The sequence below is a fragment of the Streptosporangium sp. 'caverna' genome, from assembly GCF_003203775.1.
In the GTDB taxonomy this organism is placed as follows: Bacteria; Actinomycetota; Actinomycetes; order Streptosporangiales; family Streptosporangiaceae; genus Streptosporangium; species Streptosporangium subroseum.
In genome coordinates, this window is the sequence record NZ_CP029711.1 from 11,092,960 (window position 1) to 11,323,645 (window position 230,686).

Annotated in this window: 202 protein-coding genes, 1 tRNA gene and 2 pseudogenes (2 of these 205 running past the window's edge); 107 read left to right on the plus strand and 98 right to left on the minus strand. The window is 68.6% G+C overall.

What is annotated here, in order from left to right:
* Together DKM19_RS48070 and DKM19_RS50420 are read left to right on the plus strand one after the other, a co-directional pair.
* Positions 1-2,088: the 3' portion of a serine/threonine protein kinase gene (locus DKM19_RS48070; RefSeq protein ID WP_110705214.1), read on the plus strand. The gene continues 84 nt to the left of window position 1, outside the view; only the last 2,088 of its 2,172 coding nucleotides appear in the window; the start codon falls outside the window, past its left edge; the stop codon is at positions 2,086-2,088.
* 198 nt (positions 2,089-2,286) lie between these two features.
* Positions 2,287-2,859, plus strand: a complete 573-nt coding sequence (locus tag DKM19_RS50420; protein WP_162642339.1) for a hypothetical protein — start codon at positions 2,287-2,289, stop codon at positions 2,857-2,859.
* A gap of 346 nt (positions 2,860-3,205) precedes the next feature.
* Here the strand turns inward: DKM19_RS50420 and DKM19_RS48075 are convergent, their stop codons facing one another.
* The 3 genes from DKM19_RS48075 to DKM19_RS48085 form a co-directional block, all read right to left on the minus strand.
* Positions 3,206-3,682, minus strand: coding sequence for a hypothetical protein (locus tag DKM19_RS48075; protein WP_110705215.1), 477 nt, complete (start codon positions 3,680-3,682; stop codon positions 3,206-3,208).
* Positions 3,679-4,314 carry a DUF433 domain-containing protein gene (locus DKM19_RS48080; protein WP_110705216.1) on the minus strand — a complete coding sequence of 212 codons (636 nt, stop codon included), beginning with the start codon at positions 4,312-4,314 and terminating at the stop codon, positions 3,679-3,681. The genes DKM19_RS48075 and DKM19_RS48080 overlap by 4 nt, the downstream gene beginning before the upstream one ends.
* 550 nt (positions 4,315-4,864) lie before the next feature.
* A complete protein-coding gene (locus DKM19_RS48085) occupies positions 4,865-5,218 on the minus strand; it encodes a hypothetical protein (RefSeq protein ID WP_162642341.1) in 354 nt (117 codons plus the stop codon).
* Between the two features lie 152 nt (positions 5,219-5,370).
* Here DKM19_RS48085 and DKM19_RS50425 point away from each other — a divergent pair, with 152 nt between their 5' ends.
* The 3 genes from DKM19_RS50425 to DKM19_RS48095 all read left to right on the plus strand — a co-directional run bounded on the left by DKM19_RS50425 (position 5,371) and on the right by DKM19_RS48095 (position 11,134).
* Complete coding sequence (locus tag DKM19_RS50425; protein WP_162642342.1) at positions 5,371-5,577, plus strand: hypothetical protein; 207 nt, start codon at positions 5,371-5,373, stop codon at positions 5,575-5,577.
* A 305-nt stretch (positions 5,578-5,882) separates the two neighbouring features.
* Positions 5,883-10,076, plus strand: a complete 4,194-nt coding sequence (locus DKM19_RS48090; RefSeq protein WP_162642344.1) for a HEAT repeat domain-containing protein — start codon at positions 5,883-5,885, stop codon at positions 10,074-10,076.
* A gap of 407 nt (positions 10,077-10,483) precedes the next feature.
* Entirely contained in the window at positions 10,484-11,134 is a 651-nt protein-coding gene (locus DKM19_RS48095) for an HAD family hydrolase (RefSeq protein WP_110706513.1), read from the plus strand.
* Positions 11,135-11,351: 217 nt separating this feature from the next.
* Here DKM19_RS48095 and DKM19_RS48100 read toward each other — a convergent pair whose 3' ends face one another.
* The 3 genes from DKM19_RS48100 to DKM19_RS48110 form a co-directional block, all read right to left on the minus strand.
* Positions 11,352-11,984: an SMI1/KNR4 family protein gene (locus DKM19_RS48100; protein ID WP_110705219.1), complete on the minus strand. Its 633-nt coding sequence runs from the start codon at positions 11,982-11,984 to the stop codon at positions 11,352-11,354.
* Positions 11,985-12,341: 357 nt separating this feature from the next.
* Complete coding sequence (locus DKM19_RS48105; RefSeq protein WP_204358573.1) at positions 12,342-12,803, minus strand: tyrosine-type recombinase/integrase; 462 nt, start codon at positions 12,801-12,803, stop codon at positions 12,342-12,344.
* Between the two features lie 143 nt (positions 12,804-12,946).
* A complete protein-coding gene (locus tag DKM19_RS48110) occupies positions 12,947-13,807 on the minus strand; it encodes a helix-turn-helix transcriptional regulator (RefSeq protein ID WP_110705221.1) in 861 nt (286 codons plus the stop codon).
* Positions 13,808-14,071: 264 nt separating this feature from the next.
* On the opposite strand from DKM19_RS48110, the gene DKM19_RS48115 reads away from it, so the two are divergent.
* Both DKM19_RS48115 and DKM19_RS48120 read left to right on the plus strand, forming a co-directional pair.
* Positions 14,072-15,046, plus strand: a complete 975-nt coding sequence (locus DKM19_RS48115) for an SDR family oxidoreductase (protein ID WP_110705222.1) — start codon at positions 14,072-14,074, stop codon at positions 15,044-15,046.
* A 337-nt stretch (positions 15,047-15,383) separates the two neighbouring features.
* On the plus strand, positions 15,384-16,151 hold the full coding sequence (locus DKM19_RS48120) for an SDR family NAD(P)-dependent oxidoreductase (protein WP_110705223.1): 768 nt from the start codon (positions 15,384-15,386) through the stop codon (positions 16,149-16,151).
* Between the two features lie 134 nt (positions 16,152-16,285).
* Here DKM19_RS48120 and DKM19_RS48125 read toward each other — a convergent pair whose 3' ends face one another.
* Entirely contained in the window at positions 16,286-17,059 is a 774-nt protein-coding gene (locus DKM19_RS48125) for a hypothetical protein (RefSeq protein WP_239513996.1), read from the minus strand.
* A gap of 209 nt (positions 17,060-17,268) precedes the next feature.
* A pseudogene (locus tag DKM19_RS51450) lies at positions 17,269-17,417 on the minus strand (transposase); the annotation flags it as partial.
* A 48-nt stretch (positions 17,418-17,465) separates the two neighbouring features.
* Between DKM19_RS51450 and DKM19_RS50430 the strand changes: the two are divergent.
* From DKM19_RS50430 to DKM19_RS48145, 4 genes are all read left to right on the plus strand, one after another.
* A tRNA-OTHER gene (locus DKM19_RS50430) sits at positions 17,466-17,569 on the plus strand.
* Between the two features lie 401 nt (positions 17,570-17,970).
* A complete protein-coding gene (locus DKM19_RS48135) occupies positions 17,971-18,837 on the plus strand; it encodes a hypothetical protein (RefSeq protein WP_162642345.1) in 867 nt (288 codons plus the stop codon).
* A 22-nt stretch (positions 18,838-18,859) separates the two neighbouring features.
* Positions 18,860-19,048 carry a hypothetical protein gene (locus DKM19_RS48140; RefSeq protein WP_204358574.1) on the plus strand — a complete coding sequence of 63 codons (189 nt, stop codon included), beginning with the start codon at positions 18,860-18,862 and terminating at the stop codon, positions 19,046-19,048.
* 119 nt (positions 19,049-19,167) lie between these two features.
* Positions 19,168-20,010 carry an IS5 family transposase gene (locus DKM19_RS48145; protein ID WP_110705227.1) on the plus strand — a complete coding sequence of 281 codons (843 nt, stop codon included), beginning with the start codon at positions 19,168-19,170 and terminating at the stop codon, positions 20,008-20,010.
* A gap of 122 nt (positions 20,011-20,132) precedes the next feature.
* On the opposite strand, the gene DKM19_RS48150 is transcribed toward DKM19_RS48145, so the two are convergent.
* The 6 genes from DKM19_RS48150 to DKM19_RS48175 all read right to left on the minus strand — a co-directional run bounded on the left by DKM19_RS48150 (position 20,133) and on the right by DKM19_RS48175 (position 25,455).
* Positions 20,133-20,834 carry a hypothetical protein gene (locus DKM19_RS48150; protein WP_110705228.1) on the minus strand — a complete coding sequence of 234 codons (702 nt, stop codon included), beginning with the start codon at positions 20,832-20,834 and terminating at the stop codon, positions 20,133-20,135.
* 71 nt (positions 20,835-20,905) lie between these two features.
* The gene (locus tag DKM19_RS48155) at positions 20,906-21,556 is read right to left on the minus strand and encodes a response regulator transcription factor (RefSeq protein WP_204358575.1); all 651 of its coding nucleotides are present in this window, start codon (positions 21,554-21,556) and stop codon (positions 20,906-20,908) included.
* Positions 21,547-22,716 carry a sensor histidine kinase gene (locus tag DKM19_RS48160; RefSeq protein ID WP_110705230.1) on the minus strand — a complete coding sequence of 390 codons (1,170 nt, stop codon included), beginning with the start codon at positions 22,714-22,716 and terminating at the stop codon, positions 21,547-21,549. The genes DKM19_RS48155 and DKM19_RS48160 overlap by 10 nt, the downstream gene beginning before the upstream one ends.
* Positions 22,717-23,079: 363 nt before the next feature.
* Positions 23,080-23,757, minus strand: a complete 678-nt coding sequence (locus DKM19_RS48165) for an MBL fold metallo-hydrolase (RefSeq protein ID WP_110705231.1) — start codon at positions 23,755-23,757, stop codon at positions 23,080-23,082.
* A gap of 219 nt (positions 23,758-23,976) precedes the next feature.
* Positions 23,977-24,624 (minus strand): TetR/AcrR family transcriptional regulator, encoded by a 648-nt coding sequence (locus tag DKM19_RS48170; RefSeq protein ID WP_110705232.1) that lies wholly within the window; start codon positions 24,622-24,624, stop codon positions 23,977-23,979.
* Positions 24,625-24,666: 42 nt separating this feature from the next.
* On the minus strand, positions 24,667-25,455 hold the full coding sequence (locus DKM19_RS48175) for an MBL fold metallo-hydrolase (RefSeq protein WP_162642347.1): 789 nt from the start codon (positions 25,453-25,455) through the stop codon (positions 24,667-24,669).
* A gap of 465 nt (positions 25,456-25,920) precedes the next feature.
* On the opposite strand from DKM19_RS48175, the gene DKM19_RS48180 reads away from it, so the two are divergent.
* Both DKM19_RS48180 and DKM19_RS48185 read left to right on the plus strand, forming a co-directional pair.
* A complete protein-coding gene (locus tag DKM19_RS48180; RefSeq protein WP_110705234.1) occupies positions 25,921-26,484 on the plus strand; it encodes an RNA polymerase sigma factor in 564 nt (187 codons plus the stop codon).
* Complete coding sequence (locus tag DKM19_RS48185) at positions 26,477-27,349, plus strand: CU044_5270 family protein (RefSeq protein ID WP_110705235.1); 873 nt, start codon at positions 26,477-26,479, stop codon at positions 27,347-27,349. The genes DKM19_RS48180 and DKM19_RS48185 overlap by 8 nt, the downstream gene beginning before the upstream one ends.
* A gap of 420 nt (positions 27,350-27,769) precedes the next feature.
* On the opposite strand, the gene DKM19_RS48195 is transcribed toward DKM19_RS48185, so the two are convergent.
* On the minus strand, positions 27,770-28,504 hold the full coding sequence (locus DKM19_RS48195) for an NADPH-dependent F420 reductase (RefSeq protein WP_110705236.1): 735 nt from the start codon (positions 28,502-28,504) through the stop codon (positions 27,770-27,772).
* A gap of 204 nt (positions 28,505-28,708) precedes the next feature.
* On the opposite strand from DKM19_RS48195, the gene DKM19_RS48200 reads away from it, so the two are divergent.
* Positions 28,709-29,299: a TetR/AcrR family transcriptional regulator gene (locus DKM19_RS48200; protein ID WP_110705237.1), complete on the plus strand. Its 591-nt coding sequence runs from the start codon at positions 28,709-28,711 to the stop codon at positions 29,297-29,299.
* Between the two features lie 179 nt (positions 29,300-29,478).
* On the opposite strand, the gene DKM19_RS48205 is transcribed toward DKM19_RS48200, so the two are convergent.
* Entirely contained in the window at positions 29,479-30,819 is a 1,341-nt protein-coding gene (locus DKM19_RS48205; RefSeq protein ID WP_110705238.1) for a helix-turn-helix transcriptional regulator, read from the minus strand.
* A gap of 197 nt (positions 30,820-31,016) precedes the next feature.
* Between DKM19_RS48205 and DKM19_RS48210 the strand changes: the two genes are divergently transcribed.
* Positions 31,017-31,754: a Pr6Pr family membrane protein gene (locus DKM19_RS48210; protein ID WP_110705239.1), complete on the plus strand. Its 738-nt coding sequence runs from the start codon at positions 31,017-31,019 to the stop codon at positions 31,752-31,754.
* A gap of 72 nt (positions 31,755-31,826) precedes the next feature.
* Here DKM19_RS48210 and DKM19_RS48215 read toward each other — a convergent pair whose 3' ends face one another.
* Together DKM19_RS48215 and DKM19_RS48220 are read right to left on the minus strand one after the other, a co-directional pair.
* Entirely contained in the window at positions 31,827-32,690 is an 864-nt protein-coding gene (locus DKM19_RS48215) for an LLM class flavin-dependent oxidoreductase (protein ID WP_110706514.1), read from the minus strand.
* Positions 32,691-32,812: 122 nt separating this feature from the next.
* Positions 32,813-33,616, minus strand: a complete 804-nt coding sequence (locus DKM19_RS48220; protein ID WP_110706515.1) for a maleylpyruvate isomerase family mycothiol-dependent enzyme — start codon at positions 33,614-33,616, stop codon at positions 32,813-32,815.
* A 359-nt stretch (positions 33,617-33,975) separates the two neighbouring features.
* Between DKM19_RS48220 and DKM19_RS48225 the strand changes: the two genes are divergently transcribed.
* Positions 33,976-34,350: a pentapeptide repeat-containing protein gene (locus tag DKM19_RS48225; protein WP_162642349.1), complete on the plus strand. Its 375-nt coding sequence runs from the start codon at positions 33,976-33,978 to the stop codon at positions 34,348-34,350.
* Between the two features lie 898 nt (positions 34,351-35,248).
* Positions 35,249-37,831 carry a rifamycin-inactivating phosphotransferase gene (gene rph, locus DKM19_RS48230; RefSeq protein ID WP_239513997.1) on the plus strand — a complete coding sequence of 861 codons (2,583 nt, stop codon included), beginning with the start codon at positions 35,249-35,251 and terminating at the stop codon, positions 37,829-37,831.
* 167 nt (positions 37,832-37,998) lie between these two features.
* On the opposite strand, the gene DKM19_RS48235 is transcribed toward rph, so the two are convergent.
* Both DKM19_RS48235 and DKM19_RS48240 read right to left on the minus strand, forming a co-directional pair.
* Positions 37,999-39,168, minus strand: a complete 1,170-nt coding sequence (locus tag DKM19_RS48235; RefSeq protein ID WP_110705242.1) for a CU044_5270 family protein — start codon at positions 39,166-39,168, stop codon at positions 37,999-38,001.
* The gene (locus DKM19_RS48240) at positions 39,165-39,698 is read right to left on the minus strand and encodes an RNA polymerase sigma factor (RefSeq protein ID WP_110705243.1); all 534 of its coding nucleotides are present in this window, start codon (positions 39,696-39,698) and stop codon (positions 39,165-39,167) included. Before DKM19_RS48240 ends, DKM19_RS48235 begins: the two co-directional genes overlap by 4 nt.
* 262 nt (positions 39,699-39,960) lie before the next feature.
* On the opposite strand from DKM19_RS48240, the gene DKM19_RS48245 reads away from it, so the two are divergent.
* The 10 genes from DKM19_RS48245 (at position 39,961) to DKM19_RS48285 (ending at position 49,391) form a co-directional block, all read left to right on the plus strand.
* A complete protein-coding gene (locus tag DKM19_RS48245) occupies positions 39,961-40,467 on the plus strand; it encodes a VOC family protein (protein ID WP_110705244.1) in 507 nt (168 codons plus the stop codon).
* 53 nt (positions 40,468-40,520) lie between these two features.
* Positions 40,521-41,342, plus strand: a complete 822-nt coding sequence (locus DKM19_RS48250; RefSeq protein ID WP_110705245.1) for a MerR family transcriptional regulator — start codon at positions 40,521-40,523, stop codon at positions 41,340-41,342.
* A gap of 23 nt (positions 41,343-41,365) precedes the next feature.
* Positions 41,366-41,608 carry a hypothetical protein gene (locus DKM19_RS50435; protein WP_162642350.1) on the plus strand — a complete coding sequence of 81 codons (243 nt, stop codon included), beginning with the start codon at positions 41,366-41,368 and terminating at the stop codon, positions 41,606-41,608.
* A gap of 386 nt (positions 41,609-41,994) precedes the next feature.
* Positions 41,995-42,345, plus strand: a complete 351-nt coding sequence (locus DKM19_RS48255; protein WP_110705246.1) for a PRC-barrel domain-containing protein — start codon at positions 41,995-41,997, stop codon at positions 42,343-42,345.
* Between the two features lie 227 nt (positions 42,346-42,572).
* Complete coding sequence (locus DKM19_RS51455; RefSeq protein WP_204358576.1) at positions 42,573-42,728, plus strand: DUF6131 family protein; 156 nt, start codon at positions 42,573-42,575, stop codon at positions 42,726-42,728.
* 897 nt (positions 42,729-43,625) lie between these two features.
* Positions 43,626-44,159, plus strand: coding sequence for a PadR family transcriptional regulator (locus DKM19_RS48265; RefSeq protein ID WP_110705247.1), 534 nt, complete (start codon positions 43,626-43,628; stop codon positions 44,157-44,159).
* Positions 44,156-44,893, plus strand: coding sequence for an ABC transporter ATP-binding protein (locus DKM19_RS48270; RefSeq protein ID WP_110705248.1), 738 nt, complete (start codon positions 44,156-44,158; stop codon positions 44,891-44,893). Before DKM19_RS48265 ends, DKM19_RS48270 begins: the two co-directional genes overlap by 4 nt.
* A 56-nt stretch (positions 44,894-44,949) precedes the next feature.
* Positions 44,950-46,764: an ABC transporter permease gene (locus tag DKM19_RS48275; protein ID WP_110705249.1), complete on the plus strand. Its 1,815-nt coding sequence runs from the start codon at positions 44,950-44,952 to the stop codon at positions 46,762-46,764.
* Positions 46,765-47,104: 340 nt separating this feature from the next.
* Entirely contained in the window at positions 47,105-48,562 is a 1,458-nt protein-coding gene (locus DKM19_RS48280; protein ID WP_239513998.1) for an MDR family MFS transporter, read from the plus strand.
* A gap of 184 nt (positions 48,563-48,746) precedes the next feature.
* Entirely contained in the window at positions 48,747-49,391 is a 645-nt protein-coding gene (locus DKM19_RS48285; RefSeq protein WP_110705250.1) for a Ku protein, read from the plus strand.
* A 53-nt stretch (positions 49,392-49,444) separates the two neighbouring features.
* Here the strand turns inward: DKM19_RS48285 and DKM19_RS48290 are convergent, their stop codons facing one another.
* The 9 genes from DKM19_RS48290 to DKM19_RS48330 all read right to left on the minus strand — a co-directional run bounded on the left by DKM19_RS48290 (position 49,445) and on the right by DKM19_RS48330 (position 59,215).
* Positions 49,445-51,877: an AAA family ATPase gene (locus DKM19_RS48290; protein ID WP_110705251.1), complete on the minus strand. Its 2,433-nt coding sequence runs from the start codon at positions 51,875-51,877 to the stop codon at positions 49,445-49,447.
* A gap of 17 nt (positions 51,878-51,894) precedes the next feature.
* Positions 51,895-53,085: an exonuclease subunit SbcD gene (locus DKM19_RS48295; RefSeq protein WP_110705252.1), complete on the minus strand. Its 1,191-nt coding sequence runs from the start codon at positions 53,083-53,085 to the stop codon at positions 51,895-51,897.
* The gene (locus tag DKM19_RS48300) at positions 53,082-54,056 is read right to left on the minus strand and encodes a hypothetical protein (protein ID WP_110705253.1); all 975 of its coding nucleotides are present in this window, start codon (positions 54,054-54,056) and stop codon (positions 53,082-53,084) included. The genes DKM19_RS48295 and DKM19_RS48300 overlap by 4 nt, the downstream gene beginning before the upstream one ends.
* A gap of 231 nt (positions 54,057-54,287) precedes the next feature.
* Entirely contained in the window at positions 54,288-55,304 is a 1,017-nt protein-coding gene (recA, locus tag DKM19_RS48305) for a recombinase RecA (protein ID WP_110705254.1), read from the minus strand.
* Between the two features lie 59 nt (positions 55,305-55,363).
* Complete coding sequence (locus DKM19_RS48310; protein ID WP_110705255.1) at positions 55,364-55,825, minus strand: single-stranded DNA-binding protein; 462 nt, start codon at positions 55,823-55,825, stop codon at positions 55,364-55,366.
* The gene (locus DKM19_RS48315; protein WP_110705256.1) at positions 55,815-56,357 is read right to left on the minus strand and encodes a hypothetical protein; all 543 of its coding nucleotides are present in this window, start codon (positions 56,355-56,357) and stop codon (positions 55,815-55,817) included. Before DKM19_RS48315 ends, DKM19_RS48310 begins: the two co-directional genes overlap by 11 nt.
* Positions 56,354-57,313, minus strand: a complete 960-nt coding sequence (locus DKM19_RS48320; RefSeq protein WP_110705257.1) for an ATP-binding protein — start codon at positions 57,311-57,313, stop codon at positions 56,354-56,356. The genes DKM19_RS48315 and DKM19_RS48320 overlap by 4 nt, the downstream gene beginning before the upstream one ends.
* Before the next feature lie 351 nt (positions 57,314-57,664).
* The gene (locus DKM19_RS48325; RefSeq protein ID WP_110705258.1) at positions 57,665-58,648 is read right to left on the minus strand and encodes a RecB family exonuclease; all 984 of its coding nucleotides are present in this window, start codon (positions 58,646-58,648) and stop codon (positions 57,665-57,667) included.
* A gap of 156 nt (positions 58,649-58,804) precedes the next feature.
* Positions 58,805-59,215 carry a RidA family protein gene (locus tag DKM19_RS48330; protein ID WP_110705259.1) on the minus strand — a complete coding sequence of 137 codons (411 nt, stop codon included), beginning with the start codon at positions 59,213-59,215 and terminating at the stop codon, positions 58,805-58,807.
* An 81-nt stretch (positions 59,216-59,296) separates the two neighbouring features.
* Here DKM19_RS48330 and DKM19_RS48335 point away from each other — a divergent pair, with 81 nt between their 5' ends.
* Positions 59,297-59,671: a helix-turn-helix domain-containing protein gene (locus tag DKM19_RS48335; protein WP_110705260.1), complete on the plus strand. Its 375-nt coding sequence runs from the start codon at positions 59,297-59,299 to the stop codon at positions 59,669-59,671.
* A gap of 7 nt (positions 59,672-59,678) precedes the next feature.
* Here DKM19_RS48335 and DKM19_RS48340 read toward each other — a convergent pair whose 3' ends face one another.
* The 4 genes from DKM19_RS48340 to DKM19_RS48355 form a co-directional block, all read right to left on the minus strand.
* Positions 59,679-60,125: a hypothetical protein gene (locus DKM19_RS48340; RefSeq protein WP_162642352.1), complete on the minus strand. Its 447-nt coding sequence runs from the start codon at positions 60,123-60,125 to the stop codon at positions 59,679-59,681.
* Between the two features lie 193 nt (positions 60,126-60,318).
* The gene (locus tag DKM19_RS48345) at positions 60,319-60,681 is read right to left on the minus strand and encodes a nuclear transport factor 2 family protein (RefSeq protein ID WP_110705262.1); all 363 of its coding nucleotides are present in this window, start codon (positions 60,679-60,681) and stop codon (positions 60,319-60,321) included.
* Positions 60,682-60,885: 204 nt separating this feature from the next.
* Positions 60,886-61,914, minus strand: a complete 1,029-nt coding sequence (locus DKM19_RS48350; RefSeq protein ID WP_162642354.1) for a hypothetical protein — start codon at positions 61,912-61,914, stop codon at positions 60,886-60,888.
* A gap of 47 nt (positions 61,915-61,961) precedes the next feature.
* A complete protein-coding gene (locus tag DKM19_RS48355; protein ID WP_110705264.1) occupies positions 61,962-62,420 on the minus strand; it encodes a hypothetical protein in 459 nt (152 codons plus the stop codon).
* Between the two features lie 904 nt (positions 62,421-63,324).
* On the opposite strand from DKM19_RS48355, the gene DKM19_RS48360 reads away from it, so the two are divergent.
* On the plus strand, positions 63,325-64,518 hold the full coding sequence (locus DKM19_RS48360) for a 5'-nucleotidase C-terminal domain-containing protein (RefSeq protein WP_162642355.1): 1,194 nt from the start codon (positions 63,325-63,327) through the stop codon (positions 64,516-64,518).
* A gap of 161 nt (positions 64,519-64,679) precedes the next feature.
* Here DKM19_RS48360 and DKM19_RS48365 read toward each other — a convergent pair whose 3' ends face one another.
* Positions 64,680-65,468, minus strand: coding sequence for a GntR family transcriptional regulator (locus DKM19_RS48365; protein ID WP_204358577.1), 789 nt, complete (start codon positions 65,466-65,468; stop codon positions 64,680-64,682).
* A gap of 174 nt (positions 65,469-65,642) precedes the next feature.
* On the minus strand, positions 65,643-66,533 hold the full coding sequence (locus tag DKM19_RS48370) for a helix-turn-helix transcriptional regulator (RefSeq protein ID WP_110705267.1): 891 nt from the start codon (positions 66,531-66,533) through the stop codon (positions 65,643-65,645).
* Positions 66,534-66,818: 285 nt separating this feature from the next.
* Between DKM19_RS48370 and DKM19_RS48375 the strand changes: the two genes are divergently transcribed.
* Positions 66,819-67,763: an aldo/keto reductase gene (locus DKM19_RS48375; protein ID WP_110705268.1), complete on the plus strand. Its 945-nt coding sequence runs from the start codon at positions 66,819-66,821 to the stop codon at positions 67,761-67,763.
* Between the two features lie 230 nt (positions 67,764-67,993).
* Here DKM19_RS48375 and DKM19_RS48380 read toward each other — a convergent pair whose 3' ends face one another.
* Positions 67,994-68,668 (minus strand): hypothetical protein, encoded by a 675-nt coding sequence (locus tag DKM19_RS48380; RefSeq protein ID WP_204358578.1) that lies wholly within the window; start codon positions 68,666-68,668, stop codon positions 67,994-67,996.
* Positions 68,669-68,843: 175 nt separating this feature from the next.
* On the opposite strand from DKM19_RS48380, the gene DKM19_RS48385 reads away from it, so the two are divergent.
* The 4 genes from DKM19_RS48385 (at position 68,844) to DKM19_RS48405 (ending at position 74,514) form a co-directional block, all read left to right on the plus strand.
* On the plus strand, positions 68,844-70,049 hold the full coding sequence (locus tag DKM19_RS48385) for a HupE/UreJ family protein (RefSeq protein WP_110705269.1): 1,206 nt from the start codon (positions 68,844-68,846) through the stop codon (positions 70,047-70,049).
* A 119-nt stretch (positions 70,050-70,168) separates the two neighbouring features.
* Positions 70,169-71,788 (plus strand): metallophosphoesterase family protein, encoded by a 1,620-nt coding sequence (locus tag DKM19_RS48390; RefSeq protein WP_110705270.1) that lies wholly within the window; start codon positions 70,169-70,171, stop codon positions 71,786-71,788.
* Positions 71,789-71,932: 144 nt separating this feature from the next.
* Positions 71,933-72,994: a WxL protein peptidoglycan domain-containing protein gene (locus tag DKM19_RS48395; RefSeq protein ID WP_110705271.1), complete on the plus strand. Its 1,062-nt coding sequence runs from the start codon at positions 71,933-71,935 to the stop codon at positions 72,992-72,994.
* A 341-nt stretch (positions 72,995-73,335) separates the two neighbouring features.
* Complete coding sequence (locus DKM19_RS48405; protein ID WP_110705273.1) at positions 73,336-74,514, plus strand: cytochrome P450; 1,179 nt, start codon at positions 73,336-73,338, stop codon at positions 74,512-74,514.
* 48 nt (positions 74,515-74,562) lie between these two features.
* Here the strand turns inward: DKM19_RS48405 and DKM19_RS48410 are convergent, their stop codons facing one another.
* Positions 74,563-74,775 carry a hypothetical protein gene (locus tag DKM19_RS48410; RefSeq protein WP_162642356.1) on the minus strand — a complete coding sequence of 71 codons (213 nt, stop codon included), beginning with the start codon at positions 74,773-74,775 and terminating at the stop codon, positions 74,563-74,565.
* 66 nt (positions 74,776-74,841) lie between these two features.
* A complete protein-coding gene (gene fabV, locus DKM19_RS48415; RefSeq protein WP_110705275.1) occupies positions 74,842-76,044 on the minus strand; it encodes an enoyl-[acyl-carrier-protein] reductase FabV in 1,203 nt (400 codons plus the stop codon).
* A 439-nt stretch (positions 76,045-76,483) separates the two neighbouring features.
* On the opposite strand from fabV, the gene DKM19_RS48420 reads away from it, so the two are divergent.
* The 8 genes from DKM19_RS48420 to DKM19_RS48450 all read left to right on the plus strand — a co-directional run bounded on the left by DKM19_RS48420 (position 76,484) and on the right by DKM19_RS48450 (position 82,911).
* Positions 76,484-77,149, plus strand: a complete 666-nt coding sequence (locus DKM19_RS48420; RefSeq protein ID WP_110705276.1) for a DUF4097 family beta strand repeat-containing protein — start codon at positions 76,484-76,486, stop codon at positions 77,147-77,149.
* Positions 77,150-77,179: 30 nt separating this feature from the next.
* Entirely contained in the window at positions 77,180-78,118 is a 939-nt protein-coding gene (locus tag DKM19_RS48425; protein ID WP_110705277.1) for an ATP-binding cassette domain-containing protein, read from the plus strand.
* A complete protein-coding gene (locus tag DKM19_RS48430) occupies positions 78,115-78,897 on the plus strand; it encodes an ABC transporter permease (RefSeq protein WP_110705278.1) in 783 nt (260 codons plus the stop codon). Before DKM19_RS48425 ends, DKM19_RS48430 begins: the two co-directional genes overlap by 4 nt.
* A 228-nt stretch (positions 78,898-79,125) precedes the next feature.
* The gene (locus DKM19_RS48435) at positions 79,126-79,953 is read left to right on the plus strand and encodes an SDR family NAD(P)-dependent oxidoreductase (RefSeq protein WP_110705279.1); all 828 of its coding nucleotides are present in this window, start codon (positions 79,126-79,128) and stop codon (positions 79,951-79,953) included.
* Between the two features lie 56 nt (positions 79,954-80,009).
* A complete protein-coding gene (locus DKM19_RS50440; RefSeq protein ID WP_162642358.1) occupies positions 80,010-80,150 on the plus strand; it encodes a hypothetical protein in 141 nt (46 codons plus the stop codon).
* Positions 80,140-80,736 carry a TetR family transcriptional regulator gene (locus DKM19_RS48440; protein ID WP_162642359.1) on the plus strand — a complete coding sequence of 199 codons (597 nt, stop codon included), beginning with the start codon at positions 80,140-80,142 and terminating at the stop codon, positions 80,734-80,736. The genes DKM19_RS50440 and DKM19_RS48440 overlap by 11 nt, the downstream gene beginning before the upstream one ends.
* 271 nt (positions 80,737-81,007) lie before the next feature.
* Entirely contained in the window at positions 81,008-82,387 is a 1,380-nt protein-coding gene (locus DKM19_RS48445; RefSeq protein ID WP_162642361.1) for a cell wall metabolism sensor histidine kinase WalK, read from the plus strand.
* The gene (locus DKM19_RS48450; protein WP_110705282.1) at positions 82,375-82,911 is read left to right on the plus strand and encodes an ester cyclase; all 537 of its coding nucleotides are present in this window, start codon (positions 82,375-82,377) and stop codon (positions 82,909-82,911) included. Before DKM19_RS48445 ends, DKM19_RS48450 begins: the two co-directional genes overlap by 13 nt.
* A gap of 147 nt (positions 82,912-83,058) precedes the next feature.
* Here DKM19_RS48450 and DKM19_RS48455 read toward each other — a convergent pair whose 3' ends face one another.
* A complete protein-coding gene (locus DKM19_RS48455; RefSeq protein WP_110705283.1) occupies positions 83,059-83,865 on the minus strand; it encodes a neutral zinc metallopeptidase in 807 nt (268 codons plus the stop codon).
* Between the two features lie 464 nt (positions 83,866-84,329).
* Between DKM19_RS48455 and DKM19_RS48460 the strand changes: the two genes are divergently transcribed.
* Together DKM19_RS48460 and DKM19_RS48465 are read left to right on the plus strand one after the other, a co-directional pair.
* A complete protein-coding gene (locus tag DKM19_RS48460) occupies positions 84,330-85,046 on the plus strand; it encodes an SDR family oxidoreductase (RefSeq protein WP_110705284.1) in 717 nt (238 codons plus the stop codon).
* Positions 85,047-85,134: 88 nt separating this feature from the next.
* Positions 85,135-85,908 (plus strand): MerR family transcriptional regulator, encoded by a 774-nt coding sequence (locus tag DKM19_RS48465; protein ID WP_110706518.1) that lies wholly within the window; start codon positions 85,135-85,137, stop codon positions 85,906-85,908.
* A gap of 72 nt (positions 85,909-85,980) precedes the next feature.
* Here the strand turns inward: DKM19_RS48465 and DKM19_RS48470 are convergent, their stop codons facing one another.
* Positions 85,981-86,373, minus strand: coding sequence for a TIGR03618 family F420-dependent PPOX class oxidoreductase (locus tag DKM19_RS48470; RefSeq protein ID WP_110705285.1), 393 nt, complete (start codon positions 86,371-86,373; stop codon positions 85,981-85,983).
* A 372-nt stretch (positions 86,374-86,745) separates the two neighbouring features.
* Here DKM19_RS48470 and DKM19_RS48475 point away from each other — a divergent pair, with 372 nt between their 5' ends.
* From DKM19_RS48475 to DKM19_RS48485, 3 genes are all read left to right on the plus strand, one after another.
* Positions 86,746-87,153, plus strand: coding sequence for a helix-turn-helix transcriptional regulator (locus DKM19_RS48475; RefSeq protein ID WP_110705286.1), 408 nt, complete (start codon positions 86,746-86,748; stop codon positions 87,151-87,153).
* On the plus strand, positions 87,150-87,611 hold the full coding sequence (locus DKM19_RS48480) for an SRPBCC domain-containing protein (protein ID WP_110705287.1): 462 nt from the start codon (positions 87,150-87,152) through the stop codon (positions 87,609-87,611). Before DKM19_RS48475 ends, DKM19_RS48480 begins: the two co-directional genes overlap by 4 nt.
* 267 nt (positions 87,612-87,878) lie before the next feature.
* Positions 87,879-89,396, plus strand: a complete 1,518-nt coding sequence (locus DKM19_RS48485) for an MDR family MFS transporter (RefSeq protein ID WP_239513999.1) — start codon at positions 87,879-87,881, stop codon at positions 89,394-89,396.
* Positions 89,397-89,589: 193 nt separating this feature from the next.
* On the opposite strand, the gene DKM19_RS48490 is transcribed toward DKM19_RS48485, so the two are convergent.
* The 6 genes from DKM19_RS48490 to DKM19_RS48515 all read right to left on the minus strand — a co-directional run bounded on the left by DKM19_RS48490 (position 89,590) and on the right by DKM19_RS48515 (position 97,158).
* Entirely contained in the window at positions 89,590-90,666 is a 1,077-nt protein-coding gene (locus DKM19_RS48490; RefSeq protein ID WP_162642363.1) for a lysylphosphatidylglycerol synthase transmembrane domain-containing protein, read from the minus strand.
* 703 nt (positions 90,667-91,369) lie between these two features.
* Complete coding sequence (egtE, locus tag DKM19_RS48495; RefSeq protein WP_110705290.1) at positions 91,370-92,518, minus strand: ergothioneine biosynthesis PLP-dependent enzyme EgtE; 1,149 nt, start codon at positions 92,516-92,518, stop codon at positions 91,370-91,372.
* Complete coding sequence (gene egtD, locus DKM19_RS48500; RefSeq protein ID WP_110705291.1) at positions 92,515-93,495, minus strand: L-histidine N(alpha)-methyltransferase; 981 nt, start codon at positions 93,493-93,495, stop codon at positions 92,515-92,517. Before egtD ends, egtE begins: the two co-directional genes overlap by 4 nt.
* 306 nt (positions 93,496-93,801) lie before the next feature.
* The gene (gene egtC / locus DKM19_RS48505; protein ID WP_110705292.1) at positions 93,802-94,506 is read right to left on the minus strand and encodes an ergothioneine biosynthesis protein EgtC; all 705 of its coding nucleotides are present in this window, start codon (positions 94,504-94,506) and stop codon (positions 93,802-93,804) included.
* Positions 94,507-95,826, minus strand: coding sequence for an ergothioneine biosynthesis protein EgtB (egtB, locus tag DKM19_RS48510; protein ID WP_110705293.1), 1,320 nt, complete (start codon positions 95,824-95,826; stop codon positions 94,507-94,509).
* Between the two features lie 51 nt (positions 95,827-95,877).
* Positions 95,878-97,158 (minus strand): glutamate-cysteine ligase family protein, encoded by a 1,281-nt coding sequence (locus DKM19_RS48515; protein WP_110705294.1) that lies wholly within the window; start codon positions 97,156-97,158, stop codon positions 95,878-95,880.
* Between the two features lie 128 nt (positions 97,159-97,286).
* On the opposite strand from DKM19_RS48515, the gene DKM19_RS52440 reads away from it, so the two are divergent.
* Entirely contained in the window at positions 97,287-97,739 is a 453-nt protein-coding gene (locus tag DKM19_RS52440; RefSeq protein ID WP_239514556.1) for a zf-HC2 domain-containing protein, read from the plus strand.
* Here DKM19_RS52440 and DKM19_RS48525 read toward each other — a convergent pair.
* The 3 genes from DKM19_RS48525 to DKM19_RS48535 form a co-directional block, all read right to left on the minus strand.
* Complete coding sequence (locus DKM19_RS48525; RefSeq protein WP_110706519.1) at positions 97,704-97,985, minus strand: anti-sigma factor; 282 nt, start codon at positions 97,983-97,985, stop codon at positions 97,704-97,706. The two genes, DKM19_RS52440 and DKM19_RS48525, sit on opposite strands and share 36 nt — an antisense overlap.
* Before the next feature lie 41 nt (positions 97,986-98,026).
* Positions 98,027-98,677, minus strand: coding sequence for an RNA polymerase sigma factor (locus DKM19_RS48530; protein WP_204358579.1), 651 nt, complete (start codon positions 98,675-98,677; stop codon positions 98,027-98,029).
* Between the two features lie 366 nt (positions 98,678-99,043).
* Positions 99,044-99,943, minus strand: coding sequence for a LysR family transcriptional regulator (locus DKM19_RS48535; protein ID WP_162642368.1), 900 nt, complete (start codon positions 99,941-99,943; stop codon positions 99,044-99,046).
* Between the two features lie 145 nt (positions 99,944-100,088).
* Between DKM19_RS48535 and DKM19_RS48540 the strand changes: the two genes are divergently transcribed.
* A complete protein-coding gene (locus DKM19_RS48540) occupies positions 100,089-100,535 on the plus strand; it encodes an ester cyclase (RefSeq protein WP_204358580.1) in 447 nt (148 codons plus the stop codon).
* Between the two features lie 171 nt (positions 100,536-100,706).
* Positions 100,707-101,606 carry a pentapeptide repeat-containing protein gene (locus DKM19_RS48545; protein WP_369987657.1) on the plus strand — a complete coding sequence of 300 codons (900 nt, stop codon included), beginning with the start codon at positions 100,707-100,709 and terminating at the stop codon, positions 101,604-101,606.
* 91 nt (positions 101,607-101,697) lie between these two features.
* Here DKM19_RS48545 and DKM19_RS48550 read toward each other — a convergent pair whose 3' ends face one another.
* Positions 101,698-102,609, minus strand: a complete 912-nt coding sequence (locus tag DKM19_RS48550; protein WP_162642370.1) for a DUF2975 domain-containing protein — start codon at positions 102,607-102,609, stop codon at positions 101,698-101,700.
* Between the two features lie 423 nt (positions 102,610-103,032).
* On the opposite strand from DKM19_RS48550, the gene DKM19_RS48555 reads away from it, so the two are divergent.
* From DKM19_RS48555 to DKM19_RS48575, 5 genes are all read left to right on the plus strand, one after another.
* The gene (locus tag DKM19_RS48555; protein ID WP_162642372.1) at positions 103,033-103,971 is read left to right on the plus strand and encodes a WD40 repeat domain-containing protein; all 939 of its coding nucleotides are present in this window, start codon (positions 103,033-103,035) and stop codon (positions 103,969-103,971) included.
* Between the two features lie 722 nt (positions 103,972-104,693).
* Entirely contained in the window at positions 104,694-107,129 is a 2,436-nt protein-coding gene (gene metE, locus DKM19_RS48560; protein ID WP_110705300.1) for a 5-methyltetrahydropteroyltriglutamate--homocysteine S-methyltransferase, read from the plus strand.
* Between the two features lie 117 nt (positions 107,130-107,246).
* A complete protein-coding gene (locus tag DKM19_RS48565) occupies positions 107,247-107,732 on the plus strand; it encodes a DUF2975 domain-containing protein (RefSeq protein ID WP_110705301.1) in 486 nt (161 codons plus the stop codon).
* Positions 107,732-107,953, plus strand: coding sequence for a helix-turn-helix transcriptional regulator (locus DKM19_RS48570; protein ID WP_110705302.1), 222 nt, complete (start codon positions 107,732-107,734; stop codon positions 107,951-107,953). The genes DKM19_RS48565 and DKM19_RS48570 overlap by 1 nt, the downstream gene beginning before the upstream one ends.
* 235 nt (positions 107,954-108,188) lie before the next feature.
* A complete protein-coding gene (locus DKM19_RS48575; RefSeq protein WP_110706522.1) occupies positions 108,189-109,166 on the plus strand; it encodes an asparaginase in 978 nt (325 codons plus the stop codon).
* 138 nt (positions 109,167-109,304) lie between these two features.
* Here DKM19_RS48575 and DKM19_RS48580 read toward each other — a convergent pair whose 3' ends face one another.
* The 3 genes from DKM19_RS48580 to DKM19_RS48585 all read right to left on the minus strand — a co-directional run bounded on the left by DKM19_RS48580 (position 109,305) and on the right by DKM19_RS48585 (position 110,449).
* Positions 109,305-109,487 carry a hypothetical protein gene (locus DKM19_RS48580; RefSeq protein WP_110705303.1) on the minus strand — a complete coding sequence of 61 codons (183 nt, stop codon included), beginning with the start codon at positions 109,485-109,487 and terminating at the stop codon, positions 109,305-109,307.
* A gap of 184 nt (positions 109,488-109,671) precedes the next feature.
* Positions 109,672-109,830, minus strand: coding sequence for a hypothetical protein (locus DKM19_RS50445; RefSeq protein ID WP_162642374.1), 159 nt, complete (start codon positions 109,828-109,830; stop codon positions 109,672-109,674).
* Between the two features lie 109 nt (positions 109,831-109,939).
* Positions 109,940-110,449, minus strand: coding sequence for a VOC family protein (locus tag DKM19_RS48585; RefSeq protein ID WP_110705304.1), 510 nt, complete (start codon positions 110,447-110,449; stop codon positions 109,940-109,942).
* 72 nt (positions 110,450-110,521) lie between these two features.
* Here DKM19_RS48585 and DKM19_RS48590 point away from each other — a divergent pair, with 72 nt between their 5' ends.
* Positions 110,522-110,971 carry a MarR family winged helix-turn-helix transcriptional regulator gene (locus tag DKM19_RS48590; RefSeq protein ID WP_204358581.1) on the plus strand — a complete coding sequence of 150 codons (450 nt, stop codon included), beginning with the start codon at positions 110,522-110,524 and terminating at the stop codon, positions 110,969-110,971.
* 337 nt (positions 110,972-111,308) lie between these two features.
* Positions 111,309-111,530 carry a hypothetical protein gene (locus DKM19_RS48595; protein ID WP_110705305.1) on the plus strand — a complete coding sequence of 74 codons (222 nt, stop codon included), beginning with the start codon at positions 111,309-111,311 and terminating at the stop codon, positions 111,528-111,530.
* Here DKM19_RS48595 and DKM19_RS48600 read toward each other — a convergent pair.
* Complete coding sequence (locus DKM19_RS48600) at positions 111,499-112,680, minus strand: ROK family transcriptional regulator (protein ID WP_110705306.1); 1,182 nt, start codon at positions 112,678-112,680, stop codon at positions 111,499-111,501. The genes DKM19_RS48595 and DKM19_RS48600 overlap by 32 nt on opposite strands.
* Before the next feature lie 79 nt (positions 112,681-112,759).
* On the opposite strand from DKM19_RS48600, the gene xylA reads away from it, so the two are divergent.
* The 6 genes from xylA (at position 112,760) to DKM19_RS48630 (ending at position 119,444) form a co-directional block, all read left to right on the plus strand.
* Positions 112,760-113,911: a xylose isomerase gene (gene xylA / locus DKM19_RS48605; RefSeq protein WP_110705307.1), complete on the plus strand. Its 1,152-nt coding sequence runs from the start codon at positions 112,760-112,762 to the stop codon at positions 113,909-113,911.
* Positions 113,908-115,266: a xylulokinase gene (xylB, locus tag DKM19_RS48610; RefSeq protein WP_110705308.1), complete on the plus strand. Its 1,359-nt coding sequence runs from the start codon at positions 113,908-113,910 to the stop codon at positions 115,264-115,266. The genes xylA and xylB overlap by 4 nt, the downstream gene beginning before the upstream one ends.
* 208 nt (positions 115,267-115,474) lie before the next feature.
* Positions 115,475-116,119, plus strand: a complete 645-nt coding sequence (locus DKM19_RS48615; protein ID WP_110705309.1) for a DUF998 domain-containing protein — start codon at positions 115,475-115,477, stop codon at positions 116,117-116,119.
* 236 nt (positions 116,120-116,355) lie between these two features.
* Positions 116,356-118,539 carry a nitrate- and nitrite sensing domain-containing protein gene (locus tag DKM19_RS48620; protein WP_110705310.1) on the plus strand — a complete coding sequence of 728 codons (2,184 nt, stop codon included), beginning with the start codon at positions 116,356-116,358 and terminating at the stop codon, positions 118,537-118,539.
* A 147-nt stretch (positions 118,540-118,686) separates the two neighbouring features.
* Complete coding sequence (locus DKM19_RS48625) at positions 118,687-119,076, plus strand: roadblock/LC7 domain-containing protein (protein ID WP_089210923.1); 390 nt, start codon at positions 118,687-118,689, stop codon at positions 119,074-119,076.
* Positions 119,073-119,444, plus strand: a complete 372-nt coding sequence (locus DKM19_RS48630) for a DUF742 domain-containing protein (protein WP_089210922.1) — start codon at positions 119,073-119,075, stop codon at positions 119,442-119,444. Before DKM19_RS48625 ends, DKM19_RS48630 begins: the two co-directional genes overlap by 4 nt.
* A gap of 211 nt (positions 119,445-119,655) precedes the next feature.
* Here DKM19_RS48630 and DKM19_RS48635 read toward each other — a convergent pair whose 3' ends face one another.
* From DKM19_RS48635 to DKM19_RS48650, 4 genes are all read right to left on the minus strand, one after another.
* Complete coding sequence (locus DKM19_RS48635) at positions 119,656-120,231, minus strand: ATP/GTP-binding protein (RefSeq protein ID WP_089210921.1); 576 nt, start codon at positions 120,229-120,231, stop codon at positions 119,656-119,658.
* On the minus strand, positions 120,212-120,559 hold the full coding sequence (locus DKM19_RS48640; RefSeq protein WP_110705311.1) for a DUF742 domain-containing protein: 348 nt from the start codon (positions 120,557-120,559) through the stop codon (positions 120,212-120,214). Before DKM19_RS48640 ends, DKM19_RS48635 begins: the two co-directional genes overlap by 20 nt.
* A gap of 67 nt (positions 120,560-120,626) precedes the next feature.
* Positions 120,627-121,034 (minus strand): roadblock/LC7 domain-containing protein, encoded by a 408-nt coding sequence (locus DKM19_RS48645; RefSeq protein WP_110705312.1) that lies wholly within the window; start codon positions 121,032-121,034, stop codon positions 120,627-120,629.
* Positions 121,031-123,556, minus strand: a complete 2,526-nt coding sequence (locus DKM19_RS48650; protein ID WP_162642376.1) for a nitrate- and nitrite sensing domain-containing protein — start codon at positions 123,554-123,556, stop codon at positions 121,031-121,033. The genes DKM19_RS48645 and DKM19_RS48650 overlap by 4 nt, the downstream gene beginning before the upstream one ends.
* 162 nt (positions 123,557-123,718) lie before the next feature.
* On the opposite strand from DKM19_RS48650, the gene DKM19_RS48655 reads away from it, so the two are divergent.
* The gene (locus DKM19_RS48655) at positions 123,719-124,525 is read left to right on the plus strand and encodes an SDR family NAD(P)-dependent oxidoreductase (protein WP_110706524.1); all 807 of its coding nucleotides are present in this window, start codon (positions 123,719-123,721) and stop codon (positions 124,523-124,525) included.
* Between the two features lie 321 nt (positions 124,526-124,846).
* Positions 124,847-125,875, plus strand: coding sequence for an acyltransferase family protein (locus tag DKM19_RS48660; RefSeq protein WP_110705314.1), 1,029 nt, complete (start codon positions 124,847-124,849; stop codon positions 125,873-125,875).
* Positions 125,876-126,086: 211 nt separating this feature from the next.
* Here the strand turns inward: DKM19_RS48660 and DKM19_RS48665 are convergent, their stop codons facing one another.
* A complete protein-coding gene (locus DKM19_RS48665; protein ID WP_239514000.1) occupies positions 126,087-128,069 on the minus strand; it encodes an FAD/NAD(P)-binding protein in 1,983 nt (660 codons plus the stop codon).
* Positions 128,070-128,597: 528 nt separating this feature from the next.
* Between DKM19_RS48665 and DKM19_RS48670 the strand changes: the two genes are divergently transcribed.
* Positions 128,598-128,798, plus strand: coding sequence for a hypothetical protein (locus tag DKM19_RS48670; RefSeq protein ID WP_089210916.1), 201 nt, complete (start codon positions 128,598-128,600; stop codon positions 128,796-128,798).
* Between the two features lie 47 nt (positions 128,799-128,845).
* Positions 128,846-130,369 carry a flotillin family protein gene (locus DKM19_RS48675; RefSeq protein WP_110705315.1) on the plus strand — a complete coding sequence of 508 codons (1,524 nt, stop codon included), beginning with the start codon at positions 128,846-128,848 and terminating at the stop codon, positions 130,367-130,369.
* Positions 130,370-130,620: 251 nt separating this feature from the next.
* Here DKM19_RS48675 and DKM19_RS48680 read toward each other — a convergent pair whose 3' ends face one another.
* The 5 genes from DKM19_RS48680 to wecB all read right to left on the minus strand — a co-directional run bounded on the left by DKM19_RS48680 (position 130,621) and on the right by wecB (position 136,500).
* Complete coding sequence (locus DKM19_RS48680; protein WP_110705316.1) at positions 130,621-131,106, minus strand: hypothetical protein; 486 nt, start codon at positions 131,104-131,106, stop codon at positions 130,621-130,623.
* A 177-nt stretch (positions 131,107-131,283) separates the two neighbouring features.
* The gene (locus DKM19_RS48685) at positions 131,284-131,580 is read right to left on the minus strand and encodes a hypothetical protein (RefSeq protein ID WP_162642377.1); all 297 of its coding nucleotides are present in this window, start codon (positions 131,578-131,580) and stop codon (positions 131,284-131,286) included.
* Between the two features lie 710 nt (positions 131,581-132,290).
* Positions 132,291-132,638: a PRC-barrel domain-containing protein gene (locus DKM19_RS48690; RefSeq protein ID WP_110705318.1), complete on the minus strand. Its 348-nt coding sequence runs from the start codon at positions 132,636-132,638 to the stop codon at positions 132,291-132,293.
* Between the two features lie 571 nt (positions 132,639-133,209).
* Positions 133,210-135,267 (minus strand): glycosyltransferase, encoded by a 2,058-nt coding sequence (locus DKM19_RS48695; RefSeq protein WP_110705319.1) that lies wholly within the window; start codon positions 135,265-135,267, stop codon positions 133,210-133,212.
* A 63-nt stretch (positions 135,268-135,330) separates the two neighbouring features.
* On the minus strand, positions 135,331-136,500 hold the full coding sequence (gene wecB / locus DKM19_RS48700) for a non-hydrolyzing UDP-N-acetylglucosamine 2-epimerase (protein WP_204358582.1): 1,170 nt from the start codon (positions 136,498-136,500) through the stop codon (positions 135,331-135,333).
* 530 nt (positions 136,501-137,030) lie between these two features.
* Here wecB and DKM19_RS48705 point away from each other — a divergent pair.
* The 5 genes from DKM19_RS48705 (at position 137,031) to DKM19_RS48725 (ending at position 143,689) form a co-directional block, all read left to right on the plus strand.
* Positions 137,031-138,599 (plus strand): glycosyltransferase family 4 protein, encoded by a 1,569-nt coding sequence (locus DKM19_RS48705; RefSeq protein WP_239514001.1) that lies wholly within the window; start codon positions 137,031-137,033, stop codon positions 138,597-138,599.
* A gap of 129 nt (positions 138,600-138,728) precedes the next feature.
* Positions 138,729-139,991, plus strand: a complete 1,263-nt coding sequence (locus DKM19_RS48710) for a nucleotide sugar dehydrogenase (RefSeq protein ID WP_110705320.1) — start codon at positions 138,729-138,731, stop codon at positions 139,989-139,991.
* A gap of 19 nt (positions 139,992-140,010) precedes the next feature.
* On the plus strand, positions 140,011-141,099 hold the full coding sequence (locus DKM19_RS48715) for a glycosyltransferase (RefSeq protein WP_179282307.1): 1,089 nt from the start codon (positions 140,011-140,013) through the stop codon (positions 141,097-141,099).
* 60 nt (positions 141,100-141,159) lie between these two features.
* The gene (locus tag DKM19_RS48720; RefSeq protein WP_110705321.1) at positions 141,160-143,004 is read left to right on the plus strand and encodes a DUF4434 domain-containing protein; all 1,845 of its coding nucleotides are present in this window, start codon (positions 141,160-141,162) and stop codon (positions 143,002-143,004) included.
* Positions 143,005-143,023: 19 nt separating this feature from the next.
* Positions 143,024-143,689 (plus strand): NUDIX domain-containing protein, encoded by a 666-nt coding sequence (locus DKM19_RS48725; RefSeq protein ID WP_110705322.1) that lies wholly within the window; start codon positions 143,024-143,026, stop codon positions 143,687-143,689.
* A 41-nt stretch (positions 143,690-143,730) separates the two neighbouring features.
* On the opposite strand, the gene DKM19_RS48730 is transcribed toward DKM19_RS48725, so the two are convergent.
* Positions 143,731-144,552: a Uma2 family endonuclease gene (locus DKM19_RS48730; RefSeq protein WP_239514558.1), complete on the minus strand. Its 822-nt coding sequence runs from the start codon at positions 144,550-144,552 to the stop codon at positions 143,731-143,733.
* Between the two features lie 178 nt (positions 144,553-144,730).
* Between DKM19_RS48730 and hisC the strand changes: the two genes are divergently transcribed.
* Positions 144,731-145,792: a histidinol-phosphate transaminase gene (gene hisC, locus DKM19_RS48735; RefSeq protein ID WP_204358583.1), complete on the plus strand. Its 1,062-nt coding sequence runs from the start codon at positions 144,731-144,733 to the stop codon at positions 145,790-145,792.
* A 370-nt stretch (positions 145,793-146,162) separates the two neighbouring features.
* On the opposite strand, the gene DKM19_RS48740 is transcribed toward hisC, so the two are convergent.
* From DKM19_RS48740 to purD, 5 genes are all read right to left on the minus strand, one after another.
* Entirely contained in the window at positions 146,163-147,104 is a 942-nt protein-coding gene (locus tag DKM19_RS48740) for an EamA family transporter (RefSeq protein ID WP_110705323.1), read from the minus strand.
* A 405-nt stretch (positions 147,105-147,509) separates the two neighbouring features.
* Positions 147,510-148,799, minus strand: coding sequence for a GTP cyclohydrolase IIa (locus DKM19_RS48745; protein WP_110705324.1), 1,290 nt, complete (start codon positions 148,797-148,799; stop codon positions 147,510-147,512).
* 225 nt (positions 148,800-149,024) lie between these two features.
* Positions 149,025-150,293 carry a UDP-N-acetylglucosamine 1-carboxyvinyltransferase gene (murA, locus tag DKM19_RS48750; RefSeq protein ID WP_089210904.1) on the minus strand — a complete coding sequence of 423 codons (1,269 nt, stop codon included), beginning with the start codon at positions 150,291-150,293 and terminating at the stop codon, positions 149,025-149,027.
* A gap of 333 nt (positions 150,294-150,626) precedes the next feature.
* Positions 150,627-151,658 (minus strand): hypothetical protein, encoded by a 1,032-nt coding sequence (locus tag DKM19_RS48755; RefSeq protein ID WP_110705325.1) that lies wholly within the window; start codon positions 151,656-151,658, stop codon positions 150,627-150,629.
* A 70-nt stretch (positions 151,659-151,728) separates the two neighbouring features.
* The gene (gene purD / locus DKM19_RS48760) at positions 151,729-152,961 is read right to left on the minus strand and encodes a phosphoribosylamine--glycine ligase (RefSeq protein ID WP_110705326.1); all 1,233 of its coding nucleotides are present in this window, start codon (positions 152,959-152,961) and stop codon (positions 151,729-151,731) included.
* A gap of 695 nt (positions 152,962-153,656) precedes the next feature.
* Between purD and corA the strand changes: the two genes are divergently transcribed.
* Positions 153,657-154,784 (plus strand): magnesium/cobalt transporter CorA, encoded by a 1,128-nt coding sequence (corA, locus tag DKM19_RS48765; RefSeq protein WP_369987673.1) that lies wholly within the window; start codon positions 153,657-153,659, stop codon positions 154,782-154,784.
* Between the two features lie 193 nt (positions 154,785-154,977).
* Here the strand turns inward: corA and DKM19_RS48770 are convergent, their stop codons facing one another.
* The 4 genes from DKM19_RS48770 to fbaA form a co-directional block, all read right to left on the minus strand.
* A complete protein-coding gene (locus DKM19_RS48770; RefSeq protein WP_110705328.1) occupies positions 154,978-155,904 on the minus strand; it encodes a glycerophosphodiester phosphodiesterase family protein in 927 nt (308 codons plus the stop codon).
* A gap of 85 nt (positions 155,905-155,989) precedes the next feature.
* The gene (locus DKM19_RS48775) at positions 155,990-157,273 is read right to left on the minus strand and encodes an adenylosuccinate synthase (RefSeq protein ID WP_110705329.1); all 1,284 of its coding nucleotides are present in this window, start codon (positions 157,271-157,273) and stop codon (positions 155,990-155,992) included.
* A gap of 223 nt (positions 157,274-157,496) precedes the next feature.
* Positions 157,497-157,916 carry a DUF3151 domain-containing protein gene (locus DKM19_RS48780; RefSeq protein ID WP_110705330.1) on the minus strand — a complete coding sequence of 140 codons (420 nt, stop codon included), beginning with the start codon at positions 157,914-157,916 and terminating at the stop codon, positions 157,497-157,499.
* 100 nt (positions 157,917-158,016) lie between these two features.
* The gene (gene fbaA, locus DKM19_RS48785; protein ID WP_110705331.1) at positions 158,017-159,039 is read right to left on the minus strand and encodes a class II fructose-bisphosphate aldolase; all 1,023 of its coding nucleotides are present in this window, start codon (positions 159,037-159,039) and stop codon (positions 158,017-158,019) included.
* 171 nt (positions 159,040-159,210) lie between these two features.
* On the opposite strand from fbaA, the gene DKM19_RS48790 reads away from it, so the two are divergent.
* Together DKM19_RS48790 and DKM19_RS50450 are read left to right on the plus strand one after the other, a co-directional pair.
* Positions 159,211-159,936 (plus strand): DedA family protein, encoded by a 726-nt coding sequence (locus tag DKM19_RS48790; protein ID WP_110705332.1) that lies wholly within the window; start codon positions 159,211-159,213, stop codon positions 159,934-159,936.
* 78 nt (positions 159,937-160,014) lie between these two features.
* Positions 160,015-160,473, plus strand: a complete 459-nt coding sequence (locus DKM19_RS50450; RefSeq protein WP_162642379.1) for a hypothetical protein — start codon at positions 160,015-160,017, stop codon at positions 160,471-160,473.
* 171 nt (positions 160,474-160,644) lie between these two features.
* Here DKM19_RS50450 and pyrE read toward each other — a convergent pair whose 3' ends face one another.
* Positions 160,645-161,181 carry an orotate phosphoribosyltransferase gene (gene pyrE / locus DKM19_RS48805; protein WP_110705334.1) on the minus strand — a complete coding sequence of 179 codons (537 nt, stop codon included), beginning with the start codon at positions 161,179-161,181 and terminating at the stop codon, positions 160,645-160,647.
* 141 nt (positions 161,182-161,322) lie between these two features.
* Here pyrE and DKM19_RS48810 point away from each other — a divergent pair, with 141 nt between their 5' ends.
* Both DKM19_RS48810 and DKM19_RS48815 read left to right on the plus strand, forming a co-directional pair.
* Positions 161,323-164,538: a sigma factor gene (locus tag DKM19_RS48810; RefSeq protein ID WP_162642381.1), complete on the plus strand. Its 3,216-nt coding sequence runs from the start codon at positions 161,323-161,325 to the stop codon at positions 164,536-164,538.
* A 456-nt stretch (positions 164,539-164,994) separates the two neighbouring features.
* The gene (locus DKM19_RS48815; protein WP_110705336.1) at positions 164,995-166,233 is read left to right on the plus strand and encodes an NYN domain-containing protein; all 1,239 of its coding nucleotides are present in this window, start codon (positions 164,995-164,997) and stop codon (positions 166,231-166,233) included.
* A 248-nt stretch (positions 166,234-166,481) separates the two neighbouring features.
* Here the strand turns inward: DKM19_RS48815 and DKM19_RS48820 are convergent, their stop codons facing one another.
* Both DKM19_RS48820 and DKM19_RS48825 read right to left on the minus strand, forming a co-directional pair.
* The gene (locus tag DKM19_RS48820; protein WP_089210891.1) at positions 166,482-167,114 is read right to left on the minus strand and encodes a two-component system response regulator; all 633 of its coding nucleotides are present in this window, start codon (positions 167,112-167,114) and stop codon (positions 166,482-166,484) included.
* A 3-nt stretch (positions 167,115-167,117) separates the two neighbouring features.
* Positions 167,118-171,293 (minus strand): HAMP domain-containing protein, encoded by a 4,176-nt coding sequence (locus DKM19_RS48825; protein WP_110705337.1) that lies wholly within the window; start codon positions 171,291-171,293, stop codon positions 167,118-167,120.
* Positions 171,294-171,500: 207 nt separating this feature from the next.
* Here DKM19_RS48825 and DKM19_RS48830 point away from each other — a divergent pair, with 207 nt between their 5' ends.
* Positions 171,501-172,952, plus strand: coding sequence for a PP2C family protein-serine/threonine phosphatase (locus DKM19_RS48830; RefSeq protein WP_239514002.1), 1,452 nt, complete (start codon positions 171,501-171,503; stop codon positions 172,950-172,952).
* 4 nt (positions 172,953-172,956) lie between these two features.
* On the opposite strand, the gene DKM19_RS48835 is transcribed toward DKM19_RS48830, so the two are convergent.
* The 3 genes from DKM19_RS48835 to rho all read right to left on the minus strand — a co-directional run bounded on the left by DKM19_RS48835 (position 172,957) and on the right by rho (position 177,240).
* The gene (locus tag DKM19_RS48835) at positions 172,957-174,723 is read right to left on the minus strand and encodes a prolyl oligopeptidase family serine peptidase (RefSeq protein ID WP_110705339.1); all 1,767 of its coding nucleotides are present in this window, start codon (positions 174,721-174,723) and stop codon (positions 172,957-172,959) included.
* Positions 174,724-174,854: 131 nt separating this feature from the next.
* Positions 174,855-175,730 (minus strand): putative RNA methyltransferase, encoded by an 876-nt coding sequence (locus DKM19_RS48840; protein ID WP_110706530.1) that lies wholly within the window; start codon positions 175,728-175,730, stop codon positions 174,855-174,857.
* A gap of 346 nt (positions 175,731-176,076) precedes the next feature.
* Positions 176,077-177,240, minus strand: a complete 1,164-nt coding sequence (rho, locus tag DKM19_RS48850) for a transcription termination factor Rho (RefSeq protein WP_110705340.1) — start codon at positions 177,238-177,240, stop codon at positions 176,077-176,079.
* Between the two features lie 179 nt (positions 177,241-177,419).
* Here rho and DKM19_RS48855 point away from each other — a divergent pair, with 179 nt between their 5' ends.
* Positions 177,420-178,166, plus strand: coding sequence for an MBL fold metallo-hydrolase (locus DKM19_RS48855; protein ID WP_110705341.1), 747 nt, complete (start codon positions 177,420-177,422; stop codon positions 178,164-178,166).
* 173 nt (positions 178,167-178,339) lie between these two features.
* Here DKM19_RS48855 and DKM19_RS48860 read toward each other — a convergent pair whose 3' ends face one another.
* The 5 genes from DKM19_RS48860 to DKM19_RS48880 all read right to left on the minus strand — a co-directional run bounded on the left by DKM19_RS48860 (position 178,340) and on the right by DKM19_RS48880 (position 183,060).
* Positions 178,340-179,542: an FAD-dependent oxidoreductase gene (locus DKM19_RS48860; RefSeq protein ID WP_110705342.1), complete on the minus strand. Its 1,203-nt coding sequence runs from the start codon at positions 179,540-179,542 to the stop codon at positions 178,340-178,342.
* A complete protein-coding gene (locus DKM19_RS50455; RefSeq protein ID WP_162642382.1) occupies positions 179,535-180,110 on the minus strand; it encodes a TetR/AcrR family transcriptional regulator in 576 nt (191 codons plus the stop codon). Before DKM19_RS50455 ends, DKM19_RS48860 begins: the two co-directional genes overlap by 8 nt.
* A gap of 149 nt (positions 180,111-180,259) precedes the next feature.
* A complete protein-coding gene (locus DKM19_RS48870; protein ID WP_110705343.1) occupies positions 180,260-181,438 on the minus strand; it encodes a YbfB/YjiJ family MFS transporter in 1,179 nt (392 codons plus the stop codon).
* A gap of 314 nt (positions 181,439-181,752) precedes the next feature.
* Positions 181,753-182,427: an alpha/beta fold hydrolase gene (locus DKM19_RS48875; protein WP_110705344.1), complete on the minus strand. Its 675-nt coding sequence runs from the start codon at positions 182,425-182,427 to the stop codon at positions 181,753-181,755.
* Positions 182,428-182,694: 267 nt separating this feature from the next.
* Complete coding sequence (locus DKM19_RS48880) at positions 182,695-183,060, minus strand: nuclear transport factor 2 family protein (protein ID WP_110705345.1); 366 nt, start codon at positions 183,058-183,060, stop codon at positions 182,695-182,697.
* Positions 183,061-183,158: 98 nt separating this feature from the next.
* Between DKM19_RS48880 and DKM19_RS48885 the strand changes: the two genes are divergently transcribed.
* Positions 183,159-184,067, plus strand: a complete 909-nt coding sequence (locus DKM19_RS48885; RefSeq protein WP_110705346.1) for a LysR family transcriptional regulator — start codon at positions 183,159-183,161, stop codon at positions 184,065-184,067.
* A gap of 105 nt (positions 184,068-184,172) precedes the next feature.
* Positions 184,173-184,451: a hypothetical protein gene (locus DKM19_RS48890; protein ID WP_110705347.1), complete on the plus strand. Its 279-nt coding sequence runs from the start codon at positions 184,173-184,175 to the stop codon at positions 184,449-184,451.
* On the opposite strand, the gene DKM19_RS48895 is transcribed toward DKM19_RS48890, so the two are convergent.
* Together DKM19_RS48895 and DKM19_RS48900 are read right to left on the minus strand one after the other, a co-directional pair.
* The gene (locus DKM19_RS48895; RefSeq protein WP_110705348.1) at positions 184,448-185,704 is read right to left on the minus strand and encodes a nitrate/nitrite transporter; all 1,257 of its coding nucleotides are present in this window, start codon (positions 185,702-185,704) and stop codon (positions 184,448-184,450) included. The two genes, DKM19_RS48890 and DKM19_RS48895, sit on opposite strands and share 4 nt — an antisense overlap.
* A 272-nt stretch (positions 185,705-185,976) precedes the next feature.
* Positions 185,977-186,480, minus strand: a complete 504-nt coding sequence (locus DKM19_RS48900; protein WP_239514003.1) for a helix-turn-helix domain-containing protein — start codon at positions 186,478-186,480, stop codon at positions 185,977-185,979.
* 145 nt (positions 186,481-186,625) lie between these two features.
* Between DKM19_RS48900 and DKM19_RS48905 the strand changes: the two genes are divergently transcribed.
* Positions 186,626-187,831: a benzoate/H(+) symporter BenE family transporter gene (locus DKM19_RS48905; protein WP_110705350.1), complete on the plus strand. Its 1,206-nt coding sequence runs from the start codon at positions 186,626-186,628 to the stop codon at positions 187,829-187,831.
* 127 nt (positions 187,832-187,958) lie between these two features.
* Here the strand turns inward: DKM19_RS48905 and DKM19_RS48910 are convergent, their stop codons facing one another.
* Positions 187,959-188,450, minus strand: coding sequence for a hypothetical protein (locus tag DKM19_RS48910; RefSeq protein ID WP_162642384.1), 492 nt, complete (start codon positions 188,448-188,450; stop codon positions 187,959-187,961).
* 99 nt (positions 188,451-188,549) lie between these two features.
* On the opposite strand from DKM19_RS48910, the gene DKM19_RS48915 reads away from it, so the two are divergent.
* The 5 genes from DKM19_RS48915 to DKM19_RS48935 all read left to right on the plus strand — a co-directional run bounded on the left by DKM19_RS48915 (position 188,550) and on the right by DKM19_RS48935 (position 195,692).
* The gene (locus DKM19_RS48915) at positions 188,550-189,674 is read left to right on the plus strand and encodes an FAD-dependent oxidoreductase (RefSeq protein WP_239514559.1); all 1,125 of its coding nucleotides are present in this window, start codon (positions 188,550-188,552) and stop codon (positions 189,672-189,674) included.
* 88 nt (positions 189,675-189,762) lie between these two features.
* Entirely contained in the window at positions 189,763-190,770 is a 1,008-nt protein-coding gene (locus DKM19_RS48920; protein ID WP_110705353.1) for a magnesium transporter CorA family protein, read from the plus strand.
* Positions 190,771-191,241: 471 nt separating this feature from the next.
* Complete coding sequence (locus tag DKM19_RS48925) at positions 191,242-194,166, plus strand: sensor histidine kinase KdpD (RefSeq protein WP_239514004.1); 2,925 nt, start codon at positions 191,242-191,244, stop codon at positions 194,164-194,166.
* Positions 194,163-194,831 (plus strand): response regulator, encoded by a 669-nt coding sequence (locus DKM19_RS48930; protein ID WP_110705354.1) that lies wholly within the window; start codon positions 194,163-194,165, stop codon positions 194,829-194,831. The genes DKM19_RS48925 and DKM19_RS48930 overlap by 4 nt, the downstream gene beginning before the upstream one ends.
* A gap of 132 nt (positions 194,832-194,963) precedes the next feature.
* Positions 194,964-195,692 (plus strand): HNH endonuclease family protein, encoded by a 729-nt coding sequence (locus tag DKM19_RS48935; RefSeq protein ID WP_110705355.1) that lies wholly within the window; start codon positions 194,964-194,966, stop codon positions 195,690-195,692.
* 93 nt (positions 195,693-195,785) lie between these two features.
* On the opposite strand, the gene DKM19_RS48940 is transcribed toward DKM19_RS48935, so the two are convergent.
* Positions 195,786-196,664: a DUF4429 domain-containing protein gene (locus DKM19_RS48940; RefSeq protein WP_110705356.1), complete on the minus strand. Its 879-nt coding sequence runs from the start codon at positions 196,662-196,664 to the stop codon at positions 195,786-195,788.
* 225 nt (positions 196,665-196,889) lie between these two features.
* Here DKM19_RS48940 and DKM19_RS48945 point away from each other — a divergent pair, with 225 nt between their 5' ends.
* Positions 196,890-198,152 carry an aminotransferase class I/II-fold pyridoxal phosphate-dependent enzyme gene (locus DKM19_RS48945; RefSeq protein ID WP_110706531.1) on the plus strand — a complete coding sequence of 421 codons (1,263 nt, stop codon included), beginning with the start codon at positions 196,890-196,892 and terminating at the stop codon, positions 198,150-198,152.
* Between the two features lie 122 nt (positions 198,153-198,274).
* Here the strand turns inward: DKM19_RS48945 and DKM19_RS48950 are convergent, their stop codons facing one another.
* The gene (locus tag DKM19_RS48950; RefSeq protein ID WP_239514006.1) at positions 198,275-199,720 is read right to left on the minus strand and encodes a PLP-dependent aminotransferase family protein; all 1,446 of its coding nucleotides are present in this window, start codon (positions 199,718-199,720) and stop codon (positions 198,275-198,277) included.
* A 318-nt stretch (positions 199,721-200,038) separates the two neighbouring features.
* Between DKM19_RS48950 and DKM19_RS48955 the strand changes: the two genes are divergently transcribed.
* The 8 genes from DKM19_RS48955 (at position 200,039) to DKM19_RS48990 (ending at position 206,904) form a co-directional block, all read left to right on the plus strand.
* The gene (locus tag DKM19_RS48955) at positions 200,039-201,331 is read left to right on the plus strand and encodes an MFS transporter (RefSeq protein ID WP_110705358.1); all 1,293 of its coding nucleotides are present in this window, start codon (positions 200,039-200,041) and stop codon (positions 201,329-201,331) included.
* 93 nt (positions 201,332-201,424) lie between these two features.
* On the plus strand, positions 201,425-202,093 hold the full coding sequence (locus DKM19_RS48960; protein ID WP_110705359.1) for a winged helix-turn-helix transcriptional regulator: 669 nt from the start codon (positions 201,425-201,427) through the stop codon (positions 202,091-202,093).
* Between the two features lie 120 nt (positions 202,094-202,213).
* Positions 202,214-203,140 (plus strand): LLM class flavin-dependent oxidoreductase, encoded by a 927-nt coding sequence (locus DKM19_RS48965; RefSeq protein WP_204358585.1) that lies wholly within the window; start codon positions 202,214-202,216, stop codon positions 203,138-203,140.
* Positions 203,121-203,606 carry a hypothetical protein gene (locus tag DKM19_RS51465; RefSeq protein WP_204358586.1) on the plus strand — a complete coding sequence of 162 codons (486 nt, stop codon included), beginning with the start codon at positions 203,121-203,123 and terminating at the stop codon, positions 203,604-203,606. The genes DKM19_RS48965 and DKM19_RS51465 overlap by 20 nt, the downstream gene beginning before the upstream one ends.
* Positions 203,596-204,513 carry a hypothetical protein gene (locus DKM19_RS48975; RefSeq protein ID WP_162642386.1) on the plus strand — a complete coding sequence of 306 codons (918 nt, stop codon included), beginning with the start codon at positions 203,596-203,598 and terminating at the stop codon, positions 204,511-204,513. The genes DKM19_RS51465 and DKM19_RS48975 overlap by 11 nt, the downstream gene beginning before the upstream one ends.
* Complete coding sequence (locus DKM19_RS48980) at positions 204,510-205,400, plus strand: RimK family alpha-L-glutamate ligase (RefSeq protein ID WP_110705362.1); 891 nt, start codon at positions 204,510-204,512, stop codon at positions 205,398-205,400. The genes DKM19_RS48975 and DKM19_RS48980 overlap by 4 nt, the downstream gene beginning before the upstream one ends.
* Positions 205,397-206,107 (plus strand): hypothetical protein, encoded by a 711-nt coding sequence (locus DKM19_RS48985; protein ID WP_204358587.1) that lies wholly within the window; start codon positions 205,397-205,399, stop codon positions 206,105-206,107. The genes DKM19_RS48980 and DKM19_RS48985 overlap by 4 nt, the downstream gene beginning before the upstream one ends.
* On the plus strand, positions 206,104-206,904 hold the full coding sequence (locus tag DKM19_RS48990) for a hypothetical protein (RefSeq protein ID WP_110705363.1): 801 nt from the start codon (positions 206,104-206,106) through the stop codon (positions 206,902-206,904). Before DKM19_RS48985 ends, DKM19_RS48990 begins: the two co-directional genes overlap by 4 nt.
* A 3-nt stretch (positions 206,905-206,907) precedes the next feature.
* Here DKM19_RS48990 and DKM19_RS48995 read toward each other — a convergent pair whose 3' ends face one another.
* Positions 206,908-209,109: a tetratricopeptide repeat protein gene (locus DKM19_RS48995; RefSeq protein ID WP_110705364.1), complete on the minus strand. Its 2,202-nt coding sequence runs from the start codon at positions 209,107-209,109 to the stop codon at positions 206,908-206,910.
* 394 nt (positions 209,110-209,503) lie between these two features.
* Positions 209,504-209,875 carry a DUF1801 domain-containing protein gene (locus tag DKM19_RS49000; RefSeq protein ID WP_110706533.1) on the minus strand — a complete coding sequence of 124 codons (372 nt, stop codon included), beginning with the start codon at positions 209,873-209,875 and terminating at the stop codon, positions 209,504-209,506.
* Positions 209,876-210,390: 515 nt separating this feature from the next.
* Between DKM19_RS49000 and trpD the strand changes: the two genes are divergently transcribed.
* The 3 genes from trpD (at position 210,391) to DKM19_RS49020 (ending at position 213,391) form a co-directional block, all read left to right on the plus strand.
* Positions 210,391-211,467 carry an anthranilate phosphoribosyltransferase gene (gene trpD / locus DKM19_RS49010; protein ID WP_110705365.1) on the plus strand — a complete coding sequence of 359 codons (1,077 nt, stop codon included), beginning with the start codon at positions 210,391-210,393 and terminating at the stop codon, positions 211,465-211,467.
* 279 nt (positions 211,468-211,746) lie between these two features.
* A complete protein-coding gene (locus DKM19_RS49015; RefSeq protein WP_204358588.1) occupies positions 211,747-212,166 on the plus strand; it encodes a hypothetical protein in 420 nt (139 codons plus the stop codon).
* 40 nt (positions 212,167-212,206) lie between these two features.
* Positions 212,207-213,391: a serine hydrolase domain-containing protein gene (locus tag DKM19_RS49020; RefSeq protein ID WP_110705367.1), complete on the plus strand. Its 1,185-nt coding sequence runs from the start codon at positions 212,207-212,209 to the stop codon at positions 213,389-213,391.
* A 69-nt stretch (positions 213,392-213,460) separates the two neighbouring features.
* Here DKM19_RS49020 and DKM19_RS49025 read toward each other — a convergent pair whose 3' ends face one another.
* From DKM19_RS49025 to DKM19_RS49065, 6 genes are all read right to left on the minus strand, one after another.
* Entirely contained in the window at positions 213,461-214,048 is a 588-nt protein-coding gene (locus DKM19_RS49025) for a PadR family transcriptional regulator (RefSeq protein WP_239514007.1), read from the minus strand.
* Positions 214,049-214,193: 145 nt separating this feature from the next.
* Positions 214,194-218,276, minus strand: coding sequence for a hypothetical protein (locus tag DKM19_RS51470; protein ID WP_204358589.1), 4,083 nt, complete (start codon positions 218,274-218,276; stop codon positions 214,194-214,196).
* Positions 218,277-218,314: 38 nt separating this feature from the next.
* Positions 218,315-219,130, minus strand: a complete 816-nt coding sequence (locus DKM19_RS49050; protein ID WP_204358590.1) for a carbohydrate ABC transporter permease — start codon at positions 219,128-219,130, stop codon at positions 218,315-218,317.
* Entirely contained in the window at positions 219,127-220,050 is a 924-nt protein-coding gene (locus DKM19_RS49055) for a carbohydrate ABC transporter permease (protein WP_110706536.1), read from the minus strand. Before DKM19_RS49055 ends, DKM19_RS49050 begins: the two co-directional genes overlap by 4 nt.
* A 160-nt stretch (positions 220,051-220,210) precedes the next feature.
* Entirely contained in the window at positions 220,211-221,521 is a 1,311-nt protein-coding gene (locus DKM19_RS49060) for an extracellular solute-binding protein (RefSeq protein WP_110705368.1), read from the minus strand.
* A complete protein-coding gene (locus DKM19_RS49065) occupies positions 221,518-224,196 on the minus strand; it encodes an alpha-L-rhamnosidase (RefSeq protein ID WP_110705369.1) in 2,679 nt (892 codons plus the stop codon). Before DKM19_RS49065 ends, DKM19_RS49060 begins: the two co-directional genes overlap by 4 nt.
* Before the next feature lie 146 nt (positions 224,197-224,342).
* On the opposite strand from DKM19_RS49065, the gene DKM19_RS49070 reads away from it, so the two are divergent.
* From DKM19_RS49070 to DKM19_RS49100, 7 genes and pseudogenes are all read left to right on the plus strand, one after another.
* Positions 224,343-225,821: an FGGY-family carbohydrate kinase gene (locus tag DKM19_RS49070; protein WP_110705370.1), complete on the plus strand. Its 1,479-nt coding sequence runs from the start codon at positions 224,343-224,345 to the stop codon at positions 225,819-225,821.
* Positions 225,822-225,897: 76 nt separating this feature from the next.
* On the plus strand, positions 225,898-226,482 hold the full coding sequence (locus DKM19_RS49075) for a histidine phosphatase family protein (protein ID WP_110705371.1): 585 nt from the start codon (positions 225,898-225,900) through the stop codon (positions 226,480-226,482).
* 40 nt (positions 226,483-226,522) lie between these two features.
* Complete coding sequence (locus tag DKM19_RS49080) at positions 226,523-227,308, plus strand: DeoR/GlpR family DNA-binding transcription regulator (protein WP_110705372.1); 786 nt, start codon at positions 226,523-226,525, stop codon at positions 227,306-227,308.
* A 180-nt stretch (positions 227,309-227,488) separates the two neighbouring features.
* Positions 227,489-227,632 (plus strand): annotated as a pseudogene (locus DKM19_RS53220) (helix-turn-helix domain-containing protein); the annotation flags it as partial.
* A gap of 380 nt (positions 227,633-228,012) precedes the next feature.
* Complete coding sequence (locus tag DKM19_RS49090; RefSeq protein ID WP_110705373.1) at positions 228,013-229,053, plus strand: 2-hydroxyacid dehydrogenase; 1,041 nt, start codon at positions 228,013-228,015, stop codon at positions 229,051-229,053.
* Between the two features lie 45 nt (positions 229,054-229,098).
* Positions 229,099-230,505, plus strand: coding sequence for an FGGY-family carbohydrate kinase (locus DKM19_RS49095; RefSeq protein WP_110705374.1), 1,407 nt, complete (start codon positions 229,099-229,101; stop codon positions 230,503-230,505).
* 88 nt (positions 230,506-230,593) lie between these two features.
* Positions 230,594-230,686, plus strand: the beginning of a protein-coding gene (locus tag DKM19_RS49100) for an alkaline phosphatase (protein WP_110705375.1). It continues 1,509 nt past the right edge of the window; 93 of the gene's 1,602 nt are visible here — the first part of the coding sequence; it begins with the start codon at positions 230,594-230,596; its stop codon lies off the right edge, out of view.

Genomic DNA, 230,686 nt, shown 5'->3' on the forward strand with positions numbered 1-230,686 from the left:
GTCGACCAGAGGCTTGACCGGCCGGTGGCGGTCAAGTTGTTGCTGGCCAACCTGCTGGGCGACGACCGTCTCAGCCACGAGGCCCTAGCGCGGTTTCGACGCGAGGGAAAAGCAGCCGCGCGCCTGAACCACTCCAATATCACCGCCGTCTACGACTTAGGCGAACACCGGGAAATCCGTAACGGCGTCGAGCTGACCTTTCCGTTCTTGGTGTTGGAATTCTTGGAAGGCCGTGATCTGAACTCCGTTCTGGACAGCCACCCCAGCGGCCTGCCGCTCGGCCGCGTCCTGGACTACGGCGCCCAGGTTGCGGACGCGTTAGCCGCCGCGCATACGGCCGGGATCGTGCACCGCGACATCAAGCCTGCAAACCTGATGCTGCTAAACAACGGCACGGTCAAAGTCTGTGACTTCGGCATCGCCCGCCTGCACGGCGCGACCGCCGGCCTGTCGGCGACCGGGACGGTGATCGGCACCCTGCTGTACATGTCGCCCGAACAACTCGACGACCACGAGGTCGACCACCGCGCCGACCTGTACGCCCTCGGTGCCACCCTTTATCACCTGCTCACCGGCCAGCACATCTTCCCCGCAAAGGACCTGCGGGCTCTGGCCTACATGCACGCCACGAAAACACCCACCCCACCCAGTGCACTCCGGCCCAGCATCAGCCCCGATGTCGATCGCCTCATCACCGCTCTGCTCGCCAAACTCCCCGACCAGCGACCTGCCTCTGCCGCTGACACCGCCGCCAGCCTGCGAACCGCCCGGTCCGCGAATGAACACCGCACCGCCAAGGCCAAACTCATCACCCGCTCCATGACCGACCCTGACCGTGCCCGAGACCTGCTAGCCGAGGCCGAACGCGCCACGCACGACATCTTCTTTGGCGATGCCGCCACGTTGCGCGAGATCGCCAAGGTGGCAGCCGAGCATGACCCAACGGAGGCCGAACGCATCGCCCGCTCCATCACCGATCCCGACAACGCAGCCCACGCATTGCTCAACATCGCCGAGGTGGTGGCCCGGCACGACCGTGACCGTGCCCGAGACCTGCTGGCCGAGGCCGAACGCGCCGCACGCTCCATCACCGTCCTCCCGTGGCAGCTCGACACCTTGTGCGATATCGCCAAGGTGGCGGCCGAGCATGACCCAACGGAGGCCGAACGCATCGCCCGCTCCATCACCGAGCCCCGAGAGGCAGCTCGCGCATTGCGTGAGATCGCTGAGGTGGTGGCCCGGCACGACCGTGACCGTGCCCGAGACCTGCTGGCCGAGGCCGAACGCGCCGCACGCTCCATCACCTACCCCTCGGGCCAGGCCCACGCGTTGCGTGAGATCGCTGAGGTGGTGGCCCGGCACGACCATGACCACGCCCGCGCTCTACTAGCCGAGGTCGAACACCTCGCACGCTCCATCACCGACCCGGATGACGCAGCCCACGCATTGTTTGGCATCGCCAAGGCGGTGGCCCAGCACGACCGTGACCACGCCCGCGCTCTACTGACCGAAGTCGAACACCTCGCACTCTCCGTCACCGACTCCGTCGATCCACACCTGCTGTTGTCCTGGATTATCGAGGCAATGGCCTGGCATGATCCGGCAGAAGCCGAACGCCTCGTACACTCCATTCCCGACTTCATATATGCAGCCCACACGTTGTGCGATATCGCCAAGGTGGCGGCTGAGCATGACCCGGCGGAGGCTGAACGCATCGCCCGATCCATCACCGATCCCGGCAGGCAGGCCCGCGCGTTGCGCGAGATCGCTGAGGTGGTGGCTAGGCACGACCGTGACCGTGCCCGCGCCCTGCTGGCCGAGGCCGAACGCATCGCACGCACCATCACCTGGCAGGGAGAGCTGTGCTGCATCGCCGAGGTGCTGGCCGGGCTTGACCCGGCGGAGGCTGAACGCATCGCCCGATCCATCACCGATCCCGGCAGCCAGGCCCGCGCGTTGCGCGAGATCGCTAAGGCGATGGCTAGGCACGACCTAGCCGGGGCTGAACGCATCGCCCGATCCATCACCGAATCCTTCAGCCAATCCTTGGCGTTGTACGAGATCGCCAAGATGCCCAGACACGATTGAACGGCTCGCGGAGTGCAATGCCAAAAGGCATCGAACCGGAGCTGACGGGGCATTCGGTGGCCGTTCTGCTGGTGGTGATCTATAGGACTGTATCCACTTCTGCGACGGGAGCGGCGCAACAAAGCACTGAGGGCTAACATCCGCCTTCGGGCGAGAATGCTCCTCATAGCTGGCATTTCACGGATACGGTGACTAGTCATGGATGCTGGTGACTGGATCGCCGTAGCTGCACTTGTCGTCGCCCTAGCTGCGGGGTATTTTGCAGCCATATCCGCTCGGGCGGCACGCAGATCAGCAAATGAGGCCGCACGATTGTCAGGGATCGAAGCTGAACGGCGCCGCGACGAGCGCGAGGAACGGCATGAGAGACTGGCTCCTTCCCACCCAGGGAGCATTGTTGCTGTACTGGAGGAAAGCGCGGTTGGGGGGCCGAAAAATCTATTCGGTTCGATCACTGTGCCACGTGACTATCGGGTGCAGGCCGAGGGCTGGGTAAGAGATTCCTACACTCTACTTTCCCTTCCGCTACTGCTGCACGCCAACCGGCCTTACCGCTTCCACATCGAGCACTGGCCGCCGGACCGGGAGGAGCCACAAACCCAAGAAGTTCGCTTCCACTTCTGGCCGCCAGTCGACGTCGATGACACCGATCCGTGGACATGCTCGTGTGGCCGGCCGACTGGCGAGAACGCGGATAGCTTCGGCCATTGGGAGTTGCGCGTGCCGATAACGTACGAGCCTCCCATGACTCCCTGGATCGACTACGCATAAGCGTCAGAGGCGGTAGGACGCCGACTCTGCGGATGCCGATTATCGCTGCTGGACGTCACGACTCCAACAAATGCTCGTCCGTCGAGCCCGAAGCCGAGTCATTAGCTCACAACTCTCGAACATCCGCTCATCGACATGCACGAACGAATAGGGTGTAACCAACGTGCAGCGGCGCACCCTGAGCAAGTATGAGCGAGACCCTGGATTAACGGAAACGCTACCAACGATCCCGTACAGTTACCGAGTCCTAGCTCCGGCGAAGCGGTTTTCCTCTCATGGGTTATCTGCCCTAGTGAATTAGCACGAAGAAGCTCCCGTCCGAACTGGGCGGGAGCCGGTCGTGCGATTATTTTTTCAACTTCCGGCTCGGCTTGTGTTCGCCATGTTGCTTACGCGGCCACATCGGTGAGGGCGCGTCCCGCCGCGGGTCGTGGAAGCTGTAACCGGGATCTCCGTGTAACATCTGGACGATGGCTACATGTTGACTTTCTGCCTTTTCTAACTTTCCTATGATGTCGCGGATGGAGTGGATTAATGCCCCCGCAGCGGCGGCCAACGACCCGAGACTACTGTTGCCTGTCTCGACAAAAACTGCATGCAAGCCAGAGCGCTGAATGGCTTTGCAGATCCCTTCGTCATACAGCTGGTTGCCGTCAGCGGAGATGATCATCTCAAATTTCTTTCGCTTGGCTTTGTCGTAAAGTTGCTCGTCTTTGATGCCCTTGAATCGCCGATTGACCTGCTCGATCACGTGGCCCGGCAGGAGCCAGGACAGTGGTTCGACTAACGGCTTAGGGACATTCTCATCGAGGAGGATCCTCATCCCGCAGCTCGGTCGGCGGCGGATGACTCGAACCTGCAGACATAGTCGGCGAACTTCTGCGCTGCCCGCGCAGCCTCTGCGTTCACCGATGGGAAAAAGTCAGCGATCCGCTCGGCTGGCACGTTGTCGCTCATCAGGCCAGCGATCTGGTCGTAGCCGACGCGGGTGCCCTCAACTACAGGGAACCCACCGCGAATTTCTGGATCCACGGCGACGCCAGGCAGGGGACGCTGGAACGGCAGTACATGCCCGACCCGCCCTTCGAATGCGTCGAACACGTGGACTAGTTCGGCGAGGACACTGTTTCCGGGCTTCCTTAGTAGATCTATCGCTTCATCGCCGTCGACCACGATGACGGTATTGCCAGACTTGACTAGCCGGTACTCCGACAGGTGCTCAGTCTTGCCGAGGTCGCGCAAGTTCCGGATAGAAACGCGGATCTTCTGCAGCGACAGCTCATTGCGTTGCCGCAGGTAGGCAAGCGATCGGAGAGCGACAACGTCGCGGTAGGAGTAGAGGACCTTGTTTGAGGTCCGATACTCAGGTTCAAGAACCGGCGGGTTACGCCGCCAGTAGCTGAGCTGCCCTATCGAGGCTCCTGAGAGCGCAGCAGCGAGCACAGGACGATACACGTTGACGCTCCTTTCTCCCCCGAGCGGACACCTACCTATGACGGTAACGTGAGCGACCTGGTTTACCTATGGCGCATGGGGGTTTATGTCGGGGCGTTCCAGATCGCCCAGGTTCGCCCTGGTCTGCACCGCGAAGGCAGTCCATCACCCCAGATGGCTGGCCTCAACATTTTCGAGTACGGCTGCTGCTTCTGCTCAGGAGCGAGGGCTCTCGTCGTGTCAGCGCGTCGATGACACGTTGAAAATCGATCCCCTGGCGACAACTCCGCCAGGGTCGGTGAGGAGCGCAACATGATCGTCGAGACAGGTGGAAGTCTCGGTCAGGGTAACCGAGCAAATCGGTTGCAGCGATCTTCCGCAGGCCGCACTGTTTCTCTGTGTAACAGTAGCCTCGCAGGAGGTGATTCATGCTGGCTGCAATGATACATATCGCATCGCTGATGGCGGGATATCCCAACCCGTTGTACTACGGGGGCTGATCGGCCGCTGATGATGGCGCCCCTGACGCCGTAGCTCGGGGGCGCCGTGGCGAGGAGACCGCGGCCGTGTGTCAGGAGGCGCCCGGGGGCGTATCTAGGTTGAGTCGTCGTTCCACGCTCGCCAGGACGGCAGCAAGCATTGCCTGCGGGTCGTACCCGGGCATCGGGCCGAGCCGGCTGCGCAGCTTCTCGGCGAGCTCGTAGGCGAGTTCGGCGAGCGGCTCATCGCCCAGGGTCGTGGCCAGTTCATCCAGCAGACGCGCCATTGCATCGCCCTCGCACCAGTTCAACAACGGCTGTTGCAACAACGGCAGATGCCGGGCCGAGTCGACTTGAGCTGCCAGAGTGTTGGCCAGATCCATGCGCGAGGCCCGAGCTGACGTGCTCTCTGCCGCCGGTGGCCAGTTAGGCGCGCGGTCGGTCATGGCAACCTCCCCTATCCATCAGGCGAGCGGGACGCCATCACCGCCCTCACTGGGTGTAGCTCATTAGATTACGCAGGGCTATATCGCCTTTGTGTCGTGTCCTACGGATCCGCCGAGGTGGCATCAAGATCTCAGCGCTCCAGCATGGTCACTTGCTGGCACTCGACTGGCTGACCACCTCCAAGAGATTGCACGTGGTGGCGGCCAAAACCTTGCTCAAGGAGTTGAAGCTGACGTCGCGGCGACGCAGCTCAACCAACATCGTGATGCGGTCGGTCAAGGAGCGTGAGAGTCCATCCGTCATCGAAACAACCAGGATGTCGGATAACTGCGGTGATGCTCGGTTGGTTCATCTCTGAAAATGCGTAGTTGTGCTTTAGCCCACCTGTCTGAGACGACTCATCTCTTCCCTAGCCTGGGACGCCTCCATCCTGTGCCTGGTGCCGCTGCGCGATGGGTCGGTGGCGTACGAGGTGATCAGATCATGACAGGGCGGAGCCCGGTGATTTCTAGTACATCCCAAATGGGCCATTCCTCTTGTTCTGATTGATCGCGACGGATACGTACTGCGATGCTAGGCGGCGTGAATAATACTGATAGTCGCCGTAGTGCCAAGGCCCGAGGACGGGGCGGTCGGGTCCTGTGGGCGGTGTCGCTGAAGGTAATGGTGCCCATCGTTATTGGACTGGCGGGAAACCTGGCGACTAGCACCGTGGCGGTAAAGGCATCGTGGTGGACCCCCACTATATGGACTGGGGTCGTACTCCTGATCGTCGTAGCTTTGGTCTCCGAGTTTCGCAGTTACAGGCACGATGGGAACAAAGAGGACAATACATCAGAAAGTGACCAATTTGCGGAGATATGCCGCATCTACTTGGATCGGCTACGGGAGCGCCATCGACGGGTAGATCTAGAGATTCTCACCCCTTTGACCGAACAGGGCGAACACCCGGCGATGTTGCTGGGGCAGATCTTCGTTCCTCAGTCGGTCCGGATGGACCCACCGCCAATGGAGTTACCGCGCGAGGTGTGGCGTCGCCTAGCAGCCGATGGGCACGTCGAGGAGTCCGATCTTCCCAAGCAAATCGATCTGGCACGAATAGAGGAGGTTCGTCGCGCCTTCCGGGAGCGCCCGCCTCGACCCGTGCTGGAGGCACTCGGGGACCCTTCCGAACGGAAGATCGTCATACTGGGTGACCCGGGCGCAGGCAAGTCCACCCTGTCCAAATACCTAATGCTGACACTTGCCGCAAATCGCGCGAAACAAGACGCTCATGAGAATTCGGCGATGGCTCAGGTGCCGCAGGCGATAGCAGGCCGCCTCCCCTTGCTGGTGGAGTTGCGTACTTACGCCGACTCCCACTGGCGGTCCAAAGACTTCCTAGACATGCTCGACTACCTCCATGCCAGCGAGGATTTGGGGCTGCCTAAACCACTGTTGGAAGAATTCCTGCGCTCCGATGGGCACGCACTAGTGGTCTTCGATGGTTTAGACGAGATCTTCGACCCGAAGCTACGGGCAGAGGTAGCTCATCAGATCGACGGATTCGCTTCCCGTTACCCCAAGACACGCATCATCGTCACTTCCCGTGTAATCGGATACAGCCGTGGCATCTTGGATGCTGCTGGTTTCACCCATTACATGCTCCAGGATCTGGACTCCGAGCAGATCAAAAAGTTCACTACTACCTGGTACGTGGAAAGCTGCCCGGGCAACCCTACTGAGGCTACACGCCTGGGCAACCGGTTGTTGAAAGCGATTGACGATTCGGCTGCAGTGGCAGAATTGGCCGGTAACCCCCTATTGTTGACGATTCTCGCCATCATCGGGCGACGCCGTGAACTCCCACGTGACCGTCGTACGGTCTACAAGCATGCTGTCACCGTCCTTATCGAGCATTGGGATGTTAATAAGCACCTGCGTGCCGAACATATCGACGGGAAGGCGATTGACCTTGACGAAGAGGAAAAGCTTCGGATGCTACGCCTTGTTGCCCGCCGAATGCAGGGTAGCCCTGTTGGCCTGGCCGGTAACCACATCCCCGCCGCAGAGCTTTCCGAATATTTGGAACAACATCTGCATGACAGGTTCAACCTCTCCGAAGGAGAGGCTTCCAAGGCTGCCCGTGCCATCCTCAGACAATTTCGCGAACGAAATTTCATATTGTCTCTCTTCGGGGCCGAGGTCTACGGATTCGTCCATCGTGCTTTCTTGGAATACTTGGCTGCCGACGACATCAACCAGCGTTTCAATGATCGAGACCTCAACGAAGAGGATCTTCTTCAGATTTTCAAAACCTACTGGCCCGATCCAGCTTGGTCCGAAGTCTTGCTACTCCTTACCGGAATCCTTCCTGAACAGTTCGCAATCCAGGCTATCGCCATCCTCCTGAACGCCGATCCTCATTGGAGAATCAAAAAGCTACCCCCGCTGCATCTAATTCTTGCTTTGCGCGCCACTGGTGAAGTTCGGCGAACGGCGACCCTTATAGATCACACTCGCACCATTACCGAGTATCTAATTAAGCTCCTTGCTGCCGCCGCCATCAATGAAAGTGATTACGATTTAAAGCTCGTCGGTGCTTTGCAGGCGACGCTTATTCGATCATCGGTCGGTCTCGACTCCGATTGGTTCAATCGAGAAGATTATCTATCCTGGTATCGATCCAACAGTCGATACTTGCGAATTCGCGCATATGTGACGCCAGAAATTGCAGCTCAGATATATATCGCTCTATTGCCCGGAGATTTTCACGGCCTAAAAGTAGCAATTCTAAATGACGAATACTGGGCTGTGCGTCGGGCTGCGGTGCGGGCCATTGCCTCCGGCTGGGCCGATCACCCCGGCACCCTGCCCCTCCTCAGGAACCGCGCCCTCAACGACGAACGCGGGGATGTGCGCGAGGCTGCGGTACGGGCCATTGCCTCCGGCTGGGCCGATCACCCCGACACCCTGCCCCTCCTCAAGAACCACGCCCTCAACAACGAACACTGGAATGCGCGCGAGGCCGCGGTGCAGGCCATCGCCTCCGGCTGGGCCGACGATCCCGACACCCTGCCCCTCCTCAAGAACCACGCCCTCAAAGACGCCGATGAGGATGTGCGCGAGGCTGCGGTACGGGCCATTGCCTCCGGCTGGGCCGATCACCCCGACACCCTGCCCCTCCTCAAGAACCACGCCATCAACGACGAACACGGGGCTGTGTGCCGGGCCGCGGTGCAGGCCATTGCCTCCGGCTGGGCCGACGATCCCGACACCCTGCCCCTCCTCAAGAACCACGCCCTCAACAACGAACACTGGAATGCGCGCGAGGCCGCGGTGCAGGCCATCGCCTCCGGCTGGGCCGACGATCCCGACACCCTGCCCCTCCTCAAGAACCGCGCCCTCAAAGACGCCGATGAGGATGTGCGCCGGGCCGCGGTGCAGGCCATTGCCTCCGGCTGGGCCGATCACCCCGACACCCTGCCCCTCCTCAAGAACCGCGCCCTCAAAGACGCCAATGAGGATGTGCGCGAGGCCGCGGTGCAGGCCATTGCCTCCGGCTGGACTAATCACCCCGACACCCTGCCTTGGCTCAAGAACCATGCCCTCAACAACAAACACGGGAATGTACGCCGGGCCGCGGTGCAGGCCATCGCCTCCGGCTGGGCCGACGACCCCAACATCCTGCCTTGGCTCAAGGACTACGCCATCAACAACGAACACTGGAATGTGCGCCGGGCCGCGGTGCAGGCCATCGCCTCCGGCTGGGCCGACGACCCCAACATCCTGCCTTGGCTCAAGGACTACGCCATCAACGACGAACACGGGGATGTGCGCGAGGCCGCGGTGCAGGCCATAGCCTCCGGCTGGGCCGACGATCCCGACACCCTGCCCCTCCTCAAGAACCACGCCCTCAACAACGAACACTGGAATGTGCGCCGGGCCGCGGTGCAGGCCATCGCCTCCGGCTGGGCCGATCACCCCGACACCCTGCCCCTCCTCAAGAACCACGCCCTCAAAGACGAACACTGGGCTGTGCGCGCGGCTGCGGTGCAGGCCATCGCCTCCGGCTGGGCCGATCACCCCGACACCCTGCCTTGGCTCAAGAACCACGCCCTCAACAACGAACACGGGAATGTGCGCGCGGCCGCGGTACGGGCCATCGCCTCCGGCTGGGCCGATCACCCCGACACCCTGCCCCTCCTCAAGAACCACGCCCTCAAAGACGAACACGGGAATGTGCGCGCGGCCGCGGTACGGGCCATCGCCTCCGGCTGGGCCGACGATCCCGACACCCTGCCCCTCCTCAAGAACCACGCCCTCAACGACGCCAATGAGGATGTGCGCGCGGCTGCGGTACGGGCCATCGCCTCCGGCTGGGCCGATCACCCCGACACCCTGCCCCTCCTCAAGAACCACGCCCTCAAAGACGAACACGGGGATGTGCGCGCGGCCGCGGTACGGGCCATCGCCTCCGGCTGGGCCGATCACCCCGACACCCTGCCCCTCCTCAAGAACCACGCCCTCAACGACGCCAATGAGGATGTGCGCGCGGCTGCAGTGCAGGTCATCGCCTCCGGCTGGGCCGATCACCCCGACACCCTGCCCCTCCTCAAGAACCACGCCCTCAACGACGAACACGGGGATGTGCGCGAGGCCGCGGTGCAGGCCATCGCCTCCGGCTGGGCCGATCACCCCGACACCCTGCCCCTCCTCAAGAACCACGCCCTCAACGACGAACACTGGGCTGTGCGCGCGGCTGCGGTACGGGCCATCGCCTCCGGCTGGACTGAAGACCCCGACACCCTGCCCCTCCTCAAGGACCATGCCTTAACAGGGACAGACCGCGCTGAACAGCTCGGATCCAACGGGTGAAGTGGAGTTGGCCCGGTTTGGTGGACACCTGACTTCTGAGGAACCCTGGTTCCCGGAAGAAGTCCACTGCGCCGAATAACTATCCGCCGGAGTTTCGCCGGCAGATGGTGGAGCTGGTACGTGCGGGACGGTTGCCGGAGGGCTCGCACGAGAGTTCGAGCCCTCCGTCTAGTCGATCCGTACCTGGGTGCGCCAAGCCGCCGACTTGGCGTGCCGTTTACTCGCGATGAAGGGTTCCCGAGCTCGTCGGACGACTCCACGGCTACGGAGCACGTACGGAATGATTAAGAAAGGAATGATCGTCTTACATGCCATACCAGCAGGTCAAAGCGGTAGGCCCAGTTGAAAGACGATCGCACTCCTAATGCGGGTGTCTTAAGTTGACACGCCCTCGTAGGGTGGGCACCGTGCAACGGCTCGCGCTCTTCGACCTGGACAACACCCTCATTAACCTGGATGAGGCGTTCCAGGCGTGGGTGGGGGAGTTCGCCGATGAGCATGATCTGAGGCGTGAGGCAATTGGCTGGCTGACCGCTCTGGACCGCGCCGGCTACCCGCATCGTGAGGTCTTCTTCACCAAGGTGCGCGATCACTTTGCTTTGGCCGAGTCGGTCGACGAGTTATGGAGTCGCTACCGCCGGCGCATGCCGTACCTCGTTCACTGCCGACCCGAGGTGATGGATGGCCTGTCTCGGCTTCGTGCGTTGGGCTGGCGGTTGGCGATCGTGACCAACGGGACGGCGGACAATCAGCTCGGCAAGATCCAGCGGGCGGGACTGGCCGAGGCAGTGGACGCCTATGCGTTGTCCGGAGTCGAGGGCATCCGCAAGCCCGACACCGGTCTGTTCGAGATCGCCGCCGAGCGCTGCGGCGTGACTCTCGCAGGCGGGGGATGGATGATCGGCGATCACCTTGTGGCGGACATCGGCGGAGGACGCGCAGCCGGTCTGCGGACGATCTGGATCGACCGAGGTACATGGCCGGGTCACGAACACGATGCGGATCATGTCGTCACTGACGTGCTTCAGGCGATGGAGATATTGCATGCCGAGCGGTGATCGAGCGGCCAGGCCGTAGTTCCGCGGGGGAGCGCTGTACAGCAGCCCGTACAGCAACACCGCCTTACACGATCACCCTCCACCGACCCGCAACCACCACCTGAGCAGGATGAAACGCCGCTGACGAGGCGTCTACCCTTGCCTACGGATCAGGTGGTATGGAGTGGACCAAGGCGCGGGAGTTCGCCTGCGCGAGGAAGAATGAACGCCTCTGCGATCAAGGCAAGTTAGGCTGTCGTGAGTGCCGATGTCGGCTGACGATCTGCCGGGTCCAGCGCATGTACCAGTCCAGGAACGGCACTGGTTCGCTCCAACCCCCATGCAGACGGTCCGACGGTTCGACATCCCTCCAGGGGGCCGACGGCCACCAGTACATGTCCTTCACCCATCCCATCTCGGTGAGCCAGACGGTGCCGGCGTACTCACCGTTCATGGCGAGCATGCTGATCCACGAGCATCCATGGCTGCACAGGAACATGGTTCCGGGCGAGGGCTTGTCCATCCACAGGGTGGGGTCTGCTCCGTCGCCTGCGAGGCGTCGCAGTTGCCGCACATCATCCCGGGTCACCCCGAAGGGCTCCCACGGGTAGGCGGCGACCTCGGGTTCCTCCTGGAAGTACCCACGCTCCCGTTGGGTCTCTTCCACGATCCAATGCAGGTCGAGCAAGCGACCGGGAGAGACTCCTTGGCCGAATCGCAGCAGGAACGACCGGAACTCGTCAGGAAGCGGCGCGCCGATCACTTCCTCAAGGGCCACAACCTCGGATTCCGGCAGAGGCACAGCCGTTGAGAGATCAGCAAGCTGGGAGAGTTCAGCAGCCATCTCATCCAGGCCGATGTCTGATCGCATGACTTCTCCCTGCTGAAGGTCTCAACGCCAACAGGTTAACGGCGTCGTGCCTGCGGTTCAGCGGGACGGTTGACCGCCGGGAGGCAGAACCAGCAGCCGTCTAGGGACAGCCGAGGTCTGGTCGATCGTGCTAACGCTGTTGCTAACAACATCCCTGGACGTCGGTGTACGCCTGTGGAACCCGATCAAGCTGGAGAGGTCGTTGAGCAGGCGCTTCTGACGGCGGTGGATGACTGTGGACGATCTCGGCCTTACTACGGATCAGAAGGTTGGGGTTTCGAGTACCTCCGGCCGCACACATGCAAGAAGGCCCCTGAACAGGCGTTACGCCATCAGGGGCCTTTTTCGTTGCGGGGCTCAACCGGTCTCTGCGGTGGCTGTGGGAGCCAACCTGGGAGCCGAAGGCACCGGTCTGCCCAGCAGAGCCCCGGAAATGGCCTCCGTCGCCGCACGCTTGTCGCCCTCCATCAGGTGCCCGTAGACATCCTTGGTGATCGCGATGCTCGCATGCCCGAGGACGTCGGAGACGACGTGTAGCGGCGTGCCCTGGGCGAGCATGAGCGAGGCCCCGGAGTGCCGTAGCTCGTGCGGGTGCCAGTGGCCGGGCCCAGCCTTCTGCGCCAGCTTCAAGCGGCGGCGCGGCGCGCCGCCGCACCCCCGGCCCTCCGCCCGCCCGCTGTCCGGGCGTGAGACCTGGGGGCCGGTCCCGGACGGCGGCGGGACACCGGGCCGGGCACCGCGCGCCGGCCCGCCGTACCAACCGAACGCGCCGACCGGGGTGGCCGCGCCGCCGCACAGATGCAGCCCTACGATCGCCACTGCATGGTTGGCCTCCGTAGATTGCTGGGGGCGATCGACGATCCGTGCTTCGTTCCTCAGCACGGCTCACTGAGCAGGGTTGTTGCGGTCCAGCTCCATGCCGAGGCCCGAACCGGCAGGAGAGATGCGGTCGCGTTCGATTGTCACGCGTCCGGAAGTGTCTGCGAGGCCATCCGCTGGGTTCCGATGACGGAGAGAAGCTGGAGTTTCTCGTAGCTTTCGCTGCCCGGGACGGCGGTGTAAACCATGAGAAAGTGTGACTGGTCGGGGTCGAGAAGCGCCTGGCACGTGAGTTCGAGGACGCCGAGCTCGGGGTGCATGAAGCGCTTGACCTCGTTGTAGCGGATGCCGACTTCGTGTTCGTTCCAGACGGCGCGAAATTCTTCGCTGCGGTCGAGCAGGAGGCTCTGGAGGCGCGCGGCCCTTGAACCGGGCCCGCGAAGTGTGACCATCTTGCGGAGCCCGGAGGCGAAGACGCGGGAGTGCAGCGCGTGGTCGTCGGGGTGGTACAGGGCCCGGGTGGCCGAATCGGTGAACCACCGGTAGCCGATGCTCCGGGCCGGGCCGGTGTATCGGGTGAGGTCGCCGGTGAGCGCGACGCCGAGTGGGGTCTGCCGCAGTGTCTCGCCGAGCTCGGTGACGATTTCGGCGGGGGTGTCGGTGAGCCGGTCGAAGATGCGCAGCAGGCCGGGACCGATGTGTTCGCTGGTCGTCCCCCTCGTAGGCGGGTTGTGCCCGGCGAGGCGGAACAGGTGGTCGCGTTCGTCGAGGGACAGATGCAGACCCTGCGCGATCGAGGCGATCATCTGCTCGGACGGGTGGGGTCCGCGCTCCCGCTCCAGCCGGCTGTAGTAGTCGGTGGAGATGTGGCAGATCGTGGCGACTTCCTCGCGGCGTAAACCCGTGGTTCTGCGCCGCTGCCCGCGCGGGAGACCGACGTCTTCAGGCTGAAGTGACTCGCGGCGGCGCCGCAGGAACTCGGCGAGCCCGGCTCGATCGATCATTGCTGCTTCCTCCCCGACGACTGCTTTTGTGCCGTTCTACCACCGTCGTCCGACCGCAGCCTCGGATCGTTGATCCCCCCTTCGTCGCCTGGTTCGGCCCGTCCGGCCTGGGATCGGCAGGCCGTTGGCTCGGCCCGGCCAGCCTGGGATCGGCAGGCCGTGGAGGCCGCCGAGGATCAGGTGCAGCCTGAGATCGCAGCAGCGGCCGCTCGACCGAGACGGGGGCCGGTGTGGAATCGATCAAGGGAAACGAGGAGTAGCACCATGGCACGCACGCAAACGGACATCACGGTTCCCGACCTCTCCGGCAAGCTCGCCGTCGTGACGGGTGCCAGCGACGGCGTGGGGTTGCGCCTGGCGACCCGGCTCGCCGCCGCCTCCGCCGAGGTCGTCATGCCCGTCCGCAACCGCCGGAAGGGCGAGGCGGCGGTCGCGAAGATCAAGGAGCGGTACCCGGACGCCGCCGTCTCCCTCCGTGACCTCGACCTGTCGTCGCTGGACTCGGTCGCTGCGCTGGGCGCCACGTTGCGCGGCGAGAACCGGCCGATCCACATTCTCATCAACAACGCCGGCGTCATGACCCCGCCGGACCGGCAGGCCACCGCGGAAGGGTTCGAGCTACAGTTCGGCAGCAACCACCTGGGGCACTTCGCTCTCGTCTCCCACCTGCTGCCCCTGCTGAGCGCGGGACGCGCCCGCGTGACCTCGCAGATCAGCATCTCCGCAAACGAGAACGCCATCAACTGGGACGACCTGAACTGGGAACGGTCCTACCACGCCCGCCGCGCGTACAGCCAGTCCAAGATCGCGTTCGGCCTGTTCGGGCTGGAGTTGGACCGGCGCAGCCAGGTGGCCGGCTGGGGGATCACCAGCAACATCTCCCACCCCGGCGTCGCCCCCACCAATCTGCTGGCCGCGCGCCCCGAGATGGGCCGGTCGAAGGACACCGCCGGCGCGCGCGTCATCCGCGCTCTCTCCCGGCTCGGCATCCTCCTCGGCACGATCGAGACGGCGGCGCTGCCGGCTCTGTTCGCCGCCACCTCCCCGGAGGGACGCGGCGCCCGCTTCTACGGTCCTGGCGGCCTCGGGCACCTGTCCGGCGCGCCCGCCGAACAGGCCGTCTACTCCCGGCTTCGCAGCGAGGACGACGCCGACCGCATATGGCGGATCTCCGAGAACCTCACCGGCGCCCCCTTCTCGGCCGCACTGCCCCCGACCGACCCGATGAGCGGCAGGTGAGATCCACACCGGGACTCGCCTACTTCGTCAGTGACCTGGCGGCGTGGGTCAGCGGGCAGTCGCTGCTGTCTCAGGCGGCGCCATCGGCTAATCACAGTCGCTACACCGGTTGAGAACGCGACGCACGGGTTCGGCGTTAAGCGGAGATCACCAAACCTCGGCTCAACAGGGCCAGGAAGCTTCTCCCCAGCAAGACAAAGATTAGTTCGTCGCAGGATGGCAACGCCCCGCCCAGCACATCGGCCGGTCGTGTCCGCAACAGATCGTCCTCAAGGGACGCTAATCCGTTCCGACGCAGCGCATCACGCAGCGTCGAGCCCGCACCAAAAGAAAGAAGATGAGTGAAGTGAAAGACCAGAAGGTCGCCCTGATCACCGGCGGAAACCGCGGGCTGGGACGTGCCGACGCCCTTGCGCTCGGCGCAACCGGGGTCGATGTGATACTTACCTATCGCAGCGGAAAGGACGAGGCCGCACAGGTCGTAGCCGAAATTGAGGCGCAGGGCCGCAAAGCGGTCGCCCTGCAGCTCGACACGTCGGTCGTGTCGGAATTCCCCAACTTCGTCGCCCAGATCCGTGACGTACTCGCTTCGACCTGGGACCGCGAGATCTTCGACATCCTTGTCAACAATGCCGGCTTCGCTCACATCGCACCATTCGAGGAGACGACCGAAGAACAGTTCGACGATCTGGTCGGTGTTCACTTCAAGGGAGTCTTCTTCCTTACCCAGTCACTGCTTCCGTTGATCGCAGATGGGGGCAGCATCATCAACTACTCCACTGGCCTCACCCGTTTCGTGGTTCCCGGATCGGCGGCGTACGCGGCCATGAAGGGTGCCATCGAGATCCTCACGAAGTACCAGGCGAAGGAACTCGGCGCGCGGGGTATCCGGGTCAACGTTGTTGCTCCAGGCCCGATCGCTACCGACTTCGCAGGAGGCATGATGAAGTCCGACGAGGCGCGGTCCTACCTCGCGAGTCAGACCGCACTCAGTCGCGCAGGCGAGGCCGAGGACGTCGGCGACGCGATAGCGTCGCTCGCCTCTGACGCGAGTAGGTGGATCACCGCTCAGCGTATCGAGGTTTCCGGCGGCGCGAATCTCTAGCACCGCACCTCCAAGGCGCGGTGCCCGCCCGCACCTCCCCGTGACCGGGCACCGTCCGACCCGGGACGACTCTCGTCTAAGGCGTTGGAGGTTTCACATGTCGAGGTTCAGCCCTGGACGGGAGGCGCTTCGGGTCAGGCGTCGGCCGTGGAATCCGATGGCGGTTCAGCGCTGCTGGTGTGAAGCGTAAGGCCGCCACCGTTCACGGGACGGAACCCCAGTCTATGGAGTTCGGGATCGTCGATCGCGGTGACCACGTGCAGGGCACCGGCCTCGGCTGCCTCGCAGACCGTGAGACGCACCAGCGCATCGCGTACCTCCGATGGGACGCCGGGCTGGATGTGCACCAGGTCGAGACGGACGGTGGTGTGCTGCTTGTCCTCCCAGGACGCTGCCGCATGACCGACAACAGGTCTCCCGCGGGCGTTGTTGACGCGGGCCTGAAGCCAGCAGGCAAGCTTTGCCTCGACGATCAGCTGTCTGGGAATGGTGACATCCATCCCCGCTTTGGCCAACCAGGAGCCGGCCTTGGACGCAGGCCGGGAAACCGATGCCGACGGCGATCCTAGACTGAAAGTGACGTAGGACCTCTTCCAGAAACTCCTCGATGACGGCACGGGGGAGAGCACGACGTCGTCGAGTGGAACCGAACTGATGAAGAACCCGGCGGGGCCGACGTCGGGAGCATCGTGGGTGTCCAACAGAACGTAGCCATCTCGGATCATCCGGCGGCTTCGACGAACCAGCCCGGTGTCGAGTTCCTCCTGAAGGCGAGATGCGACGTCTGCGGCCCATTCATCCGCCGAGGCCACCGGCAGGCCGGTCCACGAACTCTTCGGCGCCGTCGGAAACTCGACCTTGATGGCGTACAGGTTCGGATCTCGCCGCCAGTGGAAGATCACCAACATGCTGTCGGGCTCCGCCATGACATCGACGGCGGAGTACCCGTCCGTCACGGCGCCCGCAGGTAGCAAGCACGTCCTGACCGCTCTGAGGACCTCCTGCCGGGACCACTCAATCGCCATATGTCCAGACTTCCATACCCTTCTCCAATCGGATGGGACTTGTCGCAGAAGATCGTGGAGGACCTTCCTGTCGAAGGGAGAACGGTTCCGTGGACCACCCGGCTCTTGCCAGAGGCGCGGGTGACGGACATGATCCGGCATACGCCTTGAGCGCGAGGGCGTCAGCGAAGTGGGTGCGGTCGTCGCCGATCTCAGCCAGGACGCGGGCTCCGGTCAGTTTGGTCCTGGGAGCCAAGTTGGGAGCCAACAAGCCGGACGACCTCGTACCGAGCTGGACTGATACGGACAGGCGGCTCGTGTGTGACCTGCGTGGTGAACGCGTCTGAACGTCTTCGGACATCGTTCGGGGATCTACGGATCAGAAGGTCGGGGTTTCGAGTACCTCCGGCCGCACAGCAGGTCAAAGATCTTCCGGTGATCCCGGAGGACCTTTTTCGTGTCCATACAGCGGCGAAATAGAGTCGGCGCCGCTCAGGGGAGGCAGCCGAGTCCGCCTGGCGGGCCCGGCTCCGCCATACCGGAGCGCACGAGGGGCGGGAGATCCGCCAGACGCTCGCCGAGATCGAGGAGCACGTTTGGCTCTATCCGCGGCTGGGGTCCGGAATCGCCGGAGAGGCGGCGACGGGTGCCTTCGAGTTCGGGTTGGCCGCGATGCTGAATGAGCTGGAAGTCCGGGTAGATCTTTCCGCGCCATAAATGCAAAGATCTTGTGCATGAGAAGATCACTTGCATTTGCGGCATTGGCCTGTGCCCTGCTAGCACCAACCGCCGCAAAAGCGGAGAGCGTGGATCCGGTGGCGGCAGTGAAGAGGCTGATGGCCGGCCAGTTCACCGCCAAGGTGACCGAGGTGGGCAACATCAGCCCCGGTTCGCTCTCGCGGGTGGTCAACAACACCGCCAAATGGTTCCAGTACGACATCAAGCGCGCGGGCTCGATCCAGCTCGGTCGCACGGGAGTCGTCGCCTCCGACCTCACCAGACGCGTGATCTTCACGCGAGACGACTCCACCGTCATCCTGAAAGACCTGGTCAGCAAGGGCGATCCCGTTGGCCGGAGCCTCGATATCCAGAGGGGGACACACCGTTCCGTGGCGGCGAACGGCAAGCTCTACACCACCGGACCTCTCTACACGAAGGGGCATGGCTGGGCGCTGCGCGGCCCGGTGCACAACGGGGGAGCCTTCAGCGACCAGATCATCAACGTCTTCGAACCGAAGACGCTGCAGCGGCTGCTGTCCGATACCGACAGCAAGAAGCGATGGGCGGGCCGGCTGGGCGGTCTCCCCGAGCACAAGTACGTCATGGTCTACGGCGGGACGCTCACCTTCGCCGACCTCTACGCCGCCTCGCCCACCTTCCGGGCGACCATCGGACCAGAACTCGATGCCGTCATCGCCAAAGCCACGGTGACGTGGTGGCTGACGACCGACATGGACGGCAGGCCGCTGAAGGTCACCTCTATGTGGGACACCTGGATCGCCGGCCAGCCCATCCAGCCGAAGCGGGTCGAAGGATCAGCGACGACCGACTTCCTCTCCTGGCGTTCCGGTGTCACCATCAAGGCACCGCAGAAATTCGTCAAAGTCGATGGCCCGGCAGGCGGCCTCCCCGAGTTCGACGACCCGATGGAGGTCATCCGGGAGAGGGAGAAGCGTGAATAACCATTGACCGGGTGAGAGCTTGATGAGCCTGGCCGCCGACGACGCAAAACTGCCGTCCGACCCGGAGTTCCGGGCCGCGTTCATTGGATACGTCGAGTGGGCCACCCGGCTCGCGGTGATCAACTCAACGCCGGGCGCGGACCTCGATTACCAAGCGCCTGTCCTGCATTGGGGATGGGGTGTCGCCCCGCCCTACGTTCCGGGCGACTGAAGCGCCCTTAAGAGCGCGCACAAATAAGGGCGCGTGGTAAGGCCGGGGATGTAACACAGGCACGGATCCTCAAGATCACTTAGTTGTCTACGCTACGTGATCGAATACGAGGATCATCCGTGCCTGCCGTCCCAGCTCGGCTTATCGAGCCGTTGTGGGTCCAGTTCTCCGCGCTACTCCCCGAGCGGCCCACCTTTGACCCCGGCCACCCACTCGGCGTTCACCGCCGCCGACTCGACGACCGGATCGTGTTCGACAAGCTGATCCAGGTGCTCCGGTTCGGCTGCTCCTACCAAGCCATCGCCGACACCACCTGCTCGGCGACAACGATCCGCAACCGCCGCGACGAGTGGATCAAACTGGGAGTGTTTGCGCAGCTCAAGCACATAGTCCTGGAATGCTACGACCGGATCGTCGGCCTGGTATTGGAAGAGATCTCCATCGATGGCTGCATCACCAAAGCCCCCGGCGGAGGAGAGGCCGCCGGGGGCTCTCCGGTCGATCGCGGCAAGCAAGGAATGAAACGCTCCCTCATGGTCGACGGGTACGGCATCCCGCTCGGCCGGGTGCTGGCCGGTGCCAACCGCCACGACTCGCCGCTACTGGCGCCGACCCTGGACAAGCTCGACGACCTCGGCCCACTCCCTGATGTGATCGCCGTTAACCTGGATGCCGAATACGACTCCCAGAACACTCGCGACGAGCTGACCAGCCGAAACCTGACTGGGCGCATCGCACATAAGGGCGACAAGGCTCCGATCCAAGCCAGCCGACGTTGGCACGTCGAACGCACCAACGCCTGGCACAACGCCTTCAACCGACTCCAACGCTGCTATGAACGACGAGAAATCGTCATCGACGCGTTCTTCGACCTTGCCGACGCGATCATCGCTCTGCGTAGCCTGATCCATCGAGCCTGGATCACACACCGGTGGGAGACTCAGCCACGGCGCCGCCCATGAGCCCCTGCCAACTCGTGTTCGGCACGCTGCTCGTCAAATGACGCGCTTCGCCGCCGACGGCGAGCGGAGCGTGGCCGTACCCCGGGCGCCCTCGAAGAAGTGGTCGCCGTCGATCTCGGCCGTCAACCGGCCATGCCGAGGAGCACGGCTGCGGTGCCCACGCCCAGCGCGAGCGGATAAGCCCACCACCTGGGCGCGGGCACGTCCTTCAGGATGCGAGCCCCCAGCGGCACCAGCGCGACGCACAAGCCGAGAGTGGCGACGATCGACATCGGACCCGTGCCCTTGAGCACGCCGATCGGCAGCGCGCTCATCGATGCCAGGGCGACGGACCTGACGATCCCCAGCACGCCTGCCCGCCATACGCCGACGGCCAGCACGACCCAGCCGAAGAAGATCGCGATCGACAACGGTTGAAGCACGTGGAACGCACCGTAGTATCCGTCGACCGCCTTCCGTCCCGCCTCCACCCCCTGGGCGTCGGCAATCTGGAAGATCAGGTGATTGATCCCGGTGTGGAAGGCGCGGGCGAACAGCCCGAGCATGACCATCACACCGCCCCACAGCGCCCATCGCGGCTGGGTCGCCCACGCGCGCCGGGCCAGCGCGATGACGGCAGGCCACAGCAGGACGTTCCCCGCGGCGAAGGCGCTGTAGGAGGCGGTCATCCGGCCGGGGTTTGCGGCGAACGCCGCGAGTTGCCCTGGGAAGAAGTCGTCGAAATCGACGCGGAGCAGCACGCCGGTGAGCATCAGAACCGGACCGAGGACAAGTCCGGCACCCTCAACCCAGCGGCCAGGGAATTCGAAAGAGGTCGTTGCCATGCCGTCGATCCAACCGGCGCGGCGCCCGCCGCACATTGGCGCGGGGACCAGGTCCCGGGGTAGATCTGGCACTACCTCGGCTCGGCCTGCAGGTAGGCCAGGACGGCCAGGACGCGGCGGTGGCCGTCGGCGGCGGGCGGGAGGTCGAGCTTGGTGAAGATGCTCGCGATGTGCTTGGCGACCGCCGCGCCGGTGACGAAAAGAGCCTGGGCTATCGAGGCGTTGGTCCGTCCCTCGGCGATCAGGGCGAGCACTTCCAGCTCTCGCGGAGTAAGGCGCCGCAGCGGATCGCGCCGCCCGCTGAGCAACTGCCGCACCACCTCGGGGTCGATGACCGTGCCGCCCTCCGCGATCCGGACGAGCGCGTCGACGAACTCGCCGACGTCCCCGATCCGCTCCTTGAGCAGGTAACCGATGCCCGTGCCACGACCGGAGCCGAGCAACTCGGCGGCGTAGGTCTGCTCGACGTACTGGCTGAGCACCAGCACGGCCAGTTCCGGGTGCGTCGTGCGCAGTGCGAGCGCGGCGCGCAGACCTTCGTCGGTGAAGCCGGGCGGCATCCGCACATCGACCACCACGATGTCGGGCCGGTGCTCCTCCACCGCGGTGACGAGGGAGGCGGCGTCGCCAACCGAGGCGGCGACCGTGTGCCCGAAGCGCTCCAGCAGGCCGACCAGGCCCTCACGGAGAAGGACGGCGTCCTCGGCGATCACTACCCGCACGGAATCTCCACTCGCATCGTTGTCGGCCCGCCGGCCGGACTGGACAGGGACAGTCTGCCGTCGACCACGGCCACCCTGTCGGCCAGTCCGATCAGACCGGTGCCGCCGGCCGGATCGGCACCGCCGACCCCGTCGTCGCGGATCTCCATGATCAGCGTATCGTCGACCAGCAGGCCGAGCACCTGGGCCCGGCCTGCCCGGCTGTGCTTGGCGATGTTCGCCAGAGCCTCGGAGACGACGTAGTAGGCGGTCACCTCCACCGCCTCGGGCAGCCTCCGCGGCAGGGAGACGTTCACATCCACCGGCACCGGAGAGCGCCCGGCCGCGTCACGGGCGGCGGCGGCCAGGCCGCGGTTGGTGAGCACCTGCGGATGCACGCCGCGGATCAGCTCTCGCAGTTCGGCCAGGGCCCGCCCGGCCTCCTCATGGGCCTGCGCGACCTGCTCGGCGACCGGCGAGTCCGGCGGCAGGTCGAGCCGGGCCAGCCCCAGCTTCATGCTCAGCGCGACGAGCCGCTGCTGGGCACCGTCGTGCAGGTCGCGCTCGATCCGGCGGCGTTCCATCTCGAACGCGTCCACCAGTCGGGCGCGTGAGCGCACCACCTCGGCCAGTTCGGTTTCGCGTGGAGCGAGCAGTGCCCTGGTCATGGCTCCGCGCGCTCCCGCCCAGGCGGTGAAGGCGTAGGCGGCCACCGGAAGCAGAAGGAGTCCAGCGGCCGAGGCCGTCAGCACGGCGGCGAGCGCCCACGTCTCCTCCATCGACTGGAAGACGGGCGACAGAATCAGCACGACGGGACCCCCGATGGTGAAACAGACCACCACCAGGTCGATCCACCAGAGCACGAGGAGCGAGACCAGCGTCAGGCCGATCTTGCGCCACAGATCGTCAGGCGCGCGGGTGGGCGGGGCGAGGTCGACCAGCCGCAGCCGCCACCGCTCGAACCCCGTCACCGGCAAAACGAGCAGACCGATGGCGGCCAACCCTGCGGCGACCATGAGCGGGACGAATCCCAGAAAGGAGATCGACACCACGACGATGACGACAGTGACGCCGAGCACGGCACTCGACAACAGGTACGCCAGTGATCGCCACGGCCACCGGGACCGCAGGAAGGACAGCGGATGCCGGGTGAGGGCCTGCAGAGCGGTCCGGGTGCGCACCGTTAGAAGCTAACCGCCGGAAGCCATCCGTCGCGGACCCACCGAAGGCCTTGTGCGAACACCGGCCAAGGCGTCGCCCATGAGCCCCTGCCAATTAGCGCGAGCTCTAAGTTTCGGCGTGCTATGTGCGTGGCTCACGTGGGTTCCGAAGGTGCCGAGCACAAGAAGCCCGATCGCGAGTGTTGAAGCCGCCATCCGCCGGAAAACGTCCGAACCGACAAGTGCGTCAGTACGGTTTCAGTACGGTGGGCCTGACCCGCAACAACCATATTTCGATCTTGGTGGATTCCGGTTAGCCCACACATCGGCTCTTATCTTCTGGTGGCACGACCGCTGTGCGGCCAGGGAGACTGCCGTCTTTATTTAATAGTGGAGCTTTCCCTGTCGTGCACGGGCGGCCAATTTCTGCAACGTGGATTCTTTGACGCGTCCGGTGTGGGCCACTCGCACGTCGCCTTGTGAGGTGTCGGCGATGGCGATGATGGTGCGGATACTCGTTTGGCTGTCGTCAGCGAACATGGGTGGCAAAGCGTGATGAGGCGGCAGGATGGTTTCCGTCAACGCGTCGCCAACAATTATTGTCCCGTTAGGGAGGATCACGCTCTGGGAGCCGGCCGTATGTCCCGGAGTCAAGAAGGAACGTCCGAATCCCCCGTACTGCTGTAGGTCTTCCGAGTCGCCGAGCTCGATGTCGGGTGTCACCGGAGCTCGGTCTCCGTGCATCACGAACGGAGAAAGGATCTTTCCTCGGAGCCGGGTGGGCTTGACGCTGAGCCGTCCGCCTCGACGCAGGCTGTCCGCATCCAGCTTGTGGATCGCCACCGGTGCCCCGGTGTTCCGCCGCAGCGCGTCAGCGGCCCCCACATGGTCGTAGTGATAATGGGTCAAGGCGATCAGTTGCAGCTTGACTTTCAGTTCGGCAAGCTTCGCAAGAACTTTAGGAACAATCGCCTCGGACGAGGCGTCGATCAGCATGGCCGTATCACCGGACACAGTCAGGTAGGACGTGGAGATCAAATCGCGAATGGGATAGATGTCCACAATTCACTCTTCTCTTTCTAATGTTGAATGGAGCTTGAGCTCTCAACCAACCCGTGGCAATAGGGCGGCACGCATGCTCTGAGGTAGAAGTCAATGAGTCGATCCGTCACTGACCAAGATGGGTCGATGCACGCCAGCTGTAAACGCCAAAGACCGAGGCTGATTTTCATTTGGTGGCGACAGGGAGATTTCGTCGCCCGGTTTCTGCGGGCAACGCGGTCAGTCGGACTCGCGGAGTCGGGCTATCGAGGTGATGAGGCCTACCTCGGTCTGGGTGAGGTCGGGCCAAGGGAACTGGTAGCCGCTGCCGCGCAGGATGACGAAGCCATGCATGGCCGCCCATAGCTGCGTCGCGGTAGACAGGACGTCTTTCGCGCTGGACGACCCGTCAGCGATACATTGCCGGACACCGTCCATGAGGGCGGCGAACGGTCCGGCGTCGGCGGTGCGGGTGTCCGGCTCGTCGCCGGCCGGGCTGGGCTCCTCCCCGCGAAGCAGCCGGTTGCGGTTGAAGAGCAGCCCGTAGAGGTGGGGATGAGCGATACCGAACGCCATATAGGCGCGGCAGCCGGCAATGAGCCGGTCCCGGGGAACGTCGATTCCTTCCGTCGCCTGCGCGATGAAGCGTCCCAGTTGGGCGAAGGTCTCCACGGTGACGGCCTGCACGATCTCGTCCGGCCCGGCGAAGTGCAGATAAATCGACTGAGGAGCGATGCCGATGCGCCGCGCCAGCCCGCGCAGGGTGACCGCGCTTTCGTACCCGTCTTCGATGAGGATCTCCCGGGCGGCCGAGATGATGTCGCCACGCAGTGCCTGCCCCGCACCTCGGGCATTGCGCCGCCTGCTCCCGCTCTGCCCTGTGCTCACGGCCGTGAGCTTACATCGGCGGCCGGATTGTCGGGCCCGATGTCAGCCGAGGGGGTCGGGCACTTCATCGGCGGTAGCTGCTGCGCGCAGCTGGGCGGTGTCGTCGCCGCGCAGTGGTTCGCCGTGGCCGAAGCAGACGACGTCGACGTCAATGTCGGCGAAGCGGCGGAATGAATCGCGGGCTTTGGGCCGGTCGTGGTTGAACGGTCCGAGCATGACCTGGCCCTGCTGCCGGGTGGCCACGTCACCGGTGAAGAGCACGGCTTCGTTCGGGAAGTGCAGGGCGATGCTGCCGTCGGTGTGGCCCGGAGTTGACAGGACGTGCGCGCCGATCTCGTCGAGGGCCTCGTTGTCGTCGAGTTCGCGGTCGACACGTGAGGGCGGGGCGTCGGGGATGGAGCCGGCGATGTGGGCGTAGAACTCTTCTTCGGTATGGGTGAGCGTGGGGAACGAGCCGTAGCTGTCCCCGCGGATGATCAGGGCGTCGCTGCGGTGGGCCCAGATCTGAGTGTTCGGCCATTTGGCCAGTTCGGCGGCGGATCCGGCGTGATCGGGGTGCCAGTGAGTGAGAACGACGTGAGTCAGCGACACGCGGTCCAGCCCCCAGTCGCGCAACACCGCGGCGATGGTGTCGCCCTGGCCGGCAATGCCGGTGTCGACCAACACCACCTTTGACCCGCGGCGCAGCAGGTACGCCTGTCCGGGCCCGCTGTCGAGCACCATGCGCAGGTCAGAACGTACATCGACGACGTTCATATCAGTTTCCCCTCGATCGAACGGGTTGGACTCGCGTGCTGTGAAACACCGCATTTTAACTTCACGGCCTTCCACTCACGCACTTAAGGTCACGGGTGTGATGTTACGGCAAATGTCGAGAATCCAGCAACAGGCCCGGCCTGGTGGATCAGGGGTGGCCGTGGACCACGCGGGGCCCGGTGGACCGGCGCCTCGTCGGCCGGGCTGTCGGTGGACTTCCAGCCCCAATGGGCACACCGTTCGGGCCGACCTCGTGGACCAGCCGAGGCACTGTCCGGACGCGGGGCGATCCCGTTGACCTGACCACACACTGGGAGATCGACGTGGTCACCCACCGGGATTTCCGGTGTCCGCCCCAGGAACTTTGATGGCTGTCAGCCGGGAGAAATCTGGCCGCTCACCTGGAGAACGGCGTGTCCGCTGGCAACGGTTGCTGGATGACCGCCCTTCGGGGCGGGAAGAAGATGCGGGCGTGCGGCGAAGGGTGGACGAAAGTAATGATCGTCATCTGGAAGGCACACTCATGACGGAGACGGGCACGTGACTGCCGAAGTGGGCGAGCAGGTGACCGACGCCGACCTCGTCGCCGGCTACCGGCGGAACCCCGAGCTGTTCACCGCCGTGTATGACCGGTATCTCCATGACATCTACCGGTACGTGGCGGGGCGCCTGGGCACCCAGGTGGCCGAGGACATCACGGCGGAGACGTTCCTGCTGGCGTTCGACCGGCGGGATCGGTTCGACCCGGAAAAAGGTGGGTTGCGGCCCTGGCTGTTCGGCTTCGCCACGAACCTGGTGGCCAGGCACCGCCGCAAGGAGGCCCGCCACTACAAGGCGCTGGCCCGCCTGGATCCCGAGCCGATCGTGGAAGGACACGAGAACCGGGTCGTCACCTCCGTGACCGCCCAGCCGTACCTGGCCATGGCGCTCGCCTCGCTGAACGGCGGCGAGCGTGACGTGTTGCTGCTCCTGGCGCTGGGCCAGCTCAGTTACAACGAGACAGCCCAGGCGCTCGGCATTTCCCTCGGCACGGTGGGCTCGCGGCTCAGCCGGGCCCGCGCCAAGATCCAGACTCTCATCGACAAGGAGACGACCCATGAATGACCTGGAAGAGATCGCCACTCTGCTGGCCAAGCCGGAGCCGTCCGCTGGGGCGGTCGCGCGCGGCAGAGACCGCCTCCAGCGAAGGATGCGGGAGGGCCGGGCGCGCCGGCGCGTCGGCTGGTTCGTCCCGGGGGTCGCTCTGGTTGCCGGGGTCGCCGCGGCCGCCGCGGTCGTGTTCGCCACGGGGGCGCCCACGAACGACGGCGTACCGGTCACGGGCAAGGAGGTCCTGCTCATGGCCGCCGTCACGGCGGAACGTACACCCCAAACTTCCGGGACGTACTGGCACGTTACGCGTCAGTGGTTCAAGTCGGACATCCCGCCGATGGAGAGCTGGACCGGGCGCGACGGCAGGCGCTGGACCAAGGGCGAACCGGGGGATCCCCCCGACGCCGTCGTACTGGTACCGGCCTGGAAAACGCTCAGCCTCAAGGGCGCCAAGGTGAGCTTCGAGGATCTCGAAAGGTTGCCGACGGACCCGGAGGCGCTGAAGGCGTGGATCGCCGAGCGCAAGGGCAACGAGAATGACATGTCCGCGTCCGAAATCCGAGGCGATCCCACCTTCACCCTGCTCGCGCTGATCACGGAGCTTCCGGCGCCGGCGGAGGTCCGCTCAGCGGCGTTCCGCGCGCTCGCCGCGACGCCGGGAGTCGAGAACACGGGCGCGGTTGAAGGCGGTCAGCAGCTGCGCTTGCCCAACCCCGATGACGATAAGAGCATCGAGCTGGTCGTCGATCCCGAGAAGGCCCGGGTGACCCGCGCCAACCTCGTCCTCACCGGCGACGGTGGCTTGGCGTGGAGCGACAAGTTCATCTCCGTGACCACCGAGTGGACGGACCGGCTTCCTTCGGTGAAGAAGAACTAGCCCCGTTTCCGCATGTGATTGATCTGCGGCGGGGGTTTCGAGCACCTCCGGCCGCACGGCAGGTCAAAGGCCCTCCGGGATGATCCCGGAGGGCCTTTGACCTGCCCGCACAGCAGCGTTGTACAGCAACGCGGGCTCACACAGACGATCTTCTACGGACAGCAGGCGTCAAGGCCAGGGCGGCGCAGTCGGAGTGAGAACGACGAGCATCAAGGGCCGGCGCCCCAGCCCTCCGAAGCCGACGACCTTGCTCGGGCATCCGTCACTGGTGATCGAGGAGACGATCGTGCTGCATTGGTTCCGCCGCCTGCGTATCCGCTGGGAAATCCGCGACGGCATGCATGAAGCCTTCATGACGCTCGCCGCCGCCATCATCTGCGGGCGACCCCTCAATCACCGGTCGCATTCTGTCAGGGGTTCTTACAGCGAGCCGCCCACGGGTCCGCGCACGGCCGCATCGGCGAGTTCCTTGACCCGCTGTGCGGGCAGAGGGACTCCGGGGGTCTCGAAGAACCAGCTCTGGAACTCCGGCGAGTTCAGCCCGGTCGGTATCTCCCCCACGTACGGAATGCAGTACAGAGGGGTGTTGGGTTCGCTGCGCCAGCTTTCCGCGAGGCTGCCGACATCCACTGCGTCGTAGCCCAGAGCGTCCAGCAGCCCCGCTACGTCCGCTTTCGCGGCCGCGTCGTCCCCGGCGATGGGCAGCGCGCTGCGGTCGGACTCACCTGCCGGTCGCGCCAGGGAGGACAGCTGCTTGGCGCCGATGCTGTTGAACGCCTTGACCACCCGGGCGCCGGCCAGGTGGTGCTGCACAAGTTCACTGGAGGTCAGTTCACCGGAATCCAGCTCTGCGATGCGCCCGTCGCGCTCCGGGTAGTAGTTCAAGGTGTCGATCACAGTCCGGCCGGCCAGCGCTTCACGGGGCAGCTGGTTGTAGGCGTGCAGCGGGACGGTCACCACGACGAGGTCGCCGGCCTCGGCCGCTTCGGCCGGTGTGGCCGCCCGGGCATGCTCTCCGAGTTCGGCGACGAGATCGCCGAGGGTCTCGGGACCGCGCGAGTTGCTGAGGACGACGTTCCAGCCGGCTGCGACGGCGAGGCGGGCCAGCGTGCTTCCGATCATGCCGCTGCCGATGAGTCCGAGGGTTCTGGCCACGGGTCTTTCTCCATCCAGGGTCGTCGAGGGGTCTCGCGGGAGGGGCGCGCCGACGTCTTTCGCCGACGGGCGGGACACTGCGGCAACCAGTTCGATACTGCGAAGCCTGATGAACACCGAATCGCTTTTCTGATACTGAGTGTCAGGCTAGATGCCGAGTGCCTTAACTGCAAACGAGTGGCGAGAGGCGGTTAATATGGCGGAATGGAAACCACGCGGACCAAGACGCGGGACATCGCGCGCAGCGCCGTCCGCGGGGAACTCGCCCAGGTGGCCCTCAACCTGTTCCGCCGCGAAAGTTTCGAGAAGGCCACCTTCGACGACCTGGCTGCGGCCGCCGGGGTGTCTCGCAGCACCTTCCTGCGCTACTTCGGCACCAAGGAGGAGGTTGTCCTCGGCATCTTGGATCCCCTCGGCGATCAGATGACCGACGCCCTGCGGGCCCGGCCCGCCGACGAGGACGACTGGACGGCGCTGCGACGAGCTCTCGACCCCGCCGTCGAGTACTTCTCCCGCAAGCCCGCCGATACCCTCGCGCTGCTCCGCCTGGTTCAGGCCACTCCCGCGCTGTGCACCCGCCTTCGGGAGAAACAGGTCAGCTGGCGCCCCGACCTGGCGGACGGCCTGACCGAACGCTCCATCTTCACAGGGACGTCCCCCCTGGCCGCACATGTGCGCGTGGCAGCAGCCTTGGACTGCCTGACGATCGCACTGGAGCACTGGGTCGACACCGACGGCCGCTTCGCCCTCGGCACCATCACCGACGAGGCCTTCGCCGTATTCGCGGCCCGATGAGTGGGCCCCTTCGCTGACCAGATCGCTGCACGGCACGCCAGCGGCCGGCGCCGACATTCTTCAGGCACCGGTCCCCTTGGAGAACGTCTGTTCTGACGTGGCATCCGGACAGACCAGGCAGCGAAGCCGGTGAAGGTAAGGGGACACCGCACCGGACGCCTAATCGGAAGCGGAGCAGACTATGCGTCGGTGCCCGTGGCCTCCAACCAGGCCCGGGCGGCGAGCAACCGCCGGTTGCGGCCGTCGCCGCTCTCAAGCCCGAGCTTGGTGAAGATCCGCCGCAGATGCGTCTCGACGGTGCGCTGCGACAGGTGCAGGTGGTTGGCGATCGCAGCGTCGCGGGCGCCCGTGGCAACGAGGGCGAGAACCTCGCGCTCACGCGGGCTGAGCAGTTCGAGCCCAGGCGGCGACTCCGTGCCCGACCGCGGTGACGCCACTGGTGCGGCCGGCGGTGGCAGAGGCGGCGCGGCGGGCTGAACAACGGATGGCATGGCGAACCCGGTCAGAGCGGAGGACGTCCGCCACCAGGCGACGCCGACGACCGCGGTGAGAGCGACCACGGCGAGACCGGAAAGCAACGGCCCGGCGGGGGAGAGCACGGCCCCCGCCCAGGTCGCGGAGAGCGTCACGCCGATGGCGGCGTATCCACCGAGCACCCCGGACAGCAGCCGGCGTACCGCTGAGGGACGGGCCGCCGCGTCGGCGGACGCCATGAGTGCCGCCGCCCCGACGAGGCAGCCAGCAGCCAACGAGACCAGGTATGCGACGCTGCCATCTGTTGGCGCGATGTCACCGGGATCGTCTGCTACGGCCGTGCCCATGCACACGACGATCAACAGCGGTGCCACCGCCGCCGCGGCCGCGGCCAGCGTGGCGCCCGCGCGTTCGTCCGCCGGGACGCGGGCCGCGCGACACGCGAGGAACAGCACGGCGGCCAGTGCCACGACGCTGACGAGGATGGTGGCGGCGACTGTGACAACGGATGTGTGCCAACCCTCCGGCGCCGCCGGCGGGTGGCCGATGAACGGCTGCACGGGCTCCAGGTCCAGCGCCATACAGACGACCGCTCCGGCGATGACGACGCCGCCCAGGATCGACCATCGGCGGGCGCGCGGTTCCGCCCGCAGCGCCGCGAACTGCAGGACGGCCAAGGGGACGGGCCACCATCCGCCCCAGGCGCCGACAAGGAGAGGCGCCATGCCGAACTCGGCGGTGACCGCGACCACGGCGAGCGCGCCGAGCACGAGGTATATGAGGACGGCGATGGCCAACGCGAGGAGCCAGCCGCCGCCCGTACGGTCACCCCGATCGGCCAGCCGCCGGGACAGCAGTACGATCCCCATCGCGCCACCCGTCAGCGCGAGCGTCGAGACGGGGTTGGTCGCATAACCGCCGGCGCCTCCGGCGCGTGCGATGGCCAGCGTGATCACCGAGCACAGTCCGAGCCCCGCGACCAACACGACGGGTATGAGGGAACGCCAGAGCCCCGGAATCCCCAGCCGCATGCGAGCGTCGTGCATCGGCCCCCCAGGGAGTCTCCGGTGCGTATCCGGAAGCAAGTTTAGCCGGATAGGGCGTCTGGGCCGAAGATTCAGGGCTACCCCGGACACCGTCGGGGCAACGTTCAGGGCTGCTCCGGATAGCGGCCGCGACCACAGACCGCGAGATTGCCCATGGGACTCCCCCCCACACACACACCTGATCAGAGAGGTATCCCGTGGTCGCTGCCCCTCCCGCCCGCACCGGTCCGATCCTGCCCGTCGTCGTCGCGGGCGTTCTGCTGCTGGTCGCGACGGTCACCTTTGTTGTCGTCGACCCGCTGCTCGCCTGGGACGATGCCAACCCGCTCCTCGGCCGCGGCCGGCTGTTCCTCTACTTCACGACCCAGTCGAACCTGCTGGCCGTAACCGCCTGCGTGGTGTTCGGCGTCACGCTGGCGCGTGGCCGGCATCCGGGCCAGGCGGCCGAGTACCTGCGCGGGCTCGCCGTGGTGGACATGGCCATCACCGGGGTCGTCGCCAACGCCCTGCTCGCTGAGCCAGGGGCGCCGTGGAGTCTCTCCGACTTCGTGCTCCACCAGGCGATGCCGGTCCTCATGGTCGTGTGGTGGATCGCCATGCCGCCGGCCCGGTCGCTGCCCGTGACCGCGGCGGCGCTGTGGCTCGTACACCCGGCGATCTGGACCGCCATGGCCCTCGCCTACGCCGCCGAGTCAAGCGACCACTGGTACCCGTACTTCTTTCTCGATCCCGCGGAGGCCGGTGGATGGGGCGGGGTCGCAGTATTCGTGGCGGTGATTCACCTCGTCATCGTCGTGCTGGGTCTGGGAGCCGTACTCGCCAGTCGGGCACGATGGTCAGACGCCGTGTGGCGAGCGCTGGGGCATGGAGAGCAGCCGGACCGTGTCCCGCCGACTCCTGTCGGCCTGACCGGTGCGGCGCAGCGGATCGAATGAGTGCGGCAACCTCGTCGGCCCGCTCTGGTCACCCACCTGGGTACCGCGTGATCGGCTAGCGCCGTCCGCGGCCTACATGACCGGTGGGCCTTGTTCGATACGGCGCAGTACCGGTCCGAGCTTGTCGAGGTCGTCGCCACGGATGTGCTGCCGCTCGTCCCACCAGGTCGCGCCGGCGTCGGCCAGCGGACCGATCAGGTCGCGCGCCTTGGCGGGGTCGGCCGGGCTCGCACCACCGACGACGATCTCGAAGGGGGTGTCCCGGCTGTCGTCGCGGTGCTGGTGGAGGAAAGTGGCGAGGTCGCGGACCTCTTCTGCGGGCGGCGGCTCACCGTGCGTGGCGGAGGCGAACAGCGGCACCGCGCCGTCCCAGCGGGCGGCTCGGCGCATCGGACGCTGACGCGGCCAGTACCCCGCGATCCAGACCGGCGGGTGGGGGCGCTGCACCGTGGCGGGCAGCAGGGTCACATCGCGCACCTGGAAGTGCGGTCCCTCATGGTTCACCGGCTCGCCCGACCAGTAGCGCCGCAGCAGGTCCAGCCCCTCGTCCAGGAGCTCGGCGAGCACGACCGGGTCGGTCGGCTCCCCGAAGCTGCCGAACTCGTCGTCGATCGGTGCGCCCAGGCCCGCCCCGAAGATCACCCTTCCACCGCTGAGCGCGTCGAGGGTGGCCACCTGGCGGGCCAGTTGCTGGGGACGCCGGCGGGCGACCGGGGTGATCAGCGTGCCCAGCCGGATCCGCGAGGTGGCCAGCGCCGCGGCGGTCAGCAGCATCCACGGATCACCGAAGGTACGGCGGAGCTGCTTGCGGTGCACGATGTGGTCCCAGATGAACAACGCGTCCCAGCCCGCACGTTCGGCCGCCACGGCCACCGATGCCACGGTCCTGGCGTCCGCGAAGTCCCCGAAGTTCGGGATGTTGATCGAAAAGTGCATCTTCACATACTCCCCCAGGCCGTCCTCACGCTCGGGAGCAGGCCCCCGTCCGGCGTTCGGGCCCGTCCATGTCCAGGGGCAGCGCGGGAGGACAACACCTCGGCTCCGGTCTCCGTCACCGGTCAGTCGCTGACATGGGCGGTGTTGTCGAGCCACTGCTGGGCGAGGTCGGTGTCGCCGTCGACGCTGACGGTGGTGGCTTCGCCGTCGGTGAGAGGGAGCCGTCGAGTCAAGATCAGCAGCAGCGATCGTGCCGGGCCGGTCACCGTCACATCGGCCCGCTGGGTTGCGGGCTGCCACGTTGCCCCGTCAGGCCGCCGTTCGACGAACCAGGCGCCCGCGTCGTCCACGGTGTCGGTGGCCAGCCACTGCAGGGTCTGCCCGGTGCCCCGGATGGCGTGGGCGGACTCCGACCGCTGCATCTCCCACGTGGGGGAGGTGAGCATCGCGAGGTGGTTGCTGATGAGCGCGGCTGCGATGTCGGCGTCGAGGTCGGCCGGTCGGCCGGCCGCGTTGGCGGCGTCGAAGCCGTGGACGACCGTCTCGTTGAGGACGCTGGTCATCCAGAATCGCGTCCCGGGCCGCTTGTCTCCCGCGGGGTTGAACACCGGCGCGTCGAGCGCGTCATCGGAGCACGCGCTCGCGACCCGCTGCGCGGACTCCGACAGCCACGCCTGCCACTCGCGGGGGTCGGTGGGGAGTACGGCCATCTGCGTGGGCAGCTGCGTGGGGTCCGTGATGCGCCGCTCGATGATCTCTGCGACCCAGTGCTGGGTCTGGCCCATGTGCTCGACCAGGTCGGTGATGGTCCACTCCGGGGCCGTCGGCACGGCGGCGTCAGGTCCGGCCGCCGCGGCTGATTCCACCAGACGCCGGGTGTGTTCGACGATCGCTTGCCGGGCAAGTTCCGCGTTCAGCTCGGTCATTGGATTGTCCTTTTCCGTAGGTTCGTTGTGCTGCGTATGACTCGGCGTGCCGGTCGAACTCATCGGTGATCCGCGAATCGGTGTGTCAGGCGACGTGCCGATCGCCTCTTGATCCGTCGGGGCGCTCGATGAGTCGGCCTCGCTCGAGCAGCGCTGTTCGCGGGTCTGCGGGAACATCTCATGGACCGCGGCCCAGAACCCGAGTGCGCCGTCACCGACCGCGAGCATCCGGGGTGGGAAGAGGCAGACGCGAAGATCAGGTAGGCGAGGTGTGCGCGCCGCGCAAGGAAGAGCAGGTAGATGTCCACTGAGCGATAGGGAGAGAAGAGATGACAGCGAGGCCCGGTCGAGCAGAGATCATGAATGCCTGCACACACCAGTTCTTCACCGCCGTCTCGTTTGATCGACAGGATCTGGTCTCGGTCGGCGGAAATCGATTGTTCTTCCGGAACTGCTCGTTCGTTGAAAGTGATCTGCGTCTGGCCACCCTTGAGGGCTGCTCGTTCATTCGCTGCGACTTCCAGGGAGCCAATCTCCGAGGCGCCTCCCTGCGGTACACCAGCTTTTTCGGCTGCTCCTTCCAAAACGCCGATCTACGAGATGCGGACATGACAGGCGTTCAGATGACCTTCTCGGGCAGCTCCAATGATCCAAACCGTCGGGCCAGCAGTCTGTTCGGAGCGAGGCTCCAGGGGGTCAACCTGACCGACGCCGGGATAGAGGCAGAGCAGTAGCCGGCATCTCGATCGTCGTGCCAGATCCGTGCCAGAACATCCCGGCCCTGCGCTTTCGGGAGGTTGTGGCTGCCCGTTATGCAATCCCTCCTACAAGACCGACGAACGCGCGGTTCTTGAACTCGCTCTCCACGCCTTGCCCTCGCGACCGGCGCGTGAACTGCGACATCTTGTTGAGCCACTTGACGGACTTTATGTCGCGGGTAGTTGGCCCGACCCGTTCGCCTCGCCGGACGAGGGATGGTGGGTGGGGCGATGCCGGGGCTGATCCGCAGAGCTCCGGGAGCCGACGGTCCGGACGGCCTCAGCACGTGCTGCACTGAAGCGGACAGCGACTCGTGTGCGATCTGCGCGGTGAACGGATCACGTGAGCGTGAAGCGTGATGGATGGGTCGGCGTGGCCGAGCCGGGCGGGGACGCCGGCCAGGGGCAGCGGCGTGGGGCCGTTCGCTTGGGTGCCGGCCGATTTGAGCTACGTCCAGCGAACGCCAAAAAACAAAGGCAAGGAGATCTCTCTCCCCGCCACTACCAAGATATAGCGCACCGGGGGGCTTGCGGCAAGACCCGGGTCATGGCGCAGAATCGTCGGCCGAGACCACAACCTGCGGAAATGGGGGCACGACGTGCGGGTGTTGTTGTCGACGCATGAGCGACGCGGTGACGTCGAACCAAGGGTGGGACCGGCGCTGCGGTTGCGGGCGTTCAGGGCGGAGGCGCGGGGGTGCGCGTCGCCGGACCGGGTGGAACGGCCGGCCGGCTCGTCAGAGGGAAGGCAACCACAGATGGGGACGTGCGCAACAAGAGGTTCGGCAGAGCTTGAGGCGCCGGTGATTCGACCAACCAGTGCGGTGCGACGGAGCACGGCTGCCTCGGAGGTATCGCAGTGATCGAGCAGTACGTGTTGGATCTTCAAGAGGTCGACGAGACGCGGGTCGCGGTCGTCGGCGGCAAGGGCGCGCACCTGGGTGGGCTGTCGCGGATCGAAGGCATCCGCGTGCCGGCCGGGTTCTGCGTGACGACGGACGCCTTCCGGCGGATCATGGCGGAGGCGCCGTCGATCGACGGTCGGCTCGATGAGCTGTCGCGCCTGAACCCGGACGACCGGGACGGGATCCGCACGCTCAGCGCGGAGATCCGCCGGACCATCGAGGGGATCGCCATCCCCGGCGATCTCGCGGCGGCGATCACCCGCGCGCTCGCCCGGTTCGGCGAGCACGCCGCCTACGCCGTCCGATCCAGCGCGACGGCGGAGGACCTGCCGACGGCCTCCTTCGCCGGCCAGCAGGACACATACCTCAACGTCATGGGGCCTGCGGCGGTCCTGCGGCACGTCAGCCGGTGCTGGGCCTCGCTGTTCACCGAGCGGGCCGTGACCTACCGCCTGCGGAACGGCTTCGACCACCGTACGGTCCACATGGCCGTGGTCGTGCAGCGGATGGTCCTCCCGCATGCGGCCGGCATCCTGTTCACGGCCGACCCCGTCACGGGCAACCGGAAGGTCGCCACCGTGGACGCCGGCTTCGGCCTCGGTGAGGCCCTGGTCTCCGGCCTGGTGAACCCGGACGTCTTCAAGGTGCGACACGGCGAGGTCGTCGCCAAGACGATCGCCGCCAAACAACGTGCCGTTCACGCCCTGCCGGCCGGCGGTACGCAGGAGGTGGCGATCGCCCCGGAGCGGCAGGAGCAGCCGGCGCTGACGGATGCGCAGGTCGTGCGGCTCGTGCAGCTCGGGCGGCGGATCGAGGCGCACTTCGGCCGCCCGCAGGACATCGAATGGTGCCTGGTCGACGACGACTTCCAGATCGTTCAGAGCCGGCCGATCACGACGCTGTTCCCCATCCCCGAGGCCGGCGACCAGGAGAATCACGTCTACGTCTCCGTTGGTCATGGGCAGATGATGACCGACCCCATGAAGCCCCTGGGGTTCTCCATGTGGCAGCTGACGGCCCTGGTGCCGATGCACGAGGCCGGCGGGAGGCTGTTCGTCGACGTCACCCCGCGCCTGGCCTCGCCTGCGGGCCGCGCCGGCCTCCTGGACGTCATGGGGAGAGGCGATCCGCTGATCAGGGATGCTCTGGAGACCGTGCTCGACCGCGACGACTTCGTCCCGTCGCTCCCGGACGCGGGTCCCGGCGGGCCGCCGGCCGGCGGTGCGTCCGCCCCGATCGAGGCCGATCCGGCCATCGTCACCGAGTTGATCGAGCGCAGCCAGGTGTCCGTCGCCGCCCTGGGGCGCGATATCCGGACGAAGACCGGACCGGCGCTGTTCGACTTCCTGCTGGAGGCCTTCGAGGAGCACAGGCGAGTCCTCAGTGATCCGCTGAACTTTCAGGCGATCATGGCGGGGATGGACGCCACGTGGTGGCTCAACGACAAGCTGCAGGAGTGGCTGGGCGAGAAGAACGCGGCTGACACTCTCACGCTGTCCGCCCCCGGCAACATCACGTCGGAGATGGGGCTGGCGCTGCTCGACGTCGCGGACGTGATCCGCCCGCATGCGGAGGTGGTGGAGTTCCTGCAGGGCGTCGAGGACGAGGGTTTCCTGGACGAGCTGGCGAAACTCGCGGGCGGGGCCGAAGCGCGCGACGCCATGGAGGCCTACCTCGACCGGTACGGCATGCGCTGCGTCGGCGAGATCGACATCACGAGGCCACGTTGGCGCGAGCGCCCCACCACGCTTGTGCCCGCGATCCTCGACAACGTCAGGAACTTCGAGCCGGGCGCCGCCGAGCGGCGCTTCGAGCAGGGGCGGCAGAAGGCACAGAAGAAGGAACAGGACGTGCTGTCACGCTTGCGGGCCCTGCCGGACGGGGACCGGAAAGCCGACGAGGCCAAGCGGATGATCGACCAGGTCAGAAACTTCATCGGGTACCGGGAGTACCCGAAGTACGGCATCGTCAGCCGCTACTTCGTCTACAAGCAGGCCCTGCTGGAGGAGGCCGAGCGCCTCGTGCAGGCCAACGTGCTCCCTGAGAAGGAGGACGTCTTCTATCTCACGTTCCAGGAACTCCACGACGTCGTGCGCTCGAACCAGGTGGATGACCAGCTCATCCAGCGGCGCAAGGACGCGTTCCGGTCGTACCACGCGCTCACCCCGCCCCGGGTGCTCACCTCGGATGGCGAGGCCGTCACCGGGTCGTACCGGCGCGACGACGTACCGGCCGGCGCGCTGATCGGCCTGGCGGTTTCCGCCGGGACCATCGAGGGAAGGGCCCGCGTCATCCTTGACATGGCGGAGGCCGATCTCGAAGCGGGTGACATCCTGGTCACGGCCTTCACGGACCCCAGCTGGTCGCCGCTGTTCGTCGGAATCGCGGGCCTGGTGACGGAGGTGGGCGGCCTGATGACCCATGGCGCGGTGATCGCTCGGGAGTACGGCCTGCCGGCCGTCGTGGGCGTGGAGCAGGCCACCCGGCTGATCCGGGACGGCCAGCGGATCCGCGTGCACGGAACCGACGGGTACGTCGAGATCCTGCCTTGACCGAGTCCGATGCCGTCGCGACTGCTTCGCGGTTGGTGACACGGACCTGAGCGGAGGGCCGTTCAGGGCGAGACGGCGGCGGCTTGGCGGGTGATCATCCTTCCATCGCCAGGGCGCGGGCCCAGGCCCGGTGCTGCGCATCGGGCCTGGGCCGGGGACGGAGGGAGTCAGTCGCGCTTGGCAGGCAGCGGCGGCTTGGCATTGGTCCAGCCCATCTGCCGGTAGGCCGTGAAACTGATGGTCTTCGCGGTACGGCCGCCGGTGAGCTCGACCGTGGTCGTCGTCAAGCGCGCGAGCGGCAGGCCCGTCGCGGGGTCGATCACCGCCGCGACCTCGATGGCGTTCTTCCACCTGGAGCCGGGAGCCACCTGATAGCCGAATGCCTCGCCCGTGCGGCCCAACGGATCCTTCACCCTGCCCAGGGACTTCAGCTCGGGCATGGTGGCCAGGATGCGGTAGGCGGAGGCACGTACGGCGGGTGAGGCGGGCAGACCGAAGACGATCTGCATGCAGGCCTCCTGCAGGGCCGCCTCCAGTGATCGCGGGTTCTGCCCGTAGTCGGCCTTGGCCTGGGCGGTGAGGCGCTGCTCAAGATAGGCACGCAGCTCCCGCTCGCCGCTCGGAATGCGGCGGATCTCGTCCCAGGTGAGAAGCTCCTTGGTCAGATCCCCGCCCGAGCCGTTCCACTTGCCGCGCAGCCGTGTGGCCGTCTTCTCCTCCTCCTCGGCCCGCACCACCTCCGATGAGTTGGCTCCGACGTATCCGCTCATGTCCATCGGGTACTTCCACCGGGTCGGCGAGCCCGCCTTTCGCCAGGCGGCCTGATCCTCAGGGGTGAGTGGCTTCGCGCCGAGGGATTGCGTGATCCACCAGCTCTGTGCCCCGGGCCGGCGCGCCAGCCATTGGTCCTTGGAGGAGAGCCGCCTGATGACGTAGCCGCGATCCGGCGAGATCGCGTCCATGCCGGAAACCGTGTTGGTACGCCAGTACGCGCCCGACACGGGTGCCTTCGTGGCGGTGGTGGCGGTGGCGGCGGCCAGCAGCATCTGGCGCGCCGACGGCTGCGCGCCGGTCGAGGCCGCCGGCGGAGGGGTCGGCCGCTGCTCATCCGGCGCCGTCACCATGGTGACCAGCAGAACCGTGGCGACCACGCTCGCCGCCGAGGCCAGCCACGGTATCGGCCCGCGCAGCCACGTGGCGCGTGGCCTGTCGCCCCGCTCCGGCGGCTCCGACATGATCGATGCCAGCAGCGTCTGGGCCCCCGCTCCAGACGCCTGCCCGGCCGGCTCGCCGCTCAGGTCGTCGTCGTGCACTCTGGCGAGATCATCCAGGTTCACAGTGCGCTCCTCTCGAAGAGCGGAAGGTCGATCCCCGCGCTGTCCAGGGCACGCGCGAACCGCTTGCGTGCCCGGTGCAGCCGGACGCGTACGGCGTTGCGGGTGATACCGAGTGTGCGCGCCATCTGCTCGGTGTCGAGCTTCTCCCAGGCGACCAGCGACAGCAGCTCCCTGTCATCGTCGTTCAGGCTCTTGAAGACCCGGCCGAGTTGCGTGTACTCGGCCGGTGGCGGCCCTGCCAGCGCGGGGGAGGCGGCGATCTGCTCACGCAGCGCGGCGGTGCGCCGCTCATGCCGCCGTTCGCCGCGGCGGTGGTTGGCGAGAGCCTTGCGGGCCACGCCGTACAGCCAGAGTCTGGCCTCGTCCCCCGGCGGGATCTCGTTGATCCGCCGCCACGCGACGGCGAACGTCTCGGCCACCACGTCGGCTGCGTCTTCGGGATCCTGGCACCGGCGCAGGACGTACCCGAGTATGGGGCGGTAGGCGTGTTCGTATATCTGCACGAACCGGCCGTGGGGATCGAATCCCATCCGGCCTCCTTACGTGGATCATCGGTCAACCGTGCATGTCCGGAATATTGGAAGCATTACCGGTCGCCGACAAGTTTCCGATGATCCTCTGAGGACCCCGTCAGAGCCCTCGGTTCAGGTCCGTTCCACCAGTCGCAGAACAGGTGTGCACAGCGACGAACGGCAGAGCAGGCAGTCGACATGATCATCTGCTTCTGTGGCCGGACGGTTGCGGCGGCATCGAGCTTGACCCTGACGTTGCGTAAGGCTCCATGGTGGGCGCATGGCCGACTACTATCCCGCATTCGAAATCAGCCCCGTTCCCACTCCCGCGCTCGACGCGGAACCGCCCGAGATCTATCGGGGGATCTACGGCATGCCGATGTTCGTCACGGTGCCGACCTCCGACCTGGCCGCGTCCGCCGACTTCTGGATTCGCGGACTCGGCTTCATCGATCTGTTCACGATCCCCGGCAGGCTCACGCACCTTCGACGGTGGGCGTTCCAGGACGTTCTCCTTGTGCCGACGGGCCGATCCCCCGAGGCCCCCGTGGCGAGTGTCAGCTTCTCGTGCGTGCTGAGCCAGATCGACGACGTCGCGGCGGCCTGTGAGGAGCTGCTGCCCGGCTGCACCACGGGACCGCGGCAGACGCCGTGGAACACCGTGGATCTGGAAGTCGTCACGCCGGAGAACGCCCGGGTCGTCCTGACCGCCGCCCGCCCCTTCGACCCTGACAGCGCCGAAGCCCGGTATCTCAAAGCCGTGGGCATCGAGGCTCCAGAGGCGTGAGAACGACGGCTCCGACCCCGTCACCGCACGTCGCGGCTGTCAGACTGGACAGCATGACGAACGGTGCCGCCGCCGATGCCGTGGCACCCGACGGTCTTACCGTCGGGGCCACGGCATCGCTCGTCGGCGTGACCGTCCGGACCCTCCACCATTGGGATGCGATAGGGCTCGTCCGTCCGTCTGAGCGCACCGTCGGTGGTTACCGGCTCTACTCGGCAGCCGACGTCGCCCGCATCCACAGGGTGCTCATCTACCGCGAACTCGGCCTGCCCCTCGACGGCATCGGTGACCTCCTCGATGCCCCGGCGATCGACACGACCGTGCCGCTGCGGCAACAGCGCGCGCAACTCGTCGAACGCATCTCCCGATTGCAAGAGATGGTCAACGCGGTCGACCGCATGATCGAGGCCACAGACGTCGGCATCTTGCTCTCCGCCGAGGAACAGGTCGCGATCTTCGGCAAGGACTGGCAACCGTCACGGGTCGCCGAAGCGCGCGACCGTTGGGGTGACACGGCTCAGTGGGCGCAGTACGCCGAGCGTACGGCGGGCATGACAGCCGAGGACTGGCGGCGGGTCGCGGAAAGCCTCTCGGCTCTCAGCGATGACCTGGCCGCCGCGAGACGCGCGGGCGTCAGTCCGGGAAGCGCCGAGGGGAACACACTCGCCGAGCGGCACCGAGCATCGATCGGCGTATATTTTTACTGTACTCATTCCATGCACGTGTGCCTGGGACGGATGTACGTCGCCGACCCCGGTTTCGCGGCCTACTACGACGCCATCGAGCCCGGCCTCACTATGTGGTTGCGCGACATCATCGACGCCAACGCCCGCGATCGGGGCATCGACCCCGAGACCGCGACCTGGACCTCCTGAGCGCGCGGCGGCGGTTCGACCGGATGGCCGCCACGTGGCGTCCGGTCTCGGGTGAGGCCACCGCGTCGTTTGCGGCGTCGCCAGGCACCGCGGAGCGGCCATCGGGTTCTGCCCGTAGGGCGGTCCTGGCGCAACGCTGTGCCACGGTGGCCCGGCTCACCAGGCGGTCACCGCTGTTCGGCGGTGCCCGCCAGCTCGGGTTCGGTGCGGCGGCGGCCGCCGTGACCTACGGCATAGGCGTTCTGATGGGAGCCTCGATCTTCTGAACCCGGACACACCGGGCCATGAACCGAGAAGATCTGCAGGCGGTCGGCGCACTCGCGGCGCACGGTACCGAGGCCGCGCCGGCATCGTCATGGACGTCGCCGATCTGACCTTCTGCGACTCCACCGGCATGCGGGCTTTACCGGCCGGCCATCGCCCACATCGCCGTCCCCGCAGGGCCGGCCGCGACCGGCCTACCTTCACGGGGACTCTCCGGCGGATCCCGGACGCGAGCGGGCCTGCCGGGACCTTTCTTCGGGCTTCAATCCCAAGGTGATCTTGGAGCGGTGGCCGCCGTTTGCGCTCTCGGCCTTCCACGTTTGTTTACCGCGATTGCGCTGGGTAGAGACATGAGTGTCCCACTATCGCTGAAGAGAAAAGGGTAGACATGACCGAGAATCTGTGGAACTACCGTCCCGAGGCCCGTATCGGTAACCAGGCCCTGGATCTGGTCGGGTTCGACGTTGAGGCCACCGACGGCAAGATCGGTTCGGTGGACGAGGAGAGCAACGCCGTGGGCGACAGCTACGTCGTCGTCGACACGGGTTTCTGGATTTTCGGCAAGAAGGTCGTGCTGCCGGCCGGTACGGTGACCCGGATCGACCCGCAGGAGCGCAAGGTCTACATCTCCCGTACCAAGGAAGAGATCAAGAACGCTCCTGAGTTCGACGAGGCGACCTACAAGGAGCCCGACTACCGCAACAAGCTCGGCGGCTACTACGGCCCCGGCGCCCTGTAGTCATTAATCAGTGGTTAAAAGGTGCGCCAAGAAGCCCGTCGGCTGCGTCACGGCAGCCGACGTCTACCGGCCGAAGCCGCGGTGACCAGGTCACGGTCAACGTCGACCAACCCGCGGCGAGGTTCGAAGACGCCTTGGAACGCTGATCGCTCGCCACCGTCGATCCGGCCCGCGAGCCAATGCCACACCTTCATCTCTCGAAAGTCTCTCGAAAGCAGGCAGTCATCATGATTGTTATCGGACTAGTCCTTCTCATCGCCGGATTCCTGACCGGTATCTCCATCCTGTGGACCATCGGGGTCATCGTCCTGGTCATCGGTGTGGTGCTCATGCTGATGGGCCGCATGGGACGGCCCGTCGGAGGCCGTAACCACTACTTCTAACCCGGCCACCGGCCATCCCCCGGAGAGGCGGCGAGAACGTCGCTGCCCCCCTGGGGATGACCCGTTCCCCGTCACCGATGGCAGGGCCATCGGCACGCCGGTGTGATCCGGCCAGTACGCCACCGGCGTGTTCTGGACACCTTCCGCTCCCGGTGGGAGCCATCTGGGGGGTGTTCGGGATGTGGAGCCCCGGCCGACGCAGGCCGGGATCCGCTCCTCGATGAGCGGCATCAGCGCGGCCATTGTGTCGGGGAGGTTCGCCGCGGTGGCCGCCATGCCGCAGCCGACGCCCACACCGACAGCTGACGAGATGATCGCGCGCCATCGGTGGGGATGACGGATCCGACCGTGGCGCCCATTCCGACGTGTGCGTCGGCCATCAGCGAGACGAAGGGCAATCAGGCGGCCTGCTCGACAGTGCCAGGCTCGATGCCGCTCGCCCAGGAGAGAAGACCAGGCGCGACCTGCCGCGGCATGAGGGAGCCCGCCTTCCTGCCCGGTGATTCCGGCAGGGTATGACCGTCCAGCGACAGCCGCCACTGGGATATGTGGAGAGTGCGGGCGGCGCCTTCTCCGGACCGCTGAGTGACAATCTCGACAAGGCCGGGATCAAGGTGCTTTTTCCCTCCCGCCCGGTGTCGTAACGAGCCCCAGCGGCCCCGAATGCCCATTCCCGCGGGGTGCCGCAACGAGCCCCCAGCGGCCCCGAATGCCCATTTCCGCCCGGTGCCGTAACGAGCTCCACAACTCCCCGAACGCCCATGCCTGCGGGAGCGCATCACAGTAGATCGGCCGGCGCGATCCGCCCGACCACTCGAAGGCCGACGGACGTCGGGACCGCGTTTGACATCCCTAATGGCTAACCGCTATTTATTGCCTAGCCGTTAGGGGTGGTGCATGCAGGACGCGGTACTCGCGATGCTCGCGAAGGAGCCGTCGCACGGCTACGACCTCGGCTCGCGGCTGCGGCGGGTTCTCGGTCCGCTGGGGGCGTCGATGAACGCGGGTCAGATCTATGTGACCCTGGCCCGGCTGGAAAAAGCCGGACTCGTCGTCCACGAACACGCGGACGGGCTGCCCGCCCGGCCGGATCGCAAGGTGTATGCGCTGACGCAGGCCGGACAGCAGCGGGTGAACGTCTGGCTGACCGAGGTGAGCTGGCCGAAACCGGATCTGGTGGAGTTCCACCTCAAACTCGCCGCGGCCAGCGCCGCCCGGCTCGCCGATCCTGCGGACCTGGTGGGCGCGCAGCGCCGCGAGCTGCTGCGACGGCTGCACGAAGCCCAGCGCGCGGTGCTGGCCGAGCCGGCCGGCTCGACCACCGGCCTGCTGTTGGAAGGGGTCGCGTTGCGGCTGCAAGCGGACCTGCGCTGGTTGGAAGCCTGCGAGCGCGTCTGGTCGGGTGTCAAGAACGAATCCGGGGATGAATGAACGAGTCCGGCGATGTGTTGCAGGTCCGCGGCCTGATCAAGCAGCACGGCCAGAAGCAGAGCCTGGTCCGCGCGGTCGACGAGGTCGACCTGGACGTGCCGGTGGGACAGATGCTGGCGGTGATGGGGCCCAGCGGCTGCGGGAAGTCCACGCTGCTGCACCTGCTGGGTGGTCTTGAGCGGCCCACCGGCGGGCAGGTGTGGCTGGCCGGCCGGCGCATCGACACGGCGAGCGAGCGGGCCCTGGCCCGGCTGCGGCGCCGGTCGGTGGGGTTCGTCTTCCAGGCCTTCCACCTGGTGGAGGAGCTGTCGGCGGCCGAGAACGTGGAACTCCCCGTGCTTCTGGCCGGGGGTTCGCCGCGCGCGGCCAGGCACCGCGCACACCTTCTGCTGGAACAGGTCGGGCTCGCCCACCGGGCCCGGCATCTGCCCTGGAAGCTGTCGGGGGGAGAGCGTCAGCGGGTGGCCATCGCCCGTGCCCTGGCCAACGAGCCGCTGGTGGTGCTGGCGGACGAGCCGACCGGGAATCTGGACACCGCGGCGACCCTCGACGTGCTGAGGCTCTTCGAGGACCTGCGTGCCGCGGGGCAGACCCTCGTGATGGTCACGCATGACGGGCGGGTCGCGGCCACCGCGGACCGGCTGATCTCGATGCGCGACGGGATGTTCGTCGAGGACGCCTGGCTGGCAGGCCATACCGGGCAGTTCGACGGCCTGATCGCGATGGGGGACTGAACGCCGTGAGCCGCGTCCTGCTTGTGCTCCGCCTCGTGCTGGAGGACTGAACGACCATGGGCCGCATCCTGCTTGTGTTCCGCCTCGTGCTGGGCGACGTGCGCCGGCATCCCGCCCAGGCAGCGATGCTCGTTCTGTCGCTGACCGTCGCCACCGCCATGCTGAGCCTGGGCGCGTCGATGTCCGGGGCGACCGAGAGCCTGTACGAGCAGACACGTGCTGCCACGGCCGGGCCGGACGTGGTGTCACTGGCCCCCGGCAAGGACCGGGACACGACCTCGGTCCTGAGGTCGCTGGAGGACGTTCCCGGGGTCGTCGCCCGCAGCCGGCCGTACCGCCAGTTCTTCACGACGCTCACCGCGCACGGCGCCACCGCGAGTGCGGTGGCGCTCGGCGCCGATGCGACACCGGGTCCGATCGATCGCCCGCTGGTGACCTCGGGCAGCTGGGTCCGCCCCGGCGGCGTTGTGGTCGAACGCGGCTTCGCCGCCGCTCTGGGCGTCCACGCCGGCGATCGCGTCACCGTCGCCGGCCGCTCGCTCCCGGTCGTCGGGATCGCCGTGACCGCGGCCCGTCCCGTCTACCCATGGGCGACGATGGGCGGCCCGGGCGGCGGGCCCGGCGACCGCGCCGGTCTGGTCTGGATGAACGAACCCGATACCCGGGCGCTGGCTTCCGCGGGCCTTCCGGTGACCTCCCTCGTCTACCTGAAGCTGCGCGACCCCGAGGCGACCCAGGCGTTCATGGATTCCTACCACGACACCCTCTACCCCGCCGGCGACCCCGACGCCGACTCCAAGCCCCGGGTGAACTCCTTCCGCTGGCAGATCCTCGCCTACCAGGACTCCGTCATGCTTCAGGGCAGCCGGCCGACCCTGGTCATCGGAAGCTGGCTGCTCGGCTTTCTGGCCATCGCCGGCATGAGCACGCTGGCGGCAGGACGTGCCGCCAGGCAGACCCGCCGGGTGGGACTGCTCAAGGCCGTCGGCGCAAATCCCGGCCTCATCGCCACCGTCCTGCTCACCGAATACCTCGTCCTGGCGCTGCTCGCCGACGCGTTGGGGTTGACGGCCGCACGGCTGGTGGCGCCCGCAATCATCAATCCCAGCGGCAGCCTGATCACGACCGCCGCCGGGCCGAGCGGCGTCGTCATCGCGATGACGACCGCCGCCGCCATCGCCTTGGCGACCCTGACCGCCCTCGGCCCGACCGTACGGGCCCTGCGCACCGACACCGTCGCCGCACTGGCCGACACCACCCGCCGGCCTCGGCACCGGGCCTCGCTGGCCAGAGTGGCCGCGCTGCTGCCGACCCCGCTCCTGCTCGGGGTACGCCTCATCGCCCGCCGCCCCGGCCGCGCGATCCTGCACGCATGCGGTACGGCGACCACGGCCATCGCGATCACCGCCCTGCTGATGCTCTACGCCCAGCCCATGCACGGCTGGGATCTGGGCTCTGTCACCCTGGCCAATCTGAAGGACGATCAAACACGCCACGTCATGCTGGGCGTCGCCGTCGCGCTGATCATCCTCGCCGTGGTGAACACCATCACGATCACCTGGACCACCGCGACGGAGGCACGAGCCACCATGGCCATCGCCCGCACGCTCGGCGCCACTCCCGGACAGATCACCGCGGGACTGTCCACCGCACAGCTCCTACCGACCCTGCCCGGCGCCATCGCCGGCATCCCCGTCGGCATCTTCCTGTGCCTGCTCTTCAGCATCGGAGAAGTGACCATGCCCCCCACATGGTGGCTGCTGGCCGTACCCCTCGCACTCCTGCTGGCAACCGCGGCACTGACCGCCCTGCCGGCCCGGATCGCGGCCCGCCGATCCATAGCGGAGACCCTCAGCGCCGAAACGGCGTAAGCATCGATCACCGCTCCCCCTCGCACGCCCCACTCCCGAGAAGGGACCCGGCCCGATCAGGTTGGGAAAACCACCCTGACCCAGCCTTCGGGGCGGGTGGTATGCGAGGTATTCGCCCAGGTCACAGGGCAGATCCGGTGCTCTTCACGCGATCTGGAGATCATCGTCCGCCGGTGAAAACCGGGTGACATTTCGCATCACTTGCCGGAAAGCTGGGGATGGGCGATGAGTTTTGTCGGTGGTGTCGGTCAGTCTTTGTACGGCCACAGCTTCTCGTGCGTCCCAAGGCTGGGATGCCAGTCATGATCACGTCATGTCCGACAACCCCGATTGAGGTGCCGTGTTAAGCCCGCAGCTCGACTCACCCGCCACGCCCGCGACCGCCGTTCCGGGTCGCACCCCGGCCGTGATCCGGCTGCTGGTGCTCGCCACATTCGTGGTCATCCTCAACGAGACGATCATGATCAACGCGATCCCCCGGCTGATGGGCGCGTTGCACATCACCGAGCAGACCGCACAGTGGCTCTCGACCGCCTTCATGCTGACCATGGCCGCCGTCATCCCGGTCACCGGATGGTTCCTGCAGCGGGTGTCCACCCGCAGCGCGTACACCACCGCGATGGGCCTGTTCCTGCTCGGCACGGCGTTGGCCGCCGTCGCGCCGTCGTTCGCGGTGTTGCTGGGCGCTCGCATCATCCAGGCGTCCGGGACGGCCGTGATGATGCCGCTGCTGATGACCACGCTGATGCAGGTGGTGCCCAAGGCTGAGCGCGGCCGGGTGATGGGCACCGTCACCCTGGCGATCTCGGTCGCGCCCGCCATGGGCCCGACGGTCTCGGGGGTGATCCTTCAATTCGGGTCCTGGCGGCTGCTGTTCGCCGTGGTGTTCCCCATCGCCGCCGTGATCGCATGGTTCGGCCTGAAGCAGCTCAAGAACGTCGGAGAGCCCGAGTTCAGCACCATCGACTGGTTGAGCGTGGTGACCGCGGCCGCGGGCTTCGGCGGCCTGGTCTACGGACTCAGCCGGTTCGAGGGCGGTGACGTCCGCGTCGCCGCCTCGATCGTGGCGGTCGGCCTGATCGCCATCGTCGTTTTTGTCGTCCGCCAGCTGGCGCTGCAGAAGCGCGGCGTGCCGCTGCTGGACCTGCGTACCCTGCGCTACCGCACCTACACGGTCGCGTTGATCCTGATGTCGGTGGCCTTCATGGCGATGCTCGGCTCGATGATCCTGCTGCCGCTGTACCTGCAGAACGTCCGCGAGCTCACCGCCCTGCAGGCCGGGCTCCTCGTGATGCCGGGCGGCCTCGCGATGGGGCTGCTCGGCCCGACCGTCGGCCGTCTGTTCGACCGGTTCGGCGGCAGGATTCTGGTCATCCCCGGCGCGATCGGGATCACGCTCGCGCTCACCGGCTTCACCCTGGTCACGATGACCATGCCGTTCTGGCAGCTCCTCGCTCTGCACGCGCTGCTGATGGTGAGTCTGGCCGCGACCTTCACCCCGGTGTTCACCCTCGGGCTCGGAGCGGTTCCACCGCCGCTCTACTCCCACGCCAGCTCGATCCTGAGCACGCTGCAACAGGTCTCCGCGGCCATCGGCACCGCGCTCGTGATCACCGTGATGAGCGCGCGAGCCGATGCCCTGAGATCCGAGGGAGCCACGGAGGCGCTCGCCAACCTCGACGGCATGCGGCTGGCCTTCATCATCGGCGCGGTGATGTCCGTGGCCGTGGTCGTCACCGCCCTGCTCCTGCCCGCCCGAGCTGACAACACCGGCGAGATCGAGGGGATGCACCACTAGAAGGCAGGTGATCCCGGAGAGCCTTTTCCGTGCCTGTACGGCGGTGGAACACAGCCGTGATCACCTTCCGGACGACAGCCCCGGCCGTTGAAGGCGTCCGTCGTCGAAAGCCCTCCGGAGGATCCCGGAGGGCTCCGCCGTCGGCGTTCCCCTCTGCGAGATAACCTGCTGAGAGGGGGAAAAAATGAAGGCTACCTGGAAAGGGACCCTTTCCTTCGGTGACATCGATATCCCCATAGCCCTCTACAAGGCCACCGAGAAACACGGTGATCTCGGTCCGCACCGGGTCCACGCCGAGGACGGCTCACCGGTGCGCCACAAGCGGTGGCGCGAGGAAGAGGACGGGGAGACCGAGGACCGGGAAGCGGCGAAAGGCCACCGGCACTCCGTCAGCCGGAAGATCGTCCTGAACGACAAGAGCATGGCGAGCCCGCCTCCACCGGACAGGAAGCGGGTCGACGTGCTGGCCTCCGTCGACGAGGGCGGCGTCGACCCGATGCTGTTCGGGCAGGCCTACTACGTCGGAGGAACGGACCCGATCGCCGATCAGTGGTACGTCCTGTTCCGGGACGCGCTGAGGGAGTCCGGACGAGTCGCCGTCACCAGGGTCACCCTCGGTGCCCGCGAATCCCTGGCGGTGCTCCGTGTCCATGACGACCTCCTCGTCCTGCAGACCATGAGCCGGCCCGGAGAGGTCCGCCGCCCGACCGGCATCGCCCCCAGGAGCGACATCACCGTGGGGCCGGAGGAGCTGAAGATGGCCATGCACCTCATGGACATCCTCTCCGTGGGCTTCGACCTGGACGAGGTCCACGACGACCGCCGGTAGGCCCTCCAGACAAGTCGTCGCGCCCGTCTGGAGGCATGCGGCGGCGCTCCGGGTCACGGGGGCTCTCGCCGTACCGAGGATGTTCGCTGGTCCCGGTGGACGGTGAAGCGGGTCGGCACCCGTTCGGCCAGGGCGCTGCTGTGCGTGACGATACCGACCATCTGGTCCTTGCGGACCGCGAGTTCCTCCAGCGTGACGGCGACCGTCTCGAGTGTCGTCTCGTCCAGCGTGCCGAACCCCTCATCAAGGAAGATCGATTCCAGTCGTACGGCGCCGGCCGCGGCCATGGTCGGCAGCTGCGCCGAGAGCGCCAGGGCGAGGGCGAGGCTGGCCTGGAAGGTCTCGCCGCCGGACAGCGTCTTGACCGGCCGTCGGCTGTCCGCGTCGGCGTGGTCGACGACAAGGAAGTTTCCGTCGTCGTGGATCAGCTCGAACTGCCCGCCGGACAGCTCGGCGAGCGTCTCGGAGGCGTCCGTGACGAGGACGTCGAGGGCCGTTGCGACAAGCCAGCGGGGAAACCCGTCCGCGCGCAGGAGGTGGCCGAGCGTCTTCGCCACCTGGTGTTTCCGCTCCGCGTCCTGCCGCCGCACGTCGAGTTTCGCGGCCTGCTCCCGTCGTTCGACGAGACGCCGCATCTCCTGCCGAGCTCCCTCCAGCGCCGCCGCGACCGCCGGCTCGGCCGTCTCGGTGAGCGGCCGTTCCGTGTCGAGGTTCACCTCGTGAGCGGCGAGCACGTCGGCGAGCCGGTCCTCGGCGGCGGCGAGCCTGCCGCGGGCGCTCGCCAGCCTTTCCTGCGCGTCGGACAGCGCCGTTCTGCGCGTGGCGGCGGCGTCGGCCGCCCAGGAGACGAGGGCCGTCCACGCCGCGATCAGGTCATCACGGTCCAGCGCCTGCGCCCCGAGCGCGACGAGCGGGTCACGAACGCGCTCAAGCGCCGACCAGGCCGCCCGCACCTCCCGGCGGACGCTCGCCGTGGCCTCCTCGGTGCCCGCCCTGGTGGCTCGCGCGCGCCGCAGCCTCGTGTCCGCCTCGTCCGCCGCCCTTTCCAACTGCTCTCGACGGGTGAGCGCAGCGGTCACCTGCTCCAGGGCGGGGGCGTCGGCTAGGGCGGAACGCAGGGCGGCGATCCGGCCGGTGAGCGCGTTCAGCTCGCCGGTGGCCTGCTGCTCGGTCCGGGACATCTCCGTCCACTCGTCGCGGAGCCGCTCCACGTCACGGTCGGCCCGGACCCGTGCCTGCTCGGCCGCTTCGAGGTCGGGCGCGACCAGCGGGCCGGGCACCGTGGTGACCCGCTGCTCACATACCGGGCATGCCGCGCCGTCTCGCAGATGCGGTCGCAGCGCTGCCGCGAGATGGAACCGCGCCGTGGCCTCCTCCGCCCGTCGCGCCCGCAGCGCGAGCCTCTCGGCCTCCTCCCTGACAGCGGTCACGTCGATGAGCGCCGTGGCATGGCGGCGCTGCAGCGCCTCCGTGGTGAGCAGCCTCCCCTCCGCTCCGTCAAGCTCCAGGTGGTCGCGGCGGGCCTGCTCAAGTGAGGCCCGGGGCGGTGCCGCCGCGAGGTGCTCACGGGCGGCCGTGTCGGCTGCCTCGGCCGCGGTGAGTTCCTCGTCGACCCGCTCGACGGCGGCCCTGATCTCGCGTTCGCGTTTCCCGAGCTCCTCGAGCCCGGCCGGCGCGGCAACCTCTCCCAGCCGATCTCGCTCCGCGATCAGGATCTCGCACGCTCTCCGCGCCTCGGTGACGGCCGCGCCATGTTTCACGAGTCCGGGCAGTGCCGTACGGACCCGCCTGGCGGCCTTCTCCAACGTGGCCACTCGGCCCTGGGCCACGTGCCGGGCACGTTCGGTCGCATCGCCGAACTCCTCGAGCTGCTGGGTGAGGAGTTCGGCGCGCTGCTTCTCGCCTTCGGCCTCCGCGTTCGCCGCCTGCGCGATCCGGGGGTAGATCTCCAGCCCCATCAGCTTGACGAAGATCTCCTGCCGCTTGGCCGGCTGCGCGTGCAGGAATTCGGCGAAGTCCCCCTGCGGCAGCACCACACAGGTGAGGAAGTGCTCGAACGACAGCCCGAACAGCTTCTCCACCGCGGGCGTGACCTCGGAATCGGAGGCGAGCACCTCGGTGACGTCGTCCGGCAGGCCGAGCGCGTCCGGGTCGGCGAGCCGTTCCAGCCGGGCGTTTTTCACCTGGACGCCGCCGCGGGCGGTGCGACGCAGCTCCCGGGCGGCGACGTAGCGGTGCCCGGCAAGGTCGAAGACGAGCCGTACGGTGCCCCGGTCGGTGGTCGGCGCGAGCGCGTTCGTGACCATGCGCCGGTTGTCCCAGCGCGGCGCCGATCCGTACAGGGCAAACGTGATCGCGTCGATGACGGTGGACTTGCCCGATCCGGTCGGGCCGACGAGCGCGAAGTAATCCACCTCGCGGAGGTCCACCGCGGCCGCCTCCCTGAACGAGGCGAAGCCGTTCATCTCCAGTAACACCGGCCTCATCGAGGGTCCTTTCGCCGTCAGGTGTTCCCGGTGGTGACCTGGTCGTGGAGCCTGGCGAACAGTGCTTCGACCCGTTCGTCGATCAGCTCCCGGGTGACGCAGTATTCGTGGAGCAGCTCGGCGGGGCCGCGTTCCACGCCGGCGGCCGTCCGCGCCGGCCGGGCGGTGTCCACTGGGTTCACCGGATCCACCGGCGCGGCGAACGCCGGGTCGATGCGCACTTCCAGCGCGTTGGGAAGCAGCCGCCGCACGTCCTGCTGCAGGCCCGCGCGCGACGGTTCACACAGCAGGACCCTCAGGTAGTCGTCGCCGAACTCCTCGGCGTGCCGGGCCAGCTCGTTCATGGCGCCCCGTACGGTGCGCAGCCGCCGTCCGGACCTGATCGGCACCTCGGCGGTGATGCGGGCGGGTGCGCCGACCTCCGCCTCGACGATGAGAACCACCGAGGGGTTGTCCTGCTCACCGAAATCGAGGGCGATCGGACTGCCGCAGTAGTGAACCGGACAGGGCGCGGGCAGCGACTGGCGACGGTGCAGGTGCCCGAGCGCGACGTAGTGCGCGTCGGGTGGGAAGGCGTCCTCCGGCACCCAGTAATCGACGATCGACTGGGCGGACCGCTCGCCCCCGCCGAGCTTTCCCCGGGCCGCCATCAGGTGCGCCGTCACCAGGTTGACCGCGTCATCGCGGAAGCCGGCCGTGAGCGCGGCGAGCAGGTCCCGCACCAGCAGGCCGTAGCCGGCCGCGGCCTCCCCGGGCGTCATGGTGACCAGCTGGGCGGCACGCACCGCGTGGCGCTGGGAGACGAACGGCAGCAGGGCGACGATGACCGGCTCCCCTGTCGAGCGCGCGGTGAACTCCACCACCCCGCCGTCGGCCGCACCGCGAACACCGCCGGCCAAGGTGATCCCCGTGCTCGCCATGAGCGGCCGGTAGGCGTCGAAGGTGGCGGCGTGGTCGTGATTGCCGGCGATCGCGATGACCTCGGCACCGGTGCGCCGGAGCGCGAGCAGCACCTGGACGACCAGCTGCTGGGCCTCTGCCGACGGGGCGGACGACTCGTACAGGTCGCCGGCGACGAGAACCGCGTCAACGCGGTGGTCCCGTGCCACCTGGACGATCTCGCGCAGGACCGCCCGCTGCTCATCAAGCCGGCTGTGGCCCTTGAGCACCTTGCCGACGTGCCAGTCGGACGTGTGCAGGAACCTCATCGCTCCTCGTCGGGCGAGATCTGCCCGTCGACCTCGGCTTCCGGCTCGGGCGGCATCAGCTCGTCGTACAGGGCCTGGTGTTCCTCGTCATCACTCGGGCAGATCGCCCGTCCGTCGGGCAGGCACATCCAGCGGTGCCGCAACACGTCGCGCACGGCCTCCTCCGGATTGTCGAACACCAGGATGCCGTCGCCGTCCTCGTCGTAGAGGTAGGCACAGACGTCGCAGACGACGGAGTGCATCTGGCGGGTGGGGAAACGTATCGGCCGATCCCTTTCCCTGTCCGGTCGGTAGCCGTGATCTTCCGGCACCCGGCGAGGTGCGGGGCTCTCGTCCACGCACCTCACCTGGCGCCCGTCGGTGGGCGGCATCCGGTGGAAGCCACGGGCGGGCCGGAAACCGTCGCCGCCGCACTCCGGGCAGGCGGCGAGGGCGAGCAGGTGCTCATGCAGGGTGCGGTAGTAGCGGGCAGATGTGAGCGCGTGGCGCTCTCCGCGAGGCTGCTCCGGCAGCGGCGGGTTTCCGGCCTGGACGACGAGGGACCGCAGCTCGTGGAACCAGCGCGGCACCGCCGGCGGCATCGTCTCCCAGTCGTTGTCCCACAGGGAGTGCAGACGGCAGATGTGCTGGCCACCGCAGGCGGCGTACAGGTGGGTCTCCGGGGGACCGCAGGCGAAGTACGTCCCCACCTCGTCGCGGATCTCCTTGATGAGCTTGACGTCGGGGTGGATGCGGTCGAGGAGGTAGGGGTAGCCGTCGGGGGCACACCGCGGCAGAGCGGGCCACACGTCGTCGACCATCCGCGGGACGTTGAGCACGGCGGTGAAGTCCATGTCGTTGTTGACGGCGTAGTAGTCGCGGCCGGCGTCGTCGGTGAGGCCGATGGAGATCAGGCCGCGTACGGTGGGGTCGGAGGGAAGGAATTCGCAGGAGAGGTAGACGCGGCGAATGGCCCGAGCGGTGTCGCTCATGTGATGCTCCTCGGCATCCGAGAACGCCGCTGAGGGTGCGGCGTATGCGGGTGTGACGGTCTTCCGGCCGTTCCTCCATCTCGATCCCGTCCGCCGGCCGGAAACACCCGGCTGTTCCGGAACGGCCGAGGCGATGCAAGCCGGTGCGGCGCCACGTGCCGTCGCCGTCGCAGATGGTCCATGGCGGACGGCCCGGTGCCGTCGGCCGCTCGACGGGCGATGGTCACCGGATCAGCATTCGGCCGGCGCGATGCTCAGGTCCGGCCCGATGCCCAGCTTCTCCTTGATCTTCTTCTCGATCTCGTCGGCGAGGTCGGGATGGTCCTTCAGGAAGGTGCGGGCGTTCTCCTTGCCCTGGCCGAGCTGGTCGCCCTCGTAGGTGTACCAGGCGCCGGACTTACGGACGAAGCCGTGATCGATGCCCACGTCGATCAGGCCCCCCTCGCGGGAGATGCCGACCCCGTAGAGGATGTCGAACTCGGCCATGCGGAAGGGCGGGGCGACCTTGTTCTTGGCCACCTTGACGCGGGTGCGGTTGCCGAACGCCTCGGTGCCGTTCCTGAGGGTCTCGATCCGGCGGACGTCCAGGCGCACCGCGGCGTAGAACTTCAGCGCCCGGCCGCCGGTGGTGGTCTCCGGGAACGGCGTGCCGATCTTCTCGCGGAGCTGGTTGACGAAGATCGCGGTGGTTCTCGAATGGTTCATCGCGCCGGTGATCTTCCGCAGCGCCTGGCTCATCAGCCTCGCCTGCAGGCCCACGTGGGCATCGCCCATCTCGCCCTCGATCTCCGCGCGCGGCACCAGGGCGGCGACGGAGTCGATGACGATGATGTCAACGCCGGCGGAGCGGATGAGGGTGTCGGCGATCTGCAGGGCCTGCTCGCCGTCGTCGGGCTGGCAGATCAGCAGGGCGTCGGTGTCCACGCCCAGCTGTCTGGCGTACTGGGTGTCCAGGCCGTACTCGGCGTCGATGAAGGCCACCGTGCCGCCGGCCCGCTGGGCGTTGGCCAGCGCGTGCAGGGCGATCGTGGTCTTGCCCGAGGACTCCGGGCCGTAGATCTCCACCACCCGCCCCCGGGGCAGCCCGCCGACGCCGAGGGCAAGGTCCAGGGCGATCGACCCGGTCGGGATCACCTCGGCCGGGGCCCTCGGTTCGTCGCCCAGGCGCATGATCGTGCCCTTGCCGAAGCGCTTTTCGATCTGAGCGAGGGTGAGTTCGAGGACCCCCTCGCGGTCCTGTTCTCTCATGGGTCCACCTTGGGCGGGATGCTGTGCGGGTCATTGCCCGTCGGGCTCCGGGCCTGGGATCAGAAGGGCTCCTCGCTCTCCTGGGTGCCTTCGTCGTGCTGGGCGAACAGGTCGCCCGCGGGTGATTTGGCGCCGGCGTGAGCAAGGACGCCCGTGCGCGGGGCCTTGTTGACGGGCGTGGTGGCGAACCGCAGCGAGGGGCCGATCTCGTCGACCTCACACTCGACCACGGTGCGGCGCTCGCCTTCCTTGGTCTCGTATGTTCGCTGGCGCAGTCGCCCCTGGGCGATGACGCGCGTGCCGCGCCGCAGGGACTGGGCGACGTGCTCCGCCTCCTGCCGCCAGACCGAGCAGCGCAGGAACAGCGTCTCGGCGTCCTTCCACTCCCCGGACTCCCGGTCGTAGACGCGGGGCGTGGACGCGACGGTGAAGTGCGCGACCGCGACTCCGCTGGGAATGAAGCGCAGCTCGGGGTCGTCGGTCAGGTTGCCGACGACGGTGATGACGATTTCACCGGCCATGAGCTTCCTTTCGTGCGACGGGTGATTCCTCACCCATGCCTGTGAGCAATTGGCGCAGGTCAAGCTGGCCGCTGCGCCAGGCCCGAGTGATCTCCTCCGGCCCGCCGGGCAGCGGCCGGAGGCTGAACGACCGCGGTGCGGAGGCCGACAACGCCGTCAGTCCCGGAATCACCTCGCCGGTGTGCGGGTCGGCGACCGAGTCGAGGGCGGCGAGGTGGGTGAGGAACTTCCGCTGCCAGCCGGGGCGCACCCGGACGAGCGTCTCCACCTCGCAAGGGTGGTTCGCGGCCACCCAGGCGGTGAAGGCGTCCTCGTCGGCGACCACGACCGCCGGCTGAGGATCGATGAGCGTGATGGTGGCGACGGGTGTCTCGTCCGGCAGGGTCACCCGGATCGACTTGAGGGCGAACTCGGCGCGGGCCGCGCGCAGCCCGTCGAGCACCGTGCGGCGCTCGGCCTCGTACGCGGCGTCCACGGTGTCGCGCAGCACCCGGAGCACGGCGACCCGGGTGGCGCTCTCCTTGAGGTTCACGCCGCCTCACCCTTTTTCTTCGGCTCGGTCCTCCTCTGCCCGGTCCCGGCCTCCGGCGTGACGTCCTGGACGGGCCGGTTCCGTGCCGCGGTGCCGTGGCGCACGATCAGCTCGCCGAGCGTCTGGGTCTCCCCGTCGCCGTCCAGGACGGCGGCGCCGAGCAGGTTGTGCCGGCGGGCCTGCTCGTACAGGGTGCGCAGATCGTCGGGGGTGGCGTCCGGGGCCGTGGCCGCCGTGACGTAATCGGGTACGGACCGGGCCGGCTTTCCGGCCTCGAGCCAGTTGAAGACGGCCTCGGCGAACTCCGGGCCCGGCTTGTGGAACACCACCCCGGACAGCGGCTTCGCCCGGGACTTGGAGATCACCAGGGTGTTCTCCTGGTCGAGGTCGCCGACGATGTCGAACTCGTACTCGATGCCCTCGCGCTGCTCGGGCTTGAGCCCGACCTTGCGCGGCACCTTGCGCCCGCGCTCGTCGGACTCGACGACGTACTCGGTCTTGGTACGCATGGTGACGATGAGGTGGCCGGGATAGGCGAGCAGAGCGTCGATCATCGCCCGCTCCTGGGGGCGGGCCTCCTTCCAGCCGGCGAAGCTGCCACCTCCCCCGGCGCGCTTGGCCGCGTCGTCGACCTGCTCCAGCATCCCGCCGGTGCCGGACCAGAAGTGGCTCAGCGAGTCGACGATCACGACGTCGTAGCCGTCGTGGGCGGCCACCGCGAGCACGTCGACGAGCGTGGTGGGCCGGAACACCGTGAGCGGGAGGGTGTCGAAGGCGAACTCGTCGGCGTACTTGGCGGCGCTGCCGTGCTCGGTGTCGACGAGGGCGATCCGCCCGCCGAGTCCGGTGGCGGTGACCAGAGCGGTGTAGGTCTTACCCGACCCGGTGGGCCCGATGAGTGCGATGCGGGCTTTGGCCCGTTCCTTGGTGGCGGTGGTGAAGGTGAAGTGGTTCACGCCGTGCCCCCTGGCGTTTCGGACGGCGGTTCGGGGTGGGCCTGGGGAGGGACGAAATACGATCCTTGCCCCGCAGGACGTGCACTCCAACGGCCGTCGCCTTGTTCGAATATTTATTCGAAATGTCTGAATCTCACGCTAGGCATAGATGGAGGGGGGAATCAACTCTTTTGCCGAAAGCTTGCCTGTTGGTTGTGGGACCCAGAACGAGTCGGTCCGTGCCCAGGTCGCGGCTGGTTCCAGCGTTGCGACAGGGGTCTGCCAGGTCCTGCCCAGGGGCGGCCTCCCACCGCGCGCCGGGCCGCGGCTGTTTCGCGGCGCCTCCCCGGCGAGCCGCTCGCGGGTGAGGGCTCAGCGGGCGTCGGTCGCGGATGAGCGCTTCGGGACTCGGCGGGCGCCGGTCGCCGGGCGCGGGTCGTCCCCCATGGACGGATCCACGACGGCCGGAGGCAGGGGCGGGGGAGTGCCGCCGAACTCCGGGCACAGCGCCCGATGGGGGCACCAGCCGCACAGCCGGCCCGGGCGTGGACGCCAGTCGGCCGTCTCCGCCGCCTGCATGATCGCGTCCCACAGTGCCAGCAGCTTCCGCTCCACAGCCCGCAGATCGCCCTCGGTCGGGTCGTACGTCAGCACGTCCCCGCTGCCGAGATAGACCAGCTGCAGGCGGCGCGGCATGCTGCCACGCAGCCGCCACAGCACCAGGGCGTAGAACTTCATCTGGAACAGCGCGTCCGCCGCGTATTCGGGGCGAGGGGCCTTGCCGGTCTTGTAGTCGACGATCCGCACCTCGCCGGTCGGTGCGACGTCCACCCGGTCGATGATCCCGCGCAGCTTCAGTCCGGAGTCCAGCGTCGTCTGGACGAACAGCTCCCGCTCCGCGGGCTCCAGCCGGGTCGGGTCCTCGAGCGTGAACCACTGCTCGACGAGCTGCTCCGTGCCCGCCAGCCAGCGTGCCAGCCGTTCCGGAGCGATCGCGCCGGCTTCGGCGGAGCCCTCCGTGCCGTCCTCCGCGGCGAACAGCTCCGCGAGCTCCGGTTTCGCCGCCAGCAGCCGCTCCCACTCGCCCGCCACCATGGAACGGGCGTGGGCGACGGTGCGCACCGGCGCCGGGTCGTCGAAGAGCCGCTCCAGCACCGTGTGGACGAGGGTGCCGCGGGTGGCCGCCTCGCTCGGCTTCTCCGGCAACCGGTCGATCACCCGGAACCGGTAGAGCAGCGGGCAGTTCATGAAGTCGGCAGCGCGCGACGGCGACAGCGACGACGGTGGCGCGGCGGCGGGTCGAGGTGTCGCGGGCGGGGCGACGGCTGGTGTGTCGTCGGTCTCCGACGAGTCCATGTTCCCGACTCTACGTCGTTTTCCGGGGGTGCCGAACCAGCCGGGGAGCGCTTTTCGCAGCGTGAGCGCGGCGGCGCGTCGCGTACGGCGCCGGGTGCCGGTCTCCGCCGACGGCCCCGCGTCCCGTCGGGACGCGGGGCCGTCGGCGCGCCTCGGTCAGTCGAGGACGGCGAACGCCTCGACCTCGACGAGCACGTCGGGTTCGAAGAGGTAGTCGATGCCGATGAGCGACAGGGGCGGCAACGGCCGCGGCATCCCGAGCTCGTCGGCGACACGTTCGATTCCCGCCATGAAGTCGTCCATTTTCTCGGGGCTCCATTGCGTGACGAAGAACCTGAGGCGTACGACATCGGAGAAGCTCGCCCCGGCGCCGGCCAGGCCGAGCGCGGTGTTGCGCAGGGACTGCGCGACCTGGCCGGTGAGGTCACCTGTCGCGATGGGGTTCGCCTCGGCGTCGCGCGCGATCTGGCCGGCCACGTGCACCTGGCGGGTGCCCGTGCCGATCGCGACATGGTGGTAGGGGACGGGCTGGAACATGCCCTCAGGGGTCAGCAGCTGCACGGTCATGGGATACCCATTCGCTCGTCAATTGGTAGGTATCCGATGTCTACCTGGTACACGAAGGGAACTTCAACGAGACTAGGTGTCATGCTGGAAACCACCGACAACGCATCCGACCGCCCTCAGATCACCGCGTCGCACCGCGAGCTGCTCGACCAGGTGCTCGACAAGTGGTCGCTGCAGGTGCTCGACGAGCTGTGCGAGCAGCCCTTGCGCTTCAACGAGCTCCGCCGAGCGATCCCCGTCGTGACGCAGAAGTCGCTCACGGCGGCGTTGCGGCGCCTCGAGCGCAACGGGATGGTCGAGCGTGTCATCACAAACTCGCGACCCATCGCCGTCGAATACCGCATCACGCCGCTCGGAAAGACGCTCCAGGAGCTCATCGACGCACTCCTGCACTGGACCACCGTCAACATGCCCGACGTCCGGCGCGCACGCGAGCAGTTCGACGACGAGGCATGACGGGGCGCTACCGGGTGCCTGGCTTCTTCGAGGCCGATACCACGGTCATCACGGAAAATCCCATCGCGGCGAAAGCCAGGATCACGGGGAGAAGCCCGAGGGTCTCCGTACCCCAGCCGAACGGCTCGGTTCCGTACAGGCCGGGCCTGACCGCCGACACGAAAGTCCCGGAAATCGAAAACAGTCCCGTCAGGGCGATGGAGAGCCGGAGCGACGAAGACACCATCATGCGCTTGCGCGGGTCATCGGGCGCTTCTCCCGGCGAGGGCCGGGGATACTCGTGCCTGCGCGCTCTGGCCAGTCCCCGCGCACCGGCTCCCAGGTAAGGCGCCGCGGCAAGGAAACCGACGACGATGAACGCCCAGTCAAGTATTTCGGGTGCGGTGCCCTCCGCCCAGAAGGTCATCGTGAGGACCTTGAGCGCCAATGCCAGCGCCATCAGGACGAGCGCCAACCTGGACCACGCCGGGATCTTGGACACGCGGTGATTATCGGACCGGCAGGCGCTCAGGAGAAGCCCCCGCGGCCCCGCCTGTTCGGTCCGGGCCGATGAGCGACAGTGGCCGTCCCGACGGGCGACTCACTCGCGGGTGTCCCCTATGAGAGATGGCAGGCGCCGTGCCCGTGAATGCGGTCCTGCCGGAGCCCTAGACCGTGTAGACGGGTGCGAGGTCGACGAATATGCGGTAGTCCGAGATCAGGCCGTCGTCGCGGGCGCGCCAGATCGATACGGCTACGACGCTGACGTCCTTGCCGTCGAGTCGCCGGTAGGTCACTTCGGTCTCGGCGATGACGTCGGCATCCACCTGCCAGTTTCTGACGATCCGGTGCCGCAGGCCGCCGATGGTGGAGAAGAACGCCCGTAACCCGGCGGTGATGGCCTCACGGCCCGCCATCGGCTCGGCATTGCCGAACACCAGCGTGGCATCCTCGGCCAGCAACCGCACGAACTCGTCGGGGTCGAACGAGTCGACTGCCTGGAAAACGCGTCGCACCACATCGTCGGCCATACCGACCCTTCCTCGCACGGTCGGGATCACTGGTGGGGACGATACGGGACGAAGAGCGGCGCGCAACTATCGCAAAGGTGGGGGTCTCGTCGCCGTAAGGCTCGCCGAAGATCTCCGAGCCCGGGGCGTGGACGATCCTTTTCCAGCCCGGGATGAGGTGCTCCGGACGTAGACGTTGCTCCGTGCCGGGTGAAATCCGTGCTCCTACCGTGTCGGGGTGAAGGACGAGACGACCAGCCAGACGGCGGTGACCGCGATCACGACCGCGACGGCGAGATTCCTCGCCTGCCCGCGGATCGGGTGCCGCGCCAGATGGACGGTTCCGGCCCGGGAGATCCGCTGGTGGGGGCTCCAGACGGCCGACGTGACGAGGACGGCCGCGAGAAGCAGGTGCCACCGTACCGAGTCGAGGAGAGATATCTGGAAGTCCTCGTCGTACCAGTGGACGTACGCCACGACGTCGAGGAGCGTGAAGAGGAGGAGAACCGCCGCGGCCGCGGTGCCGGTCGGCCGTTCCCATCGGGCGGGAGCCGCCACTCGGGCGGCTGCCGCCAACGCGACGAGAACGACCGGCAGGCCGATCATGTCGGCATCACCGGACCACCACGCGAGGTCGTTCCAGAACGACTCCGGAGCCTGGACGCCGGCGTAGACGACCGTGAGGGACCTGCCGGTCGTGAACGTGACCGGGAGGCGGTGGAATGCCGCCCACGCCGCGGCGCCGACGGCGCCTGCCCACAGGATGACCCCGTGCCATCTCAGGGGCAGCGGTCTCCGGGGCAGCGGTGACCGGGCCGTCAGGAGCAGCGCCCCCGCGGCCACCGAACAGCAGACGATCAAAGGCCAGGGCGGCGCGGCCACACGCTCCTGCCCGGTGCACGGGTCGAGGCCCGGCAGGAGAAACGCGATGAAGAGTCCGAACGCGAGCACGGCGCCGACCGCGGCGACCGCCGTGAGCGTGGCCCGGTGTGATCCGCGGAGGAGAAGACCGGCCACGATGACCGGCAGCAGGAGAAGGCCCCAGAACAGCAGCTCTCCCGGCACGCTCTCCAGCGCGTAAGGACCCCTCGGCGGGTAGAAGGTGGGGCTCGTCGCGGAACAGAACCAGCCGACGCTCTGCCTGCCGACTCCGAACGTCGTCAGGATCACCGGCCCCGACACCGCCAGAACCGCGCCGAAGCGCAGCACCGCCGCCCTCGGGGATCGCGCCTCTGATCCGGGCTCCTGTGTCACGGCGCCCTCCCGGAAACGATCAACTTGAGCGAGGGTAGCGGCTTCCATCACCCTTGGATCGCGGTCAGCATGAAGTGTTCGATCGAGCCGCAGACCAGGATGGCGGCCGCGCCGGCGAGCCACATCGGCGCATGATCTGGTCCTCTGGACAGCAGCAGGGTTTTCCGGTCGTACGGCCTCTGCACGCCCACCTGAACGTCATGGACGGCCAGCACAAGCAAGATCGACAGTACGGTGTGGACGCCGAGGTCCACCCTGGTACCCCAGATCATCACCACGTCCAGGATCAATACGTCCAGGACCAGTCCGAGAAGACCGGCGCCGGCGATGAGCGCTCTGCCTCTCTTCGGTACGTCGAGGTGATCGGCGTTCATCAGCGCGATGACGGTGACGGCGGCGAACCCGCCCACGACGGCCACGTATCCCTGCGACTGAAGCCGCCACGGCCGGGCGCGCTCAGCGACCACCGGCGGCTGAGAGAGCCGTCCGGGCAGCTTGGTGATCACTGCGCCACTTTAGCGATCGGCCGGGCGACACCACCAGGCGGCGTGGACGGGCCGGTCGCGTCCACGGGCGGGGTTCACGGCGGCCCGCCTCACCGGATCACATCTCATCGGCTCGCATATACCGCCTGACCAGGGCGGGAACACTCTGACCCAGGACGGGTCGTCTGTTTGTAATGAAGTGTTACGAGCACGGCTGTCTTACCTTGATGCTCGTATTGTTAGGCAACTGTGCTCTATCGCAGAATCGCGACGTGCGGCGAAACGCTGTTCATCGCGATTAGTCGATAGGGGCCTGCTGAAGCGGCTACTCCGCGAAAACCCGTTCAAGCACATGGCTCCGCCGGATCTGTGAATAACATCCGGTCAGTGGGTCTGGTTTCCCGATCCCGCCGTGGTATAAGTCGCCGGATAAAGCTTTCATCTTGATGCCATCCGCGCCGGGCTCAGCGTGTCGGGTGTCGGGCCAGTCCGCTTTGCGGCAGCGAACTTCGAAGGCGCGCGGTTCGATCGGTGTGCCGTTCCGCATGGCGAAGATGGGCTCGGAGTCACCCCTTCGTCTCGGCTGACTTGCGTTCATCCTCCCGAGTTCGCCGACGATTCGGCCCTCGCGGAATTGTCGGCCGGCCCCGCTAGCATCTGTCCCTCCAAGGGAGCGGACTAATCCGTTATTCCTTACATGACCAGATCTGTCACAATTCATCGTCACAGATCACAAGAGAGGAAGATTGTGGGATTATTAGGTAGGGTTGGGCGCCGAACCGGATGGCTGGTGGCTGTTATCGCCCTGGCGTCCGGCGCGTTTGTTCCGGCGGCGCATGCCGTACCAAAGCCAAAGCCGGCCGTTTTCGGTACGGCTTCCGCTTCGCCGAAGACGCATAGCGGTGCCTGCCCGACGGTCGTGACGTTGTCCACCACCGTCCAGGTCCAGGCGCCGACGGCGCTGCAGTACATGTGGCTCTTCAGTGACGGGGACACGACCAGGGCCAAGACGTACCGGGTCGGCGGCAAGGGCCTCAAGACGGTGCGGCTGTCCGCGTCGGTCAAGGTCACCGGCGACGCCCGGGGCTCGGGCGCGGTGCGCCTGGTCGGGTCGGCGGGGAAGATCTCCAAGCGGGCCTCGTTCGCCGTCGACTGCGCCGGTAGGCACAGTGGCGGGCGCGATGTGTGGAACGCCGTGTCCACCTCCGCCGCGCAGGTCGCCACACCGCCCGGGCAGGGGGATGGGCCGACCCAGAACATCGTGGGTAAGGCCACCATCGTCTTCGAGCGGACCACCGCGTCGAAGTGCCCGTTGACCTTCAAGATCCACGGTTCGTTCGAGGGGCTTCCCGCCGGTGCGCAGGTCGTCCAGTACCGCCTCGTCGGCACCGAGGAGTGGAAGACCGTCAACGTGCCGGCCGACCACGGCGCCGTGTTCACCACCGTCCTGGAGACGCTCAACTGGGACGATACGACGGGCAAGCACTCGATGCAGGTCGAGGTCAGGCAGCCGAACGGCCTCAAGTCCAACATCCTCTACTACTTCGAGTGCGGGCCGCCGCCGAGCGACAAGAAGCAGAGGTTCGGCGTCACCGCCGAGAAGATCGTGCTGACTCCCAGCGGCGGCCCGCTGGTCGAACTGGTCGCCGACGCCTACCTGGACGCGGTCAAGGACGTCTCCGGCGCACAGGCCGCCCTCGTCAGCAGGCAACCGTTCCGCACGGACCTGGACGCGGGTCCGGTCACCTACCAGGAAATCTATGTCACTCAGCCCGAGGGGCTCCACATCGACGTTGAGGCGGTGACCGGTGCACAGCTCAAGAAGGTGCTGGCGTACAAGCACCCCTCGGGCACGGTGCTGACCCCTTCGGCCTCGCTCCGCTACACGGTGGAGGGCGGGGCGGTCACCGCGATCACGCTGAACGGCGCTCCGGTGACCGACACCCAGGTGATCAAGGTCGCGGCCAACTACATGCTGATGTCCGGGGGGTCGTTCCCGAGGTGGGAGGGAACCAGCGTCTCCCACAGCGGGCCGGACGACAGGGGAGCGCTGGCGTCCTACCTCGTGAAAAACTCGCCGGTCAAAGCACCGAAGGGGGACCGCGTCACCATTCGATGAGTGACCTGACCGGTCGGATGGCATAACGCCGGACGGCCGGGTGAATCGCCGGACGGAACGCGTTCCGTCCGGCGATTCGTCATCGGTCGTGCCCCCTCCGGGTACCGGGCGCGGGTGACCACGGGGCTGAGAGCCTCGTTTTTCAAGGACTTCGTGCGCGTCTATCCGTTACCTGCCAGGCCTGATGCCTCACCGGAGACGGGGACGATGGTCTCGATCGCCAGATAGTGCGCGGGGGCGACCGTCGTCGTCACCTCGACCACCCGACCGTCGGCCGTCCGGCCCACGTGCATGATGTCCAGCACGCTGCGCTCCGGACTGATCTCCAACACGGTCGACTCCTCCTCCGTGGGGGTACGGACGATGATCCGTTCGCCGGCCTCGACCTGTCTGTGGCCGAGCTCGGCCAGCGTCGACTTGACGCCACCCATGATCACTGAACGGGGATCTTCAAGCGCGGACCCTTCGGCGATCTCCAGCGGGATCCACGAGCAGTTGAGCAGGATCGGGATGCCGGAAGCGAGCAGTCGTTGGCGGAGAGCCAGGGCCATCTGGCCGTCCGCCAGTTTGAAGAGGCCGGTGATCTCGTCTGGCGGTGTGACCCGGTCGATCATGATCTCGTGCACCGGCGACAGGCCAAGGGTGTTGATTTGGGCGTCGAACGCGCCCAACGCTCCGTACTTCACCGACGTGTCACGCGCATAGCGCGCCGGCGAGTGCGTCAGAGGGGGAAGCCACGTCACGATCGTGCCGAGTCCTTGCCGGGGGCGTACCACGCCCTCGGCGGCGAGCAACTGCATCGCGCGGTTGACCAGGCTGCGAGAGGCGCCGCCGCTGTAACGTTCGGCAAGCTCCGGCTCTGGAGGCAGTGACGTACCGGTGGGGTACTCGCCGTTCACGATTGCTTCGCGGATCGCTGCGGCGATCCCGCGGAACCCCAGTTTGCTCATTGCCATCCCCTTTATACCTTCGCATCCAGGGGAAGCATCCTACGTCAAACGTTAAACGTTTGATGACTCTCGCCGAGCTCCGGACAGGCGACCTCCTCGCTTGGCAGGTCCGGCCTGGTCGGTGAGAGCGGCTTGGAGGCGGACGGCCGAGCACCTCCTTGCGCGGCCAGAGGCCTAGGCCGGGCGCCGGCCGGCGCCCGGCTGACCGGCAGGCACGTGGGCGGGTGCGTTCCAGCTGCTCAGCAGATGGAGTTTCTCCTCTGACGGTGACCCGCGGTCGGCGGTGTAGACGACGACGGTCTGTCCGTCGTCGCGGGGCAGGACCAACGACTCGTAGCGCAAGGTCAGCTCGCCGACCGTCTCGTTGAAGAGCCGCTTGGTCCCGTAGGCGTGCTCGTAGAGCCGGTAGTCGGCCCAGTAACGCGCGAATTCGGGAGAGGCGACGCAGATCTCGCCCACCAGCTGCTCCATCAGCGGATCGGCCAGCCGGTCCACCGTGAGGTTGCGCAGGGCCGCGGCGGTCTGAGGAGCCATGGCCTGCCAGTTCGGGAAGACAACCTTGGCGCGAGGGTTGAAGAACATCCAGCGCGCGAGATTCCGCTCCTTCACGGGCATGGCGTCGAAGTCGTCGATGAGGAGCTTCGCGGTGCGGTTGGATCCGAGCACCTCCAGGCGTGGTCCGTGGATCATCGCCGGTATCGGATCGAGGGCGTCGATCATGGCTATCAGTGCCGGACGTGCCTTGACGGCCGCAGGGCGGACGTCACGTGGGCGGTGGTTGCCGCTCTGCTTGACCAGCGAGCGCAGGTGCAGGCGCTCCAGGTCATCGAGGCGCAGCGCGTTCTCGACCGCCGAGAGGACCTCCTCGGAGACGATTCCGACGCGGCCCTGCTCAAGTTTGATGTAGTAGGCGACGCTGACCCCCGCCAGGGCCGCGACCTCCTCACGTCGCAGTCCTGGAACCCGGCGTACGGAGTTTCCTGGCTGCGGCAGACCGGCCTGCCACGGGTCGATCGCCGCGCGCCGGGAGGTCAGGAAATCGCGCAGCGCGTTATCGCCTGTCATCCCTCTTTTATAGCCCTGCGCTGGTCAGCGCCGTACGACAAGGTGGCTCTCCGGGTATCACCCTGGCCGTTCCGCGGCTCGGCTTTCTCTGATCAGCTGGTGAACGAGAACGGTTGCACCGACTCGGCTGGTGAACGAGAACGGTTGCACCGACCGCCTCCTGCCGTGTGCGGGGACGCGGAGAGCCAGAAGACGAAAGTACTGCGTCGGCCTTCACCGATACGGCGACGCCAGACATACGCGCCGGCGGCGGATCGCCACGGGGGCGGAAGAAGGAGACATCACATGGACACTGCTTCGTTGGGCGGGTTGACGACCTCGGTCCAGGGACTGGGGTGCATGGGAATGAGCGAGGCGTACGGCACCCCCGATTGGGATACCTCGATCACCACCATCCGTCGCGCCATGGACCTCGGCATCACGATGATCGACACCGCGGACATCTACGGTGCCGGGCACAACGAGGTCCTGGTGGGTCGCGCTGTGGCAGGCCGCCGGGACGAGGTGCAGCTCGCCACGAAGACCGGCATCGACCGCAGCCACGGTGACGACGCCTGGGTGCTGCGGGGCGAGCCGGCGTACATCAGGCGCTCATGCGACACCTCGCTGCTGCGCTTGGGCGTCGACCACATCGACCTCTACTACCTGCACAGGCCGCCGGAGACCGTGGAGATCGAGGAAGCCGTCGGCGCGATGGCCGAGCTGGTGAAGGAGGGCAAGGTCCGCCACCTCGGCCTGTCCGCGGTCGACGGGGATCTGCTGCGCCGCGCCCACGCCGTCCATCCGATCACCGCGGTGCAGAACGAGTACTCCCTGTGGGCCCGTGACCTGGAGACCACGGTGGCGGGAGCGATGCGGGAGCTCGGCGTCGGGCTGGTCGCGTATTCACCACTCGGCCAGGGCTTCCTGACCGGCTCTGTCGACATGGGGGCCCTGGAGGCGAACGACGCCCGCAACCGTCTGCCCCGTTTCGCCGAGACCGCCAACGACGCCATCGCCAGGGTCGTCCGCGAGGTGGCGGAGAACAAGGGGGTCACCGCCGCCCAGGTGGCGTTGGCGTGGGTGCACTCCCGTTCCGAGCGGCTCGGTGTATCGGTGGTGCCGATCCCGGGCACGAAGCGGGTGAAATGGCTTGAGCAGAACATCGCCGCCCTGGAGGTGACCCTGACGGCGGACGACCTCAAGACCCTTGAGCCACTGGGCGACCAGGTAGTGGGCGCCCGTTTCTGAGCCTCTCTCCGGACCCTCCGAGCGTTTGAGATGCCGGCGGGGTGCCGGAGGACCCTGAACGGCCGTCCGCAACGGCGGCTTCCACACCCGTGCCGGCAAGGGCGACTCCCGCGACTCCGACGGGACACCTACCACCGCCACTCCTTCCGACCCCGGTGACGGTGCGACGCGCCTCGCGTCCGAGGGCGAACCGGCCGGTGCCCGCCGCCGGTCGGTGCCACTCCTCGCATCTAGTCGATCCAGATCACGATGCCGGTCAGGCCGTTGAGCACGGCCGCGACACCGGCCCGGACGGCGCGCGCGGCGCGCTCGGGGGTGAAGGTGGTGGGATCGTACGTCGAGGACATGCCGAGTCCCTCGCCGCGGAACGACGCACCGGTCCAGTCGGCGGCGGTGACGTTCTCGGTGGGCTCGGCCAGCTCGGCGCCGACCACGAGGAACCGCTGGTCGAGGTGGCTGGCGGAGACCGTGGTCAGGGGGTCGACGAGGTCGTTGCCGGCGCTGATGATGAGGTCGGGTGCCATGCCGATCGCCGTGCTGATGCGCGAGATGAACTGGCCCGGCTCCGTGGCGGTGACGGTCTTGAGGCTGACCTGCTCCTCTTCGGCCCAATCCGTCACGGCGCTCACCAGCGTCCTGGTCTGGGGGTCCTTGCCCGCGGTGAGCAGCACCACACGGTAGCCCTCCGACGGGTGGACCTCGTCCCAGGAGCGGGGTCGCGGCGAGATCGTCGACTCCGGGATGGGCGTCGCGGTCGAGTCGAGGAACCCCGCGCCGAGGACGCCGACGGCGGACGGCTTCGCGTGCGGCTGGGACCAGTCGTCGCTCGAGCCGCATCCGCTGACCAATACGGCGGTCGCGACTGCCGCAGCTAACATGCCGGCGGGCAGAAGTCGAGAGCGCATAAAAAACCGTCCTCCGGGGGTGGCGTGAGGTGCGCCTACTTCATACCTCATTGCGTGCAATCTTCCGATACGGGTGTTATTTCCGACAGACGTGGTTCATGGCTGGTTCGCGCACGGGCTGCTGTTCGTTCATCTGAGCCGAGCAGATTGCCTTCGTTAACCAAAAAGGAGTCACATGTCCCACGTCGCTCGGCGTGCCTGTGCCATTGTCGCCGCCGTAGCCGTGGCCGTTCTGCTCAGTGCCCTGCCCGCCCTTGCCCACGGATTCACCTCGGTCGTGTACGCCGACCTCACCTCGCCCGAGGCCGGGCACGTCAGCGCCAAGCTCGGACTGGAGTACGACCTGCTCGTCGTCTCGGCTGCCGACTCCGAGAAGGACGATCCGCTCTTCAAGGAGGGCACCGCGGCGTTCGACGCCGGCGACGCGGCCAAGCAGGCCGCCGCGCTCGACGCCCACGCCGACTCGGTGGTCGCGTACGTGACCAAGCGCTTCGGCGTCACGGCGGCGGGCGAGGCGTGCACCCCGACCAGGAAGGGCGGCTTCACGATCGAGCAGCGCGACGGTGTCCCGTACGCGCTGCTGGTTCTCGACTACCCGTGCCCGCCCGCCGGAGCGCACGAGGTGCGCAGCGCGCTGTTCCCGGACGCCGAGGAGTATGTGCGCGACACCAAGACGGTGGTCACCTACGACCTCGACCTGACCTCCGGCAGCGCCGCCCTCGACGCCAAGCACCCCTCGTTCTCCACCCAGCAGTCCTTCGCCGAACGGTTCGGGGAGTTCTTCAAGCTCGGCGCCGAGCACCTGCTCACCGGGATCGACCACATCCTGTTCCTGCTCGCGCTCATCGCGGGCTCACGCCGCCTGCGCGAGATCGTGCTGGCCGCGACGAGCTTCACGCTGGCCCACTCGGTGACCTTCATCCTGGCCGCTCTCGGCCTGGTCGACGTGCCGTCGGCGATCGTCGAGCCGATCATCGCCCTGTCGATCGCGGTCGTCGCCGGTTGGCATCTGTGGCGGCTGTGGCGGCGCCGCTCGCACGCCACCGACATCGAGGACCTCGGCCGCGGTCACTTCAGCCTGGACCGCGCGGGCTGGATTCGGCTCGCGGTGGTCTTCTGCTTCGGCCTCGTCCACGGCCTCGGCTTCGCCTCGGCCCTGGGCATCGACCAGCCCCTGTCGTGGACCCTGCTGTGGTCGCTGCTCGTCTTCAACGTGGGTATCGAGACCGTCCAGCTGACGATCATCATCGTCGTCTTCCCGCTGCTCGCCCTGTTGCGCCACCGCCGGCCGGTCGCGGGGCTGTGGGCCACCGGGGCGATCGCCACAGGAGTGGCGGTCATGGGCCTGGTCTGGTTCGTGCAGCGGATCCTCGGAATCTGAGGCCACGCCACAACTTCCGGCAAGCGCAACGATGCGCCTGCCTCACGTTCACCGGAAAGACACCAATCTCCGGAACTGTGACAAAGCTCTTCATTTCACCTCAAATGGATGGAAACCCGATGAAGTTCGACAATCGGACACAGGGCCCCGGTCTTGTTCGCCGCCGAGTGGCCGTAGGCGCCACCGCGACGGTCATGGGCCTCTCCGCAGCGTTCGGCAGCGGCCTGACGGCCACGGCCCACGCCGACGTCAGCGTCAGCGCCACCGCGCCGGTCACCGGCATCATCCTCGGCGTGGGTGCGACCGAGTCGCAGCGCATCGTGTCCTGGTACTCCTCGGTCGGCACCGCGCAGACGGTCGAGGTCGTGGCGATCTCCGGCAACTCCGCCAAGCACATCGTCACCTTCCCGGCCACGGTCGCCGCGAACAGCGTCAACGGCGGCTACAACGGTCACGCCACGATCACCGGCCTGAAGAAGAACACCACGTACTCCTACCGCGTCGGCACCAAGGGCAAGTGGTCCCCGACGTACTCCTTCAAGACCCAGGACTTCAAGGGCAACTTTGACTTCCTGTTCTTCGGCGACCCGCAGATCGGCTCGTCCGGCGATGCGGTGAAGGACGGCGCCGGTCTGCAGGACACCCTGAAGGTCTCCCTCGCCGCCAACCCGAACGCCGAGCTGCTGGTCTCGGGCGGCGACCAGGTCGAGAGCGCCAACAACGAGGCGCAGTGGAACGCGTTCCTCGCCTCCAACAAGCTGCGTCAGTACCCGTGGGCCGCCACCATCGGTAACCACGACGTCGGCGGCAAGGCGTACGAGCAGCACTTCTGGACCCCGAACACCGACCGTTCCGCGCCGTACTACAGCGGCAGCGCGACCACCCAGTCGGGCGGTGACTACTCGTACATCTACAAGGGCGTCCTGTTCATCGACCTGAACAGCAACGCCTACGCCAACGGCGCCGACGCCGCGCACATCGGCTACGTCACCGACACCGTCAAGAAGTACGGCAGCCAGGCCAAGTACACGGTGCTCGTCTACCACCACTCGATCTACTCGCCGGCCGACCACGCGAACGACGGCGACAACCAGCTGCGCCGCAAGGACTTCCCGACCGCCTTCTCGAACCTCGGCGTCGACCTGGTCCTGCAGGGTCACGACCACAGCTACTCCCGTAGCTACGTGATCAAGAACGGTGCGAAGGCGAACCCGAGCGAGAAGCCCGGTGCCGCTCAGGTGGAGCAGGGTCCGGGTGGCGTCATCTACGTGACGGCGAACTCCTCGTCGGGTTCGAAGTACTACGACCTCACCGCTCCGGACACGACGGAGGACCCGAACTACGGTCCCGACCCGCTGAACCCCAAGAGCCACTGGGCCAACTCGGTCGAGAACCAGGAGCACGTCCGTACCTACGTGAAGGTTCAGGTGCGCGACGACAAGCTCGTCGTCGAGAACCTCCGCAGCGGTACCTGCGCTGCCCCCAACGCCGCGGTAGAGCTGGGCAAGGTGGACTGGTGCGGCCCGAACAGCGGCGCCAGCGCTGCGCAGCCGGTCGGCTCCGCCGTTGACAAGGTCGTTATCCGCCCGTCCAGCAGCACCGGCAACGGCCAGGGCAACGGCCACGGCCAGAGCAACGGCAACGGCCACAGCAACGGCAACGGCAACGGCCACAGCAACAACAGCTACAGCAACGACAACAAGCTGACGACGACGGCTCCGGCCGCCTGGCTGCAGTAGTCGACCGAGGGTGGTGCCGGAGACCTCACGCTCACCGCGCTGAGCTGATCCGGACCGTTCCACCCGGTGGGGTGGGCGCCGTCGGGCGCCCACCCCACCACACGTTTTTCATCCGCCACTTCCCAACTGCCCGAGGATCACCAGATGCGCCCGCCCAGACCGCGTACGACCACAGCAGCCGGAGCCCTCGCCCAGGCCACTGCCGTGGTGCTGCTCGCCGCGCTCGGCTTCCTCGGAATGGGGACCGGACCGGCTGAGGCGGCGGACGGCGACGACTCCTGGGCGGTCACGACGGCCTCCAACGACTTCGGGGCCGACCGGCAGAACTACGACTACACCATCGACCCGGGCGGGCAGCTCAAGGACGGTCTCGTGGTCGTCAACCACGGCACCACGCCGCTCCACCTGGCCGTGTACGCCGCCGACGGGTTCACCGCCAAGGGGGGCCAGCTTGACCTGGTCACCAAGGACGCGAAGTCGACACGGGTGGGTGTGTGGGTCCACCCGGACCAGTCCGACGTGACGGTCCAGCCCGGCAAGTCCGCCGAGGTGCCGTTCACGGTCACTCTTCCGGACGACGCCGCGCCCGGCGAATACATGGGCGGCATCGTCACCTCGCCGATCCAGGCCGGCGAGGCGGACGGGACCGACGCGAACCAGCGTCGCGGCATCCGGATCCGTCTGCGCGTGGGTGGAGAGCTCAGTCCCAGCCTGTCGGTGGAAGACCTGAACGTGCGCTACTCGGGCACGCCCAATCCGTTCGGGAAGGGTGACGCCACCGTCACGTACACGATCCACAACACGGGCAACGCCATCCTCACCGCTCGGCAGGAGGCGTCCATATCCGGCCCCTTCGGGAGCCTGGACGTCCGCGCGGGGCAGATCAAAGACTCGTCCTCACTGCTCCCGGGCGACACCTGGAAGGTCTCCGTGCCGGTGCACGGAGTGACTCCCGCGCTGAGACTGACGGGGAAGGTCACCCTCACCCCGCTGATCACCGACGCGTCGGGCTCGATCGCCCCGCTCGCCGCCGTCGAGACCACGACGCACGCCTGGACCATCCCCTGGGCACTGCTGCTGCTTCTTGTCGTCGTCCTCTGCGGGATCGTCGTCGCCGCTCTGACCTTCCGGCGCCGCCGCCGTCAGGCCGAACTCCGCGAGGACTCTCGCGTCCAGGCACTGCAGGTCTCGCACAAGGAGAAGTGATCGGGGGAGGAGAACTCCTCAGAGCACGGTGGACCCGGATCGAAACATGGTGATGTGAACGTTTTGCCAGGTTGGCCAGATCAGGTCACCCGCGTGGAGGCAGGCCATAGTCCCCTTGGCGCGTGCGGGGCCCGGAGTTACAGTCCAGGCATGAGCGAGCTCGACGTCGACCAGGCCGTCACGCGTCTGCTCCACCATCGCGGGTGAGACCTGGGATCGAGGTGGGATCGCCTCCATCCTCGACGACCACGGGCACCGGGTCCCCTCCCCCGTGCCCTTCGAGATCGCCGAGCAGGCCCACGTCCATGGGCTGAAGCGGAGAGCGTCCACGAGGGAGCTTCATGATCGCCAGTGCGGACAGCGTATTCCGTCGTCGTTCCTCATCCCCGGCGGACTTCGGGAGCAGGCTGGCCGCTCTCGGCCGCGAGCATCCGGTCGTCTTCGACGAGTTCATGGCCGCGCCGCTCGTGTTGCGCCACGGCGATGTGTCGGCCGCCCTGCGCGACACGGCCACCTTCAGCACCCGGCTGTACGGCGTGGGCCCGATGAGCGCGGCCATGATCGCCCTCGACGGGGCGGAGCACCACCGTCAACGCCGCATCCACAATCGTTTCTTCAGTGCGGTGGCCAGCGCCAGGTACGCGCGGATCGTGGCGCCGATCGCCGAGCGCACTTTCGGCGCGCTGGCTGCGAAGTCCGAAGCGGACCTTGTCGAGGACGCGGGCGCCCGATACCCGATGGAGGTCTTCCTCACCCTGCTCGGCGTCCCCAACGAGCTCGGTGACCAGGGGCTGCAGTGGGTGCGCACCATCGTCAACTGGCTCGGATCACCGATGAGCGAGGAGCTCGCCGGTCCCGGTGAGCAGGCTTTCGCGGAGCTCGGCGCCTACACCAGGCGACTGGTCGAACGAGAGCGGGAGAATCCGGGAGACAACCTGCTGGGCGAGGTCGTCCGGGCATACCTGAGCGAGGACGCCTACTCGCCGGAGACGGTCACGGTTGCCGTGGTGGGTCTGCTGCTCGGCGGCTTCGAGACGACCATCCAGATGCTGTCGGCCACCACCGCCTCGCTGCTGCTCAATCCGGAGTCGCTCGGGCGTGTTCGCGCGGACGCCGGTCTGATCGACGCTGCGATCGACGAGGCCTTCCGCTGGGCCAATCCGTCTGCCGGGCTTTACCGGTTGGTGCGGCGGGACACGCGGATCGCGGGGACCGACCTGGCCGCGGGGAGCATGGTGTATCTCTGCGTCGCGGCCGCGCACTTCGACGAGCGGACCTACCCGGACGCCGAGCGGTTCGACCTGGATCGGCGCGGCGGGCACCTCGGGTTCGGCTTCGGACCGCACTACTGCGTGGGCGCGCCGCTGGCCCGCATCGAGGTGCGGGCCGCACTCACCGCGCTACTCGCCGCCTGCCCCGACGTGCGCCTGGACCCTGATTCCCCGCCGAGCTTCTACTACGGGGCGCGGGGCTTCGTGCAGCACGGCACGGACGCGCTTCCCGTCCTTCTCAGGCCCTAGACAGAGGGCCCGCGCCGGTCGACCGGCGCGGGCCCTCGGGGTTGAAGGTCAGCGGTGGGATCGGGATTCGAGGAGGCGGTCGCCGGGGTCGCACAGCTCCCCGGTGAAGAACGTGCTGCCGGGCACGCACCGCCACATGCTCGGGTTGGTGGAGCTGGGGGCGAGGCGGACGTTCGTCGCCTGTTCCAGGGCGTAGCCGTCGGCGAGGAGGGGCGCCTCGCCGAAGGCCGGGCGTCGAGGGCTCGTGACATCTCCCGCCACCACGGACCGGAGCGGCCACGGACCTGATCCGTCAAGGCACTCGCGGCGCGACGATGATCGCGGATCCTACGCGGTGGGCCAGGGCAGATCGGGTTCGCACGGCTGGGTGTAGTCGACGCCGGGCACGTCGAAGCCGTACAGCCGGTTCACCTCGTCGAGGAACCAGCGCGGGTCGGCGAGTTCGCCGAGGTTGTCCGGGGTGGCTGATTCCCAGCGTTCGGTCACCGCCGCCTGGACGGCGGGATCCAGCTCCCAGCCGTCGAGGCGGATGCGGCCCTCCGCGTCGAGCTCCAGCGGCTTGACCCCGGTGAGCTGCTCCCACAGGTCGACGGACTGCTCCAGCGGTGAGCGCATGCCCTCACCGAGGACGGCGTGCAGGAAGCTGAGGTACAGGGCGATGCCGGGGATCGCGCTGGACGCCTGCGTGACGGCGGCGCCGTTGACCGAGGTCAGGGCGCGGCCGCCGACCGCGCTCAGCCTGTCGCGCAGCGTGGCGGCCGTCTCCTCCAGGTGGGATTTCGCGGCGCCGATCGTGCCCTGGCGGTAGATGGCCGAGGTGAGGTGCGAGCCGATGTAGGACAGGGCGACGGTGGTGAATCCCGGCCGCAGCAGGCCGCGGCCGTTGAGGGCGTCGACCCACAGGGCCCAGTCCTCGCCACCCATGACCTTGACGGTGTCGGCGGCCTCCTCCTCGGTGGCCGGCTCGATCCGGATCTGCTTCAGGGCGGGGACGTCGCCGCTGAAGTCCAGGGTTTTGGTGCTGTGTCCTTCGGCGCCGAGCGGCTGAATCACCGACTGGTGGGTCAGGCCGGTGAGCGGGTCGGTGCGGCGCGGCGCGGCCACACTGTAAATCAGGTAGTCGATGCCACCGAACCTCGTAGCGATCAGGTCCAGGACCTGCTCTTTTGTGGCGTCGGCGAAGGCGTCGCCGTTGAGGAAGGTGAAGTCGCTGCCGACCTTGGCGGCCAGCTCGGCGGTCGCGATCGTGCGGTACCAGCCCGCGGCGGCCGTGCGGCGCTCGGTCGGCGGCTTTTCGAGGCACAGGCCGATGCCCTGGACACCCGCGCGGCAGATTCCGGCGACCGTGGCGGCCACTCCATAACCGGAGCTGGAGCCGATGACCAGGGCGACCGGGCGTTTCTCGTCGCGTGGCTCCGGGACCGGCCACACGCGGGCCGCCATGTCGGTGATGACCTGCTCACACCCCACGGGATGAGAGTCGAACAGCAGGAACCCTCGTCCTCTGGGCTCAATGACTCGTGCCGTCATCATCTCTACCTATCTGGTCGGACCGGAGGCGTTGGACAACTGACGACAGTATCCAATCGCCGGTGCGACGCACCGACCTGAATCCACGGCTCGGCACCGACGTCCGGAACACCTGGCTGGATGTCCACGGGCGGCTGCGGACCGGACGTGGGGTCGCCGGCGCATCCAAACCGGCCCTGACCGCCGACGGTCCTGCCGGGTGAGCCCGCCTCCCGGCGTCGCGAGCTTTTCGCGGCCGATGATGCCCGAACTGTAGCGTTCGCTTTCAGTCAATTGCAACGCATGGATAGTTGTTGTTGCATTCCTTTCAGAGTCACTGCAACGATTTTACTGCTTCTACCTGCACAAATGCTTATTTCCCGCAACGAGTATGTTGCCTTGGACTGGAATGCAACGTAGCGTTTCCATTGTCAGAAACAACAAGGCACAGGAGCGCATCATGCAGAAGTTCGCCACCCCCACCCCGATCACCACCGTCATCGACCTCCCCGCCGGACGCCTCCAGCTCATCGCCGCCGACCGCCCCGACACCACCGTCGAGATCCTGCCCACCAACCCCGCCAAAACCCGCGACGTCCAGGCCGCCGAACAGACCACCGTCACCCACACCGACGGCATGCTGCGGATCCACACCCCCCAGCCCAAAAACCAGCTCTTCGGCCCCTCCGGATCCATCCAGATCACCGTCCAGCTGCCCACCGGCTCCCACCTCGAAGCCACCACCGCCGCCTGCGAACTGCGCAGCGTCGGCCGGCTGGGCGAGGTCACCTTCGACGGCGCCTACCACCAGATCAAAATCGACGAAGCCGCCAGCGTCCGCCTCACCGCGGTCGACGGCGACGTGGAGATCGGCCGACTCGGCGGCTCCGCCGAGGTCAGCACCGCACGCGGCGACATCCGCATCACCGAGGCCGCGCGCGGCACCCTCGTGTTGCGCACCCAGTCCGGTGACATCTCGGTCACCGCCGCCGCGGGCGTCTCGGCCGCGCTGGACGCCGGTACCTCCTTTGGCCGGATCAGCAACGCCCTGAAGAACAACGGCGGTGTCGAGCTCGACATCCGCGCCACCACCTCCCACGGCGACATCACCGCCCGCAGCCTCTAACCCCCACAGCCTCTTAAGGAAGCGCCCCTCATGACGAACCTGGCCATCGCGGCGAACGGACTACGCAAGTCCTACGGCGACAAGGTCGTGCTCGACGGCATCGACCTGGCCGTCCCCGAAGCGACGATCTTCTCCCTGCTCGGCCCGAACGGCGCCGGCAAGACCACCACCGTCCAGATCCTGTCCACCCTGATCGCCGCCGACGGCGGCACCGTCCAGGTCGCCGGCCATGACCTGGCCCGCAAGCCCGACGACGTGCGCGGCGCGATCGGCGTCACCGGCCAGTACTCGGCCGTCGACAAGCTGCTCACCGGCGAGGAGAACCTGCTCCTCATGGCCGACCTCAAGCACCTGTCCCGCAGGGACGGCAAGCGCAAGGCCGCCGAACTGCTCGACCGCTTCGATCTCCTCGACGCGGCGCGCAAACCGGCCGCCACCTACTCCGGCGGAATGCAACGCCGCCTCGACCTGGCGATGACCCTGGTCGGCGACCCTCGCCTGATCTTCCTGGACGAGCCCACCACCGGCCTGGACCCGCGCAGCCGCCGCTCCATGTGGCAGATCGTGCGCGAACTCGTCGCCGGCGGCGTCACCATCTTCCTGACCACCCAGTATCTGGAGGAGGCCGACGAACTCGCCGGCCGCATCGCCCTGCTCGACCACGGACGGCTGATCGCCGAAGGCACCCCCGAAGAGCTCAAGCGGCTCATCCCCGGCGGCCACATCGAGCTCACCTTCACCGACACGCACCTGCTCGACGCCGCTCACCACCTCCTCGGCGCGGGGGTCGCCGACCCCCAGGCGCTCACCCTGCAGGTGCCCAGCGACGGCGGCGTCCGCGCGATCCGCGAACTGCTCGTCACCCTGGACGAACGCTCGATCGACATCGCCGACCTGAGCGTCCACACCCCCGACCTCGACGACGTCTTCCTCACCCTCACCGGCCAGCACAAGGAGACCACCCGATGAGCACCATGACCCTTGCCATGCGCGACTCCTCCACCATGATCCGCCGCCAGCTCAAGCGCCTGATCCGCTACCCGTCCATGACCGTGCAACTGGTCGTCACGCCCGCCATCCTGCTGCTGGTGTTCGTCTTCGTCCTGGGCGGCACCCTCGGCAACGGGCTCGGCGGTGGAGGCGGCGGCCGCGACGCCTACGTCAACTACATCGTCCCCGGCATCCTGCTCATGGCGGCGGCCACCGCCGCGACCGGAACCGCCGTCATGGTCGCCACCGACATGACCGAGGGCATCATCGCCCGCTTCCGCACCATGCGGATCGCCCGGGCCTCGGTCCTCACCGGCCACGTCGTCGGCAGCGTCATCCAGCAACTGCTCGGCATGGCCGTTCTCATCGGCATCGCCCTGGCGATCGGCTTTCGCCCGAACGCCACCGCGCTGGAGTGGCTGGCCACCGCCGGCCTGCTCACCCTGTTCGCGGTGGCGATCACCTGGCTGTCGGTCGCCCTCGGCCTCAAGTCCCCGACCCCCGAGGCCGCCAGCAACGCCCCGATGCCCCTGATCCTGCTGCCCTTCCTCGGCAGCGGCTTCGTCCCCACCGACTCCATGCCCACCGTCCTGCGCTGGTTCGCCGAATACCAGCCCTTCACCCCGATCATGGAAACCATCCGCGGCCTCCTCCTGGGCACCCCGATCGGCAACAGCGCCGTCATCGCCCTCGCCTGGTGCGCCGGCATCGCCGTCGTCTCCTATCTCTGGGCCAAGAACATCTTCAACAAGGCCTGACCGTGAAATGGGCCACTCAGGGCCGTCGGACCAATGGGTCCGACGGCCCTGAGCCTTTTCGCCCGCCGCCCCCCGGATCGCAGCCGGTGCTCGACGTAAGACATCCCGGCCGGAGATCCTCACCGGCCGCCGCTGCCCCCGGCCGTAGCCATATCGGAGCAGATCTGTCCCGCGTGAAGTCCGCCGTACTTTAGTATGTATTCAGTTACTTACCTATGGGGGCGCAGGATGACGAAGAAGACCTTGCTGGTCACAGGCGGTTCGCGAGGGCTGGGGAGAGCACTGGTGGAGGCCGCGTTGGAGGGCGGTCACCAGGTGGTGGCCACCGCGCGCGACGCCGCCGCGGTGCGCGATCTGGCGGAGAAGTATCCGGACGCCGCACGCGCGGTCTCCCTCGACGTCACGGACCCGCAGGCCGCCGAAGCCGCCGTGCGGACGGCGGTGGAGGAGTTCGGTCGTCTGGACGTGCTGGTCAACAACGCCGGTTACTCCAACATCTCAGCCATCGAGGACACCGGCCTTGAGGACTTCCGGGCACAGGTGGAGACCAACCTGTGGGGTGCGATCCACATGACGAAGGCCGCCCTGCCGGTGCTGCGGGAGCAGCGCGGCGGGCATGTCGTGCAGGTGTCCTCGGTCAGCGGACGGCTGGCCCCCGCCGCCGGTCTGGGGGCGTATGTGACGGCGAAGTTCGCGCTGGAGGGTTTCTCGGAGGCGTTGGCGGCCGAGGTCGCGCCATTCGGGGTGAAGGTGACGATCGTGGAGCCGGGCTCCATGGCGACGACGCTGGCATCGTCGATGACGTTGTCGCAGCCCAGCGCGCCGTACGCGGAGGCCGTGGCGCCGATGCTCAGGCGGTACGGCGACCCGGACGCCGCCTACGGCGTGAGCCCGCGGCGCGCTGCGGAGGTGCTGCTCGCCCTCCTCGAACTGCCTGAGCCGCCGCTGTGGTTTCCGCTCTCCGGCGAGGCCCTCGACCGCATCCGCAAGGGTGAGCAGCACAAGATCGCTGAGCTGGACCGCTGGGAGAGTCTCAGCCGATCCGCCGACGCCTGACCACGTTTGTCGGCACGACACGGACCACCCCGGACGTGTTGAGGGAAGGAATCATCATGATCAAGGAATCCGGTGGCCGATCGGCGGTCATCGCCGAGGCCGGCTCGGGCATCGGGCGAGGACCGGCGACCGCTTGTGGCGGACCCGTCACCCCGGCCGTGGAACGGCGACGCGCGGAGACGCCCAGTGGCTCCTGACCCCGGCACCCCACGGTCCGCCCGGGATGCGGCGGCGACGCGCCGCCGCATCCTGAACGCCGCGACCGCCGAATTCTCCGCCCTCGGCCTGGCCGGTGCCCGCACCGCCCGCATCGCGGAGAGAGCCGAGGCCAACCAGCGCATGATCTACGCCTACTTCGGCAACAAGGACGGCCTCTTCGACGCCGTCCTCGAACACAACATCCTGCTTGTCCAGACCGCGGTCCCCTTCGACGTCGAAGACCTGCCCGGCTACGCCCAGCAGGTCTTCGACTTCTATCGGGCCAACCCCCACCTGGTCCGGCTGGAACTGTGGCGGACCCTGGAACGCCCCACCTCCATGCGCTCCCTGCCCCTGGTCACGTCGGCTCTGGCCCACAAGGTCGCCGCCCTCGAACGGGCCCAGGCCGCCGGACTCGTCAGCGCCGTCCTCCCGCCCGGACAACTCCTCGACCACATCCTCACCCTGACCCACGGTCACCCCATGAACGCCGGGGACGCGGCCTCCTGGACCGACGAGCAACGCCGCGCCCTGGCCGTCGGAGTCGCCGCACTCACCGGACAACCACTCGGCGGCGCCACGTAGCCGACGCCGGAGCGTCTTCGATTTCCTGTGCGTGGTCGCCCGGATCGTGATGTCCACGTGGGGGCTTTGGTCTGGCGCTGGCAATGCACAGGCACTCTTTTGGTTCAGATGTGGGCCTCTCATTGCATGGCCACTTACCTGGCGATTACCGTCAAAAGTGACCTGACCTGGACTTTTGTAAGAAGGGAGGGCCATCTTGGGGGGCAAACGGCGATCATTTCTTCCAGACTCACTTCAGGCGCGCACCACACTGGCAGTCACCGGACTGTGTTTGATCTTCCTTGCCGTGATCGGTGCCAGCCTGGACTTCCTTGTCCTGGACAGAGCCCAAGCCCAGGTTTTCCAGGAGTCGCAGCGAGTCGCCACCAACTGGCTCGGGTCCTTCCAGCCCGGCAGCACGCCGCCGCGGCCGATCCCGAAGACTCGCATCAACCTCCTCCAGCTCATCGACTCCCACGGCCGGGTGGTGTCGGCCAGCGCCGCGGCGGCGGGCAGGCCGGCCCTGAGCACGCTGAGGCCCCCGGTCGACGATCGGATCCAAGACGACACCCAGTGCTCCCCGCAGGGCGGGTGCGTCATGCTCTCCGCCGTCCGGCTCTCTCCGCTGGAGACGCGGGAGCTCTGGCATGGTGAGCCCCATTTCGTCTACGCGGGAATGGTTCAGCCGCCGATCTTGGCCACGCACCACCTGGAGTTTCTCACCGCCGCCGGAATCCTGCTGACCACCGGCCTCGTGGCGGGGGGGAACTGGTGGGTGGGGGGCCGTTCCCTGCGTCCCGTGGCGGCGATCCGCGCGACCATGGAAGAGATCACGGTGAGCGACCTGAGCCTGCGTGTGCCCGAGCCGTCCGGTCGCACCGAGTACGCGCTGCTCGCTCGCACCGCCAACCAGACCCTGGCCCGGCTGGAAGAGGCGGTGAAGCAGCAACGCAGGTTCGCCTCCACCACCTCTCACGAACTCAGGACTCCGCTCACCGGCCTGCACACCCGGCTGGAGGAGGCGGTGCTCTATCCCGACGACGTCGACCCTCACGAAACCATTCAGGAGGCGTTGTCGATCACCCGTCGCCTGGAGACGATCGTCGATGACCTGCTGGTGCTGGCCCGCCTCCGCGCGGGTGACGCGGTGGCGCACGAGCCGATCGACCTCGGCGCGCTGGTCGCGGAGGAAGCGGCGTCCCAGATGGGCGGCGTGCCGGTTCACGTCCACGTCGACCGGGATGTGACCGTTCAGGGCAACCGGATCCAGCTGATCCGGGTCTTCGACAACCTCCTGGCCAACGCCCGGCGGCACGCCGACACCAGAATCGAGGCCACCGCCAATCGCGCGGCCGGCCAGGCCGTCGTCACGGTGACCGACGACGGTGCCGGCATCGCGCCACAGGACCGCGAACGCGTCTTCGAACGCTTCGTCCGCCTGGACGAAGGACGGCGCCGCGAACCCGGAGGCAGCGGGCTCGGCCTGGCCATCTCCCGCGACATCGCCCACGCCCACAACGGAACCCTGCGGGTCGAGGACTCGCCGCGAGGCGCCCGGTTCGTGCTTCGGCTGCCGTTGATGGACGCGATCGGGCGTCTGCCCACCGGTGAGGCCTCTTCCGGTGCACTTCACGTCGTCGACGAGGGGCAGACGCCCGCATGGCGGATCTGACCGGCGCCGAGCTTGTTCAAGGCGGAATGGTGACCGCCGCTGGGGCTGGTGATGCCAAGGGAGGCATGCCAGTGCAGGACCGATTCAGGGAGTCCATGGTGTCCAACGACCAGGAAGTCACGGACGATTTGGTAACCGCGTTCAACGCGCATGATTTCGAAACGGCGGCGAATTTTTTCGGCCCGCGTGCGATCTACGTCTGTCCTGGCGGCATCGCCGAGGGGCGTGAGGAGATCGCGTCCTACTTCGCGCTCTACTTCGAGGGATTCCCGGACATTAAAATAACGCCCCACAGCTGGACCTCATGCGAAGATCTCGTGGTGATCGAGTGGACGGCCACCGGCACTCATACCGGGCCGTTCCTGCTGCCCACCGGAGGAGCCGTCGAGGCGACCGGCCGGCGCGTCGCCGTCCGCGGTTGCGACATCCGCACCGTGGAGGACGGGATGATCGCCAGTCAACGCGTCTACTACGACCAGCTGGAGATGCTCACCCAGCTCGGTGTCCCCTGCATCTCCGAATGACTCGCGGACCCAGGAGCCTGTCGGTCGCCGGATGACTCGCGCCCTCAGGAGTTCACCGGCTTCGAGGGTGGAGTGGCCGGCGTCCCGGCTCCTCCGCGCCCTGTTCGGATCTTCCGACGAGTGCTTCACCGCCCGCGGCCCGCGGGATCAGGACACCTGGGACGGGGTGGCGGTCCAGGTGTCGCAGGCGGCGGGAGAGACCGCGCGGTAGCCGCGATCGAACCAGCGGACCCGGTTGGCGCCGGTGCCGTGGGCGCGGTGGTCGCGGTCGTCGCCGGTGGCGCGGAGCGTGTCGGACAGCGACTTCCAGTCCTGCTCGGTGCGTGAGGAGGAGCGTCGCACGCTGCCCAGGAACACGCCTGACAGGCAGTCCGCCTGGAGTTCGTAGCGGCGGCCGAGTTCGGCCTGGTGGGCGTGGTCGGAGCGGACGCGGGCCTCGTAGCGGGCTCTGATGCCGGTGAGGCTCTGCAGGTGGTGGCCGTACTCGTGGGCGGCGGTCTTGAGGGGATACAGATCGGTCCGGTTCTCGATCCAGTCGCCGGTGAGCGGGAACACCAGCGTGGCCCGCTCGGTGCAGTAGAAGGCCGCCGCGTAGACCGGCCAGGGTATTCCGCAGACGCGCTCCACGGGTTCTTCGTAGAAGGCGACCGTGGGCTTGCGGAATCTCAGCCCGGCGCGAGCGAGATGGGCGGACCATGATTTGTTCAGGCATTTCATGGCTGCCGTCAGGTATTCACGCGTCCTGGGGATGCCCAGATCGATGATCGGCGGTTCCGGGCACGAGGTGGCCGCCAGCCTGCCGGTCTTCAGCAGCGAGCCCTTGGACGGAGCGGCCTGCGCGACTCCGGATGGCAGGACGGCGAGGCACAAGGCCACCGGGAGGGTCCGCCGGGTGAAGGCGGCCAGGCGTCGGAGAGATCGCCGGGAACCCGCGCCGGGCGGGAGGAAGCGCATGACCGGACAGCTTAGAACTCCTGGGCGTCGAGCCGGCACGCCGTAGCCGCTCACGTCCACCGGATCGTGGCGATGCCGTACGGCCAGGGCCGGACCACGCCTTTCTCGGGGTCGAACCGGTGGCACGGGCGGAACACGATCGGGAGGGTCTCGGCGGCCGGATCCTCGACGACGTCGAGGACCCGGCCGCCGACCGATGCGCGGCAAGGCCGCTTTGGTTCCCCAAGGGAAGTAGATTCCGTTGCGGGTAACTGGTACCCATGGCATAGCTTGCCATGACGAACGTCTCGACCGCCGTCGGCGGCGTGGCGTGGGGCGGCATCGCCCCGTCCGTCGTGCGGCATCCCGGCCCCGTCCTGCCGGCCTTTCCCCCGCAGGACGGCAGGTCCCGGGCGGCCGTACGACCTGCGACGCGAGACGGAACGCGGCATGAGAATCGATCACCGGCAGAGTGAGGAACCAGCATGAACGGCAAGCGCGTCGTGATAATCGGCGGTACATCGGGTCTGGGGTTCGCCACGGCCAAGGCGGTCGCCGCCGAGGGGGCGTCGGTGGTGGTCGCCTCGCGGAGCCGTGGCGGCGTGGATCGAGCGGTATCCACCCTGCCGGCAGGCACCGAGGGACACGTCGTGGACATCACCGACGGGGACGGGGTCCGGTCCTTCTTCGACCGGCTCGGCGCCTTTGACCACCTCGTCTACACGGCGGGCGAGCCGCTGATGAACGGCACGCTGGCGGAGACGGACATCGAGGACGTCCGGCGGTTCTTCGATATCCGTTACTTCGGCGCCCTCACCGCGGTCAAGTACGGCGCCCCGCACATCCGGCTCGGTGGTTCGGTCGTGCTGACCAGCGGCACCGCCTCCACCCGGCCACTACGTGGAACGACGGCCGTCTCCAGCGTCCTCTCCGCGATCGAGGGACTGACGCGGGCGCTGTCCGTCGAGCTCGCACCGATCCGGGTGAACGCGGTGGTGCCGGGGATCATCCGGACGGAGATGTGGGGCGGTCTGCCGGAAACCGACCGCGAGGCCATGTACGGCGCGCTGGCGGACACCCTCCTGGTCGGCCGCCGGGTCGGCGAGCCCGGCGACGTCGCGGAAACCTACGTGTACCTGATGCGGAACAGGCACAGCACGGGCTCCACGATCACCGTCGACGGCGGCGCCGTCCTGGTCTGACCCTTCTCCTCCGGCGCCGATCCCGACGGAGAGAAGATGAGTCTGAGGGCTTGAACCTGCCGCGACGGGAGGTCCTAGCGTTGTGGACGTGATCGGGAAAGACGACGCCGGGCGTCGGTGGAGCATCGGCGAGATGGCGCGGGCGAGCGGGATGACCGTGCGCGCGCTGCGCCACTACGACGAGATCGGCCTGCTGAGCGCGGACGAACGCACCGCCTCGGGGCACCGCCGCTACACCGAGCACGATGTGCGGCGGCTGTATCGGGTGCGGGCTCTGCGGGCGCTCGGGCTGTCGCTGGAGGAGATCGCGGGCGTGCTCGCGGACTCCGCGAGCGACCTGGTGGCGATGCGCGATCTGCTGACGGCCCAGCTACGTGGGCTGGAGGCGCACGCCGTACGGATCCAGCAGCTCACGCACCGGCTTCACGGGCTGCTGGAACAGATCGACGGCGCGTCGATGCCCGATCCGGACCAGTTCATGGCGACCTTGGAGATGATCTCTGTGTTCGAGACCTCATTCACGACGGAGCAGCGGGAGCAACTGGCCCAGCGCAGGGCCGCACTCGGCCCGGAGGCCATTGAGGCGGCCAAGACCGAATGGGCGGGGCTCGTCGAGGAGCTCCTGCGGCACGTACAGGACGGCACTCCCGTCGACGATCCGCAGGTGCGGGCCCTGGTCGGCCGCTGGGACGCACTGGCGAGCGGGTTCCACCACGAGGGGGAAGACGGCGAGCGGACCAGGGCGGCGGCGCAGAGGGCGTGGAAGGAGAACAGCGAGGAGATCGGCGGGCGCCTGCCGTGGCCCGTGGACCGGATGCGCGACCTGGTCCACTATCTGGAGCGGGTTCGGCAGGCCGGATAGCCGCGGCCGACGGCGGGAGAGGCGTCGGCGATGCCTCTCCCGCCGCGACAGGAAGCCCTGATCGCTGGAGTGTTACCCCATGCCGCCGACGCTCTCGGGCTTGATGACGAAGATCACGCGCACCTGGTCGCGACCTCCGTACCAGGGGTACGGCTTGCCGAGGTATTTCTGGGAGAGCTTCTCGATGTGGTCGGCCGCGCCGATGGTGGTGACCTCGATCACCCGGCCGCGCACCTGGAAGTAGCGCGAGGGGTCGTCCGGGTGGGAGATGGCGACGGCCACGCGGGGGTCCCGCTCGATGTTCCTGGTCTTCACGTGGCTCTGCACGCTGTTGACGATCACGTTTTCGCCGTCGGTGTCGACCCAGGTCTGGGTCACCTGCGGCGAACCGTCGGCCATCGAGGTGGCGATATAACAGATGCTCGGCTGGCGCAGCAGCACGAGTAGTTCTTCGGTGAGTTTCACGGCGATCTCTCAGCCAGTCGGATGCGGCGCTCTCTTGAGCTGCTCTGCACGGTTGCGGAGCAGCATAGTTGCTCCGTCATGGCCGGAGATCGCCGTGTGCCACCGACCCGTTCCCACCCCGAGCTCGCGCGCCTCCACGTCCTTCCACCTTCATGCGTTCGGGAAGCAGCCCGTCTCCGCCGACCGCGGAGAGTGCCGATTTCCCGGCCATCTGACGTGTGACACCTGGCGTATCCGGGACGGTTCCGCGTCTGGACGCCCGGCTGTTCTCTGTTCGGCTGCGGTCTGCCCATGCCTTCGGGATCCCTTGACAGTGCGTCGGCGGGGCCTTACATTTAACACATCGGTTAATTAACAGCAAGGTTAAATGCAATGGCAGTCGATCGGCTCAGCATGATCTTCGCGGCACTGGCGGATCCGACCCGCCGGGCGATCCTGGCCCGGCTGGCAGAGGGGGACGCCACCGTCTCGGAGCTGGCTGAGCCGTTCTCCATCAGCCTTCCGGCGATCTCGCGGCACCTGAAGGTGCTCGAGAATGCCGGGCTGATCTCCCGGAGCCGTTCGGCCCAGTGGCGATCGAGCAGCCTGGAGGCCGCGCCCCTCAGGGAGGTCACGGCCTGGATGGAGCCCTACCGGCGGTTCTGGGACGTCAACCTCGACCGGCTTGACGCCCATCTGCGGCGAATCCAACAGGACCAACCGGCACGGCGAGGCGAGAGCACGCAAGAGCGGTCAGAGCAGCAGGACAACGGCACACTCGAGAGAAGGAAAGCCACATGACGGACGCGACGGCCAACAAGGAACTGATCATCACCCGGACCTTCGACGCTCCGCGGGAGCTGGTCTACCGGGCTTTCACCGACCCCGACCAGATCGTGCAGTGGTTCGGCCCGGTCGGCTTCTCGGTGCCTCGCGACACCGTCGAGATCGACGCCCGAGCCGGTGGTCACCAGCGGCTCACGATGGTCAGCGACGACGACCCGAACATGACGTCGCCCGTCGACGCGACGTTCACGGAGGTCATCGAGAACGAGCTGCTCGTGGGCACCGAGAAGTGGGAGGGCATCCCCGGTGAGCAGGAGGGCGGCAGCATGTACATGAGGATCGAGTTCCACGACGAGGGCGGCAAGACCCGGCTGGTACTGCGGCAGGGCCTCTACACCGAGCAGGTGGCGGACATGGCTCGCGAGGGCTGGGAGAGCTCGTTCACCAAGCTCGACACGCTGCTCGCGGACTGACCCGCCCACGACGACGGCCGGCTCGTCCACGACGAGGGGCCGGTCCGTCGTCATCCGGAAGTCTTCGCAGGTAGAGCGCTTGGAGATCGACTCGCTCCCGGCCTCCGCTCTCCACGACCTGCGAATCTCAGAGGTTCCTGTGAATCCCTTTCAGGAGGAATGCCAAGGGCGAGCGGGTGGTTGCTTACACGCTGGACGGCCACGTTGCCGGCGGGGTTGAGTCCGGCGTTGATGTCCACGCTCAGCCCGCAAGGAGAACTTCCCCACGTGACGACAGTGACCTCGGAGGGCGTCGGTTTCAGGTCGAAGCGTGGGCCGGTGCTTGCCGCCATCATGCTCTGTACCGGCCTGGTGGCGATCGACAGCACGATCATCGCGACGGCGGTGCCATCGGTCGTCAGCGACCTGGGGGGTTTCTCCCAGTTCCCCTGGCTATTCTCGATCTACCTGCTCACCCAGGCGGTGACGGTCCCCCTCTACGGCAAGTTCGCCGACATCTTCGGGCGCAAGCCGGTGATGTTCTTCGGTATCGCCGTGTTCCTTCTGGGCTCCGTGCTGTGCGGGTTCGCCTGGAGCATGCCGGCGCTCATCATCTTCCGCGCGTTGCAGGGCATCGGTGCCGGGGCCGTGCAGCCCATGAGCATCACGATGGTCGGCGATCTCTACTCCGTCGAAGAACGCGCGCGCGTGCAGGGATACGTCGCGAGCGTCTGGGGCGCCGCCTCCGTGATCGGACCCACTCTCGGCGGCCTTTTCTCGGAGTACGCCTCGTGGCGGTGGATCTTCTTCATCAACCTGCCGCTCGGCGGCATCGCCGCGCTGGTGCTCGCCCGGCGGTTCAAAGAGCAGGTGACGCGGAGCTCTCACAAGATCGACTATGTCGGGGCGACGCTGCTCACGGGCAGCTCCTCCCTGATCATTCTCGGCCTGCTCGAAGGCGGGGTGGCATGGAGCTGGGGATCCGTTCCGAGCCTGCTCATCCTCACGGCGGGTGTTGTCCTGGCCGTCGCGTTCGTCCTTGTGGAGCGCAGAGCGGCCGAGCCCATCCTGCCGCTGTGGGTGTTCCGTCAACGGACGCTCACGGGCGGAAACCTCGTCGGGCTGAGCGTCGGCGCGCTCATGATCGGTCTCAGCTCGTACGTGCCGACCTACGCGGAGGGCGTTCTCGGCACCGGTGCGCTGGTGGCCGGTTTCGCCCTGGCCGCGCTCACCATCGGCTGGCCCATCGCCGCGACCCTGTCGGGACGCCTCTACATGCGCATCGGCTTCCGTGACACGGCGCTCATCGGCAGCGGCCTGATCGTGGTCGGCGCCATCCTGTGCGTCCTGCTCACCCAGCGTGCCCCGATATGGGCGGTAGCGGGAGCGTGCTTCGTCGTGGGCGCCGGGCTGGGACTCGCGTCGAGCCCGACGATGGTCGCCATCCAGTCCGTCGTCGGATGGGAACGTCGCGGCGTCGTCACGGCGACCAACATGTTCTGCCGCTCCATCGGCAGCGCGGTCGGAGCGGCGGTCTTCGGAGCCATCTCCAACGCCACGTTGGCCGGCCACTTCGCCCACCCGCCGGCCTCGGTGGCCGCCTCACTGCCCGACAGCGTCGACGCGACGAGCCTGGTGCTCGGCGGCCAGGACGCGGGCGGGAATCCGGCCGCGGCGTCCTTCATCCGCACGGCGCTCTACGACGCCACCCACAACATCTTCCTCGCGCTCCTCCTGGTGGCCGTGCTGGGTGTGGGCGCCATGCTGCTCATGCCCAGGCGCACCGAGCAGCTCACGTTCGACTGACTCCGGCCGACGCGACCACCGGCGCTCGCCGTGGGTGTCGGCGGGGCCGGGCTGTGGCACCCGCCGATGGTTCGATCGACGCGGCCACCGCGTGTTCGCCGTGGGGGGTTGATGGGGCCGGGCTACGGCATCCGCCGGTGGTTCGGCTGACGCGGCCACCGCGTGCTCGCCGTGAGCGATTGGCGCGGCCGGGTTACGACACCTGCTGGGGTTCCGGGGTCTGCCGGGGAGAAAGCTCCGTGCGGCGGAGCAGGGCCCAGGCTGCGGCGCCGACGGGCAGGGTGAGCCAGCAGGTGAGCAGCCGGTAGACCAGTACGGCCGCCGCGACCGGCGCGGGCGCCGCTCCGGTGGCGACCAGGCCGGTGATGAGACTGGTCTCGATGATGCCGATGCCGCCGGGGGTGAGCGGGATCTGCCGCAGCAACTGGGTGGCGAGGTAGAGGGCGGCCAGCCGTACCGGGTGGACATCCAGGTCGAACGCGACGGTGGCGGTGTACAGGCAGGCCAGGTCGGCCATCCAGGCGATCACGGCGAACCCGAGCGCGGCCGCCGCGTCACGGCGAGGAAGGGCGGCGACGGTGCGGAAGGTGGCGCCGACCGGCGCGAGGGCGGCGGACACGCGGGACCACCGCGGTGATGTGGGTCTCCGCCGGCGCAGGCGTCCGGCCGCCAGCACGACCGCCGCCACCAGGACGAGGACTCCGCCTGTGATCAACGTTCCCTGGGCGTCGACGAGCAGGCCGGGATCGATGACGAGGGCCAGGGCCGTACCGGCCAGGTAGAGCAGCAGCAGGCCGAGGGCCGAGACGGTGCCGGACAGAATGGTGACCGAGGCGGCGGTGGTACGGCTCGCGCCGTGGGCGCGGAAACGCTGGAAGGCGTAGGCGGCCGAGACGGCGGATCCGGCGGGAAGGGCGGCGGCTATGGCGGTGCGCGCGTAGGCTAGGGCCAGGGCATAGAACGGTCCCATGGCGACGCCGTAGGCGTGCAGCAGCGCTCGCTGCTGCCGGGCGAACATGGTGACCGACAGCACCGAGGTGGCCAGGGCCACGATGAGACCCCCGGGATGGGCTTCGCCCATGGCCTGGCCGATCTGCGCGGGCGCCGGCAGGCTGTCGCGGAGCGTCCAGATCCCTACGGAGATGACCGCGACGGGCAGGAGGAGCCGGATCCACCAGCGGACGGTGGGCGACAGCGTCCGGGACGGCGGACCGTCCGCAGCCGACTCGGCGGGCAGGGGTTGCTCCTGGGGGTCATCGTCGTCCTGCACAGAGGGGGGTGTCAGGGGGAGCCGAGGGCTGCGGGTGCGGACGTGAGATGAGCCTTGGAGGCGCGATGTTCGACAATCAGGCACAGTCACTACTCCCACGACGGTCCAAGCGAGCGCACGATGAGCGCCTGGACGGCGGAGGTGCCGTCGAAAGAGCCGTCGAGCGCAGCAACGTCACCGGCGTGACGGGCGGTGGCACCAGGCTGAAGGGCACCCGGGTGGGTGGCAGCGAGGTGGCCACCGGCAGGTCGGACGGCTGGTTGCCGAAAAGGACAACAACCGGAATGCCCAGAACGATACCGCCGATTCCTTGACAGTGTTAGAGCCGAGAGCGGTGGATGTCCTGGTCAAGTGGGATGCGGGGCGCCGTGGGGGGTGGCCTCGACGCTCACGGCGAGGCCTCTGGCGGCGTGGGCGGGGGGTTGGCGTGGTCCGTAACCCGTAATAGTGCGCGCTGGGCGGTATGTGTGCATTCCTGCGCAGAAGGGCTTGGCGAACCTTTCTAGTGTCAGTGGCGTCGGAAAGCAGCAGTACCTCGTTTCACAGGAGAAACACCATGACACGATGTGCGCCCTGGTCGCCGGAGTCGCCTCGCTGAGGGCTCCTTCCGCGCCGGAAGGCCCTCCGGTCCCAGGCAGATCCGCTCGGGGGAGCGGATCTGCTCTGGGGAAGAGAGTCACCGACGATTCTCCGAACGGTCGGTTCAGAGATCGAGAACGCGGGCCAGGGCGTACAGGTCCTCCTGGCGCGCTCCCGGAGAGGGGGAGATTCGCAACACGGGTGTGGGCAGGTCCGCGGGGGCTCTGCCGACAGGTACGGCGCCGATCAGCAGGGACGCTTTCGCCGCCCGTGACCTGGCGTTCTCGACGGCCGTCGCGGGCTCCACGCCCGGCGGCGGCCTGAGGGTGACGATGGCGGACGGTTCGTCGAGGGGTTCGACCGCCCGCCAGCCGCCGGCCCCGTCGAGGAGGCGACGCGCCGCGACGCCGAGCTCCGCCAGGCGCGCGTGGATCGCGGCGGGGCCGAGGGCATGGTGTTCCAGTACGGCGACGCCGAATCCGACCCGCCCGGCGATCGGCCCCTCGGAGGTCTCGTAGCGAGCCGCGCCGGCCAGCGGTGAGGGGTCCCCGTGCACCCAGACGTGCCCGCCGAGCGCGGGAGCCGCCGCGTCCATGTCCTCGCCGTACTCGGCGAGGCCGGGCACGATCAGGAAGCCGACCCCGCGGGGCCCGGCGAGCCACTTGCGAGAGGTCCCGACATAGGCGGTCGCACCGATGCCGCCGACGTCCACGTGGCCGAAGGACTGGCAGACGTCGAGGACCAGCGGCACCCCGGCGGCGCGGCACAGCCGCCCGGCCGCGGCGGCGGGCTGCACGATGCCGTGGTGGGAGGAGATGTGCGGGAGGGTGACCAGGTCCAGCCCGTCTGACAGCAGGGACGTGAGCCCGTCCAGGTCAAGGCGGGAGTCGTCGTCGGCGGGCAGTTCGAGAAGTTTCCAGCCGCGGAGCTGAGCCAGACGGTGCAGCAGCATGAGTGTGCTCCCGTACTCGGCGCGGGGAACGCCGATCCGGCTGCCCGGCGGAAGCCGCCATCCGCCCAGCAGCGCCGCCATCGCCGCCGTCCCGCTCTCCAGGAGGGCGACGTCGCCGGCGTCGGCGCCGACCAGGGCGGCCAGCGCTGATTTGGGGGCGCGGAAGTCCGGCATCGCCTGGTAACCGCCGACCTCGCGCTCAAGCCGGAGGTGCTCGACGACGGCGTCGAGCACCCGGTCGCTGGGGACGTTGCATCCGGCGGCGTCGAGGTGGCCGGGCGGCGCGGAGGACCGCGCCGCCCGCCAGTCGTCAGCGATCACGCACTGGCCAGGAAGAGGCTGAAGTCACCGGTCGAATCGATGTAGCAGTGGTTCACCTCGAATCCGGCCGAGACGAGCTCCCGCCTCAGGTCGTCGGGGCGGAACTTGGCGCTGATCTCCGTACGGACCTCCTCCCCTGCTTCGAAGGAGACGTGCAGACCGAGATCGCCGACCCGCACGTGCATGGCCCGTGTGGCGCGGAGCCGCATCTCTACCCAGTTGTGCTCCGTGTCGTACAGCGCGACGTGCTCGAAGGCGTCCGGCTCGAAGTCGGCGTCCAGCTCTCGGTTGATCACGTACAGGACGTTCCGGTTGAAGGCGGCGGTCACCCCGGCCGCGTCGTCGTACGCCGCGATCAACCGGTCGGTGTCCTTGATCAGGTCGGCGCCGAGCAGGAAGGTGTCGCCGGGGCGGAGCGTGGCGCGCAGCTCCTTCAGGAACCTCTCGCGTGCCGCCGGATCGAGGTTGCCGATGGTGCCGCCGAGGAAGGCCACCATCCGGCGCCCCGTTCGCGGCAGCAGCGTCAGGTGGTTTTCGAAGTCGGCGCAGACCGCGTGCACGGTCAGGCCGGCGTAGTGGGAGGCGAGCCGTCGCGCGGCGTCGGCGAGGGTGATCGCGTCGACGTCCACCGGCGTGTAGGTGTGCAGCGTCCCGGCCGCGGTGAGGGCGTCGAGCAGCAGGACGGTCTTCTCACTGGTCCCCGAGCCGAGCTCGACCAGGGTGTCGGCGCGGCTCCGCGCCGCGATGTCGCCTGCCTGCTCGCGCAGGATGGCCAGTTCGCGACGCGTGGGATAGTACTCCGGCAGCCGGGTTATCTGGGAGAACAGCTCGCTGCCCGTCGCGTCGTAGAACCATTTGGGCGGCAGCCACTTGGGCGTCGACGTCAGCCCCGTGTGGACGTCGTGCTCGAGTGCCTGGCGCAGGTAGTCGCGGCCGAGATGGTTGATCAGGTGTACGGCTGACTGGCTGACGGGCATGGGTCCCCCTGGAGTCGATGGGTCACGGTCCTTCTCGCCTGACGGCTCACCGGCCCGTGACCGGGTGCTGTGTCTCCTGCATGACCTCGCTTCGCTCGGTCATGGTCCTTCTCGCCTGACGATTCGTCGGGTCGCGGCGGGTGCTGTGTCTCCTGTATGACCTCGCTTCGCTCGGTCATGGTCCTTCTCGCCTGACGGTCCGTCGGATCGCGGCCGGGTGCTGTGTCTTATGGATGATCTTGATTCGCTCGGTCGCGATCCTTCTCACCTGGCGGTTCGTCGGATCGCGGCCGGGGCGCTGTCGGGTCAGAGCGGCTGGAAGTGCACGCCCTCGGGAGAGGCGAGCACCAGGGTCCGCTCCGGTACGGCCTGCCAGCCGGGCCGGTCGTCCAGCGGCTCGCTCGCCACGAGCACGCCGTCGTCGAGATGGAGGAAGAGCGTGTCGCCCCAGACGGTCGCGGCGATCGACCCCCCGTCACAGGCGAGCAGGTTCAGGCGGGCGTCGGGGTCCTTGGTCCCGGCGTGGATGACGACCTCCGCCAGGGCGTCGCCGAGCGGATGGCCCGCGCGCCGCCGTTCGAACACCGCGGCGGCGAGCCACGCGGCGTCACAGGAGCTCTCCGCGTCGTCGGCCAGCTCCCTGACCGCCTCTCGCGCGACGCGGCCGTTGTGGCTGAGCAGCCACGGTCCGTCGGCGAAGGGCGCGGTCGCGGTCTCCTCGATCGGCATGCCGACGGTGGCGGACCGTACGGCGGCCAGCAGGCAGTGCGAGCGGGCGACCTGCGCGAGGGCCGGCAGGTTGGCGTCCGTCCACATGGGGATCGCACGGCGGTAGCGGACCGGCTCCGCGCGGGCGGGGTCGTACCAGCCCATGCCGAAACCGTCGGCGTTGACCGTGCCGTATCGCTGCCGGCGCGGGGCGTGGGACTGCCGGAGCAGACCGTGCTCGGGCTCGTGGATCAGTGAGTCGAGGGTGCGAGGGGGGCCCAACCAGGCCGTGTGGCGGCACATCTACTTCTGCTCCGGGGAGGACGGGCGCTCCGGGGAGGCCGGGCGGGCACAGCGGAAGCCGGAGAAGATCTGCCTGCGGATCGGGTGGTCCCAGTTCCTGAACGTCGTGCGGACCGCGGCCGGGTCGGCCGCCCAGGATCCGCCGCGCAGCACCCGGTAGTCACCGCCGAAGAAGACCTCGCTGTACTCGGGGTAGGGGAAGCTGCTGAAGCCGGGATAGGCCAGGAAGCGGGAGCCGGTCCACTCCCACACGTCGCCGATCATCTGTTCGACGCCGTAGGCGCTGGCCCCGGCGGGAAAGGCGCCGAGCGGCGCGGGCCGTGCCGCCCTGTGGCCGAGGTTGGTCCTGTCGGTCCCGGGAGCGTCGTCGCCCCACGGATATTTCCGCGACCGCTCGGCCTCGGGGTCCCAGCCGCAGGCCTTCTCCCATTCGGCCTCGGTGGGCAGCCGCTTACCGGCCCAGCGGGCGTAGGCGTCGGCCTCGTACCAGCACACGTGCTGGACGGGCTCGTCCATGGGCACGGGCTCGGTCCGGCCGAAGCGGTTGCGCCACCAGGTGCCGCCGTCCCTGGTCCAGAACAGCGGGGCGAAGGCGCGGCTCTCCTGCCGCCACTGCCAGCCCTCCGGAGTCCACCACCGCGGGTCGTCGTAGCCGCCCTCCTCGATGAAGGCGGCGTAGGCGCGGTTGCCGACGGGGAGTCTGTCGATCCAGTAGCCGGGCAGCTCCACCCGGTGGGCGGGCCGTTCGTTGTCGTAGGCCCACGGCTCGGTGTCGGTCCCCATCAGGAAGGACCCGGCGGGAATGAACACCTCCTCGGCGCCCCCCGGCCTGCCGGGCGGCAGGTCGCCGTCGCGGACCAGGCCCGGCTCCTTCGACAGCTGCAGGGTGGCGAGCATCGTCTCGTCGTGCTGGTGCTCGTGCTGGATCACCAGGCCGAAGACGAAACCGCCCCGGTGCAGAGGATCGGGGCTGTGCAGGTCGATCTTGTCCAGGACGTCCAGCACCCGGCCGCGCACGCCTTCGATGTAGTGGCGCGCCTCCACCGGCGCCAGCATGGGCAGGCTCGGACGGTCCTTGCGCGGGTGCATGAACGCGTCGTACATGTCGTCGATCTCGGGCCGGAGCGGGGTGATCCCTCCGGCCTCCCGCAGCACCCACAGCTCCTCGTAGTTGCCCACGTGCGCCAGATCCCACACCAGCGGTGACATCAGCGGTGAGTGCTGCCGCAGCAGCACGTCGTCCTCGGCGTCGGTATAGGTCAGGGAGCGGTTCCGCACCGAGATCAGCTCGGCGGCGATCCGCTCCTTGAAGTCGCTCATTGAAATCTCCCTGTGAGTGGAGACCCCGGGCTTCCAGCCGCGGGGAGGAGGTCAGGCCGGTTCTTCCTCGGTCAACCAGGCCGGCAGGCGCCGTCCCGGTCCGCTCACCAGATCCAGCAGGTCGACGGCCGGAGATCGGCCGGGTGTCACATGGCGATCGGCGAACGCGGCCACCTCGCGGACCAGGTCCGCACTCGCCCCCAGGCGGGGCAGCGCCTCGATGGCCGCCCGGAAACAGGCGTCGGCGGCCTTCCGCAGCCCCGGGTCCGCCAGACCGCAGCGCGCCGCCTGCGACCACATCGCCGCGTACGGCTCAGCCGCGGCCATCGCCGCGTCGGCCGTACGGTCGTCCATCACGAGAGCGTGGGTCACCGCCACGCACACCGGCCAGTTCGCCGGGTGCTGGGCGTCGAGATAGCGGATCTCCAGCCAGCCGCGTGGCCGTACCGGAGGGAAGAGGGTCGTGGCGTGGTAGGCCAGGTCCGTCATGGTCAGCGAGTGGGCGGATGAGCCCAGCCGGTCACGGAGGGTCGAGCCGCCATGGATCGCCCCGGCTTGCCCCTCTTTCCCGCGCGCCCCATCCGTTTCGCGGATTTCGCGCCCTTTATATCCTTTTTGTTCTTCTCCGACGAGCATGAGCCGGGCGTCGAGCAGGTAGTCCGTCCAGGCCGCGGCGGGATCGTCGACCAGGGGGACGGGGGTCGTCCGCGTGGGGTCGAGCCGTTCCCACACCCGCTGGCGGCCCGACATCCATCCATGCGGCCGGCCCTCGCTGAGCGGCGAGTTGGCGAAGGCCGCCACCAGGACGGGACCCAGCAGGTGCGCGCGCTCCCACCGTGCCGCGGGATTCCTGCCCAGATCCAGGTTGACCTGGATCGACGCCGTCGAGCACATCATCAGCGATCCGTACGGTGCGCCGAGGAACGCGGCCATCGTTTCGTACCGGGGCAGGTGCAACTGCCGCCGGGACGGGCGCAGCGGGTCGAGACCCACCCCGACCAGCGCCATGCCGGCGTCCCACAGCGCCCTGCGGGTGACGTCCACGTCGGCGGCGAGGCGGGTGATCGCATCCGGTAACGAGCCCTCGGTGCCGGAGAGTTCGAGCTGGCCGCCCGGCTCGAAGGTCACCTTGCTCTCTCCGGGCAGCGGAGGCAGGGCATCGGAGATCCTGTCCATCGGGACCTGGAGATCGGGAGCGGTACGGTCGAAGACCAGGAACTCCAGCTCCACTCCCACCTGATCGCCGGTGGAGCCGAGGAAGCAGCCCCGTGCGAAGTCCTCAACGTCCGAGGTGTTCCGGATCAGGGCGTTCTCGGTCGTCAGACCGGTCATCCTCTTCCCCTTTCGCCCGATATGTATGGGTCTATAGATCCGCGAAGCGCGCGAACGTTACAGAGGAGCGGGATGTAACGGATCGCTCCGCAAGCGGAACTACGTGACATGGGGCACGAGTGGGAATGATGCGAGCCGGGTCTCGCCTCGGCCGATCGGCAGGCTGCCGTGAGGTTCTGGGGCTTGTCACCGACTACCTCGAAGAGGCGCTGCCCGCCAGGCGGAGGCGGCGCTTCGAGTCTCACCTGGCCGGATGCGCCGGCTGCCTCGGCTACCTGGAACAGGTTCGGGCGACGATCACGGCGCTGGGCCATCTCGGAACCGACGGCGTTCCGGAGCGCGTGCTCAGGGAGTTGTGCGGAGCGTTCCTCGGCGCAGGCGCAGGCGCAGGCGCAGGTGCGGGCGCAGGCGCGGGCGTAGCGGGTGCGGGTGCCGGTGTAGACGCGGGCGCGGATCCGGGTTCGGGCGCGGATGCGGAATCGGGTACGGACTCGGGTTCGGGCGCGGGTGCGGAATCAGGCGCGGACTCACGTTCAGGCCCGGACTCAGGCCGTCCGCCGGTCGCGGAAGGCGGACATTAGGCGGTCGCGCGTGGCGCGTGACAGGCCTTCGTCGCCCGGCAGACCCTCGTGCCGTGGCGCGCCGGGAGTCTCGATCCTCAGCGTGCCGAGGGCGTCGACGGTGGTGCGGAACTGGCTGAGGTAGTTCTCGCAGCCCTCGCAGCTGACCAGATGTTCCTCGAACCGGGAACGGGTGGATTCGTCGAGGTCGTTTTCCAGGAAGGCGGTGACGAGCTCCACTAACTCGTCGCAGCTGAACCGCTTCACAACTTCGACCGCCTTACCGTCTTGAAACTGAACCGTTTTCACTACGCCGACCGCCTCGCCGTCTCGAAATAATCTTCCAGTTGCTCGCGCACCGCCGCGCGGGCGCGGTGCAGCAGAACGCGTTGGTTGGCCGCGGAGATATCCAGGATCTCGCAGACCTCCTCAGAAGTGCACCCCTCGACGTCGCGCAGTGTGATCACGGTTCGCTGTCTGGGGGGTAATTCGGCCAGTGCCGCCCCGATCCGGACGCGCACCTCAGCGGCGAGCAGCTCGCCCTCCGGAGTCGGCCAGATCGCGGGGAGATACTTCCAGTGGCCCGGGAGAGGGTCGTCCACGCCCTGGAAAGACGAGCGGTCGACCGTCGGTCGCTCCTGCTCGAAGACGCTGCTCCACGGAACCGTGCGGTTCTCGCGCACGCCGCGCTTCCTGGCCGTGTTGACCAGGATCCGATAGATCCAGGTCTTGACCGACGAACGGCCCTCGAAGCCGTCGATCCCCTTGATCACCGCCAGCCAGGTGTCCTGCACGACCTCTTCGGCCGAGTCGTTGGTGGACACGTGCGAACGGGCCAGCCACAACATCCCTCGCGACCAGGTGTCCAGCAGCGTCGCGAACATCGCTTCGTCTCCGGCGCGCAGGGCCGCGACGACGACATCGTCCGGGGGCAGTCTGCCGCCCGTGAACGATTCCACGATCGCTTCCTCCATATGGGACATTTAGGACATTCGTAATGTTAGAACGTTCTGCTGCTCGTCCCGGCTCGGGGGCGTATCGGCCTCGCCGATACTTGGCGCGCCCTCTCCGCCGAAGCGCTCCGGCGGAGAGCTTCGGGTCCGGGGAGGAAGATTCCCGCTCTGACCTGGTCTGACACCTTTTCGCTTGATTTCTGTCCGACCGGGTCGCATGGCCTCCTCTTCCTCTCCCATCTACAGTTCCGCACCTTGCCCTTTCGTTACGCGGTCACACGATTTGTTGCGCGCTCACACGACAGGAGCGAAGAGGTCAAGGTCGCGGCATTCGTACGGCGTGCCGGACGGGCTGAGCGGAGCTCGGAGACCCTACCTCGTCCACAACGCCTCCTGGACGGCCTGGACCAGGACCATCAGCTCGGGCGAGACGTGCTGGGGGGACCAGGCGAGTCCGTACGTCATGCGCAGGTCCCCGGCATCGAGCGGGACGAAGTGGACGTCATGGCGGCGGATGGCCTTGACGAGCAGATGGGGTGTCGGCAGCAGGCCGACACCGGCGGCCACGAGGTCCAGCGCGGCCGCGAAGTCGTCGATGTCGTCGGCCACCACGTGGTGCTGGTGCGGTCCTCGCAGTTGGGCGGCGAACCGCGCCCACATGCCGCCGGGCGTGCGGTTGCGCGGCATGAGGATCTTGTATCGGGCGAGCTGCTCGGGCCGGATCCGCGACATGGCGGCGATGGGATCGCCCGCCGGTACGGCGAGGTGACCGACCGTCACGTGGAAACGGGCGGCGGTCGTGAACTCCCGGGGGAACGGCGTGCTGAGAATGGCCGCCGAGATGTCGCCCCGTTCCAGGGCTGAGGTGGCGGTGCTCCACCCGGCCGCCCTGAGCTCGACATCGATCGCGGGCTTGCGCCGGGCCAGGCGGCGGGTGATCCGCGCCGCGAGAGGCCCGACGATCAGCGGATAAGCCAGGCGAATGGTCGGCCTCGCCGACATGGCCAGTCGTGTGCTCTCGGCCATGAGCGCGGCGGAGGCCTCCAGCATCGCGTCGGCATAGGGCAGGAGCGCCTTGCCGGCCGCCGAGAGCCGGACCTCCCGGCTGGTCCTCTCGAAGAGGCGGATGCCCAGGGATCGCTCCAGGCGGCCGATGGCCTGGCTCATCGCCGGTTGGGACATGTGCAGCTCGGCCGCGGCGCGCGAGAAGCTGAGGTGCTGGGCGACGAGCGCGAAGCAGCCGATGTCTCGCAGCGGCGGGCCGGGATCCACACTCCAGTATGGCCAGCTCGCCCGCGCCTCGTGCTCGGGAGCCCGTCCATAAGCGGCCTCGATGGATCGAGCCCGAGAGGCGGGCCGCTGCCGGCCGGGCCCACAGCCCGAATTATCCTTGAAAAGACCATCGAAGATCATCGGCATGGAGAATTCCGGCACGTCGTGGACGGCGGAGATGAGCGATCCGACATCGGTCGAGATTGTGGAAGCGTTCTGGGACGCCGTCTGGAACGCGCATGATCCCGATGCGATCGACAGGTTCGTGGTCGACGACTTCGTCATCACCAGCGGTGGCGAGGATGTCGTCTCGAAGGAGAGCTTCAAGGAGTGGGTCAGGAACTTCCTGGAGAAAATCAATGACCTGCACCTCGAAGTCATCGAGTCATTCCAGAATGAGGACGGAAGCCGTGTCACGTCTCGCTGGCGCATAACCGGGAAAAACAACGGGGTGCTCGGCACGGCGGCCGACCAGCGGCCGATAGCCTTCACGGGCACCGCCGTCTGGGCGGTCCGCGAAGACGGAAAGCTGCTGCACAACTGGGTCGAGCGTGCTTCGTGGGAGCTGTTCCAGCGGTTGACCGGAGAGTGAAGGCCATGCTCGGCGACCTTGGAGCGGCCCCGCCCGCGGCGACGGCCTGAACGAGGTCGGCTAGGGTGCGTGGTGAAAATACCGCCCAGAGCCGGTTGCTGAAGTGCTGTTCAGAGCCGTTCTTCGCCGGCCGCGACCGGCACGGCTGCCTCGTACAGGAGACCGCGCACGTTGTCCGACAAACGCGAACACACAGAGCCCGCCTCGGCGCCCGCCTCGGCGTCAGCCGCAGCGCCCGTCTCGGCGTCCATCGCAGCGTCACCCTCAGAAAAGGGGCGCCTCAGCCTGCGAGCCGACTGCGAGAGCTGTTTCGCCCTGTGCTGTGTCGCACCGGCCTTCTCCGCCTCGACGGACTTCGCGATCAACAAAAACGCCGGGCAGGCCTGTCCCAACCTGCAGTCGGACTTCCGCTGTGGCATTCACACGCGCCTCAGGCCGCAGGGCTTTCGGGGCTGCACGGTCTACGACTGCTTCGGCGCCGGGCAGAAGGTCTCCCAGATCACCTTCGGCGGGCAGGACTGGCGGCAGGCCCCGCGAACCGCACGGCAGATGTTCGAGGTGTTCCCGATCGTCCGGGACCTCCACGAGCTGCTCTGGTACCTGACCGAGGCGCTGACGCTGCAACCGGCCCGCTCCCTCCACGGTGAGCTCGGCCTCGCGTTGGAGGAGATCGAACGCCTCACTCACAACAGCCCCGACGCCCTCGCGAAACTGGACGTGGCGACACTCCGGCGAGACGTCAATGTCCTGCTGCTGCGCGCGAGCGAACTCGTGCGAGCCGAAGTCCGGCACAAGAAGAAGGACCGCAGAGGAGCCGACCTCATCGGAGCCAAACTCAAGGGCGCCGACCTGAGAGGCGCCAACCTGAGAGGGGCCTATCTCATCGGTGCCGATCTGAGAGGCGCCGACCTGAGAACGGCAGACCTCACCGGGGCCGATCTCAGAGATGCCGACCTCAGGGGCGCCGACCTCACCGACAGCATCTTTCTCATCCAGTCCCAGCTGGACGCGGCCAAGGGCGACGCCCACACCAAGGTGCCGCCGTCGCTCACCCACCCGGGGCACTGGTAGGCCTTCGGACGCTCTGGCGGCTCGGCTGCCCCGCTCGGCGGGCATTTCGTCGAGCATGACCTGACGCCATGGACCCGGCCGTCGTCCTCCGTCAGACGGTTCCTTCGAGATCCTCAAGCATGTGCTGTCCCTTCCGAATGATCTCGGACACGGCCAGCGCGGAGAGGCCGATGAGGGCGTTTCCGGTGAAAACGTACGGGGGCAGGTCGCCGTAGTAGGCGCCCGTACCGAGCACATGGATGGAGAGCGTGCCCTGGACCATATTCGCGGTGAGCCAGATCACCGACGCGCCGACGAGCTGGACCACACCGATCAGACGGAGGTTGCGGATCGTCTGCGCGGAGAACAGGGAGCGGTCGCTCCTGCGTCCGGCGCCGAGAAGCCGCACCATCCACCAGAAGGACAGGATGTTCACTACGGCCAGGGGCAACCAGGTCAGAAGGTGATAGATCCCGATGGCGAGGTCCCCATCCTCCACCCGGACCGCGGCCTGAAGATGATCCCCGGAGAGCTCGACGCCCGGCGGTAGCGGGGGGTCGATGCGAATGCTGTCGATCGGGATCGATACGGGAATCGCCGGCCCTTGGCCGAGAACCAGCATGACGCTTGTGGCGAGTTGCCACGCGGCGAGAACGGTGACGGCGAGAAGCGCCACCAGAAGTGTCACATGCAGCCACTTCAGCCAGGAAACGCGCCACGTCGAAGGTAGCGCCCGCTCTGAGCCGGGTGCGGATACCGGCTTCCCCATTGTGATCTCCTTATCGGTTTTCGATATTATTGAAAAACGATAACTCGACGTATAGGCCCAGGCAACCCTGTGGCGCCCGAAAACATAATTCTCCTGGTGAAGGCACCACGGTCCCGGCACCTTGACGATGTGATTTTTTGCAGATGGGTTTTGTCGCAGCCGAAACGAGGTGAGCGAGCGGTGAAACGCATAGCCGTACCGGCGGTGATCATGGCCATATTGGGATGGCCGGACTGCAGCAGGGTGGCCGGCCATGCCAAGGCTCCGTCGGGCACGACCGGATTTCATGGCCGTACGTGAACCGCTGAACCGGTCGTGAATTTTTGACGTCTGATACAGGTGGTACGACGGTCGGTGAACGGACAATCGAAGCAAGAGAAATCGGCGGGAAGAATGCACCCCTGTATGCGTGTGGGATTAGCCGTGATCGGGATGACCGGGATGATGCTCACCGGGGCGTGCAGCGAAGGCGATGGCAGTGAGAGGACATTGCTCAAGAGGACGGCGCACAGTCTGCCTGCCGTTCCACCTGCCGCTCAGACGCTGGGAACCACTCTCCCGCCCGCTCCGGCCGGGGCCGTCACCCCACCTGTTCAGGTGTCCGGGATCACCCTTCCACCTCCTGGGGTAACCGTTCCACCTGTTCGAACGCCCAGGGCGACCGGCCCGCTGCTTCAGATGCCCGAGGCGACCGGTCCGCCGTTGCCGGCGACCGGCCCACCGCGCTTCATCATGATTGCCAGGACACCGATAGCGCGGTTCATTCCGGCGAACTCAAAAACGGCGACCTTTACACCGGTCCGCCCCAGCGTGCAGGACGCGAGAACAGGGAAGTTCCTGTTCGATGTTCCGCTGCCACCCGGTGTGAAGTCGTCGTGGCAGGTGCTGGCGGCGGCACCCGACAACCGTACTTTTGTACTGTCCGGATGGACCGGGCCGGACTCACCCATCCGGTTTTTTCGAATCCATCTCGACGAGAAGGGGCGTCCCGACACACCGGTGCTCATTCCGGAGTTCGGCACCGACCCACTCGACCTCGGGTATGTCATCGCGTTGAGCCCCGATGGCACCAGGCTCGCGTATGCCTTCGGCGTCGTCGGCGGAGTGACCGTGTCCGTGGTCGACCTGTCGACCGGTCACCGTCGGGACTGGAGCACGCGTCAACCCGACATGGTGTCGAGCCTGGCCTGGGCGCCGAACGGTCACGACCTGGCGCTGGCGTCAAGCAGAGGAGGCCTGCGGATTCTCGACGTCAGCCGGCCGGGATCGGAGCTGTTCGGCGCTACCCGGTTGGTCAGGGCGGTGGAGGGTTTCCGGCCCTTGGGATCAGTGGCCTACGCACCGGACGGCAAGACCCTGGTCTACGCGGTCGGGTCGGCCATCGAACGGATTTCGGTTACCGGGGAAGAACCGCCGCAGGTTCTCGCTCAGTTGGACAGGCCCAGAACCGCGTCCCTCACGGTTGTCTTCAGCCTCGACGGAACGGGGCGCCACCTGCTCTACGTCGAGGGGTGGCGGTCGTTCCGGCTCGATCTCGTCAGTGGCCGGGTCACAAGCCTTCCGATTCTGGTGGGCGAGCACCAGAAAAAAGGCGGCTCTCCCCGGGCCGCTTGGTGAAACGGCATCCGATCGGATCGCGAGCCGGTCATGCGGCCTTGCCGACGCGAATGCGGGCAATGAATTCGGGCGATGGTGAACGTGTAAAAACCAGACGGAGCGGTCAGGGCGTGGAGGGTCTTCGCGATCACCCTCTTGGCCACCGGTCGCCCGAGTAGCGATGGATCAGCACGCTCGCCACGAGATACACGACTCCCAGGAAAAGAACACCGAGTAACAGCAGAAATATGATCCACTCGAAACTGTACCCAAGCATGAACACCCCAACTAATCGGTGGCCGACGCGCTCTGCTCGCCAGGGTACGGCGAATAATCGGGTTTCGGGCTTTTCGCTCTGCTCAGTCGGTGGCGGTCGTCGTTCTCCCGACGAGGGGAGAATCTCGGCCGGCTCGGCGGGTTTCGACGAGACCGTCGGCTGTCCTTTCTCCTCGACGGGCAGCTCGGCCCATCCGCCTTGCGGAGGGTATGAGTTCGGGCCGAAGCTCCGTGGCGGGCGATTTCCGCTGCGAAGAAGCCGATGATCATGGATAAGCGAGGCGAATGATTGGTCTCGCGGTGAAGCGGTCGAGTTCTCGCAGCGACCAGGATTCACGCCCCACCAGGGTCTCCTCGCCGATGACGCATGCCGGAGCCATCCATAAGCAGTATCAATGGATCGAGCCTGAGAGGCGCGGGACGGGCAGGATTCTGCCGTCCGATCCGCCTCAGTGCATGGAGTCAGCGTGACCGCCGTACGTACATCGTCATTTCCCACCTCCACGGTCCTCGGGTATCCGAGGATCGGTCCCCGCCGTGAGCTGAAGCGGGCTCTGGAGTCCTACTGGGACGGTCGCTCCACTCGCGAGGATCTGCACGGCGTGGGATCCGGGCTGCGGGAGGAGAGCTGGCGGCGGCTCGACGCGCTTGGCCTGGGCGCGTCGCCGTCCAACACCTTCTCGTACTACGACCAGGTGCTCGACACGGCGATGCTGCTCGGCGCGGTGCCCAAGCGGTATCGCGGGAGGTCGGTGGAGGACACCTACTTCGCGATGGCGCGCGGTGCCGAGGGGATCGCGCCGCTGCGCATGACCAAGTGGTTCGACACGAACTACCACTACATCGTTCCGGAGATCGGCGCCGACACCGTCTTCGCGCTCACCGGCGACAAACCCCTCGCGGAGGTACGGCAGGCGCGTGCGCTGGGCTTGGAGACGCGGCCCGTCCTCGTCGGTCCGGTGACGTTCCTCCTGCTGTCGCAGGCGGCGCCAGAAAGCCCGGCCGGATTCGCGCCGCTGGACCGGCTGGCCGACGTGCTCGGCGTGTACGAGGAGTTGCTCGGGGCGCTCGCCGCCGAAGGCGTCGACTGGGTACAGCTGGACGAGCCGGCGCTCGTGGCCGACCGTACGGACGCGGAACTCGCCGCCGTCCGGACCGCCTACGAGCGGCTCGGCTCCCTGACCGAGCGGCCGTCGCTGTTCGTCGCCTCGTACTTCGGCGACCTCGGCGACGCACTGCCGATCCTCGCGGGCACACCGGTCGAGGCGATCGGGGTGGACCTGGTGCACGGCGCCCTGGCATACGGCGGGCCTGCGAACGGCGGGTCTGTGGATGCCAGACCTGTGGATGCCAGACCTGTGGACGGCGGACCTGTGGACGGCGGGAGCGGTGACTTCTCCACGCTGGACGTCCTCGCCGGGAAGATCGTCGTGGCGGGCGTGATCTCCGGGCGTGACGTCTGGCGTACCGATACCGAGCGGGCGCTCGCCACGCTGCTCGCCGTACGCGACCGGGTGGACAACGTGGTCGTGAGCACCTCCTGCTCGCTCCTGCACGTTCCGTACGACGCGGATCTCGAGACGGACCTCGATCCGGCGCTGAGGCGGCGGCTGGCGTTCGCGGAGCAGAAGGTGGCCGAGGTGGTCGAGCTGGCCGCTCTGCTGGCCTCGACCCCGCGCGGTGGAGCCGCGCCTTCGGTGCGGCCGGCGTCCGCGGTGCCGGTCGGAGGATCGGCGGCGACGGTCGAGGGATCGTCGGCGACGGTGATGTCGGCCGTGGGGCCGCCGAAGCCGGCGCCGGTGCTCGCGGCGCCGGTTGAGGCGGGATCGGCGCGGGAGGGCCGGAGTCCGTACGCGGTGAGGGCGGCGGCGCAGGCCGAGCACCTGCGGCTGCCGCTGCTCCCGGTCACCACGATCGGCTCGTTCCCGCAGACCGCCGAGCTGCGGGCGGCCCGCGCGGCGACGGTCACGGGAGAGCTGGACGAGGCCCGGTACGAGCACCGGGTCCGGGCCGAGATCGAGCGGGTCATCGCCCTGCAGGAGCGGCTCGGGCTGGACGTGCTCGTCCACGGTGAGCCGGAGCGCAACGACATGGTGCAGTATTTCGCCGAGCATCTCGACGGCTTCGCGGTCACCCGCCACGGATGGGTGCAGTCGTACGGTTCCCGCTGCACGCGGCCGCCGATCCTCCACGGCGACGTCCGGAGGCCGGCACCGATCACCGTGCGCTGGGCCCGGTACGCGCAGTCGCTGACCGGCATGCCGGTCAAGGGAATGCTGACCGGGCCGGTCACCATCGTCGCGTGGTCGTTCGTACGCGATGACCTGCCGCTGCGCGACGTCACGTTCCAGGTCGCCGACGCCGTCCGTGCCGAGGTGCAGGATCTGGAAGCCGCGGGCATCTCCATCATCCAGGTCGACGAGCCCGCGCTGCGCGAGCTGATGCCGCTGCGCCGCGCGTCGCAGGACGCCTACCTCGAGTGGGCCGTGGACGCCTACCGGCGGGCCACCTCCGGTGCCGGCGACCGTACCCAGATCCATACGCACCTGTGTTATTCGGACGCGGACCAGATCCTGGCCGCGATCGACGCCCTCGACGCCGACGTGACGAGTATCGAGTCGGCCCGGTCACACGCGCGGATCCTCGGCGAGCCGGCCGTGGGCGACTTCGGCAGGGGGCTCGGCCCGGGGGTGTACGACATCCACTCGCCGCGCGTGCCCGCCGCCGAGGAGGTCGAGGAGCTGCTGAGGACGGCGTTGCGGGCGTTGCCCGCCGATCGGGTCTGGGTCAACCCCGACTGCGGCCTGAAGACCCGCACCTATGGCGAGGTCGAGGCGGCACTCGCCAACGTGGTCACGGCCGCGCGCCGTCTTCGCGAAACCGCCGCGCTCACGACCCCGTGAAATAGTCGCGCCCACGCCACTCACGGTGCGAAACCGCCGCCGGCCCTCCGCCCCAGCACTTGCTCCACCTATCGAAATTCGATAGATTCTCATCGCAATTCGATGGAAGGACAGGTTATGGGAAAGCTGGCAGTGCGTGCGCTTCGCGCCGTGCTCGTGGTGGTGCTCGCCGGCACCGTGCTCGTGCAGGCAGGGATGGTGTGGGCGTTGGCCACCGACCCGGAGACCGGGTCGCTCCCGCTGACCTCGCTGCGCGTGATCGTGATCCTGGGCATGGTGTCGGGCCAGGTCGCCCTGGTCAGCATATGGCGGCTGGTGACGATGGTGCGCCGCGGAACCGTGTTCTCCCACGCCGCGTTCCGTTACGTGAACGCCGTGATCGGCGCGATCGTGGCGGTCGCCCTCCTGTGGTTCGCGGTCACAGCCCTCAACGCGCCGGGCCAGCGGGACGACCCGGGCGTCACCGTCATCATGGGCGGGATCGGCCTGGCCATCCTGGGGGTCGCGCTCATCGTGTTCGTGCTGCGGATGCTGCTCGCCCAGGCCGTCGCGCGCGACGTCGAAGCGGCGCAGATGAAGGCCGAGCTGGACGAGGTGATCTGATGCCGATCGTCGTCGACATCGACGTGATGCTGGCCAGGCGGAAGATGTCCGTGGGCGACCTCGCGGACCGCGTGGGGATCACGCCCGCCAACCTGGCGGTGCTCAAGAACGGCCGCGCCAAGGCGGTGCGCTTCGCGACGCTCGCCGCGCTCTGCGAGGTGCTCAAGTGCCAGCCGGGCGACCTGCTGCGCTGGGAGGGCGAGGACGCCGCGGGCGAATGACGTCATGGCCGGGCATGCGCGGTCTCCACGAGGTAACCCTAGTGGGGGTATGTATGGGTTATAAATGGAGGAGACTGCCTTCGAGCACGCCCGCGTCGGTGACGAGCGCCCGTCGCCGGAGCCGATCGGCCGTGGCGTCACGGTGGCCGGCGCCCCGGCTCGGGGCCGTGGCGTCCGCCGGACGACGGGCTGCCCGCGGGTCGAACCCGTGACGGTCCATCGAAGGGATCATGCGATGAAGCGTGTGCTGCTGCTGGCGACCGGTGACACCATCGCCCACCTGTACCGTCCTGGCCACTCGGGCGTCGTATCCGGGGCCGAGCTCCTGGAGACCATCCCCTCCGGCACGCTCCCCGCGGACGTGGCGGTGGAGGTGGAGGACGTGATGGCGGAGCCCAGCTGGGACATGTCACCTTCGACCATGCTGGGGTTGGCCCGCAGGGCCCGCTCGGCCATCCTTGAGCGGGGATTCGACGGCGTCGTGATCACTCACGGCACCGACACGCTGGAGGACGGCGCCTTCCTCGTGGATCTTCTCGCGGGCAGGGCCGCGGAGCAGGGCGCGATCGTGCTGACCGGTGCCATGCGCTCCCTGGGCGAGTTGTCCAGCGACGGCCCGCGGAACCTGGCCTCGTCCATCGTGGCCGCCGCCGATCGCGCGCTGCACGGCGCCGGCGCCGTTGTCTGCGTCAACGACGAGGTGCACGCGGCCCGCTGGGTCACCCTGGTCGACGCCGCGAGTGTGGCGGGGTTCTCCTCGGCGCCCTTCCCCGTGCTGGGACATGTGATCGGCGGACGGGTCAAGACGCTGGCCGCGCCGCCGGCCCGGCCTCCCCTGGTCGCGGGAGAGCCCGAGTCGGACGTCGCGTTGATCAAGACCTATCCGGGGATGGACTCCGTGCTGCTCACCGCGGTCGTGGACGCCGGTGCCCGGGGCGTCGTCCTGGAGGGCACCGGCCTGGGCAACGTACCGGTCGACCTCTTCGCGACGATCGGCGAGCTGTCGGAATGGGGCATCCCGGTGGTCATCGCGTCCCGGAGCCGTACGCGCGGGGTGCCGCTCGAAGACCTGAACTTCATCGCGGGCCTCGCCGGCAAACTGGGGGCGATCGGAGCCCGGGGCCTGGCGCCCTCGAAGGCACGGAGCGCGCTGATGGTCGCCCTCGGAACGGGCGGGGTGGAAGCCGTCCGCGACTGGTTCGGCAGGCTCTGACGACGCCTGTCCCCGCCCGGTCACGGGGAGAGGCCGCAGGACCGTGTCGATCGCCGGGCGCTCATGGCGATCGTTGTCACGGTGCCGCTGTGGACCTCCGCATCCGCCGGGCCGGAACCAGGCGGACCGCGGAAGAAGTCATGCTCCGTAGGCCGTCATGCGGAGCGCGGCGTCGAGTTCGGTGGGACGGCCCATTTCGGGGTTGGGAACGTCCGCTGAGGGCTGGGCGCTCGTCATCTGGTCGAAGGTGATCCGCTCGGGAAGCTGCTGCCACTTCTTGGGCTTTTCTTGGTCCACAGGCTGGTCCACAGGCTGGTCCACAGATTCCGCCTTTTCCTGGCTCAAGGGTTCCGCAGTGTGTGTCCCACGGCCTTTCCCTTGGGGTATGTCCCGCTTTCTTCAGCGTACGTTCTTCGGACTTGTTCTGTCGCTGGACATCTCACGCCAAAGTCGCCGGCAGACGATCGGCGCACGCCCCCTACCCGCCCGATGAGCCGGGAGGCGGTCAGATCATGAGGTCGTAGCAGGGGGTGAAGGTATTCAGGCCCGGCGTCGTAGCCCAGCCGGCGTCCGGGTCATCCGGAGCGGGCTGGGAGGTCGTCATCTGGTCGAAGGTGACCCGCTCGGGAAGGGTCTGCCACTTCTTCGGCTCTACCTGCTCCATGGCGCCTCCCAGTGACCTTTTCTCCGGATTGCGCCCAATCGCGCTCTCTGGAGTCTTTTGTCTGTGATGTCCTCAGCGTTCGCGCGGGGGAAAATGTTCCTCCGGTGCTTCAGGCGGGAATCGAGATGCCCAGGCCACCGCGGGTCTGCGCGCCGTACCGACCCTTCTCCTTGGTGATGTCGAGGGGCTTGACGCCGGCGCGCGCGTTGAGCACGTCGTCGGTGAGCAGGTCGGCCGGGACCAGCCAGGACACCTCGAACTCCAGGCCGTCGGGGTCCTTGGCGTACAGGGCCTTGGTGGTGGAGTGGTCCGAGGCGCCGACCAGGGCGTTCATCTCGCCGAGCTTGAGGGAGATCCGCTCCAGCTCGTCCAGGGTGTCGACCTCCCAGGCCAGGTGGTAGAGCCCGACGTTGGTGCGCCCCGCTCCGGAGGGTCCTGCCTGGGCGCCGACCTCGAACAGGCCGAGATCGTGGTCGTTGTTGGAGCCGGAGGCCTGAAGGAACGCCGCGCCCTGAAAGCCCATGACGACCTTGAAACCGAGGGCCTCCCGGTAGAAGGCGACGCTGCGCTCGACGTCGCGCACGTACAGGACCGCGTGGTTGAGCCGCTGAACCGGCATGATTCCTCCTAGAAGCTTGAACTCTCAAGTAGATTACCTCCGTTTTATTGAGAGTTCAAGTAAGATGAGATCGTGACGCGATGGCTGGACGATGACGAGCAGCGCACCTGGCGTGCGTTCATGGCGACCTCGCAGCTGGTCAACGAGGAGCTGGACCGGCAGCTGCAGAGAGACTCCGGCATGCCCCACACCTACTACGTGGTGCTGATGAAGCTGTCGGAGGCGCCCGATCGCATGCTGCGGATGAGCGAGCTGGCGATGGAGCTCAACTCCTCGCAGAGCCGGCTCTCGCACGCGGTGGCGCGGCTGGAGGAGCGCGGCTGGGTGCAGCGCCGTCCGTGCGCGACGGACAGACGCGTGAGCTGGGCTTTCCTGACCGACGAGGGGTTCGCGGTGCTCGCCGCGGCGGCACCGGGTCACACCGAGGCCGTACGGCAGAGCTTTTTCGACCGGCTCACCCCCGAGCAGGTCCGCCAACTCGCCGAGATCTGCGATGCCGTGCTCGGCAGAACGGACTCCTGAGCGACCGAGCGGCCCCTGAGCGACTCGCCGGACAAGCCTCAGCGGGGTCCTTAAGCATTCCGAACGCGTCTCAGCGGTCCCTCGGCATCTCCGGACGAGACTCAGAGCGGCCCTCCAGCATCTCCGAACGCTTCTCGGCGTCCAGCACTTCCGAACCCGCCTCAGCGGGTCCCCAAGCAGCTCCGAACGGGCCCGGGCCGCGTTTCGCGGGCACTTCCGAGGGGCCCTGGGCTCCCTGGCGGCTTCCGGGCGGTTCCCCGAGCGGGCCTCCCCGAGAATGTCGGTCCCGGGTCGTAGCGTTGATCCGGTCGTTCGATGAAAACAGGGGGATGCGGGCATGGCGGAGGCTTCTCTGATCCGGACGAACGTCGAGCACGAGGCGAACCGCGTGCTCTTCGGGATCGTCCACGAGGTCGCGATGGGATACGCCGGGGCGAGCGTGTTCGAGGTGGCGGCGGTGCTCCGCCGGAGGCTGGTCGGCGTGCCGGGCCTGGACGAGCAGGGGATCCGGCGGATCGCCGAGGAGATCAGTGTGGGACGGGACCCGTCCGGCCTGTAGCGACGTGGGTCCACGGGTCGGCGATGATCCGGTGGATGACCTGCCCGGCGGCGCCCAGGGTCGCGGCGTCGCCGCCGAGCCGGGAGACGGTCAGCTCGGGGACGGCGTGGCGCATCATGGCCAGCCGGGCGGTCATCGTCTCGTGGACCGGGTCGCGGATCCAGGGGAACAGCGGGGCGAAGATGCCGCCCAGGACGATCGTCCCCGGATCCATCAGGTGGGTCGCCGAGGTGAGGGCGACGCCGAGCGCCTGCCCGGCGCATGCGCACGCCTCCAGCGCGCGGGTCTCGCCCGCGTGGAGGCGCTCCAGCAGTTCGGGAATCCCCGCCCGCCCTCCCCCCAGGCCCGCGGCTCGCAGGAGGGCCTCCTGGCCCGCGTACTGCTCCAGGCAGCCCCGGCCGCCGCAGCGGCAGTTCGGGCCCTCGGGGGAGACGACCACGTGTCCCAGTTCTCCGGCGAGCCCGCGTGCGCCGCGGAACAGCGCGCCGCCGACCACCAGGCCGGCGCCGATTCCTATCTCCCCCGATACGTGGAGGAAGTCCCCCGGACCGGAGCCGAACCAGAGTTCGCCGAGGGCGGCGAGATTGGCCTCGTTGTCCACAGCCGCGGGAAAGTTCAGCAGCTCGCCGACGCGCACGTCGTGCCAGCCGAGGTTCGGGGCGCTGTGGAGGCGTCCTCCGTCCACAGGGCCGGGCACGGCGAGGGTGGATCCGGCGATGGAGAGACCCTCCGAGCGTGCTTCATCCACAGCCTTGTGGAATAGTTTCTGCAGGTGGGCCAGAGTTTCCACAGGCGAAGCCGTCCGGTTGTCCACAGCCTGTGTATATCGGAGCCGCACCGAGAGGGTGAGGTCGACGACGCACGCCGACAGGTAGTCGACGTTGATTTCCAGGCCGAGGGCCGCGACCCGCTCCCCGCTGAGGGTGACCGCCGTCCCCGGCCGTCCCCGCTCGCCGTCCCTGAGCGCGCCCGATTCGGTGACCATGCCCGCGTCGATCAGGTCGCCGACCATCTTCGACACCGTGGTCTTGGTCAGTCCGGTGATCCCCGCCAGGGCCGCGCGCGTGATCGGACCGCTCCTGCGAACCTCACCGAGGACCACTCCGAGGTTGCGGGCGCGCATCGAATCGTGGCGTACGGCCTGCGTCATGAAAAACCCACCCCTTGACTATCCCATCACCTCAATCCATATTAAGTCCATAAAGTGGATTAAATCGGAGGAACAACAGATGAACGCCTACACCCCTAAGCCCGAAGACCGCTTCACCTTCGGGCTGTGGACCGTCGGATGGCAGGCCCGCGACCCCTTCGGAGACGCCTCGCGGGCGCCTCTGGACCCGGTGGAGAGCGTCCACAGGCTCTCCGAGCTCGGCGCGTACGGTGTCACCTTCCACGACGACGACCTGCTGGCCGTCGAGCCGGACCGGGACAAGGCGATCGCGAACTTCAAGAAGGCACTGGCTGACACCGGGATGAAGGTCCCGATGGCCACCACCAACCTGTTCACCCACCCGATCTTCAAGGACGGCGCGTTCACCAGCAACGACCGCGAGGTCCGCCGCTACGCGCTGCGCAAGGTCATCCGCAACGTCGACCTGGCCGCCGAGCTCGGCGCGAAGACCTACGTCTGCTGGGGCGGCCGTGAGGGCTCCGAGTCCGGTGCCGCCAAGGACATCCGGGCCGCGCTCAGCCGTTACAAGGAGGGCATGGACCTGCTGACCTCCTACGTGATCGAGCAGGGCTACGACATCCGGTTCGCCATCGAGCCCAAGCCGAACGAGCCGCGCGGTGACATCCTGCTCCCGACCATCGGCCACGCGCTCGCCTTCATCAACGAGCTCGAGCACTCCGACCGCGTCGGTCTCAACCCCGAGACCGGCCACGAGCAGATGGCCGGCCTCAACTTCGCGCACGGCATCGCGCAGGCGCTCTGGCACGGCAAGCTCTTCCACATCGACCTGAACGGCCAGCACGGTCCCAAGTACGACCAGGACCTGATCTTCGGCCACGGCGACGTGAAGGACGCGTTCTTCGTGGTGGACCTGCTGGAGAACGGCGGCTACGACGGCCCCAGGCACTTCGACTACAAGCCGCTGCGCACCGAGGACGCCGAGGACGTCTGGGTCTCCGCCGCCGCCAACATGCGCACCTACCTGATCCTGAAGGAGAAGGTGAAGGCCTTCCACGCGGACCCCGAGGTCGTCGAGGCACTCGCCGCGAGCAAGGTCGCCGAGCTGGCCGAGCCCACGCTGGCCCCCGGGGAGACGCTCGCGGACCTGAACCGCGACGAGTTCGACCTCGACAAGGTCGCCGAGCGCGGCTTCCACTTCACCCGCCTGAACCAGCTCGCCGTCGAGCACCTCCTCGGGGTCCGCGGATGACCCTCGTGGCCGGGGTCGACTCGTCGACCCAGAGCTGCAAGGTGGTGATCAGGGACGCCGAGACGGGCGCCCTGGTGAGGCAGGGGCGCGCGGCGCACCCGGACGGCACCGAGGTCGATCCCGAGGCCTGGTGGACGGCGCTCCAGGAGGCGATCGCGCAGGCGGGCGGGCTGGACGACGTCGCGGCCATGAGCGTCGGCGCCCAGCAGCACGGCATGGTCTGCCTGGACGAGTCCGGGGCCGTCGTCAGGGACGCGCTGCTCTGGAACGACACCCGCTCGGCCCGGGCCGCCCGCGACCTGGTCGACGAGCTGGGCGGTCCGGTCAAGTGGGCCGAGGCGGTCGGCAGCGTGCCGGTCGCGTCGTTCACCGTGACCAAGCTCCGCTGGCTGGCGGAGCACGAGCCCGACTCCGCCCGCCGTACGGCGAGGGTGTGCCTGCCGCACGACTGGCTCACCTGGAGGCTGGGCGGGGAGTTCGTCACCGACAGGGGCGACGCGTCCGGGACCGGATACTGGTCGCCCGCGACCGGGGCCTACCGGACCGACCTCCTCCAGGCGGCCTTCGGCGCGGTCCCCGAACTGCCCCGCGTGCTGGGCCCCCACGACCCGGCGGGAAGTCAGGGGTCGGTACGGCTCGCGCCGGGAACCGGGGACAACATGGCGGCGGCCCTCGGGGTCGGCGCCGAACCCGGGGACGTGGTGGTGTCGATCGGGACCTCGGGGACGGCGTTCGCGGTCGCGGAGAGCCCGAGCGCCGATCCGAGCGGTGCCGTGGCCGGGTTCGCCGACGCCACGGGGCGCTTCCTGCCGCTGGTGGCCACGCTCAACGCGGCCAGGGTGCTCGGGGCAACCGCCGGGATGCTCGGGGTCGGCCTCGACCGGTTCGACGAGCTGGCACTGGAGGCTCCCGCCGGATCCGGGGGTCTCGTCTACGTGCCCTACCTGGAGGGCGAGCGGACTCCGAACCTCCCCGACGCGACCGGGTCGCTGCACGGGCTGACCCTGAAGACCTCGACCCCCGCGCACCTGGCGAGGGCCGCGGTGGAGGGCATGCTCTGCCACCTGGCCGACGCGTTCGACGCGCTCGGGCTCGACCCGGCCAGGGTGCTGCTCATCGGGGGCGGGGCCAGGTCGGAGGCCGTACGGCGGATCGCCCCCGCGGTCTTCGGGCGGCCCGTGGTCGTCCCGGAACCGGGGGAGTACGTTGCGGACGGGGCGGCCCGCCAGGCCGCCTGGCTCCTCCGCGGCGGCGACGAGCCCCCGGTCTGGGAGGCGGGCGGCACGGAGCACTTCGAGGCCGACGCCACACCGGATGTCAGGTCCCGTTACGCCGAGGCCCGCGACAGCCGTTGAGACGGACGCCGAAACAGCCGAAACAGATGTCGGAGCGGACGCCGAGACGGACACCGATGGACACGGCCATCGGTTGAGGGACACGGGGCCGCCCGAGGGGCGCGAGCCACTCCCCCGAAGGGAGTAGCGGCGTCTCAGGGGCGGCTCAGGGTTGGATCAGGGGTGCCGCCGGATGCCCGCAAGGGTGTCCGGCGGACACCCTTGGACCATGCTGAAGATTTACCCCCTGATCGCCTGCGCCGGGATCGCGGCGGCCGCGGTGGCCACGACGGCCATCGGTCTGATCGACCCGGTTCCGTATCCGGACCCGCTCAATCTGACGATCAGCGAGTACGCCGCGCTGAGCGGCGGGGGAGTCACCCAGTTCGCGATGGCGTCCCTGGGGATCGCGTCCTTCGCGCTGGTCGCGGGACTGCGGGCGGTCAAGGCGCCGGTGGGGGTGGCGGCGGAGCGGTTGATGCTGGTGTGGAGCGCGGCGCTGCTCGTCCTCGCGATCGTGCCCGCCGCGACCTCCGGGCCGTTTGCGGATCTGAGCGCTCAGCTGCACCGCTACGTGTCCATCGCCGCGTTTGTCGCCATGCCCGCGGCGGGTGCGCTGATGGTGGCGCGGTTCAGCGAGGACGAGCGGTGGCGGGCGGTGGCCAGGCCGGTGGAGTGGCTGGCGCTGGCCGGCGGTTTCGGTCTGCTGGCGATGACCTACGTGGCGCTTCCGGGGGACGGGGTGCTGATCGGTCTGGTCGAGCGGGTCCTGCTCGGGACCGAGATCGCGTTGGTCGGCGTGCTGGCCGTACGGCTGGCGCGGCTGACCTGGGTGCGCAGCGCCGCCCGCGCCTCGCGCGCCGCTCTGGGCTGAGCCTCCCGCGCGGCGCCGCCCGCGCCTCGAGCACGCTCCGGTTTGGGCCTAACGCGCGGCGCCGCCCGCGCCTCACGCGCCGCTCTGGGCTAATAAGTCACTTCTCGTAGCCATTTCCCCTCATGTCACAAATAGGCTACAAATAGGTCGAGCGTTCGGTGCTATCCTCGTCGGCGATCTGGAGATCGTCCGGGGACCCCCCTCCCGGCGCTCCGAGACCGAACCGTTGAGGTGACATGGCATCGAGAAAGTCCATCCGGTTCAAGGTCTCGGTGCTGCTGGCCATCCCCCTGACCTCGCTGGTCGCGCTCTGGGGCTTCGCGGCGACGGTGACCGTCGGCGACTCCATGAAGCTGCTGACCATCGGCACGCTGTACGACTCCGTCGGCAAGCCCGGCGGTGACCTGAGCAGGTCCGTCCAGCGCGAGCACCTCCTGTCGGCCGAATATCTGGCCAGCCGCTCGGACGCCGACCGCGACACCCTCGCCGGGCAGCGCACGGTCACCGACCAGGCCCGTGCCCGTTTCCAGCAGGAGGCGGGCGGGGACTCGGCCCAGTCGGCCATGACCGCGGAGATGAAACGCCGCTTCGGCGAGCTGGTGAACCAGGTGAACGGGCTCGACGAGATCCGCTCCAAGGTGGACAACGGCCGGATCGGGCTCACCGGACTCTCCGCGGAGTTCGCCCTGGTGCCCGACGCGATGAACCTGCTCGTCAACAGCATGAGCCTGAACAACGACCTGACGCTCTACCACCAGTCGCACACCGTCACGATGATCAGCCAGGCCAAGGACCTCCTCAACCGCGAACGGGCGCTCGCCGCCGGGGCTCTGGCGCTCGGAAAGCCGCTGCCGTCGGAGGAGATGCGCCTGTTCACCCAGCTCGCCACGAACCGGTCCTTCCTCATGGACCAGGCGCTGCCCGAGCTGGAGGCGGACCTGCGCGCGCCCTTCGCCGAGCTGACGGCCTCGGCGCTGTACGCCCGGTTCGCCGGTCTGGAGAACCGCCTGCTGTCCGGCGGCGTCATATCGGCCACCGACTGGCGGAGCACCGGCGACGAGCTGGAGGCCTCCTACGAGAGGTCCCTGACGGCGACGGACCAGACGCTCACCGGCCGGGCGGCCCCCGCGGTCACCGGAGTCTTCGTCAGGGCCGGAGTCGCCGGCGCCCTCGGGCTCGTCGCGGTCGTCGCGTCGCTGATGGTCTCCTACCGGGTGGGCAGCGGGCTCACCCGGGAGCTCGCCGGCCTGCGGCGGTCCGCCATCGATCTCGCGGAGGTACGGCTGCCGCGGGTCATGGAGAAGCTGCGCAGGGGCGAGAAGGTGGACGTGGAGGCCGAGGCGCCCCCGCTGGAACCGCTGGGTAGCACGGCCGAGGTCCTCGACGTCGCCGCCGCCTTCGACAGCGTCCAGCACCGCGCCGTGGACGCCGCCGTGGAGCAGGCCAGGCTGCGCGAGGGCGTCGGCCAGGCCTTCCGCAACCTCGCCCGGCGGAGCCAGTCCCTGCTGCAGCGCCAGCTCAAGCTGCTCGACGGGATGCAGAAGCAGGCGGAGGACCCCGAGGCGCTGGAGAACCTGTTCCGGCTCGACCACCTCACCACCCGCATGCGCCGCCACGCCGAGGGCCTGGTGATCCTGTCCGGCGGAGCCGCGGGACGCAGATGGCGCTCCTCGGTGCCGATGGAGGACGTGCTGCGCGGCGCCGCCGCCCAGGTCGAGAACTACGCCCGGGTGCGGATCTACTCGATGGACGGAACCACCCTGGTCGGCAACGCGGTGGCGGACATGATGCACCTGTTCGCCGAGATCATCGAGAACGCCACGGTCTTCTCCCCGCCCGGGAGCCAGGTGTCGGTCCAGGGCGAGCTCGTGGGCCGGGGTTTCGCGATCGAGATCGAGGACAGGGGACTGGGTCTGTCCCCGGAGAAACTCGCCGCGATCAACGAGCGCCTGGCCAGTCCACCGGAGTTCGACCCGGCCGAGACCGACCGCCTGGGCTTCGCGGTGGTCGGGCTGCTGGCCGCGCGGTACGGGGCCGACGTGGAGCTTCGGGCCTCGCCGTACGGCGGGACCGGGGTGGTCGTCCTGATCCCGGAGGAGCTCCTGGGAGAGCCGGAGCCGATGGAACCGGTCGAGCCGGTGCTGTCGCTGCTGTCCGAGCGCACGGCGCCCGGGGAATCCGCGGAGGCGGTCTCCGCGGACCTGTGGAGACCGATGCGGCGTGGAAACGGCGGGCTTCCCCGCCGGGTACGCCAGGCGAACCTGTCGGTGCGGCTGGGGCAGGAGCCCCGGCCGGCGATGCCCGAGATCGAGGCCAAGGAACGATCACCTGAGGAGGCCAGGGCGGTGCTGAGCTCGCTCCAGTCGGGATGGCGGCGCGGGCGCGCCGAGGACGACGAGAACGAAGGCGAGAAGCGGTGAGCCGGGACCGTAGGCGGGACCGCAGGCATAGACACAGCCGGGAACACAACCGGGAACACAGCCGGAAACGCCTCGCGGGACCGGATTCACGGAGCCGGCGAGGGCAGGAAACGAACGAGATCATCAGAGAGGAAGGGGTTTAACCACGTGCCCGGTGAGCTGTATTGGCTTCTGGATGACTTCGTCACGAGTGTGGCGGACGTCTCGCATGCGCTGATCCTGTCCAACGACGGGCTGATGATGGCCTCGTCCCGAGGGCTGAGCAAGGAGGACGCCGATCACCTCTCGGCGGTGGCCTCCGGATTCCAGAGCCTCGCCAAGGGGACCAGCCTGCAGTTCGGCGGCGGGGCCGTACGCCAGACGATGGTGGAGATGGACTCCGCGTTCCTCTTCGTCACCTCGGCGGGCCAGGGAAGCTGTCTGTCGGTCATGACCACCGGCGCCGCGGACGTGGGCCTGATCGCCTACGAGATGGCACGTCTGGTCACCCGAGTCGGTCAGCACCTGGCCACCGGCCCCCGGATGGCGGGCCAATGAAAGACGACGTCGAGTGGATCGATGATGAGGCGGGACCCGTCGTCCGCCCCTACGCGCTGACCGGTGGACGGACGAAGGCGTCGTCCACCGCGTTCGATCTGCTGTCGATGGCGGTGGCGACGGGATCGGCGATCCCCTCGAACTCGCGGCTGGGCTCCGAGCACCGGAGGCTGCTGAGACTGGTGAGACGGGCACGGCCGGTGGTGGAGATCGCCTCTGAGGCCGGCCTGCCGCTTGGGGTGATCAAGGTGCTGCTGGGAGATCTGCTGGATCAGGGTCTCATCCTGGTGCGGTCGCCGCTTCCGACGGCCGGGGTGCCTCCTGAGAGCCTTCTCAGAGAAGTGATCCGCGGCCTCCGGGCACTGTGACCACGACTCGTGACCGCGGCCCTTCAGGGGCGTCTGAGCGCTTCCGCAAGGCGGGAAGCGCTCAGGCGGCCTGGCCGCGTGTCTGTGAAGAGGACCCGGCCGTGCGTCCGGGGAGCATGGCCATGTGTCCGGGAGGCGTGCCCGTGCGTCCGGGAAGAGAGCATGGCAGACCGGTAGTCTCGCGACGAAGGGTCGCGGGCTACCGATCCGCTCAGCTCTGGCTGGCCGTCAGCACCTTCAGGGAGTGCTCCACGAGCGCCACCAGCACGGTCTTGGCCGAGACGCGGCGCCGTACGTCACACAGCAGCACCGGTACGTCCGCGTCCAGATCCAGGGCGATCCGCACGTCGTCGGCTTCGTGCCGATCGGCGCCGTCGAAGCAGTTGACCGCGACGATGAACGGCGTGCCGCGCTGTTCGAAGTAGTCGATGGAGGGGAAACAGTCGGTCAGTCGCCGGGTGTCGGCCAGCACGACCGCGCCCAGCGCGCCGTAGGACAGCTCGTCCCACATGAACCAGAATCGTTCCTGTCCCGGGGTGCCGAACAGGTAGACGACCAGACCTTCCCTGATCGTGATGCGACCGAAGTCCATGGCGACCGTGGTGGTGGTCTTGCCTTCCACGCCGTCGACGTCGTCGATGCCGATGCCGCGGTCGGAGAGCACCTCCTCCGTGCGGAGCGGCCGGATCTCACTGATGGCGCCGACGAGCGTGGTTTTGCCCACCCCAAAGCCGCCCGCGATGAGAATCTTGAGCGCGACGGGTTCGTCAGAGGGCCCGAAGTCCATTGATCACTTCCTTGAGAATGCGCTCGCTCGCAGAGGCGCGCCCGATCGAGATGAGCTTGTGGTCCTGCAGATCGCCCAGAAGGACGCGGACCACGCCGAGCGGCAGGTTGAGGTCCGAGGCGACGTCGGCGACCGAGGTCGCGGTGGTGACCATGGCGAGGATGCGTTCCTGCTCCGGTCCGGGCACGAACCCGTCGGACGAGACGGCGCCGGTCGAGGTGACCATCGCGATCAGGTCCAGCGTGTCACCGGACGACCGGGTGCGGCCTCCGATGAGCGCGTAGGGGCGAACGACCGGTCCGGCGTCCTCGTCCATCCACTGGGTCATCCGGTCCTCCCGCCCGTGGCTCGGGGATCGAACGGCCGATGGAGGCCGTGGTGGCCGGCGCTCTCATTCACGAGAGACCTTGGCGCGGATGGGTGGAGATGTGCTGGCCGACGCGTTTGACCAGCATCGCCATCTCATAGGCGATGTGGCCGACGTCGGCCTCGGAACTGCTCAGCACCGCCAGACAGGTTCCTCGCCCCGCGGCGGTGACGAAGAGGAACGCCGATTCCATCTCCACGATGGTCTGGCGCACCTCGCCGCCGCCGAAGTGGCGCCCGGCTCCGCGCGCCAGGCTCTGGAACCCGGCGGCAACCGCGGACAGGTGTTCGGCGTCCTCGCGGCTGAGACCTTTGGAGAAGCCGACAGCGAGCCCGTCGGTGGACAGGATCACTGCCTGGCGCACCGCGCCCACTCTGCTGGTCAGGTCGTCGAGGAGCCAGTTCAGCTCGCCGGTGTTAGTCAGCTTTCCGGTCATTCGTCCCCCTTGTCGCCTGTCGTCATGTGGTGTGCGAAGTCATTTTCCTGCTCCTCGCGCCCTCGCTGTGATCCTGCCTGGAAGGCGGAGAACAGCGCGCGAACCTTTTCCGGTGAGCGCTCCTCGACGGGCTCGGGGGCGGGCTCCGGTACGGCGGGTGGCTCGGACTCCTGGCGGAGCTGTGGAGCCAGGTTCGCCTGCCGTACCCGGCGGGGCAGGCTGCCCGGTCCGGTGGTGGTGTGGAAGGACGCCTGGCGCGCCGTCTCACGGACCGGCTCGGGATCCGGGGCGCGGTGGGTCTCACGGACCGGCTCGGGATCCGGCTCGCGGTGCGTTCCGTGAGCCGGTTCGGGATCCGGGGTGCGGTGGGTCTCACGGGCCGTCTCGGGAGCCGGCTCGCGGTGTGCCTCGCCGTCCGCCTCCCGGCGCGCCTCGCCGTTCGGCGCGGAGCTCACCCCGACGGCGAACGGGCGGTCGGCGGGCAGGTCGGACACCACGCTGAGGGCCGGGCCCGTGGCGGGCTGAGCGGCGGAGACCGTCCTCGTCCTGCGGGGCAGCCCCTTGCCGGAGGGGCCGGGCTCCAGGGCGCCCGGAGGCGCGGACTCGAAGAGCTGTCCCGGCCGGTCGGCGTCGCGTTCGGCGGAGAGGGGCACCCGCTCGGCGGTGAGGGTGAGCGGCGAGGGACGCTCGGTGAGCACCGCGCGGGGGATGAGGACGATGGCCGTGGTGCCGCCGAACGGCGAGCCGCGCAGGATGACCTGGACACCGTGCCGGGAGGCGAGCTGGCCCACCACGAACAGGCCGAGGCGGGCGCTGTCGGCCAGGTCGAACTCCGGCGGGTTGGCCAGCCGCTCGTTGATCGCCGCGTACTCCATGCCGGTCAGGCCCAGGCCGCGGTCCTCGACCTCGACGGCGAATCCGTTGGCCACCACGTCGCCGCGTACGGTCACCGTGGTCTGCGGCGGCGAGTAGATCGTGGCGTTCTCGATGAGCTCGGCCACGAGGTGGGTGATGTCGGCGACGGCGGCCCCGTCGAGTGAGAGCTCGGGCAGCGGCAGCACGTTGACCCGGGTGTAGTCCTCGACCTCGGCGATCGCGGCCCGCAGGATGTCGATCACCGGCACCGGCCTGCGCCAGGATCGGCCGGGCGCCGCGCCGGACAGGATGATCAGGCCCTCCGCGTGCCGCCGCATGCGGGTGGTCAGGTGGTCCAGCCGGAACAGGTCTTCAAGGCTGTCGGGGTCGGCCGCCCTGCGCTGCATGCTGTCCAGCAGGGTGAGCTGGCGCTGGAGCAGGCTCTGGTTGCGCCGGGCCAGGTTCACGAAGACCTGGCTGACGCCGCGGCGCAGGTTCGCCTGGCCGACGGCGGCCTCGACGGCGGTGCGCTGCACCGAGCCGAACGCCTGGGCCACGTCGTGGACCTCGGGCGAGCTGTTCGAGCCGCCCGTCTCGATCGGCGGCGCCTCGGCCCGCACGTCGACCTCCTCGCCGCGCCGGAGCCGCTCCACGACGTGCGGAAGCCGTACGTCCGCCAGATCCAGCGCGGCCGACCGGAGCCCCGCCAGCTCGTTGGCCAGCCGGCGGCCGAAGCGGATCGAGAGGATGATCGAGGCGACCACCGCGATCAGGCCGACGCCGCCGGCGATGATGATCCGGATCATGATGCCGGTGGCCACCGACTGGGCTCGGTCGGCCAGTGCCTTGGAGGAGGCGAGGCCGATCTGGTCCAGCCAGGACGAGACCCCGTCCGAGGTCGTCTTCCACTCGGCCGCCTCGGGAGACAGCCGGTTTCCGGTGCCCGAGACGATGGCCTTCTCCAGGGTGGTGAACTTCTCGAAGGCCGTGGAGTTGAAGGTGTCGCGGTACGGCTTGCTCAGCGTGGCGTCCAGGGAGGACAGGCCGTGCGCGTACAGGTAGCGCCGGTTGGCGACGTACTCGCCGAAGGCGTTGCGCTCCTCCTCCGACAGCCGGTAGTCGACCAGCGCCCCGCTGATCAGCGCGTTCTCCCTGGCGATCATCTCGCGGCCGCTGCCCATCGACTGCATGGCCGTGGCCTGCTGGAAGATCGAAAGGTCGGGGACCGCGGCCATCTGGTCGTACAGGATGAAGACCGAGTCCAGGATCTGGTTGTAGTTCGACAGCACGCTCAGCCGTGAGTGCTGGCCGTCGTCGATGCCGGCGCGGATGTTGGGGAGCCGGTCGAGCTGGCGGATCAGTCCGTCCAGCGACGCGTGGAGTTCGGGGGTGCCGGAGGTGAACCCGGCCTCGGCCTTCTTGAACGCGTCGGCGGCCTGATCGGTGCGGGCGCGCTGCCCGTCGACCTCGCTGGTGCGCACCCGGGTGCTGATCACGACCGAGGATTGCATCCGCTCGGCCTGAAGTTGAAGTCCCAGCTCAGTGGAGGTGAGGCCGACCCCTTGGTAAAGGGTGTTCGCACGCAGAAGTGCCGCCCCGTCGCCGACCGTCAGGTTGAGGACGAAGCCCCACAGGGCGCTCAGCGACAACAGAGGTAAGAGCAGCAACAGGAAGATCTTAAACCGAATCGACCGGTTTCCAGAGCCCATGTCCACTCGTCCCAACCTCTGAGCGTGTGGAGGCTTGCGCCGTTTTAGGGATAAATACGCCTCCGGAAGATCGCACAGGAGACTAGCACCGAATAAGGTTTCTGCGCAGTGGAGGATCTGATGATTAGTGTGATTACAGGGGCTAGTGCCGGAATCGGCGAGGCCGCTGCGGTGGAACTCGCCAAGCGCGGGCAACATATTGTTCTGGTCGGCCGGAACCCCGGCAAGCTGGCTCGCGTGGCAGATCGGGTGAAAGCGGTTACCGGTACGATTCCGGATACGTTGACCTGCGACTACACCTCTCTGGAAGACGTAAGGAAGCTCGGCGCGGAGCTGCTCTCCCGCTACGAGCGGATCGACAATCTGATCAACAACGCGGGCGTCATGACCACCGAGCGGAAGCTCACCCGTGACGGCCACGAACTGATGATCCAGGTGAACCACCTCGCCCCCTTCCTGCTGACGAATCTGCTGCTGGAGCGGGTGAAGGGCAGAGTGATCACCACCACGTCCCGGGCGGGCAAGAGCGGGCGCCTGGATCCGGCCGACCTGAACCGGGACCGGCGGCGGTGGAGCGGCTGGCTGCAGTACGGCGACTCCAAGCAGGCCGGAGCGCTGTTCACGGTGGAACTGGCCCGGCGGCTCGCCGGGACGGGCGTGACCGCCACCTGTTTCCACCCGGGGGTGATCAAGACGGAGTTCGCCCCGGGGACGTTCGTGATGTGGATGGTGATGAACATCCCCGGCATGGGGCAGAGCGTGGACGAGGGGGCGAGCACGATGGTCCACCTCGCCACCCACCCGGACGGCGCCGCCCATCCGGGCCGCTACTTCGCCAAGAAGGCCCCGGCCGTGGTGCCCAAGGGGATGAGGGACCCCGACCTGGCACGCGCCCTCTGGGACGCCAGCGCCGCGATCGTCGGGTAGGCCCCGAGGCGCGCTCCGGGACGCCGGCCGCGATCGTCGGGTAGGCCACGAGTTGCGCTCCGGGGCGCCGGCGCCGCAGTTGTCGGGTAGGCCGCGAGGCGCGTTCCGGGACGCCGGCGCCGCGGTGTCGGGTCGCGGGGAAGCCCTCCGGGACCGCCGGCGCCGCGGAGGCCGCGAGGCGCGCTCTGGAACGCCGGTGTCATCGGGGATGCCGGTGCCGCGGCCGTCGCGCGGGCCCCGAGGCGGGCGGCGGGGAAGTTCTCCGGGGCGTCATCGGGCGTTCGCCGGATGTTGGGCGGGGATCGTTACCGTCCGGGGGCTGTGAGTGTCGCAACCCCGCTTCGGGCGGTTTTCCCGCCTGCCGCCGACAGGGACCCGTTCTTCGACAACGCCAAGTTTCTGGCGATCATCCTTGTCGTCTGCGGGCACCTGATCGAGAACCTACGGGACGTGCCGATCGCGCACGCTGCGTACTTCTACGTCTATCTGTTCCACATGCCGCTGTTCATCGTGCTCAGCGGCTACCTGTCGCGAAATTTCACCTTCGGGTCGGGTAAGGCGCGCAAGCTGATCAGCACGCTCGCCGTGCCGTACGTGATCTTCGAGCTGATCTACTCGCTGCCCCGCCTGATCCTGTACGGGAAGCTGGACATCAGCCTGCTCGATCCGTACTTCCTGACCTGGTTCCTGATGTCGCTGTTCCTGTGGCGGCTGTCCACGCCGGTCTGGCAGCAGCTCAGGTGGCCGCTGGCGGTCGCGGTCGGGCTGTCGCTGCTGTCGGGGATGAGCAGGCTGCCCGACGAGCTGTCGATGAACCGCACGCTCGGGCTGCTTCCCTTCTACGTGCTCGGCCTCATGCTCCGGCCGGAGCACTTCGAGTGGCTCAGGCAGCGACGGGTCCGGATCGCGGGAGCGGTCGTCCTCGTCATCGGGGCGGTCGCGGCCTTCGCCCTGCACACCCACGTGAAGACCGAGTGGATCCGCTGGAGGAACGCCAACGACGCGATCGGGGTGGACGACCTCACCGGCAGCCTGATCCGGCTGGGCATGCTGGCCGCGGGGGCGCTGCTGGTCGCCGCGTTCCTGGCGGTCACGCCGTCCCGGCGCACCTGGTACTCCGGGCTCGGTATGTCGACGATGTACGCCTACCTGCTCCACGGCCTGGTGGCGAAGACCGTCGAGCGGTTCTACGGCGACTGGGCCGCCACCCTGCCGGGAGTGCTGATCGTGACGCTCTTCGGGGTGGGGCTCGCCGTGGTGCTGTGCACGGAGCCGGTACGGCGAGTGGCCCACTGGGCGGTCGAACCCAAGATGAGCTGGGCCTTCACCAGGCTGAGGCGCCCCGGCTGAGACCGGTCGGACCCGGGGCCCCCGATGGGTCCCGGCATCCGGGCCCGGGCTCCCGGATGGGCCCTGGCAGGTCGGATCCGAGGCTCCGGGGGCCGGGGCCTCCGCTGCGGTCGACCGGTCCGGTGGGGGGCTTCCGGACGGACCCCGGCGGTCAGGTCCGGGGCTCCTGGACGAGGTCGACCGGTCCGGGCCTCCGGATGATCCCCGGCGGTCAGGTCTGGAGCTCCCGGACCGCGCGGTAGGCGGCGGTGATCGCCGCGTCGGCGCTGGGAGCCGGTACGGAGTCGGAGTTCGCGATGGCGATCCGCCCGATCCGCCGCCGCGCCACGGCGGCGGGGAAGGGGCCGTCGGGATAGAAGCCGAGGTTCCACGGGGTGGCGTACTCGGGTGCGCGGCCGTAGCTCCACCGGTTGACCGTGATCGCCTCGATGTCGCGCCTCGGGTCGAAGCCCCCCGGGTGGAGCAATCGGTCGAGCTGGTCGCGGATGCCGTGCTCCAGGTGGCCGTAGGGCGTCGCTAGGAGTCTCCGCCGCCCGAGGATCGAGCCCTCGGCGGGCGACATGCCCGCTACGGCCGGCGTGGCGGTCATGTGCACGATGATCGGCTCTTTCGGGTTTTTCGGGCATCCGTAGCTCCCGAGGCTGACCGGGCGGTCGAGCTCGGCCACGCACCAGTAGGCGCCGGTGAACCGCGCGCGGTTGATGCCCAGCTCCTTCCAGGCCCGCCAGTCGCGGATCTGGACCGTCGCGTGGAGCATCGGCACCTTGACCGCCTCGCGCAGGGCCGACTCCTGTTCGTGAGGGAGACGGTCGACCAGATCGGGGATCAGCCTGTTCCAGCACGCCATGATCACGTTTTCGGCCCGGACGGTCCTGACCCTGTCCCCGTCGAAGTAGCCCACCGTGGCGCCGGTGGCCGTGCGGAGGTCGCCCTCGTTGGCGACCGAGACCACCGGGCTGGACAGCCGGACACGGACCCTGCCGCCCGGCCGGTCGAGCCTGCCGTGGTCGAATTTCGCGGTGGTGATCTCCTCCATGCCGGTGGCCGTGGCGAAGCCGGGGATCATCCGGCCGAGCATCATCCGGACGAGTGCCTGGTTGCCTCCGGGGAAGTGGTAGACGTCCGGATCGTCCGCCTCCCATCTCTTGATCATGGTTGGCGAGTTGTACCTCGACGGCCGGGAGCGGTCGAGCCCGAGCCCCTGGAAGCCCGGATAGTCGTGGTCGCCGGCGCTGCCCCACGCGTCGATCGCGCCGAAGGCGTCGGAGCCGTAGCCCCACGTGTCGCTCGGCATGGTCGCGACGTAGCGCAGGACGTCCGGGTGGACCTTGCAGACGTCCTTGAGGAAACCGGCGTAGGTCAGCTTGGCCAGCCGCGCCTGTTTCTCCTCGCCGGACAGCCCGGGGAACCAGTCGGGCGGGTTCCCGTAGAGCATGAGCAGGTCCTTCCTGGCCCGCCCGGCGACGGGAAGCTCGGCGATCCACTCGGGGGCCTTCCTGCCCGGCGCGAGGACGACCAGTTTCTCCGTGGGAAAGCTCTCCCGGTCGCAGAAGACGCCGTCGTGCATTCCGAGGCTCGGGTACAGCGCCCGATCGAAATACCTCTCGAACCTCTGGACCCGGACGCCCAGCCTGCCGAGCAGTTCCTTGCCCTCGGCCGTCCACACCGAGGGAGCCTCGATCGACGCCGAGCCGCCGTGCCCGATCAGCGGACCGTTCCCGCCCTTCGGGGAGAACTCGTTGCTCTGGGCGTGCCCGCCGACGTCGTCGTGGTTGTCCAGGATCAGGATCCGCGCCCGCGGGTCGCGCTCCAGCCATTTGTACGCCGCGCTGACGCCGCTGATCCCGGCGCCGACCACCACCAGGTCGTAGTGCTCGCCGGTGGGTTCCGGCGTGCCCGCGTACGGCCAGAACCGGTGGTCCCGCAGAGCGTGGGGCACACCGAGCGCCATCGGAGTGTCGCCCCGCAGCCCCGTGAGGGTCGACGGACGCGAGGTGCCGGGATGAATCTTCAGGTCCTCCGCGGTGACGACGCCGGATCCCGTCGCCGCGTCACCGGCGCGTCCGCTCGCCGAGCCCATCGTCGCGAGCATCGCGGCCGCGGCCACGCCGTCGAGGAAGTCGCGGCGGGAGATGGGCCGGTCCATGCCGAGTTCCACGGCCTTACGGGGATTGATCTCGTGAGGATCGGTCATGGGGCGATCCTCACGATTGGAATGATCGTCGGTGGTCGCCGCGCTGCGTGCGCGGGAACTTTTTACCCGCGCAGTTGAAATGCTATTGGCGACATCCCGCACATGATGGTCATGTCTTGATCGTTGAAAATTCAGGCGATTGATTGAAGGAGGTAATTGATTTCATAAGCGATTTATTAGCATTAGGTTGGATTGGACCCCCGGGGAAATGTGGGGGGCATTCATCGGGTCTGTTCCGACAAGATGACCGGCTCGCCAGGCACGGTGATCAGGTCCGGCGCGAGTTCGGCGGTCCGAGGTGAGTGCGGTGGCGGGTCCGAAGAAGGGCGCGGTAACTCGCTTGATTTGAGCGATCCGCACTGGAACGTTCTCATTCGGTCGATCGTTGCCGATATGAAGGTTAATCATGATGATTAGCGCTGGTAGTTAGACGACGCCATTTTCGTGCCGTAATGGGTGGTGAAGTCGGTCGTATCGGAGTAGCGTCCGCGTCTGCGGGTGTGTTTCACGATGGACGGGGAGTCTCGCGTGGTCGGTAAGCAGGGCAGGGTCACCGGAAAGATCGGTCCCGGCCTGGTCGGGGAGGTGATGGTGGCGGTTCGCGGGGGCGTCGAGGCGTTCTACGCGCATCCCACGGTCCCCGACGAGGAGATCTCCGCGGGTTCGATCGTCGTCATCGTCGAATACTTCCCACCCCGTACGGTCTACGTCGCTCGCGCGCTGGTCTGACCTCCCCTCTCCTCCCCACCCCCTCATCCCTCACCGCGGAGGCTGCGATGCCCACGGAATACTTCGTCATCGGGGGCATCGTCCTTGCCGCCCTCCTCATTCTCATCCTGGTGTTCAAGGCCGTCTGGCGGGTGGCCGAGCCCAACGAGGCGCTGATCATCTCCGGCCTCGGCGCCCGGGGTAAGACCGAGCTCACCGACAGTCTCGGATTCAAGATCATCACTGGCAAGGGCACCTCCGTGCTTCCCGGGTTCCAGACGGCACGCCGCCTGCGCCTGGACAGCCGCGCGGCCAACCTTCAGGTCTCCTGCGTCACCCAGCAGGGCATCCCGGTGGTGGTGCGAGGCGTGGTGATCTACAAGGTCGGCGACGACCTCCACTCCATCGCCAACGCCGCCCGCCGCTTCCTCGACCAGCAGGACTCGATGAACGGGGCCATCCACGAGCTGTTCACCGGTCACCTGCGCTCGATCATCGGAAACCTGACCGTCGAGGACCTCATCCTCAACCGCGAACGGCTGACCGGCGAGACCCGCGCCTCGGCCGCCGACGAGATGATCAAGCTCGGCCTGATCGTCGACTCGCTGCAGATCCAGGAGATCGACGACGAGACCGGCTACATCACGAACCTCGGCAAGCCGCACGCCGCCAGGATCGCCGCCTCCGCCCGCATCGCCGAGGCCCAGCGCGACCAGGAGGCCACCGAGGCCGAGCAGGTCGCCGCGGCCAACAAGGCATCCGCCTGGCGTGATTCAAAGATCAAGCAGGCCTCCTACCAGGCCGAGATCGACGAGGCCCAGGCCAGGTCCCGCCAGGCCGGCCCGCTGTCGGAGGCGTCGGCCCGCCAGGAGGTCGTGGTCCAGGAGACCCGCGCGGCCGAGCTTGAGGCGGCGCTGGCCGAGCAGCGGCTCCAGGCCCAGGTCCGCAAGCCCGCCGACGCCAGGGCGTACGAGACCGTCACGGCCTCCCGGGCCGAGCGCGACGCCCGCATCGCCCAGGCCGAGGCCGAGGCCCGCGAGACCGAGCTCCGCGCCGCCGCGCAGGCCTCCCAGGTCAAGCAGGCCGCCGCGGCCGAGGCGGAGTCGGTACGGCTGCGCGGTGTGGCGGCCGGTGAGGCCACCAAGGCCACCGGTATGGGCGAGGCCGAGGCGGCCAAGGCCCGCGGTTTCGCGCTGGCGGAGGCCACGGAGGCACAGGGTCTGGCGGAGGCGGCCTCCGCCCGGGCGAAGGGTCTGGCGGAGGCCGCCGCGATCCGGGCCAGGGCGGAGGCCCTGGCCGAGAACCAGGAGGCGGTCATCGCCCAGCAGCTCGCCGAGAACTGGCCCCAGATCGTCGAGGCCGGCGCCAAGGCCTTCGGCAACGTCGATCACATGGTCGTTCTCAACGGCGCGCAGGGCATCGAGGAGATGCTGGCCAAGGCACTCACCCTCGGCGGCACCGGCCTGGGCCTCGCCCGCTCCCTCCTGAACGGCGCCACCCCCGCCCCCCTCGCGAACGGCGTCGAGCCCGAAGCCGCCAAGCGGCCCGTCGAGCCCGAAGCCGCCAAGCGGCCCGCGGACACCACCCTCTGACACCCGGCCGCCGTACCGATTCCCAGTCCCGACGTACGGCACCCGCACTCGCTCGCCTGCCGCACCGATTCCAGCCCCGAGGTACGGCGGCGCCCGTCCGCCCGCCGTACCGAATTCCGGCTCTGAGGTACGGCACCCGCACCCGTTCGCCTGCCGTACCGTCCCCGATTCCTCCTGCGGCAGGCGTCAGGGGTGAGCGTCCTCCTACGGCAGGTGTCCCGGATGAGCACGGTGACCGGTGGGACCCTCCTTCATCGGTCGCGGGTGTAGGTCAGCTCGAAATCGAGGTTCCACGTCACGCCGTCCGCCGACATCTCCCATCGCGCGTCCACGGCGCGGCCGTCGGCGCTCAGCGTGCCGGTGAAGCGCTGGTTGAACCCGGGCGCCTCCCGCCACATCGTCCACACACCGTCGGCGAACGTCATCCGATACACCCGGTACACGCCGCGGGCGTCGGCGTACAGCACGGTGAACTCCTCGGTGGCGTCGTCGAGCCCGATCACCGTGGTGGTCGGGAACGGCGTGTTGTCCCGCCACGCGTTCGGCGTGTCGGACGGTATCGAATCGACGTCGGAGTACTGGCGCAGGAACAGACCGCCCTCCTGCCAGGCGAACTCGGTCCACGCCGTGCCGACGCCCTGGACCTTCGGCTGTACGGTCCACCGCCCGACGAGCACGTCGAGCCGTGCGAGTGCGGGGTGCCTGCCGTCCATCTCCGCGTCCCTTCTCGTAGACATCCTCACCAAGTAATGACGAGTGAGGACGGCGAAAGGAACGGGTGACGCGGCGAAAATCCGTCAGGGCATCGTCGGCGGACCGAACGCGGCGAACACGGATGCCGCCGGGCCGTTGGAATCGGCTGTTCTCCTGTCGGCTACCGGGGAACAGCCCCGGGCGCGATAACGCCCAGGGGGTCAGTCCCTGCTGCGGCTGTGACCGCTACCGCTGGGGCCGCTGCCGCCGGAGCCGATACCGCCTCTGAGACCGCCGCCGCCCACGGTGCCGCCGACGGTGCTGTTGCCGGCGCGCCGGGCACGGCACCTGGCGGGATTCTTGGCCTTCCGGCAGGGCTTCTGAACGGACGGGAGAGCAGGCGACGCGGAGACGGTCTCGGTGACGGCCGCGGCGGAGGGGGTGGACATCATCGTGGGTGCGACAAGGGCGGAGGCCATCATTATCCCGGCCCCCAGGACGTTTCTGATGTTGATCATGACGTACCACTCCATGTCTGATCAGCTGCGCCCCGGGCGACGCCCGGGCCGGCGGAGCGCCGGATCGGCACCGAAGACGCCGCCGACACGGCGCGGAACCCTGATCTCACGGTAGGCGGGAAGAGCCCGATGGTCTTCCGTGGAAATCCAAAGTCTTGAGCCGATCCGATTACCCTGCGGAAGCGGACGGTAACCGAGGGGAGAATGCGAGGCACGCTCGGTTACATCCAGTGACGGAGATCCGCCTCGACCGGACGCCGACGGACCGGATCGCACCGTCCGGGCAGGCTGTTCACAGGACTGACGACCTTCTTTGCGCCGAGGATTCCGCTGATCTGCCGGTCCTTTGTCCTCCTCGACAGATGTGGGATGGATCACACTGTCGACGTAGGGCTTGAGCGGGAGGGCCTGGTCCGTGTTTCGAGGCGTGTCTTGACACCCCGTGACCTCGTGACACGGCGGGCCGGGGGCCATGGATCGGCCAAACAATGGACAAGACCGTCGATAAGGGATCCGCTTGCGGGAAAGACCGACCGGCGTTGTCGGAGCTCGACTCGACAAGCGTCAAAAGACCGTTGGTCCTGCCTCTGAGCAAGAGCATGGGATCTACCTCTGAGACGGCAGAAGAGCTCCCCTAGAGAGTCAGAAAAAGGTTGATAAATGCGAAATGGGCTCTTCCGGGGGAGGAAGAGCCCATTGGCGGTCAACGATTACATCGGGCCGCCGTAGTAACCGCCGAGACTGTCGCGGTAGCCGGGGTCCTTATAGGTTTCCTCGTCGAACTCCGGAGCGTTCTTGATCTCTTCCTTGGTGCGGGCGACATAGATCTTGCGCTCCTGGGGGTCAACCCGGTGCACCGTGCCGGCGGGCAGCACGACCTTCTTGCCGAAAATCCAGAAGCCCGTGTCGACGACGATGTAGCTGTCGCCCACCACGCTGTTCTCCTCGTCCACCGAACCGATCTTGCCGTCGGTGGCCTCGACGTCGAACCCGACCAGGTCCAGCTTCTGGTCGTCGCTGTAAGCCTGGGGGCTGTAGTCCCACATGTTCTCGATCATGATCGGACCCTCTCTCCTTAGCGATGGTGGGGCACTCATCGATCTACCCCGCGTGCTCGCATTAAACAAATAAGAAGGGTGCGCATCCGTGGCCCCGAGCGTGAGTGTCCGAATTCTAACCATGACCCAAAATGTCCCCAGGGTATTGACCGATGCTCCGTCGTATCGATATGTGTAAAAATGGCGAGAAAGTGGTTTGTATTACATTAAACGCATCGACTCGGATAATTTCGCGAATATACGCACCGGCGGGATCGGTGCCACTGGGATACGTGCATATGTCGTATGACGAGCATGTCGCCGACGCTCAGTGAAATCAGAGGGAAGGGCCTGTCATGGACGAGGTTCCCGAACCGCCGGACACCGGGATGAGTCGCCCTCGCGCCCTGCGCGGGCACCGGAAAATGAGTCGCCCTGCGCCGGACGCAGCATGAGTCACCCTCGCGCTGTCCGGATCCGGGGGAACCTCCGCACCACACCCGCGGACAGGGCGAAACCGGCATGGCCGTACGGCTGCCGCTCGAAGGCAGGGTCAACCGGACCGAGGCCTTCGAGCGGCGGCCGTGCGAACTCAGATCATGACGTGGTCTTCGGGGTGGCCACCGAAGGCGAACTGGGCGTTGCGGGTGAGCTTGATGTCGTCGGCCTGCCAGGTGTGCATTCCGGCGTCGCCGCTGCGCCAGTAGACGAAGTTGAACCGGTCGGCGGAGTAGATCTTGACGCGGTCCTCCTTCAGCCGGCGGACCAGGTTGGTGTCCTCGCCGCGGGTGATGTCCTCGAAGCCGTAGTGGCGGAACATGTCGGTCTTGCCGAGGAAGGTGCCGCCCTGGACGAGGAAGGCGTAACGGTGCTCCAGGCCGGGCAGGCGCAGCATCGTGGTGTTGCTGCCCTCGAAGTAGGCGTAGTGGGCGCCCTTGCCGACAAGCTCGGCGTCGGAGTAGTCGAAGGCCCGGGCCAGGTCGGACAGATAGTGCTCGCCGTAGAGGTTGTCGTCGTCCATCTTGGCGACCAGCTCGCCCTCGGCGGCGGCGATGCCCATGTTGAGGCAGGCGCCCAGCGAGAGCGAGGGGTCGGCGGGCAGCACCACGACGTCGGAGATGCCGGCCATGCGGGCCTTGTCGGCGACGACGACGGGATCGATGTCGAGGCCGTGCAGGACCATCACGAGCTGGAGGGGCCGGTGGATCTGGCGGGCCACCGAGGAGATCGCGTGCTCCAGCTGGGAGGCGCGGTTGGTGGGCAGCACCACGGAGATCGACCGGGTCCGGGGCTCGACGGGCTTGCCGAGGACCTGGAGGATCTGGTCCACGCGGTGGGTGAACAGGTGCTTGTCGAAGACCTCGCGCATGGCCAGGTGACCCTGACGGGCGCGGAGCTCGGGGCTGTTGATCAGGTGCAGGACCTGGTTGTAGGACTCCAGCTCGTCGCGGGCGATCGGGATCAGCGAGCCGAAGGTCTCCTCGATGGCCCGCGACCAGCCCGAGACGATCGAGGTCGAGCAGGCCGACAGCTCGAAGACCCGGCGGGCGCACATGGTCGGGGAGTCGAGAACCGAGTTCACGTTGAGGAAGACCTTGTACATCTTGTACGCGGCCAGCATCTGGTCGTAGGGGAGCTCGCCCACGATGTGCGGGACGTACTCGGCGGGCCAGGCGTACTTCTCGTCCACGGTGCCGTTGCGGGCGAAGATGTGCAGGCCGAGCTCGCGGATCGGGGCGAGGACGGTCTCCATCTGCTCGCGGCGCTCGGGGTGCTTGTCCCTGAAGTACATGCCCGCGAAGACCACGTCGTGCAGGCGCCCGCGCTTCTCCTGGATCGGGTTGTGCACCCGGGGCTGGGCCGCGAACTGCAGGACGTCGACCCGGTCGTGTCCCAGCACCTCGCGGTAGCGGGGCACCATGTCGCCGTCGCACGTGAAGACGTGGTCGAACAGCTTGGCCGTGTCGATGAAGAACTCGAAGTTCGGCGGGTCCTCCTTGTTCCAGAAGATCGTGGGGATCCCCTCGGCGCGGCACCAGTCGATCAGGGCGTGCAGCTCCGGCTTGGGGGCGTTGTTCCCGGTCATCTGGTAGCGCCAGCGGCCCTGGTTGCCGTGCCAGGCCGACTCCACGAACAGCAGCTCGGGCCGGTTCTCGGCGAAGATCTCCGGCCAGTCGCGGAGCCCGAACTCGATCTGGTCCCACTCGTACTTGAACGCCATCCGGGAGAAGTCGTCCAGGATGACGGCGACCTTCATGTCGGGACGCGTGATCGGTCCCGCCGGCCACTTCACCTGCGGCACGTCCACGGCCGGGCCCTGGTGGTTCAGCTCCTCGATCACCTCGGAGACCGGCCGGGGCGGCTTGGGCCCCTTGCGTGCCCGCATCGCCGAGCGCAGCTTGCCCGGCAGGGCCACGACCCCGGCCCCCTTGGCCCCGGTCAGGACCTCGGCCACCCGGTAGGGGCGCTGGATCTTGGTGGACTCCAGCTTCCACTGGGCGTAGTCGGCCCGGGCCTCGGAGATGGCAAGCCGCCGCTCCAGGTCCCGGACGCGCTCCTCGAAGCGTTCGACGACCTTGCGCTCCTCGGGCAGCCAGTTGATCGGCCCGAGACGCTGGTACTTCGGCTCTTCAGGGGTCTCTTCACTCATGGGGGCTCGCCTTTATCCGGGGTCGTGCCAGGGTACGGCTTCGGCCGTACCTAATTAGCCTTTTTAAAGGGATTTGGGCGGTACGGCCTGTCCCGCCGGGGAGAGGTTCTCGCCGCGGAGCCAGGACGCGATCACCCGGGCGATCCGGGGCCCGGCCTTGCCGTCCCAGAGCGGGGGCAGGTCGCCGGAGGGCGTCGCCGCGCCGTCGGCCAGGGCCCTGTCGGCGGCGGCGGGCAGCAGCGCCGGCGTGACCAGCCGGTTGGTGCCGTGGGTGATGGTGATCGGCCGCTCGGTGTTGGGCCGGACGGTCAGGCAGGGGACGCCCAGCATGGTCGTCTCCTCCTGCACGCCGCCGGAGTCGGTGACGACCAGGGTCGCGCCCCGCACCAGCGACAGGAAGTCCACGTAGCCCAGCGGGTCGACGATCGACAGGTTCCCGCCGGTCACCAGGCCCGCCTCGGCCAGGCGCTCGCGGCCCCGCGGGTGGATCGGCACCACGATCGGCAGGCGCTCGCTCACCTCCCGTACGGCGTCGACCAGTTCCTTCGCGGAGGCCGGGTCGTCGACGTTGGCGGGACGGTGCAGGGTGGCCACGCCGTACCGCTCGGGAAGCCCGAGCCGCGCGCGGACCGGGGCGGGGTCGAGACGGTCCAGCGCCGAGAACAGGCTGTCGATCATCGGGTTGCCGACGAGGTGGACGCGCGCCGGATCCACGCCCTCCGCGGCCAGATGCGAGAGCGCGTCCGGCGAGGTGGCGAAGAGGATGTCGGAGAGGGCGTCGGTGACGACCCGGTTGACCTCCTCGGGCATCTCCCGGTCGAAGGAGCGCAGGCCCGCCTCGACGTGCGCGGTCGGGATGTGGAGCTTGGAGCAGACCAGGATCGCGGCCAGCGTCGAGTTCACGTCGCCGTAGACGACGACCAGGGTGGGCGCGTGCTCCTGCACGACGTCCTCGAGGCCGATCAGCAGGGCGGCCGTCTGGCGCGCGTGCGAGCCGGATCCGACGCCCAGGTTGGCGATCGGCTCGGGCAGCCCGAGGTCGGCGAAGAACACGTCCGACATGAGCACGTCGTAGTGCTGGCCGGTGTGGACGATCCCCTGTCTCACTCCCAGTTCGGCGAGAGCGCGCACAACGGGAGCGGCCTTCACGAAGTTGGGCCGCGCGCCGAGCACGTGCAGGACGAGGGGATTTTCAGGGCTCGCGGTCGTACCCGGAGGACCAAAGTCCCTCATTGACCTCGCCTTTCATACGGCAGTGGGGCAAACGTTGCCTATGGTACGGTCACGGCGTGGTATCCGATGCCAACAGGCCAGACTCCCCCGCGGTTACAGCGAAATCGGTTCCAGCTTCAGCGGAGTCCGTTCCAGATTCACCGCAGTCGGTTCCAGCTCTATCAGAGTCCGTTCCGGCTCCGGCGACGTCCGTTTCGGATTCGTCTGAACCCGTTCCTGATTCGGTGAAGCTCGTTCCAGATTCACAGGAGCCCGCTCTGGTCTCAGAGAAGCCCGTTCCGGCTCCCCCCGAGCCCGATCAGGCAGAACCCGTTCCGGCTCCGTCCGAGCCCGTCCCGGTTTCGGCGACGTCCGTTCCAGACCCACAGGAGCCCGCTTCGGTCACGACGGATACCACTCCGTTCGAGCCCGTTCCGGCGGAGCCCGTTCTGGTTCCGGCGGAGCCCGCGCCCGCTTCGGCGAAGCCCGTCTCCGCGAGGTCGGCCCGCGCCGGTCTGCGCGGGCTCATCAAGGGGTTCGCCAAGCATCCGGTGATCGTTTCCCGGGTGGTGGCGACGAAGGTCAAGTCGGATCCGCTGCGGGTCGCGCAGGCGGCCGCGGAGACGCTTCCGCCGAGGATGCGTCCCGTCGTGGGCAGGTTCGCCTGGCCCGTCGCGCGCCGGGCCAAGATCGTCGTCCGCAAGCTCGGGATGCGTCTCGTGCGAGGACCGTGGGACGAGGCGAAGGCGCACTTCGACGCCGGCCGGATGACCGAGGCCGCCGCGGTGCTCCAGGCACACACCCGCTACCCCTTCATCAAGCGCCGGGCCCAGTACTACGCCGGTGAGCTGGCCTCCATCCAGCCGAACCCGATCCCGCCCAAGGCCAAGGTGATCGTGGGCGAGCGGATCCAGGGACGGGTCCTGCACTGCGTCACCAACGCCCTGCCGTACACGCAGGCCGGATACACCGTGCGCACGCACCGGATCGTCACCGCGCAGCGGGCGGCCGGGCTGGACCCGCACGTCGTGACCAGCTGGGGCTGGCCGATGATGCAGGGCCACGCCGACGCCACGCCGTACGAGGAGATCGACGGGACCCCCTACCACCGGCTGATCCCGAGCGGCGAGGTGCCGTTCGAGAGCCAGGGCCGGATGATCCGGGGCGCCGGTGAGGTGACCGAGCTGGTCAGAACGCTCCGGCCGCAGGTGCTGCACGCCGCGACCGACCACCGCAACGGTTCGGTGGCGCTCGCCGTGCGGGACCGTACGGGCACGCCGATGGTCTACGAGGTCCGGGGCTTCCTGGAGGAGACCTGGGCGTCCCGCGACCCCAAGCGCATCGGCAGCCAGCGGCACGTGCTCCAGCGGGACCGCGAGGCGTTCATCATGCGCTCCGCCGACGCCGTGGTCACCCTCGCGGAGACCATGGCCACCGAGATCGCCGAGCGGGGTGTGCCGAGGGAGAAGATCTTCCTGGCGCCCAACGCGGTGGACGACTCGCTGCTGGTCGCCGAGTACGACGGGGCGGCGTTCCGCGCCTCCTACGGCATCGAGCCCGGCGAGATCGTCATGGGCTCCGTGTCGAGCATCGTGGCCTACGAGGGCTTCGCAACCATGATCAACGCCGCCGCGCTCCTGCGGGACCAGGGCGCGCCGGTCAAGGTGCTGCTCGTCGGTGACGGCGTGGAGCGGGCGGCGCTGCTGGAGCAGGTCGAGGAGCTGGGGCTGGGGGACATCGCGATCCTGCCCGGCAGGGTCGGTCCCGAGGAGGCGCTGCAGGCGCAGTCGGCCATCGACATCTTCGTCTGCCCTCGCGAGGACCTGCGTGTTTGCCGACTTGTTACACCATTGAAACCGGTCGAGGCGATGGCCCTCGGCAAACCGGTCGTGCTGAGTGATCTTCCTGCCCTCTCGGAGCTCGTGGGCACCGACGGAGCCGGGCTTCTGGTGCCCGCAGGCGACCCTGAGGCGCTCGCCAAGGCGATCGCGGGGCTACGTGACGATCCGGAGCGGCGGGCCGTTATGGGTGAGGCTGGACGGGCTGAGGTGGCGTCCAAGCGTACGTGGAGCCGCATTGCCGAGACTTACCGTGACATCTACCAATCCATTGCTGGTTGATGGTCTCGTGTTGACAACGGGGAGAGCATCCGTTTGCGATGCGTTCAATCGCATTAGGCGTGGCTCGTTCGGACTTGAGATAGCCTTTGCGACCATGAAGTGTTGTTTCCGGCATTCCAGGGTCTCCCAGTGACTGCCTACGACCTGGCTGTCATAGGTCTGGGCTACGTCGGCATGCCCTTGGCCAAGGAGGCCACGGCGGCAGGGCTGCGGGTCGTCGGCTTCGAGGTTGATCCCCAGAAGGTGGACGCCCTCAACGCCGGTCATTCGTACATCGACGACCTGACCGACGCCGACCTCGAGCACATGCTCGTCAGCGGTTTCAGGGCCACGCTGGATGAGTCCGTACTGGCAGACAGCCGGACCATCATCATCTGCGTGCCGACCCCGCTGGACGAGGATCACCGTCCCGACCTGTCGGCGGTGGAGGGTGCGACCGGCACCGTCGCCCGCAATCTGAGCGCGGGATCTCTGGTGGTTCTGGAGTCCACGACGTGGCCCGGCACCACCGACGAGATCGCCCGCCCGATCCTGGAGGCCAACGGCCTCGTCGCGGGCGTCGACTTCCACCTCGCCTTCTCGCCCGAGCGCATCGATCCGGGTAACCCCAAGTACGGCCTGCGCAACACCCCCAAGGTCGTCGGCGGCTACACGCCCGCCTGCAAGGACCGCGCGGTCGGCTTCTACTCCCAGTTCATCGAGCAGGTCGTGCCGGTCAGCGGTACCCGCGAGGCCGAGATGGCCAAGCTCCTGGAGAACACCTACCGGCACGTCAACATCGCCCTCGTCAACGAGATGGCGATCTTCTGCGACGAGCTCGGGGTCGACCTCTGGGAGTCCATCGAGGCCGCGGCCACCAAGCCGTTCGGCTTCCAGAAGTTTCTGCCGGGACCGGGTGTCGGGGGACACTGCATCCCCGTCGACCCGTCCTACCTGTCCTACAGGGTGCGCAAGCTGGGCTACCCGTTCCGGTTCGTGGAGCTGGCCCAGGAGATCAACGAGCGGATGCCCTCCTATGTGGTCGCTCGCGTGCAGCGGCTGCTCAACCGGCAGAAGAAGGCCGTGAACGGCTCCAAGGTGGCGCTGCTCGGCGTCACCTACAAGCCGGACATCGCCGACGAGCGCGAGACGCCGGCCCTGCCGGTCGCCCGCGTGCTCCTGGAGCTCGGCGCGGAGCTCGTCTTCGTTGATCCATATGTAAAGGAATGGCACGTAGACGGCACCTCGGTGCCGCGTGAGGAAGACCTTTCCAGGGCGGTCGCGGACGCGGATGTGACGCTGCTGCTTCAGCAGCACGCAGCTTTCGATCTGTCGATCGTCGAGGACCACGGCAGACTCGTGCTCGACACCCGAGGCGTGCTCGCCGAGGGTGAACGCGTCGAGCGGCTCTAGCGACGGAGGGCTGCGCGCAGTGCACGTGCTCGTCATGACGGTGGTGCATCACCCCGAGGACGCCCGGATCCTGCACCGGCAGATCCGCGCGCTCGTGGATGCCGGTCATGAGGTCACGTATGCCGCGCCCTTCAGCGCGCGGGGCGTCATGGCCCGATCCTGGGTGAACGGCGTCGACCTCCCCCGGGCGGCCGAACGCAAACGACTGACGGCCGTTCGCGCGGCCCGCAAGGTGTTCAAGCGCATGCGCAGGCAGGTCGACCTGGTGGTCATCCACGACCCCGAGCTGTTGCTCGCGGTCGTGGGGATGCGCAGGCGGCCCCCGGTGGTCTGGGACGTGCACGAGGACACCCCGGCGACCCTGTCGCTGAAGCCCTGGCTGCCCTCGTTCCTTCGTCCCCCGGTGCGCTTCCTGGCCCGGATGCTCGAAGGGACGGCCGAGCGGCACCTGCACCTGCTCCTGGCCGAGACCGCCTACGCCGGACGGTTCCGCCAGGCCCACCTGGTGGTGCCGAACGAGACCTGGGTGCCCGACGAGGTCGTCGCGCCGGGTGACGACCGCGTCGTCTACCTCGGCTGGTTGTCGGAGGCACGGGGAGTGCGCGAGGCCGTCGAGGTGGGCAGGTTGCTCCAGCCGTACCGGGTGGCGGTCGAGCTGATCGGCTACGCCGACCCCCAGTCGCGGCCGATACTGAACGAGGCGGTGGCCGAGGGCGTGCTGGAGTGGCGCGACTTCATGCCGAACGACGAGGCGCTCAAGCGGCTCGACGGCGCGCTGGCCGGGCTCTCCCTGCTGCACGACGAGCCCAACTACCGGCACTCCATGCCCACGAAGATCGTGGAGTACATGGCCCACGGCATTCCCGTGATCACCACCCCCTCACCCCGCGCGGTCGAGCTCGTGGAGCGTTACGACAGCGGGATGGTCGTGCCCTGGCAGGACCCCAAGGCCGTGGCCCAGGCCGTGCTCTGGCTGCGGGACGACGTCCGGGAGCGGCATGCCCGGGGGGCACGAGGGTATGCGGCGGCCCGTGCGAACCATCACTGGCCCAACTCCGCCCGCCGTTTCGTCGCGCAGCTTGAGGCGTGGGCAGGCGTCAAGAGCTGAGCTCCCCTGCGGCGAAGCAGCTTATGTCCGCCTGATCGCAAGAACGGTAGTGTCCTGATCGTGCGCTGGCTCATCGCTTTCCTGGGCGTCGTGATCATCGCCGTGGTGGCAGCGGTCGTGCTGGTCATCCCCATCGACGAGATCGCTCCGACGAGCGAGAAGTCGCCGATCGCGTCCTCCCCCGCTCCCTCGCCCACCTCTTTCTCCTCCACCCCGACTCCGAACACGGACAAGTTCACCGACTCGTGTGGAACGTTCGATACGGACACGCCCTCGCCGTACGCGCTGAGCGGTTACTGGCTCATCCCGACCGTCGACCACTGCACCTGGCGGCGGCAGTTCGACGCGATCCACAAGGTGGGTGGCGACACCGTCATCCGGATCGGGTGGGGTCTGCAGGCCCGCCGGGTCGACGACGACGGCCGGATCCTGGACACGGACGGGGAGAAGCCCGATCCCCGTTACGAGCCGTGCGAGGAGGACGGGGTGCCGTGCGAGGCGGCGGCGGAGAGAGACCTCAAGGCGGCCAACCCGGGCAACCGGGTGACCTGGACGTTCGTCTACCGGACGGACGAATCCTTCGGACCGGATCTGTTCCGCTGCCCCGAGTTCGAGAAGAAGATCACGGTCGGGAAGACCGTCTTCTACCGGATCGTCGCGCCCGACGACGGCACCGACGACCCGAGCTGCACGAACATCAGGAGCGAGGGGCGTGGCTACCACGTGATCCTGATCGCGGGCGCGGAACAGGACAGTCTCACCGAGCTGCTGGATCTCGGCGACCAGTTCGGCATCAAGGTCTACCCCGCGCTGCCGCTGGCCCCGCGTGATCCGGCGCAGAAGACCCGGGCGTCCAATGAGGGTACGGCCACGCTGACCACGCTCACCCGGCGGATCATGCAGGACTACGGCGCCCGTTTCCAGAACCGGGCCTCGCTGGCCGGCTTCTACCAGCCGTTCGAGCTGCAGATGCGCGACATGCAGTACCTCGGGGACGACTCGGAAAAGGCGAAGAAGGACAACCCGACGCTCAAGGTCTACGCCTCGCAGCACGAGATCGTGGACCAGGAGATGCCCGGCAGGCCGATCCTGGTCAGCCCCTACCTCGACGCGCGCAAGCGGCTTTCGTTCAGCGCCACTCCCCAGCAGGTCGCCAGGGGCTTCGAGGCCCTGGCCAGAACCGGGGTCGGGATCATCGCGCCGCAGGACAGCCGGGGCACCGGCAAGGTGGGGCTCTTCTGGCCGGACCAGCGCGAGGAGAAGGTGGACGAGCGGTTGCGCTCGGTCGTGGGGGAGGCGTCCAACGGCACCGCGTACTACGGCTCGACCCGTGACTACTACCGGGCGATGGCCGAGGCGCGGACGAAGATGGTCGCGCAGGGCTACGACGTGCAGCTCTGGGCCAACGTGGAGGCCTTCGAGCCGTCCGACCAGGACTTCTGCGAGGAGAGGACCGGCACCAGGGGACGGACCGACAAGGAGCGGCTCGACACGGCCATAGCCCAGGTCGGACGGTATGTCTCCAAGGTCGTCTCCTACATGTGGAGCGACTTCTTCACCTGCGGCTCCCCCTCCCTCTCCGAGGAGATGGCCCGCGACCACGACCGGCCCATCGCGGTCGACGCGGTCCGCAAGGGGCGTGACATCCAGGACGGCATGGAGATCCGGGGGTACAACATGCCCATGGGCTCCAAGGTGACGCTCACCTGGGACGGCCAGGACAGTCCGAGGGTCGTGGACGTGGCCCTGACGGAGACCCCGCCCGACCTGCCCATCCGGATGGAGACGGCGTGGATCCCCCTCGACTGGTCGCAGGTGCCCGCGGGTGCGTGGATCAAGGTCTCGGTCGCCGCGGCCGACGGGCGGGCCGCCGCCGAGACGTTACACGTCCGCATGAACCCCTGATCGGTGTAACGTGCCTGGCATGGTTCCGCGCGTTCCCGTCAGCGTGGATCTGGTCGTCCTCACGGTGCGGTGCCAGGCGCTGAGCGCCCTCGTCTGGCAACGGAACAAATCGCCCTACGAGGGACGCTGGGCCCTGTCAGGCGGCTTCATCCACCTCGACGAGGACCTGCCCGCCGCCGCGGCACGCGTCCTCGCCGAACGATCGGGTCTGCCCGGTGCCGCCGTCCATCTGGAACAGCTTCAGACCTACGGCTACCCCGACCGCGACCCGCGCCAGCGCGTCCTGAGCGTCGCCTACCTCGGCCTCGCCCCCGACCTGCCGGCCTCCACCGAGGCGCACATGAGCTGGCAGCCGGTCTCGTCCCTCCGGGAGATGGCCTTCGACCACCGGCGCATCGTGCTCGACGGGATCGAGCGCGCCCGGGCCAAGCTCGAATACACCCCGCTGGGCGCGGCCTTCTGCCCTCCGGAGTTCACCGTCGCCGACCTGCGCCGGGTTTACGAGATCGTCTGGGGCCGCTCCCTGGACCCGCGCAACTTCCACCGCAAGGTCACCAAGGCCGAGGGCTTCCTGGTGCCCACCGGCGGCATCACCGCCCGCGACGGCGGCCGCCCCGCCAAGCTCTACCGCCGGGGCCCGGCGGTGCTGCTCCATCCGCCGATGCTCCGCTCCCTCAAGGGGTGACCGCCTCTCCGGTGCCCGGTCGGCCACCGGACCGAGATCGGTCAGAAATTGTCGATCTCCGTTAGGTCGATGTCGATGTCGAACGGGACGCTGACCTTGAGGCGGTCGTGGTGGATGCTCATGAGCGCGTAGGCCTTGGTCGCCGGGTCCAGCTCGTAGACGTAGACGGTCGGGCGCCCGTCCTTCTCCTCGATCCGCCAGAAGTGGACGATGCCCGCCTCCGCGTAGAGCACGGGCTTGCGCTCCCGGTCGCGGATCTCGGACTCGGCGGAGACCACCTCGACGGCCAGAAGCACATCGGCGGGCTGGTAGGTGGTCTGGTTCAGATCCAGATCCCCGTCGGCCCGGACCACCACAAGGTCGGGCTCTGGACGTTGACGTTTTCCAAGCGTCACCGTCATCTGCCTGCGAACCCGTAGATCCGCCGGAACGGCGCGATGCAGTTCGCTCTGAACGAGAGACATGGTGAGTGAGTGGAAGCGAGTCTGGGGGCTTACGAAGACGAGAGCGCCGTCAATCAGTTGGGTGTGAGAGGGGATCCCCCGCAGCCGGTCGAGGTCTTCGGCCGTGTAACCCTCTGTGGGGGGAATCACCCAGCTGGGCAGCGGCTCGAAATCAACGGCCTCGGCCTCGGCCTCGCCCGTCTCTGTGCTGGCGTCTTGGCCTCGGTCGGCGGTGCCCTCGGCCACCCCATAGGTGTGCTCGGCCGCGCTCTGGGCGAGCGCCGCCTGAATTTTTTCCAGGTAGAGATTCTCCGCCATCCGCATCACCCCGGCATGCTGGGCTAGCCAGGTGTGCTGCTCGGAGGCGGGGCCGAGTTTGACCCGGTAGCCCTGCAAGGAGCGTGCCGACTGCCGCATCATCTCGGACACGTCGCTCCCCTTTTTCCTCCGACTCGAACCCATGGGCGATAGTAGTCGAATGGTTACGGAGCGTCTATGAAAATGGCAGGACCCGATGCGATGACAGAGAGGACATGAGGAAGGCCGAACAAACGGCAAGCAGTTCGGAACTCCATCCGCCCGGTCCTAAAGTAAGAGCATGCCTCGTTTCCGCGCGATTCTGGACACGGTGCCCGCCTACAAGGCGGGCAAGACCGCGATGTCCGCCGACGGTCGGTCCTACAAGCTGTCTTCGAACGAATCCCCCTACGGACCGTTGCCCTCCGTGGTCGAGGCGGTTTCGAGGGCCGCATCCGAGATGCACCTCTATCCCGACCCGGCGTCGACGGCGCTGACCAACGCGATCGCCGAGAAGCACGGTGTGCCGCCCGAGCACGTCGCGGCCGGCGCCGGTTCGGTGACGCTGCTCCAGCAGCTCTTCGAGACCGTCGGCGAGCCGGGCGCCGAGGTGATCTACGCCTGGCAGTCGTTCGAGGCGTACCCGCTCATGGCCGACCTGTCCGGGGCGACCTCGGTCCGGGTCCCGCTGCTGGGTGAGACGCATCACCTGGAGGCCATGGCCGACGCGATCACCCCGCACACGCGCATGATCCTCGTCTGCAACCCGAACAACCCCACCGGCACGGTCGTCCACGCGGCCGAGCTGGAGGCCTTCCTGGACCGGGTCCCCGAGGACGTGCTCGTCGTGCTCGACGAGGCCTACCGGGAGTACGTCAGGGACGCCGGCGTCACCGACGGGCTCACCGTCTACGGCGACCGGCCGAACGTGGCCGTGCTGCGGACGTTCTCCAAGGCGTACGGCCTGGCCGGGCTCCGGGTGGGTTACCTGATCGGCAACGAGCCGGTGGCGTCCGCCGTGCGCAAGACGACGGTGCCCTTCGCGGTCAACCACCTGGCCCAGACCGCCGCGATCGCCTCCCTGGCGGCCGAGGACGAGCTGCTGGAGCGGGTGGACATCGTGGTCAAGGAGCGCGAGCGGGTCCGCGAGGCCCTGATCTCCCAGGACTGGACGGTGCCCATCACGGAGGCCAACTTCGTCTGGCTCCGCCTGGGCGACCGCACGATGGACTTCGCCGGGAGCTGCGCGCTCGAAGGCGTCGCGGTGCGCGCCTTCGCGGGGGAGGGCGTCCGGATCTCCATCGGCACTCCCGAGGCCAACGACGCCCTCCTGGCCGTCACCGAGGCCTTCAGGCACGCCTGAGCCGCTCGCCGCCGGGGAGCCACGGCCTCGAAGGAGGCGCGTCCCGTGGCACTGTGCCACGGCCTTCACGGGTGCCCGAGTGCTCAGGTCACGGTCGTCGAGGTGACCGGTGCGGGGGAGCGATCTCCCTCGCACCGGCGAACCCGGACTTCACACGGACGGGTCCCGCACGGGCAGGCATCCCCTGCCTACGGCCTCTTCGCACGAACTCGGGCCACGGGCACGGATCCCCGCTCAGGCCTCTCCCCGCGAACCCGGGCTCCACACGGGCACGGATTCCCGCTCCACCAACACGGCCTCTTCACACGAACCCGGGCTTACACGGGCACGGGTTTTCGCTCCGCTACGGCCTTTCCGTACGAACCCGGGCTCACACGGGCATGGGTTCCGGCTCCGGCGTGACCTCGGCCTTTCTGCGCCGCTCCGTGGACACCACCAGGGCCACGCCGAGGACGATCACCACGCCCGCCACGACCATCGAGGTCGTGACCGGCTCGCTCAGGATGAGCGCGCCGAGGACGACCGCCACGACCGGGTTGACGTAGGCGTAGGTGGACACCAGGGAGATCGGGGCGTTGCCGAGCAGCCAGACGTAGGCAGTGAAGCCGACCAGAGAGCCCATCAGGACCAGGTAGACCAGGGCCATCCAGGAGCGTCCCGAGACGGCGGTGAGGTCGAGGCGCTCGCCCACGACCAGGGCGGTCAGCACCAGCCCGGCGCCGCCCGCGGCCATCTCGATCGCGCTCGCGGCGAAGGGGTCGGCGGGCATCGGGATCCGGGCGGACAGGAACGAGCCGAGCGACCACGACAGCGACGCCAGCAGGATGACCGCGATGCCCGTGCCGTCCGCCGCGCTGCCCCCGCCCGTCAGCGACAGCCCCGCCACCCCGCCGAACCCGATGAGCACCCCGGCCATGGTCATCAGCTGAGGCCTGTCCCTGGTGACGACCCTGAAGATCACCAGCCAGAGCGGCACCGAGGCGACCAGCAGCGCCGCCAGCCCGCTGGAGATGTGCTGCTCGGCCACCGCGACCATGCCGTTGCCGCCGGTCAGCAGCAACAACCCGACCAGCGCCGCTCCGCCGAGCTCTCTGCGGCTCATCCGGAAGGCCTGCCGCCCGCGGAACAGAAACACGACCGCCCCGAGGATCAGCGAGGCCGTCACGAAGCGCATGGCCCCGCCGAGCAGGGGAGGGAGCGTCTCGACGACGATCTTGATCGCCAGATATGTGGAGCCCCACACCACATATACGATCGCGAGCGCTCCCCACACGAGAAGCGTTTTGCGGCTGTCAGTAGTGTCACGACCCATAGCGCATGACAATAGACCCCAAGTGGGACAACTCGCTCGCGGGTTTCAGACCGTGAGATCTCGCGTGAGATCGGCGTTTCAGACTGTGAGATCCCGCCCGGGGTTGACGCTCCGAACTGTGAGATCCGTCCGGCGTTGGCGCTTCGAATCGTGAGATCCGTCCGGGGTTGGCGCTTCGGACTGTGAGATCCGTCCGGGGTTGACGCCTCGGGCTGTGGGATCCGTCCGGGGTTGACGCCTCGAACCGTGAGATCCGTCCGGCGTTGGCGCTTCGAATCGTGAGATCTCGCCCGGGGTTGGCGCCTCGAACCCTGGGACTCCGCGCGGGATCGGCCGTGAGCCGAGAGGTTCCACCGAGTGGGTACGGCGGAACCTCTCAGATCAGGACGGACGACCGTTCGGGTCTCAGCGGGTGCCGAGCTTCTCCACGATCAGACGGTAGAGCTGGCGAGGACGTCCCGGCTGTGGGGTGCGGTTCGGCGGAAGCGGCCACGCGAGTCCCTCGTCGACCAACGTGCGCAGCAGCCGCCGTGCCGTACGCGGGGTGACGCCGAGCATCTTGCCCGCGCCCTCCGCGTCCACGACCGTGTCTCCACCCTCCAGCTTGGCCGCCAGCCTGGCCAGCACCTCCACGCCCTTCGGCTTCAGCGGACCCGTGTTCTGCGGGGGCATCCTGGGTGCGGGGATCAGCGCCCGGCCCTCACGGTCCACCGCGAAGCCCTGAGCCTGTTTGCCCGCCTGGGTGCGCGCCAGTGCGGCACGGGCGTGGGACTCGGCGTCGTGGGTCGTACGGCCCATGCCGACGCCCACCTCGACCGCCAGGCCGAGCTCTTCCCGCACCCGTGCGGCGAACGGCAGCACCCGGAAGCCCTCGGTGGCCGCGGCCACCGAGCCGCGGGTCGCGGTGACCATGTAACTGTGGTCGTCGACCGCGGTCACCGACGCGTTGATCCGGTTGGCCTCCTGCACCAGCAGCCGGTGCAGGGACAGCCGGAGCTCGTCGCGCCAGTAGCGCGGCGCGGCCCGGCGGATCGGCTCGCGAAGAGTGGGCACCTCGACCAGGACCACCGTGAGCTGGGACTCCTCCAGTCGATGGTGCGCACCGAGCAGCGCGGCCGTGTGCAGTGCCGTACGGACCGCGGCGGAGGTCGGGCGGATCCTGATCACCGGGATGCCGGCCGTCTGAAGACGGTCGGCGACCGCGGGCAGGCAGGTGAGCGCCCCGCTGGTGCCGCCCTGGCGGGCGAGGCGTTCGTGGAAGGCCGCGATCGTGCCGGTGGCGCCCGGCTCGTCACGGCTGTGCACATCCCCGAAGGGAAGGCTCAGGTCGCCGTAGGCCTCCTCGACGTCGGCCCGGCTCAGGACATCGATGCTGACCCTGCGCGGGTCTATCCGTTCGTCCAGTGCTGCCCTGGCCAGTGCGGCGATCAGTGCGGCGCCGCCGAGCTGGACATACGTCGCGGGCATCGTCAGCACCCCCGACCGCCGGGCCAGATCGTAGGGGACCGGGCTGGCGAACAGACATGCGTCCACCCCGGCCCCCAGTCGGGTGACCTTGTCGGCGGCTTCTTGTTCGTCCCGGTAGGCCGCCGCCACCAGGCGGCAGGGCAGTGGGGCTGCCGCGTGCCCCATCAACATCACCCGCTCGACGAGGTCATGGGGGCCCACCACACCGATAGTGAGGTCCGGTGTCATGGCACCCGGGCGTGACACTCGTGGCGCTTCTTCGGCCCGCTCGACCAATGTTCGTCCCATCATGCCGTCCGTTTGTTTTCGGCTCTCTTTTGGAACGATCGCTTGCGGGGGCCGTAATGTCACGCCCGTTTTGTGTCCAATTCCGGAAGGGCCTTCCGGGGTAAACCCCTGACTAGTGCTATTTACACAGGTCAGCGCGGTTTTTGAGCGTCTCAAACCCGCTGATTATGATGCTGAAATCTCTCGCCTGACATCTGCCCCGAGAGCCTGCATACGCTCGGCGAGATATGAGTGGCCGCGGTCGATGAGATATCCCGATTCGATCACGGTCTCCCCTTCGGCGGCGAGACCGGCGAGCACGAGGGCGATTCCTGAACGGAGGTCGTGAGCGGTCACCTGAGTGCCGGTTAGCGGAGTCGCTCCGCGGACGACCGCGCTGTTCTCCTTCACCTCGATGTCGGCGCCCATTTTGTTCAGTTCGGAGGCCAGCGCGAACCGGCCGTCGAAAATGCGCTCGTGAATGTAGCTGGCGCCGTCGGCGAGGCAGGCGACCGTCATGATCGGCGACTGCAGGTCGGTGGCGAAGCCGGGATAGGTGTCGGTGATGACGTTGATCGGGCGCAGCGGGCGGTCCCGGCGGACGTGGAGGACCGCGCCGTGGTCGGCGAACTCCACCCCCATCTGCTCCAGCTTGTAGCGGACCACGCCGAGGTGGTCCAGGTTGGCGCCGACCAGGTTGACCTCGCCGCCGGTGATGGCCGCGGCCATGGCGAACACGCCCGCGTCGAGGCGGTCGGGCATCACGGTGTGCTCGACGGCCTGGAGCTCCTCCACGCCCTCCACGGTGATGAAACCGGTGCCGCCGCCGCTGATCTTCGCGCCCATCCGGCTCAGCATGTCGATCACGTCGAGGACCTCGGGCTCCAGCGCCGCGTTCTCGATCACGGTGGTGCCCCGCCCGAGGGCGGCGGCCATGATGAGGTTCTCGGTGCCGGTGTGCGAGGGGGTGTCCAGATACAGGGTGGCGCCCGTGAGACCGGAGGACTTGACGTGGATGACGGAGTCGCCCTCGTCCACGATCGCGCCCAGGCGCTTGTAGCCCAGGTAGTGGAAGTCCAGGTTGCGGCTGCCCAGGTTGCAGCCGCCGACGCCCTCGATGATCGCCTCACCGAGGCGGTGCAGCAGCGCGGGCACGAACAGCACGGATCCACGGAAACGGCGGGCGATCTCCGCGGGCAGCACCGGGCTCTTCAGCGTCGAGGCGTCGATCACCAGCGTGCGCTCGGCCTCGTGCAGCTCGACCTTTGCGCCGATCGTCTCGGCCAGCTCGACCGCGCGGCGCACGTCCTCGATGATGGGAACGTTGCGCAGGACCGTACGGCCCTTGGCCGCCAGCAGTGCCGCACCGATCATAGGCAGAACGGCGTTTTTGGCACCCTGGATGAAGGCGGTTCCACGAAGTGGGTTGCCACCGCGCACGCGGTAACGGACCATGCGTCATGCTCCTTGCAAGTGATGTTTAAGTGATTCGTGTGGCAAGAGGCGGCAGCCGAGGTTTATCGGCCAACAGTAGCCGTTGGATACGCCTGAACCGGCCACTTCGGGCGGGAACTACCCCTCGGGTGGGTGACTAGTCCGCCTGTGGTGAGTTTCGGGGTAACGGTTGTCCTTCCGCTCGACGATCTTCCCACATGGAAGTCCCGTCGACGCCGGTCCTCCGAGGGCCGGGAGCCTGCCTGAGCAGGGGTCGATCGGTCAATGCGCGCGGCGAGCCGTCCCCATTCTCCCGGCCGGCGGACAGCCGGAAGAGAAGGGCTCGACCTGGTCTTATCTGGTCCGGGTATTCGTGGCCGGAGTGAGCGGTGAGGCGGCGACCAGAAGGGAGTCGGCTCGCTGGTCGACAAAACGAGTGACGATCTGCTGGCCATACCCGAACGCCATGGCCCAGACCAGGATCGCCGGCTGGGAGCCGAGCCCGGAGAAGCCGGGGACAAAACCCGAGTTCAGGATCAGCAGGCCGAGCACGGCGGTGGCCACCCCCGCCGGCGCCTTGAGCAGGTTCTGGACGACCGCCAGCGAGTAGCGGGTGGACAGCTCTGAGCGGGTCGAGATCGAGGCGGCGGTGGCCAGCGCCGCGCCCAGCATGCCGATCAGGGCGACGAGTGGGACGTCGCCGCTGCTGGGTGCCAGGCCGCCCGTCGGGCAGATCTGGGCGGGCATCAGCCCCTGGGTCCTGATCACGGACTGGTTGCCGCACATGGGGATGGCGTTCGGCCAGACCGCGCCGACGATCATCACGCCCAGCACGATCAGGGCCAGCATGATCACCCAGCCGAGCAGCAGGTTGCGGAAGTTGCGGACCCTGCCGGTCTCCATCGCCTGCGCGGTGTAGGCGGCCCGCAGGACCGACTGCATCAGCGGCCTGTCGCGCTCCTGTAGATCCCCGGCGGAGAGCCTGGCCTGGAGGTGGACCAGCCGGGGGTCGTCACCCGGCAGGTAGGCCCGGCCGATCGCCGACACCTCGGGGCCCCGCCCGCACAGCTCCGCTGTCGGCAGCACGCCGTACAGCATCACGGTCGCACTGTTGACGTTTGACCAGGCGCCCTCGATGGCGTGGCCGGTCAGCCAGCGCCGTATGCCGTGCCGGCCCCGCGCGTAGGACTCCGCGCGGGCCAGGTGCGTGCCGATGCCCTCCCCCACGGACAGCAACTGACCGGCCTCCTCGCGCAGGGTCAGGGCGCGCTCGGTGTCGGCCTTGATCTCCTCGCTGCGCGTGGCGACGTATACCCGCCAGGTGCCCGGCCAGCGCAGCACGCCGGTGTCGCCGATCCGTTCGGGGATTGCGGGGTCGAGCGACATCGTTCCTCCGTGGGGGGCGGAGCGGCCGGGGACGGGCGAAGACTGCCCCCGGCCTTTCGGGACATGCCGATCAGGTGCTGCGTCCTGCGATGTCGGTGCGGTGGTGCGAGCCGCGCAACCGGATGCGGCCGACCGCCTCGTACGCTACCGCGCGTGCCGTGGCCACGTCCTGGCCTGTGCCGATCACGCTGAGCACCCGCCCGCCGTTGGAGACGATCCGGTCGCCGTCGAACGCGGTGCCCGCGTGCAGCACGTAGGCGTCCTTGACGGGGTCGGCGAGCCCCTCGATGACGTCGCCCTTGACGGGGTCGGCCGGGTAGTTCTCCGCCGCGATCACCACCGTCACCGCGGCGCCGTCGCGGTAGGACAGCGGGCCGAACTCTCCGAGCGTCCCGTTCGCGCAGGCGAGCAGCAGGCCCGCCAGCGGCGTCTCCAGCCGGTCGAGGACGACCTGCGTCTCCGGGTCGCCGAACCGGGCGTTGAACTCGATCACCTTCGGGCCCTTGGACGTGAGGGCCAGCCCCACGTAGAGCACCCCGGTGTACGGCATGCCGCGCCCGGCGAGCTCGGTCATGGTCGGGAGGACGGTCTCGGCCATCACCTGCTCGGTGAGGCCGTCGGGAGCCCACGGCAGCGGTGTGTAGGCGCCCATCCCGCCGGTGTTGGGACCCAGGTCGCCGTCGTAGGCGCGCTTGTGGTCCTGGGCGAGCTGGAGCGGCACGGCGGTGGAGCCGTCGCAGAGCGCGAACAGCGACACCTCGGGACCGTCGAGGAACTCCTCGACGACGACCCGGCCGCAGGCGGCGGCGTGCCGCAGCGCCTCGTCCCGGTCGTCGGTGACCACCACGCCCTTGCCCGCCGCGAGGCCGTCTTCCTTGACCACGTACGGCGCGCCGAACTCGTCGAGGGCGTCGGCGGCCTCCTGCGGCGTGACGCAGGTGCGCGACCGCGCGGTGGGCACGCCCGCCGCCGTCATGACGTCCTTGGCGAAGGCCTTGGAACCCTCGATCTCCGCGGCCTGCCCGGACGGCCCGAAGCAGGGGATGCCCGCCTGCCTGACCGCGTCGGCGACCCCGGCGACCAGCGGCGCCTCGGGGCCGATCACGACCAGGTCCGCCTCGAGCTTTCCGGCCAGCTCGGTGACCGCCGCCGGGTCGGTGGGGACCACCGGGTGCAGGGTCGCCACCTGCGCGATACCTGCGTTTCCGGGAGCACAGTGGACTTCGGTGACCTGGGGGTCTGCTGTCAGAGACCGGCACAGAGCATGCTCACGCCCGCCGGACCCAATCACAAGAACGCGCACGTGACAGAGCCTATCGGCCCCGGGGCCACCGCCCGCACTCTCTGTCCACAGGCTGTGGACAGAGGACTCGTCGAACGGCCGGGGCCGTCGCGCGCCGGTCCGATCACGACGGACCACAACGAACCACGATGAACTGTGACGAAAACGGCCTTATCGCCGGGCGCACGTTTGATCGCAGCGGACGTGATCGTGCGGCCGCCCGGTCTTCAATGGGTTTCCCCGAAGGGGGTGATCGCACTCCGCGAAGGTCGTCTCCGCCGGCGGGAAAGCCGCGACGGCGGCGTGTCTTGACGGTCCCCGTAGGCGGAGAGGCCATTCTCCAACCGGGTGGGCCCGGAAAGCCGTCTCGCTAGACTTGATAGATGGGTGAATTTTGTCAGGTTATGCATGATCGCAGCTTGTGGCTGCGGGTAGTCTGAGAGACACCCTGGATTCGTGTTAGATTTGGGCGGCTTTGCGTGTCTCCTGCTGATTGGAGGTGGTTCGGGATGTCCTCTGGCGATCCCAGCAGTACGTGCTCGCGCACATCTGCTGTGCGCACTCTCGACCACTCCACTTCGGCGCCCGACCGGCTCCGCACGCATTCCCACTTCGAACCGAGGTGACATCGCGTCGCGTGCGGATTCTGCCGGATTGGGCAGGAAAGGCTCGCCATGCGCTCCTCGCTCCTTTTTCCCCGCATCAAGCACGCCGGCGTGATTCGTGCCCCCCATGCCCCCACCGTCGCCATCCGTGACCGGATGACCGGCACGTGCGTTCCCCCGAGTGACTCACTCGTCGAATACGCCGCCTACATCGGCGGCAGGAGGATCGAGGCCCTGGGCATCCCCGACGCCCTCGATCTCGTCCGCGAGCACAACGCGGCCGTGCGGAGCGCCAACGAGGCGAACGCCGGCGAGAAGAGCAACGAGAAGGGCGCGGACAAGGGCAACGCCTTCGTCTGGGTCGGTCTTCATGAACCCGACGCCCCCGAGGTCGAGTGGCTGGCAGAGGTCTTCGCCCTGCACCCGCTCGCTGTCGAGGACGCCGTCAAGGCTCATCAGCGGCCCAAGGTCGAGCGCTACGACGACTCGCTGTTCGTCGTCCTGAAGACCGTGGCCTACCTCGACCACGACGTGCTGACCGCGACCAGCGAGATCATCGGCACCGGCGAGATCATGGTGTTCGTCGGCCCCGACTTCGTGGTGACCGTACGGCACGGCAGGCACTGCCCGCTGGCGGATGTGCGCGAGCGCCTGGAGGACAAGCCCAAGCTCCTCAACCGCGGCCCGACCGGCGTGCTGCACGCGATCGCCGACCACGTCGTGGACCGGTATCTCGGCGTGGCCGACCTGATGCAGGCGGAGCTGGAGGACGTCGAGGCCATGGTCTTCGCCGACGTCAGCGCCCGCGACATCGGCCGGATCTACAACCTCAAGCGCGAGATGATCGAGATGAAGCGGTCCGTCATGCCGCTCCAGTCGCCGCTGTCCACGCTGTCCCAGCGCCGGATGATCCCCTCCGAGATGCGCGAGTATTTCCGCGACGTCGTCGACCACCTGGCCCGCGTCTGCGAGCAGGTCGAGTCGTCCAACGAGCTCTGCAACTCCATACTGCAGGCGGCGCTCGCCCGTTCCAACGCGCTGGCCAACGAGGACATGCGGAAGATCTCCTCGTGGGTCGCCATAATGGCCGTCCCCACGATGATCGCCGGCATCTACGGCATGAACTTCGAGCACATGCCCGAGATCAAATCCGTTTTCGGCTACCCCGTCGTGATCGGCGTGATGGTGCTCGCCTGCTCGCTGCTCTACCGGGGGTTCCGCCGCAACGGCTGGATGTGACCTCCGCGCCGGGCCCGGCTCACGCATCGGACGCGACTCCGCGCCGGGTCCGGCTCATGTGTCGGGCGCGACTCCGCGCCGGCCAGGTTCTCGCGTTGGGCGCGACCTCCGCATTCCCGCGTTGGACGCGACCCCCGTGCGGATCCGGCTCACGCGTCGGATCAGGCCTTTACGTGCCCGTATGGCGCATGGGCTACTTGCCCGTATGGCGCATGGGCGTGATCGGCTCGGGCGTGGGCATGCCCCGTTCGGCCCACAGGGCGCGGATCCGGTCGGGGTAGTCGGTGACGAGACCGGCCGCGCCGAGGTCGAGCAGCTCGGCGGCCCGGCCGGGCTCGTTGACGGTCCATACGACCATCGGCAGGTCGGCCTTCTCGGCCCGGCGGGCGAACTCCGCGTCCACCAGCACATGCTCGGGGGAGATCGTGGTGCCTCCGGCGGCCGCGGCGGCGGCGGGGATGTCGCCGTCGAAGTCGTCGAGCCGCAGGCCGTTGAGCCAGGCGCTGTCCATGGTGGCCCGCTCTATCAGCGCGTATCGCCGGGTCGCCGGGGCCAGGGAGCGGGCGATCTCAAGGATGCGCCAGTCGAAGCTGAGGATCGCCGCCCGGTCGAGCCTGCGGTGCCGGTCGAGCTCGGCGATCACCCGCTCGGTCAGCTCGCGGGGGTCGGCGCTGAGCTCCGGTCTCGTCGGATCGGACTTGAGCTCCACGTGCATCCGCACGCCGTGGGCGCCGTAGGCGTCCACCAGCCCCAGCACGGCCCCCAGGGTCGGCATCCGGGTGTTCGGCACGGGCACCTGGGTCGGGGCGAAACGGTCGTTCTCATGGCGCGGCAGCCGTACGCCGACCTCAAGGGTGTGCAGCTGCGCCAGCGTGAGCTCGCGGACGGGTCTGCCCACGTAGGGGAAGAGGGGGTCGTCGTGGAAGGCCGGGCGGACGTCGGCACTGGTGATCGGGGACACGGTGAGGTCGTGTGTGAGCACCAGCCGCCGGTCGGCCGTCAGCGCGACGTCGAGCTCCAGCGCGTCGACGCCCAGCTCCAGGGCGTGGGCGAAACCGGGCAGCGTGTTCTCGGGACGGAGCCCGCGGGCTCCGCGATGGCCATGAATCTCGGCATGCACAGAGGGACCTTATCGACCTCCTGCGCCGATCACCCGCTACGGCTCACCTCTGGGGTTCCCAGGCGCGCGCCGTAGCGGGAGAAAGTCAGATCAATGGGTTGATCTGGAGAGTCTCGGTGCGGCCGGGGCCGACGCCGATGGCGGAGATCCGGGCGCCGCTCATCTTCTCCAGGGCCTTCACGTAGGACTGCGCGTTGGCGGGCAGGTCCTCGAAGCTCCTGGCACCGGTGATGTCCTCCTTCCAGCCGGGGAAGTCCTCGTACACCGGCTTGGCGTGGTGGAAGTCGGTCTGGGTCATCGGGATCTCGTCGTAACGGACGCCGTCCACCTCGTAGGCGACGCAGACGGGAATCGTCTCCAGGCCGGACAGCACGTCCAGCTTGGTGAGGAAGAAGTCGGTGACGCCGTTGATCCTGGTGGCGTAGCGGGCGATCACCGCGTCGAACCAGCCGCAGCGGCGGTTGCGGCCGGTGGTCACGCCGTACTCACCGCCGGTGGTGCGCAGCCACTCGCCCATCTCGTTGTCGAGCTCGGTCGGGAACGGTCCGGCGCCGACGCGGGTGGTGTAGGCCTTGATGATGCCGATCACGCGGGTGAGCCGGGTCGGCGGGATGCCCGAGCCCGAGCAGGCGCCGCCGCTCGTCGGGGAGGAGGAGGTGACGAACGGGTAGGTGCCGTGGTCGATGTCGAGCAGGTTGCCCTGACCGCCCTCCAGCAGGACGACCTTGTCCTGGTCCAGAGCCTTGTTCAGGATCAGCGAGGTGTCCGCGATGTGCGGCTTGAGGCGCTCGGCGTAGCCGAGATACTCCTCCAGGACCTTGCCCGCGTCGATCGCCCGGCGGTTGTAGATCTTGGTGAGGATCTGGTTCTTCTCGTTCAGCGCGACTTCGATCTTCTTCTGCAGGATGCCCGGGTCGAGCAGGTCCTGGACCCGTACGCCCATCCGGTAGATCTTGTCCCCGTAGGCGGGGCCGATGCCCCGGCCGGTGGTACCGATCTTGGCCTTGCCGAGGTAGCGCTCGGTGACCTTGTCGATGGCCCTGTGGTGGGGCATGATCAGGTGCGCGTTGGCGGAGATCAGCAGCCGCTCGGAGGAGACCCCCCGGGCCGCCAGCCCGTCGATCTCGCTCAGCAGCACGCTCGGATCGATGACAACGCCGTTGCCGATCACCGGGATGACGTTCGGGGAGAGCACCCCCGTCGGCAGTAGATGCAGCGCGTACTTCTGGTCGCCGATCACAACCGTGTGACCCGCGTTGTTTCCTCCCTGGTATCTGACGACGTAGTCGACCTGGTCGCCAAGCAGGTCGGTCGCCTTACCTTTGCCCTCATCGCCCCACTGGGCACCAAAGAGAACGACAGCCGGCATCGTGAATCTCCCACCACAAAAACGAAAACCCCTGGCGCAATCGCGACAGGGGCTCTTGCGTGGAGAGAATACCCGACGACGTCCGAAATGGGCATCTCCCAGCCAAGGAAGGACGATCCCTTGACCTCGGAGACTTCGGTGACCTCGGTGCTTTTGATGGGTTAAGCGGCCTCTGAAGCCTTGATGATCTCGGGGATCTCAGGGCCTCAGAGGCCGTCGGGATTCAGCGGCCGGTCAGTTCTTTGGAGGCCTCGGCGCTGGAATCCTTCAGGAACTGGAAGCAGCGCTCGGCCTCGTCCTTCTCCCCGATGGTCTGGGCGGCGCGGGCCAGCGCGTGCAGGCATCGCAGGAAACCGCGGTTGGGGACATGGCTCCAGGGGATCGGGCCGTGTCCCTTCCATCCCGAGCGGCGGAGCTGGTCCAGGCCGCGGTGGTAGCCGGTGCGGGCGAAGGCGTACGACGTCACGGCGTGTCCGGCCAGGAAGTATTCGTCCGCGAGGTCTGCCCATGCGGCCGGGTAGGTGGGGAAGCGCGCGGCGACGTCGGATGCTTGGGCGCCGGACTCCAGTGCCTCCCGGGCCTCGGACAGGTCCGGGAGCAGGGTGGGCGGCGGGCCGGCGATGAGATTCTCGTGCGATTCCATGACGACAGTCCTACCCGGTGAAGACACGTCAGGCCAAGATCGGCCCTCGGAGATTTCTCTCCGAGGGCCGATCCGGGAGCCGGTTTCCGCTGGTTTCCCGCTAGGAGATCTTGGTGCCGGCGGACTTCAGGTGCTGGCAGGCCTCGACGATGCGGGCCGCCATCGACGTCTCGGCGGCCTTGCCGTACGACCGGGGGTCGTAGGCCTTCTTGTTACCAACGTCACCGTCGACCTTGAGCACGCCGTCGTAGTTTCTGAACATGTGATCGGCGATCGGGCGGGTGAAGGCGTACTGCGTGTCGGTGTCGATGTTCATCTTCACCACGCCGTAGGAGATGGCCTCCTGGATCTCCTCCAGCAGCGAGCCGGAGCCGCCGTGGAAGACCAGGTCGAAGGGCTTCTCCTTGCCGTACTTGGCGCCGACCGCGTCCTGGATGTCCTTCAGCACGCTCGGCCGGAGCTTGACGTGACCCGGCTTGTAGACGCCGTGCACGTTGCCGAAGGTCGCGGCGAGCATGTAGCGGCCTCGGTCGCCGAGGCCCAGGGCCTCGGCGGTCGCCAGGGCGTCATCGGCCGTGGTGTAGAGCTTCTCGTTGATCTCGCCGACGACGCCGTCCTCCTCGCCGCCGACGACGCCGATCTCCACCTCGAGAACGATCCTCGCGCGGGCCGCCTTCTCCAGGAGATCCGTGGCGATCTCCAGGTTCTCGTCCAGCGGTACGGCGGAGCCGTCCCACATGTGCGACTGGAACAGGGGATCCTGTCCCTTGGCGACCCGCTCGAGCGAGATGTCGAGCAGCGGTCGTACGAAGCCGTCCAGCTTGTCCTTGGGACAGTGGTCGGTGTGCAGGGCGACGGTCACGGGGTATTTGGCCGCGACGACGCGGGCGTATTCCGCCAGCGCCACCGAACCGGTCACCATGTCCTTGATGGTGGTACCAGAAAGGAAGTCGGCGCCGCCGGTGGACACCTGAATGATGCCGTCGCTCGAAGCCTCGGCGAAGCCTCTGAGCGCGGCATTGAGGGTCTGGGACGAGGTTACGTTGATCGCCGGATAGGCGAACCCGCCCGCCTTTGCTCGGTTGAGCATCTCGGCGTAGACCTCTGGAGTCGCGATAGGCATCGGTGTCATCTCCCTGGAGACGGCTGTGAGCTGTTAACAGCTGGCGCGGGGCTTTGGACAATGCCCGTCCGCTAGTATTCCGGGTTCTGCCCCGGCCGGATAGCTTCACAACCACTTCGGCCGGTGCGATCTGTCGGCGGCGGGGCTCCGTCGCCGATAAGCTTCACGCTGATGGACCTCCTGCACAATCTCCTTGACCCCAAGTGGTGGCTCGGCCTTCTGGGCCCGTTCGCCACCATCGGGGTGCTCGGCATCATCTTCGCCGAGACCGGGCTGCTGCTCGGATTCTTCCTGCCGGGCGACTCTCTGCTGGTCGCCGCGGGGGTCTTCAGCACCGTCGAGGCGGCCGCGGCCATTCCCGGTCTCACGCCGCTCTCGTTCCCCGTGCTGCTGGTCGTGGCCCCGCTCTGCGCCATTGCCGGGGCACAGCTGGGACATCATCTGGGCGCCACGTACGGCCGCAGGCTGTTCGACAGGCCCAACTCCAAGCTTTTCAAGCAGGAGCACGTCGACAAGGCCGAGTATTACTTCCAGAAATTCGGCCCGGCCAAGGCCGTGGTGCTCGCCCGGTTCATCCCGATCGTGCGCACGTTCCTCAACCCGGTCGCCGGCATGCTCGGCATGGACCGCAAGCGATTCTTCCTGTGGAACTGCGTCGGCGGCATCCTCTGGACCGACAGCATGTTGATTTTCGGCCGCGTGGTCGGATCCGCGGTGCCCGACATCGACAAATACATTCTGCCGGGCGCCCTTGTCATCATCGTGCTCTCGCTCATCCCGATTGTCATGGAATTCATGAAGGGCCGTAAGGGCGGCGGTTCCGGTGGTCCCGAATCCGGAGGAAAGCACCGTCTCGGTGCTCCTACCACCCCGGCCAGGCGAGACATCCAGCCGTAACCGATGTGACCGGTCGGTCGTAAGACACCCTCACCAGCCGCTAACCTCCACAGTGTGGGACGCCACAGCTCTGATCCGATGGGTGTCGCCCGACTGGTTCTCGCAGGTCTGGCGGTGCTGGCGTTTGTTGCCCTGATCGTGGTCGGTGTTCTCTCGCTGGTCGGCGCGCTGGACCCCGACCCGGAGTCGGTCACGCTGCCCCCGCCCCCGACCTCCTCGCCCGCGGACGTCACCCCCATGGCCGTCGCCCCCACGGGCCCCACGGCCTCCGCGGCCGCCCCCGCCTCGGGGCGGGTCCCCACGGTCCTCGTTCAATGTGAGCGGGACCGCTGCCCCATGGTCTTCCTCAAGGTCGTCGGTGGCGATGTGCTGCTCAACCGGGAGATGGTCAAGGACGAGCAGGTCCAGTCCTTCGACGCCAAGATCGACGTGGTGCTCGCAGACTCCACCGCCGTCCGCGTCCAGGTGAACGGTGCCGTCCGCCCCCCGGGTGAGTCCGGGGAGCGTCAGGAATTCACCGTCTCCCGAGACGGGTGACCCCGTCTCGAGAGGCCGGCAACGCCTCTCTCGGCTTCCCGAGATCTGTTTCCCGAGTCGGGGGCGTCTCTCCGGGCACTGATCGTCCAGCCCGATTCTTCGCGGGCCGACCTTTGAGCGGAGACCGGCTCCTCGGGTGACGGCCGATCTCTCCTCGGCCCCGGCGGAGACTCAGCCCAGGCCGAGGTCACCCAGGCTGTAGGCGGTCCTGTAGGGCAGGCCCGCCTCGGCGATCGCGGAGGCGGCTCCCCGGTCCACGATCGTGGCCACGGCCACGACCTCGGCGCCCGCCTCGCGCAGCGCCTCCACCGCGGTCAGCGGAGAGCCGCCGGTGGTGGAGGTGTCCTCCACCGCCAGCACCCGCCGTCCCGTCACGTCCGGTCCCTCGATCCGGCGCTGCATGCCGTGCGCCTTCTGCGTCTTGCGGACCACAAACGCGTCGAGCTTTCTGCCCCGCGCCGCCGCCGCGTGCAGCATGGCGGTCGCCACCGGGTCGGCGCCCAGGGTAAGCCCGCCGACCGCGTCGTAGTCGAGGTCCTCGGTGAGGTCCAGCATGACCCGGCCCACCAGCGGCGCCGCCTGCCCGTCGAGGGTCACCCGGCGCAGGTCCACATAGAAGTCCGCCTCCTTACCGGAGGACAGCACGACCTTGCCGTGCACGACGCCCTTGCTCTTGATCTCGACCAGCAGGTTCTCACGATCACTCATGGCATCAAGGTTAGAGCGGACCGCGGGACACTCGGTTCGAACCTGGTCCCCACGGTAAAAATCCGATCGGGGTTTAGTCATGCCATGGGCTGCGGAATCATGCGGTGGGTAACTCTCGGTATTTATGAGGTCACGATGCGCGTGAATTCATCTCAAGGCGACGCTGAGCTGCTGGCGGCGACCCGCGCGGCGGACGCGGAGACTGCGGGGGCCGTAGAGGCTGTGGAGGCTGTGGAGGCCTACTACCTGCTCTACCGGCGGCATGTGTCCGCGGCCTGGGCGCTGGCCCAGCAGCTTGTCTCGGGCGCGGCCGAGGTCGAGGACGCCGTGGAGGAGACGTTCGCCAGGATTCACCACGTGATCGGGCAGGGCGGTGGTCCGGAGCGGGCATTCCGGGTCTATCTGCTCACCGCGCTCCGCCGTACGATCCATGACCGATCCGATAGGGACAACGGTCGGACGTCCGACGGGGAGGTCGAGCTCACCGCGCTTCGTCGTATGGTCCATGGCCGATCCGATGGGGACAACGGTCGGACGTCCGACGGGGAGATCGAGCTCACCGAGCCTCGCCGTACGGTCCATGACCGATCCGAGAAAGAGGATGGTTCCGAGAGGGAGGACGGTCGGGCGTCCGGTGGGGAGATCGAGTTCTCCGATCCGAAGGTGCCCTTCGTGGATCCCACTCTGACCCATCTGGAGCACTCGCCGGTGGCCAGGGCCTTCCTGTCCCTGCCGGAGCGGTGGCAGCTCGTCCTCTGGCACGTTGAGGTCGAGTCGGGCAGGCTCGACGACATCGCCGTTCTGACAGACCTCACGGAGAACGGGGTGGCCGCGCTGGCCTACCAGGCTCGGGAGAAGATGCGTCAGGCCTGCCTGCGGATCCACCTGGCCGAGACACCCTCCCCGGAGTGCTGCTCGATGCTGGGCAAGATGGGGCACCACGTGCGGGGCGGCCTGGTCAAGGACGAGAGCCGGGCCGTGGACGAGCATATGAACGGCTGCCCCGACTGCCACGCCGTGTTCGTCGAACTGGCCGGTATGGGTCAGAGCCTGCGTGCCGTCGTCGGCCCGCTCATCGCGGGTCCGGCGTTCGCCGGATACCGGACGGCGCTCGGCAAGATGGGCGCCACGGCCGGAGGCGGGGTGCCCGGCTGGTGGCGGCGGGCGCCCAGATCCCGGCGGCGGGTGACCATGGCGGGAGCGGCGGCTACGGCGGTTGTGGTGGCGGCGCTCGTGCTGGTGTCGGCCGAGGAGCCGTCGCCCTCGTCCGTCGCGGCGCCGTTGGTCATAACCCCGGATCCCGAGCCGCAGGCCCCGTGGCCGTCTCCCGGCGGGGAGGCGGGGAGGCAAGAGAGCCCCGGGCCCGTGGCGCCACCCGTACGCGAGCCGAGTCCCGGAGGTGGGACGGACCTCCAAAGCGAGACGACTCCTGGAAGCGCGACTCCTGGAAACACGAGTTCTGGAGGCGCGACTCCTGGAAACACGACGCGTCCCGGAGGTGAGGCGCGTCCCGGAGGTGGCACAGGTCTCCGGGGTGAGACGAGTCCCCGGAGCAAGGGAAGTCTCGGTGGTGGGGTGAATCTCCGGAGCACGGGGAGCCCTCAAGGTGAGGCGAGTCTCGGTGGTGGGGTGAATCTTCGGAGTACGGGGAGCCCGCAGGGTGAGGCGAGTCCTCGGAGCACGGGGAGCCCGCGAGGTGAGGCGAGCCCCGGGGGTGGGGTGAATCTTCGGAGTACGGGGAGCCCGCAGGGTGAGGCGAGTCCTCGGAGCACGGGGAGCCCGCGAGGTGAGGCGAGCCCCGGGGGTGGGGTGAGTCCCGGGGGTGGGGTGAATCTCCGGAGTACGGGGAGCCCACGGGGTGAGGCGAGTCCTCGGAGCGGGATGAGCCTCCGGGGTGAGGCGAGTCCGGGGGGTGGGATGAGCCTCCGGGGTGAGGCGAGTCCGGGGGGTGGGGTGAATCTTCGGAGTACGGGGAGTCCGCGGGGTGAGGCGAGTCCCGGGAGTGAGGCGAGTACCCGGGGTAAGGCGAGCTCCCCGGGTACGGCGGATCCGGAGCGGCAGACGAGTTCCACGTCCCCCTCGGGCCTGGTCGCCAGGATCGACGCACTCGGTGCGCTGGTCAGGTCCGAGTCGGGCATCGTGGCGGTACGGCTGCGCAACTCCGGTGGCGGGGAGAGCGGCGAGCTCGTCGCCGACGTCGGTCTGCCGGGCGGGGTGACGCTGCTGGCGGGGGCCAAGCGAGGACGGGCGGCCGCCGTGGTCACGCCGGTCGGCACGGTCGACGGCTGGTCCTGCCGGGTACGGGCCCGAGGCGCGCGGTGCATCCGGGGTCCGCTGGCGGCGGGCCGGGCCACGGCGGTGTTCCTACGGGTCCTAGTCTCGGCGGCGGCGACCGAGGGTTCGGCGCCCTCGGTCACGATCTCCGCCGAGGGATCGCGGATGACGGCCAGGTCGAGCCACGGGGTGCGGGCCGCCGGCGCTCCCGCCCGGTTCGCCACGGACGGCCAGGTGGTCACCTCCGCGATCGGGAACACCCTGCTGAGCTGCGCGTACGCCGGTTCCGTGTGCTCTGCCGCCCGCTCGCGCACGAGCGACCGCCGGGACAACAACCATTGGGCGATGCGTCCTTTCGACCAGGACGAAGACTCCTCGACGACAAACTCGAGCGCTGCCCAGCTGCTCCTGCCGAGGACGAGCAAACTGGTCTGGGCCGGTCTCTACTGGTCGGGGAGCGCGCCTTCCAGCGGGCAGATCAGGTTCAGGGCACCGGGAGACGAGAGATACAGGCAGGTGAAAGCGGCGCGGGTGGTGGAGAGGGAACTGCCGGCCGGCCGGAGATACCAGGCGTTCGCCGACGTGACGGGGCTGGTGGACGAGGTCCGCGGAACGTACTGGGTGGCCGACGCCTCGCTGCGGCCCGGCGTCTCGCAGCACGCCGGATGGAGCCTGGTGATCATCGCGGCTGACCCGAGCCGGCCGTACAGCCAGGCCGTCGTCGTCGACACCGCCACCGTGCTGGACGGGAGGCACAGATCGGTGCGGATCCCTCTCGACGGGCTGACGTCCACCGGCATGCCCGCGCGGGTGGCCCTGGTGACCTGGGAGGGCGACGCGGCCGTGCGGGGAGACAGGGTGACGCTGGGCGGCCACACGCTCCGTCCGGACAGCGGGGACAGGGATCAGGGCAATCCGTTCGACGGGTCCGCCACCGGGGCGAGGGACACGAGCATGACCTTCGGCACGGACGTGGACGGTTTCCAGGCGACCCTCGGGCGGGATCCGGCGCTCACGGTGAGCACCCGTCAGGACGTCCTGCTCTTCGGGGCCGCGGTGGTGAGTGTCCAGACGCGTCCATGACGGGGACGGCGAGCGTCCGGATCGGATTCGTGAGAGCGAGCGATGGTGATCGGACGCGTCCACGACGGGGAAGGCGAGCGTCCGGATCGGTCCATGAGGGCGGTGGTGCTCATGTTCACGCAGGTGGCGAGCGGGTTTCGGGAAATCGCGACGGAGGTGAACAGTAGGTTTCGAGAGGGGGCGGAGCGATGGACCGATCCCGGAAAACGAAGGAGGAGGTGGCGCCGGAATGAGGGGAGTAGACCCCGCAGGTGGCATCTCACGAACGGGACAAACTGGTACGGTCTGCGTAAACGGTCCGGCGTATGGGCGGGCGCGGGTGGAATCGTCGGGATTCACCCTCGGACGATCAGCTGCTTGATTACCCTGAGGAAGGGCCGTCTATCTGGTCTCTCCGGGGTTCCTTCAGACTTGTCTGAGTCCAAGGGTCGGGCCACGTAAGAAGGGCGGTGTCGCGTGGATCGCTGCGCGCTGTTCGTGGACGCTGGCTACCTGCTGGCCGACGGCGCGATGGCCGTGCATGGGACCCGCCATCGCGAAGCAGTCTCCTGGGACTACCCAGGCATGCTCCAAATGCTCAACAAGCTCTCCATGGAGCGCACCGGCCTGCCGTTGCTGCGCTGTTACTGGTACGAGGCGACCGTCGAGGGCCGCCGCACACCCGAGCACGACGCGCTGGCCGACATTCCCGGCCTCAAGCTCAGGCTGTCGCGCATCCGCCCCGGTCGTCGCGAGGGTGTGGACGCCCAGGTTCACCGTGACCTGATGACGCTGGCCCGCAACAGCGCGGTCTGCGACGCGGTGGTGGTCAGCGGCGACGAGGATCTGGCGCAGGTCGTCTGCGACGCCCAGGACCTCGGCATCCGGGTCACCGTGATACACATCGCCGCCGACGGCAGCTGGGCGGTGTCCCGCACGCTCCGTCAGGAATGCGACGACCTGATCGAGATCGGCGGCAGCCATCTCCGGCCCTATGTCAGCCTGAGCGGCGGCACCATGGAGTCGCCCGCCCTGGGCAACGGTCTCCAGCAGATCGCCAACAGCCAGAGCAGCGGTTCGCACAGCGGCAACGGCCAGGGCGGTGCCTCCCACAGCGGGTCCCACAGCAGCAACGGTCAGACGAGCGGCTCCCACAGCGGCAACGGCGCCGCGCCCACCAGTCCGATTCCGGCGGCCCAGACCTCTCGCCCGGCCCACTCCCAGCCCGCGCTTCCGGCCTATCCGAGCTACACCCGCGAGTCTCCGGCGCTTCCGGTCCAGCCGCCTCCCGCTCCTCCGGCCCCGCCCGCCGCGGCTCCCAACGGCCCGACCGGTCCGCTGACGGCGGCCCCCCAATACTCCCTGGGCAACACCGGCGGCATGCCGAGTTACCAGGCATCCCAGCTCGGTGCCTACACCGGGCCCCAGGCGGCTCCCGTGCCGATCCAGACCGCGGCCACCAGCGGCACGACCACCCTCTCCGACGCGGTGAAGGCCGCGCACAAGGAGGGTCACGACTTCGGTGAGTCCGTGGCCAAGGACGCGCCCGCCCTGTGGCTGGAGGCGGTGCTGGCCCGCAAGCCTCGCATGCCCTCAGACCTGGAGGCACGTCTCCTCCAGGGCTCCTCCCTGCCGATCGACTTCCTTCTCCACGACGAGGTCCGTCACGCCCTCCGCAGGGGCTTCTGGGACGCCCTCGAACGCGCCCGCCGCTGACCCCCTTCTCAGGGCCGGTTCGGGCGCCTCCTTGGGACGCTCCTTGAACGGCCCGTCGACACCGCGCGGCCCTGAGATTTCGGAGTGACCGCTTGCCGGTCTCCCGGGACGCCCCCGCCGCCCGGAACCCGAGCGGCCCCTGAGCGGCTGATCGCGGGCCATGGCCCTCGAACGGGCCCGCCGTCAGGACCCGCGCGGCTGGTCGCGGGCCGCCCTCCCAGGGACCCCCTGGTACGTCCGATGCTCGGTCAGGTGAGGGCGTCGAAGCCGGCGCGTAGGTGCTTGAGGCGGTTGGACAGGTCGGACAGCGAGCCGGTGAGGCTGGAATCGCCGCCCTTGCGGGCCAGTTCGACGACGCGGGTGAGCTCGTCCTCGACCGCGGTGAGGCGTTTGGAGAGCTCGGGGAGCACGGCCGCGTGCTCGGCGGCGTCACCCGGCGGCAGCTCGGTGTTCAGGCGCTCGCGGAGCATGGTGGCCTGCTCGGCCAGGCGGCGGTTCATGTTGTAGAGCTCGACGAACACCGCGACCTTGGCCCGGAGCACCCAGGGGTCGAACGGTTTGGTGAGATAGTCGACGGCGCCCGCCGCGTAGCTGCGGAAGGCGTAGTCGGGGGCACTGTCGACCACGGTCAGGAAGATGATCGGGATGTTGCGGGTGCGTTCGCGGCGCTTGATGTGGGCCGCGGTCTCGAATCCGTCCATGCCCGGCATTCGGACATCCAGAAGGATCAGGGCGAATTCGGTGCCGAGCAGGGCTTTGAGCGCCTCCTCCCCCGACTTGGCCCGGATGGGCATCAGATCGAGCGAGCTCAGGATGGCTTCGAGCGCGATCAGGTTCTCCTCCCGGTCGTCGACCAGGAGAATTTTGGCTCGCTCCGGCATCGATCACACGCCTTCGTTCGAATCGGTGGCCGGCTTGCCCCGGGTGAGCCATCCGCGCAGGCGTTCGAGCAGGCGGTCGACATCCACGGGCTTGGGTACGTAGTCGGAGGCGCCGGAGGCGATGCTCTTCTCCCGGTCGCCCCGCATGACCTTAGCGGTAAGCGCGATGATCGGTAGATCGGCGAACTGCGGCATCCGGCGGATCGCGGAGGTGGTGGCCCAGCCGTCCATCTCGGGCATCATGATGTCCATCAGGACCAGGGCGACGTCCTCGTTGCGCTCCAGCTGCTCGATGCCCTCGCGGCCGTTCTCGGCGTAGACCACCGTGGATCCGTAGCGTTCGAGCACGCTGGTCAGCGCGAACACGTTACGGATGTCGTCGTCCACGATCAGGATCTTGGCCCCGGTCAGCGGGTCCTCGCCCTTCCACGGCTTGCCCTCGCCCTGTGAGAACGGGGAAAGGGACATGTCATCGGAGAGCGGGATGTCGGGCAGATCGTCGGGGTCCTCCAGCACTCCGACGAGGGCCGGGTTGCGGGGCGAGGAGTTGGGCGCGGTGGCCCCGCCGTCGCGCGCGGCCAGCGGGCCGCCGTAGGACGGCGGCAGGTAGAGGATGAAGGTGCTGCCCTCGCCCACCTTGCTGACCACGTGGATCTCGCCGCCGAGCAGGCGGGCGATCTCGCGGCAGATGGACAGGCCCAGGCCCGTCCCGCCGTACTTGCGGCTGGTGGTCCCGTCGGCCTGGCGGAACGCCTCGAAGATGACCTCCAGCTTGTCGGCGGCGATGCCGATGCCGGTGTCCACCACCTCGAAGGCCAGTATGCCGTCGGCGCCGCGCAGGGTGTCGTCCACGAAGGCCACCGCCGGCTGGGCGCGGATCACGCGCAGCCGTACCTCGCCCTTGGGGGTGAACTTGATCGCGTTCGAGAGCAGGTTGCGCAGCACCTGCTGGAGGCGTTGCTCGTCGGTGCGGAGCTCCTGCGGGATCGACGGGTCGACCTCGACCGCGAACGAGAGGCCCTTGTCCTGGGCCAGCGGGGCGAAGGTGGCCTCGAAGTAGTCGACGAGCTTGGGCAGGGAGATCTGCTGGGGGTGGACGTCCATCCGCCCGGCCTCGACCTTGGACAGGTCGAGGATGTCATTGATCAGCTGGAGCAGGGCCGAACCGGCGCCGTGGATGGTCTTGGCGAACTCCACCTGCTGGGCGGTGAGGTTGCCCTCGGCGTTCTCGGTGAGCAGCTTGGCCAGCACGAGGAGGCTGTTCAGGGGAGTGCGCAGCTCGTGGGACATGTTGGCCAGGAACTCGGACTTGTAGCGGGAGGAGACCGCGAGCTGCTCGGCGCGCTCCTCCAGCGTGCGGCGCGCCTGCTCGATCTGGAAGTTCTGGATCTCGATGGCCCGGTTCTGCTTGGCCAGCAGCGCGGCCTTGTCCTCCAGCTCGGCGTTGGAGCGGCGCAGCTCCTCCTGCTGGCGCTGGAGCTCGTCCGAACGCTCCTGCAACTCGGTGGTGAGGCGCTGCGACTCGGTCAGCAGGTCCTCGGTCCGGGAGTTGGCGATGATCGTGTTCATGGTGACGCCGATGGTCTCCACGAGCTGGGTCAGGAAGTCGTGGTGGACCTCGCTGAACTGGCTGAACGAGGCCAGCTCCAGCACGCCGAGCACCTGGGTCTCGAACAGGATCGGCAGCACGACGATCTGGGCCGGGGTCGAGGTGCTGAGGCCGGTGTCCACGGTCAGATACCGGGCGGGGACGTTTCTGAGGATGATCCCCTTGCCCTCCATCGCGGCCTGTCCCACGATCCCCTCGCCGATGGCGAAACGCTGGCGGGGATGGGAGCCGGGACGCGCGCCGTACCCGGCGATCAGGTGCAGATCATGCTCGCCGAAGGGGTTCGCCAGGTAGAAGGCGCCGTAGTGGGCCGAGACCAGGGGGGTCAGCTCGCTCATGATGAGCTTGGCGACCTCCATCAGGTCGCGATGGCCCTGCATGAGGCGGGAGATGCGGGCCAGGTTGGACTTGAGCCAGTCTTGTTCCTGGTTGGCCGTGGTGGTGTCGCGCAGGTTGGACACCATCGTGTTGATGTTGTCCTTGAGCTCGCCGATCTCTCCCTCGGCGTCGACGGCGATCGAGCGGGTCAGGTCGCCGCGGGCGACCGCGGTGGTGACCTCGGCGATCGCGCGGACCTGGGTGGTGAGGCGGCCCGCCAGCTCGTTCACGCTCTCGGTGAGCCGCTTCCAGATGCCCTCGGCGCCCTCGACCCGTGCCTGGCCGCCGAGCTGGCCCTCCGAGCCGACCTCGCGCGCCACTCGGGTGACCTCGGAGGCGAAGGAGGAGAGCTGGTCGACCATGGTGTTGATGGTGGTCTTCAGCGCGAGGATCTCTCCCTGCGCGTTCACGTCGATCTTGCGGGTCAGGTTGCCGTTCGCGACGGCGGTGGTGACCTCGGCGATGTTGCGCACCTGGTAGGTCAGGTTGTTGGCCATGGAGTTGACGTTGTCGGTGAGGTCCTTCCAGACGCCGGAGACGCCGCGGACGCGGGCCTGGCCGCCGAGCTGGCCCTCGGTGCCGACCTCGCGGGCGACGCGGGTGACCTCGTCGGCGAACATCGACAGCTGGTCGACCATGGTGTTCAGGGTGTCCTTGAGCTGAAGGATCTCGCCCTGGGCGTCGGCGGTGATCTTCTTGGACAGGTTTCCCTGGGCTACCGCCGTGGACACGGCCGCGATCTGGCGGACCTGGGTGGTCAGGTTGTTCGCCATGACGTTGACGTTGTCGGTCAGGTCCTTCCAGGTGCCGGAGACGCCGCGGACCTGGGCCTGGCCGCCGAGCTGGCCCTCGGTGCCGACCTCGCGCGCCACCCGGCTCACCTCGGAGGCGAAGGAGGAGAGCTGGTCGACCATGGTGTTGATGGTGGTCTTCAGCGCGAGGATCTCTCCCTGCGCGTCGACGTCGATCTTGCGGGTCAGGTCTCCGGTGGCGACGGCGGTGGTGACCTCGGCGATGTTGCGCACCTGGTAGGTCAGGTTGTTGGCCATGAAGTTGACGTTGTCGGTCAGGTCCTTCCAGACCCCGGAAACCCCGCGGACGCGGGCCTGGCCGCCGAGCTGGCCCTCGGTGCCGACCTCGCGGGCCACCCGGGTGACCTCGTCGGCGAACATCGACAGCTGGTCGACCATGGTGTTCAGGGTGTCCTTGAGCTGAAGGATCTCCCCTTGGGCGTCGGCGGTGATCTTCTTGGACAGGTCGCCCTGGGCCACCGCCGTGGCGACCGTGGCGATCGCGCGCACCTGGGTGGTCAGGTTGCCCGCCATGAAGTTGACGTTGTCGGTGAGGTCCTTCCAGACGCCGGAGACGCCGCGGACCTGGGCCTGGCCGCCGAGCTGGCCCTCGGTGCCGACCTCGCGGGCGACGCGGGTGACCTCTTCGGCGAACGCCAGAAGCTGGTCGACCATCGTGTTGACGGTGTTCTTCAGCTCGAACATCTCGCCGACGGCGTCGACGGTGACCTTGCGGCTCAGGTCGCCCCTCGCGACCGCGGTGGTCACCAGCGCGATGTCGCGGACCTGCGCGGAGACGCGGCTGGACATGGTGTTGACAGCCTCTGTCAAGTCGCGCCAGCTACCGGACATGCCGCGTACGTTGGCCCGGCCGCCCAGGCGGCCCTCGGTGCCGACCTCGCGTGCCACCCGCGTCACCTCGGAGGTGAAGAGGGAGAGCTGGTCGACCATGCCGTTGATCGCCTTGCCGAGGCGGCGCACCTCGCCCCTGGCGCTGCGGTCGAGATCGATCCGGCGTGACAGATCCCCCTTGGCCACGGCGTCGATGACGTCCGCCGCGCCGCTGACCGGACCCACCAGGGCGTCGATCAGAGAGTTCACCGAATCGACGCTCTCGGCCCAGGAACCCACGCCTGGACCGGCGGTCAGGCGTTCGCCGAACCGGCCCTCCTTGACCACCTCGCGGCGGACGCGGTGGAGCTCGTTGGCCAGGTGTTCGCGACGGTCGGCGACCTCGTTGAGCAGCAGGCGGATCTCGCTGAGAATCCCCGGCGGGGCATGCGGAACCCGGCGACGGAAGTCACCGTCGCGCCAGGTGATGAGCGTCTGAAGAATCGGTTGCAGATCCGACTCGCTGTAACGTCGCTCCTCGACGTCGGGCACGGTGTTGGCCGTGGTCATAAGACCTCCTTGACTCGCGGGGGCGCAGCCGTGAGTCACCCCAGTCTGTCACGGTGCGCAACTTGTAGTCCCGCCTTCGAATCACCCCATGACAGTGGGATGTGTGGTAGTCACGGAACAGTGACCAATGCTCCCCGAGCCGTCCTGGCTGCGACATTCGCCCCAGGAGACACGGCCGTCTCTGCCGCCAGGCGGTTCACCAACGAGGTGTTGACCGCCTGGGCCGCCGTGTCCGTGCTGACAGTGGCGGACCGCCTGGTGGGAGAGCTGGCTTCGCAGGTGGTCGACCTGCCGTTCGAGGTCGTCTGGAGCCATCTGGGCGACGGTCTCCGGGTTGAGGTGCGCCAGAACAGCGCCCCGGAAAAAAGCCCCAGCGGTCCCAGTATTCCGGTGGAGGAGTGGGGCGTCACCTTCGCCGGGCAGCACCGCACCCACTGGGCCAGGCTCCGACTGCCCGAGTTCGCGGGTCGGACGGTCTCCGAGTCGTCCATGGAGGAGCCGAGCCGCGGGCCGATCTGGATGGGTTTCCTCGCCGACGCCAGCGACCTGCTCGCCGGAACCCTCAACCCGGACATGGTGCCCGCGATCATCTCGCAGATCGTGGTGCCCCGGCTGGCCACCTGGTGCGCCGTCTACACCTGGACCGACGGCGGCGGACCGCAGCGCCCGGCCTACCTGTGGCACACCGACGAGCGGCGCATCGACGAGCTGGCCGAGGAGCTGGCCGCGATCCAGATCCCGCAGGCCGGCGGCTCGACGCAGCTCGGCGACTCCCAGATGCTGGTGATCCCGCTCCTCGCGCGCGGGCGGGTGCTGGGGACGATGTGCCTGGGACGGCCCGACCGGTTCCCCGAGGACATTTTCCAGTACGCCGAGGACATCGGCCGCCGGGCGGCCCTCGCCATGGACAACGCCCGGCTCTACGCCACCCAGGCGGCGGCCAACCGGGCGCTGCAGCGCAGCCTGCTGCCCCCGAACGAGCCCGGCGAGATCCCCGGGCTCGACTCCGCCGTGGTCTACGAGCCCGCGGGGGAGACCAACGAGGTCGGCGGTGACTTCTACGACCTGTTCGCGGCGGGAGACGACTCCTGGCGGTTCGCGGTGGGCGACGTCTGCGGGACCGGCCCCGAGGCCGCCGCGGTCACCGGCCTGGCCCGGCACACCCTGCGCCTGCTCTCCAGGGAGGGGTACGGCGTGGCCGCCGTCCTCGACCGCCTCAACCAGGCGATCCTGGAGGAGGGCGAGCGGGCCCGGTTCCTGACCCTGCTGCACGGGGAGATCACGCCGGTGCCGACCGGCCTGGACGTGTGGGTGGTCTCCGCCGGTCATCCCGAGGCGTTGCGGCTGCGGCCCAGCGGCGTCGTGGAGACCGTGGTGACCTCCCAGTCCCTGCTGGGCGTCTTCCCCGAGGCGACCTTCAAGGCGGAGCTGGTCCATCTCGACGTCGGCGACGTCCTTCTCGCGGTGACCGACGGGGTGACCGAGCGACGCCGGAACGGCCACCTGCTCGACGACGACGGGGGTCTGGCCAAGCTGCTCGCCGAGTGCGTGGGCCTGTCGGCGCGGGCGGTCGCCGAGCGGATCCGCCGTGCCGTACAGGACTTCGCCCCCGAGCCGAGCGCGGACGACATGGCGATCGTGGTCCTCCGCGCCCGATGACCTGCTAGGCCTCCGTCTTCACGTGCTTGCGGGCGAAGTCCAGCTGGGCCGACATCTGCGCGATGCGCTCGGAGACGACCAGAGAGCCGTGGCCCGCGTCGTAGCGGTACACCTCGTGATCATGAGCACGCTCGGTGAGCCGGGACACGTACGTCTCGATCTGCCCGATCGGGCAGCGCGGGTCGTTCTCCCCGGCCAGGATCAGCAGCGGGGCCTCGACCTGGTCGACGTAGGTGATCGGCGAGCAGTTCCTGTAGCGCTCCGGCTGTTCGGCGGGAGAGCCGCCGAGCAGTGCCCGGTGGTAGGCGCGCAGCGCCTCGGTCTCCTCCTCGTAGGTGGCCAGATGGTCGGCGATCGGCACCGTCGCGATGCCCGCCGCCCACATCTTGGGCTGGGTGCCCAGGCCGAGGAGGGTGAGATAGCCGCCCCACGAGGCGCCGGCCAGCACCAGCCGGTCCGGGTCGACGACGCCGCGGTCGACCATGGCGTCCCTGACGGCGGCCACGTCGGCGAGTTCGATGTGCCCGACCTCGCCGCTCAGGGCGTCCCGCCAGGCGGAGCCGTACCCGGTCGAGCCTCGGTAGTTGACCCGCACCACCGCGAAGCCGAGGTCCACCCACGCGGCCACCTGGGGCACGAAGGAGTCGTCGTCCTGCGCGGACGGCCCGCCGTGCAGCAGGAAGACCGCGGGGAACGGCCCGGATCCGCGCTCGGGACGGGAGACCAGGGCGTGGATGCGACCGCCGGGACCGTCCACGTCGACGTCCTCCACCGGGACGGACGGCGGGGAGATCGGCCCGCCGTGGTTCATCACCACGTGGCCGTTGGTCGACCGGATCACCTGCGGGTGGGCGCCGCTGGACCAGGAATACTCCACGGAGCCGTCGGGACGGGGCGCGGCGGCCTCGATCACGCCGTGCTGGGTCTCGATCGGGAAGTGCCCGCCGCCGGGGAGGTCGTAGCGGGTCAGGTAGGTGCGGCCGCGGTTGGCCCGGATGACGAGCAGCGAGCGTCCGTCGTCGTACCAGTCGGCGGTGATCTCACCGGGGTCGCGCAGCCAGATCTCCCGCTGGTCGCCGGTCTCGGGATCCCAGACCAGCGGCTCGCGGCGGCCCCTGCGCTCGTGCAGGGTGAGCAGCCGGCGGTCGCCGGGCAGGGGCGCGAAGCGCAGGCCGAGAACGCCCTTGCCGGGGCCGTCGGACAAGTCGCCGACGAGGTCGCCGTTCGGCCGGAGCACCCGCAGCGCGGGGTGCCGGGAGTCGCCGTGCTCGCTGTGACTGATCGCGATCAGCGAGCCGTCCAGGGAGATCGCGGAGACGGAGGCGGCCTCGGCGTGCTCGTAGATCACACGTGCGGGCTCGCCGGGCCGTACGAGATAGATCGTGAACCCTCCGCCGGGCCTGGCCATGCCGATGGCCGCCTCGCCGGTCGAGGACAGCGCGATCCCCGCGGGAGAGCCGGGTTCGAGGTCGACCGGCTCGTCGGGACCGCCGCCGAAGGGCTGGCGCATCCAGCGGCCCCACTCGTCGCCGTCGGTGTCGGAGAACCACCAGATCCACTGGCCGTTGGGGTCGAGCGCGCCGTGCGAGGTGCCCTTGGGTCGCGCGGTCGCCTGGCGCGCCGAGCCTGCCGCGCGGTCCCAGACGTAGACCTCCCACGCACCGGAGGCGTTACTGCGGTAGACGGCCCGGGCGGGAGCCTGGCGTGCCCACACGGGCAGCGTCACGCGCGGCGCACCGAACCTGGCCTGCCAGCGTTCCTCCGCCTTCATATGGCGCTTCCCTCCGTCAAGGCATTGGTTTTACGCGTCCTGGCGCGGGCTCGCCGGATTGCGGTCCAGTATGTCGTCTTCAAGGGTTATTCGCTTCACTAATGTCTGGGAATTTCGGACTAAAAGTCACATCAGTAACATGTGCCACGAAGGTGGCTGTCAAGCACACGACTTGATCGGAGGTGGGTTTGAAAGATAGACATACGGAAAGAAGCGACCACATTGGTTGTTTCTGGGAGTTCTGTGATTTTTCGTCGCATAACCTCCCTATCTGTGTGCCAGGCGCTCGGTCCCATTCCCACGACGGCCTCGATCGTCTTGTGCCCCAGGGCCATCTCGAACTCGTGAGTGCTCCGTCCGGCTTCGAGGAAATGGTCGCTCAGACTCTCCGCCACCCGTCGTTCCTTCGACTCGTCCACCGAGAGGAGCCCCAGGCGCTCGACCAGGGGCGCGAGATGCCGTGAGGTGGGCGTGACCACGATCAGCTCGCCGTCGTCCTTGAGCACCCGGGCGAACTCTGCCCCGTTGCGCGGAGCGAACACATTAAGAAGGACATCCACCGTGTTGTCGCGGACGGGCAGCGGCCTCCACACGTCGGCCACCACGGCCCCCAGCCGTGGATGGGCCCGCGCCGCCCGCCTGATCGCGTGCTTGGACACGTCCAGTGCCATCCCGACGGCCTCGGGGAGACGGTCGAGCACCCTGCTGAGGTAGTGCCCGGTCCCCGCGCCCGCGTCCGCGACCACCCTCGCCTCGGTCCGGCAGGCGCTTGCGACCGCCTCCGCCAGGGGGTCGAAGTGGCCGGCCCCGAGAAAGGCCTCCCTGGCGGCCACCATGGCGGTGCTGTCGGCCGTGCCGGGCGCCTGGGAGCCGGTCAGCAGGCTGACGTATCCCTGCCTGGCCACGTCGAAGCCATGTCCTTGGAGGCACCTGACGACCGGGCCGTCCAGGCTCAGCCCGTCGCCGCAGACCGGGCAGGCAAGGTAGTCGACGACGTCAGCCAGCATGTCCCTATCATCCCTGCTTCGGGACGTGGTCCGCCTGCCGCTCCGAACGCCGGCGCCCACGGTCGTCCATGGCCAGTCCGTTTCCGGCATCCGGGGGACGGCGACGATCATGGAGAAATTGGATTCGGGCTTGGGCAGGCTCTCGTGGTCGACGTATTGCGCAGGGTGGGAAACGCGGCCGGCCAGATAGGCGTTCGGGCGCTATTGATTCACTGTGAGAACGAGTCGGCCCGTGATTTCCATGCCCGCATCGCCGAGTTCGAATGCAGTCCGACGGACCCTCTCCATCTCGTGCTCCTCACCAAGGATCTGAGGCGGCTGCCGGTTCTGGGGAGTTGAGTGCAGCTCAGGCGGTCTGCTGGATCTGCTGGAGGAAGGCGGCGTTGGAGGGGGTCTCCCGGAGCCTGTCGGTGAGGAGCTCCAGGGCCTGCTGCTTCTCCAGGCCTCCCAGGGTGCGGCGCAGCCGCCAGGTCAGCCGGTGCTCCAGCGGGTCGAGGAGGATCTCCTCGCGCCGGGTGCCGGAGGCGTCGAGGTCCACGGCGGGGTAGAGGCGCTTGTCGGCGAGGGCGCGGCTGAGGCGCAGCTCCATGTTGCCGGTGCCCTTGAACTCCTCGAAGAGGGTGTCGTCCATCCGGGAGCCGGTCTCGACCAGGGCGGTGGCGAGGATCGTCAGCGAACCGCCGTCGCGCAGGTTGCGTGCGGCGCCGAAGAAGCGGCGCGGGGGAAGAAGAGCCGAGGCGTCGATGCCACCGGCGAGGGTGCGTCCGCCGCCGGGGGCGAGGTTGTTGTAGGCGCGGGCGAGGCGGGTGAGGGAGTCCAGCAGGAGGACGACGTCGTGCCCGGCCTCGGCGAGGCGCTTGGCGCGTTCGACGGCGAGTTCCGCGACGACGGTGTGGTCGCGGTCGGGGCGGTCGAACGTGGACGCGGCCACCTCGCCGTGGATGGACTCGCGCATCTCGGTGACCTCCTCGGGGCGCTCGCCGACGAGCACGACCATGAGGTGGCAGTCCGGGTGGTTGCGGGTGATCGCGGCGGCCAGGTCCTGCAGGATCATGGTCTTGCCGGCCTTGGGCGGGGCGACGATCAGGCCGCGCTGGCCCTTGCCGATCGGGGCGAACAGGTCGACGACCCTGCCGGTCACCGAGCCGGTCTCCAGGCGGAGCCGGTCGCGCGGGTGGATCGGGGTCATGTCCGCGAAGTCGGGTCTGCGCCGCCAGTCGGCGACGCCGTTGACGGTCTCCACGTCGATCAGCTTCTCGTACGGCTTGCGCGCGGTGGCGACGACGTGGTCGCCGGGGCGCAGGCCGTACTGCCTGATCTGGGAGTGGGGAACGCGCACGTCGCCGGGACCGGGCAGGTAGCCGGAGGTCCTGATATAGCCGGTCTTGTCGTGGACATCGAGCAGGCCGGCCACGGTATCGACCGGGGCATCGCTCTCGCGGGGACGGGGCAGTCTGGGAGGGCTCTCGCGAGGACGCGAGGATTTCTTGATGGGTGTTTCGACGGTCATTGATGACCTTTCACAGGGGGTGAAAGGTCAAAAGTGACCTTTCACGGGGGGCGAACCGCATGCCTGAAAAGGGGCGGTATCGAGAGAAACGGGGTGGAACATCGCACGCGGCCTAGCCAGCAGTGCGTCACACCCGATATCACCGTAGCATCGTCAATCCATTCCGAACAGGAGAACGGATGCCACATCAGTCCATAACAGTCGCCGGGGTCGAGGTGTTCCCGCTGTGTGACGCCGTGGGGCCGATGGGTGACTCGATCCGGCGCCCGCTGCCGGAGATGTTCCCCGGAGGCTGCCACGGGGAGCCGGACGAGTGGGTCCTGCACTTCCACTGTTACCTGCTGCGCGACGCGGCGGGCCGGACGGTGCTGGTGGACACCGGAATCGGTCCCGAGAACTCGCCCGCGGCGAGCTGGGCGCCGGTTCCCGGAGTTCTCGGCGACGAGCTCGCACGGGTCGGGGTGGCGCCGGAGAAGGTGGACGCGGTGGTCATCACGCACCTGCACAGCGACCACGCGGGCGGGGCCGTGATCGACGGGTCACCGGCCTTCCCCAATGCCCGGTACGTCCTCCAGCGGGCCGAGGTCGACGCGGCCGCCGAGGAGGTCCTCGACCATGTCATCCGGCCGCTGGGTGAGCGGCTCCAGGTGGTGGACGGGCACTCGGACGTGCTCCCCGGCATCCGGGCGCTCCTCGCGCCGGGGCACACCCCGGGCCACCAGGTCGTCCAGGTCGGCGACCTGGTGCTGACCGGAGACGTGGTGCTGCACCCGGTGCAGCTGAGCGATCCCCGGGTGACCTACCTCTACGACGACGACCCCGAGCTCGCCGCGACCACGCGGGCGGAGTTGCTGGACCGGGTCAGAGCGGAGCGGGGAACGATCGCCACCGCCCACTTCGCCGAGCCGTTCACCAGGATCCTCTGACGGGAGGCGCACGGTGTACGGCCCCGTCGGCACGGTGGCCGTTCACCGGCGCGAGGAGTCGAGACGCTCGGTTTCCGGCAGGGGGCCGGGGCGTCGCTCCATGCTCCTCGGCTTGCGGCAGCCCGCTGTTGGTCAGGCACGCATCTACTACGGCGATCCCGATCCGGGGCGATTCAGGTGCGGGTGATGTGCTCCTGGCGTACACCCAGCCCGATGAAGCGGCCCATCACGTGGCGCAGCGGGGGCAGCGCTCTGAAGGCGGTGAAGATGGGCGGCACGTGCTCGGCGGTGTCGTCGGCCAGGTCCTTGGGATAGAGGTCGCGCAGGATGCCGAGCTGAAAGGCCTGGGTGATCCTGGTCGGTTGTTCGCGTCTGGCCTGCACCCGCGCCAGGTCGCGCTCGTCCGGCCGTCGTGTGCCGAGCACGGGTCCCAGGAGGTTGGCGGTGGCGACCGCGTCCTGCACGGCGAGGTTGATGCCGACGCCGCCGGCCGGCGACATCGCGTGGGCCGCGTCGCCGATGAACAGCAGCCCTGGCCGGTGCCATGTCTTGAGCCGGTCGACCCTGACCGTGAGCTGGTGCAGGTGCCGCCAGTCGTCGATCAGGGCGACGCGATCCGACAGGTCGGGCGCGAGCCTGGCGATCCTGTCGTGGAAGGCGGCCAGGCCCGCCTGGCGCAGTTCGGGATAGGCGGCGGTGGGGATGGTGTAGGCGAGCTGCCAGTAGTCGCCGCGGTCGATCGAGATGAGCGTGCCGTGGCCGCCCTGGAAGAACGGCACTTCATCGCCATGGTGGCGGGGCAGGCGAAACCACAGCACGTCCATGGGCGGGGAGCCCGCGGCCGGCTCCAGTCCCGCCGCCACGCGGGTGGTCGAGTGGCGGCCGTCGGCCGCGACGACGAGGTCGGCCCGCACTTCCAGCGGCCCGGCGGGGGTGTGGGCGCGTACACCGGCCACCCGGCCGTCCTCAAGGAGCAGGCCGGTCATCTCGGTGTCGCGCAGCAGCCGGAAGCCGGGATAGGCGGCGGCCTTGCGGGCGAGGAAGTCGAGCACGTCCCACTGCGGCATGAACGCGATGTAGGGGCAGCGCACCTTCAACCTGCTGAAGTCGGCGAAGGTGACGGCCCTGCCGCCCATGCTGACGGTGACCTCACGCATCTCGGTATGCGGCAGGGTCAGGAACTCCTCGATCCAACCGAGTTCGGCGATGAGTTCGAGTGTCGACGGGTGGACGGTGTCCCCCCGGAAATCGCGAAGGAAGTCGGCGTGCTTCTCCAGCACGGTCACCTCGATGCCCTGGCGGGCCAGCAGCAGGCCGAGCATCATGCCGGCGGGGCCGCCGCCGACCACGCAGCACCGGGTCGACGTATCAGTCACGATCCGGCTCTCCTGAGGTCAGGCCGGTGAGCAGGATCCGGACCAGCGCGGTCACGTCGACAGGGGCCTGGGTCCTGCGGCCGATCGCCACCGTTGCCAGCAGCATGGTCGCCGCGGTCCGGGTGTCATGGGGGCGCAGCTCGCCCGCCGCGACCCGCGCCGCGAGGAAGCCGCCGATCTGCCGCTGTCCCTCGGCGACGAGTTCGCGTAGTTCGGCCCCCGCGTGGGCGGAGCCGAAGAACAGTGAGACGAGCTTGGCGTTGTCGGCCAGCAACCGGTCGAACTCACTCATCAGCCCGGTCAGCACTTCGAGTGCCGGCTGGTCGCCGCTGTCGCGCGCCAGCGCCTCGCGCAGTTGGGAGATGAAGCCGCGCTCGCGCAGCAGGGCGGCGACCAGGGCTTCCTTGCTGTCGAAGTAGTGATAGAGCAGGCCGGGGGTCGCTTGCGCGGCCTGCGCGACATCCTTGACCGAGGCGCCGTCGACTCCCTTTTCCGCGAAGACGTCCAGCGCCGCGTCCAGCAACCGCTCGCGCCGCCACTCCGCCTGCTCTCGCCGTGTCCGTGTCACGCGCCCTCCATTGATTAAACGTTTATTCAATGAATTTATAGCACGACGGCGCCGACAAGATCCAGCCTGTGGGAGGTCGCCGCGGTATCCGCCGCGACCAACGGGTATGCGCTCCGCCCAAGTTGCCTGCCCTCGTTCTCCGGAGCGCTTCAACGCCGTGGTGGGGTTTTCGATCGGGTGTCTCGGCGGGGCGTGCTCCGCGGTCGGGTCCGTTCGGTCGCGGCGATCACGGCCGCGGCGGCGCAGAGAACGGCGGTCCAGGCCAGGGTGGCGTCGGTCGAGGTGTGATCGGCGAGCATGCCCGCGATCCAGGGGCCGGCGGTCTGACCGGCCGCGAACAGCACGGTGAAGGCGGCCAGGGTGGCGGTCCAGTCGGCGGGTGGGGTGTTGTCCCGGATCAGCGCGGTGACGGCGGCGGGAACGCCCATGAACGTCGCCCCGTAAACGATCGCGGAGGCGATGATGACGGGCGGTGAGGGCGTGGACAGGGCGAGCGCCGCCGCGCCACCGAGGACGCCCAGCAACGTGGCGAGGGTCCGGGTGCCGGACCAGTTGGTGGTCGGACGGCCCCACAGTGCGGGCGCCGCCACCACGGCGAGGCCGAGCGAGGCCCAGGTGAGCACCACCTGGGCGGGTGACGCGTGCTGGTCGGCGAGATATACGGACAGGAAGGTGATGTAGGAGATGTAGCCGGCGGAGAACAGCAGGTACGCGAGAGCGGTCCGCCGGAGCGGACGCACCCGCGCACGCCCGGCGGTGGCGGCGACGGGCCTGTCCTCGTCCGTGCGCGCGGCGGTCCAGCCGGCGATTGCCGCCAGGCCGGCCGCGGCGCTCAGGGCGATCCAGGCGACGTGCCAGTGATGGCTCAGCATCGGGACGGTCACGCCGCTGAAGGCGATGCCCAGCCCGGTGCCGGCGAAGTAGACGGTGATGGGCGCGGTCGAGGAGACACGGGTGGCGATGCGCGAGGCGATCACACCGCCGGTGATGAACACCAGTGCCCCCGCCGCCCCGGCGGCGGCCCGTGCGGCCAGCAGCACCGGGTAGTCGTCGCTGACCGCGGTGGCGGCCAGTGCCACCGCGGTGAGGATCATCCCCCACCGGAAGGTGGCGGCGGTGCCCAGCCGGCGGACGACGACGGCGGTCACCAGCGCGCCGGCGAGGTAACCGAGACCGTTGGCGGTGCTCATCGCTCCGGCTTCGGCCAGGCTCCAGCCGAGGTCACCGCGCATCGCCGGGACGAGTAGCCCGTACGCGAAGCGCGCGAGTCCGAGCGCCGAAGCGGTACCGAGGGCCAGTCGCACCGCCTGCCACTCCGGTGGCCTCATCGGTGTCGCGCCAGGGGGTTCGACACCGTACGTGCCGGGGTCACGTGGTGGTCCGGCAGGGGACGGCCGGTTGCGAATGCGGTCCGATCTGTCACAGAGTTCCTTTTTTCTGACGTCACGGCGTATGGCAGGCGCGTGAACGACGTGCTGGGCATGGCGAATCCGCCGTTGGCGGATGCCGGTATCGGCCGACGGCCGGCCGGGGCCGCCGGGCGACGGAATCGGTCGACGGTTCAGCCAGGGTCACCGGGTGAAGGAATCGGTCGACGGTCCCGGCCGGGGCCGCTGAGCGAAGGAATCGGGCTGAGCAGTGATCAGCCGGGTTGAACGGCCTCAAGAAGGATCTTCAGCAGATCCTCCGGCGCGTCCCGCATGAGGTTGTGCCTGCTGTCCAGTGCGTGGGTCGTCCACAGCGGGTCGTCACGCAACCGCTGGTAGATGGGAGTGAACGGCGACTGGCCGTCCCACCCAGCCGCGTACACGTAGTCCCTGCGACGGAACCGCGCGAGGTCGCCGGTGAGCCGGATCGACTGGAGCAGCGAGGCGAGCGGATGGGGCGTGGCGCGTGAATCGAAGAAGGGTAGCGGCCGCACCGAGTAGCCGGTCTCCGCCACGTCCGAATACCATTTCCGTTCCTGGTCGGAGACCAGGGTCCAGCAGGAGTCGCCATGCTGCGGCACGACGGCGTCCAGGTACGCCAAGGAGTCCACCCGCTCCGGCACGCGGTCCGCGACCCCGGTGATCACCATTCCCCCGTAGCTGTGGCCGACCAGCACCGCGTCCTCGATCTCTTCGGCCTCCAGCAGGCCGACCACGTCCCGGACATGCGTTTCGAGGTTCACCCCCGCGTTCAGCAGGTGGCCGCGCTCGCTGAGCCCGGTCAACGTCAGCGGGTACGCGCGATGGCCGTGAAGGCGTAGCAGTTCGGTGAGGGGCTCGTAACTCCAGCCGCCATGGCACATGCCGGGAACGAGAACGAAGGTCGCCAAGATTGTGCTCCTTGTATCGGTTGCGGGCGTTATCACCGCATCGATGGATGAGTGTCCGGTCGGGTTTGTCGGGCCTGACCCCCACCCGGGTTCGTCGGATCCAGCCTCCACCTGGGTTTGTCGGGCCTGACCCCTGCTCGGGTTCGTCGGGCCCGGCCCCACCCGGGTTTGTCGGACCCGACCTCGTCCGGGTCTGTCGGACCTGGCCCCCACCCGGGTTTGTCGGGCCCGGCCAGGGGCCGTTCGTCGCGTCGGGAGGTGGGTGGTTCAGGGGGTGGGAGGGACGAACTCGGGCTGGTCGAGCAGGCGCAGCCAGCTTCCGTCGGGCTGGCGCCGGACGACCTGCGCGCGGGCGCCGGTCCCGTCCTTCGGCGGGGTCGAGGTGAGGGCGAGGTCGCCGCTCGTCAGCGTCGGCAGCGGTTGTTCCGGCTCGAAGTGGGGGCGGCCCGCCAGCACCTTCTCCCACAGCGCGCGGATCGCCTCCCGGCCCACCGTCTGGCCGCCCGGCGGGTAGGCCATCACCGCGTCCTCTTCGTAGAGTTCGGCCACTCCGGCCGCGTCTCCGGCATTGGACCGCTCGACGAACAGGCGGGTGAGGTCTTCGGGCCGCATGGCCTTCTCGTACTCCGGCATGGTTCCTCCTTGGGGTCGGGCTTTGACATCTCCCAGCGTGGTCGCCCACCGGTCAGAAGTCCAACAGATGGATCTGCTAGGAACTAGAATCCCCAGTTATGGAACTGAGGCAGCTGGAATACTTCGTCGCGGTCGCCGAGGAGCGAAACTTCACCCGGGCGGCCGAGCGGGTGCACATCAGCCAGTCCGGCGTCAGCGCCCAGATCCGCCAGCTCGAACGCGAGCTCGGCGCCGAGCTGTTCGACCGATCGGCGCGCACCGCCACCCTCACCGTCGCGGGAAAGGCCGCGCTCGAACACGCCCGTGCCGCGCTCGCCGCCACCGCGGCACTCGGCCAGGCGGTGGGCGAGGTGACCGGCCTGATCCGGGGCCGGCTCGTCGTCGGGATGATCATCGGCTGCACCGTCACACCGCTGTTCGACGCCCTCGCCGCCTTCCACCGGGCGCATCCCGGTGTGGAGATCTCCCTGCTGGAGGACAACTCCGACCGGCTCGTCGAGGGGGTGCGCGACGGCACCGTCGACCTGGCCCTCATCGGGACCGCGACCGCCGCCCCCGACGGGCTGGACGCGCTGACGATCATCAGCGAGCGGCTCGTCGCGGCGGTCCCGGCCGGGCACCCCCTGGCGGAGCGGTCGCGGGTAACCCTGCGCGACCTGAGCGCCCACCCGATCGCGTGCATGCCACCCGGCACCGGCCTGCGTACGGTGTTCGACCAGGCCTGCGCGGCGCAGGGCCTCCAACCGGTGATCGCGCTGCAGGCCAGCGCCGCGGACGCCATCGCCGACCTCGCCACCCGCGGGCTCGCCGTCGCCATCCTCAGCGCCTCGATGGCGGAGCGCTATCGCGACCGGCTCACCGCCCTCACCGTCGACGACGTCGAAACGCCCGCCCTGCTCGCCCTGACCTGGAGGAGCACGCACAACCCCGCGGTGCGCGAGCTGCTCGCGCACAGCCGGAGGGCGTTCGCCGAGCCCGGCCCCGGGCATGCCCCTGCCCGGGGCTGAGGCGCCCCCGCTCGGCGTCGAGGCGCGTCCGCTCGGAGACGGACGCTCGGGCGTCATCGCGCGATGGCTCCGGCGATCAGACGGGCCGGATGTAACAATCACCCCATGCCACGCTTCAAACGACTCACCATCGAGGAAGCCCGCACCCTCAACCGCGAACAGCTTCTCGACCGCATCGAGATCGAGCAGAAGTACTGGTACCGCCTCATCGAGCGCGGCCAGATACGGCCCGGCGACGACGAGGCGTACAAGGTCTTCACTCAGATCATGCACGCCGCCATCGACCCCGGCCGCGCCGCCTCCGACACGCTCGCCCTCATCGAGGGCGAGCCCGTGAACAAGGACTACTGGACAAAACCGCTCGGTGAGCTCGGCGACCTCTAGGCCGTTTCGGGTGCCACCTGGTGGCCGGGGGCGGGTTCGGGTGCCGCCTGGTCGAGGAGCAGGCGTCTGGTCTTGCCGCGGTAGCGGAGGACCTGGACCGCGCCCAGCGCCCAGATCGGATACTGCACGGCGAACGCCCACCGGAAGGTGTCCAGGGTGGTCTCCCCCAGCAGGTCGAGGGTGACGCCGATCAGAGCGATCACCGACACGGACGCGACGAAGCCGCCGCCGTTCACGATGCCGGTGGCCGCGCCGATCCGGGCGGCCGGGTTGAAGGTCCTGGCGTAGTCGAAGCCGATCATCGATCCGGGACCGTTGACCGCGAGCGCCGCCACCAGCAGGAAGAGGAGCCAGAGCGGCGCCCGGCCCGGCCAGAGCAGTACGGCGGTCCACGCTCCGGCGGTGCTGCCGATCACGATGAGCACCATCCGGGAACGGTGGAAGGGGAACCGCCCGGCGAGATAGCCGAGCAGCGGCCCGCACACCATGCCGCACACGGTCAGCGTCGTCAGCAGCAGGCCCGCCGTCGAGGGATCCAGACCCTGGCCCTGGACCAGGAACGGATATCCCCACAGCAGGAGGAAGGCCGCCGCCGAGCACTGGGTGGCCGCATGGGTCCACATGCCCAGCCGGGTCCCGGGTTCGGCCCAGGCGGCCCTGAGGCTTGGTGGCTCTCCGGTCCGTTCGGGGCGGGAGTCGCCCAGCACCGTGAGCACCAGGAACACCGACACGACGCCCAGGACGGCGGCGCCGAGGAAGGTGGGCGTCCAGCCGTAGGCGTGGAGGGAGTGGATCAGGGGCACCGTTGAGGCGATCGCGCCGAGCTGGCCGAGCAGGCCGGTGAGCTGGACCATCACCGGGTTGCGGTGGGCGGGGAAGTAGAGGTTGACCAGGCGGATCACGCTGATGAACGTCATCGCGTCGCCGCAGCCGATCAGCGCCCTGCCCGCGATCCCCGGCAGCAGCCCGCCTGCCAGCGCGAAGACGAGCTCGCCGCAGGCCATCACGGCGGCCCCGATGACCAGCATGCGCTTGGACCCGAGCCGGTCGACGAGCACTCCGACGGGCACCTGCATGGCCGCGTAGACCAGCAGTTGCAGCATGGCCAGTACTGCGAGCCCGGCCGCGCCGACGTCGAGCCTCGCCGCGGCCTCGATGCCGGCGACGCCGAGGGACTGACGGTGGAATACCGCGATGATGTAGGCCGATACACCGGTGGCCCAGAAGAGAACTGCCTTGGACCGTGGCGTCATGGGATGAATATTACTTTTAGGTATTTTTCATGACGTAATGGGGTCTTAGGTGTGCCCGGAGATGAGGAGTTCGCGCGGGGTGCCAGGGATGGGCCTGAGGAAAGGCCATGAATGGGCCCGTAGAAATTGGAGCGATCCGGATATCCAGGGTGAATTCCCTGCTCGGGGCAGGGGGAGGCTTCGGGGTTGCCCGGGCCGGTGGGCCACGAACCGACAGGCCTGGCTGGAAGGCCGGACGCTGAGATCCCCGGGTTTCACAGCCGGGGAGGACGTCAAGGACGCGGGTAGCGGATCAGCAGGCTGGCCTGAACGGCCTCGTCGCCGACCGCGGCGTAGGTGTGGGGGACGTCCGACCGCCAGGTGATGTGCTCGCCCGCTCCGGCCAGGAGGGGCGTGTTCACCGGGCCGGCGCTCAGCGTCCCCGCGAAGATCGTTATGTGCTCGGTGACGCCTTCGTGGTGGGCGGGGGACACCTGCGTGGAGCCCGCGGGGATCACCAGCCGGTAGAGCTCGTAGGTGACGGACTCGTCCTCGAAGACCTGGAGCAGCGCGGCCTCGACGGCCGTGCCGTGAATCACCGGGGCCGTGTCGGCGGCGAGGAGCGAGGCGAACGGGACGCCGAGTTCGGCGGTGATCGCCCAGAGCGTTTCGAGGGTGGGGTTGCGGAAGCCGTTCTCCAGGCCGGACAGGGTGGCCTTGCCGATGCCCGCCCGGCGGGCGAGCTCCGACAGGGAGATGCCGCGTTCCTGGCGCAGCAGGCGGATCCTCCGCCCCACGTCATGAGTGCCGGTTTCCAGGGCTGGACGGGGGGTTTGTCGGCCGGAGTCCATGAAGCTATGGTGCATCACGATGACCGTTCCATATACGGAACGGCCCGTGACGCGCCGGGATGACCGGTGAGCCAGGGAAGGGGCGGCGAGGATGACACGTCTGCTTCAGCCGATTCTGGCGGGGGTGGTGACCGCACTCGTCGGCTTCGCCAGCTCCTTCGCCGTGGTTCTGGCCGGGCTGCGCGCGGTCGGCGCCGACCAGCGGCAGGCGACTTCGGGGCTGCTCGTGCTCTGCGTGGCGATCGGCGTGGTCGCCATCTGGCTGGGTCTGCGGCAGCGCGTGCCGATCACCATCGCCTGGTCCACACCGGGAGCGGCGCTGCTGGTCGCGACAGGTGCCGTCGAGGGAGGGTTTCCCGTCGCGGTCGGCGCGTTCGTGGTCTCGGGGCTGCTCATCATCGCCGCGGGGCTCTTCCCCACGCTGGGCCGATGGATCGCGGCCATCCCCACCCCGATCGCGGGCGCCATGCTCGCAGGAGTCCTGCTCAACCTGTGTGTCGCACCGGTCAGGGCGCTCGCGGAGGTGCCGCTGATGGCCGGTCCCGCCGTGCTCACCTGGGCGCTGCTGAGCCGCTTCGCCCGCAAGTGGGCGGTCCCGGGGGCCCTGCTGGTCGCCGTCGTGGCGATCGCGCTGACCGGGCCGGGGCTGGGGGCGGTGGACGTGCGCCCGGTGATCGAGCCGACCCTGCCGTCCTGGAACGCCCAGGCGATGATCAGCATCGCGCTCCCGCTGTTCCTCGTCACGATGGCCTCGCAGAACGTGCCGGGCATGGCGGTCCTGGCGGGGTACGGCTACCGCCCGCCGCTGCGCGGGATCCTTCTCTCCACGGGCCTGGCCAGCACCCTCGGGGCCCTTCTGGGAGGGCATGCGGTGAACCTGGCCGCCATCACCGCGGCCCTGAGCGCCGGTCCCGACGCCGACCCCGACCCCGGCCGCCGGTGGATCGCCTCGGTCACCGCCGGGGCCTCGATGATCGTCCTTGGGATCGGCTCGGGACTGGCCACCGCGCTGGTCCTGCTCTCGCCCCCGGTGCTCATCGAGGCCGTCGCCGGTCTCGCCCTGATCGGCGCACTCGCCTCGGCGATCACCGCGGCCATCGCCGAACCCGAGGGCAGGGAGGCCGCGGTGATCACCTTCGTGGTCACCGCGTCGGGGCTGACCCTGCTCGGAGTGGGCGCCGCCTTCTGGGGACTCGTCGCGGGAGGACTCATGATGCTCCTGCACCGCCGGAGGAAGGTCTCGCGGCCCGTATCCGAGGAACAGGCCGTGCCGGAGCCGGCCGTGTCCGGGGAATGAGTGCGGGCGGCGTTTTCGTGCGGACATGACTCCGCCGGTACGGCATGTATGCCGTACCGGCGGAAAGGCAGAGCGAACGATGTGCGTCTGGCAGCGGTTACCCGGATGTGCCCGGGACCGTCTGCGGTTATCGGCGGTTGCTCAGACGCCCGCGGCGACCGGCCACGAGCTCGTCGGTGGCGGGCTGGCTGGGCACCTCGACGTGGGGGTGGGGTGCCGTCGTCTCGACGCGATCGTCGACGCCGTCGTGATCGCGGTCGACCACGGGGGCCGCGGCGGCCACGGGGACGACCTCCGGGGTCTCCTCGAGCTTGCGCTCCAGCTCCTGCTTCTCCTTCTCCAGGAGGGCGACGCGGTCACGCGCCTCCGAACGGGAGGAACGGAGCTTGCGGCGCTGCGCGGAGGAGCGGCGCATCCCGGCGAACATGATCATCAGGCCGAGCAGGAAGACGGCTCCCACGGCGACACCGGCGAAGAAGAGCTCCAGCTGGGAGAGCTGGACCGTACGGTCGAAGATCGTGAACGATGCGGTGGCGGTCGATGCCGCGGTCTCATCCCAGGAGACCGCGATCACGGTTGCTCCCGCGAGGACGATCAAGAGAAGTCCCAGTACTATCATGTGACCTCAACTCAGGCTGCGTGTGTTGGTAGCCACTGCTGCCCTGTAAATGCGGGATTATTCATCGGGCGCGGATAGTTGCCAGGAAACGTGGCGAACATCGACGTCGTGGTCATCGGGGCGGGGCAGGCCGGCCTCTCCAGCGCCTACTTTCTCAGCAGGTCCGGGCTGGGCTTCGTGGTGCTCGACCGCTCTCCGCGTCCCGGCGGCGCCTGGCAGTTCCGCTGGCCGTCCCTCACCCTCGGCGCCACGCATCGCGTGCACGACCTGCCGGGGTTGCCGCTGGGCGTCGCCGACACGACCCGGCCGTCCTCGGAGGTCGTCTCCGAATACTTCGCCGCCTACGAGCGGGCCTTCGACCTGCCCGTGCGCCGCCCGGTCGGGGTGCGGTCCGTGAGGGAGGGGCAGGACGGGCGGCTGCTGGTGGAGACCTCGGCCGGAGACTGGTCGGCCCGTGCCCTGATCAACGCCACCGGCACCTGGGACCGCCCGTTCTGGCCGCGATACCCGGGCCAGGAGTCTTTTCGCGGACGGCAGCTCCACACCGCCGACTACACCACCCGGGAGGAGTTCGCGGGCAAGCACGTGGTGGTGGTCGGCGCCGGAGCCTCGGGCATCCAGCTTCTGATGGAGATCGCGGAGATCACCACGACCACCTGGGTCACCCGGCGCCCTCCCGTCTTCAAGGAGGGGGTCTTCAACGAGGAAGCCGGCCGCGAGACCGTCGCCAGGGTGGACGCCCGTGTCCGCGCGGGGCTGCCGCCGGGGAGCGTCATCGGGGCCTCCACCGGCTACCCGGTGAACCCGGCGGTGAAGGCGGCCATGGCGGCCGGGATCCTGGACCGGCTGCCGATGTTCGACCGGATCGTCCCCGAGGGCGTCGCCTGGGACGACGGCCGCCTGGTCGAGGCCGACGTGATCCTGTGGGCCACCGGCTTCCGCCCGGTCATCAACCACCTTGCCCCGCTGCACCTGCGCGAGCCCGGCGGCGGCATCCGGGTCGAGGACACCCGGGCCGTTCTGGACCCCCGTGTCCACCTGGTCGGGTACGGCCCGTCTGCCAGCACCATCGGGGCCAACCGTGCGGGCCGTACCGCCGTCCAGCACATCCGGCGCCTCCTCGCGGCTCCGGAGGCGGGGGTCTCTCGTGACGTGGTCTCGAGCGCCTCCGCCGCTTCGGATGTCTCTTTTGCCCCCGACGCCCCGGTTGTCCCCGCAGCCTAGGAATCACCTCGGTACGGCCTCCCGGGGGAACGATCCCGAACCCGGGGGAGATTCCGGGCCCTGTGGAGCGCGGCTACTGTTGGCGGTCATGGAGCGCACCCGCCTTTATCGCAACGGTGTCCTCGAGTCCGAGGGCTTCCCTATCGCCGACGTGTCCGACTACGTCGGCGATCCGTCCGCCGTTGTGTGGTTCGACCTCTGCTCGCCCACGCGTGAGGATCTGGGGAAGATCAGCGAGGAGCTCGGCCTGCACGCGCTGGCCGTCGAGGACGCGCTTCACAGCCACCAGCGTCCCAAGCTGGACAGCTACGAGAGCCACCTGTTCCTCAGCGTCTACGGCGCGAAGCTGACGGAGGCCGGATCCGACGGCGTCCACGCCGCGGAGCCGACGGACGCCGAGCTCGAACTCATCGAGATATCGATCTTCGTCACCAAGAACGCCCTGGTCACCGTGAGAGAGAGCCCCAACTTCGACATCGACGAGGTGATCAGACGCTGGGACGCCAACCCCGAGATGGCCAAGTACGGAGTGCCGTACCTGCTGCACGGCCTGCTCGACTACGTGGTGGACGGCTACTTCGAGGTGCTGCAGGCGCTGGACGACCGGATCGAGGCGCTGGAGGACGATCTCTTCGACGGGAATCCGGGCGACCAGGAGCATATCCAGCGGCAGACGTTCCGGATGCGCAAGAAACTGGTGCGGTTCCGGCGGCTGGCGGTGCCGATGCGCGAGATCGTGGGCAGCCTGCTCCGCAGGAGCGAGGAAGTGCTGGAGCCCCAGCTGGTCCCTTACTACCAGGACGTGTACGACCACGCGCTGCGCACCGCCGAGTGGTCCGACTCCCTGCGGGAACTGGTGGGAAACGTCCGCGAGGCTCACATGAACCAGCAGGGCTTCAAGCTCAACGACATCATGAAGAAGATCACGAGCTGGGCGGCCATCATCGCGGTACCCACCCTGATCACCGGTTTCTACGGGCAGAACGTGCCCTACCCGGGCGCGGAGCACTCCATCGGCTTCTGGACGTCCACGATGTTGATCGTCCTGGGGACCGTTCTGCTCTACCGGGCGTTCAAGAAGCGGAACTGGCTCTGATCCAGGTGCCGCTCGTCCATGGATTTCCGGATGTGCTCACCGAGGTCACGGTTTCCCTGAAGCCGAGGTGAGGCGGTTCTCCCGAGCCCGAAGCGGGTCGGTGCCGATGAGGTGGGCCAGGCCGGTGATCGAGAAGAACAGAGGTCATACCCTGGGCTTATGGGCATACCAGCCGCCAACGCGCTGGAGCTCGAACCGGCCCTCGACGGGGGGTGACCGCGGTGCGGAACGTGAGGTACGAGCGGTTCACGCTGCGACCCCGGAGCGGAGCGACCAGGTGGACGCTGTGGAATGTGGGGTACGGGCGGTTCGCGCCGCGACCCCGGAGCGGAGCGACCGGTTGGACGCCGCGGGACGTGAGGCACGGGCGGTTCGCGCCCGGGGATCCGGAGCGGGGCGACCGGTTGAACGCGGGATTCCCGTCACGGGTCCGGAGCGGGGCGACCGGCCGGACGTCGTGGAACGCGAAAGATGAGCGCCGTGGTTCCGGAGCGGAGTGACCAGGTGAGCACCACGCGCGGGCGGCTGCGGATCTATCTGGGTGCGGCCCCCGGTGTCGGCAAGACCTTCGCGATGCTCAACGAGGGCCGCCGGCGTCGGGGCCGTGGCACCGACGTGGTCGTGGGCCTGGTGGAGACCCACGGCCGTCCCCGCACGGCCGAGCTGGTCGAGGACCTGGAGACGGTTCCCCGGCAGTCCATGGTCTACCGAGACGCCGTTTTCACGGAGCTGGATGTGAATGCGGTCATCGCGCGCAGGCCGAGGGTGGCGTTGATCGACGAGCTGGCGCACACCAACGTGCCGGGGGCGAGGAACAAGAAGCGCTGGCAGGACGTCGAGGAGATCCTCGACGCCGGGATCGACGTGATCTCCACGGTCAACATCCAGCATCTGGAGTCGCTCAACGACGTCGTCGAGGCGATCACCGGGGTGCCGCAGCGCGAGACCGTGCCCGATGAGGTCGTCCGGCGGGCCAACCAGATCGAGCTGGTCGACATGTCGCCCGAGGCGCTGCAGCGCAGGATGGCCCACGGCAACGTCTATCCACCGGAGAAGGTGGACGCCGCCCTCTCCAACTACTTCCGGATCGGGAACCTGACCGCACTGCGGGAGCTCGCGCTCCTGTGGCTGGCGGGGAAGGTCGACGATCAGCTCGACCGGTATCGCGCCGACCACGGCATCGCCAGGACGTGGGAGGCCCGCGAGCGGGTCGTCGTCGCACTGACCGGCGGCCCCGAGGGCGACACGCTCATCCGGCGGGCCGCCAGGGTCGCGGACAGGACCAAGGGCGCCGATCTGCTCGCCGTTCACGTCACCAGGTCCGACGGCCTGACCAGCGCCGATCCGGCGAACATGGCCAGGCAGCGGACCCTGGTGGAAGAGTTGGGCGGCACCTACCACCAGGTCGTCGGCGATGACGTCCCGAGGGCGTTGCTCGACTTCGCCCGGGGGGTCAACGCCACCCAGCTCGTGCTGGGTGCGTCCCGGCGCGGCCGGTTCGCCCAGATCTTCTCCCGGGGTGTCGGGGTCACGGCGACCACGATGTCCGGCTCCATCGACGTTCACATGATCACTCATGACGAGGTCAGCAAGGGGATCGCCCCGAACCGGTCGCGGGCGGCGCTCACGGTCAACCGCCGGGTGGCCGGCTGGCTGATGGCGCTGGTCGGCATCCCGCTGCTCACCGCCGCGCTCGTCCAGATCCGGCACGTCATGACGCTGCCCAGCGAGATCCTGCTGTTCCTGCTGATGGTCGTCTGCGTGGCGCTGGTGGGCGGCATGTGGGCGGCGATCACGGCGGCCGTCGTCAGCTTCGTCCTGCTCAACTGGTTCTTCACCCCGCCCCTGCACTCCCTGACCGTGACCGAACCGGAGAACGTCTTCGCGTTGAGCGTCTACGTGCTGGTCGCCGTGATGGTCAGCGCCGTGGTCGACCTGGCCGCTCGCCGTACGAGGGAGGCGGCCCGGGCGAGCGCGGACGCCGAGGTGCTGTCCACCCTGGCGGGCCACGTCCTGCGCGGGGAGGCGGCGCTGCCGTCCCTGCTGGCCCGGCTCAGGGAGACCTTCGGGCTCGACTCGGTGACGCTGCTGGAGCGGGCGGGCGAGCACGGCCCCGACGACCGGTCGGAGCCGCAGGCCTGGCGGATCGTCGCCACCGCGGGCGCCTCCCCGTGCACCTGTCCCGGTAAGGCCGACACGGACGTGATCATCGACGAGGACCTGGTGCTCGCCGCCTGCGGACGCCTGCTCGACGCGTCCGATCGGCGGGTGCTGGAGGCGTTCGCCGCCGAGGCGGCCGTGGCGCTGCGCCAGGAGAGGCTGAAGCAGGAGGCCGATCAGGTCGGGCCGCTGGCCGAGACCGACAGGATGCGCACCGCGCTGCTCGCCGCCGTCAGCCACGACCTGCGCACCCCGCTCGCCTCTGCCATGGCGGCCGTGGAGAGCCTGCGCACCACCGATGTCGACTGGTCGCCCCATGATCGGGAGGAACTGCTCGCCACCGCCGACGAATCCCTGATCAAACTCGATCGGCTGGTCGCCAACCTTCTCGACATGAGCCGCCTGCAGGCCGGGGTGCTCGGGCTGATGCTCCAGCCGACGGCGCTTGAGGAGGTCGTCCCGCGTGCGATGGACGACCTCGGCCCGATGTGGGATCGGGTCGAGGGCGACGTCTCGGCCGAACTGCCCGAGGTTCTCGCCGATCCGGCGTTGCTGGAGCGGATCCTGGTCAACCTCATGTCCAACGCCGTGCGGTACAACCCGGCCGAGGGCAAGGTGCTGGTCACCGCGAGCTCGCACGGCGACCACGTGGAGATCCGGGTCGTCGATCGTGGCCCGGGCATCCCGGCGGAGGCGCACGACAAGGTGTTCCTGCCGTTCCAGCGGCTCGGTGACCGTGACAACCACACCGGTGTCGGCCTCGGCCTCGCCCTCTCGCGAGGTCTCGCGGAGGCGATGGGCGGCACCCTCACACCTGAAGAGACACCAGGGGGAGGTCTCACCATGACCCTGACACTGCCCATCTCCTCACCTGCCGCTCCCGCACTCTCGGGTGAGGCCGGCGTGGGCGGTGGCTCTCCCGCGCTCTCGGGTGAGGCCGGCGTGGGTGGTGGTTCTCCCGCGCTCTCGGGTGAGACCGACATGGGCGGCGGCTCTCCCGCACCCTCGGGTGAGGTCGGCGTGGGCGATGGCTCCCCCACTTCATCGGGTGCGGCCGGCGTGGGCGGTGGCTCCTCCGCGCCGTCGGGTGCGGCCGATGTGGGTGATGGCTCTCCCTCTTCCTCGGGTGAGACCGGCATAGGCGGTCCTCACGTGTCGTCGGGCGGTGCCGGTGCGGGTGGCGGTCCTCCCACGTCGGCGGACGAGGCGCCCGAGACCTCTGAGAGCTCACAATGACGCGAATTCTCGTCGTCGACGACGAGCCGCAGATCCTCCGGGCGCTGAGGATCAACCTGGCCGCGCGCCACTACGAGGTGGCGGTCGCCCCTGACGGGGGGTCGGCGCTCCGCCAGGCCGCCGACTGGCATCCCGACCTGGTCGTCCTCGACCTCGGACTGCCGGACATGCAGGGCGTGGACGTCATCCACGGCCTGCGCGGCTGGACGGCCATACCGATCATCGTCCTGTCCGGCCGGGTGGGCAGCCAGGACAAGGTGGAGGCCCTGGACGCCGGGGCCGACGACTACGTGACCAAGCCGTTCGGTATCGACGAGTTGCTCGCCCGCATCCGCGCGGTGTCCCGCCGGACCGCCGTGCAAGAGTCCGAACTCGCCCAGATCTCCATCGGAGACCACGTGATCGACCTGGTCGGCAAGACGGTTTCCGGCGGGGTACGGCTCACGCCGACCGAGTGGCGTCTCCTGGAGATCCTGGTCCGCAACCCCGGAAAACTGATCACCCAGCGTCAGTTGCTGAACGACGTCTGGGGAACCGGCTATCTCAAGGAGACCAACTACCTCCGCCAGTATCTGGCCCAGCTCCGCCGCAAGCTCGAACCCGACCCCGGCCACCCGGTCCACCTCCTGACCGAGCCGGGAATGGGATACCGCTTCCAGCCCTGATCGCCGAGCCGTTCGGGCCGTCGGGACGGTGGAGATCTCGTAATGCCATCGTCGGTCGGCGCGTCCGTGTCAACCAATGATTTTCCGGGAATTAGTCATATCTGAGCCTGTCGACCCCCCTATGGAGGCTGGGTGAGCACGCGAGACGTGTTCATTGTGGTGCTGGGCGCGGCGGTGCTCTTCTCGTTGGCGTCCCAGGGAGACACCGGCTCACCGAAGGCTCAGGGCGCCGCCCGCGCCGCGCCGCTCGACAACCCGGACGGCGTGCGGCCCGGCCTGGCTCCGCTCGGATCGGCGGGCGACAGGGGCGCGGCGGTCAGACTGATCAAGAAGCTGCGGGTCGGGAGCATGGGAACCAAGGCGGGTTACAGCCGCGCCCGGTTCGGCGAGAACTGGGCGGACACGGCGAAGGGCGTGCCGTACGCGCGCAACGGCTGCGGCACCCGGAACGACCTGCTCGCCCGCGACGGCGAGAACGTGCGATACCGCCGGGGATCGGACTGCGTGGTCGTCTCGATGAAGCTGCGCGACCCCTACACGGGCAGGGTCGTCCAGTGGAGCAAGAAGAACTCCGACGAGATCCAGGTCGACCACGTGGTCCCGCTGTCATACGAATGGCGGATGGGCGCCTCCCGCTGGCCGATGTCCAAGCGGATGCGCATCGCCAACGACCCGCTCAACCTGCTGCCGGTGTACGGCGACGCCAACGAGGCCAAGGGCGGCTCCGGCCCCGCCTCGTGGCTCCCGCCGGTGCGCCGGGTCCGCTGCGCCTACGTCGTCCGCTTCGCCCAGGTCGCCCTGAAATACAACCTGCCGGTCACCCGAGCCGACAAGGCCGTCATGCTCGCCCAGTGCCGTTGACCGCGTCTCCGGGTGCACGTCGACCGGACCTCCGGAGATGATCCCTCCGTCAGACGCGGGGGTTCGCACTCCGGAGAGCATCCGCGCGGGCCGCTAGAAGCGCCGGAGCAGTGCCTGCTTGGTGACGGTGAACTCCTCGTCGGTCAGGACGCCGTCCCTGTGCAGGTCGCCGAGCTCGCGCAGACGGCGCAGGAGCGCGTCCGGGTCGTCGTCTCCGGCGGGGGCCGGCGGTGGGGCCGCTTCCAGGGAGAGGCGGGGGTCCGAAGTCGCGGAGGGATGTGGCAGCCGGACGAAGATGGCGGTGACGAGCAGCGCGGTCGTGCGGGTCTCCTTGTCCATCCCCCACAGGACCAGGCAGTGCGGGTTGTGCTTGGGGGCCATCTTGTGCTCGGAGCCCCTGAGATGGAACCGGAGGTGGCCGTTCTCCAGGCCGGCGTTCGGGATCCATTCCAGGCCGATCAGGTCCTTCAGCGCGAATCGCTGGGGACCGGTCGACTTCTTGACCTCTTCCGCCATCCAGTTCCACTCGATGCGGATCCACTCGCCGTCGAACGTCGCGGTGCCGTCGCCCCCGGGCACCGTCAGCGGGAGCGCCGGGCCCGGCAGCAGGTAACGGTCGGAGGGGCCTTCCGGCACCTGCTCGATCACCAGGGCGTTGCGCACCTCGTCGACGAGGTATTCGGCGGCGCCCGTACGGTCGGCGTCGATGGTGAGCTGGTAGGGGTCGGCGGCTTCGGCGATCCGCCCGCGCGTGGCCTGGGTGAACGGGTCGGCGCCCTCCCGCAGGCGCAGGCGCAGCCGTCCGCCCTTCTTGCCCGGTTCGTAGGCGATGCCGGACACCGCCTCCAGCGGCACCGCCATCTCGCCCAGCAACTGCCGAAGCTTCTTCACGCCCCGGTTACGGCCGGGCACGATCCGCAGAATCTCGCCGTCGAACGTCCAGGTCCCGTCGCGAACCATGACCTCAGCCATAGGGGGAATCCTATGGTGCGTTTTCCGCCTATGGTCGCTTCCCGGGCATATGGCCTGAGTGCGGTCCGGGTGCGCTCAGGGGCGGGCCGGACGCGATCCGGGTACGATCCGGTTTCCGGCCGGGCGGCGAGGTCTTCTATCCTTTGAATACCGTTCGAAGCAGACTTCCGACCAGCAGGCGAAGGAACTTCCGTGTCATCTTCGGCCTTTCAGGCCCCTCCGGTCCTGACCCTCGACGAACTGATCGCCCAGCGGGACGACGCCCTGCGCGACTACGAGGCACTCGTCCGGCGCGGTCTCTCCCTTGACCTCACGCGGGGCAAGCCGTCGGCGCGCCAGCTCGATCTCGCCTCCCGCATGCTGACCCTTCCCAGCGGTCACAAGGCCGCGGACGGCACCGACTGCCGCAACTACGGTGGCCTCCAGGGGCTCTCCGAGCTTCGGGCGATCTTCAGCGGCTCGCTCCAGGTTCCCGTCGCCCAGCTGGTCGCCGCCGGTAACTCCAGCCTCTCGCTCATGCACGACTCCATCGTCCACGCGATGCTCGGCAGGCTTCCGGGAGCCGAGCGCCGCTGGGCGGACGAGCCGCGGATCGCTTTTCTCTGCCCGGTCCCCGGATACGACCGTCACTTCGCCCTGTGCGAGCGGTTCGGCATCGAGCTGATCCCGGTGCCGATGAACGACGAGGGCCCCGACATGGACGTCGTGGAGCGCCTCGTGCTTTCCGACCCCCAGGTCAAGGGGATCTGGTGCGTGCCCAAGTACAGCAACCCGAGCGGTGTCTCCTACGGCGACGAGACCGTGCGGCGTCTGGCGGCCATGCCGGTCGCCGCCCCGGATTTCCGGATCTTCTGGGACAACGCCTACGCCGTGCACCACCTCACGGACACGCCGGCGGAGATCGCCGATCTCCTGGCGCTGTGCGAGGAGAACGGCAATCCCGACCGCGCCTTCGTCTTCGGCTCCACCTCGAAGATCACTTTTGCCGGTGGGGGCGTCGCCTTCTTCGGCTCGTCCGCGGCCAACGTGGCCTGGCTGCTCGGATACACCGCCAAGCGCACCATCGGCCCGGACAAGATCAACCACCTCCGTCACGTGGAGTTCCTCCGCGACGAGGACGGCCTCGCCGAGCACATGCGCCACCACCGTGAGCTGATCCGGCCGAAGTTCGACGCGGTGGAGACGATCCTCACCAAGGAGCTGGGCGGCACCGGGCTGGCGTCCTGGTCCAACCCCGCGGGCGGCTACTTCATCAGCCTCGACGTGCTGGAGGGATGCGCCCGCGAGGTGGTGAGCCGGGCGGCCGGAGCGGGCATCGCCCTGACCCCCGCGGGCGCCACCCACCCGTACGGGAACGACCCCCGCGACAGCACCATCCGCATCGCTCCCACCTACCCCGAGCTGGACGAGGTCGAGCTCGCCATCGCGGGTCTGGCCACCTGCGTGCGTCTCGTCGGGACCGAGAAGCTGCTGGAGCAGGCCCGCTAGCCGGGCGGGGCCAAGGGCCCGGCGCGGGTGTCGCCCCGCCAGGCCCGGCTGACCGGCCCGACTCGGTCATGGGCCGGGCCTGTGACGTCGCGGACCGGAGCCGGGTCTCCTCGCGGAAGGCCCTACGCGTCCTGCGAGGCGGCGCGGAAGCTCTCCGCGAGCCGCCGCAGACCCGGCTCGATCCTCTCCGGCGGGATCGCGCCGTAGCCGATCACGAGTCCCTGCTGCGCCGGGGCCTCGCCGCAGAAGGTGGCGAGGCTCTCGACGGCGATCCCCGCCTCCCGCGCGAGAGCCGTCACGCGATCCATGTCGACTCCCGCGCCCGGGATCAGGCGGGCGCAGAGATGCAGGCCCGCGGCGGAGGGCACCGGCTCCAGCCAGTCGGTGAAGTCCCGCCGGAGGATCGTGAGGATCTGTCCGTGGCGGATCGCGTACTCGCGTGTCGCCTTGCGGATGTGCCGTGCGAGCAGCCCCTCGTCGATGAACCGGGCCAGCGCCGCCTGGGTGGGGATCTCGCTGTACCAGTCGGTGAGCCGCTTGGCGCTGCGCAGGGCGGGTTGCAGCGAGGCCGGCGCCACCAGGAAGCCCAGCCGCAGCATCGGCAGCATCGTCTTGGAGAAGGACCCGACGTAGATGACGTGGCCGCTGCGGTCCAGGCTCTGGAGGGGTTCGAGCGGGCGGTCCTCGAAGCGGAACTCGCTGTCGTAGTCGTCCTCGATCACCACGGCGCCGCGCCGCTCCGCCCATTCGAGCAGCGCGGCGCGGCGGCCGAGGGACATCGGCGTGCCCAGCGGAAACTGGTGGGAGGGGGTGACGTAGACGAGGCGGGCGTGCTGGGGGATCGCGGCGACGACCAGCCCCTCGGCGTCGACGGGGACACCGGTGACCCGCGCGCCCAGCGACTGGAACAGGAGCCGTGCCGGGTGGTAGCCGGGTTCCTCGACCGCCACGCAGCTGCCCGGCTCGATCAGGACGCGGCCGATGATGTCGAGTGCCTGCTGCGCCCCCTGGGTGACGAGCACGTCGTCGGCGTTCGCGCGCACCGAACGGGAGATCCCGACGTAGCGGGCGATGGCCTCCCTCAGCCCCGCGTGCCCCGGGGGCGCGTCGTAGATGGCGGAGTGCACCAGCGCCGGGCGGAGCTCGCGGGCGACGATCCTGCGCCACGTCTCGAGCGGGAACAGCCGGGCGTCGGGGACGCCCACCCTGAAGTCGTAGATCGTCGGCGGGACCGGTCCGGAGCTCGGAGCGGCACCGGACGCGGCGGTGATGGACTGCCAGAGGCGGCGGGGGCGCACGCCGCTGCCCGCGGGCGCGTTCCGGGGGCGTGCGCGGTTGAGGGGTTCGGCGCAGACGAAGGTGCCGGCGCCCACCTGACCGACGAGGAAACCCTCGGCGGTGAGCCGCTCGTAGGCGACGGTCACCGTGGTGCGTGACACGTCGAGTCGTTGCGCCAGCTCACGCGTGGGAGGCAGGCGCTCTCCCGATCGCAGGCGGCCGTCGAGTATGGCGTCCAGGAGCTGCCGGTAGATCCTGGCCGTCAGGTCGCCGCGCTCCGTGAGACTCACGTGAAAGTCCACCCGGCCATCTTATTGGTCTGAGTGCTCTGCCAACTATTGGACCTTCTGCGAGACCAATCAGCCTCCTAAAGTGATCTCCAGACCGCTCGGATCGGGCAGCGGAGCAGGCAGGAGAGGGAAACGAGGCCGCGTCCGCCGCCGGCCTCGACCGATCTCCGTACGGCATGCGCGAACGCCCGGAGACCCCGCCTCCGCCTCCGCCGCCGACCTCGGCCGGTCTCCGTATGGCATGCGCGAACTCCCCGGAGATTCGCACCGCCTCCGCCGTTCCTGCCCTCCTCATCGCGGAGATGACCAAGGAGCTCCATGTTCAGCTGGATCATTCCGTTCCCCGGGCCGCCCCGGACCCTCGCCCTGGCGCAGTTGACCAACTCCGTCGGTGACGGCGCGTACTACGTGTGCTCGGCGCTGTACTTCATCCGGATGGTGGGGCTCTCCCCGACCCAGATCGGCTTCGGCCTGACCCTCGGCTGGGCCGTCGGATCCGTGGCGGGGGTCCCGCTCGGGCATCTCGCCGACCGGCGGGGGCCCCGGGGCACGGCGGTGCTGCTGGCCGTCGCCACCGGAACGGCGGTCGGCTCGTTCCTGTTCGTCAGGTCCTTCGCCCTGTTCGTCGTGGTCGCCTGTCTCTACGCGAGCTGTCAGTGCGGACTCTCCGCCGCCCGGCAGGCGTTGCTCGCGGGGCTCGTGGACCGGGCGCGGCGGACCGAGATCCGGTCCTACCTGCAGGCGACGGTGAACGCCGGGCTGGCGATCGGCGCGGCACTCGGTGGGGCGGCGCTGAGCTTCGACACCGAGGAGGCGTACCTGGCGGTCCTCGCGATGGACGCGGTGAGCTTTCTGCTGTCGGCCCTCGTCCTGCTCCGCCTTCCGGCGATGCCACCCTCTTCGGCCGCCGCTCCCGGCCGGCCGGCGCTGAAGGTCCTCCGGGACAGGCCGTACGCGCTGGTCTCCTTCCTCAACATGATCACGCTGCTGAACATGCCTCTCCTCAGCCTGGTGATCCCCCTGTGGATCGTGCGGCGGACCGAGGCTCCGACCTGGACGGTCTCGGCGCTGCTGGTGCTCAACACCCTGAGCGTCGTGCTCTTCCAGGTGCGCGTGGCCCGGAGGGTGAGGGACCTGACCACCGCCTCCCGGTCCGTACGGCAGGCGGGCGTGGTGATGCTCGCCTCGTGCGCGGTGTTCGCGCTGTCGGCGGCCGGATCCTCGGTTTGGGTCGCCGGAGTCGTCCTCCTCGTGGCCGCCTGCCTGCAGGTGTTCGGCGAGATGCTGCAGGCCTCCGGTGTCTGGGAGATCGGGTTCGACCTGGCCCCGCCCGACAGGCAGGGCCAGTACCAGGGCTTCTTCGGCACGGGCGCGTCGGTCGCGAGGATGCTCGGCCCCCTGTTGCTCACCACGTTGATCGTCACCTGGGGAGCACCGGGCTGGCTCCTGCTGGGCGGGCTGTTCCTGGGGGCCGGTTTCGCGATGGGACCGGCCGTCCGCTGGGCGGAACGGACCCGGGCCGCACGCTCCGCCCCGGCCGCCGCTCCCCTCTGCGGAGGAGAGCTCTCGGTGGTGCCGTCGATCGCGACGAACGCTCTGAAGGTCGATTAGATGGTTCGAGTGCTTGCAGTTGTTTTATGCAATCAACTAATTGTTAGAATGAACTTAGTTCTAACAAAAGAATGAAAAGCTAATATAAAGAGCATGGCCGGTCGCAACTATGGACAGTTCTGCGGGCTCTCCCGTGCTCTCGAACTCATCGGCGAGCGCTGGGCGCTCCTCATCGTCCGGGATCTCCTCGTGGGCCCCAGGCGCTTCACCGACCTGCGCCGGGGCCTGCCGAGGATCCCGACGAACATCCTCTCCAGCCGTCTCAGGGAGCTCGAACACGCCGGGATCGTCCGCCGCCGCGTCCTGCCGCGCCCGGCGGCCTCGGTCGTCTACGAGCTCACCGAGTACGGCCGCGAGCTCGACGACATCGTCCTCCGGCTCGGCCGCTGGGGCGCGAGGACACTGGGCGAGCCCGGCCCCGAGGACATCGTCACGTCCGACTCGCTGATCATGGCCCTTCGCTCCGGCTTCGGGGCCGAGGCGGCCCGCGGCACGCGGGCGGGCTACGAGCTGCGCCTGGGCGAGGTCGTCATCCACGCCCGCGTCGACGACGGCGTCCTCCAGGCCGGTGAGGGGCCCCTGGCCGGGGCCGATCTCGTCCTGGAGACGGGGACCGAGCTCAGGCGTCTGATGACCGGGGAGATCAGCCCCGTCGAGGCGATCGCGAGCGGAGCAGTCCGCGTCACCGGCGACCCCGCCCTCCTGGACCGGTTCGCCGAGATCTTCCACATCGCCCCCGCTCCGGCCGAGCTTCTCTCCTGACGTGGCGGTGGCGTCTGTATCCGGTCACCCCGATTCCCCGGTCGCGTAAATCGGCGTACGTTGTGCCTACCTTCCCTGGTTTGAGGCGGTCCGGTTTGCGAGGCGCTATTGGAAATCGGCGTGGTCCTGCCGCTCGCGGAGTACCCCTGGAAACAACCTTCGTATTCCGAGATCCGCGCCCTGGCGCTCTCGGCTGAGGATTCGGGTTTCGACTCGGTCTGGGTCTTCGACCACCTGCTGTTCCGTGGTGCGCCCGGCGAACCGACCGAGGGCATCTGGGAATCCTGGACGATTCTGTCCGCACTCGCGGAAGCCACCGGACGGGTCAGGCTGGGCACCCTGGTGCTCTGTACGGCGTTCCGCAATCCCGCGGTGCTGGCCAAGATGGCCGTGACGCTCGACGAGGTCAGCGAGGGCCGGTTGATCCTCGGCCTGGGCAGCGGGTGGCACGAGCCGGAGTTCGAGGCGTTCGGCGTCCCCTTCGAGAATCGGGTCTCACGCTTCGAGGAGTCGCTCCATGTGATCACCTCCCTGCTGCGTACGGGCACGCTTGACTTCGAGGGGCGGCACATCCGCATCCGGGGCGGTGAGCTGCGCCCGCGTGGCGTCCGCGCCGGTGGCCCGCCGATCCTGGTGGCCGCCTCCCGGCCGAGGATGCTGCGCCTGGCCGCCCGCCACGCCGACATGTGGAACACCTGCTGGCTGGGTGGGCCGTCGACCCTGGGTGACTGGCCGGAGCGCGTGAACGCGGCATGCGCCGAGGTGGGACGGGACCCGGCCTCGCTGGACATCACCGTGGGTGTGAACGTCGTCCCCGGCGACTCACCCGCAGACCTGCCCGATGACCGGCCGGTGCTGTCGGGGACGTCCGCACAGATCGCGGCCGGGTTCCTCGGGTACGCCGCGCACGGAGTCGGCCATCTGATCTGCAATCTCAATCCGCACGACGCCACCGCCCAGAAGGCGTTGTCCGCGGCGCTTCACCTGTATCGCGAACAGTGCGATCTCCTCCAGAAAGGGAAGGCCGATGGCATGGGTGGTCGATGAATCGCGCGTGATGCCGTTTCTTACGACGTCCGACCGGAGAGACGTCGTCACCAGGCTGCTGATGCAGCCCATGGTGAGCCGCGTCTTCGACGAGGAATCTCCCGGACGGCAGTCGCCCACGTCCAGCCCGTACAAAGGGAAGGACTTCAAGGACGGCAAGGACAGCAAGGAGAACAAGGACTACAAAGACGGCAAGGACGGAAAAGACAACAAGGATTTCAAGGATTTCAAGGACAGCAAAGACGGCAAGGACTTCAAGGACGGTAAGGACAGCAAGGACCGCTCTGACTGGGCAGGGGTCTCCGCGGAGCGCAAGGTGTTCGCGGATGAGGCCCGGCCCGGAGCCCGGCCGATTGTCGGCGAAGCTCTGGTATCGGTTCCCCAGGACGACGCCTCCGAGATTCTGGAGACGCTCCGCGCGTCACGGGCAACCCGGTTGCTGAGGAGACGCGGTCTTGTCATCTGAGTCGTTGTCCGATTCGGGGCCGCCGGCCGTGCCCGTCTCGGAGGCCGTGCCCGCTTCGGGGCCGCCGGCCGTTCCGGTCGCCGAATCCGGTCCGGCGCCCGTCGCCGTGGCGCCGGTCGGGATCGAGTTCGTGATAGTCGCCGATCCCGCCGACAAGGTCGCGGCCGAGCTGGCCGCATACGTCCGGGAGCACGGCCGGATGGTCGCCGTGCTCGACGTGTTCGAGGCCGCGCAGCTCTTCACGCTCTCCGTCGCCGGCGGACGGGCCACCGTCGAGCCCGTGCTGCCGATGATCCTGCGGCTGCCCGCACCGCCCGTTCTCCGTACGGGCGTCGACGCCGAGTTCCAGTTCAACGAGTGCCTCGCCCAGCTGTGGGCGGTGGCCGCGCTGTCGCCCGCCCCGGTGATCAACCGGCCCTCCGCCCACTCGCTGGGCGGCCAGGTGTCCTACTCGGCGGCGCTCACCGCGATGAGGGCGGGCGCGCACGACGGATCGGCCGAGGTCTTCGCCTCCGTCTACCCCGAGCCGGGCAGGCCGGAGGGCGACAGGTGGTGGGTGCAGGACACCGGGACGCTGACGACCTCTCCGTGGCCCGAACGACCCGTGGGAGAGGGGCCCTACCGGGGGCGCTGGTCCGACGACGACCCCGCCTTCGAGATCGTCGTCGTCCTCGAGGGGCGTGCCTGGCGGTGCACGACCGCGGACCTGGAGCATCTGGACCTCGAAGGTCGCAGCCTTGCCGTCTCGGCGCGGCTCGGGCTGACCCTCACCGCCGTGACCTGGCGCGTGACGGCGGACGCCGAGGACGCGCTCCTGGTCAACGTGGAGCCCTACCCGGGTCTGGAGGAGCTGCGCATGGTCTGGCTGGGGTTCGGTCCACATCTCATGAAAGTGCTCTTCCCATGATCTACGCCCTGGGTCTGGCGTCGGACGGCACGTTCGAGCACTTCGTCGCGGAGGCGCGCCGGTTCGGGGCGCGGGTGGTCCCCATCGACCTGCGCGACGTCGCCACGCGGGGCGACTGGCGGCTCGCCGTTCCCGACGACGGCGCCGGCTGGGTGTCGGACGGCGACGAGCGCCACGATCTCGACCCCGCCGCGTCCTACTACTGCAGGCTCATCGACCTGTCCGCCCTCCAGGACGACACGCGCGCCGCCACCCGGTGGCACGGCCTGGTCAGGGGGCTGTTCGCCTGGCTCGACGCGGTGCCGGGCACCGTGGTCAACCGGCCGGGCGCGTGGTCGGACAACGCGTCGAAACCGCTCCACGAGTTCACTCTCCAGAGCCACGGCCTCGCCGTCCCGGAGAGCCTGACGAGTTCCGACCGAGAGCGGCTACGCGCCTTCTCGGCTGCCGGGCCCACCATCGTGAAGACGCTCTCCGGCGTCCGCGCCACGGGCAGGCTTGTCGTCCCCGCCGACTTCGACACCTTCGTCGGTGGACAGGGCCCCGTCCACCTGCAGCGATACGTCACCGGCAGCGACGTGCGCGTGCACGTGTGCGGATCCCACGTGCACGCGGAGCAGATCCGGTCCGGCGCGGTCGACTACCGGGTCGACGACGACGCCGTCTTCACGCCCTGCACGCTCCCGGCCGACCTGGCCGAGATCCTGATCGAGCGCACGCGGACCTTCGGCATGGAGTTCGCCGGGTGGGATTTCAAGCGGGACGCCGAGGGTGTCCACTGGTGCCTGGAGGTCAATCCCATGCCGGGTTACGACTGGTACGACCGCCGGGCCGGCGGTGCCATCAGCGAATCGCTGGTCGGCCTTCTGGAGGGAGAGAAGACATGATCACCTCTCTGGACGTGCTGGACGAGGAGCAGAGCGCGCGGACCAGGCAGGACGTGCACGCGCTGCGCTCGCACTGGATGCCCCGGGGGCCCGAACCGGCCTCGTTCTTCACCCTGGGATCGCCCAGCTACCTGGACCTCGCGGAGAACCCCGGAGGCGGAGGCTACTACGCCCACGCGCGGGCCGACCGGCCCGTCCTGTGGGAGCGGTTCGGCTGGCTGTACGAACGGCTGGCCCAGATGCTCGAAGAGCACCTCAAGGAGCCCGTGCACTATCCCGAGAACCTGGCCCTTCCCGGTTTCCACGTGTGGCTGGCGCCCGCGGTGTTCACCAAGCCCAAGGCGCCGATCCACTTCGACATGCAGTACCGCGAGATGGAGTGGCCGCCGGGTGCGGACCTGTCGAGGCTGATCTCGTTCACGCTTCCCCTGCGGCTGCCCGGCGCGGGTGGAGGGCTGAACGTCTGGGAGGCCACCTACGAGGAGTTCCGGGAGGCGCTGGACAAGGGGTGGATCGACGGGGCGTCCGACCTGCAGCGCTTCCATCCCCGTCAGCACGTGGCCTACACGGTGGGCCGCCTCGTCATGCACTCCGGGCACATCCTCCACCAGGTGGCGCCGTGCGCCCGGGTGGAGCCCGACGACGAGCGCCTGACCCTGCAGGGCCACGGGGTGTGGTGCTCGGGACGCTGGAGCCTGTATTGGTGAACGTCCTCCGTGAGGCAGACCTGGACGCCTTCGTCGAGCGCGGTTTCTGCGTCCTGCGCGGAGCCTTCGACGCCCGGCGGGCCCCGGCCGCGCGAGCCCGCGTGTGGCAGCGGATGGAGGAGAAGGCCGGCATCCGCGAGGACGACCCCGCCACCTGGCCGGGGGCCTACGACATCGAGGAGCGACTGGCCGTCCCCGAGGTGCTCGACTGCTTCACCGACAGGCTCGCGGCCGCGATCGAGGAGCTCGTCGGCCCCAGGCGCTGGCGGGGCCTGCGCGAATGGGGCTTCTGGCCGGTCAACTTCTCTTACGGCGCCCGGCTTCCGTACGCCATCCCCACCGATGGGTGGCACATCGACGGCAACTGGTTCCGGCACACGATCGACGCTCCGAACCAGGGTCTGCTGCTGATCGGGCTCTTCTCCGACGTCGCCCCCCGGGAAGGCGGCACCCTCGTGGCACAGGGATCCCACCGGCGTACGGCACGCGTGCTCGGTGAGCATCCCGGCGGGCTCACCCACCTGGAGCTGTTCGAAGCGGTCCTGGCCGAGCCCATCGGCAACTTCCACGAGCTGACCGGGGAGGCGGGCGACGTGGTCCTCGCGCACCCCTTCCTGTTCCACAGCCGTGGATACAAGCACGGCGGGCCGCCGCGCTTCATCAGCAACACGGAGGCCAACCTGGTGGCGCCCCTGCGCCTGCGCGGCCCGGATCTCTCCGTCCTGGAGCGGTCGGTGCAGTCGGCGCTCACCGGCCCGCCGCCCCACTTCGACGCCCCCCAGCGCTGCCGCTTCTGATCCCTAGCCCCCCGCCGACCCTCCTCTGATCCGTTCCAGATGCGATCGCACCATCTCGGTGAAGGGATTCCCCGGGTCGGGAAGCCGGGCGAAAGTGTCCAGAGCTCGTTCGTAGAGGGACTCGGCCCGCCGGGTCTGTCCCGCCGTCTCGTAGGCCCGAGCCAGCCGGTACTGCTCTCGTGCCGTGTCCGGATGGGTCGCGCCGAACTCCCGTTCGCGGACGTCCAGGTTGCGCGTGTGCAAGGTGATCGCGTCCTCGACCCGTCCCGCCCGCCGATACGCTCCCGCCAGATGACTCCGTAACGTCAGCGTTCTTGGATGATCCTCGCCGAGTGCGCGTGCCCGTTCGGTGGAAGCCTGCTCGTACAGCGAGATCGCCTGATCGATGTGGCCCGCGGCTTCGTAGGCGCCGGCCAGGTTGCCGCGCGAGGTCAGCGTGTCGGGATGCACGTCTCCGAAAACCCTCTCGCGGATGGCCAGCACCTCCTTGTGAAGGTCGATGGCGTCCTCGTTCCTTCCCTCCGCCTCGTACGCGAGCCCGAGGCCGTTCAGGGCGGTAAGGGTGTCGGCGTGATGCCGGCCGAGAGTTTCGTCCAGGGTCGCCACCGCGCGCTCGTACAGGACGATCGCCTCCCGCGCCCGCCCGACCGATCGGTAGATCGAGGCCAGGTTGATCCGGGACGCGACCGTATCGAGATGGTTCTCTCCCTGGACCCTCTCGCGAAGTGCCAGCGTGCTTTCGGACAGGCTGATCGCCTCGCTCTTCCTTTCGGCCAGGTCGTACGAGTACGCGAGGGCGGAGCAGGAGCTCAGGGTGGTCGTGTGGTCTGGGCCCAGCGCTCTCTCGCAGTCGGCGATCAGAGCCTGTCCCCAGTCAACGGCACGGGCGACGTCGGCAATGGTGTTCAGGTGACGCAGCACCCACAGCCGGAGATAGAGCACCGGCTCGGCGATCCGCTCCCATGCCGATGTGCCACGCGCATCGAGCTCTTGAACGGCATGCCACACGGCCTCGACATGCTGGGCATTGGTCGACAGGGAGCCGCGGTCCCGCCAGATACGCTGCCCGTCGAGCTCCGTGATGAAGTCCAGGCGCTCGGCCGCCGTGCTGATCGCGGTTCCCAGCGTCCCGTTCTCCCAGGCCTGATCGCGAACCGCGCGCTGGACGAGCCTGTGCACACTGATCGAGGACCCATCCGTGCTGAAGACGGCGATGGACGCCTCCGCCAGCGCGGCGAGTGAGGGCCGGTGCTCCTGGCCGATGATCCTGTCGATGGAGACACCGGTCGGAGCCAGGACCGAGAGCAGTTCGAGGACGTTCCGGGCTTCTCCCGCCGGATGACGGCCGATCTCCTCGACGGACAGCTGGACCGTCTCGGCGAAGCCCCGGGGGTAGCTCTCGCCCTCCTCCCGCTGAAGCGACTCGCTGATGGGGACGGAGCGCAGCCGATCGAGGTAGGCGACGTAGGTCAGCCGCTGATGGTTGATCTGCGACGCGGCCAGCGCCAGCGCCAGCGGCAGGTGGTCGAGCTCCCCGACCAGCCGGCGGGCGCCGTCCTCGTCGTCGATGTTCAGTCGTTCACGCAGGTAGGACATCGCTTCCGCGGTCGTGAAGCGCTCCACTTCCACCTCCACACCTCCCAGCAGCTTGAAATGCCGCCGGTTGCTCGTGATGAGTATTCGAGCGGTGCCCTGGGACGGTAGCCACGTGCTCAGCTCGTCGGGATTCACGGCATTGTCGAAGACGACCAGGTAGGGATCGTTCCGGTGCTCCAGCCACTGCCTGAACTTTCTCGCCGCGCCGGCGGAGTCCTCACCGTCATGTGAGAGGCCCAGTTCGGCGGCGACCACGCTGAGGCCGCCGAGCAACTGCTCCGTGGTCGCCGCGGTGATCCATGCTCCAGGTCTTCCCGACTTCCGCCACTGCCTCGCGTACGCGGCGGCGAGCTGGGTCTTGCCTGCTCCGCGCTGTCCGGTGAGCGAGTAGACCGCCACTTGCCGGTGCGTCTTCCTGACCTTGGGCAGGTGGTCACGGAGGTCGTTTCTCGCCTGGAAGGCCAGTGGCTCACGGGGAATCTCTCCGATGAACAGACCCTTGGCCGGGGCTGCCCGCCCCAGGGCTTCCTTCGCGCTGGTCTGACGGTCGAGGGCCTTTCCCCATATCGACAGCCCGACTCCGGCCACCGCCACGAAAAGCGCGGTCACAGCCGAAAGATCGGCTTTCGCCCACCCCTCTTGCACCAGATAAACGGCCAGTCCTACCAAGGCCACGCCCGTGACTACTCCGCCGATTAAAGCCAGGATCCGCCCAGACATATGGCCATCATCAACCACTCATCATGATCGTTGAAGATGATCCGTTTACATAAATTATTCGCCGAAACCAACGATCTCCGTGTCGCGGATCCGCGAAGCGCGGATGAAAAACATTGGTGTCTCTCATCGCGCCGAACGTTCGCGGGCCAGACGACGCAGACGTTCACCCCACGTCCCTGAGCCCCGATGACAAGGTCCGCCGTGGCCTCGGGCGGCCGTCGTCGCTTCCCCGGGAAGCCGTCGCGCCAAGTCCCGGCATCGGAGATGCCAGGGGTGCTTCGGATCAGTCGCCGGTCGGCGCTTCCAGGTCTCGTGCCCGGTGCAGCCAGGTGATGAACAGGTCGGTGTCGATGTCGCTCAGTGCGCGGAGTTTCACGCCGGCCATTACCCGCGCGCCGGGTTCGAGCCGGCCGGACGGGTCGGTGATCTCCTGTCCCCGCCAGAACCCGAAGGTCACGTAGGCGGAGAAGGCCTTGAGATAGCAGACCGGGGACTTTCCCGGAGCCGAGCCCAGGCTCCACACCGGGTGTCCCTGCCAGACCGCGCCGGCCCCGGGCAGCACCTGCTCGATGAGCGGCAGGAGTTTTCCGGCGATCTCGCTCTGGGACTCGGGAAGGGAGGCGAGGTAGTCCTCAATGGTGGCGAACTTGGCCATGTCGATGTCCTGTCTGGGATTTGTCTTCCTCGGTTCTCGCTCATGCGTCGATCCGGCGATGTGACAGGGAATGCGCCCGCCCTCCGTCGCCTCCAGCATGCCGACCACATCCTGGACATGCGTTTCGAGGTTCGCCCCCGCGTTCGGCGGATGGCTGCGCTCACACGGATCGTTCGGCGCGTGGGCAGAGCGCCGGAACAGAAGGAGAAATCCCACGCGCTACCCGATGACATCCAGGGACTCCGGCCTTTTCGCCTCCGCGTGAACGGACCTCGCGGCTCCCGCAGGCCGTCTCCCGGTCGTCGCGCCACTCGTGGGACCGTCGTGCTTCGCCGGTGACACGGAGACCGGGCCGGTGATACCTTTCCGCCATGATTATGCGTTCGAACCAGTGGTGGCCCGCCTCGTAGGCGGTCCACGGGTTCCAGCGCACCACCGGCCGCCTCGACGAGGCGGCCGTCGTCGTTTCCGCAGGCAGCCGCCGCGTCGAGTCCTCGACATCGGAGACGTCAGCGATGACCGCAGCACAATCCCGCCCGCCGGCAGACCGTACGACCTGGCCCGCGCTTCTCAACGCGCTCCTCGACGGTGAGCCGCTGCCGGCCGCCGCGACCGCGTGGGCGGCAGGCCAGATCAGGACCGGTGCGGCGACCGCCGCGCAGATCGCCGGGTTCGCCGTCGCGCTGCGGGCCAAAGGGGAGACCGTCGCCGAGGTGTCCGGGCTCGCCGAGGGCATGTTCGGCCACGGCATCCAGGTCTCCGGCGATCTGGTCGACCTGGTCGGCACCGGCGGAGACCAGGCCCACACCGTCAACATCTCCACCATGGCCGCCGTCGTCGCGGCGGCTGCCGGGGTGAAGATGGTCAAGCACGGTGGGCGGGCGGCCTCGTCCTCCTCCGGTTCCGCGGACGTCCTGGAGGAGCTGGGCGTGGTGATCACCCTGCCGCCGGAGCAGACCGCGCGGGTCGCCGAGGAGGTCGGCATCACCTTCTGCTTCGCCCCGCTCTTCCACCCGGGGATGAGGCACACGGCCGGCGCGAGACGCGAGCTCGGCATTCCGACGGTGTTCAACTTTCTCGGCCCGCTCCTCAATCCCGCCCGGCCCGGGGCGCAGGCGGTCGGCGTCGCCCACCCGCGGATGGCCGCGATCATCGCGGGCGTTCTCGCCGGACGCGGCGGCTCGTCGCTGGTCTTCCGCGGTGACGACGGGCTGGACGAGCTCACCACGTCAGGCCCCTCGACGGTCTGGGTGGTACGGCACGGCACGGTGACCGAGACCCGGTTCGACCCCGCCGAGCTGGGCATCGCCCCCGCCACTCGGGAGGATCTTCGCGGCGCGGACGCCGTCCACAACGCCCGGGTCGCCCGCGCGGTGCTGGCGGGAGAACCGGGACCGGTGCGCGACATCGTGCTGCTCAACGCAGCCGCCGCCGTCGTGGCGGCCGAGGGCGCCCCGGCTCCGGACGCTCTCACCGAGGCGATCGGGCAGGCGTGCAAGCGCACCGCCGAGGCCGTCGACTCCGGCGCGGCCTCGACCCTCCTGGACCGCTGGATCGACGTCAGCCGCTCCCTGCGCCCGATCTCGCAGTGATCGGGATGCGGGTGTTCGGGATCTGAGCCGCATGATTCTCGGATCAAGAAGATAGGTGGAGACAGCACGTTCGTCGAAGGCCCCGGTCTGCCGCGTGGAGAGGGAGACCGAGGCTCTTCGTTCCCGATGTGCGGGGCACCGGCTCGCCCCTGAATATGAGGGAGAGAACTTCGTCTTCGTCGTTGACGATATTTCAATGCCTGCCCTAACATCGTCTCTGTCAGAGACGACATTCGACGTATCCTGTGGACGCAGGACTCCGCCTCGGAGGTGGCAGCAATGAGATCCGCGGAGGAGGCCGGACAGACAAGTCGGTGCGTCATGACCGAGCGCTTCCTCGGCGTTCTCGGCATCGGCGAGGCGCTGGGAGTGAGCCGGCACGCGGTGCACAAGTGGCGCTCCCGCTATCCGGGCGATTCGAAACACCCCTTTCCCGAGCCCGACGTCGAGGTCGACGGAGCTCCCGGCTGGCGGGCTGATCGGCTGGAGGAGATCGTGCGGTGGCGCAACGGCCTACCGGGCCGCGGCGCAGGCGGAGGCCGCCCTTCCGCCGCACGTCAGGAATACCTCCAGGCGGCAACCGTGCACGGCCTGGACCGAGACGAAGCGCTGCGCGCGCTCGTCACGTTCACCGAAGAGTTTCCCGAGATGACCGAGCCGGAGATCTGCGCCTGGCTCATCGAGAAATGGCGCAGGTAGCACTTCCCGGCGACACACCCTGAACGGAAGGCGATGAAACATGGCCGAAATCGGCGGGAACACCGCACCGGGATTCGAAGGAGTGCGTGAGGCGTTCGCGGCCAATCTGGCCGGTGAGCAGGAGGTGGGCGCCGCGGTCGGCGTCTACCTGCACGGTCGGAAAGTCGTCGACCTGTGGGGCGGAATCGCCGATCCCGAGACCGGCCGCCGCTGGGAGCGCGACACCCTGCAGGTCGTGTTCTCCACCACCAAGGGCGTCACCGCCGCCTGCGCGCACCTGCTGTCCCAGCGGGGCGAGCTGGACCTCGACGCACCCGTCGCCGCGTACTGGCCGGAGTTCGCGGCGAACGGAAAGGACCGCATCCCGGTCCGATGGCTGCTCACCCACCAGGCCGGGCTGCCCGCGATCGACCACCCGATCACCCCGGCGGAGGCGATCGCCTGGCATCCGATGGTGACCGCGCTGGCCGCCCAGCGCCCCTTCTGGGAGCCGGGCACCGAGCACGGCTACCACGGGCACACCTACGGCTGGCTGGTCGGAGAAGTCGTCCGCCGGGTGACGGGCCGCAGCCTCGGCACGTTCCTCGCCGAAGAGATCGCCGCACCGCTCGACCTGGACCTGTGGATCGGGCTGCCGGAAGCCGAGCAGCATCGGGTCAGCCGGATCGTCGACGCCCCGATCGACCTGGACGCACTGTCCCGGATCGACCTGGACGCCCTTCCCGAGCCCGCGCGCGAGGTGATGAGTGCCCTAGCCGACCCCACGTCGCTGACCAGGCGGTCGATGACCGTCGTCACGCCGCTGCTGAACCATGACGACCCCGCCGAGCAGGCCGCCGAGATGCCCTCGACCAACGGTATCTGCACGGCCCGCGCGCTGGCCCGCTTCTACGCCGCGCTCATCGGCGAGGTCGACGGGCACCGCATTCTCGCACCCGACACCCTGGCCGCGGCGACCGCGGAACAGGCCGTCGGTATCGACCGCATCCTGCGCGTACCCGTCCGGATCGGGACCGGTTTCGGCCTGCCGACACCCGATGCCTTCTGGTACAGCCCGACCGCCTTCGGGTTTCCCGGCTACGGCGGATCGCTCGGCTTCGCCGACCCGGCGAACGGCCTCGCCTTCGGCTATGTCATGAACCACATTCAAGAAGGCGTGCCGGACAGGAGAGCCGCCACGCTCCTCGAAGCGGTCCACAGCGCGATCAAGGCTCAGGCCCGGTAACCCCGTCCACAATGGCTTCGGCATGCCACGGAGGGAGCGGTCGCCGGAACGGCAGCGGGTTTTCCTGGATCACGGCTCGAGGATCAGGACCGTTCCGCCGGGGCGGTCGCCCTCGTCGGCCATGACGTGGTCGCCGTTCTCCAGCCGTGCGATCAGTCCACGTGCCCAGTCGGCGCCGCTCGCGGTGGACCACGCCCGCATGCCGAGCAACTCCCGGATGTGGGACGGCTCTCCCCGCTCGGCGGCTCGGTCCAGGATCTCCGTGTGCTCCGCCTCCATCGCGCGGAGCCTCTCCCTGAGCAGGGTGATCACCTCTTTCCTCGGCAGCGCGGGCAGCAGCGCCAGAGCCGCTCCCAGCGTCTCCGGACGGTGGTCCGGACGGCTGAGGGCGCTGCGGAGAAGGCGCAGGAACTCAGCCGTTCCCTTCTCGGTGATCCTGTAGTCGATGCGTTCCGGCCACTCATGGATCTCGCCGGCGTCCAGCAGGCCTTCCTTGGCGAGCTGCCTGAGCGACTGGTGGATCGAGCCGGGTTTCAGGCCGGCCCACTTCTCGGCTCCCCATGACTCAAGCTCGGCGTTCACCAGATAGCCGTTCGCCTGCCCGTGCGTGCGCACCACTCCGAGAAGCAGCAGTCGCGTCGCCGACATCGTCGTCATCGCCCACCCATCGCCAAACGTCCGCGTGCGGCACCGGCGAGGTCGCGAGACCGGTCGGCGGTACGTCTTGTCCAGGCTAAACCCGGTCCGGGAGCACTCTCCCTCGCGACGGGGACGCGGCCGTGCCGTCTGCCGCACCCGCGGCTCAGGTGACCTGGTGCGGGCCAGGGCTCGTGGCGTCCTCCGTTCTCAGGATCACGGGGCCGAACAGGCCCGTCAGGCGCTGGCCGGGGAAGACGAAGTGAGTGGGGCTGACCGCGTCGAGGTAGGGGGCCAGCGTGCCCAGCACGAGGATCTCGATCGTGCTCTCCTCCGCGTCCAGGTTCAGGTCGAAGGTGTACGGCCAGCAGACGCGCACCCCCGCCGAACGCCCGTTCACGATCACCTCCGCCGTGCCGCGCACCCGTCCCAGATCGAGCTTTGCCAGCCCGGGGCGCCGGAGAGCGGTCCGGTAGCGGACACCGCCGCTGTATCCGGCCAGACCCTGCGACTCCCAGTCGCCCAGCCTGATCCGTCCGGGCCCGCAGGCGAACCTGACCGGCCCGGCCAGAGCCGCGCCGCCCTGGAAGCCGGGACGGGTCGTCACCTGGAGCTCGGCCCGGCGGGCCGAGCCGTCGAGGACGGCGGGGAGGCCGGATTCCACGCCGTCGACGAGGACCCGGACCGGGCCGTGCGCGTCGGCCTCCATCAGCGTCGCGCCCGGCGGAATGTCCACGAGGAACCGTTCGACCCGCTCCGCCGAGTCCGGCACCGCGAAGGTCGCGGGCAGGGCGGTGGCGCGCGCGTCGATCCATCCGGCCTCGGGGAGCGGGTGCGGTCGGGGACGGAGGTGGAGCGCGGCGGGGTCGCCGTGCTGGCGCCGCCGTACGGGAGGACGGCTCGACCAGCCGGGACCGGAGACCACCAGGCCGTCGACGAGCACGGCCCCCTCCGACTCCACCCGGATCGTGTTGGGCCCCGGACGCAGCAGGTGCGACACGTTGTAGCGGCGTACGCGCGGGATGTCCGCCTCCGCGTACGGGTCGAACCCGCCCTGCCGCCCGGCCTCGGTGCCGTTCACCAGCACCAGGCAGGTCGCGGTGGAGGCGACCTGGAGCGTGCCCTCCTCGGCCTCGACGACCGTCTCCATGTCGGGACCGGTGATCCACTCGGGCCTGCGGGCGGCTCCCGGATCCGCCGTCAGGGACACGTGCGCCCGCAGCGTGAGGAGGTCCTCGTCGGGGGTGAGCCGGAGCTCCAGCAGGTGCTCGCCGGGGGTGAGCGGGGCCGGGCAGACGGCGAGGTATCCGGAGTCGTCGAGGGGGAGTTCCACCCCGTCCACCCAGACCTCCTTCGCCGCCGCCGCCCCCACGACCAGCCAGGCCTCCGGTGTGTCACCGCGACCGGCGACCGGCGAAGCAGCGGTGTCGCGTGAGGTCACGAAGGTTGCGGAGCCGGGCGAGGTCGGTGGGGTGGCGGTGCGGCCGGGGAACGACGACGCGGGGGCGCCGGTCGCGGACGGCGTGCCGGGGACGGTGACGCGGGTGCGGAACCATGCGGCCCGGCCCGCGGGGACGGGGCCGAAGTCGAGGAACTCCTCGGGGACGTGCCCCTTCGGGCCCAGCGTGTCGCGGTGGATCGGGTCCTTGCGCAGGCCGCGCGAGGTCGACCAGACCGCGGGATGCCAGTCGCCGTCACCGGTCCGCTGCAGGCCGTGCGGGCCGAACGTCACGTGCACGGGGTCGCCGTCCGGCGTCTCCACCTCCCACCGCTCGATCGTTGCGGACGTGCCGAAGTCGCCCCAGGTGTCGTCGAGCGTCGGTACGAGCTCCATGTCCCACTCGTCGCCGAGGTCGATCTCCCGCGTGTACGGCTCGCGCCGCGCTCCGGGGTCTGCCGCTGAGCTCAAGGGTTCGGCGCCTCTCCCCGGGTCTGTCCGCTCGGTGGCCGCGTCCCGAGCCGGCTTCTCGGAGAACGTCCCGGAAGAGGCGAAGCCGGAGAGCTCCCCCGAGGAGGCGAAGCCGAAGGGCGTCTCCGAGCCGGAGAGCTCCCCCGAGGAGGCGAAGCCGGAGGGCGTCCCCGGAGCAGAGAGCTCGGAGGGTGTTTCGGGGGTGGAAGGCTCGCAGGATGTTCCGGGGACGAGGAGCCCGGGGACCGTCCCCGGGGCGGGGAACAACAGGAGGGCGGCGGGGCCGTCGTCGAAGGGGACGGTCACCTCGACGACGTCGTCGGCGACGGTGTACGGCAGGGGGCGGGGCTCGCCCCCGAAGGGGCTCGCCAGCAGCGGGGCGCCCGTCACGCCGCGGACCCGTACCCGCATCTCCCGCCGGTAGCGGCCGGGGTCGAAGTCGCAGGTCGCGTCCAGCCAGCCCAGCTCGACGCCGCGTTCGTCCGGCCTGCCGACGCTGATCTCGCTCGCCCTCGGGAACGCGGCGGTCAGGAAGACCACGGTCGTGCCGTCCACCTCGCGCACCAGGGGCGGCACGGGGGCCTCGACCCGGGGGACGAACCCCGCCAGGGCCCGCTCCAGATCCGCGGCCGACGCCGCGAACCGCGCGGTCCCCTCCTCGAAGCGCCTGCGGAGCAGTGGGGAGTCGGGAAGCGTCTCGACGGCGATCAGCCGGCCGCCGGCCGCCGCGAACGCGTCCAGGCGCTCGGCGACGACCTCGTCGAGGACGGTGGCCGCCGGGAGGACGATGACCCCGTACGACTCGGTGGACACCTCAAGCCTGCCGCCCGTGACCACCGCGCGCTGGACGGACTCGTCGTCGATCACGTCGGCGTCCAGGCAGAGCCGGTCGAGCGCCCCGGGGACGGTCTGGAACCACGCCATGTCGCCCACGAGCTCCCGGTAGACGCGCTGCGCCCGCTCAGCGGCGTCCCGCGCACCGTCTCCGGATCCAGCCTGGGCGGTGGCCCGTCCGTTGTCTGCGGTGATGTCCCGCTCGCCGTTTCCGGATCCAGCCTGGGCAGCGGCCCGCTCGTTGTCCGCGGTGGTGTCCCGCGCATCGTTTCCGGAGCTCGACTGTACTGAGGTGTCCCTGCCGTTGCTTTCGGATGCCCGTACGGCGAAGTCCTGCTCACCGTCTCCGGATCCCGCCTGGGCGGTGGCCGTGGGAAAGAGGACCGCGACGTCGCAGAGGTGGTGGCCCAGGGAGAGCACCGCGCACAGGCGGGTGACCGCGTCGGCGAAGACGCGGTGGTGCCGCCAGTACGGCTGGCGCCAGTCGGTCGACGGCGGCGCCCACTCCCACCAGCCGGCCCTCGTCGTGTAGTAGACCGCGTGCGGGTTGTAGAGATTGGCCCCCGCCCGCAGCCAGGGCAGCAGCCAGTCGAACGTCTCCTCCAGCGTGCCGCCCCAGCCGCTGGAGTGGAACGCCTCGATCCACGTGCGCGGCCGGCCGTACAGGTGGGCGAGGGAGGAGTGCACCCGGGCGTCGCCGTGGTGGTCGGAGCCGGGCGCGCTGAACCAGCGGTGCGTGCGCGTGTAGTCGGCGTACAGCTCGACGCCCTCCACGGGGTGTCCCGCGCGGGCCGGGTCCTGCTGGTCGCAGCCGTTCAGCAGGCCGTGCTCGGCGTGCCACTCCGACAGCGGCCGGAAGAACGCCTCCTCGGCGAGCTCGGCCCTGGTCCGCTGGTAGTCGCGCCGGACGGCGGGACCGCCGTCCTGGGAGAACGGGTAGCCGCGCCTGGCGAGGAACTCCTCGGCGAACGTCGCCGACCACGTGGGCATCGACGGCAGCTCGTCCTGGAACGAGCCGACGATCACGTTGCCGAACCGGTGGCCCAGCCGCCGCGCGAACTCGCCGTGCACCCGGTCGAGCAGCACCTCGCACGCCTTGGGGGACAGGTAGTCGAAGCCGCGAGAGGAGATCGAGCCGTCGGCGGCGAGCCACTGCCCGGCGAAGCCCGGGTTCTCCTGCACCAGCCGGGCCTGCAGGTCGGCGCCGGAGAAACCCAGCTGGTCGTAGAACCACAGACGGGCGCCGATCTCCAGGGCGTCCTCGCAGACCCCGTCCAGCAGCTCCCACCAGGCCTCGGAGAGGAACGGCGGGTCGTCGGCGTCGGCGCCGAACAGCGGGCCGGACGGGGCCAGGTTCAGGATGACGAGGTTGTGCACGCCGCCCGCGACGAGGCGCTCCATCTGCCAGCGCAGCCGGTCCCTGCGCAGCGGCTCACCGCTCCACCACCAGATCGCGGCGGGAGAGTGGCTGCGGGGCGGGTCGCGCAGCGCGTCGAACACGTTCATCGAATACCTCCGGCGCGGCGCGGGCCGCGGAAAATGGGTCAGCCCTTCAGACCGCTGGAGAAGCCCTTGATCACATACTTCTGCAGCACCAGGAAGACGACCACGATCGGCAGCGCGCCCAGCACCAGCCCCGCGAAGACCAGGCCGTAGTCGGAGACGTACTGGCCGACGAACGCGAAGACGCTCACCGGGACCGTCTCGAATCCGGAACCGCCGAGGTAGAGCAGCGGGGTGAAGAAGTCGTTCCAGATGAACACGGCGTTGAGGATCAGCACCGTGCCGGTGATCGGCCGCAGCAGCGGGAAGACGACCTTGGTGAAGGCCGTCAGGTGCGAGGCGCCGTCGATCTGGGCGGCGCTCGCGTACTCGCGGGGGAGCGCCCGGATGAAACCGGTGTAGAGGAAGATCGTGAACGGCATCTGGACGCCGGTGTAGAAAATGATCATCCCCGCGTGCGTGCCGATCAGGCCCAGGTCGCTGACCAGCTCGTACAGCGGGATCATGCCGAGCTGGAACGGCAGCACGATGCCGAGCAGGAACAGGATGTACAGCCCGTAACCGAGCCGGGTCGCGGTCCGCGCCAGGAAGTAGGCGGCGAACGAGCCGAGCCCGATCAGCGCGATCAGGCTGGCCACCGTGATCAGTGTGCTGTTCATCAGGGACGGGCCGAGCGCCGCCGCCGACCACGCCTCGGTGAAGTTGGCCGTGGTCGGCGGGTTCGGCAGCGAGAGCGGGGTCTGCGAGATCTGGTCGGGGCTCTTCAGCGACAGGGTGACCAGCGCGTAGACGGGGAAGAGGAACGCCACCGCCACCGCGATCATGACGATTTCCAGCAGGAAGGTCCTGGACCTCACTGGGCGACCTCCCGGGAGCGCAGGTAGTAGATCTGCACGAGCGAAACCGCCGCCACGAACAGGGCGAGCACGAGCGCGATCGCCGTGCTGTAGCCGAACTTGCCGTAGACGAACGCCTGCTTGTACAGGACGGTCGACAGGGTCTCGGTGGCGTAGCCGGGGCCGCCGCTGGTCGCCGCGAACACCTGGTCGAACAGCTTCAGCCCGCCGATCGTGGAGAGCATCAGGTTGATCGTCAAGGCTGGGGCGAGCAGCGGCCAGGTGACGTAGCGGAACCGCTGGAGCGTGCCCGCACCGTCGATCATCGCGGCCTCGTGTAGTTCCTTCGGGACGCCCTCCAGGCCGGCCAGGAAGATGACCATCGAGTAACCGGCGTACTGCCACACGACCATGCCCGCGATCGACCACAGCGCGATCGACGGGTCGCCCAGCCAGTCGATGTCCAGACCGAGCAGGCCGTTCAGGCCCGCGGAGGGGTCCGGGGTGTAGACGTACTTCCACAGGAAGGCGACCATGACCGGGCTGACCACGACGGGTGAGAAGAAGACCACCCGCAGCAGCGCCCTGCTCTTCAGCTTGGCGTGCACGCCGAGCGCCAGCAGCAGCCCCACGCCGTTCTGCACGACCAGGATCGCCACGGTCAGCAGGAGCGTGTTCCCGAGGGAGCCCATGACCTGCTCGTCGCCGAGGATCGCCCGGAAGTTCGCCAGGCCGACGAAGGACTTCCCCTCGCCGATGCCGCTCCAGTCGGTGAAGGCGTAGAAGACGCCCACGATGCTCGGGTAGAGCACGACCCCCGCGTAGACCAGCAGGGCGGGTACGGCGAACCACCAGGAGGGGGAGAACGAGGACGCGCGCCGGGGCCGCCGCGCCCGTACGGCGGGCGGCGTCTCGACCGGCGGCTGGGTGGTCAGGGTCACGGGATCTCCCATCCGCCCGGAACGGCATGCCATCTCGCGCGGCCCGGGTCGGGCGCGCGGCCCGGGCCCGTCACAGAGCCCAGGTTCGGCACGCGGCCCAGGCCGGCCACGCGACTCGGGTCTGTCACGTGGCCCGGACCTGCCACGGGGTGTGGACCGTTCACTTCGCGTACGCCTCGTCCATCTTCTTCAGCGCCTCGTCGATCGTGCTCTTCCCCGACAGCAACTCCTGGACGACCGCGAAGTGGGTCGGCTGCACCTCGGCGTTGGGCCAGCGCTGGTCCATGAACGGCACCGCCCGGTCCTTGGTGAAGGGCAGGAACGACTCCACGGCCGGGTCGATCGTGGAGTTCGCGTCCTGGGTCAGCGGGATCGCGGCGACCGCCTTGGCCCAGATGTTGATGTTCTCCTGCTTGCCGAGGAAGTCGATGAAGGCCTTGGCCTCCTCGGCGTGCTTGCCCTTGGCGCTCGCGCCGAGCCCCACGACGACGCCCGCGGGGATCCACACGGTGGCGGCGTCGTCGGATCCGGGCAGCGGGAACATCGACAGGTCGTCGGGGCTCGTGGCGGCGTCGCGGAAGGCGGGCAGCACCGCCGACACCTGGATCGCCATCGCGGCCTTGCCGGTCGCGACCATCGAGGTCTGCTGCTCGAAGGTGGTGCCGTTGGGCTTGTCGTTGAAGTAGCCGCGCTTCTGCAGCTCCAGATACATCTCCATGGCGTCGCGCCATCCGGACTGGGCGAAGCTGGTCTGCCCGGCGGACTGCTTGTCGTCGAAGGTCGGGTCCTTCGCGTAGACGGTGGAGGGTACGAGGGCGTAGTTGATGAGCTGGGTGACCCACGGGGTCTGCGCGCCCAGCGCGATCGGGACCTTGCCCGCCTTCTTCAGCTTCTCGCAGAGCCCGAGGAACTCGGTCCACGTGGTGGGCGGGGCGTCGATGCCCGCGTCCTGGAAGACCTTCTTGTTGTAGATCGCGCCGATGACCGACGAGCCCGCCGAGTACATGAAGGTCTTGCCGTCCTGCTGGAAGGCCGGCTTGAACCCGGTGGGGATCGTCTGCGTCCAGGCCTGGGCCGACAGGTCCGCGAGCAGCCCGGCCTTGGCGATCTCGGTCATCGACATCGCGCTGCCGCTGCCGGGGTAGACGACGTGCAGGTCGGGGGCGTTGCCCGCGCCGAGCTGGGTGCGCAGCGAGGTCTGCACCTGGTCGGTCGGGGCGTAGGAGGCCGCGATGGACACGCCGGCCTTGGCCTGCTTGTAGGCGGCGAGCAGCGCGTCCATGGGAGCCTTCTGGTCGGCGACGCCCACGAACTTCAGGTCGACCGCCGCGGCGCCGCTCGCGCCGGTGGCGGTGGTGCCGCTCGACTGGGGGTTGGTGGAACACGCGGTGGCTGCGGCTGCCACTGCCAGGCCGCCCATCATGCGGAAGAACTGGGCGCGGCTGATTCTGGCGTCGCGAAGGTCGGTCATGCTTTCTCTCCTCGGACTAGCTCGAAAATGTGGTCCCCCGAGGTCACCCGGCGGATGTCGCCGCCGGGCAGGTGCACCGTCGCCGTGGCGCCGGGTGGGATGTGCGCCTGGAGGCGGAAACCTCTGTCGTCGCTTCGCCAGCTCACCGAGATGAGGCCGCGCGCCGACTCGTAGGAGGCGCGGGCGCCGCTCAGCTCGCCGGGGAGTGGCCGGATCACCAGCTCCCGGTAGGCGACGGAGCCGGGTGCCTGATCGATCCCGGCGACGCCGCTGTAGAGCCACTCGCCGATCGATCCGAACGCGTAATGGTTGAAGGAGTTCATCGAGGCGGCCCCGACTCCGTCCCAGCGCTCCCACACGGTGGTCGCGCCGCGCTGCACCTGGTAGAGCCACGACGGCGGGTCGGTCCTGCGGAGCAGGGCGTGTGCGAGGTCGTCGCGGCCGTGCGCGGACAGCACCGGGCAGAGCAGGTTGACGCCGAGGAAACCGGTCAGCGGGCCGGACTCCTCGACCAGCGCGGCCAGCCGCGCGGCGGCGTCGCGTCCCTGCTCGGGGGTGAGCAGGCCGAACGCGAGCGCCAGCAGGTATCCGGTCTGGGTGTCGCCCTGGACCAGGCCGCCGTCGCCGACGAACTCCGCGGTGAACGCCTCACGGATGCGGGCGGCCAGGGCCCCGAGGCGCTCCGCCTCGCCGTGCCGGCCGCGCACCCGGGCGGCCTCGGCGGTGAGCGCCGCGCTGCGGTGGAAGAACGCGGTGGCCAGCACCTCGCGGGGGGTGGCGGGGCCGGGGGACAGCCAGTCGGCGAAGTGCGGTCCGGTCCGGTGCCGCCAGATCAGGTCGGGGTTGTGCCGCGCGACGAAGTCCACCCACCGGGTCATGGCGTCGACGTCGAGGAATCTCTCGTCGCCGTAGGTCCGGTAGAGGTGCCAGGGAATCAGCGTCCCCGCGTCCGCCCAGCCCGGCGCGCCCTCGTCGGCCACCCCGCTGAGCAGCGGGGCGACATTGGAGAATCCGCCCTCGGGTGACTGGGCGTCGACCACATCCTGCATCCATTTACTGAAAAATCCGGAGACGTCGGCGTTGAAGCAGGCCGTGGGCAGGAACACCTGCGCGTCCGCGAGCCAGCCCAGCCGCTCGTCGCGCTGCGGGCAGTCGGTGGGGACGCTGACGAAGTTGCCGCGCTGGCCCCAGACGATGTTCTCGTACAGCCGGTTGATCTCCGGGTCCGAGCACTCGAACGTGCCGGCCTGCGGGGTGTCGCTGTGCAGGACGACCGCCCGGATGTCGTCGAGCCGGTCGAGTCCGCTCACCTCGGCGTAGCGGAAGCCGTGGTAGGTGAAACGCGGCTCGAACACCTCCTCCGCCCCGCCCGCGGTGATCAGCACGTCGGTCGCGTCGGCGGTGCGCAGGTTCGCGGTGTGCAGGCGGTCGTCGCCGTCGAGCTTCTCGCCGTGCCGTACGGTCACCCGCAGCCCCGGCTCCCGGTTCCGTACGGTGAGCCGCACCCGGCCCGCGATGTTCTGCCCGAAGTCGACCAGGTGCACGCCGGGCCGGACCAGGGTGGAGGAGACCGGGAGCAGCTCGCCGAGGGCGCGCACCGGCTCGTCGCGGGAGGCGACCAGGAGGGAGTGGTCGTCCCCGGTGACCACGGCGGGGCGCCAGGAGGAGTCGTCGAAGCCGGGCAGGTCCCAGCCGGGGGTCTCGGCGCGGGCGTCGTGGCACTCGCCCTTGAGCAGGTCGCCGTAGCGGATCCTGCCGTGGCCGGTGCGCCAGTCCTCGCCGGTGGCGACGACCCGGGTGGAGCCGTCCTCGAAGGTCAGGTGGAGCTCGGCGATGAGCTCGGGGAAGCGGCCGTAGTGGTAGCCGGGCCTGCGGGGGTCGAACCCGGCGAAGCCGCTCCACCAGCCGTCGGCGAGCGTCACGGCCAGCACGTTCTCGCCGTCGAGCAGGAACGGGGTCACGTCGTGGACCTGGTACTGGATCCGCCTGCGGTAGTCGGTCCAGCCCGGGGCGAGCTCGGCGTCGCCGGCGCGGTGGCCGTTGACCCTGGCCTCGTACAGGCCCTTGGCGCTGATGTGGAGCCTGGCGCTCCTCACCGCGGTGCTCGCAAAGCTCGTGCGCAGCTGGGGGCAGGGCAGCAGCCCGTGGTCGCTGAGTGCCTGGTCGCCCTCGGTCGGCGGGTCGACGTGTTCGACGGCGTCGGGGTCGTGCGCGATCCAGGACGCCTGCCAGAGGTCCTGGCCGGTCTCGAACCACGACTCCGCGCTGCCGGCGGTGCCGTCCTGCGCCCAGACCGTGACGCGCCAGCCGTACCTCGTGCGGGGAAGGAGCGGTGGCCCGCCGTAGACCGCGCCGATCGCGGCGGGGTCCTCGACCCGGCCGCTCGACCAGTCACCGGCCTCGCCGTTCGACGGTTCACCGGTCTGCGGGATTTCACTGTCCGACGATTCACCGGCCTCCGAGACCTGGCCGTTCGACGGTTCACCGGTCTCCGGACCGTCGATCCCACCGCTCGGCCGGATGCCCACCCGCAGCTCGTAGGCCACGGGGTCGTCGCCCGCCAGCGCCGATGTGAGCCGCCACGACAGCAGCGGCCGGGGCTCGCCGACGCCGAGCGGCGTCCGGCGGTGCTCGCAGCGCAGTCCGTACGGCGTCAGCCTGGCCGCGACCGTCACCTGTCATCCTCCTGCTATCTCTTTGTTAAATCTAACGACTTATGGTGTGATTTTGTGAACGATGGGTGGAGACTATGAGCCACCAGATCTGAGTGTCAAGAGTGACCGCTGCGGGAATCCGTCGTGGTCGGGGCATGAGAGGGCGCATGGGTTCTGAGAACTTCACAGGTGATCCCGCGTGGGCCGGGATGGACATCGGCACCCAGGGGGTGCGGGTGACCGTCGTCGACGGCCGGGGCACGCCGCTGGCGACGGGGTCCGCCCCGCTGGACAGCCTTCGCGGCGAGGGACGTGGGCACGAGCAGAACCCCGAAGACTGGTGGCGGGCCGCGGTCGCGGCGTGCCGGCAGGCCACGGCGGACCTCGCCCCCGGGCGGATCCGCGCGCTCGCGGTGTGCAGCACCTCCGGCACGATCGTGCTGGCAGACGCCGCGGCCAGGCCCGTCTCGCCCGCCCTCATGTACGACGACGACCGGGGCCGCCCCTACGTGGAGCGGGTGACCGCCGCGGGACGCGAGCTCTGGGACGATCTGAGCGTGCGGATCCAGGCCTCGTGGGCGCTGCCCAAGCTGCTCTGGCTCGCCGAGAACGGCGGGCTGCCCACCGGCGCACGGCTGCTGCACTCGGCCGACTTCGTGACCGCGCGCCTGGCGGGCGAGCTGACCGCGACCGACTCCAGCCACGCGCTGAAGAGCGGCTACGACTCGCTCGGGGAGCGCTGGCCGCTGGAGGTGATGTCCAGGCTGGGCCTGCCCTCCGACCTGTTCGGCCCCGTCGTGCGCCCTGGCAGTCCGATCGGCGAGGTGGGGGCGGAGGCCGCCGCCCTCACCGGTCTCCCCGAGGGGTGCGTGATCGTCGCGGGCATGACCGACGGCTGCGCGGGCCAGATCGCCGCCGGCGCGCTGACGCCCGGCAGCGGTGTGTCCGTGCTGGGCACCACACTGGTGCTGAAGGGCGTGAGCGAGAAGCTCCTGCGCGACCCCAACGGCGCCGTCTACAGCCACCGCCACCCCGACGGCGGCTGGCTGCCCGGAGGCGCGTCGAACGTCGGCGCCGGCGTGCTGGCCTCGGTGTTCCCCGGCCGTGACCTGGCCGCCCTCGATGAGGCCGCCGCACGGTACGAACCCGCGAGGGCCGTCATCTATCCGCTCACCGCCCGCGGTGAGCGCTTCCCCTTCTACCGGCCGGACGCCGAGCAGGTCGTGGTCGGCGAGATCGGGCCGGAGGCCGAGCACTACGCGGCGCTGCTCCAGGGCGTCGCGTACGGGGAGCGGCTGGGGGTGGCCGCCCTCGCCCTGCTCGGCGCCCCCGTCTCCGAGCCCCTCGCGCTGGTCGGCGGAGCCACGCGCAGCCGCTACTGGTGCCAGCTCCGCGCCGACATTCTCGGCATGCCGGTCCAGATCCCCCGCTACCCCGAGGCATCGGTCGGCATGGCCGTGCTCGCCGCCTCGTCCGGGCGCTCGCTCGACGAGACCGCCAGGGAGATGGTGCCCCGCGGCGAGCGGATCGACCCCCGTCCGGACCGCGTGGCACGGTTCGAGCAGAGCTTCCGCCTGCTCGTCGACGCGCTCGTCGAGCGGGACTACCTCACCACCGAACTCGCGGCGGAGGCGGTCGCGCCATGATGATCTTTCTGCCCGCCGGCGCGCTCGCCGAGCGGGAACACCTCACCACCGGACTCGCAGCGAAGGCGGTCGCGTTATGACGATCTTTCTCTCCCGGCACGGCCGTACCGAGTGGAGCGTCCAAAAACGCTACGCGGGCGTCAGCGACATTCCCCTCGACGAGGTGGGGCAGGGCCAGGCCCGGCTGCTCGCGCGATGGGCGCGGGGAGCCGGCTTGACCGGCGTGGTGTCCTCGCCCCTGGCGCGCGCCCGCTACACCGCCGTCGGCGCGGCCGGCGCCGCGAAGCTGCAGCTGCGGACCGACCCTCGCCTGCGCGAACTGGACTTCGGCACCGCCGAGGGACTCCTCCGCGCCGAGATGGACCCCGACGTCGTGCGGCGCTTCGAGGCCGATCCCGTCGCGGACTTCCTGCCCGGCGGGGAGGACCCGGTCAAGGCCGTGGAGCGGGTCACCGAGTGTCTGCGGGAGCTTGGTTCGAGCGGGCGGATCCTCGTGGTCGCGCACAACACGATCCTGCGCCTGGCCCTGTGCGGGCTCCTGGGCATCCCGCTGGCCGACTACCGCAGGCGGTTGCCGGTCATCGAGCACGGCTCGGTGACCGAGCTGGCCTTCGGCCCGGGAGGTCCGGCGCTGCGGCGTTTCAACTCTCCGATCCAATAGCGCTACGATGCGCGATCAACACAGTCTTGGAGCTCGCCAGGTGAATTCGCGTCAGCACACGGCCGGCGGCGCCTCCCGGCGTCAGGCGATGGCCGAGCACGTCATGCGCCAGGGTTCGGCCTCGGTCACCGAACTCGCCGAGGCCTTCGCGGTCAGCGTGATGACGGTCCACCGCGATCTGGACGAGCTCGAACGCCAGGGGATGGTACGGAAGTTCCGGGGCGGGGCCACCGCGCAGGCCTCCAACGTCTTCGAGAGCAACATCGTCTACCGGCTCACCGCCAACCAGGAGGAGAAGGAGGCGATCGCGCGGCACGTCGCACGGCTCGTCGAGCCCGGCAGCTCGGTCATGCTCGACGACTCCACGACCGCCCTCGCGGTGGCCAGGCACCTGGGCGACATCACCCCGCTCACCGTGGTCACGAACTTCCTGGAAGCGATCAAGCTGCTCGCGGCGGCCCCCGGCATCCGGTTGATGGCGCTCGGCGGGGAGTACCACCCCACGCACGACTCCTTCCTCGGCGTCGCCTGCGTGGACGCCGTCGAGGCGATGAGCACCGACGTGGTGATCGTCTCCACCTCCGCGATCTCCGACCGCTACGCCTTCCACCAGGAGCAGGAGATCGTGCTGGTCAAGAGGGCGATGCTCCGCTCCGCGTCCCGCCGCATCCTCGCCATCGACCACTCCAAGCTCGACAGGGTGGCGCTGCACCGGGTGGCCCCGCTCGACGACTTCGACCTCATCGTCGTCGACGCGCGCGCTCCCGCCGACGCCGTCCAGCGCCTGCGCGAGAAGCACCGCAACGTCGAGGTCGCCGAGCTCTAGCCCTGTTCTTCGCACGAGCCGTGTCGCTGCGGGTCCAAGCGCTGCGACCTCTGCCGCCGTGAGTGATCACCGCAGGCCGGACGGGGCGATGTGCGAGGAGCGGGGCCTGGTCGTCACCGAGCACCTGTAGCGTGGAGGCCCCGTCCTTCAGGACGGGAAGGAAGCGCGGAGCGGTCAGTCATGGTGGTCTCCCGGTTTTTGTCGGTGGGGATCGGTAGGTTGCCCGGTGTGTCGCGCTACCGGCCGCAGCCCTCGCCCGCTCAAGAGGCGGCGCTGCTGGAGCACTGCGGACACGCCCGATATGTGTGGAACCTGGCCGTAGAACAACACGCCCACTGGCAGCACGGACGCGCGCCGGCGCCGGGGTTTGCCGAGCGGTGCCGTCAGCTCACCGAGGCGCGCGCCGCCTGCGCGTGGCTGCCGCGACCACAGGAACATCGTGCACTGGGAGTCCTACGACCGGGGCGGCAACTATGCCGCGCACATCGTGCCCGACGTGCTCGTCGACGACCTCCGTACGTTCTACGGCAAACTGCGGTGACCTCCACCGCAACGTTGGCGCCGGCCCTCGGCGGGGTCGGCGCCACCCCTCCCGCCACGATGAATCGGGGGACGCCGGTGAGGAGTCCGTCTCCGCCAGCCCGGGTGAGATAATTAACATTAACTATGTTAGCTTTCACATCATTGCGGTAGCGTTTCAGGTCATGCTGAGAGATGTTGTGAACGTGCTGGTCGCCGGAGATCATTTTGTCCGGCCCTCCGCCGTCGCCGAGGGGCTCCACGCCGAGCTGGGCGAGCGCGTCGCGGTGACGTCCCTGACCGGGCCGTGGCCGATGCGGCCGTTCGGCCCGATCGCCGAGGTGCACGAGGCGTCCGGAGACGAGGACGAGCTGATCGCCGCGCTCCGGGACGTCGAGGTCGCGATCACCCAGATGGCGCCGTTCACCTCTCGGGTCCTGGCGAGCGCCCCCGCGCTGAAGCTCCTCGTGGTCACCCGGGGCGGGCCCGTCAACGTCAACCTCGCCGAGGCCGCCGCGCGGGGGGTGACGGTGTGCTCCACCCCGGGACGCAACGCCCCCGCCGCGGCGGAGCTGGCCGTGGCGCTGACCCTGGGCGTGCTGCGCCGCCTCAGCGAGGTGCACGCCACGATGCGCGACGGGCAGTGGCGCTCCGACCTCTACGCGTACGACGCCTGCGGCGGTGAGCTCGACGGCGCCGAGGTGGGCATCGTCGGCTTCGGCGCCATCGGCCGCCGGGTCGCCGCCGCCTTCCAGGCGCTCGGCGCCCGCGTCCTCGTGACCGACCCGTTCGCCGGTCCGCTGCCGGAGGGCGTGACCCCGGTGGAGCTGCCCGAGCTGCTCGCGCGCTCCCGGGTGGTGAGCCTGCACGCCCGGCTCACCGCCGAGACGCACGGCCTGATCGGCGCCGCCGAGCTGGCCCTGATGCCTCGCGGCGCGGTCCTGGTCAACACCGCGCGGGGCGCGCTCGTGGACACGGACGCGCTGACGGCGGCCCTGGAGTCGGGACACCTGGGAGGGGCCGGCCTGGACGTCTACGAGCCGGAGCCGTTGCCCGCGTCCCACCCGCTGAGGTCCGCGCCGGGCACCCTCCTCGTCCCGCACCTGGCGGGGGCCACCCGGCAGACCGCCGACCGCGCGATCCGGATGGCGGTCGAGGAGGTGGCCCGCTGGTGTCGCGACGAGCCCCTCTCCTACGCGGTCGCCGCCCCGTCCCTCACCGGCTGACCACCCCTTTTCGATTCAGCGGTCCCCTATGAGCAGGAGCTGGAGATGATCGTCGGAGTCGACGCCGGGACGTCCGGAGTCAAGGCGGTGGCGTTCGCGCCGGACGGCGAGGTGGTGGCGGTCGAGTCGCGGTCGCTGGCGCTCTCCCACCCGGGTCCCGGACAGGTCGAGCAGGACGCGGAGACGGTGGTCGCGGCCGTCGAGGACGTCCTCGGGCGGCTCGTGGCCCGGGGCGTCCGGGCGGACGAGGTCCAGGCCGCCGGGCTCACCGGCCAGGGAGACGGGCTCTGGCTGCTCGACGGCGAGGGCAGGCCCGCGGGGCCCGCACTGTCCTGGCTGGACGGCCGCGCCACCCCGCTGGTGGACGGATGGATGCGCGACGGCACGTTCGAGGAGCTGTTCCGGCGCACCGGCAACGCCGCCTTCCCCGGCGCGGGCGCGCCCCTGCTCGCCCACCTCGACCGCACCAGCCCCGAGACGCTGGATCGGGCGACCACCGCCGCCCGCTGCAAGGACATGATCATGCAGCGGTTCACCGGCGTGCGCGCCACGGACCTGTCCGACGCCTCCAACCTGTTCACCGATCCGCGAACGAGGATCCGCGACGTCGATCTTCTCCGCCTGTGCGGTCTGGAGCATCGTCAGGGGCTGCTCCCGCCCGTCTCCGCCGAGCTCCCGGCCGGGGAGATCCTAGGGGGCGCCTTCAGGGGCGTCCCCCTCTCCGCGGGGCCGTACGACCTGCCCGCCTGCGCCGCGGGGGCGGGCGTCACCCGGCCCGGCGACGGCCTGCTGATCATCGGGACCACGCTCGCCTGCGAGGTCATCACCGACCGCCTCGACCTGGGCGGAGAGCCCGCCGGCCAGACCCTCTGCCTGCCGGACGGCTGGCTGCGCGCGATGCCCGCCATGACCGGTACGGCGGCGCTCGACTGGTTGCTCGGCCTGGTCGGGGTCAGGCACGACGAGCTCGGCGCGCTCCTCGGGCAGAGCCCGCCCGGGGCGCGGGGCGTGCGCTTCCTGCCGTACCTCTCCCCGTCGGGAGAGCGCGCGCCGTTCGTCGAGCCGAATGCGAGGGGCCGGCTCGACGGACTGGAGCTGGCCGTGACCAGGGCGGACGTCGTCCGTGCCGGATGTGAGGGGCTGGCCTTCGCGGCGAGGCACTGTTTCGAGGCGGCGGGGCTGACCGGGGAGGTGGCCGTCTGCGGTGGCGGCACCGGTTCGGAGGCCTGGCTGCAGATCTTCGCGGACGTGCTGGGGCGCCCGCTCCGGCTGGCCCGGGGACCCGAGGTGGGCGCCATGGGCGCGGCGTTGACGGCGGCCCGCCGGTTCGGGCTTACCGTGGACGAAGCCACCTGGACGGCGGGAACGCGCTGGTACGAACCCCGTCACGACATGGAGGAGCCCTACCGGCGTTATCTCGACGACGTGCGGGGCCTGAGAAGTTCACTGTGAAATATAAAGTCAGACCTTGTTAAGAACACATTTCGATTGCTAAAAATGCGAGCCGATCTTCTTCTTCCCCCATCTTTCCGGGAGAACCATGAACGACGATCGGCGGCTCGCTCGCATGCTCAGCGATCCCTCCCGCCGCACCTTCCTCGGTCTCACCGGCGCCGCGATGGCGCTGGCCTTC

Bases quoted from the DNA above. Each gene is read 5' to 3' on its own strand.
- DKM19_RS50420 (WP_162642339.1), top strand. From the start codon at position 2,287: ATGGATGCTGGTGACTGGATCGCCGTAGCTGCACTTGTCGTCGCCCTA.
- DKM19_RS48075 (WP_110705215.1), bottom strand. From the start codon at position 3,682: ATGAGGATCCTCCTCGATGAGAATGTCCCTAAGCCGTTAGTCGAACCA.
- DKM19_RS48085 (WP_162642341.1), bottom strand. From the start codon at position 5,218: ATGACCGACCGCGCGCCTAACTGGCCACCGGCGGCAGAGAGCACGTCA.
- DKM19_RS48090 (WP_162642344.1), top strand. From the start codon at position 5,883: ATGGTGCCCATCGTTATTGGACTGGCGGGAAACCTGGCGACTAGCACC.
- DKM19_RS48100 (WP_110705219.1), bottom strand. From the start codon at position 11,984: ATGCGATCAGACATCGGCCTGGATGAGATGGCTGCTGAACTCTCCCAG.
- DKM19_RS48110 (WP_110705221.1), bottom strand. From the start codon at position 13,807: ATGATCGATCGAGCCGGGCTCGCCGAGTTCCTGCGGCGCCGCCGCGAG.
- DKM19_RS48115 (WP_110705222.1), top strand. From the start codon at position 14,072: ATGGCACGCACGCAAACGGACATCACGGTTCCCGACCTCTCCGGCAAG.
- DKM19_RS48120 (WP_110705223.1), top strand. From the start codon at position 15,384: ATGAGTGAAGTGAAAGACCAGAAGGTCGCCCTGATCACCGGCGGAAAC.
- DKM19_RS48125 (WP_239513996.1), bottom strand. From the start codon at position 17,059: ATGTTGGTGATCTTCCACTGGCGGCGAGATCCGAACCTGTACGCCATC.
- DKM19_RS48140 (WP_204358574.1), top strand. From the start codon at position 18,860: ATGAGCCTGGCCGCCGACGACGCAAAACTGCCGTCCGACCCGGAGTTC.
- DKM19_RS48150 (WP_110705228.1), bottom strand. From the start codon at position 20,834: ATGGCAACGACCTCTTTCGAATTCCCTGGCCGCTGGGTTGAGGGTGCC.
- DKM19_RS48185 (WP_110705235.1), top strand. From the start codon at position 26,477: ATGAATGACCTGGAAGAGATCGCCACTCTGCTGGCCAAGCCGGAGCCG.
- DKM19_RS48200 (WP_110705237.1), top strand. From the start codon at position 28,709: ATGGAAACCACGCGGACCAAGACGCGGGACATCGCGCGCAGCGCCGTC.
- DKM19_RS48205 (WP_110705238.1), bottom strand. From the start codon at position 30,819: ATGCACGACGCTCGCATGCGGCTGGGGATTCCGGGGCTCTGGCGTTCC.
- DKM19_RS48215 (WP_110706514.1), bottom strand. From the start codon at position 32,690: ATGCACTTTTCGATCAACATCCCGAACTTCGGGGACTTCGCGGACGCC.
- DKM19_RS48220 (WP_110706515.1), bottom strand. From the start codon at position 33,616: ATGACCGAGCTGAACGCGGAACTTGCCCGGCAAGCGATCGTCGAACAC.
- DKM19_RS48225 (WP_162642349.1), top strand. From the start codon at position 33,976: ATGAATGCCTGCACACACCAGTTCTTCACCGCCGTCTCGTTTGATCGA.
- DKM19_RS48240 (WP_110705243.1), bottom strand. From the start codon at position 39,698: ATGGGATTCGATCCCCACGGCCGGTTCGTGCAGATATACGAACACGCC.
- DKM19_RS48245 (WP_110705244.1), top strand. From the start codon at position 39,961: ATGGCCGACTACTATCCCGCATTCGAAATCAGCCCCGTTCCCACTCCC.
- DKM19_RS48250 (WP_110705245.1), top strand. From the start codon at position 40,521: ATGACGAACGGTGCCGCCGCCGATGCCGTGGCACCCGACGGTCTTACC.
- DKM19_RS50435 (WP_162642350.1), top strand. From the start codon at position 41,366: ATGGCCGCCACGTGGCGTCCGGTCTCGGGTGAGGCCACCGCGTCGTTT.
- DKM19_RS48255 (WP_110705246.1), top strand. From the start codon at position 41,995: ATGACCGAGAATCTGTGGAACTACCGTCCCGAGGCCCGTATCGGTAAC.
- DKM19_RS51455 (WP_204358576.1), top strand. From the start codon at position 42,573: ATGATTGTTATCGGACTAGTCCTTCTCATCGCCGGATTCCTGACCGGT.
- DKM19_RS48265 (WP_110705247.1), top strand. From the start codon at position 43,626: ATGCAGGACGCGGTACTCGCGATGCTCGCGAAGGAGCCGTCGCACGGC.
- DKM19_RS48270 (WP_110705248.1), top strand. From the start codon at position 44,156: ATGAACGAGTCCGGCGATGTGTTGCAGGTCCGCGGCCTGATCAAGCAG.
- DKM19_RS48275 (WP_110705249.1), top strand. From the start codon at position 44,950: ATGGGCCGCATCCTGCTTGTGTTCCGCCTCGTGCTGGGCGACGTGCGC.
- DKM19_RS48285 (WP_110705250.1), top strand. From the start codon at position 48,747: ATGAAGGCTACCTGGAAAGGGACCCTTTCCTTCGGTGACATCGATATC.
- DKM19_RS48290 (WP_110705251.1), bottom strand. From the start codon at position 51,877: ATGAGGCCGGTGTTACTGGAGATGAACGGCTTCGCCTCGTTCAGGGAG.
- DKM19_RS48295 (WP_110705252.1), bottom strand. From the start codon at position 53,085: ATGAGGTTCCTGCACACGTCCGACTGGCACGTCGGCAAGGTGCTCAAG.
- DKM19_RS48300 (WP_110705253.1), bottom strand. From the start codon at position 54,056: ATGAGCGACACCGCTCGGGCCATTCGCCGCGTCTACCTCTCCTGCGAA.
- recA (WP_110705254.1), bottom strand. From the start codon at position 55,304: ATGAGAGAACAGGACCGCGAGGGGGTCCTCGAACTCACCCTCGCTCAG.
- DKM19_RS48310 (WP_110705255.1), bottom strand. From the start codon at position 55,825: ATGGCCGGTGAAATCGTCATCACCGTCGTCGGCAACCTGACCGACGAC.
- DKM19_RS48325 (WP_110705258.1), bottom strand. From the start codon at position 58,648: ATGGACTCGTCGGAGACCGACGACACACCAGCCGTCGCCCCGCCCGCG.
- DKM19_RS48330 (WP_110705259.1), bottom strand. From the start codon at position 59,215: ATGACCGTGCAGCTGCTGACCCCTGAGGGCATGTTCCAGCCCGTCCCC.
- DKM19_RS48335 (WP_110705260.1), top strand. From the start codon at position 59,297: ATGCTGGAAACCACCGACAACGCATCCGACCGCCCTCAGATCACCGCG.
- DKM19_RS48345 (WP_110705262.1), bottom strand. From the start codon at position 60,681: ATGGCCGACGATGTGGTGCGACGCGTTTTCCAGGCAGTCGACTCGTTC.
- DKM19_RS48365 (WP_204358577.1), bottom strand. From the start codon at position 65,468: ATGAGCAAACTGGGGTTCCGCGGGATCGCCGCAGCGATCCGCGAAGCA.
- DKM19_RS48370 (WP_110705267.1), bottom strand. From the start codon at position 66,533: ATGACAGGCGATAACGCGCTGCGCGATTTCCTGACCTCCCGGCGCGCG.
- DKM19_RS48375 (WP_110705268.1), top strand. From the start codon at position 66,819: ATGGACACTGCTTCGTTGGGCGGGTTGACGACCTCGGTCCAGGGACTG.
- DKM19_RS48380 (WP_204358578.1), bottom strand. From the start codon at position 68,668: ATGCGCTCTCGACTTCTGCCCGCCGGCATGTTAGCTGCGGCAGTCGCG.
- DKM19_RS48385 (WP_110705269.1), top strand. From the start codon at position 68,844: ATGTCCCACGTCGCTCGGCGTGCCTGTGCCATTGTCGCCGCCGTAGCC.
- DKM19_RS48390 (WP_110705270.1), top strand. From the start codon at position 70,169: ATGAAGTTCGACAATCGGACACAGGGCCCCGGTCTTGTTCGCCGCCGA.
- DKM19_RS48395 (WP_110705271.1), top strand. From the start codon at position 71,933: ATGCGCCCGCCCAGACCGCGTACGACCACAGCAGCCGGAGCCCTCGCC.
- DKM19_RS48405 (WP_110705273.1), top strand. From the start codon at position 73,336: ATGATCGCCAGTGCGGACAGCGTATTCCGTCGTCGTTCCTCATCCCCG.
- fabV (WP_110705275.1), bottom strand. From the start codon at position 76,044: ATGACGGCACGAGTCATTGAGCCCAGAGGACGAGGGTTCCTGCTGTTC.
- DKM19_RS48420 (WP_110705276.1), top strand. From the start codon at position 76,484: ATGCAGAAGTTCGCCACCCCCACCCCGATCACCACCGTCATCGACCTC.
- DKM19_RS48425 (WP_110705277.1), top strand. From the start codon at position 77,180: ATGACGAACCTGGCCATCGCGGCGAACGGACTACGCAAGTCCTACGGC.
- DKM19_RS48430 (WP_110705278.1), top strand. From the start codon at position 78,115: ATGAGCACCATGACCCTTGCCATGCGCGACTCCTCCACCATGATCCGC.
- DKM19_RS48435 (WP_110705279.1), top strand. From the start codon at position 79,126: ATGACGAAGAAGACCTTGCTGGTCACAGGCGGTTCGCGAGGGCTGGGG.
- DKM19_RS50440 (WP_162642358.1), top strand. From the start codon at position 80,010: ATGATCAAGGAATCCGGTGGCCGATCGGCGGTCATCGCCGAGGCCGGC.
- DKM19_RS48450 (WP_110705282.1), top strand. From the start codon at position 82,375: ATGGCGGATCTGACCGGCGCCGAGCTTGTTCAAGGCGGAATGGTGACC.
- DKM19_RS48455 (WP_110705283.1), bottom strand. From the start codon at position 83,865: ATGCGCTTCCTCCCGCCCGGCGCGGGTTCCCGGCGATCTCTCCGACGC.
- DKM19_RS48460 (WP_110705284.1), top strand. From the start codon at position 84,330: ATGAACGGCAAGCGCGTCGTGATAATCGGCGGTACATCGGGTCTGGGG.
- DKM19_RS48475 (WP_110705286.1), top strand. From the start codon at position 86,746: ATGGCAGTCGATCGGCTCAGCATGATCTTCGCGGCACTGGCGGATCCG.
- DKM19_RS48480 (WP_110705287.1), top strand. From the start codon at position 87,150: ATGACGGACGCGACGGCCAACAAGGAACTGATCATCACCCGGACCTTC.
- egtD (WP_110705291.1), bottom strand. From the start codon at position 93,495: ATGCCCGTCAGCCAGTCAGCCGTACACCTGATCAACCATCTCGGCCGC.
- egtC (WP_110705292.1), bottom strand. From the start codon at position 94,506: ATGTGCCGCCACACGGCCTGGTTGGGCCCCCCTCGCACCCTCGACTCA.
- egtB (WP_110705293.1), bottom strand. From the start codon at position 95,826: ATGAGCGACTTCAAGGAGCGGATCGCCGCCGAGCTGATCTCGGTGCGG.
- DKM19_RS48515 (WP_110705294.1), bottom strand. From the start codon at position 97,158: ATGACCGGTCTGACGACCGAGAACGCCCTGATCCGGAACACCTCGGAC.
- DKM19_RS52440 (WP_239514556.1), top strand. From the start codon at position 97,287: ATGCGAGCCGGGTCTCGCCTCGGCCGATCGGCAGGCTGCCGTGAGGTT.
- DKM19_RS48540 (WP_204358580.1), top strand. From the start codon at position 100,089: ATGGAGAATTCCGGCACGTCGTGGACGGCGGAGATGAGCGATCCGACA.
- DKM19_RS48550 (WP_162642370.1), bottom strand. From the start codon at position 102,609: ATGGCCGGCCACCCTGCTGCAGTCCGGCCATCCCAATATGGCCATGAT.
- DKM19_RS48555 (WP_162642372.1), top strand. From the start codon at position 103,033: ATGCCCGAGGCGACCGGTCCGCCGTTGCCGGCGACCGGCCCACCGCGC.
- DKM19_RS48565 (WP_110705301.1), top strand. From the start codon at position 107,247: ATGGGAAAGCTGGCAGTGCGTGCGCTTCGCGCCGTGCTCGTGGTGGTG.
- DKM19_RS48570 (WP_110705302.1), top strand. From the start codon at position 107,732: ATGCCGATCGTCGTCGACATCGACGTGATGCTGGCCAGGCGGAAGATG.
- DKM19_RS48575 (WP_110706522.1), top strand. From the start codon at position 108,189: ATGAAGCGTGTGCTGCTGCTGGCGACCGGTGACACCATCGCCCACCTG.
- DKM19_RS50445 (WP_162642374.1), bottom strand. From the start codon at position 109,830: ATGGAGCAGGTAGAGCCGAAGAAGTGGCAGACCCTTCCCGAGCGGGTC.
- DKM19_RS48585 (WP_110705304.1), bottom strand. From the start codon at position 110,449: ATGCCGGTTCAGCGGCTCAACCACGCGGTCCTGTACGTGCGCGACGTC.
- DKM19_RS48595 (WP_110705305.1), top strand. From the start codon at position 111,309: ATGGCGGAGGCTTCTCTGATCCGGACGAACGTCGAGCACGAGGCGAAC.
- DKM19_RS48600 (WP_110705306.1), bottom strand. From the start codon at position 112,680: ATGACGCAGGCCGTACGCCACGATTCGATGCGCGCCCGCAACCTCGGA.
- xylA (WP_110705307.1), top strand. From the start codon at position 112,760: ATGAACGCCTACACCCCTAAGCCCGAAGACCGCTTCACCTTCGGGCTG.
- xylB (WP_110705308.1), top strand. From the start codon at position 113,908: ATGACCCTCGTGGCCGGGGTCGACTCGTCGACCCAGAGCTGCAAGGTG.
- DKM19_RS48615 (WP_110705309.1), top strand. From the start codon at position 115,475: ATGCTGAAGATTTACCCCCTGATCGCCTGCGCCGGGATCGCGGCGGCC.
- DKM19_RS48620 (WP_110705310.1), top strand. From the start codon at position 116,356: ATGGCATCGAGAAAGTCCATCCGGTTCAAGGTCTCGGTGCTGCTGGCC.
- DKM19_RS48630 (WP_089210922.1), top strand. From the start codon at position 119,073: ATGAAAGACGACGTCGAGTGGATCGATGATGAGGCGGGACCCGTCGTC.
- DKM19_RS48635 (WP_089210921.1), bottom strand. From the start codon at position 120,231: ATGGACTTCGGGCCCTCTGACGAACCCGTCGCGCTCAAGATTCTCATC.
- DKM19_RS48640 (WP_110705311.1), bottom strand. From the start codon at position 120,559: ATGACCCAGTGGATGGACGAGGACGCCGGACCGGTCGTTCGCCCCTAC.
- DKM19_RS48645 (WP_110705312.1), bottom strand. From the start codon at position 121,034: ATGACCGGAAAGCTGACTAACACCGGCGAGCTGAACTGGCTCCTCGAC.
- DKM19_RS48655 (WP_110706524.1), top strand. From the start codon at position 123,719: ATGATTAGTGTGATTACAGGGGCTAGTGCCGGAATCGGCGAGGCCGCT.
- DKM19_RS48665 (WP_239514000.1), bottom strand. From the start codon at position 128,069: ATGACCGATCCTCACGAGATCAATCCCCGTAAGGCCGTGGAACTCGGC.
- DKM19_RS48675 (WP_110705315.1), top strand. From the start codon at position 128,846: ATGCCCACGGAATACTTCGTCATCGGGGGCATCGTCCTTGCCGCCCTC.
- DKM19_RS48680 (WP_110705316.1), bottom strand. From the start codon at position 131,106: ATGTCTACGAGAAGGGACGCGGAGATGGACGGCAGGCACCCCGCACTC.
- DKM19_RS48685 (WP_162642377.1), bottom strand. From the start codon at position 131,580: ATGATCAACATCAGAAACGTCCTGGGGGCCGGGATAATGATGGCCTCC.
- DKM19_RS48690 (WP_110705318.1), bottom strand. From the start codon at position 132,638: ATGATCGAGAACATGTGGGACTACAGCCCCCAGGCTTACAGCGACGAC.
- DKM19_RS48695 (WP_110705319.1), bottom strand. From the start codon at position 135,267: ATGAGTGAAGAGACCCCTGAAGAGCCGAAGTACCAGCGTCTCGGGCCG.
- wecB (WP_204358582.1), bottom strand. From the start codon at position 136,500: ATGAGGGACTTTGGTCCTCCGGGTACGACCGCGAGCCCTGAAAATCCC.
- DKM19_RS48725 (WP_110705322.1), top strand. From the start codon at position 143,024: ATGGTTCCGCGCGTTCCCGTCAGCGTGGATCTGGTCGTCCTCACGGTG.
- DKM19_RS48730 (WP_239514558.1), bottom strand. From the start codon at position 144,552: ATGATGCGGCAGTCGGCACGCTCCTTGCAGGGCTACCGGGTCAAACTC.
- hisC (WP_204358583.1), top strand. From the start codon at position 144,731: ATGCCTCGTTTCCGCGCGATTCTGGACACGGTGCCCGCCTACAAGGCG.
- DKM19_RS48740 (WP_110705323.1), bottom strand. From the start codon at position 147,104: ATGGGTCGTGACACTACTGACAGCCGCAAAACGCTTCTCGTGTGGGGA.
- DKM19_RS48745 (WP_110705324.1), bottom strand. From the start codon at position 148,799: ATGACACCGGACCTCACTATCGGTGTGGTGGGCCCCCATGACCTCGTC.
- murA (WP_089210904.1), bottom strand. From the start codon at position 150,293: ATGGTCCGTTACCGCGTGCGCGGTGGCAACCCACTTCGTGGAACCGCC.
- DKM19_RS48755 (WP_110705325.1), bottom strand. From the start codon at position 151,658: ATGTCGCTCGACCCCGCAATCCCCGAACGGATCGGCGACACCGGCGTG.
- DKM19_RS48775 (WP_110705329.1), bottom strand. From the start codon at position 157,273: ATGCCGGCTGTCGTTCTCTTTGGTGCCCAGTGGGGCGATGAGGGCAAA.
- DKM19_RS48780 (WP_110705330.1), bottom strand. From the start codon at position 157,916: ATGGAATCGCACGAGAATCTCATCGCCGGCCCGCCGCCCACCCTGCTC.
- fbaA (WP_110705331.1), bottom strand. From the start codon at position 159,039: ATGCCTATCGCGACTCCAGAGGTCTACGCCGAGATGCTCAACCGAGCA.
- DKM19_RS48790 (WP_110705332.1), top strand. From the start codon at position 159,211: ATGGACCTCCTGCACAATCTCCTTGACCCCAAGTGGTGGCTCGGCCTT.
- DKM19_RS50450 (WP_162642379.1), top strand. From the start codon at position 160,015: ATGGGTGTCGCCCGACTGGTTCTCGCAGGTCTGGCGGTGCTGGCGTTT.
- pyrE (WP_110705334.1), bottom strand. From the start codon at position 161,181: ATGAGTGATCGTGAGAACCTGCTGGTCGAGATCAAGAGCAAGGGCGTC.
- DKM19_RS48820 (WP_089210891.1), bottom strand. From the start codon at position 167,114: ATGCCGGAGCGAGCCAAAATTCTCCTGGTCGACGACCGGGAGGAGAAC.
- DKM19_RS48825 (WP_110705337.1), bottom strand. From the start codon at position 171,293: ATGACCACGGCCAACACCGTGCCCGACGTCGAGGAGCGACGTTACAGC.
- DKM19_RS48835 (WP_110705339.1), bottom strand. From the start codon at position 174,723: ATGAAGGCGGAGGAACGCTGGCAGGCCAGGTTCGGTGCGCCGCGCGTG.
- DKM19_RS48840 (WP_110706530.1), bottom strand. From the start codon at position 175,730: ATGCTGGCTGACGTCGTCGACTACCTTGCCTGCCCGGTCTGCGGCGAC.
- rho (WP_110705340.1), bottom strand. From the start codon at position 177,240: ATGACCGTCGAAACACCCATCAAGAAATCCTCGCGTCCTCGCGAGAGC.
- DKM19_RS48855 (WP_110705341.1), top strand. From the start codon at position 177,420: ATGCCACATCAGTCCATAACAGTCGCCGGGGTCGAGGTGTTCCCGCTG.
- DKM19_RS48870 (WP_110705343.1), bottom strand. From the start codon at position 181,438: ATGAGGCCACCGGAGTGGCAGGCGGTGCGACTGGCCCTCGGTACCGCT.
- DKM19_RS48880 (WP_110705345.1), bottom strand. From the start codon at position 183,060: ATGCCGGAGTACGAGAAGGCCATGCGGCCCGAAGACCTCACCCGCCTG.
- DKM19_RS48885 (WP_110705346.1), top strand. From the start codon at position 183,159: ATGGAACTGAGGCAGCTGGAATACTTCGTCGCGGTCGCCGAGGAGCGA.
- DKM19_RS48890 (WP_110705347.1), top strand. From the start codon at position 184,173: ATGCCACGCTTCAAACGACTCACCATCGAGGAAGCCCGCACCCTCAAC.
- DKM19_RS48895 (WP_110705348.1), bottom strand. From the start codon at position 185,704: ATGACGCCACGGTCCAAGGCAGTTCTCTTCTGGGCCACCGGTGTATCG.
- DKM19_RS48905 (WP_110705350.1), top strand. From the start codon at position 186,626: ATGACACGTCTGCTTCAGCCGATTCTGGCGGGGGTGGTGACCGCACTC.
- DKM19_RS48910 (WP_162642384.1), bottom strand. From the start codon at position 188,450: ATGATAGTACTGGGACTTCTCTTGATCGTCCTCGCGGGAGCAACCGTG.
- DKM19_RS48920 (WP_110705353.1), top strand. From the start codon at position 189,763: ATGGAGCGCACCCGCCTTTATCGCAACGGTGTCCTCGAGTCCGAGGGC.
- DKM19_RS48925 (WP_239514004.1), top strand. From the start codon at position 191,242: ATGAGCGCCGTGGTTCCGGAGCGGAGTGACCAGGTGAGCACCACGCGC.
- DKM19_RS48930 (WP_110705354.1), top strand. From the start codon at position 194,163: ATGACGCGAATTCTCGTCGTCGACGACGAGCCGCAGATCCTCCGGGCG.
- DKM19_RS48940 (WP_110705356.1), bottom strand. From the start codon at position 196,664: ATGGCTGAGGTCATGGTTCGCGACGGGACCTGGACGTTCGACGGCGAG.
- DKM19_RS48955 (WP_110705358.1), top strand. From the start codon at position 200,039: ATGTTCAGCTGGATCATTCCGTTCCCCGGGCCGCCCCGGACCCTCGCC.
- DKM19_RS48960 (WP_110705359.1), top strand. From the start codon at position 201,425: ATGGCCGGTCGCAACTATGGACAGTTCTGCGGGCTCTCCCGTGCTCTC.
- DKM19_RS51465 (WP_204358586.1), top strand. From the start codon at position 203,121: ATGGCATGGGTGGTCGATGAATCGCGCGTGATGCCGTTTCTTACGACG.
- DKM19_RS48980 (WP_110705362.1), top strand. From the start codon at position 204,510: ATGATCTACGCCCTGGGTCTGGCGTCGGACGGCACGTTCGAGCACTTC.
- DKM19_RS48985 (WP_204358587.1), top strand. From the start codon at position 205,397: ATGATCACCTCTCTGGACGTGCTGGACGAGGAGCAGAGCGCGCGGACC.
- DKM19_RS49000 (WP_110706533.1), bottom strand. From the start codon at position 209,875: ATGGCCAAGTTCGCCACCATTGAGGACTACCTCGCCTCCCTTCCCGAG.
- trpD (WP_110705365.1), top strand. From the start codon at position 210,391: ATGACCGCAGCACAATCCCGCCCGCCGGCAGACCGTACGACCTGGCCC.
- DKM19_RS49015 (WP_204358588.1), top strand. From the start codon at position 211,747: ATGAGATCCGCGGAGGAGGCCGGACAGACAAGTCGGTGCGTCATGACC.
- DKM19_RS49020 (WP_110705367.1), top strand. From the start codon at position 212,207: ATGGCCGAAATCGGCGGGAACACCGCACCGGGATTCGAAGGAGTGCGT.
- DKM19_RS49025 (WP_239514007.1), bottom strand. From the start codon at position 214,048: ATGACGACGATGTCGGCGACGCGACTGCTGCTTCTCGGAGTGGTGCGC.
- DKM19_RS51470 (WP_204358589.1), bottom strand. From the start codon at position 218,276: ATGAACGTGTTCGACGCGCTGCGCGACCCGCCCCGCAGCCACTCTCCC.
- DKM19_RS49060 (WP_110705368.1), bottom strand. From the start codon at position 221,521: ATGACCGACCTTCGCGACGCCAGAATCAGCCGCGCCCAGTTCTTCCGC.
- DKM19_RS49070 (WP_110705370.1), top strand. From the start codon at position 224,343: ATGGGTTCTGAGAACTTCACAGGTGATCCCGCGTGGGCCGGGATGGAC.
- DKM19_RS49075 (WP_110705371.1), top strand. From the start codon at position 225,898: ATGACGATCTTTCTCTCCCGGCACGGCCGTACCGAGTGGAGCGTCCAA.
- DKM19_RS49090 (WP_110705373.1), top strand. From the start codon at position 228,013: ATGCTGAGAGATGTTGTGAACGTGCTGGTCGCCGGAGATCATTTTGTC.
- DKM19_RS49095 (WP_110705374.1), top strand. From the start codon at position 229,099: ATGATCGTCGGAGTCGACGCCGGGACGTCCGGAGTCAAGGCGGTGGCG.